The 230686-nt window shown below is 60.1% G+C and carries 190 protein-coding genes and 1 other RNA gene (1 of these 191 cut by a window edge); 91 read left to right on the plus strand and 100 right to left on the minus strand.

Annotated features, from left to right (window positions below):
• From HER32_RS13410 to HER32_RS13430, 5 genes are all read right to left on the minus strand, one after another.
• Positions 1 to 1119 carry the 5' portion of a M16 family metallopeptidase gene (locus HER32_RS13410; protein ID WP_168682229.1) on the minus strand. 165 nt of this gene lie to the left of the window's left edge, so the window shows 1119 of its 1284 coding nt (coding positions 1–1119); its start codon is at positions 1117 to 1119; its stop codon lies beyond the left edge, outside the window.
• A 5-nt stretch (positions 1120 to 1124) separates the two neighbouring features.
• On the minus strand, positions 1125 to 2330 hold the full coding sequence (gene porV, locus HER32_RS13415; RefSeq protein ID WP_149070828.1) for a type IX secretion system outer membrane channel protein PorV: 1206 nt from the start codon (positions 2328 to 2330) through the stop codon (positions 1125 to 1127).
• 48 nt (positions 2331 to 2378) lie between these two features.
• A complete protein-coding gene (porU, locus tag HER32_RS13420) occupies positions 2379 to 6320 on the minus strand; it encodes a type IX secretion system sortase PorU (RefSeq protein WP_168682230.1) in 3942 nt (1313 codons plus the stop codon).
• A 120-nt stretch (positions 6321 to 6440) separates the two neighbouring features.
• Positions 6441 to 7136, minus strand: coding sequence for a CDP-alcohol phosphatidyltransferase family protein (locus HER32_RS13425; RefSeq protein WP_168682231.1), 696 nt, complete (start codon positions 7134 to 7136; stop codon positions 6441 to 6443).
• Positions 7137 to 7202: 66 nt separating this feature from the next.
• Entirely contained in the window at positions 7203 to 7838 is a 636-nt protein-coding gene (locus HER32_RS13430; protein ID WP_168682232.1) for an MBL fold metallo-hydrolase, read from the minus strand.
• A gap of 84 nt (positions 7839 to 7922) precedes the next feature.
• On the opposite strand from HER32_RS13430, the gene HER32_RS13435 reads away from it, so the two are divergent.
• From HER32_RS13435 to ccsA, 7 genes are all read left to right on the plus strand, one after another.
• A complete protein-coding gene (locus HER32_RS13435; RefSeq protein WP_168682233.1) occupies positions 7923 to 9020 on the plus strand; it encodes an NAD(P)/FAD-dependent oxidoreductase in 1098 nt (365 codons plus the stop codon).
• A gap of 29 nt (positions 9021 to 9049) precedes the next feature.
• Positions 9050 to 12247 (plus strand): hypothetical protein, encoded by a 3198-nt coding sequence (locus HER32_RS13440; protein WP_232066255.1) that lies wholly within the window; start codon positions 9050 to 9052, stop codon positions 12245 to 12247.
• Between the two features lie 226 nt (positions 12248 to 12473).
• Complete coding sequence (locus tag HER32_RS13445) at positions 12474 to 13115, plus strand: heme exporter protein CcmB (protein ID WP_149070838.1); 642 nt, start codon at positions 12474 to 12476, stop codon at positions 13113 to 13115.
• A 129-nt stretch (positions 13116 to 13244) separates the two neighbouring features.
• Entirely contained in the window at positions 13245 to 13916 is a 672-nt protein-coding gene (locus HER32_RS13450) for a cytochrome c biogenesis protein (RefSeq protein ID WP_149070823.1), read from the plus strand.
• Positions 13897 to 14199 carry a CcmD family protein gene (locus HER32_RS13455; protein ID WP_222931804.1) on the plus strand — a complete coding sequence of 101 codons (303 nt, stop codon included), beginning with the start codon at positions 13897 to 13899 and terminating at the stop codon, positions 14197 to 14199. Before HER32_RS13450 ends, HER32_RS13455 begins: the two co-directional genes overlap by 20 nt.
• 102 nt (positions 14200 to 14301) lie before the next feature.
• Positions 14302 to 14730 (plus strand): cytochrome c maturation protein CcmE, encoded by a 429-nt coding sequence (locus HER32_RS13460; protein ID WP_149070822.1) that lies wholly within the window; start codon positions 14302 to 14304, stop codon positions 14728 to 14730.
• A gap of 100 nt (positions 14731 to 14830) precedes the next feature.
• Positions 14831 to 17425 (plus strand): cytochrome c biogenesis protein CcsA, encoded by a 2595-nt coding sequence (ccsA, locus tag HER32_RS13465; protein WP_168682234.1) that lies wholly within the window; start codon positions 14831 to 14833, stop codon positions 17423 to 17425.
• 84 nt (positions 17426 to 17509) lie between these two features.
• Here ccsA and HER32_RS13470 read toward each other — a convergent pair whose 3' ends face one another.
• Entirely contained in the window at positions 17510 to 20125 is a 2616-nt protein-coding gene (locus tag HER32_RS13470; protein ID WP_168682235.1) for a T9SS type A sorting domain-containing protein, read from the minus strand.
• A gap of 188 nt (positions 20126 to 20313) precedes the next feature.
• Between HER32_RS13470 and HER32_RS13475 the strand changes: the two genes are divergently transcribed.
• The 9 genes from HER32_RS13475 (at position 20314) to HER32_RS13515 (ending at position 27666) form a co-directional block, all read left to right on the plus strand.
• Positions 20314 to 21135, plus strand: a complete 822-nt coding sequence (locus tag HER32_RS13475; RefSeq protein WP_168682236.1) for a Rossmann-like and DUF2520 domain-containing protein — start codon at positions 20314 to 20316, stop codon at positions 21133 to 21135.
• Between the two features lie 36 nt (positions 21136 to 21171).
• Positions 21172 to 21525 carry a 2Fe-2S iron-sulfur cluster-binding protein gene (locus HER32_RS13480; protein WP_232066256.1) on the plus strand — a complete coding sequence of 118 codons (354 nt, stop codon included), beginning with the start codon at positions 21172 to 21174 and terminating at the stop codon, positions 21523 to 21525.
• A gap of 117 nt (positions 21526 to 21642) precedes the next feature.
• A complete protein-coding gene (iscX, locus tag HER32_RS13485) occupies positions 21643 to 21879 on the plus strand; it encodes a Fe-S cluster assembly protein IscX (RefSeq protein WP_168682237.1) in 237 nt (78 codons plus the stop codon).
• A gap of 111 nt (positions 21880 to 21990) precedes the next feature.
• A complete protein-coding gene (locus tag HER32_RS13490; protein ID WP_149070816.1) occupies positions 21991 to 22476 on the plus strand; it encodes a KdsC family phosphatase in 486 nt (161 codons plus the stop codon).
• Between the two features lie 114 nt (positions 22477 to 22590).
• Positions 22591 to 22785 (plus strand): cold-shock protein, encoded by a 195-nt coding sequence (locus HER32_RS13495; RefSeq protein WP_044511773.1) that lies wholly within the window; start codon positions 22591 to 22593, stop codon positions 22783 to 22785.
• A gap of 148 nt (positions 22786 to 22933) precedes the next feature.
• Complete coding sequence (locus HER32_RS13500) at positions 22934 to 23830, plus strand: geranylgeranylglycerol-phosphate geranylgeranyltransferase (RefSeq protein ID WP_232066257.1); 897 nt, start codon at positions 22934 to 22936, stop codon at positions 23828 to 23830.
• Between the two features lie 86 nt (positions 23831 to 23916).
• Positions 23917 to 25125, plus strand: a complete 1209-nt coding sequence (locus HER32_RS13505) for a BamA/TamA family outer membrane protein (RefSeq protein WP_168682238.1) — start codon at positions 23917 to 23919, stop codon at positions 25123 to 25125.
• Between the two features lie 80 nt (positions 25126 to 25205).
• Positions 25206 to 26354: a BamA/TamA family outer membrane protein gene (locus tag HER32_RS13510; protein ID WP_168682239.1), complete on the plus strand. Its 1149-nt coding sequence runs from the start codon at positions 25206 to 25208 to the stop codon at positions 26352 to 26354.
• Between the two features lie 106 nt (positions 26355 to 26460).
• On the plus strand, positions 26461 to 27666 hold the full coding sequence (locus HER32_RS13515) for a glycosyltransferase (protein ID WP_168682240.1): 1206 nt from the start codon (positions 26461 to 26463) through the stop codon (positions 27664 to 27666).
• Here HER32_RS13515 and HER32_RS13520 read toward each other — a convergent pair.
• The 3 genes from HER32_RS13520 to HER32_RS13530 are packed head-to-tail and all read right to left on the minus strand — an operon-like array spanning position 27626 to position 30132.
• Positions 27626 to 28228: a class I SAM-dependent DNA methyltransferase gene (locus HER32_RS13520; protein WP_168682241.1), complete on the minus strand. Its 603-nt coding sequence runs from the start codon at positions 28226 to 28228 to the stop codon at positions 27626 to 27628. The two genes, HER32_RS13515 and HER32_RS13520, sit on opposite strands and share 41 nt — an antisense overlap.
• 12 nt (positions 28229 to 28240) lie before the next feature.
• On the minus strand, positions 28241 to 28987 hold the full coding sequence (locus tag HER32_RS13525) for a PIG-L deacetylase family protein (protein ID WP_168682242.1): 747 nt from the start codon (positions 28985 to 28987) through the stop codon (positions 28241 to 28243).
• Positions 28984 to 30132, minus strand: a complete 1149-nt coding sequence (locus HER32_RS13530) for an acyl-CoA dehydrogenase family protein (RefSeq protein WP_168682243.1) — start codon at positions 30130 to 30132, stop codon at positions 28984 to 28986. Before HER32_RS13530 ends, HER32_RS13525 begins: the two co-directional genes overlap by 4 nt.
• 312 nt (positions 30133 to 30444) lie before the next feature.
• Between HER32_RS13530 and purH the strand changes: the two genes are divergently transcribed.
• The 6 genes from purH (at position 30445) to rodA (ending at position 38169) form a co-directional block, all read left to right on the plus strand.
• Positions 30445 to 31980, plus strand: coding sequence for a bifunctional phosphoribosylaminoimidazolecarboxamide formyltransferase/IMP cyclohydrolase (purH, locus tag HER32_RS13535; RefSeq protein WP_168682244.1), 1536 nt, complete (start codon positions 30445 to 30447; stop codon positions 31978 to 31980).
• A 237-nt stretch (positions 31981 to 32217) separates the two neighbouring features.
• Entirely contained in the window at positions 32218 to 33243 is a 1026-nt protein-coding gene (locus HER32_RS13540; protein ID WP_149070810.1) for a rod shape-determining protein, read from the plus strand.
• 108 nt (positions 33244 to 33351) lie between these two features.
• Positions 33352 to 34275 (plus strand): rod shape-determining protein MreC, encoded by a 924-nt coding sequence (gene mreC / locus HER32_RS13545; protein ID WP_168682245.1) that lies wholly within the window; start codon positions 33352 to 33354, stop codon positions 34273 to 34275.
• Entirely contained in the window at positions 34275 to 34814 is a 540-nt protein-coding gene (locus tag HER32_RS13550; protein ID WP_168682246.1) for a hypothetical protein, read from the plus strand. Before mreC ends, HER32_RS13550 begins: the two co-directional genes overlap by 1 nt.
• A gap of 134 nt (positions 34815 to 34948) precedes the next feature.
• Positions 34949 to 36790, plus strand: coding sequence for a penicillin-binding protein 2 (mrdA, locus tag HER32_RS13555; protein ID WP_149070807.1), 1842 nt, complete (start codon positions 34949 to 34951; stop codon positions 36788 to 36790).
• Between the two features lie 101 nt (positions 36791 to 36891).
• Positions 36892 to 38169: a rod shape-determining protein RodA gene (gene rodA / locus HER32_RS13560; RefSeq protein WP_168682247.1), complete on the plus strand. Its 1278-nt coding sequence runs from the start codon at positions 36892 to 36894 to the stop codon at positions 38167 to 38169.
• Between the two features lie 445 nt (positions 38170 to 38614).
• Here the strand turns inward: rodA and HER32_RS13565 are convergent, their stop codons facing one another.
• The 3 genes from HER32_RS13565 to HER32_RS13575 form a co-directional block, all read right to left on the minus strand.
• Positions 38615 to 43567, minus strand: a complete 4953-nt coding sequence (locus tag HER32_RS13565) for an Ig-like domain-containing protein (RefSeq protein ID WP_168682248.1) — start codon at positions 43565 to 43567, stop codon at positions 38615 to 38617.
• A 516-nt stretch (positions 43568 to 44083) separates the two neighbouring features.
• Positions 44084 to 45124 (minus strand): hypothetical protein, encoded by a 1041-nt coding sequence (locus HER32_RS13570; protein ID WP_168682249.1) that lies wholly within the window; start codon positions 45122 to 45124, stop codon positions 44084 to 44086.
• 13 nt (positions 45125 to 45137) lie between these two features.
• Positions 45138 to 46379 (minus strand): hypothetical protein, encoded by a 1242-nt coding sequence (locus HER32_RS13575; RefSeq protein WP_168682250.1) that lies wholly within the window; start codon positions 46377 to 46379, stop codon positions 45138 to 45140.
• A 36-nt stretch (positions 46380 to 46415) separates the two neighbouring features.
• On the opposite strand from HER32_RS13575, the gene HER32_RS13580 reads away from it, so the two are divergent.
• The 5 genes from HER32_RS13580 to HER32_RS13600 all read left to right on the plus strand — a co-directional run bounded on the left by HER32_RS13580 (position 46416) and on the right by HER32_RS13600 (position 51662).
• On the plus strand, positions 46416 to 46748 hold the full coding sequence (locus HER32_RS13580) for a 2Fe-2S iron-sulfur cluster-binding protein (RefSeq protein ID WP_168682251.1): 333 nt from the start codon (positions 46416 to 46418) through the stop codon (positions 46746 to 46748).
• A gap of 152 nt (positions 46749 to 46900) precedes the next feature.
• Positions 46901 to 47536: a thymidine kinase gene (locus HER32_RS13585; protein ID WP_168682252.1), complete on the plus strand. Its 636-nt coding sequence runs from the start codon at positions 46901 to 46903 to the stop codon at positions 47534 to 47536.
• Positions 47537 to 47590: 54 nt separating this feature from the next.
• The gene (locus HER32_RS13590; protein WP_168682253.1) at positions 47591 to 49930 is read left to right on the plus strand and encodes a T9SS type A sorting domain-containing protein; all 2340 of its coding nucleotides are present in this window, start codon (positions 47591 to 47593) and stop codon (positions 49928 to 49930) included.
• Positions 49931 to 50017: 87 nt separating this feature from the next.
• On the plus strand, positions 50018 to 50734 hold the full coding sequence (gene recO / locus HER32_RS13595) for a DNA repair protein RecO (protein ID WP_168682254.1): 717 nt from the start codon (positions 50018 to 50020) through the stop codon (positions 50732 to 50734).
• Between the two features lie 136 nt (positions 50735 to 50870).
• Positions 50871 to 51662 (plus strand): hypothetical protein, encoded by a 792-nt coding sequence (locus HER32_RS13600; protein WP_168682255.1) that lies wholly within the window; start codon positions 50871 to 50873, stop codon positions 51660 to 51662.
• 66 nt (positions 51663 to 51728) lie between these two features.
• On the opposite strand, the gene HER32_RS13605 is transcribed toward HER32_RS13600, so the two are convergent.
• From HER32_RS13605 to HER32_RS13620, 4 genes are all read right to left on the minus strand, one after another.
• Positions 51729 to 52157 carry an FKBP-type peptidyl-prolyl cis-trans isomerase gene (locus HER32_RS13605; protein WP_168682256.1) on the minus strand — a complete coding sequence of 143 codons (429 nt, stop codon included), beginning with the start codon at positions 52155 to 52157 and terminating at the stop codon, positions 51729 to 51731.
• Between the two features lie 11 nt (positions 52158 to 52168).
• Positions 52169 to 52729, minus strand: a complete 561-nt coding sequence (locus tag HER32_RS13610) for an FKBP-type peptidyl-prolyl cis-trans isomerase (RefSeq protein ID WP_168682257.1) — start codon at positions 52727 to 52729, stop codon at positions 52169 to 52171.
• Between the two features lie 76 nt (positions 52730 to 52805).
• Positions 52806 to 53759 carry an FKBP-type peptidyl-prolyl cis-trans isomerase gene (locus tag HER32_RS13615; protein ID WP_168682258.1) on the minus strand — a complete coding sequence of 318 codons (954 nt, stop codon included), beginning with the start codon at positions 53757 to 53759 and terminating at the stop codon, positions 52806 to 52808.
• A 39-nt stretch (positions 53760 to 53798) separates the two neighbouring features.
• Positions 53799 to 54842, minus strand: a complete 1044-nt coding sequence (locus HER32_RS13620; protein WP_168682259.1) for a DHH family phosphoesterase — start codon at positions 54840 to 54842, stop codon at positions 53799 to 53801.
• A 328-nt stretch (positions 54843 to 55170) separates the two neighbouring features.
• Between HER32_RS13620 and HER32_RS13625 the strand changes: the two genes are divergently transcribed.
• Positions 55171 to 55590 (plus strand): nucleoside-diphosphate kinase, encoded by a 420-nt coding sequence (locus tag HER32_RS13625; RefSeq protein ID WP_149070794.1) that lies wholly within the window; start codon positions 55171 to 55173, stop codon positions 55588 to 55590.
• A gap of 102 nt (positions 55591 to 55692) precedes the next feature.
• Here HER32_RS13625 and HER32_RS13630 read toward each other — a convergent pair whose 3' ends face one another.
• From HER32_RS13630 to HER32_RS13665, 8 genes are all read right to left on the minus strand, one after another.
• The gene (locus HER32_RS13630; protein ID WP_168682260.1) at positions 55693 to 56808 is read right to left on the minus strand and encodes an AAA family ATPase; all 1116 of its coding nucleotides are present in this window, start codon (positions 56806 to 56808) and stop codon (positions 55693 to 55695) included.
• A gap of 89 nt (positions 56809 to 56897) precedes the next feature.
• Positions 56898 to 58190, minus strand: a complete 1293-nt coding sequence (locus HER32_RS13635) for a nucleoside permease (RefSeq protein WP_168682261.1) — start codon at positions 58188 to 58190, stop codon at positions 56898 to 56900.
• Positions 58191 to 58367: 177 nt separating this feature from the next.
• Positions 58368 to 58976 (minus strand): superoxide dismutase, encoded by a 609-nt coding sequence (locus tag HER32_RS13640; RefSeq protein ID WP_149070791.1) that lies wholly within the window; start codon positions 58974 to 58976, stop codon positions 58368 to 58370.
• Between the two features lie 102 nt (positions 58977 to 59078).
• Positions 59079 to 59525: a nucleoside deaminase gene (locus tag HER32_RS13645; protein WP_168682262.1), complete on the minus strand. Its 447-nt coding sequence runs from the start codon at positions 59523 to 59525 to the stop codon at positions 59079 to 59081.
• 107 nt (positions 59526 to 59632) lie between these two features.
• The gene (locus HER32_RS13650; protein ID WP_149070789.1) at positions 59633 to 60199 is read right to left on the minus strand and encodes a hypothetical protein; all 567 of its coding nucleotides are present in this window, start codon (positions 60197 to 60199) and stop codon (positions 59633 to 59635) included.
• Positions 60200 to 60464: 265 nt separating this feature from the next.
• Positions 60465 to 60926, minus strand: a complete 462-nt coding sequence (locus HER32_RS13655) for a T9SS type A sorting domain-containing protein (RefSeq protein ID WP_149070788.1) — start codon at positions 60924 to 60926, stop codon at positions 60465 to 60467.
• Positions 60927 to 61116: 190 nt separating this feature from the next.
• Positions 61117 to 64740: an ABC transporter permease/M1 family aminopeptidase gene (locus tag HER32_RS13660; protein WP_168682263.1), complete on the minus strand. Its 3624-nt coding sequence runs from the start codon at positions 64738 to 64740 to the stop codon at positions 61117 to 61119.
• Between the two features lie 122 nt (positions 64741 to 64862).
• The gene (locus HER32_RS13665) at positions 64863 to 65768 is read right to left on the minus strand and encodes an ABC transporter ATP-binding protein (protein WP_149070786.1); all 906 of its coding nucleotides are present in this window, start codon (positions 65766 to 65768) and stop codon (positions 64863 to 64865) included.
• A gap of 273 nt (positions 65769 to 66041) precedes the next feature.
• Here HER32_RS13665 and aspS point away from each other — a divergent pair, with 273 nt between their 5' ends.
• From aspS to HER32_RS13705, 8 genes are all read left to right on the plus strand, one after another.
• On the plus strand, positions 66042 to 67805 hold the full coding sequence (gene aspS, locus HER32_RS13670) for an aspartate--tRNA ligase (protein WP_168682264.1): 1764 nt from the start codon (positions 66042 to 66044) through the stop codon (positions 67803 to 67805).
• Between the two features lie 75 nt (positions 67806 to 67880).
• Positions 67881 to 68267 (plus strand): hypothetical protein, encoded by a 387-nt coding sequence (locus HER32_RS13675; protein WP_168682265.1) that lies wholly within the window; start codon positions 67881 to 67883, stop codon positions 68265 to 68267.
• 242 nt (positions 68268 to 68509) lie between these two features.
• Positions 68510 to 68974, plus strand: coding sequence for a nucleotidyltransferase (locus HER32_RS13680; protein ID WP_168682266.1), 465 nt, complete (start codon positions 68510 to 68512; stop codon positions 68972 to 68974).
• Between the two features lie 78 nt (positions 68975 to 69052).
• Positions 69053 to 69307, plus strand: coding sequence for an autorepressor SdpR family transcription factor (locus HER32_RS13685; protein ID WP_149070783.1), 255 nt, complete (start codon positions 69053 to 69055; stop codon positions 69305 to 69307).
• Positions 69308 to 69328: 21 nt separating this feature from the next.
• Positions 69329 to 69982, plus strand: a complete 654-nt coding sequence (locus HER32_RS13690; protein WP_168682267.1) for an SdpI family protein — start codon at positions 69329 to 69331, stop codon at positions 69980 to 69982.
• A 93-nt stretch (positions 69983 to 70075) separates the two neighbouring features.
• Positions 70076 to 73162, plus strand: a complete 3087-nt coding sequence (locus tag HER32_RS13695; protein WP_168682268.1) for a sensor histidine kinase — start codon at positions 70076 to 70078, stop codon at positions 73160 to 73162.
• A 95-nt stretch (positions 73163 to 73257) separates the two neighbouring features.
• Positions 73258 to 73914, plus strand: a complete 657-nt coding sequence (locus tag HER32_RS13700; RefSeq protein ID WP_149070780.1) for a response regulator — start codon at positions 73258 to 73260, stop codon at positions 73912 to 73914.
• 359 nt (positions 73915 to 74273) lie between these two features.
• Positions 74274 to 75068: a 3'-5' exonuclease gene (locus HER32_RS13705; RefSeq protein WP_197748837.1), complete on the plus strand. Its 795-nt coding sequence runs from the start codon at positions 74274 to 74276 to the stop codon at positions 75066 to 75068.
• A 3-nt stretch (positions 75069 to 75071) separates the two neighbouring features.
• Here HER32_RS13705 and HER32_RS13710 read toward each other — a convergent pair whose 3' ends face one another.
• From HER32_RS13710 to nuoK, 5 genes are all read right to left on the minus strand, one after another.
• Positions 75072 to 76181, minus strand: coding sequence for a S41 family peptidase (locus HER32_RS13710; RefSeq protein WP_168682269.1), 1110 nt, complete (start codon positions 76179 to 76181; stop codon positions 75072 to 75074).
• 240 nt (positions 76182 to 76421) lie between these two features.
• Complete coding sequence (locus HER32_RS13715; RefSeq protein ID WP_149070778.1) at positions 76422 to 77834, minus strand: NADH-quinone oxidoreductase subunit N; 1413 nt, start codon at positions 77832 to 77834, stop codon at positions 76422 to 76424.
• 48 nt (positions 77835 to 77882) lie between these two features.
• Complete coding sequence (locus HER32_RS13720; protein ID WP_168682270.1) at positions 77883 to 79352, minus strand: NuoM family protein; 1470 nt, start codon at positions 79350 to 79352, stop codon at positions 77883 to 77885.
• Positions 79353 to 79411: 59 nt separating this feature from the next.
• Positions 79412 to 81358 carry an NADH-quinone oxidoreductase subunit L gene (gene nuoL, locus HER32_RS13725; protein ID WP_168682271.1) on the minus strand — a complete coding sequence of 649 codons (1947 nt, stop codon included), beginning with the start codon at positions 81356 to 81358 and terminating at the stop codon, positions 79412 to 79414.
• A gap of 114 nt (positions 81359 to 81472) precedes the next feature.
• Positions 81473 to 81805 (minus strand): NADH-quinone oxidoreductase subunit NuoK, encoded by a 333-nt coding sequence (gene nuoK, locus HER32_RS13730; protein ID WP_044004096.1) that lies wholly within the window; start codon positions 81803 to 81805, stop codon positions 81473 to 81475.
• A gap of 399 nt (positions 81806 to 82204) precedes the next feature.
• Between nuoK and HER32_RS13735 the strand changes: the two genes are divergently transcribed.
• The 4 genes from HER32_RS13735 to HER32_RS13750 all read left to right on the plus strand — a co-directional run bounded on the left by HER32_RS13735 (position 82205) and on the right by HER32_RS13750 (position 91902).
• Positions 82205 to 89980, plus strand: coding sequence for a T9SS type A sorting domain-containing protein (locus tag HER32_RS13735; protein WP_168682272.1), 7776 nt, complete (start codon positions 82205 to 82207; stop codon positions 89978 to 89980).
• 105 nt (positions 89981 to 90085) lie between these two features.
• Positions 90086 to 90547, plus strand: coding sequence for a MaoC family dehydratase (locus tag HER32_RS13740; RefSeq protein ID WP_168682273.1), 462 nt, complete (start codon positions 90086 to 90088; stop codon positions 90545 to 90547).
• A gap of 306 nt (positions 90548 to 90853) precedes the next feature.
• Positions 90854 to 91456 (plus strand): RNA polymerase sigma factor, encoded by a 603-nt coding sequence (locus HER32_RS13745; RefSeq protein WP_232066258.1) that lies wholly within the window; start codon positions 90854 to 90856, stop codon positions 91454 to 91456.
• Positions 91457 to 91518: 62 nt separating this feature from the next.
• Positions 91519 to 91902 (plus strand): hypothetical protein, encoded by a 384-nt coding sequence (locus tag HER32_RS13750; protein WP_187632065.1) that lies wholly within the window; start codon positions 91519 to 91521, stop codon positions 91900 to 91902.
• Positions 91903 to 92125: 223 nt separating this feature from the next.
• On the opposite strand, the gene HER32_RS13755 is transcribed toward HER32_RS13750, so the two are convergent.
• The 17 genes from HER32_RS13755 to HER32_RS13835 form a co-directional block, all read right to left on the minus strand.
• Positions 92126 to 92638: an NADH-quinone oxidoreductase subunit J gene (locus HER32_RS13755; RefSeq protein ID WP_149070772.1), complete on the minus strand. Its 513-nt coding sequence runs from the start codon at positions 92636 to 92638 to the stop codon at positions 92126 to 92128.
• 18 nt (positions 92639 to 92656) lie between these two features.
• Positions 92657 to 93226: a NuoI/complex I 23 kDa subunit family protein gene (locus tag HER32_RS13760; protein WP_149070771.1), complete on the minus strand. Its 570-nt coding sequence runs from the start codon at positions 93224 to 93226 to the stop codon at positions 92657 to 92659.
• Between the two features lie 64 nt (positions 93227 to 93290).
• Positions 93291 to 94367, minus strand: coding sequence for an NADH-quinone oxidoreductase subunit NuoH (gene nuoH / locus HER32_RS13765; RefSeq protein WP_232066485.1), 1077 nt, complete (start codon positions 94365 to 94367; stop codon positions 93291 to 93293).
• A 104-nt stretch (positions 94368 to 94471) separates the two neighbouring features.
• Positions 94472 to 95473 carry a 2Fe-2S iron-sulfur cluster-binding protein gene (locus tag HER32_RS13770; protein WP_187632064.1) on the minus strand — a complete coding sequence of 334 codons (1002 nt, stop codon included), beginning with the start codon at positions 95471 to 95473 and terminating at the stop codon, positions 94472 to 94474.
• 119 nt (positions 95474 to 95592) lie between these two features.
• Positions 95593 to 96933 (minus strand): NADH-quinone oxidoreductase subunit NuoF, encoded by a 1341-nt coding sequence (gene nuoF, locus HER32_RS13775; protein ID WP_168682276.1) that lies wholly within the window; start codon positions 96931 to 96933, stop codon positions 95593 to 95595.
• A 20-nt stretch (positions 96934 to 96953) separates the two neighbouring features.
• Positions 96954 to 97523, minus strand: a complete 570-nt coding sequence (nuoE, locus tag HER32_RS13780; RefSeq protein WP_168682277.1) for a complex I 24 kDa subunit family protein — start codon at positions 97521 to 97523, stop codon at positions 96954 to 96956.
• A gap of 22 nt (positions 97524 to 97545) precedes the next feature.
• Positions 97546 to 98814, minus strand: coding sequence for an NADH-quinone oxidoreductase subunit D (locus tag HER32_RS13785; RefSeq protein ID WP_149070766.1), 1269 nt, complete (start codon positions 98812 to 98814; stop codon positions 97546 to 97548).
• Between the two features lie 105 nt (positions 98815 to 98919).
• Positions 98920 to 99486, minus strand: a complete 567-nt coding sequence (locus tag HER32_RS13790; protein ID WP_232066259.1) for an NADH-quinone oxidoreductase subunit C — start codon at positions 99484 to 99486, stop codon at positions 98920 to 98922.
• 82 nt (positions 99487 to 99568) lie between these two features.
• On the minus strand, positions 99569 to 100123 hold the full coding sequence (locus tag HER32_RS13795; protein ID WP_149070765.1) for an NADH-quinone oxidoreductase subunit B: 555 nt from the start codon (positions 100121 to 100123) through the stop codon (positions 99569 to 99571).
• Positions 100124 to 100193: 70 nt separating this feature from the next.
• The gene (locus tag HER32_RS13800) at positions 100194 to 100586 is read right to left on the minus strand and encodes an NADH-quinone oxidoreductase subunit A (RefSeq protein WP_149070764.1); all 393 of its coding nucleotides are present in this window, start codon (positions 100584 to 100586) and stop codon (positions 100194 to 100196) included.
• Between the two features lie 165 nt (positions 100587 to 100751).
• A complete protein-coding gene (gene pruA / locus HER32_RS13805) occupies positions 100752 to 102422 on the minus strand; it encodes an L-glutamate gamma-semialdehyde dehydrogenase (protein ID WP_168682278.1) in 1671 nt (556 codons plus the stop codon).
• A gap of 75 nt (positions 102423 to 102497) precedes the next feature.
• A complete protein-coding gene (locus HER32_RS13810; RefSeq protein ID WP_168682279.1) occupies positions 102498 to 102866 on the minus strand; it encodes a hypothetical protein in 369 nt (122 codons plus the stop codon).
• 53 nt (positions 102867 to 102919) lie between these two features.
• Positions 102920 to 103468: a hypothetical protein gene (locus HER32_RS13815; RefSeq protein WP_168682280.1), complete on the minus strand. Its 549-nt coding sequence runs from the start codon at positions 103466 to 103468 to the stop codon at positions 102920 to 102922.
• Between the two features lie 99 nt (positions 103469 to 103567).
• Complete coding sequence (locus HER32_RS13820) at positions 103568 to 104563, minus strand: hypothetical protein (RefSeq protein ID WP_168682281.1); 996 nt, start codon at positions 104561 to 104563, stop codon at positions 103568 to 103570.
• A gap of 39 nt (positions 104564 to 104602) precedes the next feature.
• Entirely contained in the window at positions 104603 to 105295 is a 693-nt protein-coding gene (locus HER32_RS13825) for a YjjG family noncanonical pyrimidine nucleotidase (protein WP_168682282.1), read from the minus strand.
• A gap of 86 nt (positions 105296 to 105381) precedes the next feature.
• Positions 105382 to 105696: a (2Fe-2S) ferredoxin domain-containing protein gene (locus HER32_RS13830; protein ID WP_168682283.1), complete on the minus strand. Its 315-nt coding sequence runs from the start codon at positions 105694 to 105696 to the stop codon at positions 105382 to 105384.
• Positions 105697 to 105736: 40 nt separating this feature from the next.
• Positions 105737 to 106135, minus strand: a complete 399-nt coding sequence (locus HER32_RS13835) for an ArsR/SmtB family transcription factor (protein ID WP_149070758.1) — start codon at positions 106133 to 106135, stop codon at positions 105737 to 105739.
• Between the two features lie 110 nt (positions 106136 to 106245).
• On the opposite strand from HER32_RS13835, the gene HER32_RS13840 reads away from it, so the two are divergent.
• The 15 genes from HER32_RS13840 to cobA all read left to right on the plus strand — a co-directional run bounded on the left by HER32_RS13840 (position 106246) and on the right by cobA (position 126392).
• Entirely contained in the window at positions 106246 to 106929 is a 684-nt protein-coding gene (locus HER32_RS13840) for a carboxypeptidase-like regulatory domain-containing protein (protein ID WP_149070757.1), read from the plus strand.
• A gap of 166 nt (positions 106930 to 107095) precedes the next feature.
• Positions 107096 to 108469: an NAD(P)/FAD-dependent oxidoreductase gene (locus tag HER32_RS13845; RefSeq protein ID WP_149070756.1), complete on the plus strand. Its 1374-nt coding sequence runs from the start codon at positions 107096 to 107098 to the stop codon at positions 108467 to 108469.
• A gap of 251 nt (positions 108470 to 108720) precedes the next feature.
• Complete coding sequence (locus tag HER32_RS13850; RefSeq protein ID WP_168682284.1) at positions 108721 to 109407, plus strand: HupE/UreJ family protein; 687 nt, start codon at positions 108721 to 108723, stop codon at positions 109405 to 109407.
• Positions 109408 to 109433: 26 nt separating this feature from the next.
• Complete coding sequence (locus HER32_RS13855; RefSeq protein WP_168682285.1) at positions 109434 to 110123, plus strand: urease subunit beta; 690 nt, start codon at positions 109434 to 109436, stop codon at positions 110121 to 110123.
• A 177-nt stretch (positions 110124 to 110300) separates the two neighbouring features.
• Positions 110301 to 112016, plus strand: a complete 1716-nt coding sequence (ureC, locus tag HER32_RS13860; protein WP_149070753.1) for an urease subunit alpha — start codon at positions 110301 to 110303, stop codon at positions 112014 to 112016.
• A 134-nt stretch (positions 112017 to 112150) separates the two neighbouring features.
• On the plus strand, positions 112151 to 112834 hold the full coding sequence (locus HER32_RS13865) for an urease accessory protein UreF (RefSeq protein WP_168682286.1): 684 nt from the start codon (positions 112151 to 112153) through the stop codon (positions 112832 to 112834).
• Between the two features lie 94 nt (positions 112835 to 112928).
• Positions 112929 to 113681: an urease accessory protein UreG gene (ureG, locus tag HER32_RS13870; RefSeq protein WP_168682287.1), complete on the plus strand. Its 753-nt coding sequence runs from the start codon at positions 112929 to 112931 to the stop codon at positions 113679 to 113681.
• A 289-nt stretch (positions 113682 to 113970) separates the two neighbouring features.
• Entirely contained in the window at positions 113971 to 116475 is a 2505-nt protein-coding gene (gene nirB / locus HER32_RS13875; protein WP_149070750.1) for a nitrite reductase large subunit NirB, read from the plus strand.
• Positions 116476 to 116622: 147 nt separating this feature from the next.
• On the plus strand, positions 116623 to 116979 hold the full coding sequence (gene nirD / locus HER32_RS13880; protein ID WP_149070749.1) for a nitrite reductase small subunit NirD: 357 nt from the start codon (positions 116623 to 116625) through the stop codon (positions 116977 to 116979).
• Positions 116980 to 117079: 100 nt separating this feature from the next.
• A complete protein-coding gene (locus tag HER32_RS13885) occupies positions 117080 to 118321 on the plus strand; it encodes an alginate export family protein (protein ID WP_232066486.1) in 1242 nt (413 codons plus the stop codon).
• Between the two features lie 64 nt (positions 118322 to 118385).
• Positions 118386 to 119714 (plus strand): MFS transporter, encoded by a 1329-nt coding sequence (locus HER32_RS13890; RefSeq protein WP_168682289.1) that lies wholly within the window; start codon positions 118386 to 118388, stop codon positions 119712 to 119714.
• A gap of 37 nt (positions 119715 to 119751) precedes the next feature.
• Positions 119752 to 123267, plus strand: coding sequence for a nitrate reductase (locus HER32_RS13895; RefSeq protein ID WP_168682290.1), 3516 nt, complete (start codon positions 119752 to 119754; stop codon positions 123265 to 123267).
• A gap of 35 nt (positions 123268 to 123302) precedes the next feature.
• The gene (locus HER32_RS13900) at positions 123303 to 124808 is read left to right on the plus strand and encodes a rubredoxin (protein ID WP_168682291.1); all 1506 of its coding nucleotides are present in this window, start codon (positions 123303 to 123305) and stop codon (positions 124806 to 124808) included.
• 49 nt (positions 124809 to 124857) lie between these two features.
• Positions 124858 to 125580, plus strand: coding sequence for a bifunctional precorrin-2 dehydrogenase/sirohydrochlorin ferrochelatase (locus HER32_RS13905; protein ID WP_168682292.1), 723 nt, complete (start codon positions 124858 to 124860; stop codon positions 125578 to 125580).
• Between the two features lie 17 nt (positions 125581 to 125597).
• Positions 125598 to 126392, plus strand: coding sequence for a uroporphyrinogen-III C-methyltransferase (cobA, locus tag HER32_RS13910; protein WP_232066260.1), 795 nt, complete (start codon positions 125598 to 125600; stop codon positions 126390 to 126392).
• Here cobA and HER32_RS13915 read toward each other — a convergent pair.
• The 8 genes from HER32_RS13915 to HER32_RS13950 form a co-directional block, all read right to left on the minus strand.
• A complete protein-coding gene (locus HER32_RS13915; protein ID WP_168682293.1) occupies positions 126336 to 126929 on the minus strand; it encodes a DUF4202 domain-containing protein in 594 nt (197 codons plus the stop codon). The genes cobA and HER32_RS13915 overlap by 57 nt on opposite strands.
• 93 nt (positions 126930 to 127022) lie before the next feature.
• Entirely contained in the window at positions 127023 to 127880 is an 858-nt protein-coding gene (locus HER32_RS13920; RefSeq protein WP_168682294.1) for an urease accessory protein UreD, read from the minus strand.
• A 106-nt stretch (positions 127881 to 127986) separates the two neighbouring features.
• Entirely contained in the window at positions 127987 to 128388 is a 402-nt protein-coding gene (locus HER32_RS13925) for a hypothetical protein (RefSeq protein WP_168682295.1), read from the minus strand.
• Between the two features lie 86 nt (positions 128389 to 128474).
• Positions 128475 to 129128, minus strand: coding sequence for a bifunctional 4-hydroxy-2-oxoglutarate aldolase/2-dehydro-3-deoxy-phosphogluconate aldolase (locus tag HER32_RS13930; protein WP_168682296.1), 654 nt, complete (start codon positions 129126 to 129128; stop codon positions 128475 to 128477).
• 70 nt (positions 129129 to 129198) lie between these two features.
• Positions 129199 to 129573: a PH domain-containing protein gene (locus HER32_RS13935; RefSeq protein WP_168682297.1), complete on the minus strand. Its 375-nt coding sequence runs from the start codon at positions 129571 to 129573 to the stop codon at positions 129199 to 129201.
• A 44-nt stretch (positions 129574 to 129617) separates the two neighbouring features.
• On the minus strand, positions 129618 to 130202 hold the full coding sequence (locus HER32_RS13940) for a hypothetical protein (protein ID WP_168682298.1): 585 nt from the start codon (positions 130200 to 130202) through the stop codon (positions 129618 to 129620).
• Positions 130203 to 130317: 115 nt separating this feature from the next.
• On the minus strand, positions 130318 to 132675 hold the full coding sequence (locus HER32_RS13945) for a M1 family metallopeptidase (protein ID WP_168682299.1): 2358 nt from the start codon (positions 132673 to 132675) through the stop codon (positions 130318 to 130320).
• A gap of 350 nt (positions 132676 to 133025) precedes the next feature.
• Complete coding sequence (locus HER32_RS13950) at positions 133026 to 133631, minus strand: HupE/UreJ family protein (RefSeq protein ID WP_168682300.1); 606 nt, start codon at positions 133629 to 133631, stop codon at positions 133026 to 133028.
• 107 nt (positions 133632 to 133738) lie between these two features.
• Here HER32_RS13950 and HER32_RS13955 point away from each other — a divergent pair, with 107 nt between their 5' ends.
• The 4 genes from HER32_RS13955 (at position 133739) to HER32_RS13970 (ending at position 136857) form a co-directional block, all read left to right on the plus strand.
• Positions 133739 to 134632: a hypothetical protein gene (locus HER32_RS13955; protein ID WP_168682301.1), complete on the plus strand. Its 894-nt coding sequence runs from the start codon at positions 133739 to 133741 to the stop codon at positions 134630 to 134632.
• Between the two features lie 177 nt (positions 134633 to 134809).
• Positions 134810 to 135214, plus strand: a complete 405-nt coding sequence (locus tag HER32_RS13960; protein ID WP_168682302.1) for a hypothetical protein — start codon at positions 134810 to 134812, stop codon at positions 135212 to 135214.
• A 147-nt stretch (positions 135215 to 135361) separates the two neighbouring features.
• On the plus strand, positions 135362 to 135730 hold the full coding sequence (locus tag HER32_RS13965) for a hypothetical protein (RefSeq protein ID WP_168682303.1): 369 nt from the start codon (positions 135362 to 135364) through the stop codon (positions 135728 to 135730).
• 143 nt (positions 135731 to 135873) lie between these two features.
• A complete protein-coding gene (locus HER32_RS13970) occupies positions 135874 to 136857 on the plus strand; it encodes an L-threonylcarbamoyladenylate synthase (protein ID WP_168682304.1) in 984 nt (327 codons plus the stop codon).
• A gap of 200 nt (positions 136858 to 137057) precedes the next feature.
• Here the strand turns inward: HER32_RS13970 and HER32_RS13975 are convergent, their stop codons facing one another.
• The 10 genes from HER32_RS13975 to HER32_RS14020 all read right to left on the minus strand — a co-directional run bounded on the left by HER32_RS13975 (position 137058) and on the right by HER32_RS14020 (position 147740).
• Positions 137058 to 137846, minus strand: a complete 789-nt coding sequence (locus HER32_RS13975; RefSeq protein ID WP_168682305.1) for a hypothetical protein — start codon at positions 137844 to 137846, stop codon at positions 137058 to 137060.
• Between the two features lie 263 nt (positions 137847 to 138109).
• Complete coding sequence (locus HER32_RS13980; RefSeq protein ID WP_168682306.1) at positions 138110 to 138301, minus strand: hypothetical protein; 192 nt, start codon at positions 138299 to 138301, stop codon at positions 138110 to 138112.
• 230 nt (positions 138302 to 138531) lie between these two features.
• Positions 138532 to 141147, minus strand: coding sequence for an ATP-dependent chaperone ClpB (clpB, locus tag HER32_RS13985; protein WP_168682307.1), 2616 nt, complete (start codon positions 141145 to 141147; stop codon positions 138532 to 138534).
• A gap of 146 nt (positions 141148 to 141293) precedes the next feature.
• Positions 141294 to 141767, minus strand: coding sequence for a HEPN domain-containing protein (locus HER32_RS13990; RefSeq protein ID WP_168682308.1), 474 nt, complete (start codon positions 141765 to 141767; stop codon positions 141294 to 141296).
• 17 nt (positions 141768 to 141784) lie between these two features.
• Entirely contained in the window at positions 141785 to 142963 is a 1179-nt protein-coding gene (locus HER32_RS13995) for a DUF262 domain-containing protein (RefSeq protein WP_168682309.1), read from the minus strand.
• Positions 142964 to 143101: 138 nt separating this feature from the next.
• Positions 143102 to 143797: a hypothetical protein gene (locus tag HER32_RS14000; protein WP_168682310.1), complete on the minus strand. Its 696-nt coding sequence runs from the start codon at positions 143795 to 143797 to the stop codon at positions 143102 to 143104.
• A 672-nt stretch (positions 143798 to 144469) separates the two neighbouring features.
• The gene (locus HER32_RS14005) at positions 144470 to 145408 is read right to left on the minus strand and encodes a DUF808 domain-containing protein (protein ID WP_168682311.1); all 939 of its coding nucleotides are present in this window, start codon (positions 145406 to 145408) and stop codon (positions 144470 to 144472) included.
• Between the two features lie 158 nt (positions 145409 to 145566).
• The gene (gene bla / locus HER32_RS14010; RefSeq protein ID WP_168682312.1) at positions 145567 to 146316 is read right to left on the minus strand and encodes a subclass B1 metallo-beta-lactamase; all 750 of its coding nucleotides are present in this window, start codon (positions 146314 to 146316) and stop codon (positions 145567 to 145569) included.
• A 248-nt stretch (positions 146317 to 146564) separates the two neighbouring features.
• Entirely contained in the window at positions 146565 to 147113 is a 549-nt protein-coding gene (locus HER32_RS14015; RefSeq protein WP_197748838.1) for a hypothetical protein, read from the minus strand.
• A gap of 51 nt (positions 147114 to 147164) precedes the next feature.
• Entirely contained in the window at positions 147165 to 147740 is a 576-nt protein-coding gene (locus tag HER32_RS14020) for a hypothetical protein (RefSeq protein ID WP_168682313.1), read from the minus strand.
• A 336-nt stretch (positions 147741 to 148076) separates the two neighbouring features.
• Here HER32_RS14020 and HER32_RS14025 point away from each other — a divergent pair, with 336 nt between their 5' ends.
• From HER32_RS14025 to HER32_RS14035, 3 genes are read left to right on the plus strand one after another with little or no spacing between them, the layout of a single operon-like run.
• On the plus strand, positions 148077 to 148310 hold the full coding sequence (locus HER32_RS14025; RefSeq protein ID WP_168682314.1) for a hypothetical protein: 234 nt from the start codon (positions 148077 to 148079) through the stop codon (positions 148308 to 148310).
• Positions 148303 to 148806 carry a DUF2243 domain-containing protein gene (locus HER32_RS14030; protein ID WP_168682315.1) on the plus strand — a complete coding sequence of 168 codons (504 nt, stop codon included), beginning with the start codon at positions 148303 to 148305 and terminating at the stop codon, positions 148804 to 148806. The genes HER32_RS14025 and HER32_RS14030 overlap by 8 nt, the downstream gene beginning before the upstream one ends.
• An 18-nt stretch (positions 148807 to 148824) precedes the next feature.
• Positions 148825 to 149556 carry a DUF72 domain-containing protein gene (locus HER32_RS14035; protein WP_197748839.1) on the plus strand — a complete coding sequence of 244 codons (732 nt, stop codon included), beginning with the start codon at positions 148825 to 148827 and terminating at the stop codon, positions 149554 to 149556.
• A 106-nt stretch (positions 149557 to 149662) separates the two neighbouring features.
• Here the strand turns inward: HER32_RS14035 and HER32_RS14040 are convergent, their stop codons facing one another.
• Positions 149663 to 150586 carry a manganese catalase family protein gene (locus HER32_RS14040; protein ID WP_168682316.1) on the minus strand — a complete coding sequence of 308 codons (924 nt, stop codon included), beginning with the start codon at positions 150584 to 150586 and terminating at the stop codon, positions 149663 to 149665.
• Positions 150587 to 150853: 267 nt separating this feature from the next.
• Between HER32_RS14040 and HER32_RS14045 the strand changes: the two genes are divergently transcribed.
• Positions 150854 to 151588, plus strand: a complete 735-nt coding sequence (locus HER32_RS14045) for a DUF72 domain-containing protein (protein ID WP_149070716.1) — start codon at positions 150854 to 150856, stop codon at positions 151586 to 151588.
• A gap of 172 nt (positions 151589 to 151760) precedes the next feature.
• Here the strand turns inward: HER32_RS14045 and HER32_RS14050 are convergent, their stop codons facing one another.
• Positions 151761 to 152714, minus strand: coding sequence for a 1-phosphofructokinase family hexose kinase (locus HER32_RS14050; RefSeq protein ID WP_149070715.1), 954 nt, complete (start codon positions 152712 to 152714; stop codon positions 151761 to 151763).
• Between the two features lie 123 nt (positions 152715 to 152837).
• Here HER32_RS14050 and HER32_RS14055 point away from each other — a divergent pair, with 123 nt between their 5' ends.
• From HER32_RS14055 to HER32_RS14070, 4 genes are all read left to right on the plus strand, one after another.
• Positions 152838 to 153629: a HipA family kinase gene (locus HER32_RS14055; protein ID WP_168682317.1), complete on the plus strand. Its 792-nt coding sequence runs from the start codon at positions 152838 to 152840 to the stop codon at positions 153627 to 153629.
• Complete coding sequence (locus HER32_RS14060) at positions 153616 to 153993, plus strand: DUF3037 domain-containing protein (RefSeq protein WP_149070713.1); 378 nt, start codon at positions 153616 to 153618, stop codon at positions 153991 to 153993. Before HER32_RS14055 ends, HER32_RS14060 begins: the two co-directional genes overlap by 14 nt.
• A 103-nt stretch (positions 153994 to 154096) precedes the next feature.
• Complete coding sequence (locus HER32_RS14065) at positions 154097 to 155143, plus strand: methyltransferase domain-containing protein (protein ID WP_168682318.1); 1047 nt, start codon at positions 154097 to 154099, stop codon at positions 155141 to 155143.
• An 81-nt stretch (positions 155144 to 155224) separates the two neighbouring features.
• Positions 155225 to 155860: an HAD family hydrolase gene (locus HER32_RS14070; RefSeq protein ID WP_168682319.1), complete on the plus strand. Its 636-nt coding sequence runs from the start codon at positions 155225 to 155227 to the stop codon at positions 155858 to 155860.
• An 86-nt stretch (positions 155861 to 155946) separates the two neighbouring features.
• Here HER32_RS14070 and HER32_RS14075 read toward each other — a convergent pair whose 3' ends face one another.
• The 6 genes from HER32_RS14075 to HER32_RS14100 all read right to left on the minus strand — a co-directional run bounded on the left by HER32_RS14075 (position 155947) and on the right by HER32_RS14100 (position 163092).
• Positions 155947 to 158076 (minus strand): prolyl oligopeptidase family serine peptidase, encoded by a 2130-nt coding sequence (locus HER32_RS14075; protein ID WP_168682320.1) that lies wholly within the window; start codon positions 158074 to 158076, stop codon positions 155947 to 155949.
• A 295-nt stretch (positions 158077 to 158371) separates the two neighbouring features.
• Positions 158372 to 158920 carry a hypothetical protein gene (locus HER32_RS14080; protein WP_168682321.1) on the minus strand — a complete coding sequence of 183 codons (549 nt, stop codon included), beginning with the start codon at positions 158918 to 158920 and terminating at the stop codon, positions 158372 to 158374.
• A gap of 520 nt (positions 158921 to 159440) precedes the next feature.
• Positions 159441 to 160151 (minus strand): pirin family protein, encoded by a 711-nt coding sequence (locus HER32_RS14085; RefSeq protein ID WP_149070708.1) that lies wholly within the window; start codon positions 160149 to 160151, stop codon positions 159441 to 159443.
• A gap of 5 nt (positions 160152 to 160156) precedes the next feature.
• A complete protein-coding gene (locus HER32_RS14090) occupies positions 160157 to 160735 on the minus strand; it encodes a nitroreductase family protein (RefSeq protein ID WP_149070707.1) in 579 nt (192 codons plus the stop codon).
• Positions 160736 to 160850: 115 nt separating this feature from the next.
• Positions 160851 to 161564, minus strand: coding sequence for a pirin family protein (locus HER32_RS14095; RefSeq protein WP_168682322.1), 714 nt, complete (start codon positions 161562 to 161564; stop codon positions 160851 to 160853).
• Positions 161565 to 161772: 208 nt separating this feature from the next.
• Positions 161773 to 163092, minus strand: coding sequence for a serine hydrolase domain-containing protein (locus tag HER32_RS14100; RefSeq protein WP_168682323.1), 1320 nt, complete (start codon positions 163090 to 163092; stop codon positions 161773 to 161775).
• Positions 163093 to 163209: 117 nt separating this feature from the next.
• Between HER32_RS14100 and HER32_RS14105 the strand changes: the two genes are divergently transcribed.
• Positions 163210 to 164127 carry a glutamate--tRNA ligase family protein gene (locus HER32_RS14105; RefSeq protein WP_168682324.1) on the plus strand — a complete coding sequence of 306 codons (918 nt, stop codon included), beginning with the start codon at positions 163210 to 163212 and terminating at the stop codon, positions 164125 to 164127.
• Here the strand turns inward: HER32_RS14105 and HER32_RS14110 are convergent.
• Entirely contained in the window at positions 164104 to 164700 is a 597-nt protein-coding gene (locus HER32_RS14110) for a hypothetical protein (RefSeq protein ID WP_168682325.1), read from the minus strand. The two genes, HER32_RS14105 and HER32_RS14110, sit on opposite strands and share 24 nt — an antisense overlap.
• A 95-nt stretch (positions 164701 to 164795) precedes the next feature.
• Positions 164796 to 165482, minus strand: coding sequence for a deoxyribonuclease V (nfi, locus tag HER32_RS14115; RefSeq protein WP_168682326.1), 687 nt, complete (start codon positions 165480 to 165482; stop codon positions 164796 to 164798).
• Positions 165483 to 165701: 219 nt separating this feature from the next.
• Between nfi and HER32_RS14120 the strand changes: the two genes are divergently transcribed.
• Both HER32_RS14120 and HER32_RS14125 read left to right on the plus strand, forming a co-directional pair.
• Positions 165702 to 166280, plus strand: a complete 579-nt coding sequence (locus tag HER32_RS14120) for a DUF1990 family protein (RefSeq protein ID WP_168682327.1) — start codon at positions 165702 to 165704, stop codon at positions 166278 to 166280.
• The gene (locus HER32_RS14125) at positions 166264 to 166992 is read left to right on the plus strand and encodes a DUF1990 domain-containing protein (protein WP_168682328.1); all 729 of its coding nucleotides are present in this window, start codon (positions 166264 to 166266) and stop codon (positions 166990 to 166992) included. The genes HER32_RS14120 and HER32_RS14125 overlap by 17 nt, the downstream gene beginning before the upstream one ends.
• Positions 166993 to 166996: 4 nt before the next feature.
• Here the strand turns inward: HER32_RS14125 and HER32_RS14130 are convergent, their stop codons facing one another.
• Positions 166997 to 168544, minus strand: coding sequence for a glycosyltransferase family 39 protein (locus HER32_RS14130; RefSeq protein ID WP_168682329.1), 1548 nt, complete (start codon positions 168542 to 168544; stop codon positions 166997 to 166999).
• Positions 168545 to 168655: 111 nt separating this feature from the next.
• On the opposite strand from HER32_RS14130, the gene HER32_RS14135 reads away from it, so the two are divergent.
• Entirely contained in the window at positions 168656 to 169702 is a 1047-nt protein-coding gene (locus tag HER32_RS14135; protein ID WP_168683287.1) for an NAD(P)-dependent alcohol dehydrogenase, read from the plus strand.
• An 82-nt stretch (positions 169703 to 169784) separates the two neighbouring features.
• Here the strand turns inward: HER32_RS14135 and HER32_RS14140 are convergent, their stop codons facing one another.
• The 4 genes from HER32_RS14140 to HER32_RS14155 form a co-directional block, all read right to left on the minus strand.
• Entirely contained in the window at positions 169785 to 170249 is a 465-nt protein-coding gene (locus HER32_RS14140) for a hypothetical protein (RefSeq protein WP_168682330.1), read from the minus strand.
• A gap of 240 nt (positions 170250 to 170489) precedes the next feature.
• Complete coding sequence (locus HER32_RS14145; protein ID WP_168682331.1) at positions 170490 to 171146, minus strand: cytochrome b/b6 domain-containing protein; 657 nt, start codon at positions 171144 to 171146, stop codon at positions 170490 to 170492.
• 110 nt (positions 171147 to 171256) lie between these two features.
• On the minus strand, positions 171257 to 172456 hold the full coding sequence (locus tag HER32_RS14150) for a pyridoxal phosphate-dependent aminotransferase (RefSeq protein WP_168682332.1): 1200 nt from the start codon (positions 172454 to 172456) through the stop codon (positions 171257 to 171259).
• Between the two features lie 57 nt (positions 172457 to 172513).
• Entirely contained in the window at positions 172514 to 173002 is a 489-nt protein-coding gene (locus tag HER32_RS14155) for a hypothetical protein (RefSeq protein WP_168682333.1), read from the minus strand.
• A gap of 321 nt (positions 173003 to 173323) precedes the next feature.
• Here HER32_RS14155 and HER32_RS14160 point away from each other — a divergent pair, with 321 nt between their 5' ends.
• Positions 173324 to 174373: a CUB domain-containing protein gene (locus HER32_RS14160; RefSeq protein ID WP_168682334.1), complete on the plus strand. Its 1050-nt coding sequence runs from the start codon at positions 173324 to 173326 to the stop codon at positions 174371 to 174373.
• Between the two features lie 126 nt (positions 174374 to 174499).
• On the opposite strand, the gene HER32_RS14165 is transcribed toward HER32_RS14160, so the two are convergent.
• On the minus strand, positions 174500 to 176038 hold the full coding sequence (locus HER32_RS14165; RefSeq protein ID WP_168682335.1) for an aldehyde dehydrogenase family protein: 1539 nt from the start codon (positions 176036 to 176038) through the stop codon (positions 174500 to 174502).
• Between the two features lie 192 nt (positions 176039 to 176230).
• On the opposite strand from HER32_RS14165, the gene HER32_RS14170 reads away from it, so the two are divergent.
• Entirely contained in the window at positions 176231 to 177475 is a 1245-nt protein-coding gene (locus HER32_RS14170) for a tetratricopeptide repeat protein (RefSeq protein WP_149070691.1), read from the plus strand.
• 18 nt (positions 177476 to 177493) lie between these two features.
• On the plus strand, positions 177494 to 178000 hold the full coding sequence (locus HER32_RS14175; RefSeq protein WP_168682336.1) for a DinB family protein: 507 nt from the start codon (positions 177494 to 177496) through the stop codon (positions 177998 to 178000).
• 76 nt (positions 178001 to 178076) lie between these two features.
• On the opposite strand, the gene HER32_RS14180 is transcribed toward HER32_RS14175, so the two are convergent.
• Positions 178077 to 178475: a hypothetical protein gene (locus HER32_RS14180; protein ID WP_149070689.1), complete on the minus strand. Its 399-nt coding sequence runs from the start codon at positions 178473 to 178475 to the stop codon at positions 178077 to 178079.
• Between the two features lie 437 nt (positions 178476 to 178912).
• Between HER32_RS14180 and HER32_RS14185 the strand changes: the two genes are divergently transcribed.
• Complete coding sequence (locus HER32_RS14185; protein WP_232066261.1) at positions 178913 to 180397, plus strand: serine hydrolase; 1485 nt, start codon at positions 178913 to 178915, stop codon at positions 180395 to 180397.
• A 222-nt stretch (positions 180398 to 180619) separates the two neighbouring features.
• Positions 180620 to 181030: a hypothetical protein gene (locus HER32_RS14190; protein ID WP_168682337.1), complete on the plus strand. Its 411-nt coding sequence runs from the start codon at positions 180620 to 180622 to the stop codon at positions 181028 to 181030.
• Positions 181031 to 182357: 1327 nt separating this feature from the next.
• Here HER32_RS14190 and icd read toward each other — a convergent pair.
• The 4 genes from icd to HER32_RS14210 form a co-directional block, all read right to left on the minus strand.
• Entirely contained in the window at positions 182358 to 183623 is a 1266-nt protein-coding gene (gene icd / locus HER32_RS14195; RefSeq protein ID WP_149072191.1) for an NADP-dependent isocitrate dehydrogenase, read from the minus strand.
• A gap of 432 nt (positions 183624 to 184055) precedes the next feature.
• Positions 184056 to 187097, minus strand: coding sequence for a M16 family metallopeptidase (locus HER32_RS14200; protein WP_232066262.1), 3042 nt, complete (start codon positions 187095 to 187097; stop codon positions 184056 to 184058).
• A 537-nt stretch (positions 187098 to 187634) separates the two neighbouring features.
• Positions 187635 to 189779 (minus strand): DNA polymerase III subunit gamma/tau, encoded by a 2145-nt coding sequence (dnaX, locus tag HER32_RS14205; protein ID WP_168682338.1) that lies wholly within the window; start codon positions 189777 to 189779, stop codon positions 187635 to 187637.
• 56 nt (positions 189780 to 189835) lie between these two features.
• Complete coding sequence (locus HER32_RS14210) at positions 189836 to 190600, minus strand: helix-turn-helix transcriptional regulator (RefSeq protein ID WP_168682339.1); 765 nt, start codon at positions 190598 to 190600, stop codon at positions 189836 to 189838.
• Between the two features lie 265 nt (positions 190601 to 190865).
• Here HER32_RS14210 and HER32_RS14215 point away from each other — a divergent pair, with 265 nt between their 5' ends.
• The 12 genes from HER32_RS14215 (at position 190866) to HER32_RS14270 (ending at position 212449) form a co-directional block, all read left to right on the plus strand.
• Entirely contained in the window at positions 190866 to 194924 is a 4059-nt protein-coding gene (locus HER32_RS14215) for a hybrid sensor histidine kinase/response regulator transcription factor (protein ID WP_168682340.1), read from the plus strand.
• Between the two features lie 274 nt (positions 194925 to 195198).
• The gene (locus tag HER32_RS14220) at positions 195199 to 195816 is read left to right on the plus strand and encodes a GNAT family N-acetyltransferase (protein ID WP_168682341.1); all 618 of its coding nucleotides are present in this window, start codon (positions 195199 to 195201) and stop codon (positions 195814 to 195816) included.
• 165 nt (positions 195817 to 195981) lie between these two features.
• The gene (locus HER32_RS14225) at positions 195982 to 196542 is read left to right on the plus strand and encodes a DUF6252 family protein (RefSeq protein WP_168682342.1); all 561 of its coding nucleotides are present in this window, start codon (positions 195982 to 195984) and stop codon (positions 196540 to 196542) included.
• 28 nt (positions 196543 to 196570) lie between these two features.
• Positions 196571 to 197116 (plus strand): DUF6252 family protein, encoded by a 546-nt coding sequence (locus tag HER32_RS14230; protein ID WP_149072185.1) that lies wholly within the window; start codon positions 196571 to 196573, stop codon positions 197114 to 197116.
• Positions 197117 to 197152: 36 nt separating this feature from the next.
• Entirely contained in the window at positions 197153 to 198898 is a 1746-nt protein-coding gene (locus tag HER32_RS14235; protein WP_168682343.1) for a hypothetical protein, read from the plus strand.
• A 28-nt stretch (positions 198899 to 198926) separates the two neighbouring features.
• On the plus strand, positions 198927 to 204974 hold the full coding sequence (locus tag HER32_RS14240; RefSeq protein ID WP_168682344.1) for a carboxypeptidase regulatory-like domain-containing protein: 6048 nt from the start codon (positions 198927 to 198929) through the stop codon (positions 204972 to 204974).
• A 101-nt stretch (positions 204975 to 205075) separates the two neighbouring features.
• Entirely contained in the window at positions 205076 to 207130 is a 2055-nt protein-coding gene (locus HER32_RS14245; RefSeq protein ID WP_168682345.1) for a hypothetical protein, read from the plus strand.
• A gap of 43 nt (positions 207131 to 207173) precedes the next feature.
• Positions 207174 to 207704 carry a hypothetical protein gene (locus tag HER32_RS14250; protein WP_168682346.1) on the plus strand — a complete coding sequence of 177 codons (531 nt, stop codon included), beginning with the start codon at positions 207174 to 207176 and terminating at the stop codon, positions 207702 to 207704.
• Positions 207705 to 207739: 35 nt separating this feature from the next.
• Positions 207740 to 208813: an OmpA family protein gene (locus tag HER32_RS14255; RefSeq protein WP_168682347.1), complete on the plus strand. Its 1074-nt coding sequence runs from the start codon at positions 207740 to 207742 to the stop codon at positions 208811 to 208813.
• A 194-nt stretch (positions 208814 to 209007) separates the two neighbouring features.
• Positions 209008 to 211185: a prolyl oligopeptidase family serine peptidase gene (locus HER32_RS14260; protein WP_197748840.1), complete on the plus strand. Its 2178-nt coding sequence runs from the start codon at positions 209008 to 209010 to the stop codon at positions 211183 to 211185.
• A 317-nt stretch (positions 211186 to 211502) separates the two neighbouring features.
• Positions 211503 to 211874, plus strand: a transfer-messenger RNA (tmRNA) gene (gene ssrA, locus HER32_RS14265).
• Between the two features lie 215 nt (positions 211875 to 212089).
• Complete coding sequence (locus tag HER32_RS14270; protein WP_168682348.1) at positions 212090 to 212449, plus strand: hypothetical protein; 360 nt, start codon at positions 212090 to 212092, stop codon at positions 212447 to 212449.
• A gap of 1 nt (position 212450) precedes the next feature.
• Here the strand turns inward: HER32_RS14270 and HER32_RS14275 are convergent, their stop codons facing one another.
• The 10 genes from HER32_RS14275 to HER32_RS14320 form a co-directional block, all read right to left on the minus strand.
• Positions 212451 to 213032 carry an RNA polymerase sigma factor gene (locus HER32_RS14275; RefSeq protein WP_168682349.1) on the minus strand — a complete coding sequence of 194 codons (582 nt, stop codon included), beginning with the start codon at positions 213030 to 213032 and terminating at the stop codon, positions 212451 to 212453.
• A gap of 282 nt (positions 213033 to 213314) precedes the next feature.
• A complete protein-coding gene (locus HER32_RS14280) occupies positions 213315 to 215639 on the minus strand; it encodes a hypothetical protein (protein WP_168682350.1) in 2325 nt (774 codons plus the stop codon).
• Complete coding sequence (locus tag HER32_RS14285; RefSeq protein WP_168682351.1) at positions 215626 to 216378, minus strand: hypothetical protein; 753 nt, start codon at positions 216376 to 216378, stop codon at positions 215626 to 215628. Before HER32_RS14285 ends, HER32_RS14280 begins: the two co-directional genes overlap by 14 nt.
• A 106-nt stretch (positions 216379 to 216484) precedes the next feature.
• Positions 216485 to 217183, minus strand: a complete 699-nt coding sequence (locus HER32_RS14290; RefSeq protein WP_168682352.1) for a hypothetical protein — start codon at positions 217181 to 217183, stop codon at positions 216485 to 216487.
• An 804-nt stretch (positions 217184 to 217987) separates the two neighbouring features.
• On the minus strand, positions 217988 to 220432 hold the full coding sequence (locus tag HER32_RS14295; RefSeq protein ID WP_168682353.1) for a BT4734/BF3469 family protein: 2445 nt from the start codon (positions 220430 to 220432) through the stop codon (positions 217988 to 217990).
• A gap of 138 nt (positions 220433 to 220570) precedes the next feature.
• On the minus strand, positions 220571 to 220936 hold the full coding sequence (locus tag HER32_RS14300; protein WP_168682354.1) for a hypothetical protein: 366 nt from the start codon (positions 220934 to 220936) through the stop codon (positions 220571 to 220573).
• Positions 220929 to 221246, minus strand: coding sequence for a helix-turn-helix domain-containing protein (locus tag HER32_RS20440; protein ID WP_168682355.1), 318 nt, complete (start codon positions 221244 to 221246; stop codon positions 220929 to 220931). The genes HER32_RS14300 and HER32_RS20440 overlap by 8 nt, the downstream gene beginning before the upstream one ends.
• Positions 221247 to 221350: 104 nt before the next feature.
• Positions 221351 to 222310, minus strand: a complete 960-nt coding sequence (locus HER32_RS14310) for a hypothetical protein (protein WP_168682356.1) — start codon at positions 222308 to 222310, stop codon at positions 221351 to 221353.
• Positions 222311 to 222383: 73 nt separating this feature from the next.
• A complete protein-coding gene (locus tag HER32_RS14315) occupies positions 222384 to 222839 on the minus strand; it encodes a hypothetical protein (protein ID WP_168682357.1) in 456 nt (151 codons plus the stop codon).
• An 11-nt stretch (positions 222840 to 222850) separates the two neighbouring features.
• Positions 222851 to 223210, minus strand: coding sequence for a hypothetical protein (locus HER32_RS14320; RefSeq protein WP_168682358.1), 360 nt, complete (start codon positions 223208 to 223210; stop codon positions 222851 to 222853).
• A gap of 198 nt (positions 223211 to 223408) precedes the next feature.
• On the opposite strand from HER32_RS14320, the gene HER32_RS14325 reads away from it, so the two are divergent.
• From HER32_RS14325 to HER32_RS14335, 3 genes are all read left to right on the plus strand, one after another.
• A complete protein-coding gene (locus HER32_RS14325) occupies positions 223409 to 223573 on the plus strand; it encodes a plasmid mobilization protein (protein WP_168682359.1) in 165 nt (54 codons plus the stop codon).
• Between the two features lie 109 nt (positions 223574 to 223682).
• Positions 223683 to 223961: a hypothetical protein gene (locus HER32_RS14330; RefSeq protein ID WP_168682360.1), complete on the plus strand. Its 279-nt coding sequence runs from the start codon at positions 223683 to 223685 to the stop codon at positions 223959 to 223961.
• 239 nt (positions 223962 to 224200) lie between these two features.
• Positions 224201 to 224479 (plus strand): helix-turn-helix domain-containing protein, encoded by a 279-nt coding sequence (locus tag HER32_RS14335; protein WP_168682361.1) that lies wholly within the window; start codon positions 224201 to 224203, stop codon positions 224477 to 224479.
• 7 nt (positions 224480 to 224486) lie between these two features.
• On the opposite strand, the gene HER32_RS14340 is transcribed toward HER32_RS14335, so the two are convergent.
• The 5 genes from HER32_RS14340 to HER32_RS14360 all read right to left on the minus strand — a co-directional run bounded on the left by HER32_RS14340 (position 224487) and on the right by HER32_RS14360 (position 230547).
• Positions 224487 to 225722, minus strand: coding sequence for a tyrosine-type recombinase/integrase (locus HER32_RS14340; protein WP_168682362.1), 1236 nt, complete (start codon positions 225720 to 225722; stop codon positions 224487 to 224489).
• A gap of 447 nt (positions 225723 to 226169) precedes the next feature.
• Positions 226170 to 226475 carry a hypothetical protein gene (locus HER32_RS14345; RefSeq protein WP_168682363.1) on the minus strand — a complete coding sequence of 102 codons (306 nt, stop codon included), beginning with the start codon at positions 226473 to 226475 and terminating at the stop codon, positions 226170 to 226172.
• 160 nt (positions 226476 to 226635) lie between these two features.
• Positions 226636 to 227724, minus strand: coding sequence for a PAS domain-containing sensor histidine kinase (locus tag HER32_RS14350; RefSeq protein WP_168682364.1), 1089 nt, complete (start codon positions 227722 to 227724; stop codon positions 226636 to 226638).
• A gap of 170 nt (positions 227725 to 227894) precedes the next feature.
• Complete coding sequence (locus HER32_RS14355; RefSeq protein WP_149072177.1) at positions 227895 to 228953, minus strand: response regulator; 1059 nt, start codon at positions 228951 to 228953, stop codon at positions 227895 to 227897.
• On the minus strand, positions 228931 to 230547 hold the full coding sequence (locus tag HER32_RS14360) for a sensor histidine kinase (RefSeq protein ID WP_168682365.1): 1617 nt from the start codon (positions 230545 to 230547) through the stop codon (positions 228931 to 228933). The genes HER32_RS14355 and HER32_RS14360 overlap by 23 nt, the downstream gene beginning before the upstream one ends.
• Between the last annotated feature and the right edge of the window lie 139 nt (positions 230548 to 230686).

A 230686-nucleotide genomic window follows, 5' to 3' on the forward strand; every position in this document is an offset into this window, starting at 1 on the left:
GCACTGCTCGAAGACAGTGCTGAGCTCATTGGCGAACTTACCGGCCATGTAGTTTTTAACCGTAGTAAGTTCATCTTCCGGAATCAATTCTTCCTGCAGCTTCAGCAACTCGCGCTGCACTTCCGTTACCGCGGCTGTAGTGCTGGCCGCATTTACATCCGTTCCGATGACAAAGCTGGTAGCATGCTCACGGGGTGTTACACTTGCGTAGATGCCATAGGTAAATCCTTTGTCTTCGCGGATATTCTTCATCAGGCGCGACCCAAAATAGCCGCCTAGTACTTTCACTAAAAGCTGAAGCCGATGGGTATCGGGGTGATGCGGAGAAGGCCACAACCGGCCAATCCGTAGCGAGGATTGAATGCTGTCAGGGACCGTTACATAGTCGGTAAACGGCTGAGGGGCGGGAGTAACGCTGGCGGTATTGCTGGAAGTAGTGTTCTTACGTGTAATAGCGCCTAAACTGGCTTGCACAGCTTGCTCGTGCGCGGGCTGCACGTCACCACAGAGAAATATTTCTGCTCCAGATAGGGCGTAAGCCTGCTGGAAGAAAAGGTGCAGCGCCTCTGGGGTAACCGACTGAAACCGGCCTTCCTGGAATACAATACCGTAAGGACTTTGCGCACCAAATACATTGTGCGAAAACCGCTCAGCTGCCAAATAGCTGGTTTTTTGGCGCTCAATGCGTACGTTTTGAATCGTACGCATTTTAAGCGGCGTCAGCTCACTCTCGGGAAACGTGGGCTCGATAAGTACATCAGCTACCAAAGGCAGGAGTTTTTCCAAGTGGCGTGCCAAGCAATAGAGCGTTAGAGTGGCCCGATCAAAGCCTTGCTCACACTCGAGCGAGGCCCCAAAGAAGGCTACTTCATCGGCAATTTGCCGGGCACTGCGGGAGCGGGTGCCCTCCAGCAGCATGCGCGCCGTGAGGAGCGAGACACCGGGAGTCGTGTCGTACCATTTGCCGGCCTTAAACACAACTTGCAGGCGAATAACCGGCTGGGCGGCATTGCGCAGCACATGTAGGCGGCTTCCATTAGGGAGTAAAAGCACGTCAGCCGCGGGCAGCGGTACGCTGGCCAGCGGCTGAACGGGAGGAGCAACAAGGCGGTCAAGCATAGATATTAGTTGGTGGGCGCAGGGTCGCTGGCTGGGGAGGTGGCATTGGCGCCACCAGCAAAGTTAAAGTGCAGTGATACCCGTAGCGTCTGAGAAAGCGGATTGTTTTTGTTGTTAGGTACCAGGTAAGCGGCATCCACCCCAAACACCTGATATCGCAGGCCCGCGCCAAAGCTCAGGTACTGACGGGCACCTTTCTGCGCATTTTCGTAGAAATAGCCCACGCGAGCCGAGAGCAGGTCGTTGTACCAGTACTCCAAACCAGCGGAAATATTGACTTCCTGCAGTTCCTCCTTAAAGCCGCCGGGGGCATCGCCAAAGGAACTGAAGATGGAGCTTACCAGCCCTTTGCCGGCCCGGGCCCGGTTTTCGGCCTCTACTTCGGCCAGAACTTGCTTGCCGCGGCCGGTGGTATCGCCCGTTACATAGTAGGGGCTGGGCACCAGCAGCTTGTTGGCATCTACCGTAAGGGTAAGTTTGTTGTAAGCGTCCAGTTCCTTGGTGATGGCAGTGCCTAACTTGAGGTTAGCCGGCAGGAAGTTGCCCTGCTCAGGGTTGGTGTAGGTGATTTTGTTGCCAATATTCGAAATGGCTGCCCCCAAGGCCAGGTTGTAGTCCTGGGCCCCGATGGACAGATCTTTCGTGTAATACAAACCCAGATCCACGGCGGCGGCATTGCCGGGGCGTGTATCTCCTTCGCCGCCGGTGAGGTTAGAGCGGATGTAGCGCGCCGCTACGCCCACACCCAGGTTCTCGCTCAGGCGCTGACCGTAGGAAACCGACAGCGAGTATTCTTTCGGATTATAGTCGCCGGTGGAGTTGTTGTTGATGTCGCGGAACTGAATGGTGCCCAGGTCGAAGTACATCAAGGAGACGCCAAAGGCAGACCGCTGCCCCACCTTGTGGTAGCCCGACAAATAGCCCAGACCCATGTCGTCCGTCACTTGCCGCAACCACGGCGCGTACGATAGCGAAGCCCCCGTGGCATTGGGCATAAAGCCCAGTTTACCGGCGTTGTAATACATCGAGTTGGCATCCGGCGAAATAGCCACGCCAGCTTCCCCGAGGGCCGCCGAGCGCGAGTCGGGGCTGAGCGTCAGCACGGGCACGGCCGTCGTAATGGCACGGTCTTCCTGCTGGGCGTAGGCGCCCGTAGAAAGGGTGAAAAGCCCGGCCGCAACACTTAGCCGTACAGTCAACTTCGATAACATACTAGGAGGTGAAATGGTGGAAAGGGGAAGCATTTGCAAAGAAAGCAGTTAGCGTAGCAGGACAAGCTTTTCAAATTTACTGACCTGCGAGCCGTCGCGCGGAGAACGAAGATGTACCCGGTATAGGTATACGCCACGGGCTACCTGATCATTAAATTCGTCGCGCCCATCCCAGGTAAGGGCGGCCACGTGCGCGGGGCTGCTGGCCAAGCTGGTTGAGAGCGTACGGATAAGCTTACCGGTAACGGTGAAAACCTGGACCTGCACTTCCAGCTCTTCGCCATTTCGGTTGTGGTCGAAATGAAACGTAGTGGTGGTAGCAAACGGATTGGGGTAGTTCAACAAATGATCCAGGGCCAGCTTTTCGTTGCGCACGACGACAAACTCGATTTCCTGCTCGGCGGAGTTGTTGAACGTGTCCCAGGCTTTGAGGCGCAGTACGTGCGGACCGGGCGTCAGGTTCTTGAATAAGTACCGCACCCGGCCACTCCGGAAGTTGTCGACATCAGCCGTGTAATAATCGTTCAGGACTAACACATTAGTCGGCGCGTTGTCGAGAATGACCGTGATTTCGTGGCCAATGCCCGAGCCAGCCGTATTGATACCGCTGCTGTCCCGTAATTGGGCCATCAGCGTGGTAGTAGTGCCCGTGGTGCCGCCAAACACAAACGACTCACTATCCATGAAGAGGCGGATGGTAGGCGGAATAGTGTCGCGCTTTACCCCAGCGGCCACGCCCCCGATGAGTACCTGCCGGTTAGCCCCGTGGGCGTCGCGGCGTAGGGTGGGAGAGGAAGCATACAGGCTGATTTTACCGGCGTCGACCCGGTAGTTGATGTCCCGCGGTATGACGAAGGATGTAGTAAACTGACCGTTGCGGACGGTAGCCTGCCCGTCATAAAGGATACTTTCCTGCACATCCACCGTTTGGCGGCCATCGTCGCCTTCGTTGCCCAGCATGGTGAAGGGGCTGGGCTTGTCGAATACCGTGACCTGCACTGTCCCGTTGAAATCCGAAGCCAATTGACTGTTGCGGTCCGATACGTCGCCGGTCAGCTCCACCGTATCCATGGCTTTCAGGGTGTCGGCCGGGGCAGTGCCATTGGTTACGGCCTTCTGGTTGATTGCCCGAACAGTCGTTTCGTACTCCGGATATGCCAGCCGCATCGAAGGGTCGCCCAGCAGCGCGAAGTTGCGGTTGTAAGTGCCCACTACGCTACTGTTTTTGGTAGCTGAAACCACGTCGCCGAGGCGGGGAAGCGGGGCGCCGGGTGCCGGAAACGCACTTTCGTAGAAGTGGCGGCTCAGCAGCAGGTTATAATTCTGAAAAACCACCCGGGTAGTTGTCAGCAGCGCCACGGCTCCCCCGGCAATATCAGTAAGGGCTACTTCGCCCGCCGAAACCAGGCCGGGGTCGTCGTAAATGCTGAAGTCACAGGTAGCCGTGAGCAGGAAAGTCAGCCGGTTGGTGTTCTGCAGCCGTTCAATGGCACTTTTGGTGAAGATCTGCTCGTCGGCCCAGGCAAGGGGCCCGCCGTGCCCGGTGTAGTTCACAATCAACGAGCCTTGCTCAATGCTCTGGTCGATGGCCGTTTCGGTAGCGGGAGAACGTTGCCCACCCGCTACGGCCTGCTGCGGGTACATATCCAGGTACACCTTGTGCAGATTGTAGGCCGGCTGGCTGGCGGTAAGCAGGTCCGTCAGCACTTCCGCCGACTGGAGCGTGTGCAGGTTCGCGTCGCCGTCGTCGCTCACGAAGGTGAGGCGGTTGCGCCACTTGCCGTAGCCGGTGGGTTGGTCGTAGGAGATGAGCTTATCCACTACTAAGCGCGCCTGCGTGGTGGAGCGGGGCTGGTCGGCCGGGGTGCGCACCGGAAGGCGGCCTACGCCAATATCCATTAGCTCAAAATCTCCGGCAAAGCTTTCCTCCCAGCGGCCCTCATTCTCATCGAGCAGACCAAAGTAGTCGTCGGAGGAAAACGACACGCCAGCCGAGGTAAAGATGGGTACGAACGACTCGTAGGACTCATACACCGGAACGTAGTTCTGGTTGGCAGCGTCCTTCACCTGACGATTTTTCCAGTACTCCGGCTCAAATTTGGGGTCGTTGGCAGGGTCGGCCTTGTAGTCGTAGGAAGCGTCGCCGAACAGCAGGAGCATCAGCTTGGAAGTAGTGGCGGGCCGCTCACTGGTCTCGTACACCATCTTCATGAAGTCGCGGATAGCCGAAACGTCCTGCCCGCCCGAGCTGAACTCGTTATACACCTGGTTGGTGGTGGCTACCTGCACCTGCAGGCCGTCGTGGGTGCGCCGGTGCTGAGCCAGGCGCTCGGCCTCGGCCTGAAACAGCGGGTGCGTCACAATCACTAGGTCAAGGGCATTGCCCTGGCTGAGCGCGTGCAGGTTCTGATTGGCTACTTTCCCAAACAGGCGCGGGGCCGGAAAGGTGGTACCCTGAAAGGCTATGTATTCCCGCACCGAATCGGAGGGCGCGGTGAAGCGGCCGTTGCTGAGCTGGCGCTCGGCGGGCCGGCGTGGGTTGGTCACATCCCACACGGTAGCAGTAGCCGCCCCAGTTACCACAAACTCGCTGACTGCACCGGGAGCAACATTGGCAAGGGAGCGAAAGTCCCGCACGGCGCCGTCCAACTGTAGCCGGCGCTCGGCCAGCACTTCCAGGTAATCGAGGTAGCCTTTGGCCGTGATGTCGCCGCTGGCGTTATAGCTCAGCTGTACTTTCAGCCCGGTGGTGCCGGCCGCTACGCTCGTGCTAAAAGTCGTCAGAGCCACATTGGCGGCTTCTGGAAATGCTCCGCTGCTCCGACCCCGGATAAACTGGTTGCCAACCGACTGGTCGTTCAGGCTTACGCCAAAGCTGGTGCTGTTGAAGGAAGAGGCAGCCGTAAGGCTGGTGAGCCGCACAGGGGTGCTGGCTACTACTTCTGGGCCGTTGAAGGTAAACTCCAGCTTACCTCCCGTATCCACTGATTCGCCCAGCCATTGGCGGCCGGATTTCAAGAGGTTATACAGGTCTATTTCGTGAAACTGCCGATCGAGATACGTAGAAATGGTGGCAGATGGTGCCGCCGCAGGGGTGGCCGCTGGGGCTACCCGCCGGCCCGGTGCAGTGCCCACCGTGATAAAGTAGTACGTGGTATCGGTGTAGCTGTGGTAGAGGTGACGAAAGGGGCGGCTGGCCGAGCCCGCTTCCCAGATGTGCGGGCTCTGGCCGTAAAACAGCACGTACTCGTCGTCACCAAACGTAGCGTCGTTATTGCCCGAGACATAAATGGCATTTTCCACCAGGTCGTCGGGGCGCGCGGTGCGGTTGAGCTGGGGCAGCTGCCCGGTGGCGTTGCCGTAGAGCTGAAGGCGGCGCGGGTCGAGGGTTTGCACATCCAGGCCCAGGGTGCGGAGCGTGGCTTTGTCGAGCTTATAGATACCCGTTTCCGGCACGCCAATCTTAAACCACTGGCCCTGAGCCAGCACCGAGCCAGGCGCGTAGGTGCGGGCGGCGGCCCGCTGGCGCGCCGATGGCGCACTGTCCAGGGTGTAGGCATACGTGAAGGAAACCAGCTTTTCGAGTTGGCCCGTAGCCGAGCGGCGCAGCGGGGCGAGCGTGATGGTGGTGAGGGGGCGGCGGCTGGCTATGCCGGTGCGCACCTGCAGTGTGGGCGAAGCCTCTACCCGGGCACCCGCCAGCAGCCGGGCATCAGCTGCGGAAAATGGGGCGTACACCGCCTCCTGCAGCTCGCCCTGGGCCACGGCGCCCGCAACGGAAAACTGGTAAAAAGGCACCACCTGATTTGGCAGGAAGCCACCCTCGCGAGGGGCCGGCACCTGCTGCTTGCGGCCGTTGGGCAGCTCCACGGTTGCGTAGCCTTGCCAGTGCAAGACCTGCCGACTGAGCAGCGTACCGGTTTGTTGCGCCTGAGTGACAAAGCCACTGGACAAAAAAACCAGCAGCAGCCCTAAAAACCGAAAATGCATAAATCGTTTCTCAATAAACCAGACTCTGAGCGGACGTTGTGAAAGCAACAAGCTGGTCAGGCGCGAGGTTCACCCGGCCCCCAGATGAGTAACCGCCAGCTGGCCAAAATATTGTGCTGCCTACATATAATTTGGCTTCAGCACCGAGAGCAGCACGTACAGCAGAATAATGAGCGGTACCGCAGCCGCGCCCAGCGCAGCCAATAGCCCGGCGGCCAGCAGCACGAAAATAAAGCGCAACGAATTATCCTGCCACCCGAAGTTCTTGAACTTAAGCGCAAAGAGCGGAATTTCGGCAATCAGCAGGTAGGAAAGCAGCAGCGTGAGACCCAGCAAAACCCAGGGGTTGAGAATAACCGACCGCAGGCTATAGGAGTCGTGCAGGAGAATAAGCGGCAGGGAAACCACCAAGAGGGTATTAGCCGGAGTAGGCAGGCCGATAAAAGAAGTAGTCTGGCGGGTATCATTGTTAAACTTAGCCAGCCGCACGCCCGAAAACACCGTGACCACAAAGCCCAGGTAGGCCAGCCAGCCCGGCAAGCCGGTAGCCGGCAGCGCCTGGCCCAGCAGCCAGTACAGCACGGCGCCGGGCACTACCCCAAACGACGTCATATCGGCCAGAGAGTCGAGGTCTTTGCCAATGGGGGAACTCACGTGCAGGGCCCGGGCCAGCAGGCCGTCGAAAAAGTCGAACACGGCCGCCAGCACAATCAGGTAGGCCGCATAATCGAGGCGGCCAGCAAACACCTGCACCAGCGCCAGGCAGCCGGAAAACAGGTTAAGACAGGTAATAGCGTTGGGAAGGTGCCTTTTCAAGAGACGGAGGAGTTATAATCAGGATACGTAGCGTGCGGAGCGCATCAGGAGTAGCGCAGAACCCGGCTACTGCAGAAAAGGGTTGCTGCGCCGTTCAGCCCCAATGGTGGTGGCCGGCCCGTGGCCCGCGTACACCGTTACGTCGTCGGGGAGGGTGAGCAGCTCGGTTTTGATGCTTTGGATAAGGGTCGCATAGTCGCCGCCCGGCAGGTCGGTGCGCCCGATGCTGCCCTGAAACAGGACGTCGCCCCCAATCACCACCTTCGACGGTGCGTGGTAGAAAACGACGTGGCCCGGGGCATGGCCCGGCGCAAACCGGACTTCCAGCTCCGTTTCACCGAAGCGCAGCGGCTGGCCCGCCGCTAGGGTACCCGTCGGCTCGGCCGGCTGGTACTGGGCAAAACCGTAGGAAGGGGCGTAGCTGCCTACGGCCCGCAGCGTGGCAAAATCGGCCTCGTGCAGCAAAAATGGCACCTGGTAGGTGTTCAGGACAAAGGCATTGCCCAGCACGTGGTCGATGTGGGCATGGGTATTCACGAGCAGAACCACGCGCAGCTGGTGCTCCTCAATAAATGCCTGCAGGGCCTGCTGCTCGGCGCGGCTGTAGCAGCCTGGGTCAACTACCACGCATTCCTTGGTAGCATCGTGCAGTAGGTAGGTGTTTTCGGAAAAAGCGTTGAAGGTAAAGCCGGAAACAAGCATAAGAACAAATAAAAACGGCCCGCAACCGGGCCGAATGGCGAGGTAAGGTACGCATTCGAGTTGTACTTGTGTACCTTGGCCGCCATGAGAGAAGACGTCGATTACCTGTTGGTAGGACACGGTTTGGCGGGGGCCACGCTGGCCGCCGTGTTGCGGCAGCGGGGTAAGCGCGTGCTCGTCCTCGACCCGGCTCCCGCCGATACCGCCTCGACGGTAGCAGCGGGCCTGCTCAACCCTGTGGCCGGCAAGCGCCTGGCCCTGGGCTGGCGCATGGCGGAGTTTCTGCCGGCGGCCGTAGCCTACTACCAAGAGCAGGAGCAGGCGCTTGGGCAGGAGTTTCTGCGGCTGTTGCCCATCCGCAAGCTGTTTTCCTCCGTGCTCGACCAGAACGATGCCATGGCCCGCAGCGCCGACCGACCCTGGCAGGAATTCGTGACGGAGGTATCGGCCGAGTTGCCTCCGTTGCCAGGGGTGCGGCAGGATTTCGGCGGCATGCGCATTGCCGGGGGCGGCTACCTGCGGGTGCGCGAGCTGCTGGCGGCGCAGACCGTAGCCGGCCTTCGCCAAGGGTGGCTGCGCCAAGAAACTTTTGACCCTACCCAGCTTGTTATCGGCGCGGCCGGCGTGCTTTACCGCAATACCATTGCGGCCGGGCAGGTGGTGTTCTGCGAAGGGGCCGCCGCCCGGCATAACCCTTGGTTTAGCTGGCTGCCGCTGACGCCAAACCAGGGCGAGGTGCTGGATGTTCATTGCCCGGGCTTAGCCGAAACCGAGGTGTTAAACAAAGGAGCGTACGTGGTGCCTTTGGGCAATGGGTATTTTCGCGTGGGGGCCACGTACCGATGGCCGCCTTTTGCGGCGGGTACCACGGCCGAGGCCCGTGCGGAACTTAGCCAGCGTCTGGCCGAAATAACGGATTTGCCGTTTACGGTGGTGCAGCAATGGGCCGCGGTGCGGCCGGCCTCGCGCGACCGTAAACCGTTGCTGGGCACGCATCCGGCGCTGCCTTTCCTGAGTATATGCAATGGCTTCGGCTCCAAGGGCGTCTTAATGGCCCCGCGGCTGGCCCAGCACTTTGCCGATGTGCTGGAAGGCACCGCGGAATTGTGGTCCGAAGTCAATATCCGGCGTTATTCTTCGTTGTATACTGCGGCTGCCTCAGCGGCGGTATCTTCTCTTTGACTTCTACTTTTTCTGGCTCAATGACGCATATGTTTACTTCTCTGCCGGGAAACTTTGCCCGCTGGGCAACCGGCTGGTGCCTGATGCTGCTGCTGGCGTTGCCACTGGTCAGCGTGGCGCAAACGTCGCAGGAGCCCTTCGGCCGCGTCCGGATTCAATATAAGGAGTTTGACTGGAGCTATTTCAGCACGTCCAACTTTACTATCTATTTCTACGGGGGCGGCGAAGCTACGGCACGTCGCACGGCCGAGTACGCCGAAAAGGAGCTGCAGCGCATCACGGCGCTGCTGGGGTACTACCCGTACTCCAAAACCACCATTATGCTCTACAACTCGGTAGCCGATCTGCGCCAGAGCAACGTGGGCCTGAACTCCGACAAGTACCAGATGGGCGGCGAAACCGATTTGCTGCGCATGGATAAGGTGCAGATAGCCTTCCAGGGCCAGCAAACCGTGCTCAAGCGTGACCTGAGCTACCAGATTACCCGGGTGTTGCTGCACGACATGATGTACGGGGGCTCCCTGAAGGAGGTAATCCAAAGCAACTACCTGCTGCAGCTGCCTGATTGGTTTGTGAGCGGGGCCGCAGCGTATACGGCCGAGGGCTGGAGCGTGGAAATGGATGAGTACATGCGCAACCTCACCCAGCAGATAGACGGCAACCGCGCCCCCGCTTTCTTTGCCCGCAACCAGGAGCTGGCCGGCCACTCGGTGTGGAACTACATTGCGGAGCGCTACGGCTATACCAGCATTCAGAATATCCTGAACCTGACGCGCATCACCCGCGACGTAGAAACGGGCATCAGCAGCTCGCTGAATGTGCCCTACAAAACCTTTCTAAAGGACTGGCTCACGTACTACCGGCAGCTAAATGCGCAGCCAGCCACGCCTTTTGCGGCCATTGACGACAAAAACCAGCTGGTGAAGCGCAACCGGCGCGGGACCAAATTGTCGCAGATGGCCATCAGCCCCAGCGGCCAAGAAGTCGCGTACGTCTCCAACGACCGGGGCCGCTACCGCGTGGTCGTGAGCAAGACGGATGGCAGCAGCCGCTACACCATTTACCGGGGCGGCTACAAAACGCCCGACCAGCAGGTAGATTTCCGCCTGCCCGTGCTTACCTGGCGCACCAACGAGCAGCTGGCTGTAGTAGAAACCCACAAAGGCAAGCTAAACCTGCGTCTGCGACCCACCAACCGGGGCGCGGGGGGCATCTTTTCCCGGCTGGTTGAGGCCCTGCCTTTCAGCCACCAGGGCAACACGGCTCTATTCAGCGGGTTTACCCAAGTCCTGGGGCTGCACTACTCCCCGGATGGAAAGTCGTTGGTATTCAGTGGGGCTGCCAACGGGCAGAATGACCTGTATTTGCTGCGCAGCGGCAGCCGCACACCGGAGCGCCTCACCAACGACTTGTTTGATGATGTGCAGCCGGCCTTTTTACCCAACGGTCAGGGTATCGTTTTCAGCTCCAACCGCTGGCTGGATACCACCGGCACCGTGAAAAACAACTTCGCCAACGTTGTCAACAACTACGACCTGTTCCTGTACCATCTGGACGGGCGGGCCCAGCCGGTAGAGCAGTTGGTTAGCACAATTTCAAACGAGTCGGCGCCCCGGCCTATTTCCGATACGGAAGTCGTATTTCTGAGTGAGGAAAGTGGGGTCCGGAGTCTGTACCGCTACAACCTGACCACGCGCCGGTATACCCCGGTCACGAGCTTTTTGCCCAATATCCGCAGCTACGATTATAGCCCGGCTACCGGTGCGCTGGATTTCGTTGCGGCCGATGAGGCGCGCGACTTCGTGTATGGCTACGCCACGTACCCGCTGCCCGAGGGCCTGCAGCTCAGCAAAACGGCCCGGCAGGAAACCCTGGAGGACCGCTCGAAGCCCGCTCCCGCACCCAAGCGTGCCCCAGTAGTGCGCGATACCACGGCGCGGCAAACGGCAACATCAGGGGAGAAGAAGGTGGGCGACTACCAGTACGAGGAAGATGCCCCGCCCACGCGCCCGGAGCGGCGTAGCACGGCCCGGGCCACGGCTAAGCCCGCGGAGAGTACACCGCTGGCCGGGCCCTTCCGCTACGGCAAGCAGTTCAGTATCGACAATGTGGTGTCGTCACTTTACGTGGATCCGCTGCTGGGCTTTGGCATCATCGGGCAAGCCAATCTTTCCGACCTGATGGAAGACCACCGGTTCCGGGCTGGGGTGTTTGCCCTCACCGATTTCCGTACCAGCAACATCTTCGTGGAGTACAGCAACCTGCGCCGCCGCTACGACTGGGGCATCAGCTACCAGAAGCAGTCTTACACTAAAGATCTGGACCCCGTGACGGGCTACCTGACGCGCCTGAACCGGCATGAGGTGGCACCCCGCATAGCCTATCCCCTCACCCATAACCTGAACGTGCGCGTAACCGGCCGCTACGTAAATGCGCGCCGCTCCCGCCTAGCCGACTTTAGCCAGCGGGATTCGGTGGAAAACTTTTTGGGCGGCAGCGCCGAGCTGGTATTCGACAATGCCATCAGTACGGGCGTGAACATGCTGGAAGGCACGCGCATGAAGGCCGGCGTACAAATGCTGCATGGACTGCGAACCGACGAGCAGAGCTTCAACAAGTTCTTTGTGGACATTCGGCACTACCAGAAAATTCACCGCCAGATTATCTGGGCCAACCGCGCCAGCTACGGCAACTTCTTCGGCAACGCGCCCAAAACATTCCGCCTGGGGGGCATGGACAACTGGCTCAACAACCGCTTCGACGGCGACGACCGGGACCTGTTCCGCGGGCAGCCCGCCGATGTGTTCTACCAGGAATTTGTAACCAACCTGCGCGGCTTCAACTACAACGCCCGCACCGGGCCCAAGTACGTGCTGTTCAACTCCGAGCTGCGGGTGCCCATCATTCAGTACTTCTCCCGTAAGCCCATCGAATCGGGGTTCTTCCGCAACCTGCAGCTTACGGCCTTTGCCGATGCCGGCTCGGCCTACGCCGGCTCCAACCCCTTCAACGAAAAGAACTCCTATAACACCCGTCAGGTACTGGGCAACGGCAACGCTTTCTCGGCCACGGTCATCGACTTCCGCAATCCGCTGCTGTTGGGCTATGGCCTGGGTGCCCGCACCACCCTGCTCGGCTTCTACGGCAAGCTCGATGTGGCCTGGGGGCAGGAAGACCGGGAACAGACCGGTCCCAAGTTTTATTTCACGCTGGGATACGACTTTTAAAAGATCAGCAGCCTAACGGCCGTCGGTGCCGAAAGGCCCAGGGCATTTTGAAAGCCTCATCTGTTTAAGCGGATGAGGCTTTTTATTTGCCAGGAAGGGCAGGGCCGCTGGCATAAATACGAACAAATAGAACGCAATAACCGCCCCTAACCATTCGTGTAGTATCTTTGCGGTCCCGTTCACCACCCCTGTTGCCGTGCCGCTCCTCAGCCAGATTTGGTATTTGATGCAGAAGGACTTCCGTCTGGAATGGCGGCAGCGTGCCGCCCTCAGTGGCATGCTGCTGTACGTGGGCAGCACTGTATTTGTGTGCTACCTGAGCTTTGCCCTCCGGGGCGGCAACCTGCCGGTGCCGGCCTGGAACGCGCTGTTTTGGATTATTCTCCTGTTTACGGCCGTAAACGCCGTGGCGAAGGGCTTTCTGCAGGAAAGTCGCGGCCGACAGCTGTATTACTACGCCCTGGTGAAGCCGCAGGCGGTTATTCTGGCGAAAATCGGATACAATGCCCTGCTGCTGCTGGGATTGGCTCTGGTCGCTTTTGGTGCCTACGCGCTGGTTTTGGGCAACCCGGTGCAGGACATGCCCCTGTTTTTGAGCACGGTAGTGCTGGGTGCGCTGGGCTTTGCCTCCACGCTCACGCTGGTATCGGGCATAGCCGCCAAAGCCGCCAACAGCCATACCTTGATGGCCGTGCTGGGCTTCCCCATCATGATTCCGATGCTGCTCATGCTCATCAAAATCTCCAAAAACGCTTTGGATGGGCTGGATTGGTCGGCTAGTCGGAGCTCGGTGCTGACCCTGGTGGCTCTGAACCTGATTGTGGGGGCAGTGTCCTACGTGCTGTTTCCTTTTTTGTGGCGGTCCTGATGGTTATGATACAGTCAGTAAACCTGTGCGCTTATTTCACCCAAACGGGTGGTTGTGAGGACGCCGGGCGGGTTGTATCTTCCTTGGTCGAAGCTGGCCGCTCTCCTCATTCTTTTGTTTTTCTGATTCATGGCTAAAAACTGGTGGAAGGCGCTAACGGTGCTGCTGCTGCTTTACACGGCCGTAGCGGGCTTGCTGCTGCCGGTGCCGCGGCTGGCAATTCTCAACGAAACCATCCGAAATTTATACTTCCACGTGCCCATGTGGTTTGGGATGACCATCATCCTGCTGACCTCCGTGGTATTTTCGATTCGCTACCTGCGCAACCCGTCCCCGCGGCTCGACACCCTCTCGCACGGCTTTGCCCAAACCGGGATTCTGATGGGGCTGGTGGGCCTGGCTACCGGTAGCCTGTGGGCGCGCTTTACCTGGGGCACCTGGTGGACCAACGACCCCAAGCTCAACGGCGCCGCCATTGCCATGCTAATCTACGGCGCTTACTTGGTGCTGCGCTCTTCATTTGCCGACGACCAGCAGCGGGCCCGGGTATCGGCCATCTACAACATTTTTGCCTTTGCCGCGGCTATGCCGCTGTTCTTTATTCTGCCCCGGCTGACGGACTCGCTGCACCCCGGCGCCGGCGGTAACCCGGCTTTCGCCAAGTACGACCTCGACAGCAACATGCGGCTGGTCTTCTACCCGGCCGTGATTGGCTGGACGCTGCTGGGGGTGTGGATTACGCAACTCAGCGTGCGGTTGTCGCTCTTAAAACAACATGTTCATGAAAAACAGCTTGCCTAACCAGGATCTTGGATTTTCGGGGGCTGCTCGCCTTGGGTGGAAGTTCGCCTGCAAGAAGTTTCGCCCCGTTTTGGTGCTGCTGCTGAGCCTGCTGCTACCAGCAAGCCAGGCCCTGGCGCAAGCAGCCGCAACTGGCCCTGAAATGGCCGATACGCTGCGCCAGGACGGGAAAATCTACGTGGTAGTGGCCGTTATTGCGGTGGTGCTGGCCGGGTTGCTGGTTTACCTGATTTCCCTGGACCGCAAGCTCACCCGCCTCGAAAAAGAAGTTCACGCCCAATAATAATTTTCTCCTTAGTGGGCCCGGGGGATTTTTCGGGCCCAGTTGGTTGTTCTGAAGCGCTGGCCGGGGGCTGGCGTCGAGTTTCTTTCGCTTCGTAGCGCCATGAAAAAATCACACCTGCTCATTCTGGCCGTCATTGCGGTGGCCATCAGTATCCTGGTTACCACGGCTGGCGACGTTAGCCAGTATGTGTCGTTTAAGGAGGCCCGGGAACTGGCCGCCGAGGGCAACCTTACCAAGGTGCACGTAGTGGGCCGACTCCCGCGCGACCTGCAGAAAAACATTGTGGGGCTGGAGTACAACCCGACGCTCGACCCCAACTATTTCGCCTTCACGCTGGTTGATACCAACCGGCTGGCCCAGCGGGTCGTCTACTTCAACCCCAAACCGCAGGACTTCGACAAATCGGAGCAGGTGGTCATTACCGGGGCTATGCGCAACGACGTGTTCGTGGCCGACAAGATCCTGCTGAAGTGCCCGTCGAAGTACGTGGAGAAAGACATCAAAGGCGCAACCGCCTCGGTTAATTAATAATTGAGAATTAAGAATTAAGAATGTGCGGTAGCTAGCCTGGTGTTCTTGATTCGGAGCAATTCTTAATTGTTGATTCTTAATTCTTAATTGAGAATTCATGCTGAATACTTTCATTGGCGACGTTGGGCACCTAAGTGTCATTGTGGCGTTTGTGGCTTCCTTGGTGGCGGCTTATGCCTATTATCAGGCTGCCCGCGGCCGTGCTTTGGGTGAAGCGGAGCCCACGTGGCTGCGTCTGGCCCGGGGCGCGTTTTTCGTGCATGGCGTCGCGGTTATTGCCATTATTGCCAGCCTTTTCGGCATCATCTACGGGCACCGCTACGAGTACTACTACGCCTGGAGCCACAGCAGCAACCACCTGCCGGTGTACTACATGATTTCCTGCTTCTGGGAAGGGCAGGAGGGCTCTTTCCTGCTTTGGATTTTCTGGCACGTGCTGCTGGGTGGGCTCATCATCCGCTTCAACCGGCAGTGGGAAGCCCCCGTGATGGCCGTGTTTGCGGGCGTGCAGCTGTTTCTCACGTCCATGATTCTGGGGGTGGTGGTGCTGAATGTGAAAATCGGCTCCTCGCCCTTTATTCTGCTGCGCGACTTCCTCACCGATGCCCCGGTGTTCCGCCTGAACCCCAACTTCGTTCCCACGGATGGCACCGGGCTGAACCCCCTGCTCCAGAACTACTGGATGGTGATTCACCCGCCCACGCTGTTCCTGGGCTTTGCTCTCACGCTGGTGCCGTTTGCCTTTGCCATTGCCGGCCTCTGGAAAAACGAGCTAACTAAATGGGTAAAGCCCGCCATTACCTGGAGCCTGGTGGGCGGCGCCGTGTTGGGCGTGGGCATCATGATGGGTGCCTACTGGGCCTACGAAACACTGAACTTCGGCGGCTACTGGAACTGGGACCCAGTAGAAAATGCCGTATACATTCCGTGGCTGGTGCTGGTGGCTTCGTTGCACGCCCTGGTGCTATGGCAGCGCCGCCGCATTGGCCTGCGCACGGCTTTCGTGCTGGTCATTAGCACCTTCCTGCTGATTCTCTACGCCACGTTCCTGACGCGCTCCGGTGTGCTGGGCAATGCCTCTGTGCACTCCTTCACCGACCTGGGCCTTTCCGGGCAGCTCATCATTTACCTGGGAGCTTTCGTGGTGCTGGCTACGGCGCTGCTGGTGGTGAAGTGGAAAAGCATTCCAATTTCGGAGAAAGAGCTGACGGCTTACAACCCCGAGTTGTGGGTATTCGTGGGCGCCACGGTGCTCTGCCTCGGGGCTTTCCAGGTACTGGTGACGACCAGCATTCCGGTATACAATGCTTTTCTAGGCTTCATTGGCATCAAATCTAACCTGGCGCTGCCCGCCGACCAGATTGCCCACTACACTAAGTTCCAGCTGTGGATGGGGGTAGCCGTGGCCCTGGTGTCGGGTATTGCGCAGCTGATGTGGTGGCAGCGCAACGACAAGGAAACGGTGACCAATACCTTCACCGTGCCCGGAATCCTGACGCTGCTGGGCGCAGCGCTGGTTATCCTGCTGGTACGCTACTTTGGCCTGAAGATGACGCCCGCTTACATCGTGCTGCTGACGGCCGGTTTGTTTGGCGTGCTGGCCAACCTGAGTATGCTGCTGGTGCTGATCCGGCGGCGCGTAAGCCTGTCGGGTGGAGCCGTCTCGCACATTGGCATTGCCCTGATGCTGCTGGGCGTACTGGCTTCGGCGGGTTACTCCAACATCGTTTCGCAAAACGTTTCGGGCCTGGTGTACTCCAAGGACTTCCCCGAGGACATCAACCGCGACAACGTGCTGCTCTGGCGCAACGAGTCGGCGCCAATGAAGGACTACGACGTGACCTACACCGGGCAATACCTTGATGTACCCGGCGTGCCGGGCTACGTCAACAAAGACCTGCTGTTTTTAGGTATCAATGATGAGTTTCGGGCCCTGGCCCGCGGCGACATCAAGCGCGGGGACCGGGTGTACTACAAAGCCGGTGACACGCTCGAAATCCGCCCCGAAGACACCTACTACCGGGTGGAATATAAAAACCGAAAGTCGGGCGAGGCATTTACGCTCTATCCCCGGGCCCAGGTAAATGAGGAAATGGGCGGCCTGCTGGCCTCGCCCGACATCAAGCCCTTCTGGAACCACGACATCTACTCCCACATCAGCACTGTGCCCGACCCCTCCAAGGAAAAGGAGTGGAGCGAAGTAAAAGAGCACACGCTGAGCGTAGGTGACACCATTTACCTGAACGACTACTTTGCCGTGCTGCGGGCCATTGAGCCGGCTCAGAAATCGGCTACGGCCGGTTTGGGCCTAGCCGCCGGCGACGTAGCCATTCAGGGCGACATTATCGTGCACGGGGAAAAGCGCCAGTACCATGTACACCCCATTTTTGTGGTGCGCAGCAACCTGGTAGGCCGCGTCCCCGACGAAGTGACGGACCTGGGCCTGCGCGTGACGTTCAACAACGTAGACCCCGCTACCAAGAAGTTTACGTTCGGTGTGAGCACCACGCAGAAAGACTACATCATTCTGAAAGCCGTGGAGAAGCCCTTCATCAACCTGTTGTGGAGCGGTACTCTGCTCATGGCGCTGGGCTTTGGCATTGCCGTGGTACAGCGTCGCCGCGAAGACCGGCGCCCTTCCGCTCCCAACAAGCCAGCTGCCGTGCGCAAACGGCCCGTTCAGGTGGCGTAAGTACTGTCAGGTAACGTCCAAGAAAAAGCCCGCCCTCCGCTTATCGTGGAGGACGGGCTTTTTCTTATGAGCTGTACCGAGGGCTTAGCGCTGTACCTGGAAGGGGCGGACGCCCACCTGGTTGCCAGCTTGCACCCGGAGTACGTAGTGGCCCGCCGCTAGGCGGGAAACGTCCAGGGCTGTAGGACTAGTCGCTTCCGCCTGGCCCGCATACACGCGCTTGCCCAGCATATTCAGGATTTCTACCTGCAGCGGCCCCCGGGCATTGGTACCCCGCAAATCCAGCCACAGCTGGTTGGCCACGGGGTTGGGGTAGAGGTGGAGGTGGCTGCTTAAGCTTTTCTGAACGGACGTAACAATACTTTCCAGCCGGATATCATCGACGAAAAGGTAGGAACGCTCCTTTTCACTGATGCCGTGAAAGCCCAAGTAATATTCGCCGGTAGTGGCTGGCTTCCACAGCAGCGTTTCGTCGGGATTAGCGTAGTCGGTATTGGTGATGTCAGTCTTTTTCCAGAGCAGGGTGGTTTGGGCTTCCGGAGTAGCCGCCGCGCCTACTGTGACTTCCAGTCCTTCGGCCAACGCTTCGCTCTCGGCCCGGTACCGGAAGGTCAGGTTATGGTCCAGGCCTCCATCGGCCTGAATGGGCCCCACGAAAAACCAGTCGTCGGCCGCCTTACCCGTGTCGTAGTCGGCAAACAGGCGGATGGCGTTGGAAAAATCAGCCTTGTAGTCCACTACCGTTTGCCAGGTTTGGGGGTCGTCGTTGCTGTTGAGCACCGTTACGTTGCAGGGTAAGTCCCCGGCTTTCACGTTGTCGAAGTCGAGGCGGATACGGCCGGCCTGGGCGGGGGTGGGGGTGGCGCAGGCCGTTTGAATGGTAACAGGCCCTACGTAGCCGCTGCTGCCGCTGGCGCAGGTGCTGCGCAGGTAAACATCGTAGCGCTGCCCGCTGCTAAGGCCGGTAAGCTGGTAAGGGGACCCACCCGGTACGTTCTGGATGGCCGTAGCCCCCGCACTGCCCGGTAGGAAGCCGTAGGGGCCATACTCTATCACGTAGCTGCTCGCGCCTTCCACGGGCTTAAACGTAAGCGTGGTGCTGGTAGCCGTGGTGTTGGTAGCCGTCAGCTGGCCCGGGGCCAGGCAGGCAGGAACATCCGTGAGCTGGGCCGTAATGGCAAACCGTCCGCCGCGGTAGGAATGGGGCATACCGCCTTCAAGCGGAGCCATGAAATAGGCGCTATCGGGCCGAACGGGCTTCTCGGCCTGCAGACCCACCACATTGTACGCCGTGGTGCCTACCTGGGTATTGGTGAGCAGCGTCTGGGCCAGGCCTACGTAAAAATCAACCTCCGCCTCTGCTTTGATGGGCGACAACAGCGTTAAGCTGAGTTCCCGCCCCAAGTCGGCCGGCCGCACCACGTAGTTGAGGGAGCGGCCCACCAATGCGCCCCCGGCATCGAGGACCACCGCGTACACCGTCTGCCCCTCGTTGGTGGCGGTAGTGGGCACCAGCACATTCACGGCCTGTACCGCCTGCGCCCGAGTTAGGCGGTAGCGGGCCAGAAGCAGCCGCTCATCGGCAAACGTGGGTCCCGAAATCAGGGGCGCATCATCGGCGTAGCCGAGCAGGTTGGTGGTTACCTGCTGCGTGAGACCCAAGGCATTATTGGCGTTGTTGTCATCGTCGGCCACGCGTACTTGCACCTGGTTGGTGCCGGCTACGGTAGGCGTGTAGGCATCGAAGGTTACCAGTACGGTATCCTGGGCCGCCAAGTCAATGGTTTTGGTGCTGGTAAACTCCGTGGCCCCGCTCACCTGCAGGGTTACCTGCACGCCCGTAAGGCTGTTGAGCCCGACGTTGGCCACTTTTGCCGTCAGTACGTGGGGAGTGGCCGAGCCTATAGGCAACTGGCCGAGGGTGTACATGGTGCTGACGGTAGCATCCCGCTCCGGAATAGGGGCGAACTGGTAGGTAAGGCCGCTGGCTGGCACCGTGGGCCGGCGCACGAAAAAGGAAGTGCCGCTATACGCTTTATCCTGCGCTTTGGCCACGCTCCAGGCATTGGAGGGCGTTTTGGTGAGGACGGTGAGCTGACCGGGCTCCGTGCCCGAGCCTTTCAGCCCCACACCGGCCGCCTTCAGCGCGGGCGCTGCCGTGGCGGTAAAGGAGCCGTACACAAACGCAATGATGCCGCTTTGCTCGTGCAGCTGCAGCTGAAAGTTCAGCGGATCAAACTGGGTGACGGCCGTGCCGGCAGCTTTGTCGGCTACGTTTTTCCACTGAATCGTACACACCCGGTTGGGGGCAGTACCCGTGGTAGCTACCCGATACTCCGCGGGCTGGGCGGTGCTGGCTACCAGATCATGCGCAAATGGCATCAGCAGGTTCACGTCCGCCGCATTGGTGCTTAGGGCCGGGGAACCCGCTAGGCTGGCCGGCGCCTCCGCGACCATGGCCGCCGGGGCGCTGGTGCCCAGTCGCACGAAGCCATTGGTGTTCAAAACAAACTGAGTGAACTCCTGCCCGTTGTAGCGAAATGTGAAGCCGATTTCCTGGGGCGCAGAGTTGGCGTCGTCGGTGTTGGCCGTGGCAATAGCCACCCCGGTGGAGCCCAGATCGGTGTAGGTACCCGTAGACGCGCTAAACCCTCGGGCTGAGTAATTCAGCGTTTGGGCCCCGACCCCGGTCGAGAGCATAACTAAGCCGGCGGCCAGCAACTGGCGGCAACCTTGAAGGATGTATGGATAGGCCATAGGCAGCAAAAAAGGAAGTGACAGAAAAGCAGCGGAACTGCGCGGCTAAATTGAGGAAAAAAGAGGACAGGCAGCGCTGCGCTGGCCCCTGGCCTTGGTATAGGCCATTTATTCCTTTCACCTTTGAGCTTATGCAAAGCAATTCATTTACAGGCCCGGCTCAGCGGGTAGTTGTACTGGGCACCGGGCGCGTGGCCAGCCAGCTGGTGCCCGCCTTGGTTGGTGCAGGGCATCAGGTGGTGGCCGTGTGGGGCCGACGGCCAGAAGCGGCGGCGGCGCTGGCAGCACTGGCTACCGGGGCCGTAGCGGTAGCCGGCAACACGCCGCTGCCTCCGGCCGCTGTGTACCTGCTGGCCGTAGCCGATGCGGCGGTGCCGCTGGTGCTGCAGGAAATAACCTTTCCAACCGACAGCGTAGTGGCCCACACTTCGGGCTCGGTTCCCTTGGCCGTATTTGAGATTGTGCCCGGGGTGCGGGGGGGCGTGTGGTACCCGCTTCAGACGTTTAGCCCGGGGCGGGTAGTAGACTGGACTCAGGTGCCCATCTGCGTGGAAGCCCACGATGCGGCCGCCGAAACGCTGCTGCTCACCCTGGCCCGCAGCCTGAGCCCGGCCCGCGCGCAGCTAGTGGCCACGCCCCAGCGCCAGGCTCTGCACGTGGCGGCAGTGTTTGCCTGCAATTTCCCCTACCACCTGCTAGGTATCAGCCAGGAGCTGCTGCGCGAAGCCAGTCTGCCCTGGACTTTGCTGGAGCCGCTTATTCGCGAGACGGTGGAAAAAGCCTTGGGCAGTTTGCCGTTCCAGGGGCAAACCGGACCCGCCGCCCGCGGGGATACGCCAACATTGCAGGTCCACCAGCGGTTGTTGGCCGGGCACCCCGCCTGGCAGGACCTATATAGCCGGCTAACGGCATCTATCCAGGCACAGCCGGAGCCAAAGCCGCCGCAGCTTTGATGGGGGAGCCGGGGTGCGTACCTTTGCGCCCTCAATTTGCCAATACACCTTCACGCCGTGAACACCGTCAATATCACCTTTCAATTCGAAGACGGGCAGCCCGAGCAGACGCACGTGGCCGCCGAAGGCGAATCCGTGCTCGACGTGGCCCTCAACAACGACATTCAGCTGCAGCACAACTGCGGGGGGGTGTGTGGGTGCAGCACCTGCCACGTGTACGTGGTGAAGGGCGAGGAACACCTCCCGGAAATCAGCGACAAGGAAGAAGACTTCATTGACCGCGCCGTCAACCCGCGCATCAACTCCCGCCTGGGCTGCCAGTGCGTGGTGCAGGCCGCCACCCAGGAGCTCGTGATTCGCATCCCACCCCAGAACTTCCTGGGCCACTAGTTTTCTAATGTGCTAGTGTAGGGGAATATGCTGATGTGCTAACAAAAGAACGACAAATAGCACATCAGCCCATTCCCCCACATTAGCACATTCCCCACATTAGTCACATTACTTAAAATGACGTACTTCGAGCCCCCGATTCACTGGCAGGACCACGAGGACATTGCCATGGCTTTGTATGAGAAGTTTGGCGACGATTTCACGGAAGCTAAAATCTACCGCATTCGGTTCACTGATCTGCTGGATTGGGTGCTGAGCCTGCCCAACTTTGCAGGCACCCGGGAGCAGGCCACCGAAGGCCACCTGGAGCAGATTCAGGCCAAGTGGGTGTACGAGTGGCGCGACAACCAATAAATAGAATACAGGCTCCGCTGCCGGCCGTCGGCGCCTTTTGCCGTATAGCCATCAGAAACTGCGCTTTCTTGCTAAGCGCCGGTTACTCCATCATTCGTTGTCAGCAGAAATATGGTTGATTTATCGGCTATTAAAGCGTTTATCCTGGATGTAGATGGGGTGCTGACCGACGGCACTTTGCTGGCCCTCAACTCGGGGGAGCAGGCCCGCACGTTTCACATCCGCGATGGGTACGCCATCCGCCATGCCCTGCGCAAGGGCTACCGCATCGTTATCATCTCGGGCCGGCAGGAAGAGGGGGTGCGCCGCCGCCTGGAGTCCCTGGACGTGCAGGATATCTACCTGGGCGTCGATGACAAGATGGTTATCTTCAACAAGTACATCAACCTGCACCGCCTCGACCCCGCCACTATTGCCTACATGGGCGACGACATGCCGGATGTAGAAGTGATGCGCCGCTGCGGTCTGGCCGCCTGCCCCGCCGATGCCGCTGACGACGTGCGCGCCATCAGCGCATTCGTGGCTTCTTTGCCCGGGGGCAAAGGCGCCGTGCGCGAGTTGCTGGAAGCCACCATGAAGCAGCAAGGAACTTGGTAGAAGCCCGTTGTGGGGCCGGATTGCCGTTGGAAAGACGCGGAAAAGGCGAGTTGTGATTTTGGTAAATCCCTATATCTTTACCACATCATCCATTCACATTTTTTCGCATTTTTCATGAAAACAGGAACCGTAAAATTCTATAATGAGTCGAAGGGCTACGGCTTCATTACAGAAGACGGCACGAAGGAAGACTTCTTCGTCCATGTTACCGGCCTTAACGGGGGCCAGATCCAACAGAATGACCGCGTGGAATTTGATACCCAGGAAGGCCGGAAAGGCGTGAATGCGGTGAACGTAAAGAAACTGTAGGCGTAGCGCCAACAAGGTTTTTTGCTTGCAGAAAGCCTCTCCGTTTGGAGGGGCTTTCTTTTTGACTGGCGCCGTAGCGGCCATTGCCGCCCGGGTGGCATCTTTGCAACCTCTGGTGATACATAAGATGGCGCAGCCCACTTCCCGAATGGATAAGAACTTCCCCGGCCGGCCCGGCTCCGGCGGCCTGCGGGAGCTCACGCAGTTGGTGCGCCTGCCCAATCTGCTGCTGCTGGTGCTGTGCATGGGGCTGGTGCGCGTGGGCCTGTTGCACCAACGCACACCGGACACGCCCTGGCTTGATGTGCGCTTTGCCTTGCTGCTGCTGGCCACGCTGTGCATTGCCGCCGCTGGCTACATCATCAACGACTACTACGATGTGAAAATAGACGCCATCAACCGCCCCGACCGGCTGGTGGTAGGGCGCGTGATAAACCGCCGCCATGCCATGCTCGCGCATTTGCTGCTCACGGGCGTAGGTATCCTGGTCAGCGGAGCCTTGTCGACGTTGCTGGGGCTGGTGCATGCCGCCTCGGCCCTGCTGCTATGGGGCTATTCGGTGCGGCTGAAGCGCATGGCCCTGGTAGGCAATCTGAGCATAGCGGCACTGACGGCGGCGTCGGTGCTCACTCCGGAACTGCAGCTGCGCACGGGGGTAGGCACCGTCTGGATTTACGCCCTGGCCGCGTTTCTGCTGTCGGTAGTCCGCGAAATCATCAAGGATGTAGAGGACATGCGCGGTGATGCCCAGCACGACTGCCGCACCCTCCCCATCGTGGCCGGGGTGGCGCGCACGAAGTGGGTAGTGGCCTTTTTTTGGCTGTGCCTGGTGCTGCTGGTAGTGGGGGCCGTGGGGCAGGCGTATGCGCTGGGCTGGTATTGGCTGGCGGGGTGGCTGCTCCTGCTGGTGCTGGGGCCGCTGCTGGCCCTGGGCCGGCAGCTGGCTCGCGCCGACCGCAAAGCGCATTTTGCGCAGCTGAGCTTGTGGTGTAAGCTCATCATGCTGGCCGGGGTGCTGTCTATGCTGCTGGTGGGGGTAAGCTGAACTATATAACCCGGGCTCCTGCCCGCACGTTAGGAAAGCAGGCGGGCCCGTCGGGCTGGCCGTTCACCTTTCGCTTTTCTGACCTCATGCGTACTCTTACCCTGCTGCTGGCCGCGTTGTGGCTGGCACCGGCTGCCTTTGCCCAAACCACGCCCACCGCTTCTGATTCTGCCGCCGCTGCGCCGGTGTCGGTTACGCCCACTGCGCCCACCCCAACGGCTGCTCCGGCTCTCACCACGGCTCAGCCCCCCAAAAACCCGGAGGATAAACCTAGCTTTATTCCGGCGCCAGTCGTGTTTTACGAGCCCGAAACTGGTTTTGCGGCGGGGGCTACGTTCCTGCCTACCTGGCGCCACGGCCGCGACACCACCGTGCGCAAGTCCAACGGTCGGCTGGGGGGCTGGTTTTCCCAGAAGAAGCAGCTGAACCTGCAGCTCTCCCACACCATCTTCACCCGGCAGGAGCGTTACCTGCTCATCGGGGATATTCAGTATTTCGACTACCCCATCTTCTTCTATGGCATTGGCAACGATACCCGGAAGGAGGCAGAAAGTGAAATTGCCTATAAGCTGCTCACTATCACCCAGCGGGCCCTGAAAAGTATCCACCGCTACACCTTTGTGGGCCTGCAGTACCGCTTCACCGACCTGCGGAGCCTGCGCCCCAAGCTGGAGCTAAACAACGAGGAAACCGGCCCCAACCTGTACTACTCCGAGCTGACGCCCCGCGAGAAGGAGCCGTTCCGCATTTCCGGGGCCGGCCCCACCTTCATCTACGACAGCCGGGACGTGATTCTGAGTACGTACAAAGGGGCTTACCTGGACCTGCAGACGCTGTTCAACCTCAAAGGACTGGGCAGCGACTATACCTTCACGCGCTACGTGGTGGACGGGCGCTACTTTCAGCCTCTGGGCTCTAACCGTACTATCTGGGCCAGTCAGGTTATCGGCACCTTCCACAATGGCACCGTGCCATTCCGGGAACTGGCCAACCTGGGCGGCGTGAGTCTGCTGCGCGGCATTTACGAAGGCCGCTTCCGCGACCGGCAGTTGCTGGCCGCCCAGACCGAGATTCGCCACCACCTGTTCTGGCGCCTGAACGGCGCCGTGTTTGCGGGGGTGGGCCAAGTGGCCCCGCACCTGCAGGACATGTCGTTCAGCGGCATTAAGCTGGCCGGTGGGGCCGGGGTGCGCTTTCAGTTCAACCGCCGCGACCGGCTCAACATTCGCTTCGACTACGGGGTGGGCTCGGGCGGCAGCAGCGGGCTGTACTTCGGCGTGAACGAGGCGTTTTAGCGCCCGGCGCAAGGCCAAGACAATAGCGGGGAGAGTAGGGCCTAATTCTGTACATTTAGGCACCACTCTCCCCGCTGTTTATGTTCGTACTTCGTGCCGGAGCCACCTTGTTGCTGACGTTGCTGGCCCTGGCCACCCACGCCCAATCGGCTGCCGACTCGGTAGCAGCCCGCAAGCCCACCAAAAAGCCGCGCCGCGTGAAAGTGGCCGCCCTGCCTATCGTGTTTTCGCAGCCCGAAACCGGCCTGGCGTACGGGGCGGCTGTGCTGCCAGTGTGGCGCTTCGGGCAGGACACTACCACGCGCAGCTCCAACGCCCGCGTGCTGGCCTACCGTACCCAGCGCAAGCAGTCCAGCGCCAGCCTCACGCACGCCATCTTCACGCCCGGCGAGCGGTACTTTATCAGCGGGGAAGCCCAGTACTTCAACCTGCCTATCTACTACTACGGCGTGGGCAACGACACCCGCAAAAGCGAGAAAAGCGACATTTCGTACCGGGTGTTCATTCTTAACCAGCGCGTACTGAAGCGCTTGCGGCCAGGCTTGTTCGTGGGCGGCGTCTACCGGCTCACCAACCTCTACCGCATCCGGGTAGACGACCCGCTCACCGACGATGCTACCCGGCCTAACTGGCTGCTGGAGCGCCCCGAGCGCGAACGGCAACCTACGCTCACCTCGGGCCTGGGGCCGGCCCTGCTCTACGATACGCGCGATAATATTCTAAGCGCCCACCACGGCAACTTTCTGGATGCCACAGCGCTGCTGATGGCCAAAGGCTTGGGCAGCGACTTCTCGTTTACGCGGCTGCAGTTTGACGCTCGGCATTACCGGGTGCTAGGGTCAAAGGAAGCGGAGCATACTGTGCTGGCTGGGCAGTTCCTGGGCACTTTCCACGGGGGCACCGTGCCGTTTCGGGAACTGGCCCAGCTGGGCGGGGAGCGGATGATGCGCGGCATCTACGAAGGCCGTTTCCGCGACCGGCAACTGCTGGCCGCCCAGGTAGAGCTGCGCCAGCAGCTGTTCTGGCGGCTGCGGGGCGTGCTGTTTGGCAGCGCCGGGCAGGTGCAGCCCCAGGTCACTGATTTTCGGCCTGGGCAGTTTAACCTGGCGGGGGGCGCAGGGCTGCGCATCGACGTGAACCGCCAGGACCGGCTCAGCATCCGCATCGACTACGGGGTGGGGTCGGGGCAGTCCAGCGGGTTGTACTTCGCCTTCAACGAGGCGTTTTAATTCCGGCCTCAGCCTACTGGTAACGCCACTGCCAGCTGGTACCGGTGCGCACATTTCTGCTGCCGAGCTTCATCCAAAGCTCGGCAATTCCGTAGGATTGGGACCTATGGATTTGGTTTCTCCCCAACTGTTTCACCACGCCGCGGCCCCGACTGAGCTACCCGTAGCGCCGCTGCGCATGGCCCTGCCGCCTCACCCGGCGCTACGGGCCTCCATCATCATTCCCGCCAAAAACGAGGCCGCCGAACTTCCGGCCACGCTGGCGGCGCTGGTGGCTCAAACCACCCTGGCCAGGCAGCCGCTGGACCCTACTACGTTTGAAATACTGGTACTGGCCAACAACTGCACCGATGCCACGGTCCAGGTAGTGCGCCGCTTTGCCGCCAAGCATCCGGCCTGGGCCATTCAGGTAGCCGAGCAGCAGCTGCCGCCCGCCGAAGCGCACGTAGGCCGGGCGCGGCGCCTGCTGATGGATGAGGCCTGCTGTCGGCTTGAGGCAGTGGGCCGCCCTCAAGGGTTGATTCTGTCTACTGATGCCGACACGCAGGTAACCCCCACTTGGCTGGCCGCCACAGAGCAGGCCATCAGCGCGGGCGCCGATGCCGTGGGAGGGCGCATTCTGCCCCGGCATAGTGGCCCCATGCGTTGCGCCGTGCGCCGCCAGCACCTACTCGATGCCGCTTACCGCCTGGCCCGTACCCAACTGGAAGCGTCCCTTGACGCCAGCTCCCACGACCCCTGGCCCCGCCATCACCAGCACTTCGGGGCGAGCTTGGCGCTAACCGCAGCGGCCTACCGCGCCGTGGGTGGCCTGCCGGTGGTGCCTTTTCTGGAAGATGAGGCCTTGTACCACTCTCTGCTCCGCCACGACCTGCGGGTACGCCATTGCCCGGCCGTGCGCGTGGCTACCTCCGACCGGCGGGCGGGGCGGGTAGCAGTGGGCCTTTCCTGGCAGCTAAGCGAATGGGCCCGGCAGTGTGCTGCGGGCCAGGAACCCCTGGTGGAAGGCGGCCACCAGGTAACTGCCGAAGCCATGCTGCGCCGCCGCCTGCGCCGGCTGTGGCTGTCGGCGAAACGGCCCCTGGCCGGGCTGCTGCCGCTGGCCAAGCAACTGAATGTGGGCGCCGAGGAGCTCATTTGCCGGCTAACGGCCGCTACTTGTTTTGGGGTGTTGTGGGAGTGGGCGCTGGGGCGCTTCCGGCAGGTGCGGCCCCTGGCGCTGGTGCCGCTGCGGCAGGCGCTGGCCGAAATCAGGGCGCAGCTGGGGCAGGCTACGCTGATTTCTTTTCCAGCAGATCTAAACGGTAAGTAGGTTGGCGCTGGTGCAGGAGGTGGCGCGCCGGGCCGCCGGGCTGGGTGTACTCCAGAAACAGCGCGTGTACTTCTTCGCCGGTTAGGGGGTAGTCATGTACGGGCGGCGTCCAGTGCACCAGCAGCAGCTGCCCGCCCGGCGTGAGGGCCTCAAAAATGGCATTGGCGGCTTGGCGTAAGGTAGGCTCATCCCAGTAGTACCCTACTTCCGACACCAGAATTAAGTCGAACTGTCCCGTCGGAAACTCGGCGGGTACCTGCATCCGACGAAACTGCACATGGGGAAAAGCCTGGCACCGCTGCCGGGCTTTAGCCAAAGCGGCTTCGGCTACATCAATGGCCAGCAACTCCTGGCAGCGGGGCGCCAGCTGAGCCGTGAGCACGCCCAGGGAGCAGCCAATTTCGAACGCGCGCTGGTAACCAGGACGGGGCAGAGCCGCCAAGGTAGCCCGGTATTTTTCGTGCTCGTAGGGGCTGGTTTCAAAGTTCCAGGGGTCGGAGTTGGCCCGGTAAACCTCGTCGAAGTAAGCAGGCGGCAGATTGTGCGGCTGGTTGGGGTTCATAGGCAGACAATACTAAGCTTCGGCCGGGGACAGGGGCTCCAGGTACGTTTCAAAGGGTTGGGCAAAATGGGCCAGCATCGATGGCGCCAGATAAAACCCGGTGGGGTCATCATCGATGGGGCCACCGGGCAGCTGGGAAGCGTGGGCCGCTAGGGCGTGCTGTTTTTGGTTGAGCACGGAGTGGATGTCGAGCCGCCAGCCCTGCATTTCATCCAGCTGGGGGAGGTCGGCGGGGGCGGCCCGCTCCCAGGCCCATACCACGTACTCCAGCACGCGGGGCGTAGTAGGCAGCTGGGCCAGGGCATGCTGGACGAGGGCGGTGGTGGCGCGGTGGTCGGGGTGGGGGTCGCGGCGCCAGGGGGTGAGGACGGTGACGGGCCGCGTGGCTAGCAGGAGCTGACGCAGGCGTTCTATGGCCGCGGTATCCTGGGAGCTCACGCGTCCATCGGGCAGCCTCAGGCAGGTGAGGGCCGTATCGGCCACACCGAGCCGGGCCAGGGCAGTGCGCAGCTCGGCTTCCCGCAACGCCTGCCGGGCCGCCGCCGGAAAGCGTTGGGAACCCGGGTGCGACATCGTACCGTCACTGACCAGCACTACCCATACGGGAACGGCCGCCTGGCGCAGCAGGGCTATTAGCCCCCCGCAGCCCAGGGTTTCATCATCGGGGTGAGGAGCAACTACCAGCGTAGGCCCAAAAGCCAGGGCCGCCTTAGCGGGCCGCAGCGGCAAATCGGTAAAAAAGCTAACTGCGCTACTCATTTCCAGAGCTGGTAAGTAGGCGTGTCAGAATCCATGGCGAAGCGGCCCACATCGGCCCGGGCGGCGTCGGGAGCGGGCTGGCGCAGGTAGTGGGTCAGGTCGCGGTGCAGGCGCTCCAGGGGCTCGGGGCGCAGCAGGCCGCGGGCCCCCACGGAGCGTTCGGCCAGGGGCAGCACCCGCAGGCAGATTTCCTCCACGGCCGTGCGCACCATGTTGGCGTACGCTACGGTGGCCTCAGCCTGCTCGGCGGCAGTGGGGCGGGCAGCGTGTTCGGCGGCGGCGCGCAGCCACTGGTGGCCACCTTCCACCAGCGTCGCCATTTCGCCGAGGCGCTGCCGCTGGTAGGGGTCATCGGTGCGGCCCAGCTGACGCAAAAAGCGGCGGGTTTCATCGAGCACGGCTTCGGCCCCGCCCAGCTGCACGGCTGCAAACCGGATGGCCCCCCCGCTAAACCAAGGCTGCCGGTAGTAGTTGCCGGGCTGGCCCAGGAGCTGCGCCGATGTCACCGTTAGCCCCGTAAAATCAGCGCGGAAGCTGGCCGAGGCGCGCATACCCAGCGGCTGCCAGAACGAGGGGTCGAGTATGGGCGGCTGCGCATCCGCCTCCAGGATAAGCATCTGCCAGCCCCCATCCGGGAGGCGGCCCGTGAGCAGGGGCCGCGTGACGTGGCCCGCCCCCGAGGCAAAGGTTTTGGCTCCGCGCAAGGCCATCCGTCCATCGGGTTGGGGCAGGAGCTCCACGCCGTCGGCGGCCTCGGTGTTCCAGACGCCAAACAAGTGCCCGGCCCGCGCCTCGGCGGCCCAATGTGCCTGCTGATCGGGCGTGCCAAAGCGCAGCATGAGTTGGAGGGCATTTACGTGGCCCTCGAACACGCGTCCCACGGCCAGGTTGCCGCGCCCAATGTGACAAAGCACCCGCAGCAGCGCCTCATCGGCCAGGCCCTCTCCCCCCAGCGCGGGCGGCAGCACGGCCGTTAGCAAGCCCGCCGCTCGCAGCCAAGAAAACTCCTCTACCGGGAAGGCCCCGTCGAAATCAGATAAGGGTGCGTGGGCAAACAGGCGAGGAACGAGCTGCGCAGCGGCCGTTTCGGGGGCAGGCAATACCGCAGGCGGCAGCAGTTCGGCTGGAGTAACGAGAAGAGGCATGAAAAAAGTAGATAAGCACAACAGTACCTCTGATACCGACAGTTGAGCTTGTGGGTTGTGTGCTACCTCAAGACAAGTGGGTATTGCCAGCACTTCTTGGCATCCCGCAGTGAAGTGCGTCACCTGTTTGGGCAAAGGCCTTGTGCCCCTAGCCAAAGTTTTTCCCATAGGTTCCCAGGTTTGTAACAGGAGTGGCTAGACCTGTCCCGTGGCCTCCCCGCGGAACCTGCCAGCAAATTGCTGTGGGGGCTTGGGTGGCTAACCGGGCGCTGCCTACCTTCGCGGCGTCGTTCAGCCCAACCTTTTCTTGTTATGATGCAGCCCATTCGCTCTGCCCTGGTTTCCGTGTATTACAAAGACCGGCTGGAGCCGCTCATTCGCGTGCTGGCCCAGCACGGCGTGCAGCTGTATTCCACGGGCGGCACCCAGAAGTTCATCGAGGAGCTGGGGGTACCCGTTACGGCCGTGGAAAGCCTGACGGGCTTCCCGGAGGTGTTTGGGGGCCGCGTGAAAACCCTGCACCCCACGGTGTTCGGGGGGATTTTGCACCGCCGCCACGAAGCCACCGACGTAGCGCAGGCCGCCGAGCACCAGATTCCGCCCATCGACCTGGTCATTGTGGACCTGTATCCTTTCGAGGAAACCGTAGCCTCGGGTGCGGCGGAAGCCGACGTGATTGAGAAAATCGACATTGGGGGCATTTCCCTGCTGCGGGCCGCCGCCAAAAACTACCGCGACGTGCTAGTAGTAAGCAGCCGCGACCAATACGAAGCCGTGACCACGCTGCTAACCGAAAAGCAAGGCGCCACCGATCTGGCTGACCGCCGCGACTACGCCGCCGCCGCCTTCGAGGCTACCTCGCACTACGATACCCACATCTTCCAGTACCTGAGCCAGGGTACCACCCAGCACGGGGCCGCGCTGAAAGTAAGCCAGAAGCCCGCCACGCCCCTGCGCTACGGCGAAAACCCCCACCAGCAAGGCACTTTCTACGGCGACCTGTCGGCCCTTTTCGACCAGCTCCACGGCAAGCAGCTCAGCTATAACAACCTCGTAGATGTGGACGCGGCCGTGCTGCTAATGCAGGAATTTCAGGCCGATGGTCCGGCGGCCTGCGCCATTCTCAAGCACACCAATGCCTGCGGCGTGGCCCAGGCCGGCTCCCTGCACGAAGCCTACCTGAACGCCCTGGCCTGTGACCCGGTGTCGGCATTTGGGGGTGTCATTATCGTTAACCAAGTGGTAGATGCCGCAACGGCCGGGGAGCTGAACAAGCTGTTCTTTGAAGTGCTGATTGCGCCCGACTTCGCGCCCGACGCGCTGCCGGTGCTGCAAAGCAAGAAAAACCGCATTTTGCTGCGCCAGAAGCCCGTGGCATTTCCACAGAAGCAAATCAAGACCTTGCTCAATGGCATCATCGAGCAGGACTTCGATAAAGTAGTGGAAGGCGCCCACGAATTCCGCACGGTGACGGAGTCGGCGCCCACGGCCGAGGAAGTGGCGGCCCTGGAATTCGCCCTCAAAATCTGCAAGCACACCAAGAGCAACACCATTGTGCTGGCCCGCGCCGGGCAGCTGCTAGCCTCCGGGGTAGGCCAGACCTCCCGCGTGGATGCCCTGCGGCAGGCCATTGAGAAGGCCAAGGCCTTCGGGTTCGACCTGCAGGGTGCCGTTATGGCTTCCGATGCTTTCTTCCCCTTCCCCGACTGCGTGGAAATTGCGGGCGAAGCCGGGATTCGGGCCGTGGTGCAGCCCGGCGGCTCCATCAAGGATCAGGACAGCATTGCGGCCGCCAACCAGTTGGGCATGGCTATGGTGCTCACGGGCGTGCGGCACTTCAAACACTAACTGCGGATAAAACGGATAAGGGGACGGATGGAACGGATTCGTTCTATCCGTCCCCTTGCCGTTGGCAGCCGTTTCTTTTCAGGCATCAACCGGCTACTTCCAACCCTGATACACCATCTAGTACGCATTATCCGTTCTTATCCGTCCACTATCTGTTACATCCCCGGTTAGTGCTTACCTTTGCCCCCACTTTTGACGGGCGCAACCCGCCCGTTCTCATTCATTTGCCGCTACTCAATGGGTTTCTTCAATTTTCTGACCAGCGACATTGCCATTGACCTGGGCACGGCCAACACGCTCATCATTCACAACGACAAAATCGTGGTGGATGAGCCGAGCATTATTGCGAAAGACCGCACGACCAATAAAGTAATTGCCGTGGGCCGGCAAGCGCAGCAGATGCACGAAAAGACCCACGACAACATCAAAACGATTCGTCCCCTGAAAGACGGCGTAATTGCCGACTTCCACGCTGCGGAGGAAATGATCAAGGGAATGATCAAGATGATTGACACCCGGACGCGGCTATTTCAGCCCTCGCACCGGATGGTGATCTGCATTCCCTCGGGCATCACGGAAGTGGAAAAGCGCGCCGTACGCGACTCCGCCGAGCACGCCGGCGCCAAGGAAGTATGGATGATTCAGGAGCCTATGGCTGCGGCCATCGGCATCGGCATCGACGTGGAGCAGCCCGTGGGCTCGATGATTATCGACATCGGGGGCGGCACTACTGAAATTGCGGTTATTGCCCTGTCGGGTATCGTGTGCGACCAGTCGATTAAAACCGCCGGGGACGTGTTCAACCAGGATATTCTGGACTACATGCGCCGCCAGCACAACCTGCTCATTGGGGAGCGAAGCGCCGAGCGAATCAAGATTGAAGTAGGCGCCGCCCTTACCGAGCTGGACCAGACGCCCCCCGACTTTGAGGTGCGCGGCCGTGACCTGATGACGGGTATTCCGAAGGTTATCAAGGTAACCTCGTCGGAAATTGCCATTGCCCTCGATAAGTCGGTGGCCAAGATTGAGGAAGCCGTGCTGAAGGCCCTGGAAATCAGCCCGCCCGAGCTGTCGGCCGACATCTACGAAAACGGCATTCACCTGACCGGCGGCGGGGCCCTGCTGCGCGGCCTCGACAAGCGCCTGGCGGCCAAAACCAAGCTGCCCATTCACATTGCCGAAGACCCGCTCCGGGCCGTGGTACGCGGCACCGGCGCCGCCATCAAAAATATCCAGGCTTTCCGCAGCGTGCTGCTGACCTAGAATTGAGATAAGCAGAAGTGAGAAGTGAGACTTTGGTTCTGGCACCCCATTCCGGTTGTTTGAACGAAGTCTCACTTCTCACTTCTTACGTTCTCATAGCTCTCTTCCATGAATAACCTCTTCGCCTTCCTGTTCCGTTACCGGGGTATGCTGGTATTCGGCCTGCTGGAGGTGTTGAGCGTGTTTTTGCTGTTGCGGAACAGCTCCTACCAGCGGGCGGCCTTCTTCAACTCGGCCAATGCCTACACCGGGCAGTTTCTGGCCTTCCGGACGCGCGTGTACGATTACTTTCGGCTGGTAGACGTGAACCGGGCCTTAATAGAGGAAAATGCGAAGCTGCGCGAGCAGCTGTACCCGCCCGATACGGCCCGCCGCGTGGCCGCCGTGCCGCCCGTGCGGCAGGACAGCCTCAGCCAGGCCCGCATCCAGCGCCTGGGCCGCCCCGATTCGTTGCTGCTGGGGCTGCGCAGCCTCCCGGCTCAGGACCCGGCTTATCCGCTGGTACCCGCGCGCGTGATCAGCAACACCCTGCGGCGGGTAGATAACTACCTGACCTTGAACGTAGGCAGCCAGCAGGGCATCCGGCCGGGTATGGGCGTGGTGGCGGCCGCGGGCGTGGTGGGCCGGGTGAAGGTGGTGAGTGAGAACTACGCCACGGTTTCCTCAGTGCTTCACTCCAAAACGGCTATTTCGGCCAAAATCCTGCGCGACGGCACGTTTGGCAGCATCAAGTGGCTGGGCGACGACCCCACCCACGTGCAGCTCGACTATATTCCGCGGCAGAACCGCCTCGTGCGCGGCGACACCGTGGTGACGTCCGGTTACAACGCGGTATTTCCGGAAGGAGTGCTGATTGGGCGGGTAGAAAGCTTCGTGAAAGAGCCCGATAAGAACTTCTGGACCGTGCAGGTGCGCCTAGCTACCAATTTCGCTAATCTCACCTATGTGTACGTGGTGAGCAACCGCTCCCAGGCCCAGCGCGATACGCTGGAAGTGCGCACGGGCATTAAACCGGAAGGAGGGAAGCCCTGATGCGTGGAGTAGTTGGTACCCTGATCATTGAACTGCTGCGGTTTGTGCTGTACGCCTTTGTGCAGGTCTTTATCATCAGCCATATCACGCCCACCGGGCTGTTTAACCTGGGCTGGTGCTTTCTATATCTGGGCTTCCTGCTGTTTCTGCCCATTGCCACGCCCATTGTAGTGCAGCTGCTGCTGGGCTTTGCCATGGGCATCACCATGGATGTGTTTTTCGACTCGGGCGGGGTGCACGCGGTGGCGACGGTGCTGGTGGCCTACCTGCGCCCCTGGGTGCTGCGCCTGCTTACCCCGCGGGACGGCTACGACTCCTCCGACTCCGTGAATATTCACCGCATGGGCTGGCAGTGGTTTGGCGTGTACTTGGTGCTATTGCTGGCCATCCACCACACGGCATTTTTCTTCGTGGAGCTGGGCGGCTTCCGCACCATTGGCCTCACGCTGGGTAAAATCTTCGTGAGCGTGCTGTTTACGGGCCTGGTACTGCTCATTATTCAGCTGGTATTCTTCCCGGCCGGCCGCCGCAGCCGCTAGCCGCCCACCCCACCCGCGCGACGTAGGCACTGCCGGCGTGGCCCGGTTATTTGCAACTTACTCAACGGCTATCTGGTTATCTTTGCGCTTCCGGTGAGTGCATCGGAACATCGTATTTCTCAGGTTTTTCTGCTTTGCAATACTTAGAAGGCCGCAAGTTTGTGGTGATGGCCATTTTTCTGGCTGTGGCAGTGGTGTTTGCGACGCGGTTGTTCTATATCCAGGTGCTCGATGGCAGCTACAAGCTGGCGGCCGACCGCAACACGCTCCAGCGCATTGTGCAGACGCCCTACCGGGGCCTCATCTACGACCGCGCCGGCAAGCTCCTGGTGCAGAACACGCCCGTGTATGACCTGATGGTGGTGCCGCGCGAGGTGAAAACCCTTGATACGGCCCGGTTTTGCCAGCTGCTGCAGCTGCCGGTGGAGGACTTGCGGGCGGGGTTGCTGGCGGCCAAAACGTATTCCAGGGTGAAGGCCTCGCCCTTGGTCCCCAACCTGAGCACGCCCGAACTGGCCGCCATTCAGGACAACCTGATGGACTTCCCGGGCTTCAGCATCAAAGCCCGCATGGCCCGGTCTTACCAGGATACCATTATGGCCCACGCCCTGGGCTACGTCGGGCCCGTAACACCGGCTCATCTGGAAAAGCCGAAGTATGCCAAGTACATAGCCGGCGACAACCTCGGTATTTCGGGCTTGGAGTCGTTCTATGAGCAGCAGCTGATGGGCCAGCGCGGGGTGCAGTACCGCATGGTGAACGTGCGCGGCATTGAGAAAGGCGCTTTTCGCGGCGGGGAATTCGACACGCTCTCCCGGGCCGGACAAGATTTGCACCTGAGCATTGACCGGGAGCTGCAGCGCCTGGCGGAGCAGCTGATGGCCGGCAAGCGCGGCTCCGTGGTAGCCCTCGACCCCAAGACTGGCGAAATCCTGGCGTTTGTGTCGGCGCCAAGCTACAACCCCAATAAACTGACGGGCAAAGGGCTGGGCAACCGCTATATGGAACTGCTGCGCAACCCCGAACGGCCCTTATTCGACCGGCCTTTGATGGCGACCTACCCGCCCGGCTCGGTGTTTAAGCTGGTGAACGAGGCCATTGCCCTGCAGGCCGGAGTGGTGACGCCTACCACGGGTTTCCAATGCAACTGGAAGCTGGTGCGCTGCACCCACCGCCACGAGCCGCCCAACAACGTCAACATTGCCATCAAGCAAAGCTGCAACCCCTACTTCTACCAGGTGATGCGGGCCATGGTGATGCGCGGCCGCTCGACCCGCAAAACCGAGGACGCGGCCCTGGGCCTGGCCGACTGGCGCCAGCAGGTAGTCAACTTCGGGCTGGCTCAGCACCTGGGTGTGGACTTGCCGGGGGAGCGAATGGGGCTGATTCCTTCGCCTAACTTCTACAACAAGCAGTACGGCAAAAACCACTGGAACTTCCGCACGGTGTACTCGCTCAGCATCGGGCAGGGAGAAATTGGCATTACGGGCCTGCAAATGGCCAATATTCTGGCCATCATTGCCAACCGGGGCTGGTACTACACCCCGCATTTTGTGCGCAGCATCGGTAAGCAGGGGCCACTGCCGCAGTTTCAGGTGCAGCACCGCCTGCCCATCGAGCCGCGTCACTTCGAGGCCTTGGTGCCGGGCATGCAGGAGGTAGTAGATGGGCGCGGCGGGACGGCTAACCTGGCTTCGCTGGCCGACGTGGGTATTTCGGTAGCCGGCAAAACCGGAACCGTGCAAAACTACCACGGCGAGGACCACGCAACCTTTGCGGGCTTTGCCCCGGCCGAAGATCCGAAGATTGTGGTAGCCGTGTTTATTGAAAATGCGGGCTTCGGGGGACTTTCGGCGGCTCCGCTGGCTTCCCTGCTCATGGAAAAATACCTGCGGGGCAAGGTAGCCCCCTGGCGGAAGCGCTGGGAAAACTGGCTGCCCGGCCCCGCCGACCGTTTCCTTTCCCGCCGACACTAATAAAGAGTTTCGGGTTGCTAGTTTCGGGTTTCGAGTTGCTAACCCTACCCCGAAACTGGTAACCCGAAACCAGCAACTCGAAACCCGAAACTCCTTTCAAAATGGCTTCTCCCGCCCGCTATAGCCGCAGTATCGACTGGGTAACCGTGGGCCTGTATGCGCTGATGGTGCTGCTGGGCTGGCTGAACGTGTACGCGGCCAGCTACTCGCCCGAGGCCCCGGCTGCCTCCCTGTTCAACTTCGAGTTCAACTACGGCAAACAGCTGGTGTGGATTGGCACCTCCGTGGTGCTGATTGTGGTGCTGCTGGTGATTGACTACAAGGCCTACGACACGTTTGCCTTTGTGCTGTATGGGGTGATGATAGCCCTGCTGATTGTGACGCCCCTGATTGCGCGGCCCATTGCGGGCTCCCGCTCCTGGCTGGAGCTGGGGCCGGTGCGCCTGCAGCCCGCCGAGTTTGCCAAGTTTATTACGGCCCTGGCCGTGTCGCGCTACATGGCGGGCATCAACCTGCGCAACCAGAACTGGCGCGACCAGCTGGTGCTGGCTGGCCTCACGCTGCTGCCGCCGGTGTTGATTGTGGCGGCCAACGAAACCGGGCAGGCGCTGGTGTTCGGGGCATTTCTGCTGGCCTACTTCCGGGAAGGTATGTCGCCGCTGATTCTGCTGGTGCTGGCGGCGGCGGCCCTGATTCTCATTCTGGCTTTGTTGGTGCCCAAGCTCTGGCTGGTAGCGGCTTTCACGCTCATTCTGCTCCTGATTTTTGGCTTTAATACCCGGGTGCTGCGCCATCACCTGCCGCTCACGCTCAGCGTGTGGGCGGTGGTGATTGGGATGGTGTTCGGGGTGGATTACTTCTTCAACAGCGTGCTGCACGACTACCAGCGCAAGCGCATCGAGGTGCTCATTAACCCTTCTGCCGACCCGCTGGGGGTGGGCTGGAACGTGACGCAGTCCAAAATTGCCATTGGCTCGGGCGGCTTTGCGGGTAAGGGCTTTCTGCAGGGCACGCAAACCAAGTTCGACTTTGTGCCCGAGCAAAGCACCGACTTCATTTTCTGCACTGTGGGGGAGGAGTGGGGCTGGCTGGGTACCATGACGGTGATTGGGCTATTTGTGGCCTTACTGGGGCGCATTGTGTACGTGGCCGAGCGGCAGAAATCGGTGTTTGGGCGCACTTACGGGTATTGCGTAGCCAGTATCATCTTCTTCCACTTCTGCATCAACATCGGCATGACCATTGGGCTGGCCCCGGTGGTGGGCATCCCGCTGCCGTTTTTTAGCTACGGGGGCTCCTCGCTCTGGTCGTTTACCACGTTGCTGTTCATCTTGCTGGCCATTGATGCCTACCGCAAGCAGGATTTGGAGCGGTATTAGAGCCGGCTAGTTTTCTTGCTACAACGCCCCACCGGCCCAAGAGGTAACGAAGCAGCCAGGAAAAACCCGCGTCCGTACCCGGAATCGTTGAAACATGACCCGGAATGACCGTGTCTGAGGCCGGAACGATTGGAACATGACTTGGAACGCTTCGAACATAGGCCGAAACGCCTGACGCTACACCCGGTACGCCTGAACATGACCCGGAACGATTGAAACATAGGCCGGAACGCCTGGAACATGGCCCGGAACAATCGATGCTGTAGCCGGAGCGCTTCGAACATCAGCCGAAACGCTTGAAACCACAGACTGGACTTTTGGAATTCAAGCGCCGAATTTTGTGTAAAAAATATTCCGAACAGAGTTAATAGCCCTTTTTCGATGGGCACAAAAAAGGGCCGCAGACGTAGTCTGCGGCCCTTTTGCCTGTGGGTACTGGCCCCGTTTACTGCTTGATGAACTTCTGTACCTCGGTGCCTTGGCTGCTCCGAATGGTGAGGAAGTACACGCCACGGTTCAGGGAACTGATGTTCAGGTCAGAAACTAGCTGGCGCCCGCCTACCTGTTGCTTCAGCACCACGCGGCCCAGACCATCGGTAACCGTCAGCGTTTCGGCGGCTACGAGGGTTTCTACCCGCAGCTGGCTGCTGGCCGGGTTGGGGTAGAGCTTGGCCGAAGACACGCTGCTGGCATTGTGGTTGGCCAGGGCAGTGCCAGTGCGGGCCTGCATGGAGCAGGCCGTGCCCACGGTGTAGGAGAAGGGCGTGGCGGCGTTGTTACGCTCGGGCCCGCCGGCACCCACTTGGTAGGTGAAGTAGAGGTTGACGAGCGTGCCATTGGCCACGGGCAGCGTGTAGGTGAAGTCTCCGGCCGCGTTCTTAGTCATGGTGTAGCCGGGGTAGGCCCCACTCGTGCCCTGGCGCAGGTAGAGGATGGCCAGGTTGCCGCCAGCCGTAGCCCCCAGCGGGTGGAAGGTGATGGTCACGTTGCCCCCGCTGCTCACAGCCCCGTAGCTGAAGTCCGAGGTCACGGCGCAGTAGCTGCCCGTAGAGGCGTTGCTCACCGTCACACTCACGGCCGAGGAGGTCGTTACTGCTCCGCCATTATCAGTGGCACGGGCTGTGAGGGAGTAGGTACCGGCGGCCACGCCAGTCCAAGTGTAGGAATACGGTGCACTCGTGTCGGTCCCGAGCAGCGTGGTGCCGTTGTAGAACGCCACGGAGCTAACCGTGCCGTTGGCATCAGCCGCGTTGGCGTTGATGGTGATGCTAGCTGGAGCGGTGAAGGTCGCGCCAGCAGCAGGCGAGGTCAGGCTGACCGTGGGCGGCGTGTTCGTGGTCACGGCCGCGAAGCTCAGCCAGTTTACGTTCACACCCCCGGCGGCCGCGTAAACCCGCAACGTCTGCGCTCCGGCCGGCAAACTCACCGTCGCCGTCTGCGTCTGCCAGCTCTGCCAGCCGCCCGTGGCGCCCACGTTCACCGAGCCCAGCACCGAGCCGGCGCTGTTGCGCAGCTGCAGGGTAGCGCCACCAGGCTGGCTAGCCACGCGGAAGCCCACGGTGTAGGAACCGGCCGAGGTCACGTTCACGGCGTAGTCCATCCAGTCCCCGGTTTCGATGTAGCCCACGTTCAGGCCCCCACCCGTGTCGGTGGTGGCTTCGGTCTGGATACCGAGCATAGCCGCGTAGCTTTCGGCCTCAATCGTGCCGGGAATGGTCTGCCCGCTCTGAGCGTTGCTGACCGTGACGCTCACGGCCGAGGCGGTGGTTACGGCTCCTGCGTTGTCCGTTGCGCGGGCGGTAATTGAGTAGGTGCCAGCGGCCACGCCGGTCCAGGTGTAGGAGTAGGGCGCAGAGGTATCCGTGCCGAGCAGGGTCGTGCCTTGGTAGAAGGCTACCGAACTCACGGTGCCGTTGGCATCGGCGGCGTTGGCGTTGATGGTGATGCTGGCCGGGGCCGTGAACGTGGCGCCAGCGGCGGGCGAAGTCAAACTCACGGTGGGTGGGGTGTTCGTCGTCACGGCGGTAAAGCTGAGCCAGTTCACATTCGTGCCCGTGGAGGCGGAGGCGTAGAGGCGCAGGGTCTGCACCCCGGCTGGTAAGGTTACGTTGGTGCTGATGGTCTGCCAGCTCTGCCAGCCGCCCGTGTTGCCCACGTTGATGGAGCCCAGCACCGTACCACCACTATTGCGCAGCTGCAGGGTGGCCCCGCCGTTGGCCGAAGCCACGCGGAAGCCCACTGTGTACTGGCCGGCTGAGGCCACGTTCACGGAGTAGTCGAGCCAGTCGCCGGTTTCGTACCAGTCCACGTTCTGGCCGCCGCCCGTGTCGGTCGTGGCTTCCTTGTCCGTGCCCTGCTGGGCCGTGTAGCTCTCGGCTTCAATCGTACCGGGAATGGCCTGCGCCGTGGGCGCTGCTGGCACTGTCACGCTGACGGCCGAGGAAGTTGTTACCGCCCCCGCGTTATCCGTGGCTTTAGCTGTGAGAGAATATGTACCTGCGCCTACCCCCGTCCAGGTATAGGAATAAGGGCTAGCCGTATCCGTGTTCAATAACGTGGTGCCGTTATAGAACTCCACTTTGCTAATGGTGCCATCTGAGTCGGCGGCATTGGCGCTGATGGTGATGGAGGCAGGAGCCGTGAAGCTGGCGCCGTTAGCGGGCGAAGTCAGACTTACCGTGGGCGCTGCGTTGGTGGGCGTGGTGCCGGCTGATAGGCTACGCAGGTTGTCGATGTAGTACACCGAGCCGTTGGTAGAGTTGGGTGAGAACAGAATCACTACGTTGTCAATGTCCGCGTCGGCGGTGCCGGCATCGGGCGAGTTGGCGTAGGAGAAGGTGAGCGTGTGCCAGGCGTTGGTTTGCTTGATAACGGCCTGGTAGATGCTGTGCCGGCCCGAAGGATAGTTGCTGGGCGTGGAGGCCGCGCTGCTTTCCAGCTGCCACGATACCACGGTGCCCACCGGGGCCGACGTGTACACATCCATGGCAAACACTTTCTGGCCCGAAACGTAGGCGCTGCCGTCCTTAATCTGGGTGCTGGTCAGGGTGAGGGCGTCGTACTGCGAAGCAGTGTTGCGGGTGTACTGACCCACTTTCGCCGAGGTGTTGATGCCCGACGCCGAGGGATTCGTAGCAGCCGCTACGTACGTGCCGTTGGCGCTGCGCAAGGGCAGGTTCCGGATGGCGTCGTAGTTCTCGAAGGTAGTAGCGGCCGAATAGGTAGGCGTGGCTTTCTTGGCAATGCGAATGTTGTCGATGTAGAACGTTTCGCCCGTGAAGAAGCCGCTGTTGAACAGCACGGCCAGCTGGTCGACGGCCACGTTGGCCGTGCCCGCGTCGGGCGCGTTGTTAAACGCGAAGGTGAGCGTCTCCCACTGGTTCTGCTTGGTGGTATTGGCCAGGTAGGTGCTGTTGCGGCCGGCCGGGAACGAGTTCAGCGGAGCCGCCAACGCCTTGTTTTGCAGGGTGATGTTGATGGGCGTACCCACTGGAGCCGAGGTATACACATCTACCTGCAGCTGGTAGGTCTGGTTCTTAAACAGACCGGCGTCTTCAATGACCGTGCCGGGGGAGCCGGCATCCAGGAACAGCACGTCGTACTGCTGGGTGGAGTTGCGCACGTACTTGGCTACGTTGGCGGAGGTATTCACGCCGGCTGCGCCGGGGTTGGCCGTGGGGGCGGTGTACACGCCGTTGGTGCCCGCTGCGTTGAAGGTCAGCTTGCTGGTGCCATCGTAATTCAGCAACACCTCCGTCGAAACCACGGGGGCTTCGGGCTGCTTCTTAATCAGCAGGTTATCGAGGTAGAATGTGGAGCCGGAGTTGGTAGCTGGCTGGAACAGGAAAGCCACATTGTTGATGGAGAAGATGCTGGTATTGGCATCGAGGCTCTTTTCAAACTCGAATTCCAGCGTTTCCCAGGCGTTCTGGCGCGTGGTGAAGGCTCGGTAGGCGCTGTGTCGGCCCGAGGGGAAGTTAGTGGCCGTGGTTACCTGGCTGTTTTCAAACTGCATGGTGACCTTGCTGCCCGCCGGAGCCGTGGAGTATACATCAATGAACACCTTGCGGCGTCCCGAAATAAAGTCGTTGGCGTTGCTGATGCCTAGGTTGCGCACGTACATCACGTCGTACTGCTCACTGGAATTGCGCACGTACTTGCCTACCGTCGGGGAGGTATTGATGACTGCCGAAGGGTTGGCTACGGCCTGCGTGAGCGTACCGGTTACAGTTCCATAGGTAATGACGCGGTTGGCTTCATAGTCCTCATACACGCGGTCCAGCTGCAGCGCGGACGTCACGGTAATGGCTTTGGTATAAGTAGCCGTAGTGCAGCCGCTCACGGCCACGGAGGCTGTTACGTTGCCGCTCACAGCCCCGCTGGCGAAGTTCACCTGAATGGCGTTGGTGCCCTGCCCACTGGTGATGGTAGCCCCGCTGGGCACCGACCACGTGTAGGTGCCACCGGTAATGGCGTCCATGCGGTAGGTTTTGTTCTGGTCGCCCTGGTGCACCTGGTCTGCCCCGAACACCGCGTAGTTGTAGGTGCCTTTGTATACCCGTACATAGTCGACTTGCGTGTTTACGGGAAAGTCGGCAGGGATGGGTTCCTGGAAGCCGGTGTAGGCCGTGCCGGGGCCACCCACGGCTGTGTTCAGAATGATGTAGAAGTTGCCATCGTTGAAGGGCCAGCCGCCCCCGAACGTGGTTTTGGGCGTGGCCGTGTGAAACAGGTTGCCATCTACAAACCACTTAATCTGATCGGGGCCCCATTCCACGGCGTACACGTGGAAATCCAGCGACAAGTCAATGGACGAAATGTAGTCGCGCCCAGTGAAGTGCCAGCCGCCCGCGTCGTAGTGAATGGTGCCGCCCACCGACTTGGGGTTCTTGTGCTTGGCCTCCATGATGTCGATTTCGCCAGTGAAGGGCCAGTTGCCGGGGTCAGCCAGCATCCAGAATGCGGGCCAGGCCCCTTGGGCGGAGGGCAGCTTCATGCGCGCCTCAATGCGGCCATATTTAAACGTCTGCAGCCCGCCCGTAGCGGGCACTTTCGACTGTAGCTTGGCAGAGGTGTAGTTGTAGGTGCGCCCGCCTTCCACGGAGTTTTCGTAGCGCGTGGCAATGTTAAGCACGCCACCCGAAACAGTGGCGTTGGCCGGGCGGTACACCTGCAGCTCGGCATTACCGAAGTTACAGTTGCCCACGTTGCAGCCGTCGCCGTTGTACACCTGCCACTTATCAAAGTTGCCGGGGGTGTCGAACTCGTCCTGCCAGACAATCTGATTGCACTGCGCCTGGGCAGCGGTAGGCTGAAGCAGCCAGCTAAATCCGGCGGCCAAAGCCAGGCCGGCCCAGCGCCCGAGCCTGCGGCCCGAGGGGGTAGAGGTTGTGTTCATTATGGTGGGATTATGGTAGAGGGGCAGCGCGGCACCCTCAAGACCTCGGGCAAACAGGAAGCGTGGCCGCAACCTGGCGGCTCAGACCTGAGTTAGCTGGTTAAACCAGCCAAAAGTAGGTGCCCGATACTTGGAGGGGTACCAAATATACCGGCATTATTTCTTGGAAAGCAACTACTAAAACGCGCTTAAGTACCGTAAAAAGCCCGTTTTTTAGTTAAGTCGCACGTGACTTATACGCTTACTGCGCAAGCCGGAGGTGGACCCGTTTGGGCATTAGTAATGCAGTAGCAGCTAACAGGGGTGAGGCAGCGCAGGTAAAAAACAATGTAAAAAGTGGGCAGTAGCCCAAATTTTATTCAGCTTGGAATCAGATAGGGCAAAAAAATATCAGGCAGGTCCGGCTCAGCGCCAAACTGCCTGATAATTAGGGACGAGGCTCCCCGTAACGGCAGGGAGCTAGAAGGCTGGTAATCGTGTTTCCTGGCTCTGTCGGCGCACAACTCGGCAAGTGGTTCACGACGGCAGCCGGCTGGGCAGGCTACGTTGTACTTTCGTGATGACCAGCGCCAGGGCTACCGTAAAGGCGGGGGCTGCCAAATAAGCCATGCGGGCCAACTCTCCGGAAAGCAGCATGTGCGCCCCTACTACGGCGCCCAGGGCCACACCTGCCCACCCCAGCGGCCGGGCCCAGCTGCGGACGGGAACCAGCAGCAAAGCCAACGTCGCAAACCCGAACACACTGAACAACTCACCCGCGCCTTTCACCGAAAACAGCCGTTGAAGCGAATAAACAACGTTTTCGAAGTGGTTGAGCGCGTTGTTAACGCTTGCACTGGCGGGCGTACCCGCTTGCGCGTCAATCCAGTGCCGGATGCCGAACGTGAGGGCCCCGGCTACCGCCAGCCAGGCTACCTGTACCGGCCAGCGCCCCGCGCCCCGCGCGAAGATCAGCAGCCACGGCACCAGAAACACAAACGACTCTTTGGCCAGCGGCCCCAGCAGAATGCACGCTGCCAAAGCCATCCGAGAACGGCTTACCGCCGCGTAATAGCCCAGCGCAAAGACCAATAAATACAGGCTGTCAACCATGGGCAGGCCGGCAATGTATACGGCCCAACGACTGCTGAGCACCAGCGCCATAGCCAGCGCAGCCGCTTCCCGGGTAGCGCCGTAGCAGCGGCTGCTTCGGTACCACAAAAGCCCGGCTGCTCCCAGTACAAGCGTATTTACTACATAAAACGCCAGCCGCAATGGCCACTCCGAGGCTGCGCGCTGGGGCCAGATACGCGCGTACACTTTCTCCAGGGGCCAAGCCATAGCAGCGGCTGCCGCGGGCACCAGCACCCGGTAGCGGCGTGTGATGCTCACGCCCCGAAACTCACCCCGCGCCACGCTTAGGTAGCTGCGCGTGTCGGGGGAGTGGGAGAAGTCGTAGTGGACGTACATGGTATAGGCCGGTCCGGCCAGCACACCCAGGGCCAGCCCATACACCAGCAGCAGGCGCTGCCAGTGCCGCCGCAAGAGGCGGGGCCAGGTTGGGGCCGCAGTTTCCATCGGGCCCGGGTGCTTACTCAAACTTGCGGTCAATCAGCCGCAGCAGTTTGTTGATGTGTTCGTCCTTGCGCACCCAACCGTACTGTTTCGTCAGGTCTTCCTGCACGTAGCGCCGGGCCGAGGCAGCATCGGGCAGAGCGTCGAGCTTCTGAATGGCGGCGTGGTACTCCATGTTTTCGCCGTTGAACAGCTCATTAATAAAGCTGAAGCGCTGATTAATGGAAATAGCCTCCCGCAGGGACTCCACCTTGGGCGCTTTATCGGCCAGGGAGGCCGTAGCCGGGCGCTCTGCCCGCAATGTTTCGGCCAGGCCGGGGGAGCTGTGCTCTGTCCGGAGCTTTTCGTAAAGGGGAACTTCGGCCGCAGCTGGCGTAGCAGCAACTGGTGGCACTGCTGGGGCCGGGGCAGCTACCGGAGCAGGAATGGGCGCGGGCGGCACCGGTACTGGGGTGGTAGCGGCAGGAGTTATTGGCGGCGCGGGAGCGGCCGGCTTAGGTGGTACTGGAACGGGAGGAGCCGGTTTGGCTGTAACCGGTGCGGGCTCGGAGGGCTGCTGGGGCACAGCGCGGGGCGCGGGGGCCGGCGCTGCCACCGGAGACGGAGCCAAGGGGGGGGTAGCGGCTTCGTCGGCTCGCAAGTCTATTTCTGACAAAGGCAGCAGGGCACTCAACTCGTTCACCACCGTTTCCATGGGGTGCATCGACTGGAAGTTGGTTTGCTGATACAACCGGAAGCGGCTGCTAAGCAGCTCCCGGTCCAGGGCCGTGCCCGCCGGCAACGACTCCACGAAGCCTTGAAACAGCGGTTTTTCCACGTCGAAATAGCGCAGGCCTTCCTGCAGCTGCTCCCGCGTGACGGTTTGCTGCGCGGGCAGCAGCTTTTCGTCGAAGCCCACGGCGGGTTCAGCGGCCACGCGCAGGGTATCCGTCACGGCCCGGGCCAGCAACGGCTCAAAGGTTTCCCGCGTCAGGCGAATGCGCCGGGAAAGCAGGTTCATGAGCTGGGTAAGGGCCTGGCGCACCTCGGCATCCTCAAAATCAAAGTAGGGGCTGCGAAGCTGGGCCATTTCGGCCGTCCACTTAGCCAGCAGCTGCTGCACCACAAACAGGTTTACCTGGCGCACCGGCGTAAAGCGCAGCACGGCGGGGCCATCAAGCGTAGCGTTGGGTTGGGGGCCAAAATGCCGTTCACACAGTTGAGCAGCCAGCTTCTGGCCGTACGCTTCGAGTTTGGGTTGACTATATTTGTCCTTCATTGCAAGCCTGATTCGGGGCGGGAAAGTTAGAGAAAGATGCCCACACTAACAGTGCAGAACCTGCCTGGTGCCATGGTGGAAGTGCCCACTGGCGCCACGCTGCTGGCCGCCATTCAGGCCGCTGGCTTCGATTGGATGCACGCCTGCGGGGCCAAAGGCCGCTGCACCACGTGCCGGATAGCAGTGACGGCGGGGGCGGAGTTCCTAACGCCGCCCACCGCCCCCGAGTTGCGCTACCAGGCTGCCGGCCGCCTGTTGGCTCAGGAACGTCTCACCTGCCAGACGCGCCTGGAAACGGGCACGGTCAGGGGGCGCGTGCCGGAGGCCACCCAGCTGCCCCACCAGCAGTACAGCCGTGAGGAGCGGTAGAGACGAGTAAGACAATCCTAGCCGCTGATTCCCTGAGAAGTAGCTACTCGAACACCAAATAGCGTTTGAGCCTGCCACCCGAATGCCGTACCTTAGAGGTTCTGATAGGTGCCAGGAAGCTGGCAGCTGGCAACGCTCAACGAAAAAACGCTGTGTTTATAGAACCCCGTGTGGGCAATGCCCGCGACGTGCCCCGCCGGGGCTGGATAGAAGTGGTCTGCGGGTCCATGTTTTCGGGCAAGACGGAGGAGCTGATCCGCCGCCTGAACCGCGCCAAGATTGCCCGGCAGCACGTCGAAATCTTCAAGCCCGGCCTCGATACCCGCTACCACGCCCAGGATGTGGTGTCGCACAATGCCAACAGCATCCGCTCAACGCCCATTCAGCTGCCCGAGGAAATGCTTTTGCTGGCCAGCAGCTGCGACGTGGTGGGCGTAGACGAAGCCCAGTTTTTTGATGCCTCCCTGGTAGAAGTCTGCACCCAGCTGGCCAACCACGGCAAGCGCGTCATCGTGGCAGGCTTGGATATGGATTACCTGGGTCAGCCCTTCGGGCCCATGCCAGTGCTCATGGCCGTGGCCGAATACGTAACCAAGGTGCACGCCGTGTGCGTGTGCTGCGGCGAAATTGCTTCCTACTCCTTCCGCATTGCGGCCTCCGAAAGCAAGATTCTGCTGGGAGAAACCGATTCGTACGAAGCTCGTTGCCGCGGGTGTTTTCTGGAAGGCCAGAAAGGCAAGCAGGGCGAAGAAGAGCCCTTGACGGCCACGGCTCAGGCCCAGCACTAATCTGCCCGCGCCAGCGTTAGACTGCCACTATCCTTCGGTTTTTAGCTTTTCTTCATGCGGCCTTTTCTACGTGCGTTTCAAGTTGGCTTTCTGATTGGCGTACTGGTTTGCGGGGTATGGATGGCCGGGCAGGCGCAGGGGCGCGTTGGCTACGGCGACTGGCAGCTGCATCTGCCCACCAACCGGGCCCTGGCCCTGGCCGACACCGGACCGCTGGTGTACGTGGCCACGGAAGATGCTTTCTTCGTCTTCGACAAAGAGCTGCACACCACCCGCCTGTTGTCCCGGCGTGATGGGCTGCACGATGTGGGGGTGCGCACAGTAGCCTACGACTCTCTTACCCAGCAAGTAGTGGTGGCCTACCGCAACGCCAACCTCGACGTGCTGCGGCCCGATGGATCTATCCGCAACCTCAACGACATCCTGCGCAAGCAGCTGGCCGGCGACAACACCATCCACAGCTTGTACTTCCATGCCAAACGGGGCTATCTGGCGGGTAGCTTTGGGCTGGTGGTGCTGGATATGGGCCGGCTGGAGGTGCGCGAAACCTATACCAACATTGGCCCGGGCGGCGCGGCCGTGCGCACCTTCGCCTCCACCGTCCTCGGCGACTCCCTCTATGTGGCTACCTCCGCGGGCCTGCGGCGGGGGCACTTGAAGGATAACCTGCTCGACTACCGCAACTGGACGACTGACTCTGGAGGCGAGCCGCGCGACGGTGACCCGTACCGCGCCCTGGCCACCTACAATGGCCACGTATACGCCGGCCTGAACTACGCGGCTATCCTCCGCTTTACGGGCCGGGAGTGGGTACCGCTGAGTGCGTTGGCTGGTCGGGCCTACCGGCAGCTGATGCCTTCGCGCGCCGGCTTGGTGGTGGCAGATCAGGAGAATGTTTCCCTGCTGCAACCCGATGGAACCTTGGAGACTTACCCGCACGAGCTGGTGAAAGACCCGCGTGCGGCGCTGCGGGGCCGCGACGGGCGCCTTTACGTGGCCGATTACCAGCGCGGGTTGGTGGTGTCGTCGGTGGATAAGCGGCAGTTTGAGAATTTTGTGACCAATGCCCCGGCTACGGCCAGTGCCTTCAACATCCTGCCCGATGCCACCGGGCGTACCACCGTCTTTGCGGGAGGCTTTACCGACCGATTCGTGCAATCGGGTAAGCACGAAGGGTTTTTCGAGTACCTGGATGGAAAGTGGACCAACATCACGCCCCAGACCTTTCCCGACCGTGCCCAGTACCCCGACCCGCAGGACCTGGCCCGGGGCACCCGTACCGCCGATGGCACCTTGTACGTGGGCAGCTACGCCAACGGGCTGCTGGAATGGAAAGGCCCGGGCAAGTTCCGCTTGTTCAACCCCACCGATAATCAGCCCAACCCGCTCATCAGCTCCATCCCGGCTGACCCGGGCTACACCCGCGTAACGGACGTGGCCGCCGCCCGCAACGGCGACGTGTGGGTAATCAACCGCCACCTGGAGGTAGCCAACGTGTCGGGGGTGCACATCTTTACCCCAGCAGCCGGCACCTGGCGCACGGTGCCCTACTTTCCGGCGGCCGAAAACCTAGACCGCATTGCTTTAGATGATGAAGGCGTGGCCTGGATTTCCCGCTCCCGCAAGGAAGGCACGGGCATGGTCGCCGTGAATGCCAGTGGAGACTACCGAATCTTTACGGAAAGCGCCGGCGGCCTACCCGAAAAAGGCGGCAACATCTACGACCTGGTGAAGGACCGGCGCGGCGCTATTTGGGTGGCTACGGCCAAAGGCGTGGCCGTCTACGATGATCCGAGCCTGGTGTTTACGGCCGACAACCCGGGCTTCCGCCTGCCCATCGTCAAACGTGGAACGGGCAGCAATTTCCCGGCGTTGTTTACGGAGCTGGTGAAAACAGTGGCCGTAGATGGCGGCAACCGCAAGTGGTTCGGCACCGACTCCGGCCTGTGGCTCTTCAACGAAGATGCCGACGAGGCCCTGCTGCACTTCACCACGGATAATAGTCCGCTGCCCTCCAACAAAATTGTGGATGTGGCCGTGAATGACAAAACCGGTGAGGTGTTCGTGGCGACGGAAGCCGGCTTGGTGACGTATCGTGGGGCTGCTACCGTAACGGAAGGCAAGCCCGATTGCGCGAAAGTATACCCAAACCCCGTGCGGCGCAGCTTTACCGGGCAGGTAGGCATTTCGGGGCTGGCCAATAATGCCATTGTCAAAATCACGGACGTAAGCGGGCTGCTCGTTTACCAAACCCGCGCCAATGGCGGCACCGTAGTCTGGAATCTGCAGGACTACAACGGCCGCCGCGTGCAGTCGGGCGTGTACCTGGTGCTGACGTCCGATGCCGATGGCCAGAACGGCTGCATCAGCAAGATTGCCGTAGTAGAACAATAAGTGAATGCGTGAATAAGTAAATGAGCGGTTTGTTCTGGTAGCCTACGATTCACTCATTCGCCCATACCCCCATTTACTGATTGCCTTATGCTCATCAAAACCCGCGGTATAGTTCTCAACTACATTCGGTACCGCGAAACGTCCATCATTGCCCGCGTCTATACCGAGCAGCTGGGCTTGCAATCTTATGTAGTGAACGGGGTGCGCAAGGCCAAGCCCCCGGGCCGCATTGCCTTGTTTCAACCTTTTACCCTGCTGGAACTGGTGGCTTATACCTCCCGGCAGGGCGGCATTACCCGGCTGTCGGAGTTCCGGTGCGCCGAGCCGTTTTCGGCTATTCCTTACGACGTGCGCAAAAGCAGCGTGGTGCTGTTCCTGTCGGAGGTAGTGGGCCGCACGGTGCTGGAAGAAGAGCAGAACGAGCCGCTGTTCAACTTTCTACACGACTCCATTCTGCAGTTTGATCGGCAGGCAGAAGGCTTCGAAAACTTTGCGCTACATTTTCTGATCGAGCTGTCCAACTACCTGGGTTTTGGGGCCGAGTCGGGCCAGGAAATTACGTCCCAGGTAGCTTTTGCCGGCTCCGCGCCAACGGCGCACGATGCCGGGCCCGTAGCCCTCCGCTTCCAGGAATTCGACCAGTATTTTGACGACCTGCTGCGTAATCCGGCGCAGGTCGCTATTCCCAACGGCCGCGTCCGGCGTGAACTGCTGCAAGTGCTCATCCGCTACTACCAGCTGCACGTGGATAAGCTCGGAGAAATCCGGTCCTTGGCAGTGCTGTCGGAGGTATTAGCCGAGTAGGAAAATAGGATAATATAAATTAGATTTTATCTTTATGGGTGCTTGTGATATAATTTTTTTTATATCAAATTTTGTTATATAGTTATATCAACCTTGTTGGTTAGCTTTGTGATGTAAACTTAAATAAGTAAGAAAAATGAAAAACTATCTGTCAGTACTTGGTTTGAGTACGATATTGGCATTCTCATCATGCTCAAAAGATGAAATAGTCAAAGCGAAAGAATCAGATACTATCACGTATCTGCATAATAGTAAAGAAATTCGGGTTGAGTATAAGTCGCGGAACGGTGATGTAGAAATGCTAAATAATAATCAAAAAAATGAGCTTGAGAATATTTTTGCTAATAAAAATTTAGTTATTTATCAGGATCCATATGATGAGTCGAAAATTCATTTATTTGATAATCAAAAAGATTTTGAGGGTTATTTATTTTCTAAATCAGACAACGTAACGAGTTACTGGAAAAAACAGTGGTTAACGAATTATAGCATTGCTGCTGATCTTTGCCCCACAATTAATCCCAGTCCACTCCAGGTATATGGAGCTGTTGAATTTTGGGTAGATGCAAATATGACAGGTGCAGTATTAAATGCTGATTGGTGTACCGGCGACCCCTCTAAGAGCTGTAATTTTGATAAAGACTTATCTACACTTTCAAATATTAATGGGGTAAACTGGGAAGATAAGATTAGCTCTTTAAGAATAAGAAATGGCAATTTACCAGAAGGGCCGTGTATGAAAGATATAGTTGTAACCTTATATGAGCACGGAGACTATAATGGGCAATCCTTAGCATTTGTAGCTCGTAGATATCAAACTGTTAATGTTCCAAAATTAGATGAGTACAAATATGGAAGTCTATTTAATCGTAAACATTGGAACGATCGGCTCAGTTCTTTGAAGATTAGACACACCATTTTGAATTAGTATTTATTTACACAAAAAGGCTCTGCAGTAACTGCTGCAGAGCCTTTTTGTGTAAATAAATACTAATTATTTAAGTCTTAATATATGTAGCTCAAAGCGTAAATCAGTGTTAGGCGGAATGGTGAAGCGCTTGTTGTCATCGGGGTCCCGCACGCCTTTTTTGCCGTAAGCCAGCGCCGCCGGAATATATACCCAGGCGCGGGTGCCGGCCGGCAGCAGCGGCAGTATCTGCTCCCAGCCCGGAATAACATCATGCTCGCCCAGGTGGGCCTTCACCGGCCGCCCCTCTACCGCCGACGACTCGAACATTTTGCCATCGGGCAGAAACCCGGTGTAGTGTACTAGCACCGTGTTGCCATTTTGGCCTGTCGCACCGGTGCCCAAAGAGTGTACTACGTAGCGAATGCCGGAGGGCAAGCTCAGCGTATCCTGCGCGGCCTGGCCGAAAGCTGCTATCGGCAGTGCCCCAAGAATCAGGCTGCAAAGGATACGCATCGGTTTCATTGTTAGCGCTGGGAAAGAACTTCTACGTCAAATACTAGAGGGGTATCAGGAGGGACACCGCACGTCGTGCAGGTGCCATAGCCAAGATAGGAGGGGATAAGCAGAATTTTTCTGTCGCCTACCTTCATTTTAGGAATAGACTGGTTCCAGCCTTCCACCGCCGGCCGGCCGCCTATCAACACTTGGTTGGTACCTATTACCACAGTAATACAGCCACACGGAGAGCCATTGTCTACGGATGACTCGAATTTAGTTTTATTCAGATAGCCGCCAATGTATTTTACTTGAGCGGTCTTGCCTACAGCGAGTTGCTCACTGGCACCTTCTGTAACCGGCACGATGTACAAGCCAGTTTCTGTGCGCGTAAAATTCGTGATGTTATTCGCCGTCAGATACGTCCGGATAGCTTCATCATCCTTGGCTTTCTGCTCGGCGGTGTGCTTGTCGGTGTTTTTTTCTATTTCGGTTTCACAGCCGGATAGCAGCACTACGGGCGCGGCGCCCAATGCGAGCAAGAAGGCGGGAAGCAACAGGCGGCGACGAAAAGAAGAAGTGCGGTTCATAAGAAAGGAAGAAAAAAGTTCGCGCCGCCACAGGGGCGGCGCGAAGAAGAGTATGCCACAACCAGAAATGGTTGCTTTATTTCACGTCTACCAACTCCACGTCAAAGCGCAGGGGCGCATCGGCGGGAATGTCGGCGCCGGCGCCGCGCTGACCGTATGCCAGCGAGGAGGGGATGAGCAGGGTAGCCTTGGTGCCTTTGTTGAGCAGGGCAATGCCCTTGTCCCAACCCGGAATCACCTGACCTACGCCCAGGGGGAATTCAATGGGCTTGCCGCCGTTGCTCTTCGCCGAAGAGTCAAACTCCTTCCCGTCGAGGAGGGTTCCTTTGTACTGTACCGCAACCGTCTGGCCGGACTTAGGCTTAGCGCCCGTACCCTGCTGCGCCACGATATAGTAAATGCCCGAAGCATCTTTCTGGGCCTTCAGGTTATTTTTCTTGATGTAGTCCTGCAGCACCACGTCGTCCTTTTTCAGCTGCTGCTCAGCGTAGGCCATCATCTTTTGCTGCTGCACGGTCATCATCTTCTGCTGCTCCACCATGGCTTCGTCGCGGGTCATCAGCTTGGTTGCCTTGGCATACACGGTCATCACGTTGCCAGCCTTTTTCATGAACGGCGGCACAGGCACGCGGAACGACTTGGCGAAAATCGTATCGAGGTTAAAGCGGAACACGCCGCTGTCGCCGGGCTGAAGCAGGGAAATAGCGTCTTCTAAGCCGCCTTTGGTGGTGAGTTCCTGCAGGGGAACCATCACGGGCGTGCCCTGCTGCTTGCGGGAGCTGAACAGCACCGAGTCTTTGGCCGTGCGGTATTCCACGTTCAGGGCCAGTACTTTGCCAATGCGGCTCTTGTAGGCGGTATCGGAAGCAGCTACTTCTTTGCGGGAGTATTTGCCGCCTTCGTTGGCGAAAAGCTGGTATTCAATACCCGATTTGGTCTTGTCGAATCCCTTGTTGCCCTTCTCACAAGAAGCCAGGCTGAGGGTACCGGCGGCCAGAGCCAGGTACAGAAAAGTGCTGTTAAGACGCATGTAAAAAGGAAGAGGGTGTAAACGGAAATTTCAGGCAAGTTACGCCGCTGGCGGCGCAACTGCCAAGGGGCTGGTCACGAGTTGGGTCTGGTAATGAGGCAGCAGGCCCAAAAACCGCTGCACGGTGGTATCCAGGGGCTCGTAGCTGATGCCGCCGGCCGCGTTGTGGTGGCCGCCGCCCTGGAAGTGTTGCCGCGAAAAGTCACTGACGGAGAAGTCACCTACCGAGCGGAAGGAAATCTTTACGGCGTTGCCCCGGTCGATGAGAATGGCGGCAAACACCACGCCCTCAATGCTGAGCGCGAAATTCACGAGGCCTTCCGTGTCGCCGGTTTTCGACTGGTACTGGCGCAGCTCGTCCTGGGTAATGGCAATGTAGGCGGTATTGAACTCGCGCAGGACGGTGAGCTTGTCTTTCAGCACAAAGCCTAAGAAGCGCAGGCGCATTTCGGAGTGCGAATCGTAAATACGGCGGTGCACGGCCGACAAGTCGATGTCGGCATTGAGCAGCTCGGCAATGATGAGGTGCACGTTGCGCGAGGTGCTGGGGTGGCGGAAGGAGCCCGTGTCGGTCATGATGCCGGCGTACAGGCATTCCCCGATGCCTTTATCAATAAGGGCTTGGTCGCCCATGTCCCGGATTACCTCAAAAACCAGCTCGGCCGTGGCCGCCGCTTTGGCATTCGAGAAGTCGAGGTCAGCAAACTGCTCGGGCTCTTGGTGGTGGTCGATGAGGACCTTCGTACCGCTGGCCGCCCGGATGTACTCGCCCAGCTCGCTGATGCGGCCCAGGCAGCTGAAATCAAGACAGAAAAGAACCTCCGCCCGGCTGATCAGGTCTCGAACCTGCGCATCGTTCTGGTCGGGCTCATACACAATTACCTCCTCGTTGCCGGGCATCCAGGCCAGAAAATCGGGGTAGTCGGAGGGCGTGACCACCGTGACGTGGTGGCCTTTCTTGCGAAGGTAGCCGGCCATTCCCAGCGAGGAGCCCAAGGCATCAGCGTCGGGCTTGTGGTGCGTGGTGATGAAAATCTGCCGGGGTTGCGCAAGCAACTCCTGCAGGGCGCTAGTATCGTGCATTGCCTGCTGCTAGGTAACTGAAATCCGGGAATTTAGGCCGGATACAAGGGCGCAAAAATCGGAAATATTCCGGGTTTCAACAAACCGCGCGGTAGAATGGTGCATTTGCCGGGTGGAGCACGGGCAAAGCGGCGGTGAATGCCTTCCCCGGGCTGCCGCCAGGGCCTTTCAGGCCCCGCTTAAACAGAATACCTGCACTGGCAGCAACCCAGCCGCTGGACCCCAGCTTAGGGTAGATGCTGCCCAAACGGAAAAAAAGCCACTATTTTTGCCCCGCAATTTACGGAGACACTTCGTCTACTTCACCATAACCCCCACACCCTGCTGTATGGCCACGAACCGCACGTTCACGATGATTAAGCCCGATGCTACCCAGGAAAACCACATCGGTGGCATCCTGAGCATGATTGAAGAAGGTGGCTTCCGCATCGTTAGCCTGAAAAAAGTACTGCTGACGCCCGAGCGCGCCGGCGAATTCTACGCCGTTCACAAAGAGCGTCCTTTCTACGGCGACCTGGTGAAGTACATGTCATCGGGGCCCATCGTAGCGGCTATTCTGGAGAAAGACAATGCTGTTGCTGATTTCCGCACCCTGATTGGCGCTACCAACCCGGCCCAGGCCGCCGAAGGCACCATCCGGAAGAAGTACGCCAAGAGCATCGAAGCCAACGCCGTCCACGGTTCCGACTCCGACGAAAATGCCCAAATCGAAGGTGACTTCTTTTTCTCGGCCGACGAGCAGTTCTAAGAGAAACGCTGCTTATAATAGCGAAAAAAGCCGCTCTGGGTCATCCAGAGCGGCTTTTTGTTTGTGCTGTTTTTGTGCTAAGCTTATACCAAGTTTATACTGTCACTTTTGCTCGCGGGCGCCAAACCCTATCCGCTTGGTTGCTTTGCCGACTTCAAACTCCTGCTCTTCGCGGTTGTAAATGTCGGCCAGGGCGGTAGCTGCGCCCAAGGCGGTAGCCTGGCCCAAACTGGTTGCCAGGGCTTCAGCCTTAGGCTCGGCCAGGGGCTGAAAGTGGTAAGCTGCAATTAGCCGTCCTTTGCGCAGGAGCGCGCTGTCGATATGGGAGAGGTCGGTGTTGAAGGTGCACACAATCTGAATGTGAAAGCAGTCGGCCAGCAGCCCATCGGAAAGATTGAGCAGGTTGCTTACCGCGCTGGGGCCACCGCCCGCCGCGTCGCGCTTGGTGAGCAGCGTTTCCGCATCTTCGATGATCAGGATGGAATTGGTGTTATCGTGAAGCAGGTTGATAAACTCCGGATCAGCAATTCGGGCCGCAAGGTTAGGCGGGATAAACAGTTTAGGCTTGTCGGTAAGGCCGCAGAGGTGGCGGATGTAGCTGGTCTTGCCCGTGCCGGGCGGGCCGTGCAGAATGACGATGCCTTTATCCTGGGGCTGTTGCAAACGCCGCACAATCGTGTTGTGGGCCGGTAGCAAATCGTCGTTATAATGAGTGGCCAGGTCCAGGGCCGGAATTTTGATTTCGAGGGGCGTAAACTCCAAGTCGTTATAAGCCAGTCGCAGCACATGGATGCGCTGCCGCTCCTGCTGCCCGGTCTCAAGGTGCGCCACCAGCAGCTCCCGCACGAAAGTTAGTTCCTCCGCTGCGGTGCTGGCGGAGTAGAATACCTGTACGCCCCGCTCGTTGTACACGCCCTGGTCGCCGACGAGCAAGAGCAAGTGGGGCGCAACGTTTAGTGCCCACACGTTCAACTCAGGCTCTTTTGTGGCCTTTTCGATGTAGACGGAGTGAGCTACGGTAGCGGCTTCCAGGTTGTAGCGGGTAGCCAGGGCCGTTAGCACGGCGGAGCGCGCATCGGCGTTGGCGAGCTGAAAGATGAGCTTGCGTGGAACTACCCCAAAGGCTTGGTGGAACCACGCTAGCGGTAGGAAATAATGCGCCTTATCAAATGTGCCGGTCCAGTCGAGCGGGGCGGGGCTGGGTAAATTAGTGTGCATAGCAAGCAATAGAAGGGAGATAAAAGTACCGCCTGCACCTGCGCAACGAGGCAGGTAGCAGGCGGTTAAAAGGGACAAGCAAGAGTGTGTTAAGCCTGTTCTATGCTCAGCCGAGGCTCAGCGGGCAGCTCGGGCTCAGCAGGTTGAGTAGTATGCTTGTGCTTAAAGAGAATGACGAACAGCACCGCAATAACCAGGGCGTACAGGGCAAACGTCAGCCAGATGCCGTGCCAGTCCTTGGTAACGCCATCGGCGGCGGTGAAGTACTGCTCAATGACGATACCGCTGACGGAGCTGCCCAGCACGGCCCCGAAGCCGTTGGTCATCATCATAAACAGCCCCTGGGCGCTGGCCCGAATGCTCGAAGCCGTCTGCGTTTCCACGAACAGGGAGCCGGAGATGTTGAAGAAGTCGAAGGCCATGCCGTACACGATGCAGGAAAGGATAATCAGCGAGATGCCGGGGAAATCGGGGGTGCCGAAAGCCAGCAGGCCAAAGCGCAGCACCCAGGCAATCATGCTGAACAGCATCACCTGCTTGATACCGAAGCGGCGCAGAAAGAACGGTATAGCCAAGATAAACAGGGTTTCCGACACCTGCGAAATGGACATGATGATGGCCGGATACTTCACGGCAAACGTGTCCTGGTACGCCGGTACCTTGTCGAAATCGTGCAGGAAGGTGTCGCCGTAGGCATTCGTCAGCTGTAGCGCCGCGCCCAGCAGCATGGCGAACAGGAAGAAGGTGAGCATCTTGGTGTCGCGCAGCAGGGCAAACGACTTCAGTCCCAGCACATCAATGAGCGAGCGGCTGGGCGTGTCTTTGGAAGGTGGGGGGCAGGCTGGCAGGGTAAAGGAGTAGAAACCCAGCAGGATGGCGGCGCCGGCGGCTATGTAAAACTGGTTGGCCGACTTCTCGAAGCCCAGCAAGCTCACCGTCCACATGGCCACGATGAAGCCCACCGTGCCCCACACCCGGATGGGCGGGTAGTCCTTTACCACGTCGTCGCCCCGGCTTTTCAGCACCGAGTACGACACGGCTATGGACAAAGCCAGCGTGGGCATGTAGAAAATCATGTTCAGCAGCATCACCCAGAACATGGTGCCGGGCGAGCTAACCATGGGCACCGTAAAGAGCACAATACCGCCCAGGATGTGCAGAATGCCGTAGAGCTTCTCCGCATTCACGTATTTATCGGCCACGATGCCCATGAGGGAGGGCATGAAGATGGACGCAATGCCCATCGTGGAGAAGATGGCGCCAAACTCGGCCCCCGACCACTGCTTGGTCTGAAACCAGTAAGCACCAATGGTTATCAGCCATGAGCCCCAGATAAAAAACTGTAAAAAGCTCAGAAGAATGAGCCGCAACTTGGTACTCATGCAGAACGCGGTTGGAGGGAACTTAAGGAAAATGACTGCTAAATATACAAGAAATCTAACCGGATAGGCCGCCCGCCGACACTGCCCCGGCCGGCGTTTGGGGGGAGCCGTAAACGCACAAAAGCCTTTCCGCGGGCTGCAGAAAGGCTTTTATGAAAGTACCGGGAGCCGGGTTAGTTAGCCCGCGGCCGAGAAGCGGCGGTTTACTTCGTCCCAGTTGATGAGGTTATAGAAAGCCGCAATGTAGTCGGGGCGGCGGTTCTGGTAGTTGAGGTAGTAGGCGTGCTCCCACACGTCGAGGCCCAGGATGGGGGTGCCTTTGCAGCCGGTGTCGGGCATCAGTGGGTTGTCCTGGTTGGGCGTGGAGCAGATCTGCAGGGAACCATCGGGCTGCTTGCACAGCCAGGCCCAGCCGGAGCCGAAGCGCGTAGTAGCGGCTTTGGTGAATTCTTCCTTGAACTTCTCGTAGCTACCAAACGCGCTGTTGATGGCTTCGGCCACGGCGCCGGTAGGCTCACCGCCGCCGTTGGGGCCCAGCACGGTCCAGAACAGGGAGTGGTTCCAGTGGCCGCCGCCGTTGTTGCGCACTGCCGCGGGAGCCGCTGCAATGTTGTGCATCAGCTCTTCCAGGCTCTTGCCTTCCAGCTCGGTGCCGGCAATGGCGTTGTTGAGGTTGGTTACGTAGGCCTGGTGGTGCTTGGTATGGTGGATTTCCATGGTCTTGGCATCAATGTGCGGTTCCAGGGCATCGTAGGCGTAGGGGAGCTGGGGCAGTTCAAAAGCCATAGCAATGTAGGGTTAGGGTGAAAGAAGAAACGAGTTCAGAGTATAACCGCCGAAGGGCGGCCGGGGTTGCGGTGCCCGGTCGGCAGCACGGCCAAAAGTAGCCTATTTGCGCTTGCGGGCGAAAAACTCCTGCATGAGGGCGGCGCACTCCAAGGCCATGATGCCGGTAGCCAGCTCGGTGCGCGGGTGCAGCAGGTTGCCGTAGCGGCGGTAGCCGCGCTTGTCTTCAGCGGCCCCATATACCACGCGCTTCACCTGGGCCCAAAAGGAGGCCCCGGCGCACATCACGCAGGGTTCCACCGTCACGTAAAGGGTGCAATCCTGCAGGTACTTGTTGCCGAGGTGGTTGGCCGCCGCCGTGAGGGCCAGCATTTCGGCGTGGGCCGTTACGTCGCGCAGCTTTTCGGTCTGGTTATAGGCGCGGGCAATAATCTGGCGGTCCAGGACCACCACCGCCCCAATCGGAATTTCCTCTTCCTCCAGGGCGTAGCGGGCCTGCTTCAGCGCCTCCCGCATGTAGTGCTCATCAGAATACAGGGAAAGAGTCATGACTTGGGGTCTTAGGGACTTAGGGTCTTGGGGTCTTAGATTTTTGTTGATATCGAATGCTTCATTGAACATCAACCAAGTCCCTAAGACCCAAAGATCCTAAGACTCTATTTCATCGAAATACTCTGCATTACGGCCTGGGCGGTGGGCTGCCAGCGGGCTTGCTCTTCGGCGGGGGCATTGAAGGTGAAGACGGTGAGGGTCTTGCCTTCAATGGCATACTGCACCAGTTGGTACTTGCGGATGGGCGCCAGGTTGCTGTTGCGGCGGGTGTCGGCTACCTCAGAAGTGAATTCCAGCACAATAAAGTCCCGCTTGTTGATGGTGCGGATGTCTTCGGTGAGGAAAGTCACCTTGGTGTACATGTTCTGGATGCTGGCCTTGTAGATTTTCAGTAGCAGGCCATAGTCGCCGCTGCCGAAGGGCGTTTCCTTCTGAGCCACGCTGAGGTCTACGCGGCCGGCCCGGTCGGAGAAAACGGCCAGGGGCTTGCGCGGCGCGGGGAACTTAGCAGCAATGCCTTCGTCGGGCAGGGGCGTGAAGCCCTCGGGTACGCCCAGGGTAATGCCCCCGGCCAGAGGCGTTTTCTTGAGCTTGGGCTTAGGAGCAGCCAGGGCCGTGAAGGTCGTAAGCAGCACCAGCAGGAAAAGGAAACGGTTGAAACGCGTTTTCATAGAAAGGGAAAAAACGAAAGAGAAAGAGCGGCGCTTGGGGCCGCAATCTGCGGGAAAAACGGGAAACGCCGACGGGCCATTGTCAGCCACTAAAAAAATGCCCCCGCTACCGAACGGCAGCGGAGGCAACAGAATTTCTTGCAAACGTTATGCTGAGCGAAGGCAAAGCCGTAGTCGAAGCATCTTGGTAGTGTGGTAACCCCCAACGAAGCGGTAGAGATGCTTCGGCTGGGCGGACGCCAGATGAAGCAGGGCAAAACCACGCTTAGCGGCGGCTGCGCTTGTTTCTGGTGCTGCTGCTCGACACGGTGGGGTACTTGATGCGCACCTTCTTCCAGTACACGTAGTTGCCGGTTTTGGCTTCTACCAGGTAAGTGCCGGCCGGAATGCGGCCCAGGTCTACGGGTTGGCCGGTGTTGTTCTGCGGGTCCAGGGCAGTGGTATAGATAGGCTCGTTTTTGTAGTTGGTCATCACCAGCGTGCCGGGCACCGTGAACTGCTGGGTAAAGCTCAGCAGGATGGTGTTGGTGCTGCTGTTGGGATATACATCGATGCCGGAAAGGGTTTCCACGCGCTTAATAGGCCCGTCCAGCACCACCGGCTCCGCGGTGCTTTTCGACTTCACCGAGGCATCTTCGTCCTTGGCTTTAGTCTTGATTTTGGTTTGGGCCTGGGCAGCGGAGAAGCTGAGGGCAGAGGCGAGGGCGAGAAGGACGAAACGTTTCATATCGGAAGTAGGAAGGCTGAGGAAGCGGGCAACCGCCCGTGTAAAGGCGCTTTGCAGAAGTCGGGCCAAACTTGCGCGAAGCCCGGCTTCGGGTGAGGCTACGGATTTGCACGCGCCGCAGTTGGGCAGCTGCCCAACAAGAAGCCCGGTCGCAGAACGACCGGGCTTCGGCAGAGGTTCAGATCAGGCGTTACGCTTTCTTTTCCTCGGGGGCTTTCACGTTGTCGTCGGGGTTGCGGTCCACCAGCTTGTTGAAGGGGTCGATGCCCACGCGCTCCGGCTTCTGGGGTACGGTAAACTCCAAGCGGTTGCGGCCGGGGCGCAGGTGCTGCTTTTGCACGAGCACGGGCACATCCTGCCACTGGCCGTTTACCTTTTTGCGGGCCAGCACGCCTACTTCAACCAAGTCGCGGGCGTTGGTCACGTCGGTTTCGTTGCCCAGGGAATCGGCGTAGATTTTCTTGGTATCTACCGTGAACTGCACCCGGTACTGGCCGTTGGGCAGCTTGCGGTAGGAAGCCGAGTCCACCTTGTTCTCGTAGAGGGTAATCTTCTCGAACAGGTCGGTCACCAGGTACTGCAGCGAATCGGGGGTGTGCTTGCGCAGGTAGCCGATAAACTCCACCGAGTTGGTGTAAGGGCCGCGCTGGTAGGCTACTTTGTCGCGGTACTCTTTGATGGCGCTGTTCACCGCTTCCTCACCCAGGTAATCCTGCAGGGCATACATCACCAAAGAACCCTTGCGGTAGTGGATGTAGGGCTGATTCTCAACTAAGTACAAGGGTACTTCCTTTTTCCGCTCGAAGCCCCGGCCCGTCAGGTAAGAGTTCAGCTCAAAGCGCAGAAACTTCTTCATTTTGTCGGGGCCGTAGAGGTGCTTCATCACCATCAGGGCGCCGTACTGGCTTAGCGTCTCCGACATCAGCGTGCCGCCCTGCACGTTGCCCCCGATAATCTGGTGGGCAAACCACTGGTGCGCCACCTCGTGGGCCGTCACGTAGAGCGGATAGTCGATGTCCTTGGGGTCGGTGGAATCCACCTCTGCCACGAAGCCGATGCTTTCGGAAAACGGAATGGTGTTGGGGAAGCTCTGGGCAAAGCCGGAGTAGCCCGGAAACTCGATGATGCGCACCTGCCGGTGCTGGTAGGGCCCAAAGTGCGCGGTGTAGTACTCCAGGCCCTTTTTCACGCCCTGGGCCATGCGCCGGAGGTTGTACTCGTGGCCGGGGTGGTAGTAGATTTCGATAGGCACTTCCTTCCAACGGTCCTTATACACTAGGTAGCGGGCCGATTGGAAGGAGTAGAAGTTGAGGATGGGCGCGTCCATTTTGTAGTGGAAATAGCGCCGGCCTTTCTCCGTCCACTCCCGCTGCAAATAGCCGGGGGCAATGGCTACCTGGTCGGGTGAGGTGCTCACCGTCGCCTCAAACCGAATCCAGTCAGCGTCGTTGGTGATGTAGGTATTCATGCGGGCCGCCGAGTCACCCACCGGGGCCATGCGGGGCCGGGGCGCCAGGCCCTGCTCTTTGCGAGTGTCGTCGCCGGACAGCTCGGCCTCGGGCTGATAGCCGATGTGGGGCAGCAGCTGGGAGTTGACGAACGTGCCATTTTCCACGATGCTGGTGTTGGAGCCACTGTTCTTGAAGCCCGGGTTGGTGTAAGCCAGATCGAAGTTCAGCTGCAGGGAGTCGCCGGGTTGCAGGGGCTGAGCCAGGCGCAGGATGCGGTAATCAACGTCGCCCACCTGGTCGTGCAGCACCTCTTTCGCGGGGCGGCTCAGAGCCATCTGCTTTACCTCAGCCTCAGTCGCGCCCACCAGGTGCACCGAGTCGATGGGCTGCCGGGTGCGGTTGAGCAGCCAGTAGGAGCCCCGGAAACGCACGTCGCGCTCCTGAGGGAAGATGTCCACGTTCACCTGCACGGCCGTGATGCGGGGCTGGGGCGTTTTTTCGAAGCGCTTGTACTTGCGCTCAAACGCCGCGCCCAGGGCATCGTTTTCGTCGGAGGTGCGGTAGTCGTTCAGGATGTTGGTGTTGTAGAAAATATAGGCGCCCAGCCCCGCAAAGGCCAGCAGAGCCACGCCCGCTACCACACCCAGGGCTGGCGACAAGCCAAAGCGGGCCTGCTGCCAGCGCCAGGAAAACCGCGTTTCGGTGCCCCGGGGCCAGAGCAAGGCGCTGCCCAAGGCCAGCAGCACGGCAAATGCCGCCCAGTAGAGCTTGAAGGCCAGAAACGGCCCCACAAAATGGCCGTAGCCGTTCATAGCTGAGTAAGGCGTTTCAGGGGCTCCGTTAAAGGAATACAGGTTGTGCTCCAGCCCCAGTGTGCCCTGAAACAGGTTGAAGGCATAGTACAGGATCATGATGAAGTGCCCCAAGTACTTGTTGTTGACCAGCACCTGCACCAGCATGGCCAGCACGCACAGCAGCAGCATGCCCACCAGGCGGAAGCCGAACAGCTCCTGCACATACAGCCCCAGCTCGTAGTTGAAATAGCCCTTGAAGGTCTGCAGCAGCAGTCCGCACAGCATCACCACGGCCAGCAGCACCACCTGAATCAGCATCAGCGCGCCCAGCTTGGCCAGAAATGGTACCCACGCCGGCATGGGCATGGCATCATAGATCTGGTTGATCTTGGCATCCCGCTCCCGCCACACCAGCTCCCCGGCGTAGAAGGTGATGATGATGAGCTGGAACAAGGCAAACGTACTGGCCAGCAGTTGCACCACCACCGGCGTGGTAGGGAAGGTGTTGGTGCCGTACATTTTGCCCACCTGCATGCCCGTAACCAGCAGGAAGAGCAAGCCCGCCCCGGCAATGCCGATGAAGTACACGCTGCGCACCGTGCCGAAAAACTCCAGCCGCAGCAGTCGGCCCAGCTGGGCCCAGGCCAGGCCCGCCGTAAAGCGCGGTGTAGCCCGGGGCAGGGTCAGATTTGGGGCGGCCTCGGCCACCCCCAGCGCTCCGGCCTTAGGGCGCGGCCCCGAATCCGCTTTGTTGGCGAAGGAAAACCGGAAGAAAGCAAAACAGGCCGCCAGCGTAGTGAAGGCCACGCCCAGCCACAATAGGCGGTTTTGCACCAGCCAGGTGCTCCAGGGCAGCAGGCGGGTGTTCTTCTCGGCCACCGTCCAGTAGCGCTGGGTCAGGTCGATGGCGCTGCCGCCCAGCGGGTCGAGCAGGGTGCTGAGCGTATCGTTGTCGAGGTCCTGCTGCAGGGTGCCGCTGATGGTGTACAGCACCAGGAACAGCACCCCGCCCAGGTAAATGGCGAGGGCCGAGCGCGTGAGCGTGGCCGCCGTGAAGAAAATGGCCCCCGACAGCAGCAGGTTGGGTATCACCAGCTGCAGGTAGGGCAGCAGGTAGGCCGCGGCCACGTTCGGGCCCAGGCGCTCGGGCTCAATGGTAGGCCAGTAGGTAGCCAGCCAGGCGCCCAGGGCAGCGCCGAGGAATACCAGCACCGTCACCACAAACGAGCCCAGGAAGCGCCCGCCCAGGTAGCCCGCCTTACTGATGGGGGCGGTGTAGTAGAGCGAGTGAGTGCGGTGGTCGAAGTCGCGGAACACTGGCGTGCCCATCATGGCGGAGGTTATGAAGACGCCAAACAAGCTTACCACCGTGAGAATGGTGTTGATTTGGTAAGCTGAGTTGGCCAGCATCTTGCCGCTGCCGCCCCCAATGGTCACGTTCACGCCAAATACGCCGGCCACGGCCAGCATAAACAGCCCGGCCATGAGGGCCAGCAGCACAAAGTAGATGTAAGTAGCCGGCCGCTTAAAGCGGTAGCGCAGCTCAAACAGAAAGATTTCGAGAAACATGGTCAGAATATCAGGAAGGTCATGCTGAGCTTGCCGAAGCATCTCTACCGCTTTGTTGCAAGACTATTCAGCCGAAGCAGTAGAGATGCTTCGGCAAGCTCAGCATGACAGACATGTTTGAGTTACTTAGCTACTGGTGCAGCTGCACTGGCCACCTGCTCGGCGGCATGAATGCGGGCGAAGTACACGTCTTCCAGGGTCGGCTCCACGCCTTCGAACCCGTTACCGGGCTGGCTCAGGCTATGCACGTGAATAATGGTCTGGCCCGCAAACAGGCGCGAGGAAATCACTGCAAACTGCTGCTGGTAGGTCGCCAGCTCGTCCTTGCGGATGCTGCGCCGCCAGATCTGCCCGCGCACTTCCTCCATGGCCCGTAGCGGGTCGCCGGTATACAGCACCTGCCCTTTGTTGATGATGGCAAACTGCCGGCACAGGTCCGATACGTCCGACACGATGTGGGTGCTCAGAATCACGATGCGGTCTTCCCCGATTTCGGCCAGCAGGTTGTGGAAGCGGTTCCGCTCGGTGGGGTCGAGGCCGGCGGTGGGTTCATCCACGATGATGAGCTTGGGGTTGCCCAGCAGCGCCTGCGCAATGCCGAAGCGCTGTTTCATGCCTCCGGAGTAGCCCCCCAGGTTTTTGTTGCGCACCTGGTAAAGGTTCGTTTGCTGCAGCAGGGCATCTACCACCTGCCGCCGCTCACTTTTGTTGCTGAGGCCCTTGAGCACGGCAAAGTGCTCCAGCAGCTCCGCCGCCGTGATTTTGGGATACACGCCAAACTCCTGAGGCAGGTAGCCCAGCACCTGACGCACGCGCTCCGGCTCCCGCAGCACGTCGATGTCGCCCAGCTGAATGGTGCCGGCATCGGCCTGCTGCAGGGTGGAGATGGTGCGCATTAGGCTGGACTTGCCGGCACCGTTGGGCCCCAGCAGGCCAAACATGCCGGGCGCAATGCGCAGGCTCACGTCGTTGAGGGCCTTGGTGCCGTTGGGGTAGGTCTTGGACAGGTGGTCGATAACCAGTTCCATAGCTGAAAAAGTGTTTTTGTAAGAGAGCGTGAGAGCAAGCGGAGGCGCTATTGCCCGGGCCTGAAAACACCCGCGGCAGGCTGCCAGGCAAACATAGCCAAAGACCTATCAACTGCCGCTGGTTTTCAACCAACACCACCGTGCGCCCGCCCAACGGCACGCGGGCCGGCCGTAAATTCAAGCAGGAGCAGGGACGGCGTGTGGCGGGCCCGGCCCGGTCTTCTATCTTTGCGCCCGGCCCGCCGGCTTCTTTCATCAGAACACCTTTTGTTTATGCTCCGTACGCACACCTGCGGCGAACTTCGCCCCGAACACGTTGGTTTAACCGTCACGCTTTGCGGCTGGGTGCAGCGCACCCGCGACAAAGGCGGCATCAGCTGGGTGGACTTGCGCGACCGGTACGGCCTCACCCAGCTCACCCTGGAAGAAGGCGTGGAAGCCGAGGAGATGCGCGCCGCTGCCCGCGAGCTGGGCCGCGAGTTTGTGGTGCAGGTAACCGGCAAAGTAGCCGAGCGCTACTCCAAAAACGACAAAATGCCCACCGGCGGCATCGAAATCCGGGTGGAAAAGCTGGAGGTGCTCAACCCCGCCAAGCTGCCGCCCTTCCTCATCGAAGACGAAACCGACGGGGGCGACGACCTGCGGATGAAGTACCGCTACCTCGACCTGCGCCGCTCGCCCGTGCGTCAGAACCTGATGCTGCGCCACCGCGTGGCCCAGGCCACCCGCCGCTTTCTCGACGGCCAGCAGTTCATCGAGGTGGAAACGCCCGTGCTCATCAAAAGCACGCCCGAAGGGGCCCGCGACTTTGTCGTGCCCTCCCGCATGAACCCCGGCGAGTTCTATGCCCTCCCCCAGAGCCCCCAGACGTTCAAGCAGCTGCTGATGGTGTCGGGCTTTGACCGGTACTTCCAGATTGTGAAGTGCTTCCGCGACGAGGACCTGCGTGCCGACCGCCAGCCGGAGTTCACGCAGATTGACTGCGAAATGGCCTTCGTGGAGCAGGAAGATATCCTGAACACCTTCGAGGCGCTGGTGCAGTACCTGTTTAAAGAGGTGAAGGACCTCGAAATTGGCCAGCTGCCCCGTATGACCTACGCCGATGCCATGCGCTATTACGGCAACGACAAGCCCGACACCCGCTTCGAAATGAAGTTTGTGGAGCTCAACGACGTGGTGAAAGGCCAGGGCTTCCCCGTGTTCGACAACGCCGGCCTGGTGGTGGGCATCAACGCGCACAACTCGGCCATGTATACCCGTAAGCAGCTCGATGAGCTGACGGAATTCGTGAAGCGCCCGCAGATTGGCGCCACCGGTTTGGTGTATGCCCGCGTGGAGCAGGATGGCTCGGTGAAGTCATCAGTAGACAAGTTTTACTCCCAGGAGGCACTGCAGCAGTGGAAAGCCGCCTTCAATGCCCAACCCGGCGACTTGCTGCTGATTTTGGCCGGGGAGCCGAACAAGACCCGCAAAGCCCTGAGCGAACTACGCCTGGAAATGGGCCAGCGCATGGGCTTGCGCGACAAAAATACCTTCTCGGCGCTGTGGGTGGTTGACTTCCCGCTGCTGGAGTTCATTGAGGAGGAAGGCCGCTACTTCGCCATGCACCACCCGTTCACCTCGCCCAAGCCTGAGGACATTGCCCTGCTCGACTCGCCCGACACGATAGGGGAGGTGCGCGCCAATGCCTACGACATGGTGATTAACGGCGTGGAAGTGGGCGGCGGCTCCATCCGCATTCACGACCGCGCGGTGCAGGCCCGCATGTTTGAGCTGCTCGGCTTCTCGGCTGAGGAAGCGCAGGCCCAGTTTGGCTTCCTGCTCGATGCTTTCGAATACGGCGCCCCGCCCCACGGCGGCATTGCCTTCGGCTTCGACCGTCTCTGCTCGCTCTTCGGCGGCGCCGACTCTATCCGGGACTTCATTGCCTTCCCCAAAAACAACTCCGGCCGCGACGTCATGATTGACTCGCCCTCGCCTATCTCCGAGGCCCAACTCAAGGAGCTGAGCATTGCCACGGCTGTGGTAGGGAAGTAAACAATCAAAGAATTATTGCAGCACGAAACGGCATCCTTAGTGGTGCCGTTTCGTGTTTCTATTATCTTCTCTTGTATGAATAAGGAATTAGAAGTTGCCTTTATCAACAAGTACGTTGTGAAAGAAAAACGCCAACGCTATATAGGCTTTATTGAGAAGCCGACGCGTCGGCGTGATTTTCTGGAGATGCTGTACCACGGTCAAGATATTGATAAGAGTAAATACAGGAGATTAGATGCATTTTATGAGCGAACTATTCTACAACAGGTAGGCAAGCTGCCAGAAGACTCTAATTGCTACATCATATCTGTTAACAAGAAGCTGGATGGGCAAGAAATGTCGATATCCGCGGCATTGAAGAAATTGGAACCGTATACTGAAGGCATTGTGCTGATATTCGGTAACTGTGAGGTAGTTTATTATCAAGGTGAGCCGCCACACAATGAGTGGTTGAGCATTTAAATAAGTATAATTCAGTTGCTGCAAATATCCTGTTGCCATGCCTTTCCGCCTCGACCGTACCGCTTTCCACGCTGGCTCCCACGAGCAGAACGCGCAGTACCACGCCACTCAGCAGCCCACCACAATGGCAGAGCGTTTGCGGGCGGCGGCGTATCTGAACAGCGTAGCATTTGGCTATGATCTGAACAACCCGCCTCGGTTAGACCGAACGGCCTTTTCAATGAGGTGCCACGCTTCGAAAAATGGGTAACATATTCAACGTTGATTTTCAGGATTTTCTACGGGCTCTGTGGTCAGCTAAGGTGAAATATGTGCTGGTAGGTGGCTACTCCGTTATCCTGCACGGATACAGCCGTACGACCGGGGACCTGGATATTTGGGTAGAACGGGCCGCTGAAAATTATGAGCGTTTGGTTCATGCCTTTCAACTCTTTGGAATGCCTACGTTTGACATGACAGCCAAGAATTTTCTGCATAATCCAGCGCTAGATGTATTCACATTTGGCCGCCCGCCGGTAGCCATTGACATCATCACGCAGCTTAAAGGACTGGACTTTGTAGAGGTATATGAGCAGGCTTCAACCACCGAAGTCGATGGTGTTCTGGTGCGGCTGATTCAGTATCAACATCTACTTCAGGCTAAGAGAGCTGCTGGGCGTCCGCGCGACCAGAATGATCTGGAGAATTTGCGTTTGCAAGAAGAGTAGGTATTCAGGGTAAATAAAACGACAACACCTTGCGCTTACAAAATATATTTAGACATTTGGCTAAATAACTAACCGCTCTTGAACGCCCTCTTCAAAGCCCTTAATGACCCGACCCGCCGCGCTATCCTGGAGATGCTACGCGAGCGGCCCTGCACGGCCGGGGAAATTGCCGATGCCTTCCAGTTCTCCAAGCCCACCATTAGCCACCACCTCGATTTGCTGCGCCAGGCCGACCTGGTCGCCAGCGAAAAGCAGGGCCAGTTTGTGCTTTACACCCTCAACATGACGGTGATGGACGAACTGCTCGGCTGGCTGCTGCAATTCAAATCTTAACGTTTAGCTAGCTCCAATCCTATGAAAACGACTTTCTCCCTCTGGCATATTCTTTCCCTGATTGCCCTGGTGCTGCCCACTGCCTACCTAGCGTATTGCTGGAATGTGCTGCCAGCCCAGATTCCTACTCACTTTACTGCGAATGGAGAGGCCAACGGCTTCACGGCCAAAGAAAGCATGTGGTGGCTGTGCCTGGCTTTGCCGCTGGGCTTGTACGCGCTGCTCCAGTTCCTGCCCCGTCTCGACCCCAAAAAGCACCTTACGACGACGAGTGTGAACTATCAGAAGCTGCAGTTTATTATGCTGGCTATGATCAGCGGCGTGAGTCTGTACAGTCTCTACGTGGCCCAGCACCCCGGCACGCCTCCCGGTAGTGGTCTGGCCCTGATACTCGGCTTGTTCTTCGCGCTGCTGGGCAACTACCTGATTACTGTGCCCCAAAACTACTTTGTGGGCATCCGCACGCCGTGGGCCCTGGAGTCGACTATTATCTGGGCCCGGACGCACCGGGTGGGGGGCTACCTATTTTTTGGGGTAGGGCTGTTGAGCGCGGCCCTGGCCTTCTGGTCGGCGCCGGTAGCTACCACCGTGCTGGTGGCGGGCGTGCTGGTGACAGTGGTTGTTACCTATGCCTACTCCTACTACTTGTACCGGCAAATGCTGAACGCCGCGTAGCAGTTTATCCGGTAGCTCGGCTGCACGCACCTATTTTAGTAGATTTGGCAGGGCCTGCCCCGCGTTTGCTATCAACCGGCTGGCTCTGCCTACATGAAGCGTAGTTTTTTTCTCGGTTTTTTTCTGTCATTCCTGTTAGCCGTGGCCATGTCGGCTGCGGCTCAGCCGGCCTTGCCGCTCACGTTCCGTACCCTTACCACCGAGCAGGGCTTGTCGGAAAACAGCGTGTACTGCATGGCCCAGGACCCACGCGGCTTTCTGTGGCTGGGCACTCAGGATGGCCTCAACCGCTACGACGGAGCCAGCTTTAAAGTGCTGCGCAACGACCCGCAAGTGGAGGGCAGCCTGAGCAGCAACTTCGTGCTGTCGATGGCCGTGGACAAACAGGGTTTTTTATGGGTGGGCACGGGTGGGGGTGGCCTCAACCGCTACAACCCCATTACCGGGCGCTTTCAGGTTTTCAAGCACGAGGATGGGCGGCCCGGCACGCTGGCCGACAACTTCGTCCGGGCTGTTTTCTGTGACCGAAGCGGTCAGGTATGGGCAGGTACCGAGGGCGGTCTGCACCGGTTCGACTCCAAAACCGGCCGCTTCCAACTGTTTCAGCATCCTGTTGCAACCACCGCGAATGTGCGCCGGAACTCCGTGCGCGCTATCACGCAGGATGCGGCGGGCCAGATATGGGTAGGCACCGGGGCCGGGCAGCTGAGCCGGCTGGACGTGGCGGCGGGCCAGCTACAGGCCCGCCCCAACTGGCAGGCACCTTCCGGCATTACGACCTTGTGCGTTGATCAGGCCAATGGCTTGTGGGTGGGTACGGAAGTACACGGTCTTCGCTTTTTGTCATTGAGCAAAGGCCACGAAGAGCTGGTTTATCGGCACGAGCCCGGGCATGCCGGCAGCCTGAGCAGCGACGCGGTGCGCAGCGTGCTAGAAGATACCCAGGGCCGGCTATGGGTAGGTACCGACGAGGGCCTGCACCAACTCGACCGGGTCAGCAACACGTTTGCTCCGTACCGCGCCCAACTAGGGCGCCCGCACATGCTTCCCGAAAATACCGTGCAGGCCCTGTTCCAGGACCGTAACGGCCAGATTTGGGTAGGTACGGAAGGGGGCGTCGCCTCCTTCATGCCCCGGCCGGCTACGTTCACCACGGTGCCCATTACCCCGCGCCCTGACCCCGTTTGGGCCGTGTGTGAAGATAAATCCGGGCGTTTGTGGGCTGGTACGCAGGAAAGCGGCCTGGTTTGTTACAACCCGGCCACCGGCCAGCGCCAGGAGTACCGGCACCGGCCCGGGGCAGCCAACAGCCTCAGTGAAAACTTTATCCGGGCGCTGTGCTTCGACCTCCGCGGCCAGCTCTGGGTGGGCACCCAGCGCAGCGGCCTGGACTGCCTGGACCCGGCCACCGGCAAGGTGCGGCATTTCGCCCACAACCCCGCCGACCCCACCAGCCTTAGCGACAACGCCATCCGCGCTATTGCCCTCGACCCCACGGGCCAGCTCTGGATAAGCACCGAGAACGGCCTAAACCTGTTCGACCCCAACACGGGCCGTAGCACGGTGTACCGCGACAAGCCCCTGACGCCCAAAGCCAGCTTTGGCACCAACTACATTCGCATGAGCTTCCGCGACCGGCAGGGCCGCTTATGGGTGGGCACGGGTGGGGGAGGGTTGTGCCTGCTCGACCCCCGCACGGGCCTTTGCAAACCCTACCGCAACGTGCCCGGCCAGCCCCGCTCCCTCAGCAGCAACTTTGTCCGCGGCATTGTGCAGGACCGGGCCGGTACCCTTTGGATTGGCACGGAAGGCGGGGGACTCAATCGGCTGGATGATGCCGAAAAAGGACTGTTCACTACGTTCCGGGAGCCGCAGGGCCTGCCCAACGATGTGGTATACGCCCTGCTGCCTGACCGCCAGGGCAACCTCTGGCTTTCTACCAACAAGGGCATTGCCCACTTTTCGCCCACCACGCTGCAGGTCCGCACCTACGACATGCGCGACGGGCTGGCCCAGGATGAGTTTAACGCCGGCTCGCAGTGGGCGGGTAGTGACGGACGGCTGTACTTCGGCGGCATCACCGGGCTGATTACGTTTCGGCCTGGGGGCGTGCCCGTCAACCAGACCGCCCCGCCGGTGGTATTCACCGGGTTCCGCAAGTTCAACCAGCAGGTGCGCCTCGATACGTCCATTACCGAGCGGCGCACCCTGCGCCTGGGGCCGCGCGAAAACTTCTTCTCCATCGAGTTTGCCGCCCTCAACTTTCAGCTGCCTTCCAAAAACAGCTTTATGTACCGCCTGCGCGGGTTTGACGAAGACTGGATTGAAGCCGGGGCCCGCCACGAGGCCACCTACACCAACCTCGACCCCGGCACTTACCTGTTTCAGGTGCGGGCTGCCAACAACGACGGGGTCTGGAATCAGAAAGGGGCCACGCTCAAAATAGTGGTGACGCCGCCCTGGTACCAGACGTGGTGGTTTCGGGTGCTGGCCAGCTGGCTGCTGATTGGCTTGCTCTTTCTGGCTTACCGCGTGCGGGTGCGCCAGCTGCTGGCCCTGGAGCGGGTGCGCCACAACATTGCCCGCGACCTGCACGACGATATGGGCTCCACGCTCAGTAGCATCGGCATTCTGAGCACCCTGGCGCGTAACCACCAGCACCAGAACCGCCCGGAGCAGGCCACGCAGCTGCTCGACCAGATCAGTGAAAGCTCCCGCCGCATGCTCGACTCCATGGATGACATTGTGTGGGCCATCAACCCCGCCCACGACTCCATGGAGGCCGTTCTCTCGCGCATGCGCATTTTCGCCTCCGATGTGCTGGAAGCCCGGGGTATTGATTTCTCGTTCACTGTAGCGCCCGACGTGCAGGGCCTGCGCCTGGAGATGCGGGCTCGCCGGGAGTTTTTTCTACTCTACAAAGAGTCCGTCAACAACCTGGCAAAGTATGCCCAGTGCGAGGAGGCGCGCATTCACCTCGACTACCAGTACAACCGCCTTACGCTGACGGTGGAAGACAATGGCGTGGGCTTCGACCCGAAAGACCCGGCCAAAGGCGGAGGCAACGGCCTGACGAATATGCGGGCCCGGGCCGCCGCCCTGCGCGGGCAGCTCGACATTGTAACGGCCCCGGGCCAGGGCACCAAGCTGGAGCTGAGCGTGCCCTTGAAGGCGGCGTAAGCTCAGCAGGCATTGGTCACATCATTGTGTGAGTGGGATGAGCGGCGGGTTCAGGTATCTTTACTTGTTTTATATTCCCTCCTCGTGCCACCGTTATGGAAAAAAATACCCGGGTCCTCATCTACGAGGACAATACTGATCTACGGGCCAGTCTAAGCCAGCTGCTGGCCGGCACCCCCGGCCTGGAACTGGCCGGAGCCCTCGGCAACTGTACCCAGACCGAGGCCGACATCAGCCGCCTCCGGCCCGATGTAGTACTCATGGATATTGATATGCCGGGTATGACCGGTATCGAAGGGCTGCGCCGCATCAAGGGCGTGTCGCCCACCGTGAGCGTGGTGATGCTGACAGTGTTTGAGGACAATGACCGGGTATTCGAGGCCATCTGCGCGGGTGCCGACGGCTACCTGCTCAAGAAAACTCCCCCCGTCAAGCTGCTCGATGCTATCAGCGAGGTGCGGGCCGGTGGCGCCCCCATGACGCCGGCCATTGCCCGCCAGGTGCTCAAGCTTTTTCCGCGCACCCCGCCCAAAGCCGCCGCCCCGCCCGAAGACTCGCCGGCTAACCTGAGCGCCCGCGAGCAGGAAGTGCTCAACCTGCTGGTGGAAGGCTACAGCTACAAGATGATTGCCGCCGACCGGGGTATTTCCCTGGATACCGTACGCTCCCACATCAAGAAGATTTACGAGAAGCTGCACGTGCGCTCCATGACGGAAGCCGTGAGCAAAGCCCTGCGCCAGGGCTTGACCTAGAACCCGGGGTGGCTGTAGTCCCAACAGTTACCTCACATCAACATGTGATTGATAGGGCGGCAGGTAGTTTGCATCTTTGTAGAGTCAGTAACGCAAGTGGATCCGGGTCGTAGCGGTGAAGCCCCAAGTCACTGATGCAGTCTACATGACATACCCGCTTCGGAGTGCGCAGTAAGGCGCACTCCGAAGCAGTGGCATACCTGCCCTGCCTTTAGCTGGCACGTAGTTTTGTACTGCGGCCCTCCCATGAAAACAAACGCCCGCCGGCTGGCCAATCAGGGTCAGTCGGCGGTTTTTTTTGCCCTTCTCTGTCAGGAAAACCTATCTTCGGTATCCCCATTCAGGTAGCGCCGCCGGTTATGCAGATTTTACACAAGGTTTCTCTCGAACAGGTTTTCGTTCTCGATATTGAAACCGTGCCCTGCGTAGGCTGCCACGACGAGCTAAATGACATGCTGCAGCTGCTCTGGGAGCATAAGTGCCACGCCCTGCGCCGCGAGAAAGGCTGGCACTCCAGCGCCGCCGACGTGGAACCCCTGCCCGACCACCTGCACGCCACCAGCTTGTTTGAGCAGGCCGGCATCTACGCTGAGTTCGGCAAGGTTGTGTGCATTTCGGTGGGCTGTTTTTTCTTTGACAAGCAGGAGGAACGGTGGCGCTTCCGGGTGAAAAGCTTCGCTGACCACGACGAAAAGGCCATGCTGCGCGAGTTTGCCGCCTTGCTGGCCCGCAAGCCCAACTACCTGCTCTGCGCCCACAACGGCAAGGAATTCGACTTTCCCTACCTGGGCCGCCGCCTGCTTATCAACGGCCTGCAGCTGCCGCCTCAGCTCGACGTGGCCGGCAAAAAGCCCTGGGAAATCAACCACCTCGATACCATGGAGCTCTGGAAGTTTGGCGACCGGAAATCCTATACTTCATTGGCGCTGCTGGCGGCCATGTTTGGCATTCCCACGCCCAAAGACGACATCACCGGCGCCGATGTAGCCCGCGTGTACTACACCGACAACGACCTGCCGCGCATCGTGCATTACTGCCAGAAGGACATCATCACCACCGCCCGGCTACTCCAGAGATTCCGGGGCGAAGAACCGTTCGGCGACGAGGCCGTGATGTACGCCGATGAGCTGAGCGCCGTGATGCGCCGGGTATAAGGGTCAGGGTTGGCGCAGCTGCTGCCGGGCCAGCTCCAGCGCTTTGGTCAGCACGGCGTCGCGCTGCTGCTCAAGCTCCGGCAGGGTGTTGGCTACTGCTACGTCGGGCTGCACGCCCACATCCTCCAGCACCTGGCCGGTAGGGGTGGTGTAGCGCTGGTTGGAAAGCGTCACGTCTAGGCCGTTGGGCAGGTGTACACTGTGCATATCCGAGAGCATACCCTTGGTGGCCATGCCCACCTGCGTTACCTGGGGCAGACTGGTAAGAGCCAGCGTCAGGTCCTCGGCGGCGCTGGCAGTCTGGTCGGAGGTGAGCAGCAGCACCGAGCCAGCAAAGCGCCGGCCGGCAGCGGGCGTCACGTATACGGGCTGCGGCTCCGTGAATTGCTCGTAGCCACCTGGCCGGCGCAAGGCTTTGTGGCTTGTTAGGATTCGTTCCGGCGCGAAGTGACCGGCCAGCTGCACGCCGCTGTGGCCCCCGCCGTTGTCGCGCACGTCTAGCACCAGTACCTGGCAGGAGGCCAGCTGGCTGAGGGCCTGCGTAAAAAGCTTTTCCAGCCGCTGCTGATCTTTTTTCTCTTGCTTGTCGGTGCCAATGGCCCCGGTGATATCGGCAAAGTTGCGGGTGAGGTGCAGGTAGCCAATGGTCCCGCTGCGGCTGAAATAGACAGGCTTCTTGCCTTTGAAATCAGGTCCCAGGGCCTTGAGCGGCCCGAAACCGGCGGCTTGCAGCTGCTGCCCGGCCACGCGCCAGAACTCCGGCTGCACCGCCTTGAACGTCTGCTTAAACGCGTTGCGCCGGCTTTCTCCCTTGAACAGGATGGTTTCGCCCCGGCTGATGGTGATGTGCCCGTCGTGCAGCGGTTCGACCATGCGGCTGAGTACCTGCACCAAGGAGTCCTCGGGCGTCTGGGCCGTGATGCGCGGGCGGTAGGTGCGGTACGTGGCGTCCCAGTCTACCTGCTTGAGGGGGAAGAAGGCGTAATGGTCGCGGAAGGCCTGCCAGAACACTTCGAAGCTTTGCTCAGGGAGGCTGAGGGGCGGGGCAGGAGCCTGCGCGGCGCCCAGCAGTGGGATGCCAAGCAAAAGCGCCAGAGCAAGGAAGCGTTTCATAGCAAGCAGGAACAGTAGCGGAAAATCAGCCACAAGTATAGGCCGATTCTCCTAAAATCTGCCTTCAACCAGCCCTGCTACACCCTGCGGACCTCTGCGAAAAGGCTACAACAGTAGGGTGAAGCGGCAGCGCGAGGTAGTACCCATTTGCCGGTGCCTCAGGAGTGGTTCATGAAAAATGCCCCTACCGGGCGGCAGGGGCATCCTTTAGCAAAAGCGAGTGGTACGCGCAAAAATGGCTTACAGCACGCCGGCTACCAGGCCGGGTAGTACGCCCAGCAGCACGGTGAGAGCCGCCAGCAGCAGCAGGGCGCCGGATTGGAAGGTGGTAACGGGCACCGGAGTGGCCGTCGTTTCGTCTTCCGCGTCGCGCATGTACATGGCAATGATGGGGCGCAGGTAGTAATAAATGCTCACCATCGACATCACCACGGCAAACACCACGAGGCCGATGTAGCCATTCTCCACGGCGGCCGAGAAGATGAAGAACTTGCCAAAGAAGCCGCCCGTGAGCGGAATACCTGCCAGGCTCAGCATGGACACCGTGAGGGAAAACGCCAGCAGCGGGTTCGTTTTGGCCAGGCCATTGAGTCCGTTGTAATCCTCGCGCATGCGGGCATCGGCCACCAGCTTCACTACCCCGAAGGCGGCTACGGTGGCTACTGAGTAAGCCAGAGAATAGAACAGAATGCCGTTGGCGGAAGCACCTTCCAGCTGGCCGTTGTAGGCTACCAACGCAATCAGCAGGTAGCCGGCGTGGGAGATGCTGGAGTAAGCCAGCATCCGCTTGATGCTGGTTTGGGCTACTGCGCCCACGTTGCCGATGAGCAGCGTGAGCACGCACATGGCCGTGAGCGTGGGCAGCCAGATGCCCTGGGCCGAAGCCGCCGGAAAGGCCTGTACCAGCAGCTTCAGGAAAGCCGCAAAACCAGCGGTTTTCACCACGGTGCTCATGAAGGCCGCAAAGAACGTGGGCGTACCCTCGTACACGTCGGGCGTCCAGAAGTGGAAGGGCGCGGCCGACACTTTAAAGCCGATGCCAATCAGCATCAGCAGCATGCCGATGTAGAGCATGGGCGTGAGCGAGGCATTCACCGGGTTCTGCACGGCGGCGCTGATCTGGCTGAGCTCGAAGGTGCCGGTAGCGCCGTACAGCAGTGCCATGCCGAAGAGCAGAATGCCGGTGAAGAAAGCACCCATCAGGAAGTACTTGAGGGCGGCTTCGTTGGAGCGCAGGTTGCGCTTGTCGGAGCCGGCCAGCACATACATGGCCACGCTCAGGATTTCAATTCCCAGGAACAGCATCAGCAGGTGGTTGTAGCTCACCAGCATGATGGCCCCCACCAGCGAAAACAGCAACAGGGAGTAATACTCAGCCAGGTTGGCTTCCCCGTCGAGCACGTACTTCTGGGAGAACGGCACCAGCACCAGGGCCGTGAGCAGCACAATGCCCGTGAAGGCCACCGAGAAGTTGTCGATGGTGAGCATGCCGTTGAAGAACGACTGCGCGCCCTGGTTCCAGTCGATGAAGTTCACCGTTAGCACCACGCCCAGGATGAGCATCATCACGGGCAGGAGCAGCCGGTTGGAGCGGCGGAACCCGAGGAACAGGTTGCCGAGGCCCAGAACGGAAAGTAGAATGATGGAATTCATTAGCAGAGAATGTAGCTGCCACGGCCGAAGCCGCAGACCACTCACAGTTTAGCGTTTTACTACCTCGTTCAGAATGTTCAGCACGCTGCCTTCCGACAGGTGTAGGAAGGTATTGGGGAACAGGCCAATCCAGAACAATAGCACAATGAGCGGCACCAGCAGGGCCAGCTCGGCGCCGGTGAGGTCGGTGAAAGTTTCGGTGAACGAGGAGTCGGGGCCGAGCATCACGCGCTGGAACATGCGCAGTAGGTACACAGCGCCCAGAATGATGGTAACGCCGGCTACTGCGCCCATCCAAGCGTTAAACTGGTACACGCCCGCCAGCAGCAGGAACTCGCCCACGAAGCCGTTGGTGAGGGGCAGGGCCACCGTGCCCAGCAGCAGCACCAGGAAGCACACCGTAAGCACGGGGGCTTTGCGGGTGAGGCCGCCCAGGTCGGCAATGTTGCGGGTGCCGGTGCGGCGCTCAATGGCGTCGGCAATGAAGAACATGCCCACCACGTTCACGCCGTGGGCCAGCATCTGAATACTGGCGCCCTGCATGCCCATCTGGGTAAGGGAGAATACGCCGGCAATCATCAGCCCCACGTGGGAGAGGGAGGAGTAGGCAATGAGGCGCTTCACGTCCTGCTGGCGGATGGCAATGATGGCCCCGTAGATGATGCCGATGATGGCCAGGATGAGCACCAGGTTTTGCCAGGCGTCAGTCCCCAGCGGCACGACCGGAATTAGCCAGCGCATACAGCCGTAGATGCCCATTTTCAGCATGATGCCCGAGAGCAGCATGGTGGCCGGGGCCGGGGCCTCGGTGTAGGTATCGGGCTGCCAGGTGTGGAAGGGGAAGATGGGCATCTTCACGGCGAAGGCCGCGAAAATCAGCCAGAATACCCACAGCTGGGTGTCGACCGGCAGGTTCAGACTGTAGAACGAGGTGAGGGCCGAGTTGTGCGCCGAGAGGCCATCAGCTGAGGGACCAGTCTGGAAATAGAGGTACACGAAGCCGGCCAGCATGAACAGCGAGCCGATAATGGTGTACAGAAAGAACTTGAACGTAATGCGGGCCCGGTTTACGCCGCCCCACACGCCGGCTAGGAAGTAAATCGGAATCAGGGCTACTTCCCACATGAAGTAGAACAGGAAGGCGTCCTGGGCCGTGAATACGCCAATCAGGCCGGTTTGCATGAACAAGACCAGCGCGTAGAAAACCGACTCGTTCTCGAAGTTGCGTCGGAAGGCGCTCAGCAGAATAATGGGCACCAACAGGGCCGTCAGTAGCACCAGTAAGAGGCTCAGCCCGTCCATGCCCACCGCAAACTGAATACCGGCCGAGGGAATCCAGTTCAGGTTGTAGCTGAATTGGCCGGTGTTGTTGGCGTTGAAGGTGAAGGCCGCGTAGGCGGCCAGCGCAAATTCAACCAGGGCTGCGCCCAGCGCCGGAACCCGGGCCGCACGGCCTTTGAAGAAGTGCAGCAGCAGGGCGGCCGCCACGGGCCAGAGTAGAAGAAGGACAGTCAGCATGCGTTATCTGGATGCGGATGAAGCCGGTGAGAACGTCCGGTCCGGCCGTCAGAGGAGAATTAGAATTTCACGAAGTTCAGTGCCATCACCAGCACGATACCCACCACCATCAGGATGAGGTAGGTTTCAACGGAGCCGGTTTGCACGTAGCGCAGGAGCTGGCCCCCACCCATGGTCAGGCGGCCGAAGCCGTTCACGATGGGGTCGATGACGCCGTTTTCCACGTAGCGGAACAGGCCGCGCGAAAGCCACATGATGGGACGCACAATCAGGGCGTTGTACAGCTCGTCGATGTAGTATTTGTGGTAGATCAGGTTTTCGAGGAAGTTGCGCGACTGGCCGTCTTCCACCGGGCGCACCCCGCGGCTCACGTACTGTACGTAGGCTAGGATGATGCCTAGCACACCTGCGCCCACCGAGAGGCCGATGAGCATGAGTTCAGTGGCGTGGTCGGCGTGTACGCCGAAGGCGGCCGGGTTCAGCTGCTTGGAGTAGGTGAACAGCGGCGCGAGGAAGTTGGAGAGGTAGGCGTTTTCCTCACCCAGGAAGAAGGGCGCGTTCATGAAACCACCCACGGCCGCCAGAATGGCTAGCACGATGAGCGGCAGCGTCATTGAGGCTGGCGACTCGTGCAGGTGGTGCTTCTGCTCCTCGGTGCCGCGGAACTCGCCGAAGAAGGTGAGGAACAGCAGGCGGAACATGTAGAAGGCCGTTAGGAAGGCCGTGAACAAGCCCACCGCGTACAGCACTTTGCTGTGCTCGAAGGCGTGCAGCAGAATTTCGTCTTTCGAGAAGAAGCCCGAGAAGGGCGGGATGCCGGCAATGGCCAGGCAGCCTATGAAGAAGGTGATGAATGTAATGGGCAGGGCCTTGCGCAGGCCACCCATGCGGCGCATGTCCTGCTCGTTGCTCATGGCGTGAATCACGGAGCCCGCGCCCAGGAACATCAGCGCCTTGAAGAAGGCGTGGGTGAGTACGTGGAACAGGGAAGTGCTGTAGCCCATCACGCCCAAAGCCAGGAACATGTAGCCCAGCTGCGAAACGGTGGAGTACGCCAGCACCTTCTTGATGTCGTTCTGGGCCAGGCCGATGGTGGCGGCAAACAAAGCCGTAGCCGCGCCGATGATGGCAATAACTTCCAGCGTTTCAGGAGCCAGCGTGAACAGCACGTTGGCGCGCAGAATCATGTAGATACCGGCCGTTACCATGGTAGCGGCGTGAATCAGGGCCGAAACCGGGGTGGGGCCGGCCATGGCGTCGGGCAGCCAGGTGTAGAGCGGCAACTGGGCCGATTTGCCGGTAGCGCCCACGAACAGCAGCAACGTAATGGCCGTTACCACACCCGTACCAATCTGCAGCGTGCTGGCTTTCTGGAACACCTCAGCGTACTGCACCGAGTCGAAGGTCAGGTAGATCAGGAAGATGCCGAGCAGGAAGCCCAGGTCACCCACGCGGTTGATGATGAAGGCTTTCTTGGCGGCGTTGTTGTAGGCGGTGTTCTTGTTCCAGAAACCGATGAGCAGGTAGGAGCACAGCCCCACGCCTTCCCAGCCGATGAACAGAATCACGAAGTTGGCGCCCAGCACCAGCACCAGCATGCTGAACACGAACAGGTTCAGGAAGGAGAAAAACTTACCCACGTTCTCGTCGTGGTGCATGTAGCCGATGCTGTACACGTGAATCAGGAAGCCCACGCCCGTCACGAGCAGCAGCATAATCAGGCTGAGCTGGTCGATCTGGTAGGAGAAGGGAATCTGCATCGAGCCGACCGAAATCCAGTCGAACAGCGTGACGGTGTACTGGTACTGGAAGTTCAGGAACAGGAACACCGAAATGGCGAACGAGCCCAGCACCGCCAGGCTGCTGATGGCGCCGGCCACCGTGCCCGAGAGCTTGCGGTTGAGCAGCCCGTTGATCAGAAAGCCCAAAAACGGCAGCAGCGGAATAAGCACGTACAGAAACGTGGAGTACGGCGCGCCGGCAGCGGGGATTACAGTTTCTTGCATATAGTCAGGGACTTGGGGACTCAGGGGCCTAGGGGCTTAGGTTTCGTTGGTTTAACTTGTTCAACTGAACAAAAAAACCAAGCCCCTAAGACCCCAAGCCCCCAAGACCCAAAACTAGAACTTCAGGCGGTTGAGCAGATTAACGTCGGTATTCTGCAGGTTGCGGTAGATCATCACGATGATGGCCAGCCCGACCGCCACTTCGGCAGCGGCCACGGCCATGATGAAGAACACGAATACCTGCCCGTTGGGGTCGGCGCGGTAGGCCGAGAAGGCCGTCAGCAGCACGTTCACGGCGTTCAGCATCAGCTCCACGCACATGAAGATGATGATGGCATTGCGCCGGGTAAGCACGCCCAGCACCCCAATGGAGAACAGGGCGGCGGCGAAGAAAACGTAGTACTGAAGAGGAACCGTTTGGATAACCTGCGGTATGTTCTGGTCCATGCGGTAGCGTTGGCGGCGGAACGAAGCCCCATCGGCCGGGGCACGACGGGGCAATTAGCTGGCAAATGTATCCTGAAAATCGGGAAATCCATACCCGGCTGTTGTGTTGGTCGCAGAGTTGCGGGTCGGCTTTGACCTCTTGGGGTATTTTGTACTAATCCGTTGTATTTCTTGATAAATAATTGAAGATGCCGGAGCAGCAGGAGCCGGTTTACGGGAGGGGACTCCCCTGAAAATGCTGGCCTATAGGCTGGAAAGTCAGTATAGGCCCGCTCAGAATTTGTTTAGAAATAAGCGTTGAAGATATAGGGTAATATGCTAAATTGAAGGAAATTGCAGTACTTGCCTTGCTGATTTGTCCACTTAACACCAACCTGCTTCAATATATACTAGCTGCTCATGAAACAACTTGTTACGCTTTTTCTTCTCTTACTGGGAAGCACACTAGCCAGGGCCGCCACGTACTACACCTTTACGGGTGGGGGTACCACGGGCAACTGGAACAGCGCCGCCACCTGGACTACCGACCCCAGCGGCTCCACTTCGGTAAATCCGAGTAACCTAGTACCCGGCACCAACGATGCGGTACTGATCCTGAACGGCTATACCGTGACCATGACGGCCAACGTCGGCAGCTCCAACTTGGCCGTGACGATTGAAAAGGGTGGGGTACTGGATATGGGCACCAGCCAGTTTACCCAAACGCTACCTTCGCTCTCGGGCCAAGGCACTTTACGGCTTGCCTCCGTCAATTTTCCGGTAGTGACCACCAACAACTTCGACGATGCCAATACCGGCATTGTGGAGTACTACAACCTGGTCGACAACGCCGTGCTGCCGACGCCAGCCAGCGGGCAGTACAATGAGTTGCGTCTGCTGAACACGTTGGCCACCAACCGGAACATGGTGCTCAACAGCACCCTCACCCTGAACGGTGCGCTGACCCTCTCGCGGACGGGTACCGGGACCCTGAGCTTCACCATGGGCAACGGCGCCGCCCTGACGACCAACGGCGACGTGACCGTGGGCACCGGCACCTCCTGGCGCTCCAACCAGGCGGCTAAAGCTGTCAGCACCGTGACGGCCAGCGGCAACATTACCGTGGCCAGCGGCGGCTCTATTGTATTCTACTACAACAATGGACTGAACGGAGGTAACAATATCACCAGCACCACCAACATTACCTTCACGGGCACCAACGACCGGACGCTGACGGCCAACGGCACTACTACCCTGAACGCCATTACCGTTAGCAAGGGCACCAGCTCCCAGTTTGTGCAGCGCATCGTAGCGGCTTCAGCCGGGCTGTTTTCGCTGAATGCCACCAGTGGCGACATTATCGTGCTGGATAAAGGCACCCTGCGCCTCTCCAGCAACATCACCGTGAACTTTGTGAATGCCACCAACGGCAACGAAGGCTACACCATCCCGGCAAGTGCCGGCCTCTGGGTAGACGGCGCCACCGTGACGGTGGCCAGCGCCGTGAAAGGCGGTCTGATCAGCCTGGGTTTGTTCCGGCTTTCCTCGGGCAGCTTTACCTCCCAGGGCAACGACGGGGCCGTAATCGGTGACATCGGTAGCTACCTGATTGAGGGGGGAACCATGACGGTGGAGAAGTTCAGCCCGGTGAAAGTAGGCAACCCGTTGGGGAGCTTCGCCATGTCGGGCGGTACGCTCAACGTGCGGGGCACCGGCGCCAACCTCAACAACCAGAAAGGCTTTGCCCGCTTCTCGGTTCCTTACGCTACGCAGTCGTACAGCCTCTCGGGCGGCACCATCAACGTCTACAACCCGGAAGGCACGGGTAACGTGGCCAACGGGGGTATCGATATTGGCGTGAGTGCCAGCAACTACTCCGTCACCGGCGGCGACTTTAACATTGTATTGCCGGGCACGGGCACGGCCGACGACATACGCTTCGACGTAGCCAGTACCGCCCCTTTCTGGAACCTCACCATTACGCGCCCCGTCAATGGCAATACCGCTACGCTGGTCTCGTTGGCCGGAGTTGCAGACACGCCGGCTCAGCCCCTGGTGGTGCTGAATGACCTGACCCTGAGCGGTTCGAACACCCCTACGCTGCTCGCCAATAACCTGGACGTGACGGTACAAGGCGACTTCACCATTGCCTCGGGCACGATTTATACGCCCGGTACCAACACCACGCGCTTCACAGGCAGCCAGGACCAGGCGTTTTCCAACAATGGCACCATCACCAGCGGGCTGTACAACCTGCTTATGGACAAAGCCAACGGCACCGTGCAGCTGGCCGGCACCTCTTCCTTCCTGGTGCGCAACTTGCTCACGCTCACCAACGGCGTGCTCGACGACGCCGGCAAAACCCTGACGGTGCAGGGCAACATCCTCAACTCGGCTACGCACACCAGCAGCGGCACTACCACGGGCAGCATCACGCTGGCCGGTACTACCCTGCAGACGCTGGGCGGGGACGGCTCGGGCGTGTTCGGCAACCTGATCATCAACAATAGCACGCTGGCCGCTGGCTCCGTAGCGGCTTCGCTGAGCGCCGCGCAAACTGTGAGTGGCAAGCTCACGCTCAGCAGCAACCACATCCTGGACATCAACACCCAGCGCCTGTCCATTACCTCGGTGAGCCTTGATGCCATTGCGGCGGGCAGCGGGGGCTTCTCGCAAACCCGCATGATTCGGACCAGCGGCAACCAGAGCGACGGGGGCATCCGCAAAACCTACGGCACCTTTGGCGCCTCGGAAGCCTTCGTATTTCCCGTGGGCACCCAGGTTACGGTCAGCAACGTCACATCCAACTACTACACCCCGGCCGTCATCAACCTGACGGCAGCGCCTTCCCGCTACGGTAAGATTACCGTGGCCCCGGTGAAAACGGCCAACCCCTTCGCTACGAGCAGCAACCTGCTGCGCTACTACTGGAAGGTCGCCAACTCTGACTTCGTACTGCCCGTCGGTCAGACGCTCATGACGGACCAAAGCTTCACGGCCGCCAATGCTCTGGCCACGGGTACCATCACCAGCTACATTCCGGCCTACTACGACCCGGCTACGGCCACGTGGACGAGAACGGAAGACGTGACCAAGGTAGCAGAAGGCGCTAGCCAGTTTGTCATCAGCTTCGCCTCGGTACCAGCCAGCGGCGAGTTTACGGCGGGTGAAACGGCGGCCTTCGGGGCCATCACCAAGTACTACAGCATCAGCAACGGCCCCTGGAACCAGGCCTCAACCTGGTCGACGGTTAGCTACAATTCTACCGTCAACACCGGCACCTTCCCCGGAGCTGGCAACCCGGCCTTCGTGGGCAACAGCCGCACCGTAACGGTTACCGCCAACGCTGCCCGCGCGGGTAGCCTGCAGATCGATAACACGGGCGTGGTAGACCTAGGCACCACGACCGGGCACAACTTCGGCTCCTTGCCCGAGGCCAAGGTAAACGGCTCGGGTACGCTGCGCATCTCCTCGGCCACCACGCCGGCCCAGTTTCCCGGCGGCGACTTTGGCAGCTTCCTTGGCGAGCAGGGCGGTACGGTGGAGTATTACACTACCGGTACGAGCTTTAGCGTGCCGCTCACATCTTTCACCGGCCAGAGCCTCACTTCCTACTACAACCTGGTGCTGAACTCCGGCAGCGGCCTCACGCTCACACTGCCGGCCCAAGATCTGCGCATCTACAACGACCTGCGAGGTGGTACGCGCAGCGGCTTCACCGGCACGGCTACGCTGAACGCGGGGGTAGCCGGCAACCTCACCATCGACGGTAAAATTGATCAGCAGCTGGGCAGCCTGTTCTACGGCACGGGGGCCCGCAGCGTGGTAGTTGGCAAAGACGTGCTCGTGGGCACGGGTGCTGCCTTCGGCATCGGCAACGGCGCCACGACCAACACCCTGCAGATTGGCGGCGGCGTGACCAACAACGGCACCTTTACGCTGGCTCCTACGGGCAGCACAGGCCGGGTGAACGTGACGTTTATAAACGAAGCCGATGCCAAGGTGACCGGCACCGGCACCACGACGACCTTCAACACCCTCACCGTAAACAAAGGCTCCTCTCGTACGCCCACGCTCACCGTGGACGTGGCCGGAACGCTCACCGTGCCCACCACCGACAACTGGCTGGTGCTGACCAATGGTACCTTCAGCTTTGCCAAAGCCAATGGAACTGTAAAAGTCAATACGGGTAACTATACCGTGGGCAGCACGGCGGGCTTGCAGGTGAACGGCACGGGCGCCACGCTCAACGTAGCCACCGGCGGCAACCTGCTGCTGGCGGGCCGCTTGGCTTCGCTGGTGGGTACGCTCAACGTAGGCGACCAGGCCGCTACCACCGATAACACCATTGAGTACTCCAGCGCAACGGAACCGGAAATCGAAATCGGTACCGGCACGCTGAACGTGAACGGCCAGATTCGTCGCCCGCTCACGACCACCCAAGGCGCCCTGGCCTACACGCAAAGTGGCGGCGCAGTACTGGTAAAAGGCTACGGCTCTACCAGCAGCACCCGGGCGCAGTTTGAAGTGCTCAATACCAACAGCTCCTTCACTATGTCGGGCGGCACGCTCACGCTGTACCGTACCAACAACAACGGTGGCGTCATTGCCGACCTGTATCTGCACCCGGCTACCAGCAGCGTAACCGGGGGGGAAATCATCCTGGGCAGCACGGCAGGCATCGGCACCGTAAACCTGAACGTAGATACCGCCATTCCGCTGTACAGCCTGACGGTGGCCAGCGCCCCGGCTGGCAACGCCACCACGGGCACGCTGGTGCAGAACCCGCTCATTCTGGGTGGCAACCTCAGCATTGGCAGCAGCAATTCCGTTTTCAATGCCAATGGTTTTGATGTATCGGTAGCGGGCAACTTCAGCAATAGCAACGGCTCGGCCAGCACCACCATTACTGGGGGCGGATACCGCGTAGGCTCCAGCACGCAAACCACTACCCTGAACGGCAGCGCCGCCAGCCAGCTGGTAACCGGTACCACCGCCAACCTGACGGTGTTCAGCAACCTGACGGTAAATAATACCTTCACAAACGGCCAGATAACGCTGCAGCCTAGCTCCGCTTTGCTGGTAAACGGCACCTTCACCCTGACGAAAGGAACGCTGAACGATGGCGGCAACACCATTAAGGTGCTGGGCAACGTGCTGAACTCCGCCAAGCACAGCGGCACGGGCAAAATCCTGCTGGAGGGTACGGCCAATCAGAACATTGGGGGCAGCGGCGCCGGTATCTTCGGCAACCTGGAGCTCAACAACAGCTTGGGTGCTACTACTTTGGCAGCTCAGCAAATTGATGGGGTGCTCACGTTCACCAACGGTATCCTGAGCATTGGCTCCAACCTGCTGAAGCTGACCAATACCAGCAGCACTGCCATTGTGGGGGCCGCGACTACCGCAGCCACTACCACACGCTTTATCCGTACCAACGGTATTGTGGCCGATGCCGGCGTGGAAAAAGCCTTTGCCAGTGGCACCGGCTCCTTTGTATTCCCGGTAGGCACGGTTACTAAGTTCACGCCCGCCAGCTTCAACCTGACCAGCAACGGCGCGGCCGGCACCATCACGGTAAACCCCGTGAACGTGAAGCATCCCTCCACCACCGATGCCTCCAACTTGGAGCTGAACTACTACTGGCGCGTGAGCAGCACCGGCCTGAGCAACCCTACCGTAACGCAGCAGTACACCTACCAGCAGACGGATGTGCCCGCTCCTGCCACTACGACTGAGCCTAACTTCTTCGCGGGGCGCTACCTGACGAATGCGTGGGTGCCACAGAACGGCATTGCTGGCGCGATAAGCACCGGCAATAATACGCTGACCCTGACAGGGGTGAACTACATTGACGGGGACTACACGGCCGGAGCTCCAACCGAGTTTGGTGCGGTGAAAACGTACTATAGCCGCAACGCCACGCAAACAGGCTCCGGTGCCAACTGGGACGCGGCTGCTTCCTGGACGTTCAACGCCGATGGCTCGGACTCTGCTCCGCTGCCTACTACATTCCCTTCGGCCGCCAACCCCGTGGTTATTCTGCCTACGCACCTGATCAATACCAACGGGCCAGGACGGGGAGCTTCCTCCCTGGTGCTGAATGGTACGCTGAACGTGGCCGGTTTTACGGCCAACAACTTTGGCGTGGTGACGGGTACCGGTACGCTGGTTATCAATTCCTCTACGTTCCCGGCCGGTAACTTCACGGCCTTTACCAGCAGCACGGGCGGTACCGTCGATTACAATGGTACTATCGTGACGCTGCCGCCCCGCTCGGTGTACAACAACCTGAGCTTCTCGGGTACGGGTACCTCTAAGTCGCTGGGCAACCAGAGCCTGCAAATCAACGGCTCTTTCGACGTGGCCGCCTCAACCACCGTTACCAATAACAGCAACATCGACGTTACCCTGCTCAGCACCACAAAGTCGCTCACCAATAGCGGGAACATCAACCTGGGCAATGGCAACCTGACTATTGCGTATACCCTGAACAACCAGTCGGGGGGGACGCTCACCCTGGGTACGGGTAAAACCACGGTTACCGGAGCCATTGTGAATGCCGGCACCATTACCGCTGGCGTGGGCAACATCAGCACGGGCGCTTCCCTCACCAACTCCGGCACTTTCACTTCGAATGCCGGGGCGCTGCAGGTAGCAACCAGCCTCGTAAACTCGGGCACCTTCAACGGGACAGGCCAAACGGGGACCGTAACCGTGGGACAGAACCTGACGACATCGGGCAACTTCAGCGCCAGCAATGGCGCCATGTCGGTGACGGGCACGCTTACTAATGCGGGCGTATATACGGCCAATGCAAATCAGCTCACTCTGGACGGCGACTTTGCCAATACCGTGGGCAGCTTTGCCGGAGGCAGCGGAGAAATTCTACTGCAGGGAAACTGGCTCAACTCGGCCACCTACACCGGTGGTACGAGCACGGTGCGCTTCCTGAGCAACAGTAACCGCTCCGTAGCCGGTACGGTGCCCACCCAGTTCTATCAGGTTTACAAGTCGGGTAGTGGGATTCTGACCCTGGCGCAGAGCGCATCGGTTTCTTACCTGCTTAATCTCGACAACGGCAACATCGTAACGGGTACCAACACGCTGTCCCTCACGAATACGGCTATTCAGCCCGTGGTGGGGGAAAGTCAGTCTGCCTTCGTTTTCGGCAAGCTGGCCATCAGCTTCCCCAATACGGCCGACGCCTCGCGCAGCTTCCCGGTGGGTAACGCCGAGTATTACCGCCCGGTTACCATCCGGCAGGCTAGCGGCTCGAACGCCGTGGTGCTGGTAGAAATGTTTAATACAGCGCCTACTGGCTCCTTCGTCACGGGCTCGGGCCTGGCTAACCTCTCGCGTACCCGCTACTACCGCATCAACCTGCTGTCGGGCACCATCACCAGCCCCACCGTGCGGCTGAGCTTTAACACCAACGTACGTACCGACGAAGGCGTGAACGTACCCGGTAACCTGCGCATTGCCCGGGCTACCACCGCTACGGGCCCCTGGTCCAACGCGGGTGGTTCGGGGGTGTTCTCGCCCGCTGCTCCGGCTGGATATGCCGTGTCGGGCGCTACCACCATTGTAGGCGAAACCTACTTCTCCCTGGCTTCTACCAACACCGTGGACAACCCACTGCCTGTAGAGCTGGTGAGCTTCACGGCCAAGGCTACCGGCGCCACGGTACAGCTGAACTGGGTTACCTCGTCGGAGCGCAACAGCGCCTACTTCGTGGTAGAACGCTCCCTGAATGGTACCACGTTTGAAGCCGTAACCCAGGTAGACGCGCAGGGTACTACCTCCGCCCGCCATGCCTACACGGCCGTGGATGCCCGTCCCTACCAGGGCTTGGCCTACTACCGGTTGCGCCAGGTAGACCTGGATGGCCGTACGGCTTATAGCGAAGCCGTAACGGTACAGGTAACTACTTTGGCTAAAGCCTCCTTCCAGGCCTTCCCCAATCCCACCAGCGGCACGCAGTTCACGGTGCGCGCGGTGGGCATGCAAGGCGCTACCGGCACCCTGCGCATCACCGACGGCTTTGGCCGGGTAGTGCAGGAAATGCCCGTTGGCCTGACCCAGCAGCAGCAGGACATCACCGTGCAGCCCACCGTCAAGCTGGCGGCGGGCGTGTACCTCGTTTCCCTGCAAACCGCTGGCGGGCGCCTCGTGCAGAAGCTGATAGTAGAATAACCACGTAGTTTCCTCCTGAAGAAGGCGGCTCCTTTGGGGTCGCCTTTTTTTGCGTTCGGTGAAGACGGGATGCGTACCTTCACCGCCGCTAAAATTCCCTGTTACATGACGCTTACTATTCGTAGCCTGGCCGAACTCCAACAGTACGAAGGCCAGGAGCTGGGCACTTCCGCCGCCCACACCATCACCCAAGAGCAAATCAACCAGTTTGCGGCCGCTACCCTCGACTTTCAGTGGATTCATCTCGACCAGGAGCGTGCCCGGGCCGAGTCACCCTTTGGGGGCACTATTGCGCACGGCTACCTCACGGTGGCGCTGCTGCCCTACCTCTGGGCGCAGCTGGTGGTTATCGAGAACCTGAAGATGCAGGTCAACTACGAAATTGAAAGCCTGCGCTTCAACCAAGCCGTGCTGGTGGATAGCGCCGTGCGGCTGCGGGCCAAGCTGCTGTCAGTGAAAGACCTGCGGGGCATAGCCAAGGCCCGTATCGAGGTAGTGCTGGAAATCGAGGGCAGCAAAAAGCCTGCGTACTCCGGTGTCATCACCTTCCTCTACCACTTCCAGTAAAGGCCCGGCGCCGCTTCGACAGGCCTCTTCGCCCTTTCGACACGCGTCTACGGCGCTTCGAAGGGTCGTTACGCCACTTCTACGGGTGCTTACGTCGCTTCTAAGAGGGGTTACGCTCCTTCTACGGGTGCCTACGCCGCTTCGAAGGGGCGTTACGCCATTTCTAGGGGTGTTTACGCCACTTCTAAGGGGCTTTACGCCCCTTCTACGGGAGTTTACGCCTCCGTAAACGGGAGAAGAGCGGTGGCCAGAATATTTTCAGCACCGCTAAAGTATATTGTTGGCTGGTGCGTCTGCGCCAGTAGAATGAAAACCATTGCTTTACCCCTCGATGCCTCACTGATGACGGCCGGCCACCAGGACGAGCAGATACAGGAGGCCGTGCGTGCGCAGCGCGGCCGGCTGCTGCAATTCATCCGCCGCCGTATTCCCGACCCCAACGAGGCAGAAGACGTTCTGCAGGATGTCTTTGCCGAACTGGTGGAAAGCTACCGTATGCTCAAGCCCGTAGAGCAGGCCGCCGCGTGGCTGTTCCGGGTGGCCCGCAATAAAATCACGGACCTGTACCGGCGCAAGAAAACGGCTTCTCTGGAAGCCGAAATGGCCGCGTACTCCGGCGACGAGGAAAATGACTTGTTGCTGGCGGATATCCTGCCCGCCGTGGACGACGCGCCGGAAAACCGACTTCTGCGCCAGACCCTGATGGAGGCCCTCAGCGAGGCGCTGGCCGAACTACCCGCTGCCCAGCGTCAGGTGTTTATCTGGCACGAGCTGGAAGACAAAACCTTCCGGGAAATGGAAGAGGAAACCGGGGTGCCGCTCAAGACCCTGATTTCGCGCAAGCACTACGCCGTACAGCACCTGCGCAAACGCCTGCAAAAGCTCTACACCGAGCTATTTACCGACTAAGTGGCCGAAGTAGGCCCCATCCCTGGGCTGTCGACAACGGACAACAAATAAATCAAACTCTCATGAACCGCTCCTTTTGGCTGCTGCGCGGCCTCAAAATTACCTTCTTTATTCTGCTGTTTGTGGCCCTAGCTGGCTACGTCACCATGCACTTGTGGAACTGGCTGCTGCCCGCGCTGTTCAACCTGCCGCTCATCGGCTTCTGGCAGGCGCTGGGGCTGCTGGTGCTTTCCCGCATCCTGTTTGGGGGCTGGGGCCGGGGCGGTAAAGGCCACAAAGGCTGGGCCCGCCACCGCCGCCAGTGGAAGCACAAGATGGAGTCGCGCATGGCCGGCCTGACCCCTGAGGAACAGGAAAAATTTCGCCAGAAGATGGAAGGCGTCTGCACCGGCCCGGCCTGGATGCGCCGCCGGTCCACCGAGCCGGATCAACCGGCCTCGGTATAGGTAAAAGCCGTAGCGGCACCTGAGGAATCAGGTGCCGCTACGGCTTTGATGTTGTTTGGCCCTGTAGTATCAAGTAAAAAGCTTAGCTCCTCAGGGGTAAACTTCACAGGGAAATTAGTAGAGCGGTACTTTCTGTTCTCTTAGAAAGGAAATATTTCCTCAAGCAACAAAAAGCAGCTTCTGATACTTCAGAAGCTGCTTTTTGTTGCTTGAGGGCTGTTGATTAGAAATTCCGCTCGCCTGCTTCGCGCTTGCCCAGCATCACGGCGCCTACCATAGCTACCAGGAACAGCACCGAAGCCAGCTCGAAGGGCAGCAAAAAGTCGGTGTAGAGTTTCATGCCCAGTTGGGCTACCATGCCAATTTGGGAGTTGAAAGCGGTGCCAGCGGCTACGCCGGTAGGTTGTACGTCTTTCAGGGCGGCCACCAGAATGAGCAGGAGGGACCCACCAGCTACAGCGGCGGCAACCTTGGCCAGCGCGGGCTTGTGCGGCTCGGTATCCACGTTCAGGTTCAGGAACATAATCACGAACAGGAACAGCACCATGATGGCGCCAGCGTAGACGATGATGTTCACCGCGGCCAGAAACTGCGCGTTCAGCAGCAGATAGTGCCCCGACAAGGAGAAGAACGTCAGAATCAGGAACAGCACGCTGTGCACCGGATTCTTGGCGAATACCACACCCAGCGCGCTCAGCAGCGCCACAAACGATAGAAAAAGGAAGAGTGGAGACATGGAGGAGAAGAGGATAGGTTACGCCGACTGCAATTTGCTGCGCAGCGTGTCAGCTTGCTCGGGCGTGAGCTGAATGCCGCGAATGGACCGCTCGTCCGGCGACACGGGCTCCACCAGGCGGTCTTTCCCGTAAATGAACTCGTCGCGCTCAAAGCGCGGTGGGGCCATCTTGTCGGGCTGCAGGTACACGGCGGCTTTGGGGCAGGCTTCCTCGCAGAGGCCGCAGAAAATGCACCGCAGCATGTTGATTTCGTAGCTGATGGCGTATTTCTCCTCGCGGTAGAGGCCTTCCTCACCTTTCTTCCGCTCGCCGGCGACCATGGTAATGGCTTCGGCAGGGCAAGCCACGGCACACAGGCCGCAGGCCGTGCACCGCTCCCGGCCCTGCTCGTCGCGCTTGAGCACGTGCAGGCCCCGGAACACGTTGGAGAAGGGCCGTACTTCCTCGGGGTAGCGCACGGTAGCCTTCTTCATGAAAAAGTGGCGCATCGTGATGCTTAGCCCCTGAAAGATGGCCGGCAGATAAGCCCGCTCGGCCAGCGTCATCGGCTTCTTTTCTAGCTTCTTGGCTCGGTTGGTGAGTTGCATACTATGGTTCCTTTCGCCCTTCGGCCCGTAGTGAGCCGGAAGGCAAAGTAAGTGAAGAGGTTACTTAAATCACCCCGAACAGGATGAGGCCGCCGGTGAGCAGGATGTTGAACACGGCCAACGGGATGAGAATCGTCCAGCCCAGGCGCATCAGCTGGTCGTAGCGGAAGCGCGGCAAAGTCCAGCGGATCCACATGAAGAAGAAGATGAAGGCGAAGATCTTCAGGAAAAGCCCTACGGTACCCAGCAGCGTAATCAGGTTCTGGGCCGAGGCCAGCTCCCAGCCCTGGCTGCTCACAAACCAGTCGCGCAGCTCGTACTGGAAGGGAAAGTTGAAGCCGCCGAAGTACAGCACGCTCATCACGGCCGACACTACGAAGATGTTCACGTACTCTGAGAACAGGTACAAGCCCAGCTTCATCGACGAATACTCGGTGTGGTAGCCACCTACCAGCTCGGTTTCGCACTCGGGCAGGTCGAAGGGCGTGCGGTTGGTTTCGGCGAAGGCGCACACCAGGAAGATGATAAAGCCCAGCGGCTGTTTCACGATGTTCCAGAAATGCCATTCCCCGGCCACCGACTGCTGCAGCGTAATGTCGCGCAGGCTCAGGGTACCCGAAATCATCAGCACGGCAATCAGGGCCATACCCATGGCCAGCTCGTAGCTGATGTTTTGCGAAGCGGCCCGGATGGCGCCCAGCAGGGAGAACTTGTTGTTGGAAGCCCAGCCGCCAATCATCACGCCATACACGCCCAGCGATACTACGCCGAACACCCACAGCATACCGATGTTCACCTCAATGCCTTGCAGGAAGAAAGCATTGTTGCCGAAGCTCATGTTGTTGCCAAACGGAATTACGGCCGACGACATCAGGGCCGTAATCATGGCCAGGCAGGGACCAAACACGAACAGGGCTTTGTTGGCGCCGCCGGGAAAGAATTCCTCTTTCGTGAACATCTTCACGGCATCGGCCAGGGGCTGCAACAGGCCGTAGGGTCCGGCCCGGTCGGGGCCCACCCGGTCCTGCAGAAACGCCGCAATCACGCGCTCAGCATAGGTGCAATAGGTTGCAATGAGCAGCGAAAGCGCGAAAACAACGAAGATGACAATGGATTGCCAGCCTAGTGCGGGTAGTTCAATCATGTTTTTGAGCTGTTGGCTAATAGCTGTTAGCCATTAGCTTTATGTTCGGGGAAGTAGCAAAGAAAGCTAACAGCCATCAGCCATCAGCTAACAGCCGAAAATCAGTTGCCTAATTTCAGCGGAGGATTTTTTTCCAGGTCGCGCTGGGTGCTTTCGGGCAAGTCGGCTATTACCGATTGATTGAGCACGGGCAACTCGTAGTGGTTGGCCGAAATAACGGAAGAGCGGTCAATATGCGCCGGGCCTTCAATAGTCCAGTCCGAGGTTTCCTTTTTCTCGAAGCGACACTCGTTGCAGATCCACTCTTTCACCTCGCCGTACTGGTCCTTGCGGGCCGTGGTGCGCAGCACGTCTTTACCTTTGTACCACAGCACCACGTTGCCGGAGCACTTGGGGCAGTCGCGGTGGGCATTTACGGGCTTGGTGAACCATACCCGCTGTTTGAAGCGGAAGGTCTTGTCCGTTAGCGCACCTACCGGGCACACGTCAATGACGTTGCCGGAGAAGTCGTTGTCGATGATGTTCTCGATGTAGGTGCCGATTTCGGCAGCATCCCCGCGACCCAGCACACCATGCACCCGGTTGTCGGTAATCTGGTTGGCCGTGTACACGCAGCGGTAGCACAGGATGCAGCGCGTCATGTGCAGCTGAATCAGCGGGCCGATGTCAATTTTCTCGAAGGTGCGGCGCTCTTCCTGGTAACGGGTGGTGCTCACGCCGTGCTCGAAGGCAAAGTTCTGCAGATCACACTCCCCGGCCTGGTCGCACACGGGGCAGTCCAGCGGGTGGTTGATGAGCAGCATCTCCACAATGCCCTTGCGCACGTTCAGTACCTGCTCCGAGGTGGTGTTTTCCACTACCATCCCGTCCTGCACCGGCGTCACGCACGAGGCCACCAGCTTGGGCATGGGACGTGGGTCTTTGGCCGAGCCGGCCGCCACGCGTACCAGGCAGGCGCGACACTTGCCACCCGAGCCTTTCAGCGGGGTGTAGTAGCACATGGCCGGGGGCACGATGCTGCCGCCAATCTGGCGGGCTGCATTCAGGATAGTAGTTCCATCTGGTACCTCTACCTCAACGCCATCAAAGGTTATTTTAGCCATTATCGAAAATCGTCTGTCATGCAGAGCGGAGCGAAGCATCTCGCGTGCTGACGTTGTGGTACTATTGATTACTACACGAGCGAGATGCTTCGGCTGCGCCTCTGCATGACGTTCTGTTATTACACCAGTACACCGCTTGGCCGGTACACCGCGCCGGGCTGGGCGGCTTCCTTGGCGTGGGTCGCGTGCCACTCAAACTCGTGGCGGAAGTGGCGCACGGCGGCGGCTACCGGCCAGGCGGCAGCCTCACCGAGGGGGCAGATGGTGTTGCCCTCGATTTGCTTGGCCACGCTCACCAGCAGGTCGATGTCTTCCATGTGGCCGTGGCCGTGCTCGAGGCGGTGCAGCACTTTCTCCATCCAGCCCGTACCCTCGCGGCAGGGCGAGCATTGCCCGCACGACTCGTGGTGGTAGAAGCGGCTGAAGTTCCAGGTGTTGCGCACGATGCAGGTCGTCTCGTCCATGGCAATGAAGCCACCGGAGCCCAGCATGGTACCCGTCACGAAGCCCCCGTCGCTGAGCGACTCATAGGTCATCAGGCGGTTTTCGCCGGCGGCAGTTTTCAGGATCAGCTCCTTGGGAAGGATTGGAACGGACGAGCCACCGGCTACTACGGCCTTCAGGTCGCGGCCTTTCCAGATGCCGCCGCAGTACTCATCGGAGTAGATGAATTCCTCGACGGGCAGACCCAGCTCGATTTCGTAGATGCCGGGCTTGTTGAGGTGGCCGCAGGCCGAAATTAGCTTGGTGCCGGTGCTTCGGCCCACCCCAATTTTGGCATACTCGTCGCCGCCCTCGTTCACAATTACCGGCACGGCGGCAATGGATTCCACGTTGTTTACCACCGTGGGGCGGGCGTAGAGGCCCTGCACGGCCGGGAATGGGGGCTTGTTGCGCGGGTTGCCACGTTTGCCTTCCAGACTTTCCAACAGGGCAGTTTCCTCGCCGCAGATGTAAGCGCCGCCACCGGGGTGCACGTGCAGGTCTAGGTCGTAGCCCGAGCCCAGGATGTTCTTACCCAGGAAACCGGCCGCGTAGGCCTCCGCAATGGCTTTTTCGAGGATGCGCAGCACGTACAACAACTCGCCGCGGATGTAGATGTACGAGGTGTTGGCACCCAGCGCGTACGAGCTCGTAATCATGCCCTCGATGAGCAGGTGGGGCAGCTTCGACATCAGCTGGCGGTCCTTGAAGGTGCCCGGCTCCGATTCATCGGCGTTGCAGACGAGGTAGCGTGGCACGCCTTCGGGCTTGGCCAGGAAGCTCCACTTCATGCCTGTGGGGAAGCCCGCGCCGCCGCGGCCCCGCAGGCCCGACTTCTTTACTTCTTCCACCACCTCATCGGGGGTCATGGTTTTGAGGGCCTTCTCCACCGAGCGGTAGCCACCGTGCTTACGGTACACTTCCAGGGTGTCGATGCCTTCAACGTTGATATGTTCGGTCAGCAGTTTGCGTCCCATAGGTTCAGAGCTGAAAGACGTTAGTTGTTGGCCACTGCGTTGGGGAGGCCGGTTTCTTCCCAGGGCAGGGCGGGGCGGTGCACCTGGTTGCGCAGCTCCGTGAGCATGGCGTCCACGGCTTCCGGGGTATCGAGTTGCTCGTAGTACTTCTCGCGTACCTGTACAATGGGGGCGAAGCCGCAGGCGGCCAGGCACTCCACTTCCTTCAGGGTGAACAGACCATCTTCGGAGGCCGGGCCGCCCACTTTGGCACCCGTGATGCGCTCCAGGTGAGCCGTCAGCTCGTCGGAGCCGCGCAGCATGCAGGGGCCCGTGCGGCAGATTTCCAGCACGTGCTTGCCTACCGGCTTGAGGTTGAACATGGTGTAGAAGGACGATACCTCGTACACCTCAATGGGTTTCACACCCAGCACTTCGGCCACCAGATCCTGCACCTCGGGGCTAACCCAACCACCAAACTCGGCCTGGGCAATGTGCAGCACCGGCAGCATGGCCGATTTGCGGCGCTCCTCCGGGTATTGCTTGCAGATGCGCGCAATTTCGGCCTTGGCGGCTTCGGAGAATTGCGGCTTGGTAGCAGTTGATTCCATATCAGTTGTGTTCAGCAAAAAACTACGCGTCGAGCTCCCCGGCAATTACGTTCATCGACGACAGGGTCACGATGGCGTCGGAGAGGGTCTGGCCCACTACCATTTCGGTGTAGGCCTGGTAGTAGATAAAGCAGGGGCGGCGGAAGTGCAGGCGGTAAGGCGTGCGGCCTCCATCGGAAACCAGGTAGAAGCCTAACTCGCCGTTGCCGCCTTCTACCGAGTGGTAGACTTCACCAACCGGAGCCTCAATCTCGCCCATCACAATCTTGAAGTGATAGATGAGGGCCTCCATGTTCTTGTACACGGCCTGCTTGGGGGGCAGGTAGTAGTGCGGGGCATCGGCGTGGTAGGGGCCCTGGGGCAGGTTTTCCAGCGCCTGGTTGATGATGCGCAGGCTCTGCCAGATTTCCTCGTTGCGCACCATGAACCGGTCGTAGGTGTCGCCCTTGGTGCCTACCGGAATTTCAAACTCAAAATCCTGGTAGCTGGAGTAGGGGTTCATCACCCGCACGTCGTAGTCGACGCCGGCGGCGCGCAGGTTGGGGCCGGTGAAACCGTAGTTGAGGGCGCGTTCGGCCGAAATGCCGCCTACGTCCACCACGCGGTCCATGAAGATGCGGTTGCGGTTGAACATCTTCTCAAACTCGGCCATCACGGCCGGGAAGGTCTTCAGCCAGGCGCGCAGCTTGGCAATGGCCACGTCGGAGAAGTCGCGCTCCATGCCGCCCACGCGGCCCATGTTGGTGGTGAGGCGGGCGCCGCTTACTTCCTCGTAGATTTCGTACACCTTCTCCCGCTCATCCATGAGGTAAAGGAAGCCGGTGAAGGCGCCGGTATCCACGCCCAGAATGCCATTGCAGATCAGGTGGTCGGTGATGCGGGCCAGCTCCATCAGGATAACCCGGATATACTGAGCGCGCTTAGGAACTTCCACGCCCAGCAGCTTCTCTACCGTCATGTGCCAGCCCATGTTGTTGATGGGTGACGAACAGTAGTTCATGCGGTCCGTCAGGGGCGTAATCTGGTAGAAGGGTCGGCGTTCGGCAATCTTTTCGAAAGCGCGGTGGATGTAGCCAATGGTCGGCACGCCCGACACAATCCGCTCCCCGTCCATCTGCAGAATGTTCTGGAAGATGCCGTGGGTAGCGGGGTGCGTGGGACCCAGGTTCAGCGTCGTCAACTCCTGGTTGAAGTCGTTCACGGTCGGCGCCAGCGGGTTAATCCGGGGCTGCTGCTCGCGCGCTTCTTCGATAATCTTGTGCGTGCCTTCCAGCGTGTCGTTTACTGCCATTTTTTCAGAGCTTAGAGCCTAGAACTTAGAGCTTAGAAGTTGGAGAAAGAGGTCTGAAAACAAGAACAGTCTACGTTCTAAGCTCTCATTTCTAAGTTCTAAGAATTATCGTCCAAAGAACAGGTCGGTTTTGTCTTCACGGGTACCATCTTCCAAAGCATATTCCTTGCGCATGGGATGGTAGTCCATGTCCTCCACATTGAGGATGCGCATCAGGTTGGGATGGCCGGGGAAGATGATGCCAAAGAAGTCGAAGGCCTCGCGCTCCATCCAGTTAGCCGTTGCGTAAAGGTCCGTCAGCGTAGGTGCTACCGGATCAGTAATCGGGAAGAAGATTTTCAGGCGCAGGCGTACGTTGTGTACCAGGCTGTGCAGGTGGTACACCATGCCCAATTCCTGCCCTTCCTTTTCCGGAAAGTGCATGCCGCACATAGTCGTCAGGAAGTTGAGCTGAAGCTCCTGATCCTGTTGCAGGCCCGCAATGATGTCGTGGATCCGCTCCCGGGTAGTGGTAGCCGTTAGCAGGCCATAGGGCTCCTCCACGTCGGTGAAGGCGTCGGCTCCAAACAGGCGATGCAGCAAGGCCAGTAGCTGGGCGTTTTTCTGCGCAGCGGGGTCCTGGGCTGCCGCGGCTTCCTGAGCCACCGGGGATTCTTCTTTCTGGTCAGCCATTTCTGAGTATGGAGTATCTGGTATTGAGTATTGAGCTGCCGACAGTAAAAAGTCTAGCTACTCAATACCCAATACTCGTTACCTATTTAATGTTATACGACGCCAGCAAGGCCTGATACTCGGGCGAGTTGCGGCGGCGGAACGACTCGTTTTTAGCCAGGTCCTGCACCCGCATCAGGCCGTCGAGCACCTGCTCGGGGCGGGGTGGGCAGCCCGGTACGTATACATCCACCGGGATAATCCGGTCAATGCCCTGCAGCACCGAATAGGTGTCGAAGATGCCGCCCGAGCAGGCACAGGCACCCATAGCCAGCACCCAGCGGGGCTCAGCCATTTGCTCGTACACCTGCTTCACCACCGGAGCCATTTTCTTGGCAATGGTGCCCATCACCATCAGCAGGTCGGCCTGCCGAGGCGAGAAGGAAGGGCGCTCCGAGCCGAAGCGGGAAATATCGTAGCGGGAGCCCATGGTAGCCATAAACTCGATGCCGCAGCAGGAAGTAGCGAAAGGAAGTGGCCAGAGCGAGTTGGCACGGGCTATGCCCACTACTTTTTCCAGCGAGGTGGCGAAGAAGCCAGCGCCTTCGATGCCCTCGGGGGCTTCCACTGTTTTGATTTCAGGAACTCTATTTTCCATGAGAGAAAGTCAGGTTAGCAAGCGGATTACTCCACGTTAGCCAACATTAGCCAGGGGGCAAAAGTTTGACTTAACGGCTTTCATTCCAGCGTAGAACGCCCTTTTTAATAACGTAGGCGAAGCCGGCCATCAGCAGGGCCAGAAAGACAATCATTTGTACAAACCCCGTGGTGCCTAGCTGGCGGAAGTTCACGGCCCAGGGATACATGAAGATGACTTCCACGTCGAAGAGCACAAACAGAATGGCCGTGAGGAAGTACTTCACCGAAATCGGGGTGCGGGCGTTGCCCACCGATTCGATACCGCATTCGAAGGCTTCGTCCTTCACCACGCTCTTGCGGCGCGGGCCCAGCAAGTGGGACGTAACCATGGCAAAGGCCACGAAGGCCACGGCCAGCACGAACTGCACCACGATGGGCAGAAAATCCTGGGGCTGGTATTGGGTCGGAACGGCGAGGAGCATAGACGGCAACAAATAAACGCCGCGTAGAAACGGCATGGGAGGCAAAGGTAGGATCTAGCCGGTTGGGAACAAAGGTGAAATAGGGGGCAGGGGAAAGGCCCAGATAATACCACAGCCGCCCCAGAATTCTGAAGCGGCTGTACTATAAACGGCAGAAAGTATTTGCTAAAACCCGCCCTGCCCGGTGGCGTTCAGGTTTTCGCCGGTTTCTACGCCCAGGAAAGGGTAGCGGTAGTCTACTGGCGGCACGAAGGTTTCCTTAATAGCACGCGGCGACACCCAGCGCAGCAGGTTCAGCAGGGAGCCAGCCTTGTCGTTGGTGCCGGAGGCCCGGGCGCCGCCGAAGGGCTGCTGGCCCACTACCGCGCCGGTAGGCTTGTCGTTGATGTAGAAGTTACCGGCCGCGTGTAGCAGTTTCTTCGAAGCTAGGTCGATGGCGTAGCGGTCCTGGGAGAAAATGGCGCCGGTGAGGGCATAAGGGGAAGTCGTGTCCACCAGCGTTAGTACCTCGTCGAACTTGTCGGCATCGTAGATGTGTACGGTGAGCACGGGGCCGAACAGCTCCTCGCACATGGTTACGTACTTCGGGTCCTTGGTCACGATGACGGTGGGCTCGATGAAGTAGCCCTTCGACTTATCGTAGCCGCCGCCAGCCACGATTTCGGCGGCAGCATCGGCCTTGGCTCCGTCGATGTATTTGGCCAGCTTATCGAAGGATTTCTCGTCGATAACAGCGTTGATGAAGTTCGAGAAGTCCTCTACATCGCCCATCTTGAACGAGGCCAGATCTTCCTTCACGTAGCCCAGGATTTCGTCGGCCAGGTTGGAGGGCAAGTACACCCGCGAGGCCGCCGAGCACTTCTGGCCCTGGTATTCAAACGCGCCCCGGCTGATGCCCACGGCCACCGCCTTGGCGTGAGCCGAAGGGTGAGCCAGGATAAAGTCCTTGCCACCGGTTTCGCCCACAATGCGCGGGTAGCTCTTGTACTTATGAATGTTCTGGCCGATGGTTTTCCAGATGTTCTGGAACACGCCCGTGGAGCCCGTGAAGTGAATGCCCGCGAAGTCGGGGTGGTTGAAGATGACCTCGCCGGCGGTGGGGCCATCCACGTACACCAAGTTGATAACGCCATCGGGCACGCCAGCTTCCTTGAAGAGCTCCATCAGCACTTGGGCCGAGTAAACCTGGGTGTTGGCGGGCTTCCACACCACCACGTTGCCCATCATGGCCACCGAGGCGGGCAGGTTGGCGGCAATGGACGTGAAGTTGAAGGGCGTGAGGGCAAATACGAAGCCTTCCAGGGGGCGGTGCTCCAAGCGGTTCCACATACCGGGCAGGCTCTCGGGCTGCTGCTGGTAGATCTGCTGCATGAAATGCACGTTGAACCGGAAAAAGTCGATCAGCTCACAGGCTGCGTCGATTTCAGCCTGAAAGGCATTTTTGCTTTGCCCCAGCATGGTGGCCGCATTGAGGCGGGCCCGGTAAGGGCCGGCCAGCAGGTCGGCGGCTTTCAGAAAGATGGCGGCCCGGTGCTCCCAGGGCATATCGGCCCACTGGGTGCGCGCGGCCAGCGCAGCCTCAATGGCCTGCTGCACGTGGGACGCGTCGCCCTCGTGAAACTGCCCGAGAACGTGCTGATGGTCGTGGGGCGGGGTAATGTTCAACAGTTTGCCCGTGCGCACTTCCTGGCCACCGATGTGCATGGGAATGTCGCGCTGCTGCTGCTTAAGCTCCTTTAGCATCTTGAGGAGCTCGAGGCGCTCGGGCGAGTTCGGCGCGTAGCCTTTTACAGGCTCGTTAATCGGGGTGGGAACGTTGAAAAAGCCGTTAGCCATAGCGGGTGCTGGTTTAAGGTTGCTAAATGGTGGTTGGGTGGAAAAGCAAAGGTAGAGAGGAAAGCGGGGAACCGGCTAGCGGCCATAATACTGCGTTGAATCCAGCTGCAAAGCTGCCCAGTTGTTAAACTCGGCGACTATCCATTTTCCGTTTGCCCGCTGCAATTCGTCTATTTTCCGTTGGGGCCGGTTGATCAGATACGCGGCTGGCAAGTGCTCTATGGGCGCAGCATATTGTAGCTCCACTGTATCACCCATCAAGTGGAAACGGCCATTTGTCTCAGACCCCGGTAAGGAAAGTTGGAACTTCCCATCCTTGTATAAGGTCAGCGCCCAGCTACCGGCAAAGCTGTCAGTGTACGCGGATAATATTGCGGGCCGAGGGCTAGGCCAGAGTAGATAAACCATAACGCCAGTCAGCAGCACTGCTCCAATCTTTTTCATCGTATCTGGCTTCCTTAATGACCGAATAAATACTGTTTCTGCTTTCTAAGTTTCTACGGCCGCGCCAGCAGCTCGCGGATCTGCTGCTCCAGGTCCGTCATGGAGCCGGTGTTGTGGATGGTGTAATCGAAGTGCGGATAGGAGTCGAGGGCGGTTTCGCTGGGGTGGTCGTCGTCGCGGGTGCCGTCGCCGCGCTGGCCGAGCGGGTCGCCCTCCACGCGCAGCATCAGGCCGCCCCGGCGCCGGATCAGGTCGGCCTCGTTGGGAAAGCGCACGTCGGGAATGAGGGTGCACTGGTCGGCGGACAGCTGCGAGAAAAAAGCCTGTACCCAAATGTCCGGCTCCCACTGACGCAGCGCCAGGCCCACCTGTTGGAGCATTTCGCCGCGGGTGCGCCCAAAGGCCGCCAGCGTTTCGGCTTTGCCCTTCTGAGAAAAGTACGGGGCTGTACCCTCACCGGCTAGGGCCGCGCACACGGCCTTTATCGGTTCGCCCACGGAGCGGATGTGCCACTTACGCTCGGGCTGCAGCCGCTGGAGCAGGCGGGCCAACGTATCCTTGCCGCTGCCGCGCTTGCCCGAAAAACCAATCAACTGTGTCATGGGCGGCAAAGGTACAAAAGGCGCTGTGGCAGCGTAAGAGCTACGAATGGTCGGCGGCGTAATAAGTCAGCAATCAATAGATAGAGGCAGATAGGGGCCTCACCAGCTATTTTTTGACATCTCATTGTGCCGAACATACTTGATCAGGTTGCTGGCTACGAGCAGTACGCCAATGCCGCATAGTATCATACCCAGCGTGTTGTAGCTGATGCCGAGAGGAGTTTCTCTAGCGGCTTCTGCCAAAGGCGGCAACACCGCATCCGCGACTACTAGCTGATTGGGCGTGTCCGGGTCGTAGGCGACAAGCAATGGCAGCTTTTTGGCGTTTGGCCGCGACAGGCGGGCATGTAGCAGCGCATACTGCTGCGGAGAAAGCGACACCCGCACCGCCGCGGCCGTAGCGGGAGTATAGGGGAGACGCACGAGGGCCGAAGGATAGTTTGAAGCCGCCGAGTACTGTGCGCTGAGCAAGGTGGCCTGCTCGTATTGGTAGGCTACGGTTTCACCCGGGGCTGTTCCAAAATCGGCGGAATGGCGGCAGCTGACAATGCCGGAGCTGAAAACAAGCGCCCCAACTATTGCCCACGCCAGCGTTTTGGCGGTAGAATAGCGGGTGGGTTGCGTGAGTGCGGCCCTGAGCCTGAAAACGGATGTTATAGCGGCGCGGCGGCCGCTTGACCGCCGGTATTTCTGGTACAGCCCCCGACCACTGAAAACCAGAATCAGTACCAGAACGCCGTACCCAACGACTGCCCACGTGGCGTAAAATTGCTCGCCCACGAAAGCTGTGTCTTCCGGCGAGCTTCTGGCGTATTTAATCGGGAATGTGTCGCCGGGCTCGAATTCTGCATAATAGCTTTCCTGCACTTCCAGCCGGCTGGTAGCCGCTTTCTGGCCACTGGGCGCAAACTGAATATTGAGGTAATAATCGTACGCGTTTTTGTGCCAGTCTTTCTCTTTGCTGATGAGGGTGGCTAGGGCAGTGGGGCCATGTATCGTTTGATAGTGAGTCCAGATACTCCAGTTAGCAAAGCAAAAAATAAGAAGATACAGAAAGAAGATACTCTCAAGACTTTCTTCCGGGTTGCGGCCCATAGGATAACAAGATGTGCCAGTCTGCCTCGGCTGGTTTAGCTACAGTATCTCCTTTAGCTCACTTAAACAGCTGATTTCGTAAGTAATCTGGTTGAAGTGACGGCGCTTTTCGGGGTTGAAGTACACTTGGTCGAGGCCGGCATTGTGGGCGCCCAGCACGTCGCACTCCAGGTTGTCGCCAATCATGAGGCTTTCCGAGGCTGTGGCGCCGGTGCGTTCCAAAGCATGCTGGAATATGCGCGCATCGGGCTTGAGGTGCCCACAGCATTCTGACGTCACAATCTCCTGGAAGTAGTTGGTGAGGCGGGAGGAGTTGAGCTTGATGTGCTGAATATCCCTGAACCCGTTGGTAATCAGATGCAGCTGGTATCCTTTCGCCTGTAGGTAGTCTAGCACTTCGTAGGTGTAGGGAAATACGGCCGACTTCAGGGGCAGAATGTCCGTGAACTGCTCGGAGATGCCCGCCGGCGAATCTTCCTCGCGCAAACCCAGCTGCACAAATGTGCGCGGAAAGCGGGTGACGCGTAGCTGCTGCTGCGTGATTTTGTTGCTCTGGTACAACCGCCACAGGCCGTGGTTGATATCGGAGTACACCTGGATAAACTTTTCCACTGCAATGCCGTGGCGCTGTAAATCGTGCTGCGTAAACAAGTGGCGCAGCGTTTCGTCGGCGTTGGTTTCAAAGTCCCACAGCGTGTGGTCCAAGTCAAAGAAAAGATGACGGTATTTCACGAAGGCGTAATGAAGTGACGGGTAATAGAGTAACGAGGGAATAAGCGGCTGGTTTGGGGAGGTTGGTTTCGCCGCTGGCCTGGCAGTTAATCCAGCAGCAGGCGCTTTACCGGCTTACCTTCGCTGAGGTGCTGCAAAATGTCGGCGGCGTCGCGGGGCTTTACGTCCCCATACACGGGGCCTTCCGGGTACACAACCAGGGCAGCGCCGGGACCTTTCTTACAGTGCTTGCACAGGTCGAGGCAGTTGCAGGTTTGCACGCGTATTTTGTGCTTGTCGCCCCCGCTGAAGAGGCTTTTCAGGCCCTGTTTCTTGACTTCGATTTTCAGCGCCCGCGCTACGTCTTTACCGATTTCATCTTTCTGGGCAGTGCAAACAAATAATCGGACAACAGACTTCATAGGCAAAAGGCAATGGCGCCCTGGGCGGCCGGTAGCAGCGTTACTCTAGCTCGGCGGTGCCCGTCCAGCGGCGGTTTTGGAGCTTATACGCGGCTAGTTCCCGGTTCGACCAGAGCGTCTGGTAAATCTTCTGGTCTTTGGCCAGCTGCGTGTCGCGCTCCATGTAGCTGAGCAGTTGCTGAACGAAATCCAGGGCTTCATCCTTGATGAAGTAGAATACCCAGTTATCGAGGCGCCGGAAGCTCACGAGGCCGGCGCTTTTCAAAGTGGCCAGCTGGCGGGAGGTTTTGGTTTGGGTGAAGTCGAGCACCTGTTCCAGGTCGGAAATGCACATTTCCTGGTTGCGCCACAGCAAATGCAGGATGCGCACCCGGCTTTCGTCGCCGAGGGCCTTAAATATTGGCAGGCCAAATGCAACGGAGAAATGTTTCAGGCGCATCTTGTGTAGCAACGGGGAGAGGAGGGTCGGCACAGGGCCGGCACAAATTTACGCCAAAGCGGGGAGTGACCCCCGAAAGCGCCGTATACTTGTAGTCAGGTTCGTTTCGTATGTCTGAAGTGGTTCGATTTCGTTTTATTTTCGTCGGGTTGCTGCTCCTGGCTGCCTGGTTGGGCGGCCCCACCGAGGCACGGGCCCAGGGCCAGCGCCAGGTGGTGCAGTTCACCGGCATCGTAGCTACTGGCGACTCGCTGCTGGGCGTTCCGGGCGCCTCCGTGCTGGTGCCCCAGGCCGGGCGCGGCACCGCTACCAACGCCTACGGCTACTTTTCTCTGCCCGTGCTGGCCGGGGATAGTATCGTGATTCGCTCCCTGGGCTACCGTAACCAGTACGTGGTTATTCCGGCCGATTACGCGCGTCAGAGCTACTCGGTGATTGTGTCGCTCAAGGAAGACGCCACCGTACTGCCCGAAATCCGCATTTTTCCCTACGCCACCGAGCGGGAGTTCAAACGGGCCTTCCTGGCCCTCAAGCTGCCCAAAGAACGGGGCTCAGCCACTGCCGAAAACCTAAACGAGGACATCATGCGGCGCATTTTCAACAACGCCCCCGTGACCAGCGTAGGCAACTACCGCCAGACCCTGCAGCAACAGCAGCTGGAGCAGCAGCGCCGCATGGGCATGGGTCCCTCCTTGCAGTCCAACAACCCTTTGCTGAACCCCTTCAGCTGGTTGCAGCTGATTCAGCAAGTGAAAAAAGGTGAGTTCAAGAAAAAGGAAGGCGTAGATTACTAACGCGTAGTCAGATTCCTATCAGCAGAAGGCCAGCGCGGATATAATCGGCGCTGGCCTTTTGTATTGTTCGGCCCCTATATTCGCCGCCAAGGCAAGCTGCGCGGTAACCAGAACTCCGGTTTCACGGTACAGCTACTGTTTGACCTTGCAGCAAGCTTCTCTCCCTATGGATACTAATCTTCCGGTTACCTCCCAGCCCCGCGTCGTCATCGTCGGGTGTGGCTTCGGCGGTTTGCGCCTCGCGCAGCAACTGCGCCACGACCCAGTGCAGGTGGTGGTTATTGACCGCAACAACTACCACAATTTCCAGCCCTTGCTTTACCAGGTGGCTACTGGCGCCCTGGAGGCCGACAGCATCGCCTATCCCATCCGCAAGATTTTTGCCGGGCAGAAGAACTTCTTCTTCCGCATGGCCGATGTGTCGCGCGTGGATACTACCGCCAACACCGTCCACACCAACATCGGCGACATCCGCTACGATTACCTGGTGCTGGCTACCGGCTCCCTCACCAACTTTTTCGGGATTGAGAGCATTGAGCGCAATGGCATGCAGATCAAAAGCATTCCGAACGCGCTGAACCTGCGCAGCTTTATCTTCCAGAACCTGGAAAAAGCCCTGCTCACCGAAGACCCCGCCGCCCGCCAGGCCCTGCTGAACATTGTCGTAGTAGGCGGCGGCCCCACCGGCGTGGAAATCAGCGGCTCCCTGGCCGAAATGCGCCGGAGCGTGCTGCCCAAGGACTACCCCGAGCTGGACTTCCAGCACATGCAGATTACCATTGTGGAAGCCGGGGCGGAGCTCCTGGGGCCTATGTCGCCCCAGTCGCAGCGGGAGGCGTATGAGTACCTCAAGGAGCTGGGCGTGCACATCCTGCTTAACACCAGCATCAAGCGGTTTGAGGACTGCAAAGCTTACTACTCCGATACCGAGTTCATCCCGACGGAAAACCTGATCTGGGCGGCCGGGGTGAATGGCGCCGCCGTGCCGGGCATTCCGGAGAACGTTGTGGCCCGCAACAAACGCATCAATGTGAACCGCTGGAACCAGGTGGAAGGCTTCACGAACGTATTTGCCATTGGCGACGTAGCCAACATGGTGACGGAAGACATGCCCAAGGGGCTGCCCATGTTGGCGCCCGTGGCCATGCAGCAGGCCGACCACCTGGCCGACAACTTCCGCCGCCTCGCCAAAGGCCAGACGCCCGTCGATTTCAAATACAATAACAAGGGTGTCATGGCTATTGTGGCCCGCAACAAGGCTGTGGTAGATTTGCCCAAGGGCCACTTCAGCGGGTTCCTGGGCTGGCTCACGTGGCTATTCGTGCACCTAATGACGCTGGTAGGCTTCCGCAACAAAGTGGTGGCCTTCATCGACTGGGCCTTTAGCTACCTCACCGCCGACAAGGCTCTGCGTCTCATCATCCGGCCCTTCAACCGCCGCGACATGAAGGACGACAAAGGCAAACGCCCCGCCGAGCAGCAGAACGCCACGCCCCAGTACAATGCCCCGCCACCCGCCATTCAGACGCCCCAGGCGTAGGCATTCTCAAGACAAGGGCGTCATGCTGAGCGAAGGCGAAGCATCTCTACCGCTTCGTCAGATTACTAGTGCAACGAAGTGGTAGAGATGCTTCGCCTTCGCTCAGCATGACAGGTAGTAACATAGTTTAGGATAGCTCTACTTTAGAAGTAGGGCTATTTTTTTTGGGTGTATACCATATAAAATACATGTATTTTAAGGATAAGGCCCTAGATTGAACACCGATAATACTTGAATCAGATTTTCTTGCCATGCACGACGCGCTGCCTTTACTGTTTGCCTTCCTGGTAGGAATGGGGCATGCATTCGAGGCAGACCATCTGATTGCCGTGACCAACCTGGTGGCCCGCCACGACAGCCGCCTGCTGGCCGTGCGGGAGGGGCTTTTCTGGGGGTTAGGCCACACGACCACGCTCGTCTTGTTTGGCGGGGCGCTGCTCGTGAGCAAGTCGGCCGTGGAGCACTCCAACTACTTTGAGGCCGGGGTAGGAGCCATGCTGCTACTTATGGGCCTCAGCCGCCTCACCGACAAAAGCCAATATCAAACCAAGCCGCCCCGTTACCAGCGCGGTGCGGCCTACGCGGTGGGGCTGGTACACGGGCTGGCGGGCAGCGGGGCGCTGGTCGTGCTCCTGATGGGCAGTATGCGCACCACCTGGCTGGGCGTGGCGTACTTGCTGCTATTCGGCTTGGGTTCTGTGGCCGGCATGCTGGGCGCGTCGGCGCTGGTGAGCATTCCGTTCACCCAGCGCATGCGGCTCAGCTACGGCCTGCGCACGGGCATGGTGGTGGTATCGGCCCTGCTCAGCATCGGCTACGGCAGCTGGATGATTTACGGGAATCTGTTTAGCGCGGAGAAACAAGAGCTTAGAGCCCAGATGCGTTCCACGCCTGCTCCTACTAGCTCCCGTATTTCCCCGTCCGCTTCTAACCTCTAAGCTCTACTATCTAAGTTCTAAGCCAAATGCACCTTTCCCCCAAAGACCTCGATAAGCTGGTGCTGCACCAAGCCGGCGTAGTAGCTCAGAAACGCTACGCCCGCGGCCTAGCCCTCAACTACCCCGAGGCCGTGGCGCTGCTGGCTACCCAACTGCTGGAGTTTATCCGCGACGGCGAATCGGTGGCCGACCTGATGAACAAGGGCAAGCAGATACTGGGCTTGCGCGACGTGCTGCCCGGCGTGGCTGGCCTGGTGGCCGAGGTGCAGGTGGAAGGGACCTTCCCGGACGGTACCAAGCTCGTGACGGTACACCAGCCCATCTGCCGCGAAGCCGGCTCACCCGAACTGGCCCTGTACGGCTCGGGCCTAACCCGCACTGCGCCGCCCGCTGCCGCCGAAGCCGCCCCGGAGCCCGGCGAATACTACTTGCAGACTGAACCGCTAACCCTGAACGAAGACCGCGAAACCCTCACGCTGGACGTGCTCAACCGCGGCGACCGGCCCATCCAGGTTGGCTCGCACTACCCGTTCTTCGAAACCAACGCCGCCCTCGACTTCGACCGCGCCGCTGCCCGGGGTTTCCGCCTCAACATTCCCGCCGGTACCGCCGTGCGCTTCGAGCCCGGCGAGCGGAAGCGCGTGACGCTCGTGGCCCTCGCCGGGGAGCGGATTGTCTATGGCGGGAATGGGTTGATTAATGGGAAGGTGGATTGATATCTAGTGCCTGCAAATGTCATACTGAGCGCAGCCGAAGCATCTCTACTGCTTCGTTTAACGGCTCGGACGAAGTAGTAGAGATGCTTCGACAGGCTCAGCATGACGTTCTAAGAATCTTTTTGCTCTCCTATAACTGAATAGAATTACTAAACCCGCGCTTAAGATCTGAATCTTATGTCCCTCTCCCTTGACCGGCGCGCGTACGCCGATATGTACGGCCCCACTACCGGCGACCAGGTGCGCCTGGGCGACACCGACCTCATCATCGAAGTTGAGCAGGACTACTGCGTCTACGGGGAGGAGTGCAAGTTCGGGGGCGGCAAAACCCTGCGCGACGGGATGGGCCAGGCCGCTGGTATTCCGCAGGCCGAGGCCCTGGATTTGCTTATCACCAACGCCCTGGTACTCGATTACACCGGCATCTACAAGGCCGATATCGGGGTGAAGCACGGGCGCATCAGCGGCATAGGCAAGGCTGGCAATCCGCACATCATGGCCGGCGTCACGCCCGGGATGGTGGTGGGCGTGACCACCGAGGTCATTGCCGGCGAAGGACTGATTCTGACGGCCGGCGGCATCGACTGCCACATCCACTTCATCTGCCCTCAGCAGATTGAGGAAGCCCTGGCCTCGGGCCTGACCACCATGCTGGGCGGGGGCACCGGGCCGGCCGCCGGTACCACGGCCACCACCTGCACGCCGGGCGCGTTCTACATCGAAATGATGCTGAAAGCCACCGACGCGTTTCCGCTCAACTTCGGGTTCCTGGGCAAGGGCAACTCCTCCCGCCCCGAGGGCCTGCACGAGCAGATTGCGGCCGGCGCGCTGGGCTTCAAGCTGCACGAAGACTGGGGCACCACGCCCGCGGCCATCGACCAGTGCCTGCAGGTAGCCGAGCAGTACGACGTGCAGGTGTGCATTCACACCGACACGCTCAACGAAAGCGGCTTCGTGGAAAACTCGGTGGGCGCGTTTAAGGGGCGCACCATCCACGCCTACCACACCGAGGGCGCAGGTGGCGGGCACGCCCCCGACATCATCAAAATCTGCGGGGAGCCGAACGTCATTCCCTCGTCCACGAACCCCACGCGGCCCTTTACCAAGAATACCATCGACGAGCACCTGGACATGCTGATGGTGTGCCACCACCTCGACCACAACATTCCCGAGGACGTGGCCTTCGCCGAAAGCCGCATCCGGGGCGAAACCATTGCCGCCGAGGATATCCTGCACGATATGGGCGCGCTCAGCATCATTTCCTCCGACTCCCAGGCCATGGGCCGGGTGGGGGAGGTGGTGACGCGCACCTGGCAGACGGCCCACAAGATGAAGCAGCAGCGCGGCCCCCTGCCCGAAGACGCCGCCAGCACCGCCGACAACTTCCGCGCCCGGCGCTACATCGCCAAATACACCATCAACCCCGCCCGCGCCCACGGCTTTGCCCAGGAAATAGGCTCCATTGAGCTAGGCAAGCTGGCCGATCTGGTGCTCTGGAAACCCGCTTTCTTCAGCTCCCGCCCCGAAATGGTGGTGAAGGGCGGCGTGATTGTGCGCAGCCAGATGGGCGACGCCAACGCCTCCATTCCCACGCCCCAGCCCTCGTTTTCGCGGCCCATGTTCGGGGCGTTTGGCGGGGCGGTGGGCGGCACCTCCCTGGCTTTCGTGTCGGGCGCCTCGGTGGAGCACGTGCGCGCCGCTTACGGCCTGCGCAAGCAGGTAGTGGGCGTGCAGGGCTGCCGTAGCGTGACCAAGAAAGACATGGCCCTCAACGACTACCTGCCCAACATCGAAGTAGACCCCGAAACCTACCGCGTGACGGTGGACGGCGTGCACCTCACTTGTGAGCCCGCCGAAAAGCTGCCCCTGGCCCAGCTGTATAATCTGTTTTAATGAAGAGCTGAGAACTCAGAAGTGAGAAGCGAGACTGGTACACCGCCTAACAAGCCACCAGTACCAGTCTTGCTTCTCACTTCTGAGTTCTCAGCTCTAAGTTCTCACCTCTCACCTCTAAGTTCTAAGGTCTCTTGCCTACCCGCCTCGCCCGCCTGCTCCACCTTGCCGATTCGGCCCTGCCGACGGGCGGCTTCGCGTATTCCTACGGGTTGGAAAGCAGCCGCACGTTTGGGCTGGTGCGCGACCCGGCGGGGCTGCGGCACTATCTGTACTCGTATCTGCAGCAGGCCGTGGGGCTGGAAATTCCGTTTCTGAACTCCTGTTATGCGCTGGTTTGGCCATTGGGCCCCGCGGCGCTGACCGACATATTGCTTGAATACGATGCCCAGCTGCTGGTGCCCGCCATGCACAAAGCCAGCCTGACCCAGGGCAAAACCTGGCTGCAGCTGCTGCAGTCATTTTACCCGGCGGCTGGGTTGCAGGAGTTGGGCGAGCTGCTGAAGCAGTACCAGCTGCCGGGGCATTTCGTGCCCTTGCTGGCCCTAAGTCTGCAACGGCTGAATTACTCACTGGCCGAAGCTCACACATTCTATTTGCACCTGGCCCTGCGTGACCAAGTCAGCGCCGCTATCCGGCTAGGCTGCCTCGGCCCCATGGAAGGGCATCGGCTTCAGCACGAGTTCTACGCCATTTTCGACGACTTGCTGGCCGACGTTGCTCACCTCGACTACCGCGCCGCTACCCGCTCCGCCAGCCTGCTCGACACGGCCCAGATGCTGCACGAACACGTCTACTCTCGCCTGTTTCAGAATTAGAACTAATGCCCGCTGCTATTAAAGGGGCATGCTGAGCGCAGCCGAATCATAACGGTCTGACAACTCATAAATCACCACTGGCAACTGACAAAAAATGCCCTTCATCGATAAGCTTGCCCTGCTGCTCCACGGCCACGCGCACGAGCAATACGACTCGCCCGGCGACTACACCCAGCGCGAAACCCGGCGCCTGCCCCCGCACCGCAACTTCCGTAAGCGGGCCTTTACCGTGGGTATTGGCGGACCGGTGGGCACCGGCAAAACGGCCCTGCTGAAAGCCCTGTGTGAGCGGCTGCGCCACGAGTTCGAGCTAGGCGTAGTCACCAACGACATCTTTACCAGCGAAGACGCCGAGTTCCTGATCCGCCACAGCGCCCTGAGCGAAGACCGAATTGTGGGCGTGGAAACCGGCGGCTGCCCGCACGCAGCCATTCGGGAGGATATTTCCCTGAACATGGATGCCCTGGAAGGCCTCATGGCCCGTTTCAACCACAAGCTCGACTACCTGTTCGTGGAGAGTGGGGGCGACAACCTGGCCGCGCACTTCAGCCGGGAACTGGTCGATTACTCTATTTATGTCATTGATGTGGCGGGCGGCGACAAGGTGCCGCGTAAGGGCGGGCCCGGCATTACCCAGTCCGATCTGCTGGTCATCAACAAAACCGACCTGGCCGAACTGGTACGCGCCGACCTCGGCGTGATGGACCGCGACGCCCGCCGCATGCGCGGGGGAGGCCCGTTCCTGTTTGCCCGCGCCCTGCACGGCCTGGGCCTCGACGAGATAATCCAGCACATTCACGGTGCCAAAGCTCAGGCCTTGGAATCGGTGCGGGAAGACCGCCGTTAGACCGCCTCTGTATAGACTATGTTGTGGCAAGCCCCTAAGAAGCATCTTAGGGGCTTTTGCTTTGCCTATAGATATTAAGGGGGTATAGGGTTAAAAGAATATGATATTTTAAAATACCCCTTTTGATATTAGGGGGTGTTTGTCTATAATTGCTATAAGTAAATCGGAAATGACCCTAGATTTTAAGGGGTGATTATCGGTTTACGTATATTTCGCTTTCCGCACTCTCCTGTATATCCCACCCACTTAAGCTGCTGCCTATTCGTTGACTTTCTAATACCCTGGTCCTATGGTACCGAAGCACGTTCCTACCGTCGTTGTCGTTGGCAATGGCATGGTTGGCTATAAGTTTTGCGAGAAGCTGCTTGCTAAAACTTCAGCCTTCAATCTGGTGGTCTTTGGTGAGGAGCCCCGCGTGGCCTACGACCGGGTCCATCTGAGTGAGTACTTCGGGGGCAAAACCGCCGACGACCTGCTAATGGCCCCGCTGCAGTGGTATTACGACAACAACATCACCCTGCACCTGGGCGACGCGGTCCAGGAAATTGACCGCACCAGCCAGACAGTACACGCCCGCAGCGGCCTGGTACAGCCCTACGACTATTTGGTGCTGGCCACCGGCTCCTCGGCCTTCGTGCCCGACATTCCCGGCGTGGAAAAAGCCGGCGTCATGGTCTACCGCACCATTGAAGACCTCGACGATATCAAAGCCTGCGCCGCCACCGCCCGCTCGGGGGCCGTGCTGGGCGGCGGCTTGCTAGGGCTGGAAGCGGCCAAAGCCCTGCTCGATCTGGGTGTGCCCGAAACCCACGTCATCGAGTTTGCGCCGCGCCTGATGCCCCGGCAGATCGACGCGGCCGGCAGTCAGATGCTGCAAGCCAAGCTCGAAGCGCTGGGGCTGAAAATCCATCTGAATAAGGCGACCAGCAGCATTGCCGGCGAAAATAAAATCGACGGTCTGCACTTCGGCGACGGCTCCGTGCTGGAGGTCGATATGCTGGTGATTTCGGCCGGCATCCGGCCCCGCGACGAGCTGGCCAAGCTGGCTGGCCTGGAAGTGGGCCTGCGCGGCGGCATCGTCGTCAACGACGAGATGCAGACCTCGGATCCGCGCATCTTTGCCATTGGGGAGTGTGCCCTGCACGGGGGCATGATCTACGGCCTGGTGGCGCCCGGCTACGACATGGCCGAAGTAGTGGTGAGCCAGCTGACCCAGGGCGCCCGCGCCTTCACCGGCTACGACATGAGCAGCAAGCTCAAGCTCATCGGCGTGGACGTAGCCAGCTTCGGCGACCCGTTTATTGCCGAGCCCCACAGCCGCTCCATCGTGTTCGAGGATGCCCATAGCGGGGTGTATAAGCGCATCAACATCAGCCCCGACGGCAAATACCTGCTCGGCGGCGTGCTCATCGGCGACGCGGATGCTTACAACCTGCTGCTGCAAACCGTCAACAACAAAATCGTGTTGCCACCCCATCCCGAAGATCTGATTCTGGGCAGTCGGGGCGGGGAAGCCGCTGAAGGCGCGGGCGTAATGAGTCTGCCCGACGAGGCCCTGATCTGCTCCTGCGAGGCCGTCACCAAGGGCGCCATCTGTGGGGCCGTTACTGAGCTGGGCATCACGACGGTGGACGGCATGAAGAAGTGCAACAAGGCTGGCACCGGCTGCGGGGGCTGCGTGCCCATGGTGAAAGACCTTATCAACAGCACGCTGCTGGCCCAGGGCGCTTACATTAAAAACGTGCTGTGCGAGCATTTTGAGTACTCCCGGCAGGAGCTGTTCGACCTGCTCAAAATCAACGACATCCGCACTTACGACGCCGCGCTGGACCACTTCGGCCGGGGCGACGGCTGCGAAACCTGCAAGCCGGCCATCGGCAGCATCTTGTCGGGTTTGTGGAACGATCTGATTGTCAAGCAAAACACCATCCAGGACACCAACGACCGGTACCTGGCCAACATCCAGAAGGGGGGCAGCTACTCGGTAGTGCCCCGCATTGCGGGCGGCGAGGTTACGCCCGAGCAGCTAATGGTCATTGGCCGGGTGGCCCAGAAGTACGGGCTCTACACCAAGATTACCGGCGGGCAGCGCATTGATATGTTCGGGGCCCACGTGAGTGATTTGCCCGATATCTGGGAGGAACTCATCAACGCCGGCTTCGAGAGCGGGCACGCTTACGGCAAGTCGCTGCGGACGGTGAAAAGCTGCGTGGGCAGCACCTGGTGCCGGTTTGGGCTGCACGACAGCGTGTCGCTGGCCATCGAAATCGAGAACCGCTACAAGGGCATCCGCTCCCCCCACAAGCTCAAGAGCGGCGTGAGCGGCTGCGTGCGGGAGTGCGCCGAGGCCCAGGCCAAGGACTTCGGCATCATCGCCACCGAGAAGGGCTGGAACCTGTACGTATGCGGCAACGGCGGGGCCAAGCCCCAGCACGCCCAGCTCCTGGCTACCGACATCGACAAGGAAACTTTGGTGCGCTACCTCGACCGGTTCCTGATGTTCTACATCAAAACCGCCGACCCGCTGATGCGCACCGCCACTTGGCTCAACAAGCTGGACGGCGGCCTGGCCTACCTCAAAAACGTGGTCATCAACGACAGCCTGGGCATCTGCGCCGAGCTGGAAGCGGAAATGGCCCTGCTCATCCAGAACTACCACTGCGAGTGGCGCGAGGTGGTCGAAAACCCCGAGCTGCGTCGGCAGTTCACCCACTTCGTGAATGCGCCCACGCTCAAAGACCCCTCGATTGAGTTCGAGCCGGTGCGGGGGCAGAAGATTGTGAAAGCCTGGTAACGGGGCCTCCAACGCACTTTTTAAGACGAAAACCTAGCCGCCCCATCCCGGAGCGGCCCGGAATTCCAACGAGCAAACCGGGTGCGGTGGGTGGTGTTGCAGAGCCGCTCATTCGCCGCCCAAACCTTTCAAAATAAGCTACAACCGATGGAAGCTGTCATTGACCTGACGTGGGTGGCCGTGTGCCGCACCACCGACATTCCGGCCGACGGGGGCGCCTGTGCCCTGGTGGAAGGCGAACAGGTGGCCATTTTCAACTTTGCCCGCCGCGGCGAGTGGTACGCCACCCAGAATCTGTGCCCCCACAAGCAGCAGATGGCCCTGGCCCGCGGCATGATTGGCAGCACCGGCGAGGCCTGTGAGCCCAAAGTAGCCTGCCCGTTCCACAAGCGCACTTTCTCGTTGCTCACAGGGGAATGCCTGAACGGAGACGAGTGCAGCATCCGGACCTACCCGGTGAAGGTCGAAGACGGCCTGGTGTTCATCGGGCTGGAAGCCGGGTAAGGCTTTACCATCCGCCGCTAATAATCTGTCTACTTACCGCTAACCGCTTTTTATGCCCGAGCACTGTACTGCGAATAGACTTTCTTGGGCATTGTTGGCGGTGGCGCTGCTGCCCGGCCCGGCGGCGCTGGGGCAAGTAGTGGTATCGGCGGAAATTCGGCCGCGCACGGAGCTGCGCGACGGGTTTCGGACGGTGAACACGCCCCGCGAAAAGCCGGCTTTCTTCGTTGAGCAACGGTCCCGCCTCAACCTAGACTATGGGCGCAACAAGGTAAGCGTGCGGCTTTCGGTGCAGGACGTGCGCATTTGGGGCAGCACCAGCCAGATCTATAAAACGGACCCCAACCTGTTCAACGTGTTCGAGGCCTACGGGCAGTACCAGCTGACTTCCCGGCTGGCCGTGCGGGTGGGCCGGCAGGTGCTCGACTACGACAACGCCCGGTTTTTGGGCGGGCTCGACTGGGCCCAGCAGGGCCGCAGCCACGACGCGCTGAAGCTCCTGTATGCCGACAGCGCGGGCTTCGTGGTGCACGGCGGGGCGGGGTTCAACCAGGCGTTTTCCCCCGAGCCCGCCAAGCTGACCGATACCTACTACGGCGGCGTGGACAACTACAAATCCATGCAGTACCTCTGGCTGCACAAGGATTGGACCCGCGGCAAGGTTTCGGCCCTGTTTTTCAATGACGGCCGGCAGCGGACTGATTCGACCACCTACTACCGGCAAACCTACGGCCTGACCGGCGAGGCTACCGCCGGCCGGGCAACCCTGACCGGCGAAGCCTATTACCAGACCGGCTATGATGCCGCCGGCCGCGCCGTGCGGGCCTACCTGGCGGCGGGCAGCGTCACGCTAACTACCAAGCTCACCCCGCTCACGCTGGGCGTCGACTACCTCTCGGGCTCCGACGCTACCGACTCCCACAACCACGCCTTCGTGCCGCTCTACGGCACTAACCACGCCTTTTACGGCCACATGGATTACTTCTACGTGGGCAACAACCACGGGCAGAACGGCCGCACCGCCGGCCTCGTGGACGTCTACCTGAAAACTAACTTCAAGCTCACGCCCAAAGCCAGCCTGCTGGCGCATGTGCACCACTTCGAGGCACCAGCGGTGGTGTATTCGCCGGGCACGACCGAGCAGGCCCTGAGCTCCCGGTTGGGGGAGGAGCTGGATCTGGTGCTCAATGCCAACGTGAGTCCGGAGTTCAACTTCAAGCTGGGCTACTCGCACTTTCTGGCTACGGCTTCGCTCGATGCGCTGAAGGGCCGGGCCGGGCAGGCGCACAACCAGTGGGCCTGGGCCATGCTCACCTTCAAGCCGGTTTTGTTCAAAAACTAAGCGCGGGCGTGGAGCCCTGCTCTACCACCACGCACTGCCAAATTCACCTCTAACCTCTGTCGACATGGACGATTCACTGAGTGCCCGGCCGCTGGATAAGCTCGCCCTGTTTTCCGGCAAAGGCGTACAGATGCGCACCTTCCACCTGACCTGGCTCACGTTCTTCTTCTGCTTTTTCGGCTGGTTCGGCATTGCGCCTCTCATGCCCCTGGTGCGCGAGCAGCTCCACCTCGACAAAGGCCAGATCGGCAACATCGTCATTGCCTCCGTGTCGGCCACCATCCTGGCCCGCCTGGTTATCGGCAAGCTCTGCGACACGCTGGGCCCGCGCCTGACCTACACGCTGCTGCTCGTGGTGGGGGCCGTGCCGGTGATGCTCATTGGCCTGAGCAACAGCTACTACAGCTTTTTGCTGTTCCGCCTGGCTATCGGGGTTATCGGCGCGTCCTTCGTCATTACCCAGTTTCACACCTCCATGATGTTTGCGCCCAACGTGGTAGGTACGGCCAACGCCGTGGCCGGCGGCTGGGGCAACCTCGGCGGCGGCATTGCCAACATGGTGATGCCCCTGGTGGCCGCCGCTTTCGTCGCCCTGGGCTACGTAGACCAGGCTAACTCCTGGCGCCTGGCTATGGTGGTGCCGGGCGTTGTTCTGCTCATCATGGCCTGGCTCTACTACAAGTACACCCAGGATACACCCCGGGGCAACTACGCCGACATTCAGCGCGACGCGGCCCAAAAGCCCAAGGGCACATTTCTGCTGGCTTTGCGCGACTACCGCACCTGGGTGCTGGCCCTGGCCTACGGGGCCTGCTTCGGCATCGAAATCACCATCGACAACGTGGCCGCCGTCTACTTCGTCGACCATTTCGGGGCTACGCTGGTTATGGCGGGCATGCTGGCCGGCATCTTCGGGTTCATGAACATCTTCGCACGCGGCCTGGGCGGCTGGGTGAGCGATAAGGCCGGGCGGGCTTACGGCATGCAGGGCAAGTGGCTGCTGCTGAGTGGGCTGCTGGTGCTGGAAGGCGTGGGTATTGCCCTGTTTGCCCTGGCCCCGAGCCTGCCCCTGGCCATTGTGGCCATGCTGGGGTTTGCCCTGTTTTTGAAAATGGCCAACGGCTGCACCTACTCCATCGTGCCCTTCGTGAACAAGCAGGCCCTGGGCAGCGTGAGCGGCGTGGTAGGCGCGGGCGGTAACCTGGGCGCTATGCTGGTGGGCTTCCTATTTAAGTCGGCCTCCATCAGCTACAGCACGGCTTTTCTCTACATCGGCATTGGGGTGGTGGCCGTGGGCGGCTTGGTGCTGCTCGTGCGCCTGGTGCGCAAGGAAATCGGCAAGACTACGGCCGAAGCTTCCCAGGAAGCCCCTCTCACGCTGGCCGGCGCTTAGGCCGGACGTTATTTTCTGACTTACTCACGCTGTAATTATGGCCCTGTCCTCTCATGCCGTTCCGTCCACTTGTTGCTACTGCGGCGTCGGCTGCGGGGTGCTGGTCAAGCCGGAAAAGAACGGCGACGTGACCGTGACGGGCAACCCCGACTATCCCGTGAACCGCGGGGCGCTGTGCAGCAAGGGCCTGAATCTGCAGTACACCGTCAATGACCGGACGGACCGGCTGCTGTTTCCGCAGATGCGCTACAGCCGCAGCCGCCCGTTGCAGCGGGTGAGCTGGGACGAGGCCCTGGAGCGCACGGCCGCCGTGTTCAAAACCTTCATTGCGCAGTACGGCCCCGACTCAGTGGCGTTCTACGCCTCGGGCCAGTGCCTGACCGAGGAGTACTACGTGCTCAACAAGCTGATGAAGGGCTTTATCGGCTCGAACAACCTCGACACCAACTCCCGCCTGTGCATGAGCAGCGCGGTGGTGGGCTACAAAATGGCCCTCGGCGAAGACAGCGTGCCGGTCTGCTACGACGACATTGAGCTTTCCGACTGTCTGCTGGTGACCGGGGCCAACCCGGCTTGGTGCCACCCGATTCTGTGGCGCCGGGTAGAAGCCCACAAAGCCGCCAACCCGGCTACCCGAATCATCGTCGTGGACCCGCGCGTGACGGACACCTGCGCCCTGGCCGACGTGCACCTGCAGCTCATCCCCGGCACCGACGTGGTGCTGAACCAGGCCCTGGCCCGGGTGCTGTTGGAAAATGGCGACCTAGACCTGGCTTTTATTGGGCAGCACGCCGAAGGCTTCGAGCAGTACCAGCAGCTGATTCTGGAGCGGACCGTAGCCGAAGCCGCCGAGCTGTGCGGGGTAGCGGAGGCCGATATCCGCCTGGCGGCCGGCTACATTGGCTCGGCCCGGGCCTTTCTGTCGATGTGGACCATGGGTTTGAACCAGAGCGTGGTGGGCGTCGACAAAAACCTGAGCTTGCTGAACCTGCACCTGATAACCGGCCAGATCGGCAAGCCCGGAGCGGGGCCTTTGTCCCTGACCGGGCAGCCCAACGCCATGGGCGGGCGGGAAGTGGGCGGCCTCTCCAACCTGCTGCCGGCCCACCGCAACCTGGCCAACCCCGCCCACCGGGCCGAGGTGCAGCAGTTCTGGGGCAGCGGCCCGCTAGCCTCAACGCCCGGCTACACGGCCACCGAAATGTTCGAAGCTCTGGAAGATGGCCGCCTTAAGGCCATCTGGATACTTTGCACCAACCCACTGACCAGCCTGCCCAACGTGCGCCAGGCGGAGGCGGCGCTGGCCAAGGCCAAATTCGTGGTGGTGCAGGACATCAGCTCCAAGCCCGAAATCTTGGCTTACGCCGACGTGATTCTGCCCGCTGCGGCCTGGGCCGAGAAGGAAGGCACCATGACCAACTCCGAGCGGCGCATCAGCCACCTGCCCCGGGTAGTGGCCGCGCCCGGCGAAGCCCTGCCCGACGCGGAAATCATCTGCCGCTTTGCTCAGAAGATGGGTTTTCCGGGTTTCGACTTCCCGACGACCGAAGCCATTTACCAGGAACACACCCGCCTGACAGCCGGTACTACGCTCGACATTACGGGCCTGACCTACGCGGTACTGCGCCAGCACGGCTCGGTGCAGTGGCCCTACCGCCCTGGCCAGGCCAATCCTGACACCGCCCGCCTCTTCACCGACCACCAGTTCTACACGCCCTCCGGTCGGGCCCGAATTCACCCCGTGGCCGCCGTATTCCGCAGCGAAGTTCCCGACCAGGACTTTCCCTTCATCCTGACCACCGGCCGCATCCGGGACCAGTGGCACACGATGACCAAGACCGGCAAAGTCAGCAAGCTGCGCCAGCACATTCCCCAGCCCTTTGTGGAACTGCACCCCCGGGACGCGGCGGCACTTGGCGTGGCCGAAGGGGAGCTGGTGACGGTCAGCTCCCGGCGGGGCGAGGTGCGGGTGGCGGCGCGGCTGAGCGCAGGCATTCGGCCGGGCGTGGTGTTTCTACCCATGCACTGGGGCAAACAGCTCGGCTCGGATTTGCACCGGGCCAACAACCTGACTTCGGGGGCGGTAGACCCCATTTCCAAGGAGCCCGACTTTAAGTTCTGCGCCGTGCAGCTTGAAAAGTACTGCAAGCCCCGGCAGCGCATCGTGGTCGTGGGAGCGGGGGCCGGGGCTTTTGGCTTCGTGCAGGCTTACCGGGAGCTGAACCAGGCCGACAGCATCACTATTTTCAGCAAGGAAGACTTCCCGTTCTACAACCGGGTGATGCTGCCCGACTACATCAGCGGGCACCAGCACTGGGAGCAGCTGGTGAAAATGCGCGACGATGAGGAGCCCGGCTATAATATCGAGCTGCGCCGCGGCGTGAGCGTGGAGGAAATCAATCGGGCGGAGAAATACGTGGTGGACTCCCGCGGGCAGCGCACCGACTACGACGTGCTGCTGCTGGCCACCGGCAGCCGGGCGGCCGTGCCCCGCAACGTGCCCGCCCTGCCCGGCATCTTCACCATGCGCAGCCGCCTCGATGCCGACGCGTTCAAAAGCCATTTGCCGGCCCAGAATGCCCACGTCGTCATCGTAGGCGGGGGGCTGCTGGGTTTGGAAATGGCAGCCTCTCTGCGCGAAACCGGGGTGCGGGTATCCATCATTCAGCGGATTTCCCGCTTTCTGGATCGGCAGCTCGATGCCCTAGGCAGCCTGCTGCTGCAGGAAGAAATGGTGGACCAGGGCTGCGAGCTGTACTTCAACGACGAGGTGGAGCTGTTCTACGGCCGTACCCGCCTGAGTGGCGTGGGCCTGAAAAGCGGCCGCCGCCTTGACTGCGACGCGCTGATTCTGGCCATCGGTACGGTGCCCAACCTGGAGCTGGCCCGGGAAAGTGGGCTGGCGTGTCGCCGCGGCGTGGTGGTGAATGAGCGGCTGCAAACCTCTGACTTCAGCGTGTTTGCCGTGGGCGAAATTGCCGAGTTTGAAGGCACGCTCTACGGCATCACGGCCGCCGCCGAGCAGCAGGCCGCCGTGGTGGCCCGCTACCTGAGTGGCGACGTGGGCAGCCGCTACCGGGGCAGCACCTTCATGAACATCATCAAAATTCACGGCTTCGACCTCTGCAGCATTGGTCTGCCCGAGTGCCCCGCGCAGGATGGCAGCTACGAGGAAATTACCTTCATCGACAAGGCCCGGCGCTACTACAAGAAGTGCATCGTGCACCAGGACCGGCTCGTCGGCGCCATCCTCATCGGCGACAAAACCGAGTTCCAGGAATTTCGGGCGCTGATTGAGGGCAAAACCGAGCTCAGCGACAAACGCCTGCAGCTGCTGCGCAGTGGCCGGCCCGCCCCACCGGTCCTGGGCAAGCTCGTGTGCAGCTGCAATAACGTGGGCGCCGGCAACCTGCGCCAGGCCATAGCGGCCGGCTGCGATACGCTCAAGGGCCTGGGCACGGCCACCGGCGCGGGCACCGGCTGCGGCTCCTGCCGGCCCGAGGTGCAGCAGCTTCTGGCCGCAGAGCTGGCCGCTCTGGTTCCCACCACTTAAACCGCCCGCTGGCAGCCACTACTGCCTGATTCTGCATGACTTCCCCTGAACCTTCCCTTTCGCTCGTCGCCGTAAACCTGCCTGGAGGCATTGTGCCGGCCGGCGACCTGCTGGCCGTGCTCAGCGCCGCCGAGGCGGCCGGCATCGAGCAGGTGCAGCTCGGGCACCGGCAGCAACTGCTGCTCACCGTGGAGCCCGCCCGGCGGCGCGCCCTGCTACAGGCCCTGGCCGCGGCCGATGTGCTGGCCGAGCCCGACCCGGAAGCCCGCCCTAATATCGTTAGCTCCTACGTGGGCGAGGACGTATTTTACAGCGCAGCTTGGCTGCGCGAGGGCGTGTACAAAGACATTCTGGACCTGTTCGACTACCGGCCCCGGCTGAAAATTAACCTGGTCGACAGCCGGCAGACGTTTGTGCCGTTTTTTACCGGCCACCTTAATTTCATTGCCGCCGAAACCAGCAACTACTGGCACCTGCACCTGCGCTTTCCCCGCACCGGCCACCTCTACACCTGGCCCCACTTGGTGTATTCCGAAGACGTGCCGGGGCTGAGCGCGGCCATAGAGCGGGTGCTGCTGCCGACGGTGGGCCAGTTTGACAACGACCTGACGACGGCCGGCATCCGGCTGTACGCCCAGGTTAGCGCCGCCCAGCCCCTGGGCCCGCGGGTGGTGGCCGGGCCGCTGGCGCTGCCGCCGTTTATGCTGCCCTACTACGAGGGCTTCAACCGCAGCGGGCAGCAACTCTGGCTGGGTATCTACCGACGCAACGAGCAGTTTTCGCTGGCTTTTCTGCGGGATATGGCCCAGGTGTGTTTGCAAACGCGGGTGGGGCAGCTCTGCACCACTCCCTGGAAGTCGTTGATTATAAAAGGAATTTCCCCGGCTGACCGACCGCAGTGGGATGCCGTGCTCTGCCGCCACCGCCTCAACGTGCGGCACGCGGCCAACGAGCTGAACTGGCAGGTCGAGGATAACTGCCCCACCGGCCTGGCCCTCAAGCACGAGCTGGTGCGCTACCTTAACGAGGAAGATGTGCGCACCTACCAGCTCTGCTTTGCCATCAAAACCCGGCCCCAGACCGGCTTGTTCGGCTCCATCATCATCCGCACCCAGCCGGGCCGCGCCGGCGGGGCCGAGCAGTACGAAGTCCTGCATACCCGCGACTTCAACCCCAACTCCCGCGACTTCGTGTCTTTCCGCCAGCAAGTGCGCCCCGATATGCTGGGCTGGTACTTGGCCGAGCTATGCCACCTTTTCTACGCCCAGATCGGGGCGCAAACGCCACTGGAGCCGGAAACAACCGCGCAGCTCCCGGCCGAAAACCCTCGGTCCGCTACGACCCCGCTGTCGCGCTGCCGCCGCTGCCTGACGGTGTACGACCCAGCCTACGGGGACCCGCAGCAGGGCGTCGCGCCGGGCACAACCTGGGCCGCGCTGCCCAATTATCATTGCCCCACCTGCGAGGCTCCGGCGGCTGAGTTCGAGCCTTGGGACGAGCCGGTAGCTGCGGGGCTGAGCTCCATCGGGGCGGCTCCGTAGCCAGCCTGGCTATGGCGTTGCGCTTTCATCTTCACCCAATCCTTGCTCCATGCTTTCCCCACCCAGTGCCAATCCGCTTTTCCCGGTTTTTCTCAAATTGGAGCAGCTGCGCGTGCTGCTCGTGGGTGGCGGCAACGTGGGCCTGGAAAAGCTCACCGCCATTCTGCGCAGCAGCCCGGCCACGGCCGTCACAGTGGTCAGTATCACCTTTCTGCCCACGCTGCGGGAGCTGGCTGCCCGGTATCCGCAGGTGCAGCTGCGCGAAGAACCCTACACCGATGAATTGCTGGAACAAGCCGACATCGTGTTTGCCGCCACCGACGACCCGGCCCTGCACGCGCGCATCAAACAAGCCGCCCGCAGCCGCCACCTGCTGGTGAACGTGGCCGACACGCCCCCGCTGTGCGACTTCTACCTCTCGTCGGTGGTGCAGAAAGGGGCGCTGAAAATTGCGGTTTCCACCAACGGCCAGTCGCCTACGGTGGCCAAGCGGGTGCGGGCCGTGCTGGAGGAAGCCCTGCCCGAGGAGCTCGACGCGGTGCTGCAGAAGATGCCCGCCATCCGCCAGCAGCTCACCGGGGACTTTGCCGCCAAGGTCCGCACCCTGAACGCAGTAACGGCCGGGCTGGCTGGCGGCCCGGGCTACGAGGCTCCCGCTACGCGGCGGTGGCGGCGCCTGGCCTGGGGCGCGTTGCTGGCTGCCGGGGCCCTGGCCACCGTGCAGGCCCGGGCTTGGCTTTCCTCTTCCGACTCCAAAGACCAGACCCCTTGAGTAGCCCGCAGGAAAATATGATGAATGTGGTACCGGAGCTGTACGTGGTAGGCGCCGGCCCCGGCGACCCGGAGCTGCTTACGCTCAAAGCTCACCGGGTGCTGCAAACCGCCGCCGTTATTCTCTACGACAACCTGGCCAACCAGGAGCTGCTAGCCCTGGCCCCGGCTGGCTGTGAGTGCCTGTACGTGGGCAAAAAGCCCTACGGCGACTACACGCCCCAGGAAACCATTCACGCCCTGATCCTGGAAAAAGCCCGGAGCCGGGGCCGCGTCGTCCGCCTCAAGGGCGGGGACCCATTCATCTTCGGGCGGGGTTTCGAGGAAATTCTGTTTGCCCGCGCCCACGGCATTGCCACTCACTATATCCCGGGCATTTCCAGCATGCAGGCCCTGGGCTTCGAAGACATTCCCCTGACTCACCGCATCGTGAGTGAGGGCGTCTGGATGGTAACGGGCACCAAAAAGGACGGTAGCCTGTCGGTCGACCTGCGCCTGGCTATGCAGAGCAACTCCACCGTGGTGATTTACATGGGCCTGAAAAAAGCCGCCGAAATTGCCGCCGCCTACTGCGAAATGGGCAAGGGCGACACGCCTGCCGCCGTGGTGCAGCACCTCACTTTGCCCCAGCGCAAACTGGCCGTGGGGCCCGTACGCACCCTGCCCGCGCTGGTAGCCAGCCAGCAGATTACCTACCCCGCGCTTATCGTAATAGGGGCGGTGGTGGGCCTGGGGCACGATGTTACGGAGCGTTTTCTAGGCCAGCGCCTTAGCCACCAGGCTCTGGGCCTCGGCGGGCAGTGGGAGCTGTAGGGCCAACGCCTGACCCTGGGCGCTCATCTTACGCCAGGTTTTCTGCACGATGTCGATGATTTTCTCCTCGGGGTGCTGGCGGGCAAAATCCAGAAAGTAGTATTCCAGAAACACCAGGCAAATCACGTCTTCTAATAGTTGCACATCGGCGTCGCGGGTGAGTTGTTGCTTTTGCAGCAAGGCCTGCACCCGGGCAATGGTGGCCTCATCGTAGCCTACTTCGGCTAAGATCTGGCCGGCTACCTCGGCATGGTATTTCTTAAGCGAGTTGCGCCACTGGTGGTAGCCGGCACGGTCCATGGGGAAGTCCTGGCGCGGAATAGCCCAGCGGCGGATGTGCTGGCCGCGGGCTGCCAGTTGCACGGCCTCCGGGGCTGCGGGGGCTACCCGGGCCAGGCAGGCACTCATCCGGTGCCCGTAGAGCAGCTCCTTGGGCCAGGCACGACCTTCCGCGTCCGTATCCTGGTTAGGATCTTCGCCATTCAGAGCATCAAACTTTTCGAGGGCCGCCGCAAAGCGGGCAGAGGGCAGAGGCATAGCACGGACACGTAGGAACAAAGAAACGGGAGAGGGCAGGGGTAGCCAAAGATAAGACCTTGCACCTGGGCTAAGTCAAGGGGAAAGCCGCGGCTAGTACTTGCGCAAGCCAGCGGCGAAGGCCAGTAATTCGGTCGAGGCCAGCGCCTGGTGCAGTTGGTCGTAGATGGGCTGCAGGGCGGCGCGGCTGGTGCCCAGGGCCCGCAGCAGCAATACGCCGGGGCGGGCCTGCGTGAGGGCCACCACGCAGTCGTGGGCCGATACATCAACGGGCAGGCCGGCGCGGGTCTGGGTTTGCTGGGCCTGAAGCACGGCTGCCAGCTGTTGGTAGCGGGCGTCGTGGGGGGAGCCGGCCAGGTACACGGCCAGGGACGTTTGGTGCTGGCGGAAGTGGGCCGGGGAGGTGGCAATGTGCTCGGCGGGCCGAAACGCAAACCGGTCGAGTACCGTCAGCCGTTCTTCCTGGCTAATCCGCAGCTCCGACTGGTACCCAGTGAAGGCAAACTGCTCCCCGCTGTCGATGCGGCCGGAGTGAAACCAGTCGGCCAGCAGGAGTAGGGCACCAGCGGCCAGGTGCCAGTGCTGGTGCTGGCGGTAGCGGCTTTGCGCCTGCAATACTATGGGGTCGGGGAGGACTACGGCCAGGGCCCCCGCCGCTACGTGGGCCTCCGTGAGTTGCTCGGCTACGGCGCCATCATCGGAGCGGTACACGCGGGTGTTGGCCTGGGTGCTGAGCAGCAGGCGCGCCCCGGGCTGCACGGCCACGCGCAGGCGGATAACGTCGCCGGCCAGCAGGCCGCCCCCGTAGCTGCTGAGCACCACGTGGCAGCTGCCGGCCGCGGTGCGCGGGCTCAGCAGTTTCAGGGGTTGCACGTTGCGGCGCACCGTCAGCACCGACTGGCCGCGCACGGCCGTCACTTCCACTTCACTCCACAACGACGAATCGGACATAGCTAGGGGCTGAACGGCAAATATGCAGCCCTCGGCACGGCAAACGGCCACTTTCGCCCAGAAAAATCAGGGGAAGTGGCCGCTCGGGTATAATGGAAAAGAAATGCTAGTTAACTGTGCCGCACCAGTTGGTGCCCTTGCATTTGGGTGCCGACAGAATTACTTGGTCGACGTCATACTGCACTAGGGTGGCGATGCAGGCCCGGGCGGGTACCTCGCCGTTGGTGGCCAAGCGTAGTCCCGCCCAGAATACTTTGGTTTCGGGAATAAGAGCGGGCGTTTCGGAGTAAGTGGCAACCACGTTGGCGTAGCTCACGCCCTCAATGGTAACGGTTTTGCCTAGCGGAACATCCGTGGGGAGTTGAAGCAGGGTGCCGTTGCAGCTCTGCCCTAGCAGGGTTACCTGCACGCAGTCGGTTTGTGGAGTGGTTTCGTCGTCTTCGCCACAACCACTCAGCACCCCAAACGAGGTGACTCCCAAAAACAGGAAGGGAAGAATTTTTTTCATAGCTCTGAAAGGTCAAACGTACCCTCAAATGAGCCTTCACGCCCGCCGACGGTTGCAAGCGGGTTGCGCGTTTTTACGGGCCACGGCTAGCTGTCTGCCGACGGCCACGTGGCCAGCAAGTCCCGCACCTGCGCGGTGAGGCGGGCGGGCTCGGCGGTGTCGAGCAGGCGGGCATCAAGGCCTACGCAGGTGGCGCCGGCCTTTTTCCATTCGGCCAGGCTTTCGGGAGTGGGCTGAATGCCGCCGGTGGCCATCAGGGGAAGGTGAGGGAGCGGGCCGCGCAGAATCTGCAGGTAGGCAGGCGTGAGGTAGGCCGAGGGAAACAGCTTAACGATGGTAGCGCCCAGGCGGTGGGCCTCGTACACCTCGTTCAGGGTTTGGGCCCCGGGCAGCCAGGCCAGGTCATAGCTGCGGCACACGGCGGCCACATCGGGGCTGCACACGGGCTGAATGATGAAGTCGGCGCCGGACTCGATAAAGCGGCCGGCTTCTTCGGCCGTGAAAATGGTGCCCGCCCCCAGCAGTAACTCGGGGTAGTCGGCCTCCACAAAGCGCTGCAGGCGCGTGAAAATGGCGTGGGCCTCGGGGCCACGGTTGGTGAACTCAAATAGCCGCACACCGGCCTCGTAGCAGGCGGCCAGCACCCGCCGGGCATAGTCTTCCTGTGCGTGGTAAAAAACTGGAATAAGGGGGTGTTGCCGGGCCTGAGCCAGGGTGTGAGCGGAAGGGAAACGAGGCATCGGTTCAGTTTCTGGTTTCGGGTTGCCTACTTCTACGGATAATTAGCCACCCGAAACTAGAAACCTGCCACTAGAGTGCATACTCGCCCAGGGCGCGGTACACGTCGTAGATGCTTTGGTCGTCGCGGAAGGTGCGGCCGATGGGAGCGGCCATGCCGCGTACCCAGATGTAGAGCTCCGATTCCAAGTCGAAATGACCGGTAGTTTCCATGGAGAACCGCTCGATGCTGCGGTATGGAACACTCATGATTTCGCGCTTCTTGCCCGTTACGCCCTGCTTATCCACCAACAGCAGGCGCTGATTGGTGAAGATGATCTGGTCGCGCAGGATGGCGTAGGCTTTTTCCACCCGCTCATCGGCGGCCAGAATGCGGTTCAGCTCCTGCTGAATCTGTTGCGCGTCATTTTCGGAGGCATTGCCGAGGAGGCCGTCGAGAAGTCCCATAAGTAGTGGTGAGGTGGTGAAATGATAAGTTTGAACGGTGTTAATCAATCTTGCGCCTTTTGGAAAACGCTGTCAATAGGCGTTCCTTCTTCAGCATATGCAGTGATGACTTTTCCCTTCTCGGTTAATTCAATTGTCTTGTTTCGAAGTACCTTATACCGAAAACAGCCGCTGCGCACTTTCGTCACTTTAGTTTTTACTACCTGATTATTTTGGTAAGCGTACTGGCGTGTGAGGTAGGTGAAGTTGGTACTGTGCGTGGGATTTCTACGGTATACTCTTACTAATTGTCCGACTTGGTTCCATGTCTTGATACGCAGAAAGCCAAACATGTCTTGGCAGGCCCGGGAGCAGATGGGGCCGGTTGGGTAAAAAGTGTAGCGCCGATAATTTTTCAGTCGTCGTTGCCCGGACAGATACCGATAACAAGTAGCGGATGCTACAGCACCTGTTTCGTAATAACTGATCCGCTGCAGATTATTGGTGGCCTGCGGTTCGAGATGCGCAAGATGCTGTATCTGCTTAGTAGTGAAAATGCTGTCTTCTCTCAGTTCCTGCCCATTGGCGCGCTTTGAGAGTAGAAGCAGCGCAGCAATGAAAAGGCCAAGCTTCATAATAGTATTACGCATAAGAATTAGTGTCCGACCGGAAGATAAAAGTATAGCTACAGCATTGTTAACAAGTCTCAACAAAAACAGCCGGACCAAGCGGCCCGGCTGTTGAAAGCTAGCAGAAAAGGCAGAATTAGTTGGTGCCGCCGGAGCTGGTGCCAGCCGGCTTCTGCTCCAGCTTCTGCATGGAGGTTTGCTGCTGCATAGGGTTGGGCTGAGCGCGCTGCTGCTGCTCAAACAACTCGAAGCGCGAGGGCGCAGCCCGGTTCGGGTAAGCGTTGTTGCTCAGGTCTGTGTCGGCGGTTTCCAGGAAGGGGTCCAGTACGAAGCTCACTACGGGCTTTTCGGTGATGAATACCTTGGTTACCTCAGCGTTGTTCTTGCGCCAGATTTCAGCCGGAATGTTCACAATTTCCTGCTTGCCATCCTCATAAGTCATCTGCACCACCACAGGCATGGTCAGGCCACCCAGATTCTTCAGGCTCACCTCGTAGAAGTGCAGGCCGCTGTTGAGGCGCTGCTGCTGCTCGGGCGTGAGCTTGGCCACGTAGTCCTGGTAGCGCTTTTTGTCGGCTTCGGTAGCGGCCAGCGGATCGTAGGCGTTGTAGAAGTCGTTGAGCTGGGGCTTATCGTCCACCAACGTGCGCTTAATGTCCTGCAGGTTGCGCTGCTCCGAAAGGGTTTTGGGCGCGGCGTTCAGCAGCTCCCGCTTGCGGGCATTTTCGATTTCAGGGTTTTTCGAGTCGATGGTGTACCACTTCACACCCGCAATGGCCAGGTCGGTGTGGTCGGTGGTGTAGAACCAGCCGCGCCAGAACCAGTCGAGGTCAGTGCCAGAGGCATCTTCCATGGTGCGGAAGAAGTCGGCGGGCTCGGGGTGCTTGTAGGCCCAGCGGCGCGCGTACTCTTTAAAGGCGTAGTCGAAGAGCTGACGGCCGAGGATAGTTTCGCGCAAAATGTTGAGGCCGGTAGCGGGCTTGGCGTAGGCATTAGGCCCAAACTGCAGCACCGATTCCGAGTTGGTCATGATGGGCGTCTGCACATTTTTACCGGTGCGCATGTAGTCCACAATCAGCTTCGGCTCGCCGCGGCGGGAAGGGTAGTTACGCTCCCATTCCTGCTCGGTGAGGTACTGCACGAAGGTGTTCAGGCCTTCATCCATCCACGTCCACTGCCGCTCATCGGAGTTGATGATCATGGGGAAGAAGTTGTGGCCTACCTCGTGAATAATCACGGAAATCATGCCGTACTTGGTGTTGGCCGAGTAGGTGCCGTCTTTCTCGGGGCGGCCACCGTTGAAGCACAACATGGGATACTCCATGCCACCCACCGGGCCGTGCACCGAAATAGCCACCGGGTACTCGTAGTCGATGGTGAACTTGGAGTAGGTTTTGATGGTGTGCGCCACCACCTCGGTAGAGTACTTGCCCCAGAGCGGGTTGCCTTCCTTAGGGTAGTAGCTCATGCACATCACCGGCTTGCCGGCCTGCTTGATCTGCATGGCATCCCAGATAAACTTGCGCGAGGAGGCCCAGGCAAAGTCGCGCACGTTCTTGGCGGCGTAGGTCCAGGTTTTGGTGCCTTTGGCGCGCTTCTGCTCGGCAGCTTCGGCTTCCTGCTCGGTCACGATGAGCACCGGAGTTTTGGTGTTCTTGGCTTTTTCGAGGCGCTGGCGCTGGGTGGCGCTCAGCACGTCGCCGGGGTTCTGCAGCACGCCCGTGGCGCCCACCACGTGGTCGGCGGGGGCGGTGATGCTTACGCGGTAGTCACCGAAGGGCAAGGCAAACTCCCCGTTGCCCAGGAACTGCTTGTGCTGCCAGCCCTGGAAGTCGGAGTACACGGCCATGCGCGGGTAGAACTGGGCAATTTCGTAGAGGTAGTTCTTGTCCTCGGGGAAATACTCGTAGCCGCTGCGCTGGTTGATTTTCAGCTGGTCGTTGATGTTGTAGCTCCACTTGATGCTGAACGTCACGGCTTGCTTGGGCCGCAGGGGCGTGGGCAGGTCGATGCGCATCATGGTGTGGTTGATGACGTGGGGCAGGGCCTTGCCGCCTTTCAACTTCACCTCCGAAATCTTGAAGCCCCCGTCGAAGTCCGAGTTCATTAGGTACTCCAGCCCCCGGAACGACATCTTGTCCGACAGCTCACCCACCTCCGTGGCCTGCGTGATGGACGTTTTGTCCAGGATGTTCTGGTCGAGCTGCACCCACAGGTAGGTGAGCACGTCAGGCGAGAGGTTGGTGTAGGTAATGTCCTCCGAGCCGGTTATGGCCTGCTTCTCGTCGTCGAGCTTTACCTGGATGTTGTAGTCGGCGCGCTGCTGCCAGTACTGGCTACCGGGCGCGCCGGAGGCGGTGCGGTAGGTATTGGGGGTGGGCAGCTCCGGGCCCAGCTGGGCAAACTTATCGGTACCGGAATTGGTGGTTTGCGCTGCCAGCGGACCGGCAGCCAGCACGGCCACGGCGGCCGAGCGTAACAAGTGTTTAAGCATTGAAGAGCGTAAATGCGTGGAGCGAGGCGAAAAAGTACAGCAAAACGGGCAGACAACAGGTAAAGTCACCGGTAAAGTGCCAGAAGTTGCACGGGCGGGGTGATGGGTGAATAAGAGAATGTGCTAATGTGGAGAATGTGCTGAAATGCTAATGATGCTCCTGCCATTGCGAGGCATGTGGGGCATCAAGCCAGCGTCCGGAGCAAACGTGCCTAACTCCCGGATGTGACGAGCCCCTACACACGCGCAACGAGCTAAGAGCTTACTGGTAGAGAAGCGGGTCAGGCACATTGCCCGAGACGAGGGCTTCGGTATGGGCCTGATGTACCCCCTGCTCGCCATCCTCCCATTCACCTATTGACCAGCAGCACCAGCGCAATGCCCAGCGCCGCGCCACTGACCACCAAAAGCCAGTCGCGGCGGGCCACGCCGAGGCCGCGCAGCAGCAGGGCTCCGAGCAGCAGGATCAGGCCCACAATCAGCAGCTGGCCTAACTCCACGCCCACGTTGAAGGCCAGCAGCTCCAGCACCGGGCGACTCTGGCGGCCCAGCAGCTCGCGCAGGTAGCTGGAAAACCCAAGGCCGTGAATCAGCCCGAAGGTGGCCGCCAGGCCATTGGCGGAAGTAAAAATCAGGTTGGGCGACTGGCGAATAGGTGTAGGGCGGCTCGTGGCGCGCCCGGCCCGCGCCAAGTTCACTACGCACGTAAGCAGAATGGTTACCGGAATCAGGACCTCAATTACCTGGGGCGAGTACTGCACCACATTGAGCGTGGCCAGGGCCAGGGTAAGGGAGTGGCCCAGGGTGAAGCTGGTGACCAGGGCCACCACGCGGCGCCAGTCCTGCAGCACGTAGGGCGCGCACAAGGCCAGCAAAAACACGAGGTGGTCGTAGGCCTGCAGGTTGAAGATGTGGAAAAAGCCGAGCTGGAGGTAGGTGGTGAACGTGGAGGCCATGTGGCAAAAGTACACCGCGCGGGCAAATGCTGTTTTTCGGCCTTTTTCGAATAATTTGCGCCAAATAAAGCAGTTCGTATTCCGGTTGATATATGTGTAGATATTTTATGCTGAGCCTGCTCCTGCTCGGCTTGGTCCTGGAAGGCCACCCCCAGGCCCTCACGCCCACGCTGCCATCGGCTTACCCAACCGAACCCCGCCCAACCCGGGCCGATACGGCCCAGGCAGTACACGAATTGTTTAAAAGCCGGCGTACGGGAGGCCTTGTCTGGCCGCTAGTAGGCACGGTGGGCATGCTGGCGGCAATTCTGCCGGCGCAACAATCAACCAGCGCCGGCGTCTGGACGCCGGGGGTTATCGGCGGGGCGGCGTTGGTGGGCGTTGGCATAGGGAAGAGTGTGCGGTTCAAACGGAAAAACGAAACAGCCGTCCTGCGCGAACTGGCGCAAACCGGCCATCTGCCAGCTTACGTTAGCCGCCGTCTGCGGGGCCGCTACCGGCCTATACCCGGAATGGCTAAGGAAGAAAACCCGTTGCCGGCCCCTGGTACCGGCCCGGATAGCCTGCGGCGAAGCGCCGATCCGCTCACGCCCGGGCCGGTTGCGGCCAGCGCCCGGCAGGACACGCTGGATGCCATTACGGCGCTGTTCATGATGAAGCGGGTGAATGGGGAATGGCCGCTGGCCTTGGCCTTGCCGGGCTTGCGGCTGATGTCCGGCGGCACCCGCGAATACAATCCAGTCACGGGTAGTTGGGAAGAAACGCCGGCTTCGGGCGGCGCGGTGGCGGCCGGGCTGGGGCTGGCTGGGGTAGGACTTACGTATATGCTGGTCCGGCACACTACCTATAGCTACGAAAAGCTCAACGCCCTGCACGCTGCCTGCGCTGCGGGGGCGCCAATTCCGGCGCAGTACCGGGCGCAGCTGCAGCCGCGCCACTTTGCCAAAGCCGGCAAGTGGAAAGCCCGGCTGGCCCGCAGAGAAGCCCGCCGCCGTGGATAAGGGGCGGAGTAGGGTTAGGCTTCAATCGTGAGGCTAACCTGCTCAAAGTTGTTGACCGGGCGTTCCTACGCTTCAGGTTTCCTGGCAGCGGCCCTCTACCTTGCGCCGCCAATTTGTCGGCTATTGCTGCTTCAGCGTAGGGCTCTTGCTTTCTACGCCGCTATCATGCTACTAACTATGCGTTGTTATCTGATCTTACTAGCCTGTCTGCTGGGGCTGCTGGTGACCGGCCGTGCGCAGCAAGTGGCCATTCCCGATTATGCCGTGGTGAGTGCACCGGTGGCAGCCGATTCGGCTCATGCTGTGGGCAAATTGTTTAGCCAGCGCCGGGCCGGAGCCAGGCTGCTACGGATTCCTGGGCTTATCGCGCTGGGTGTGGGAGCGGCTATCTTATTCAACACCCCGCAAGGTGGGACCACGCCCGTTTTGCTCGGCGGCGCGATGCTCACCAGCTTTAGTGTGGCCAAGAGTAGGAAGTGGAGTTCCGCGCAGGAACACGCTGTGCAGAACGACTACCTGCAGGGTAAGCCGCTGCCGAAGAGAATCCGTCGCCGGCTGCGGCACCGGCACTTCCAGCCATAGGCTCTATCTGAGTCACTCACCAGCCTTCCCGTTTTCACCATCCTACTTTCGATGCACAAGAGTCTTTTGACGCTCGTTGGGGGCGCTATCTGTTTAACTACCTACGGGCAGAGCGCAGGTAGTTCTTCGCCGCCGCAACCTTCGCCCTTGCCGCCGCATGCCGCGCCGGCCCCGCGCCCCGCAGCCACTCATGCCGACACCGTGCAAGCCCTTCATCACCTGTTTGCGAAGCACCGCACCGGGGGCTGGATCTGGACGACTATCGGGGGGCTTTTTGCCGTGCGCATTGCCACGGTAGCGGCTGCCAGCAGCAGCTCCGGCAGCCTATCCAGCAATACTGGCGGTACCATTGTCGGTATTGGGCTGTTTGGCGGCGTTCCGGCGGGCATCGGTATCGGTAAGCTGGCTCGGTTTAGCAAGGCCAACGAGGAGCAGACGGTGGCCCTCTACGATAAAGCGGGTATTCTGCCGCCCTACGTGCGTACAAGGCTCCGGAAGAAATACTTTCTCAAGTAGTCTTCTCCGAAATGCCGGCGGGGCAGCGGGGTGCCCCGGCAAGGTCTTGCCTGCGAGCTTGTGCCACCGCCTGCCAGAGGCTTGCCCGCGCTGCCGTACCTTTGGTCCGCGCCCCAGCTACACGGGGCCGTTTTAGCTGTGTTATGGAAACTTTGCTGGGCACCGACCTAAACTACGCCGCCGCCTTGTTGCGGGCGGGCGAGCTGGTGGCCATTCCCACCGAAACGGTGTACGGACTGGCCGGCAACGGCCTGCGGGAGGAGAGCCTGCGCCGCATTTTCGAGGCCAAGGGCCGCCCGCTCAGCAACCCGCTGATCCTGCACTTTGCCAGCGCCGCCCACTTGGCTGGCTATGTGCGGCCCGAGGCCGTGCCCGCTGCCGCTCACACCTTGCTGGCCGCCTTCAGCCCCGGCCCGCTCACGCTGCTGCTGCCCCGCGAACTGGCGGTGGTGCCCGACATGGTGACGGCCGGCCTGCCCGACGTGGCGGTGCGCATTCCGGCGCATCCGCTGCTGCGGGAGCTGCTGGTCCGGCTCGACTTTCCGGTAGCGGCTCCCTCCGCCAACCCCTTCGGCTACATCAGCCCAACCTTGCCCGAGCACGTGCTGCGCCAGCTGGGTGGCCGCATTCCCTACATCCTCGATGGGGGCCCCTGCCAGGCGGGTATTGAAAGCACGGTGGTGGGCTTCGGGCCCGCAGGCGAGCCGGTGGTATACCGACCCGGGGCTATTTCCCTGGAAATGCTCCAGGCGGTGGTGCCGGAAACACGCCTGCGCACGGCCGCCGAGAAGGCGCAGCGGGCGGCCAGCCCGGGCTTGCTGCCCTTCCACTACTCGCCCCACACGCCCTTGCAGCTTTTCGGCCCCGGCCTGGTGGAGGTGCCGGCCTTCGACCCCACTGTTACTGGAGCCCTCACCCTGCGCGACCCGGTACCGGGCCTGCCCTTAAACCAGCAAGTGGTGCTGAGCCCCGGCCGCGGCGACCTGGCCGAAGCCGCCCATGGGCTCTACGCCGCCCTGCACCGCCTCGATGGCCTGGGTTTGCGCCAACTGCTGGCCGAGCGGCTACCGCAGACCGGCTTGGGCGTAGCCCTCAACGAGCGGCTGGAGAAAGCCGCCGCGCGGTAGCCGGTTACCATAGAACAAAACCAAAGCCCCGCTGGCAGTGTGCCGGCGGGGCTTTGGTTTTAAGGCAGCGGAGTCTATTACACTGTTGACCGAGTCCTTACTTCCATGTTCTCCTTGTTGTCAACTTATACCGCTTAGGGCTTGGTATCTATAAACTGTGGCCGCTGCTGGCGCATAGGAACTGAGTCCCCTGAGGTAAGCTAGTGCGCTTTGGGCAGGCCCAGCAGGTAGAGCTTTTTTGCTTTGCCCGCGATGCGGCCGGTTTCCCAGGTGTAGTCGGCTGCTTGCAGTCCTTCGAGCAGCATAGCCATATCCGCTAGTGTATAGGTGCGGGCGTTGGAAACGGCGCCGTCCCAGGTAAAGCAAAGCGGGATAACCGGAACTATATAAGTGAAAAACAGCTGCCGGAGGGTGAGGGGCCGCGCAAAGGGCGTGATGAACAGGGCCATCAGGAAGTTGGGCAGCAAGGCCAACCACCACAGGCTAATCGGGAAGCTGTTGTCGCTGATTTCATACACGCAGATGGGCTGGTGCTGGTCCCGGGCGTCCTGTAGAATGCCGCGCGCTACCTCCGGCCGCATGTGGTGCAGGCTGCAGATCATGGTGCGCACACCGCGCAGCTCCGCATCTACGCGGGTGGCATCGATGGAGCGAGTTTCGTAGCGGAGGCCTGCTTGGGGCTGGCGGTTGATGGCTGCGGCCAGTTCCAGGTTTGGGTACAAGTCGGTGAGGGTGAGCTGCAGGTGCTGCCGGCCGGGCTCTTGCTTTAGCGCCTGGAACGCTTCCAGCATGGGGCCGCCGCTGCCCGAGCACAGGTCCACGATGGCCGCGCTTTCCGAGTGCGCCAGGGCCCGGTTGAGCAGCTGCTGCAAGTCCGCCGACGAGCCCAGCAGCTTGTGCATAACCACAATCAGCCGCGTTAGGCTGATGCGCAGGGTGTTAGGAAACCAAGCGAAGTCTTCAAACTCAAACAGGTGGATGCGTTTCATGTTGCTAGCGGCAAGCGGAAGACAGCGCCGCGCCGCAAACCAGCCAGCGCGGCAAAATCAGCTCCTATGCGGACGGCCATCTGGGCTACCAGTTACGAGCTGCTTTTGCCGCGGCAACTTACGAGGCCGCATCGGCAAGGCCTAGGAAATTTTGAACAGCGCAGTGGTACGCAAATCTTTGGCAGCAGCTGGGAGCTGGGCGTGGGGCTTCCGTAGCAGTGGAGATGCTTCGACTTCGCGGACGCTAGATGAAGCAGGACGTTCTATTCCTGCCCGAGCTCCTGGCTATCCTCGTTTTCCTTCTTGTCTACCTGCTCCGTCTGGGGTTGGGTATTGATAAACCGTTCGCGCTTCTGGTGAATGGGAGCGGCACCCGTGAGGCCTACGCCCGCGGCAGCCAGTAGGAGCATGGCAATTAAGCCAAGGAGGCGGAGGTAGCGTTTGAGGGTTTCCATAGCTTGGTAGGCTGTGAGGAGTAAGTGCGAAAAGCTCTTTCCACCTTTAGAACGTCATGCTGAGCGGAGTCGAAGCATCTCTACCGCTTCGTTGACTCGGTGCAGGCGAAGCGGTAGAGATGCTTCGGCAAGCTCAGCATGACGACCGTTTTTGATTGGTGGCCTTAGTGAGTAAAAAAAGCCCTGCCAGTATGGGTACTAGCAGGGCTTTTTATCAGCCATTTATGAGCTTACACGCCGGGGATTTCCACGTCCACGTTGTTGAAATGCACTTGTCCGTCTTCGAGCACGGCTTCCACCACGGCGTCTTTCGAGACTTTGCCGCTTAGGATTTCCTTGGACAGCTCATTCAGGATTACCCGCTGCAGCACGCGCTTGAGGGGGCGGGCGCCAAACTGCGGGTCGAAGCCCTGCTCGCCTAGGAAATCCAGCACCTCATCGGTGGCTTCCAGGCGGATGCCGGCTTCTTCCAGGCGCTGCTGAATCTGCTTGAACTGGATGTCGACGATGCGGCGGATTTCCTTGCGCTTGAGCGGCTGGAACATCACGATTTCGTCGATGCGGTTCAGGAACTCGGGGCGCATGTGCTGCTTGAGCCGCTCTACCACTTCCTCGCGGGTGCGGTCCACCACTTCCTCGTGGTTGTACTCATTCAGCTCCTTGAAATTGCGCTGAATGATGTCGGCGCCGGTGTTCGAGGTCATGATGATGATGGTGTTCTTGAAGTTCGCCACCCGACCCTTGTTGTCGGTGAGGCGGCCGTCGTCGAGCACCTGCAGCAGGATGTTGAACACGTCGGGGTGGGCCTTCTCGATTTCGTCGAGCAGGATGACCGAGTAGGGCTTGCGGCGCACGGCCTCGGTAAGCTGCCCGCCTTCGTCATAACCCACGTAGCCGGGAGGCGCCCCGATCAGGCGCGACACGGCATGGCGCTCCTGGTACTCGCTCATGTCGATGCGGACCATGCTGTTCTCGTCGTTGAACAGGTACTCGGCCAGGGCTTTGGCCAGCTCCGTCTTACCGACGCCCGTCGTGCCGAGGAAGATAAACGAGCCGATGGGGCGCTTGGGGTCCTGCAAGCCGGCGCGGGAGCGGCGCACGGCGTCGCTGATGGCCGCAATGGCTTCCTGCTGACCGGCTACGCGCTTGCCCAGCTCGGCTTCGAGGTTGAGCAGCTTCTCGCGGTCCGACTGCAGCATCTTGCTCACCGGAATGCCGGTCCACTTGGCTACCACCTCGGCAATGTCCTCGTGGGTTACCACTTCCTGCAGCATGGAACCGCCGTCCTTGTTGGCGTTGGCCTGCTCCTGCAGGGTCTTCAGCTGGGCTTCGGCTTCCTGGATTTTGCCGTAGCGCAGCTCGGCCACGCGGCCGTAGTCGCCCTGGCGTTCGGCCTGCTCGGCTTCCACCTTGAAGCGGTCAATGCTTTCCTTGACGGTCTGGATGTTGGTCAGCACGTCTTTTTCGCCTTGCCAGCGGGCTTTCAGCGAGTCGCGCTTTTCCGACAGCTCGGCCAGCTCCTTGTTCAGGACGGCCTCGCGGTCCTTGTTTTCCTCGCGGCGGATGGCTTCGCGCTCAATCTCCAGCTGCATGATGCGGCGCTGCACCTCGTCGAGCTCCACGGGCATGGAGTTCAGCTCGATGCGCAGCTTGGCTGCGGCTTCGTCCATCAGGTCGATGGCCTTGTCGGGCAGGAAACGGTCGGTGATGTAGCGGCTCGACAGCTCCACGGCGGCAATGACGGCATCGTCGGTGATGCGCACCCCGTGGTGCAGCTCGTACTTCTCCTTGATGCCCCGCATGATGCTGATGGCGTCCTCAATGGTGGGCTCGTCTACCATCACGGCCTGAAAGCGGCGCTCCAAGGCCTTGTCTTTCTCGATGTACTTCTGGTACTCCTTGAGGGTGGTGGCCCCGATGGCGTGCAATTCCCCGCGGGCCAGGGCGGGCTTGAGCAGGTTGGCCGCGTCCATGGCGCCGTCGCCGCCCGCGCCGGCCCCGATCAAGGTGTGCATCTCATCAATGAACAGGATGATCTGGCCTTCGGAGTCGGTGACTTCCTTGATGACGGACTTGAGGCGCTCCTCGAACTCGCCCTTGTACTTGGCGCCGGCGATGAGCAGACCCATATCGAGCGACATGATGACTTTCTCGCGGAGGTTTTCGGGCACGTCGCCGGCTACGATGCGCTGGGCCAAGCCCTCCACAATGGCGGTTTTGCCCACGCCGGGCTCCCCAAGCAGGACGGGGTTGTTTTTGGTGCGGCGCGAGAGAATCTGGAGCACGCGGCGGATTTCCTCGTCGCGGCCGATGACGGGGTCCATCTTGCCGGTGCGCACCTGCTCGTTGAGGTTGCGGGCGTAGCGGTTCAGGCTCTGATACTGGTCCTCGGCCGACTGCGAGGTGACTTTGCGGCCGCCCCGCAGCTCTTTGATGGCGGCTTTGAGGTCTTTGAGGTTGAAGCCCGTGTCCTTGAGCAGGGTGGCGGTGGCGTCGCGGCCATCGACCAGGGCCAGCAGCAGGTGCTCCACGGCTACGTACTCGTCGCCGAACTCCTTGAGGAAGTTGTTGGCGCGCTGCACGGCGTTGGCGGCCTCGTTGGCGAGATAGGGGGAACCGCCGCTCACTTTGGGGTAGGCTTCTACCAGGGCATCGAGGCGGGGGGTGAGGATATTGAGGTTGGCGCCGAGCTTCTTGGCGAGGAAGCCGGTCACGTTTTCATCCACCTGAAAGAGGGCTTTCAGGAGGTGGCCCGTTTCGATGGCCTGCTGCTGATAGCCGCCGGCAATTTCGGTGGCCTTCTGCACGGCCTCCTGGGCCTTGATGGTGAAGTTATTGAAGTTCATAGCTGCTAGGTCTTAGTAGGTGGCTTCGAGTTGGAAGCTCTACGAAGCGACTAGCAAACGGGGTGCGAGAAGGGTTTTGCTGACTTTTTGGCAGAAAAATAAAGTATCATAATTGGAATAACGGAAGTAATGTCACTTTGCAGCTATTATATTGGGAACAATATGGACTTTATATAATCAAATACTTCAATTAGCTTTTTATAGTATCCCTGTAGACTAGCGAAGCTTAGTGAAGAATCTTTACCATGAGCAATCAAATGCCTTTGTGCTACAATACTATTGATTGCTTCCTTTCTACCTTCCTCATTCATGTAATCTTGAACATCAGTAGCCCATTTTGAATCAAAATATCCAACAATGACTACTATTTTCTCTGCTTTTACATTTTGAATAGCGTCGAGTTGGGTTGTTAAAAATTTATAAACTCGGATATTGTGACTGTGCCCCTTGCAATACTCTACAAATAATTTTGGTATAGCAACTTCAATAAACCCAGCACACCGAACACATAAGTACCTTGCCCAATGCGCCATCATTTCATCATCTTGATTGCATGCTATACCTGCCTGGCTGAATAAATAATCTAATCTGTTTTTATATGATGTTATTTCTCGTGTCATTGATTTAATAATTATAGCTAGGCAGAAAATGCTTTTAGTGCTTTATCAAATCTAAATGCTACATTCTGTTCATTAGCAGTAGCTTTTGAGACGCTTTTTGTAAATTCCTCATCTGTTAATAAAGATTCGTACTTTGAACGGGTGGAAAAAACATCAAGCGAAGGTAGGTTTAAAGCTACTGCTACTGCTATAGAATCAAAGACTGCGGCATTAACAACTTTAGATAGGCGAAAAGCTCGTTTGCCCATTGCATTATGAACTAAATCCATTGTCATTTTAAATGCAATAACACCTTCATGCATTTCTTGCGCCATTTTAGTTCTATATCTAATACTGAATCTATTAATAAAATCACTCATTGGTTGGCTATATTTATCTTTCATGTAATAAAAAGCAAGGAAACGAAGTATAAGTTCTTGGTCCTTGAGGCGTGTATTGGCCTTCCCAAATATGCTTCTCCAACTTGGATGCTGATTCATGTCTCTCACGGTATTCATCAATTCGCCGTGATATACAGCAGCGCGTATTTCCTGTGCCGATAATTTTCTGCCCCCATTATTCAAACGCTCAAAGATGTGGTAAATACTAGTATCCTCATCATCAGGTGTTTCTTGTTTTACAATTGTAGCGTGAATAATAGAATCGTTCAGCCTTCTTTTATCCTCTTCATCGAGCGTTTCATATGTTTTTCCAAGAAAGCGCTTTTGCACAGCAGTGAGTTGAAACACTTTTCCTGTTAATTCGGAATTTGGCTTGAATACGCCATCGAAGAACAACTTAAGAGACTTAAGTCTCTGTTGGCCATCTATTACCAGTAATTTATTAGTGCTTCGCTCTTTTGCTAAGAAAACGCCGGGAACTGGCAGGCCTAATAGAAGAGACTCTACCAATCTAGAGGCTTCATCTTGATTCCATACGTAAGCGCGCTGAAAATCGGGAATAATGACGTCTTTTCTATTCAATCTTTTGACCAATCCTTCAACATCATAATCAGCACCATAGCTGCTTATCTCATAAGTTTGCGGAGCTACTTCTTCATCAATTGATGAATCATCCTCTACTGAGAAATCCTGATCAAAAATTCCTTCGAGCTCTAGTTGCACTCCTGCTGCCAATTTTTTACTAGCGGCGGGAAGCAGCTCAGACAGGTTGCTAACCGCCTCGGAGACATTAACTTTTTCTTTTTTTGGCTGCATAAAAGGTCTATCTATTTTAAAATTGTTACTCTGCTAGTTAAGCAATTTATAACAATGATAGGTGAGTTTAACAGGTCGCAGTGAGCTACAAAGAGGAAATCGTCTCTCCAACTGCGGGGCGCTGTTATAAGCTACCTGTTACCCCGGCTGCTCCGGCGTCTCTACGTTGCCTTTGTGGCTGCCAGGGCGGTCTACTACGATGCGGGCGGCCTGGATGCGCTGGTAGAAGGCGGGGGCGGAGCGGGCGTATTTGCGCAGGCTGCGTTCGAGGCGGTCTTCGAGCAGGGTGGCAAGCTGGGCGAACTGGTCTTTGATGGCGAGGCGGGCGGCTTTGCCTTCGCTGATTTGCTGGCGCGGGTCGTTTTTGCCGCCGTTGAAGCTGGTGAGGGCCGTTTGCAGCTCGGTGAGGCGGGCGGGGGTGAGGCCGTAGTCGGCGAGGGCGGTTTTGTGGGTGGTGGCCTCGTCGTAGATGTGCTGGGCAATATCAACCAGGGCCGTGGCGCGCAGCTCGTAGAGGGTGGAGTAGTTGTAGTCGGCGCTGGTTTGCAGGGTGCGGTTCTGCTGGTCGGTGGCGTAGCTGTACACGTCGCCGGCTACTTCGGCAGCGGCGGTTGCAAGCAGTTCGCGGCGCTGGGTTTTGGTTTTGGAGGCGCCTTGGCTGGCGGTGCGCAGGCCCTGCTGGCGCAGGGGTTTGAGGGCGGCGAGCAGGGCGTCGAGGTCGGTGCGGATTTTCTGCAGGGCCTTGTCGGCGGTGTAGGTAGGGGCGGCCTCAGCCAGGGCAGCAGACACGTTTTCGGCGGCCGTGAGGCGGTTGTCTTGTCGGGCGGTAAGCATAAGTAAAAGGAGGAATAAAGGATGAGAAATGAAGAATGCGACAGACGGCAATAGGCGAATAAGGTAGCGGCGCGATAATGGAATAAGAATAGCGGATTGCGGCGCTATTTCAAAGCACCGACCGGGAAAACCCGGTGCTGGAGCCGGAACGCCTGAAACCGGGGCCGGGACGGCCGTGTCCGCACCCGGAACCTGTGAAACATACCCCGGAACGACCGGCGCCGGGGCCGGAACGAGTAAAACATGCGCCGGAACACTTGGAACAAAGGCCGGAACCAATGAAACATAGGCCGGAGCGCCTGAAACCGAAGCCGGAACCGTGAAACATACCCCGGAACGACTGGCGCGGCAGCCGGGACTTTGGGAATCCGGTGACGGGCGTTTTGCTATGCGTGCGGCGGGCTTTTGGCGAGCAAGGGGCGGCCGTAGGCGGTAAGCGGGAAAGCGCGGCGGCTTGCACGGCAGGCGCGTTCAACGTCAGGACGCGGGCAGCCTCTGCCCAACTGGCATGGGGCTTCCGCTGGCTCGGCTGCGCTCAGCAGGACAGCCCTCGTTTTTTACTGCCTACGGTGTTTGTTGTTGGTTGCGGCGCATAGCCTGGCTGCCTGGGTGCGGACTTAGCCCAGGTTTCGCCAGCAGCCAGTGCAGCGCGAAGAAGCTACCAGAAATTGCTTAGGCCGCCTGTTCCTGTTTGCCTTTGCCGAATAGCTTCTTGGCCACCAGCACCAGCTTCTCCACCACGAAGCCAATGAGCAAGCCGCCCAGGGCGCAGCTCAGGGCTTTGGCCAGCCAGGCCACGATGGGCAGGTGGGCCAGCGACACTTCCAGCTCGTGGAGCAGGTGGGCGGTGAAGGGGATGCCGTGGGCAATGATTTCGGCACCCACCCACAGCATGGCGGCGGTACCCACGTAGCTGAGGATGTTCAGGAAATGGGGCATGAACTTGACGAGGCCGCGCCCGAATTTCTGGGTGCCGGGGTGAAATTTGTCCTGGGCCAGGTGGACGCCGAAGTCGTCGGCCTTCACGATGAGGCCCACAAAGCCGTACACGGCCACGGTAATGAACACGGCCACGGCCAGCATCACGGCAATCTGGTTGGTGAGGGGTTGGTCGGTGACCTGGCTGTAGGCAATGGCCATGATTTCGGCCGACAGGATGATGTCGGTGCGCACGGCCCCGGCCACCCGCTCCTGCTCCAGCTCCTCGGGGGTAATGGTTTTTAGCTGCTCGGTTTCGGCCGTTACCTCGGGGTGCTTGCTGAACATGCCATGCACCTTCTCATAGCCTTCGAAGCATAGGTAGGCGCCGCCCAGCATGAGAATGGGCGTAATGGCCCAGGGCGCAAAATACCCGAGCACCAGGGCGGCGGGACTTAGAATAAACAGCTTGTTGATCAGGGACTTTTTGGCTATCCGGTAAATAATGGACAGCTCCCGGGAGGGGTCGAGGCCCACCACGTACTTGGGCGTCACGGCGGTATCGTCGATAACAATGCCGGAAACTTTGCCGGTGGTCTTGGCAATCTGGGCGGGCACGTCGTCGAGACTAGCGGCGCTTACTTTTACCAAAGCGGAAATGTCGTCCAATAGCGCGAAAAACCCTGATGCCATGTAGTCTGTGGTTGTGACGTAAATCTTGTTTTCAGCTGAGTACGCGTTTTGGCGTCGAATAGCTGCGCAGCAAGTTAGGGCTGATTTCGGCAACCGAGCCGCGCACGGCGGAGCGGCGGGATGTAGATCAGGCGGGCCGGCCAGGAGCGGCCGCAGCATCAGGGCTGCTGAAAAAGCCGGATGGTGTAGTCGAGCAGGTCGGGGCCACCCACGGCGCCGTGCCCGGGTACTACCACCTGCACGGTGGGGTAAGCCTGCTTTACCCGGGCCACCGTGGCGGGCCACGCCGGCACGTTGGCATCGGCCAGGTTGCCCTTGCCCGCCTGCAGCTCCTTGATCAGGCAGCCGCCAAACAGTACTTCGTCGGCGGGGAAATAGCCGACCACATTGTCGCGGGTGTGGCCTTCCCCAAAAAAGGTGACGTACACCCGGGCCGTGCCTACCTTGAGGGTGAGGCGGCCGTTGAAGCCGCGCTGGGGCACGTGGAACTGGTGCTGCCGGGCGTAGGCAATAGTCTTTTTGTGGGCGTAGGAGGGAATGTGCTGACGCTTAAACTCGGGGAGGCCGCCCACGCAGTCTTCGTGAAAGTGGGTGGGCACCACGGCCTTCACCCGGCAGTGCAGCTCCCCGTTTATCCAGGCAAGTAGCTCCCGGGCCTCCGGGTCGCCGGTGGGCGTATCGAATACTACGGACTCTTCGCCGCTTTTCACCACCAGGCCGTTGCAGGGCACTTTGCCAAAGGTCTGGGTTTGCAGAAAAGAGGTATGCACGTAGCTGTTGGGCGCTACCTGCGTGATGGTCAGGGTGGCGGACTGGTAGACTATTTTTTCGGAGCCGGAAGCCCGGGGCAGGTGAGTGCCGGAGCTGACAACGGCGGCCAGAAGGGAAAGAACGAGCAGGAAGTTCATGAGCGGGGATAAGCGGAAAGCCTGGTTGGCGGCCTCCAAGATACTCCGAAGGCGTGGTGCCAGCTCCAGGGGTCTTGGTTGCCCAACGCATCCAAACGGCCAGTCACCCGGTTTGGACCTACCGTTTTGCTGCGCTACTGCACAGCAGGCCGGCGGCACCGCCATGCATGAAGGCGGCTGCGCGGCTCCTGCCCCGGCTGTGGGGAGTAGCTGCGCAGCCGCCTTTAGGTGCTGGTAGCAGCGGGTACTTAGGCGGCCTGCTGTTCCGTCGCGCCAGCACGGCGGAACAGCAGGGCCGAGGCCACCCACAAGCCCGCAAACAGGGTATTCAGCACCACTACCCACAATACTCCCATTGTTAATTCAGGCCGCCAGATGAGCATAGCCACGAACGGCACGGCAACGTGCGCCAGCGCCGTGGCAAACAGGGCCCGCGCCATCCCCTGTGGCCGAAGCTGGGCCACTACGGCGCCGATAAACCCCACCACTAGTACCCCGCCGTACAGCAGGTTGGCGGGGTTGTCTTCATTGCCGATAAAGCCCACCGCCAGGTTGCCCCACACGAGCAGCAGGGCCGCCGCTACTGCTACCCCTACCGCCAGCTTGTAGGCGCGGGGGCGGGGGCGGCTGGCCACGAGCAGAAACACGAGCCCCGTGCCCAGCAGCAGTACACCAGCCACGACAAAATCAGCTACTCTCCAGTTGACGCCGGTATTGAACTGCATGGCTACGAGGGGAATAAGTAAGAGGAACGCGGTGGCCATGACCAGGCGCAGCAGGTTTTTATTGAGAGTCATAACAGGGGGCTGAAAGGTTGGAGGATGCAGGTAGTTGGGGGCGTGGTTGGGCTAGGCCAGGCGCGGGGTAGAGGACGCGTCGGTGTTGCTGGCCCGGCGGAACAGCAGCCCGGCTACCGCCCACAGCGCCGCGAACACGCCATTAGCAACCAATACGTTCACGAAGTAGGCCGAGGGCTCCTCGGTGCCGGGGGCCGGCGGCCACACAAACATGGCAATGGCAGTAACGACCAGATACGTAAGCGCCGCCGCAAACATGGCGTTCGACAGGCCCCGGGGCTGGAAGCGGGTCACCACCCCCCCAATGACGGCCACGCCCAGTACTGCGCCATACAAGAGGTTGGCGGGGTTGTCGTTGCTCCCCACAAGCCCCACGGCGGCATTGGCCCACACGAGCAGCAACCCGGCCAAGACGGCTACGCCGGCAGCCAACCGGTAGGTGCCATTGTTGCCCATGCGGGCAATGAGCACAAACGTGAAACCCGCGCCGAATAGCACCACGCCGCCAAACACGAAGTCAGACGGAGTCCAGTTTACTTCGGTGGTGTACTGCATAGCCACCAGCGGGATGAGGAGCAGCAAGGCCGTAGCCAGCGCAACCCGAACAAGGCTTTTGGTGAGAGACATGATGGTAGAAATAAGAGAGGTGGTTGAAAACAAGTGCCTGGGCAACTACATGGTAGCCAACTGCTTTAAGCAGTGGACCCGGAATGATGCAAAGGATGTAAAAGAACTTTGTATTTCAAAGTTAGATGCAAATAAAATATTGCTCTTCGCTACAGCTGCTTCCGGATAAGAGAAATGCGTGCCGCCACAACAACCCGCTCAGGCTACGTTTGCCGACCCCGATGACGAGGCAGAATTGGGTGCGACGCCTGGGGTGGATTAACCTCGACGTTAACTCCCCGCTGCCCGGCTGCGTTTCACTGGCTGCACCGCTGTTACTGGCTGGGCTATCTGCCAATGAAGCTGTTCCTGAATTTTTGCGGGCTTTTCCTAGTCCTGCTGCCAGCCAGTACCTGGGCCTGCCCGGTGTGCCGGCCGCGGGTGCAGGCGGCCATTCACGGCCCTGGCTTCGCCCAGCAACTTGGCATGCTGCTGCTGCCGGTGGGCGTGTTGCTGCTGGTAGGAGTAGGCGTGTTTTTCGCTCCCGCCATTCGCCGTCGTTTCACGTTTACCCCCGCCCCGCATGACTGACTCTAGCACGCTGCACCGCGCGCCCCTGGTAGCGGCCGGGTTGTTACTTGGGGCGGGCCTGGGCGGTTTCGTGGATGGTATTGTGCTGCACCAGATCCTGCAGTGGCACAACATGCTCTCGAACCAGCTCCCACCCGACAACCTGATTAATGCCAAGGTGAATATGTACTGGGACGGGGTATTTCACGCGGCTGTGTGGGTGCTGACGGCGGTAGGACTGCGCCTGCTGTGGGCGGCCGGGAGCCGGGCCGACGTGCCGTGGTCGGGTCGTACGCTGGGGGGTGGGTTGCTGCTGGGCTGGGGCTTGTTCAACGTGGTAGAGGGGCTCATCGACCACGCCCTGCTGGGCTTGCACCACGTGAATGAGTACGCCGCTGACAAGCTGCCCTGGGATATGGCCTTCCTGGGGTTTGGGGCGCTGCTGCTGCTGGCTGGCTACGGGCTGGTGCGGGCCGGCCGCCACGACACGGCGGTGCGCGGCACGCGTAGGACTTAACCCTCTATTGCATCTATTATGCTGCCTGACTGGTTTATTGGCTGCTCTGGCTACCACTACCGCCACTGGAAGGGCGCATTCTACCCCGAAAAGCTGCCCCAGCGGCGGTGGTTTGAGTTCTACAGCCAGCACTTCAGCACCCTGGAGCTGAACGTGACGTTTTACCGGTTTCCGCAGCTCTCGTTTGCGGAAGGCTGGTATGCGGCTAGCCCACCGGGTTTCCGGTTTGCCGTGAAGGCCCCGCGCCTGATTACGCACTACAAGCAGTTCCATGATACGGCCGGGCTGCTGGCTGATTTCTACGGCACCCTGCAGGAAGGGCTGCGCGAGAAGCTGGGGCCCGTGCTGTTTCAGCTCCCGCCCAAGGCTGCCTATACCGAGGAGCGGCTGGCCCGTATCCTCGACAGCCTGGACCCGGCCTTTCGCAACGTGCTGGAGTTCCGCCACCCCAGCTGGTGGACGGGGAAAGTGTACCAGGCCCTGGCTGCCCGCGGCGTCAGCTTCTGCGGTCAAAGCCACCCCCTGCTGCCCGACGAACTGGTGCGCACCGCGCCCGTGGGCTACTACCGCCTGCACGGGGCCCCCGACCTGTACCGCTCGCCCTACTCCGAGGGGTTTCTGCGCCGGTTGGTGCAGGACGTACAAGAGCCCGGAGCACCGCTGCAGGAAATGTACTGCTACTTCAACAACGACATCGACGCCTCCGCCATCGGCAATGCCAAGCAACTGCGGGCCCTGGTGGGGCAATAAGTCTCTGCGGCTCGGAAAGATAGTGCGGTTCGCTCCATCAACACGAAAGCGGGCGTGCTCCAAGGAGCCGGCCCGCTTTCGTGTTGATGGATATAAATTCAAGAGCCTAGCCGTGGCGCTGCTTCCACTCATCGGCGAGGCCGAGCTTCTTGGCAATGTCCTTGAACATCTCGGGGTCGAAGTCGTCTTCGCCGGGCGAGGAAAGCTGGGGCTCTTCCTCCAGCACGGGGTAGGGCACTCCCTGAATAGCATCCTGCACCACTTCCAGTGGGGAGCCATCTTCGGGATGCACGCCGTTCCAGATCAGGCCTGCCTCGGCGTAGGCGTTGGGCGAGAAGGTGTAAAGCTGGCGGTGCAGGCCGTGCTCCATAAACTTGCGGGCCTCAGGAAACTTGGCATTAGACAGCGGCGGCACCGGCATGATTTTCTTCACATCGACGCCGGTAATAACCTCCAGGGCCTTAGCATAGGCGTACACGTGCAGACCACCGCGCACCAGCAGGTAGCCTACCATGGTGCGGGCGCAGGGGTCGGTTACCATTTCGTAGGCCTTGATTTTGTTGGCCCGGGCTCCGCACTCCAGGAAGAAGTTGTGCAGCAGGTCTAGGCGCAGGTTGCCGGAGCTGTTCACGTACTGCCCCGTCCAGGGGTTGCCCATCGAGTCGAAGGGTAGGGCGGCCTGGCCGCTGGCCAGAAAGTGGTAGGTGTTGCGGGCATCCACGGCATCGGAGAGGGGGCCCGACTTAGGGTCTTTGCCGCGCTCCGTCACGCCGGTGAGCAGCAGGTTGATGGCGTAGCTGACGGCCTCGATGTGCGAATACTCCTCGGCCGCAATGGCCGACGTGAGGGCGTAAAAGGGCCGAAGCCGGTCGCGCCCCCGGAAGTTGAACGACTGGAACGTGTAGTTCATCAGCGTGCTCATTTCGCCGAATTTGCCGCCCAGCAACTCCTGAATAGCGGCAGCGTCGTTGGCCGAGGGATTTTTGGGTTTTGGCAAATCAAGCGCCAACTCATCGAGACGAAGAATCATCGGAAAGAAAGTAAGAAGGTGAAAGAAGGTCGGGTGAGGGGCCAAGCCCAGATAAGCCACGTGGGGGCGCCAACTGCACTATTCAGGTCTGATACAGAAAAGCATACGCAGGCCAACAGGCCCGGTCGCGTGCAGAATTTGGCGGCTCGACGGTAACAGACGCATCTATGACCGGCTTTTCTGGGTCGCCAATGGCCAACAAATTGGGCATCGGCCGTGCCTGCCGGGCGCCGCCTGCGTAGAAGCCTCACACCTACGCTACCTGCTATGCCCACCTACTATATTGGCTGCTCTGGCTTCTCGTACCGCGACTGGAAGGGCGTACTCTACCCCGAGGGGCTGCCACCGCGCAAGTGGTTTGCCTACTACTGCACCCAGTTCAACACCCTGGAAGTGAACGTGACCTTCTACCGGATGCCGGAACTGAAGGTGTTTGAGGGCTGGTACGAGCAAAGCCCCACCGACTTCCGGTTTGCCGTGAAGGCCCCGCGCCCCGTGACGCACTATAAGAAGTTCAACGCGGAATGTGGCCCCATTCTGGCCGATTTCTACGGCACGGTGCGCGAAGGACTGCGTGAAAAACTGGGGCCTGTACTGTTTCAGCTCCCGCCCAAGGCCACCTACACCGAGGAGTTGCTGGGCCGCATCCTGGAACACCTCGACCCCGATTTTCACAACGTGCTGGAGTTCCGGCATCCGAGCTGGTGGACGGGAGAAATCTTCCGCACCCTGGCCCGGCACGGCATCAGCTTCGTGGGCCAGAGCTACCCCGCCGCCCTGCCCAATGAGGTGGTAGTAAACACGCCGCAGGTGTACTACCGCCTGCACGGGGTGCCGGTGCTCTATACGTCGGCATACTCTGAGGAATTCCTGGCTGGCGTAGCTCAGCAGATTCAGGCAGAATCCAGCGTACGGGAGGCCTACGTGTACTTCAACAACGGCATCGGGGGCGCAGGCGTGGTGAATGCCCGGCAACTGCAGGCACTGGTAGGGGAGAAGTAAAAAGTTGCCCTCACGGGGTTTGAGGAAGGCCCTAAAAGAACGTCATGCTGAGCGGAGCCGCAGCAGACAGCTACTTTGGCAACGTTAGTGCGCAAGAGGCCTCGGCTACTGGCTTGATGTGCCACCTGCTCGGCATGTGGGCTGTTTCCTGACTTTCCTTATAACCTAGCCGCTACGCTGCTACCCCGGGCTGGGCCTGCTGCAAGAGCCACTGATAAAGCTTGTCCACGTCGGCTTTGCGGAACAGCTCGGTTCCAGGGTTCATCGTGGCTGCCGTGCCGCAGGCCACGCCCAGGCGGGCCGTTTCGCGTACCGACAGGCCCGTGGACAGGCCGTAAACCAGACCGGCTACCATCGAGTCGCCGGCGCCCACGGTGCTGCGCTTTTTCACGGCGGGGGCGGGCACGTGGTGGGTGGAGTCCCGGGTGACCACGCAGGCGCCCTGGGGGCCGAGCGACACCACCAGGATTTCGGCTTTGCCCTCGCGCACCAGGCGCTGGGCGGTTTCAGCTACGGCTTCGTTATCCAGCTCCTCCACGCCGGCCATTTTGCTTAGCTCGCCCACGTTGGGCTTGGCCAGGTACACGCCTTCTTCCAGCACGCGGTGCAGGGCCGGCCCCGAGGTATCAACCACTACTTTGATGCCCATTTGCTTAGCGGCCCGCACAATGCGCACCAAGAACTCCGGCTCCACGCCGGGCGGCAGGCTGCCGCTGATAACCAGGAAATCGGGCACGGTGGGCAGGTTGCGCAGGGTGGTCAGCACCTGCTGCTGCTCTTGCTCCGAAAGCTCAGTGCCGGGCATGCCGAAGCGGTATTGCTGGCCGGTGCGAGCATCTACCACGATGAAATTCTCGCGGGTGCGGCTTACTGTTTCCACCGGCTGCTGCTGGATCTGCTCCTGGGTGAGGAGCTCCCGCAGCAGCTGGCCGCTGGGGCCGCCCACCGGAAACACCGCCACCGAGTCGGCCCCGAGGCGCTTAAGGGCCCGCGACACGTTGATGCCACCCCCGCCGGGCTCGAACTTGGGCGCCGCGCACCGCAGCTTCTGGTCGGGAATGATCTGGTCGGCCGTGGTGCTTTTGTCCACAGTGGGGTTCAGCGTGAGCGTTACGATGGAAGCCATGCGCGCAAGAAAATCAGGGTTGTTTCGGTGAATGTACTGCGGTTTGGCGGTGGGGTTGCGGGGCGGCTTCCGAACAACTGGCGGAATTGTGCGTTTTTTGCGGCTACACTTGTTCTCCGCTCTATGCCGGTTGATATTCCTGAGCTGCGCACCGTAAACGTGACGCGCTACGTGACGCCCCTGCGCGAAGGCGGCTCGTTGCCCGCCCTGGTGGAGGCCGACGACAATTTTCTGTACGTGGTGAAGTTCCGGGGGGCTGGCCAGGGCCTGAAGGCGCTGGTAGCCGAGCTGATTGTGGGCGAACTGGCCCGGGCCCTGGGACTCCGGGTGCCCGAGCTGGTGTTCATCGAGCTCAACGAAGCCTTTGGCCGCACCGAGCCCGACGAGGAAATCCAGGACCTGCTGCGTGCCAGCACCGGCCGGAACCTGGCCCTGCACTACCTCAGCGGCGCTATTACGTTCGACCCGCTTGTCACGACCATCGAGCCGCAACTAGCCTCGCTCATTGTATGGCTCGACTGCCTGACCCTGAACGTGGACCGCACCGCCCGCAACACCAACCTGCTGATGTGGCACCGGGAGCTGTGGCTTATCGACCACGGTGCGGCCCTGTACGTGCACCACATCGGGCCGGGCTGGGCCGAGGTCAAAAACCGGCCGTTTGCCCAGGTGAAAGACCACGTGCTGCTGCCCCAGGCTGCCGAGCTGGCGTGGGCCGATGCCGAAGGGCACGCCCGCCTCACCCCAGAACGCCTGCGCGCCATCGTGGCCCTGGTGCCCGACGAGTGGCTGCAGGAGCCCGACCTCACGCCCGAGCAGCAGCGCGCCAACTACGTGCAGTTCCTGGAAAACCGCCTGGCTGCGTCCGAAATCTTTGTTCAGGAAGCTACAACCGCCCGCCATGCACTTGTTTGAGTACGCCGTGCTGCGCATTGTGCCGCGGGTAGAGCGCGAAGAATTTCTCAATGTGGGTGTCATCGTGTACTGCGCTTCCCAGGGCTTTCTGGAGTGCCGCTACTGCGTGCCCGAGGCCCGGCTGCGCGCCTTCACTCATTGTGAGCTGGACGTGGATGATTTGACGGAGCGGCTGCGCTCTTTCGAGCGAATCTGCCAGGGACGGCGGCACGGCGGACCCATCGGGCAGCTGCCGGTGGCTTCGCGGTTCCGCTGGCTCACGGCCACGCGCAGCACGCTGGTGCAAACTTCGCCCGTGCACCCTGGTTTGTGTGAAGACCCCGCTGCCACCCTGGCCCGACTCTACGCCCAACTAGTAGAGTAAGCCGATACGCTGAAGAGTAGCAACAGCTTACGTCTCTACCCCGCGCGTGTCGCCTTTACGTACGTTGCCCGGCAACACTTCTTTCGCTTATTCGCCATTCATCATGGAAAACGACATTCAGCAGCAAGTGCAGGACTACTACGGTACCGAGCTGCGCACCAGCCAGGACCTGAAAACCAACGCCTGCTGCACCGACGACATCCCGGCCGCGCACAAAAAGATTCTGGCGACGCTGGAAAGCGAAGTGCTGGAAAAGTATTACGGCTGCGGGGTGTGCATTCCGGCTGCCATTGACGGCTGCACCGTGCTCGACCTGGGCTCCGGCTCGGGCCGTGACGCCTTCCTGCTCTCCAAGCTGGTAGGGGAGCAGGGACACGTGATTGGGGTGGATATGACCGAGGAGCAGTTGGCCGTGGCCCGCCGCCACGTAGACGCCCACACCCGCACGTTCGGCTACCAGCGGCCCAACGTGGAGTTCCGCAAAGGCTACATCGAAGATCTGCGCACCGCCGACCTCGACGACAACAGCGTGGACTTAGTGGTGAGCAACTGTGTGCTGAACCTGAGCACCGACAAAACGGCTACCTACCGCGAAATATTCCGGGTGCTGAAGCCCGGCGGGGAGCTATACATTGCCGACGTGTTTGCTGACCGCCGCGTGCCCGAAAGCCTGCGCCAGGACCCGGTACTGTACGGGGAGTGCCTGAGCGGGGCTATGTACATCGAGGACTTCCGCCGCCTGCTGCGCCAGCTGGGCGTGCACGACTACCGCCTCACAGCCAAGCGCCAGCTCTCCATTGATAACGAGGAGATTGAGCAGAAGGTGGGCAACATCAAGTTCTACTCGCTTACGGTACGCGCCTTCAAGCTCGACCTCGAAGACCAGTGCGAAGACTTCGGGCAGGTGGCCACCTACCTGGGTACCGTGTCCGGGGAGCCGCACCGCTTCGTGCTCGACGACCACCACACCTTCGAAACCGGCCGGCCGGTGCTGGTGTGCGGTAACACGGCCGATATGCTTTCCCAAACCCGCTACGGCGCCCACTTCCGCGTGCTCGGCAGCAAGGAGCAGCATTTTGGCCTGTTTCCCTGCGGCCCGGCCCCGGCCGCCGCAGTTGCTGGTGAGGCTGCTGCTTCCTGTGGTTGCTGAGAAGCGTACGCGTCGCTCCAGCATTCATTCTATCAGCTTTCCCGCACTGGCGAAACCGGGTATTTTACTGTTTTCTAGCATATGTCTCACCCTATAGACAGTATCATTTTCGACCTCGACGGTACCCTGTGGAATGCCACCGAAGCCGTTACGCAAGCCTTTCAGCAAGCGGCCGGCAGTGTCGACTATATTTCGGATACCGTGACGGTAGTCGACGTGGAAGCCGTAACCGGGCAGCCGTTCAGCGCCGTGTACGACAAGCTGTTTCCCTCTTTACCCGCCGAGAAGCGCGACGAGTTCAAGGCCATCTGCGCTGAACAAGAGCTACACCACGCCCGGCAGTACGGCGGTACCCTGTATCCCGACCTGGCCAATACGGTGCGCAACCTGGCGGCGCGCTACCGCCTGTTTATCGTGAGTAACTGCCAGACGGGCTACATCGAAGCCTTTTTTCAACACACCCAGCTGGAGCCGTATTTCGAGGGGCACCAGTGCTTTGGCACCAAAGGCCTGCCGAAAGCTGAGAATATCAAAGAGGTAGTAGCCAACTTCCACCTGCAGGCGCCCGTGTACGTGGGCGACACGCGCAGTGACTTTGAAGCCAGCCAGCTGGCTGGGGTGCCGTTTATCTTCGCCGAGTACGGCTTTGGCCAGGTCCCCGCCGCGGAGGCTCCCCAGCGCATCAGCCAATCAGCCGATTTGTTGAAGCTGCTATAAGCGGTTTGGAACCTCCTGTAATCCGTAAACAAAACGAGCCGGCCTCCACAGAAGCCGGCTCGTTTGCTGAAAATGAGTAGGATGGGTTAGTTGGCTGGAGTCTGGTAAGGCGTCAGGCCCATGTTCTGGAACAGGAAGGCCCACTTGTCGGTCTGCTCGCTGATAACCTGAGCGGTGGAGCGGCCCGCGCCGTGGCCGGCTTTGGTTTCGATGCGAATAAGGGCCGGCGCGCTGCCCTTCTGCATTTCCTGCAGGCGGGACGCAAACTTAAACGAGTGCGCGGGTACTACCCGGTCGTCGTGGTCGGCGGTGGTGACTAGGGTGGCGGGGTAGCTGGCAGGCTTGAGGGCGTGGTAAGGCGAATACTTGTAGAGGTACTCAAACATGGGCTTGGAGTCCTGGGCCGTGCCGTAGTCGTAGGCCCAGCCAGCGCCGGCCGTGAACTGGTTGTAGCGGAGCATGTCCATCACGCCCACGGCCGGGAAAGCTACTTTAAAGAGTTCAGGCCGCTGCGCCATCACGGCGCCCACCAACAGGCCACCGTTGGAACCGCCCGAAATAGCGAGGTAGTCCTTGGAGGTGTACTTGCTTTTGATCAGATATTCGCTGGCGGCAATAAAGTCGTCGAATACGTTCTGCTTTTGCAGCTTGGTGCCGGCCAGGTGCCATTTCTCGCCGTACTCGCCGCCCCCGCGCAGGTTGGCCACAGCATACACTCCGCCGTTTTCGAGCAGCACAATGGTGGAAGTGCCGAAGCTGGGCGTGAGGCTGGCGTTGAAACCGCCGTAGGCATAAAGCAGCGTGGGGTTTTTGCCGTTCAGCGCCAGCCCTTTCTTGTGGGTGATGATCATAGGCACCTTGGTGCCGTCCTTAGACGTGTAAAACACCTGCTTCGACTCGTACTGGCTGGGGTCGAACTGCACGTTGGTTTTCTTGTACACCTCCGATTTGCCGGTGGCAATATCGTACCGGAAGATGGTGGGCGGGTAGATGTAAGACGTAAAGGTGTAGTACGTTTCCTTTTCTTCCTTCTTGGTGCCGAAGCCCCAGGCCGTGCCCACCGAAGGCAGCTGAATGGCGCGCTCTTTCTTGCCGTTCATATCATACTGCTCAATGAGCGTGGTGGCATCTTTGAGGTAGTTGGCGAAGATCTTGCCGCCGCCGGTGCTCACCGTCAGCACGTTTTTGGTTTCCGGAATCAGGTCTTTCCAGTTCGCGGGCTGGGGCTTCGCTGCGTCTACCGTTACCAGGCGGTTGTTGGGTGCGTTCAGGTTGGTGGCGATATAGAGCTTGCTGCCCACGTTGTCCACCACATCCACGCTGCTTTTCTCGTTGTCCACGACCTGCACAATGGCACTGCCGGACTTGCTCAGGTCCTGGAGATACAGCTCGTTGCCGGTCGTGGTGTTGGCGGCCGTGATAATCAGGAAACGCTCGTCTTCCGTGAGCGAGGCCCCCACGTAGCGGCGCGGGGTCTTTTCGCCTCCAAAAATTAACTTATCGGTGCTCTGGGGCGTGCCGAGCTTGTGGTAGTAGAGCTTGTGGTACTGCGTTTTGCCGGCCAGCTGACTGCCGGCCTGGGGCTTGTCGTAGGAGCTGTAGTAGAACCCGTCGTTGCCCTGCCAGGCCAGGCCCGAGAACTTCACGTCGCGTAAGGTGTCGCCTACCTGCTTTTTGTCGGCGGTTTGCAGCACAATCACCTTGCGCCAGTCGGAGCCGCCCTCCGATATCTGGTAGGCGGCCAGGGAGCCGTCCTTGGTGAAGTTGATGCCGGCCAGCGAGGTAGTGCCGTCCTTGGCAAACTGGTTGGGGTCAAGAAACACTTCCGGTGCACCGGTGCCCGCCTGCCGGTACAGCACCGATTGGCTTTGCAGCCCCGTGTTTTTGTAGAAGTAGGTGTACTTGCCTTCCTTGAAGGGGGCGCTGTATTTCTCGTAGTTCCACAGCGTTTCCAGGCGCTTGCGGATGGCGTCGCGGTACGGAATCTGGCTGAGGTACTGCTGCGTTACCTTATTCTGTTCCTGTACCCAGCTTTTCGTGTCGGCCGACTGATCGTCTTCCAGCCAGCGGTAGGGGTCGGCCACCTTCGTGCCGAAGTAGGTGTTGACGGTGTCGACCTTGCGCGTCTGAGGGTAAGAGAGGGGCTTAATGGCGTTTTGAGCCAGGGCTGAGGTGCCGGTCAGTAGCGCCGCCAGCGCCGTACTAACGTGTTTCATGGAGTAGGTGGACGGGTGAAAGGGATGGATGCTCAAATTATGGCGCATTCCGCAGATTCTCCTCCTTAAAGCCGAAAACATCTACCTGTTGCCTGACCATAATCAGGTTGTCCCAAGACCGGTACACTTTGTAAAAGCAGCCAGCGGGTATATTCTTCCGTAGGTTGCGTGCCGGCTGCCCAACTAGCATTATCGTACAAAAAAGCGCCACTAGTCACTGTACAAACCCCCTATACTTTGAAATATAGGATTTTTCTACACTGACTAGTGGCGCCTTGGTTAGGCTGCTACTGATCTAGTTACCCTGGCCCTGGCTCGAAGCTGACGCTTGGTTTGCAGGGTCATGTACCAGGGTGAGCATAATCTTGCCATTAGCAAATTTTTTGCACTCTGACGTGTAGTGCTTGCCGCATTCTGACCACGCTTCCGAGAGGAAAGTAGTTTGTGCGGTCGGAATATCAGCTTTTTCTGTCAAAGTGCCTTCCCATACAGAAGTTTCCTTTCCGGAGGGAGTAATGGTGTACTTAGTTTGTTGCATGAATACCTCATAGTTGAGGTTCAACAGCTTACGTGTCATGTATTCGGTGCGCACTACGTCCTGGATCCAGGTGCCGTTCCCGTTGCCATTGTAAACCATGTGGTAGTTATACGTGTCGCAGGGGAGAGGACGGGCTTCGCCAATGGCTCCGTTACCATTTGTGCTACCATTGCCGTTTCCACCACGAATAGAACTTTCCTGGGTAGCGGCAAGGGGCTGTATGTTGTCGGACTCTTTGGAGCAGCTGGCGAAAAACAGGGATGCGCCGAGCGCAAGAGTGGTCGGGAAAAAGGGTAAAGCTTTCATGATGGTAAGATGTATAGTGAAATGCCCTGATTGGCATGATATGGATTATAACGTGATCCTAAAAATGGGGTTGTAATTTTGAAAAATATTTTTTAAAATAACGCGCTAGTGAATATATATAGAAATATTAACATGGAATTAGCGAATGTTTATATTATATCACGCTAATATTCAGTTTGTTGCCAGTGTATGCTTATAAGAGGTATTAGATTGCTTCAGGTATTAAACCCATCTGGTACTATAGCAGGATGAACTGCTTGTCCAAGAAGCAAATCGGGTTTACTATTCAAATGCTTCTGGTACCTAAGGTTTTATGTAAGACCCTCCATCTTCAGTCAATCAATGAGACGAAATGGACTTTGGTAGAAGGCGGAAGCGGAGGCAAGCGGATAAACACGTCCTCAAACGGTGCGGAACGGGGCAAGTTGTTACTAACGGGACAAAAAAACTGCCTTGGCGATGAGACCAAGGCAGCGTACTACTTATCTATACTATGGCCGGCCTCTGCCGCGTCCTCAACTTAGTGATTAATGGGCGCTTCAATCACAATAAAGCGCGCTTCCGTTAGGCATTTCACAGCCACAGTATCGGTATTCCATAGGCCGATACTGTCACGCTTGTCCACCGACTGCCCGTTTACTTGCACGCTGCCGTCGATTACGAAAATGAACACCGCTTTATTCAGCGGCTTGAGGTCATAGCGTAGTTCATGGCCGGCCTCGAAGTAGCCGAGAGATAGGCGCGCATTCTGGTTGATCCAGCAATGCGCCGTGCCCTCCTCGTTGCTGACGATGGTGACCAGCTGGTTGCGGCGCTTCTCTTCCGGAAACTGCCGCCGCTGGTAGCGCGGGGTGATGTTGCCTAGCTTGGGCTCAATCCAGATCTGCAAGAAGTTTACTTCGTCGTCGCCCACGTTGTATTCCTCATGGCGCAGGCCGCTGCCGGCACTCATAATCTGCACGCCACCCGGCTCAATTACCTCCGAGTAGCCTAAAGAATCCTTGTGATTCATGCGCCCGGCCAGCAGCACCGAAATGATTTCCATGTTCTGGTGCGCATGCAGGCCGAAGCCCCCACCTTTCTGCACGAAATCATCATTGAACACCCGCAACAAGCCGAACCCGCTCCGTTCGGGGTTAGCGTAGCTGCTGAAGGAAAACGTGAAGTTGCTTTGCAGCCAGCCAATGTCTTTCAGCCCCCGTTCGGCGGCCCGGATGATGCGGTGGTTCATGGTAATCAGGCTGCTAGTTCTTTGTGGAAGGCTACTTCGGCTACGGATTTGCGCAGCCGCGGAGCCTGTTCGCGGCTGCGGAAAGGCTCTTCCAGCTGCTCCGCCGCGCCAAGGTAGCCAAGGGCCAGGAAGGCCACGGGCTGTAGGGCGTCGGGCAGCTCGAAGGTAGCCTTGGTTTTCGCCGGGTCAAAGCCTCCCATGAAGTGGCCATGCAGGCCCAGGGCCGTAGCTTCCAGCATCAGGTTGGCATTGGCCATGCCTAAGTCGTGCAGGGCAGCCGGGTTGGGGTTGCCATTGTCGAACTGGGTCTGCGCCAGCGCCAGAATCAGCACCGGCGCGTGCTTGGCCCAGGGCTGGTTGCCGGGCAGCAGGCAGTCAACCATCTTCTGAAAGGTTTCCTGGTCGGCGTGGTGGGCATAGATGTAGCGCCAGGGCTGGGCGTTCATGGCGCTGGCGGCCCAGGAGGCAGCCTCAAATACTTGTTGCAGGGTTTCGGGCGCTACCGGGTAGCTGGCAAAAGCGCGTGGGCTCCACCGCTTCCGAATGGTTTCCTGGACAGGGTAGGTGGTGAGGGCGTGTTTCATGGCAAGACTAAGGCAAAGGCCAGCGGCGCACAGGCAGCCGGGGCTGGCGAGTAAGAAATAGAAAAGACCCGCTTGACCACGCATACGCAAGCAGCGTGGCCGAGGGGAAAATGAATTAGAAATTCATGGGAACTTCCATGAGCAGGAGGCGGGCGGCCGAGTCAGCCTGGAAAGCCAGGGTATCGGTGTCCCAAACGCCTAGTCCGTCGCGGGAGTGCAGGGCCTGGCCGTTTACCGTCACATCGCCTTCCAGCACGAACACGTACACCCCGTTGCCGGTTTTTTTCAGGGCATACTCGGCCGAGTGGCCAGCCGAGAAGTCGGCGAGGTGAAACCACGCATCTTGGTGAATCCAGACGCCGGCATCATCGGGCGAGGGCGACAGGATTTGCTGAAACTGATTGGCGCGGTCGGCCGCCTGAAAAGTCTGCTGGTCGTAGCGGGGCGTTATGTTGCGCTTGTTGGGGAACACCCAGATCTGGAGAAACTTCACCTGCTCGGTGTGGCTGTGGTTTTTCTCGCTGTGCGCAATGCCCGTCCCGGCACTCATCACCTGCACGTCGCCCTGGCGGATGATGCCGTGGTTGCCGGCGCTGTCTTTGTGCTCCAGGGTGCCCTCCAACGGAATGCTGATGATTTCCATGTTGTCGTGCGGGTGGGTGCCGAAGCCCATGCCCGCTGCCACGGTGTCGTCGTTGAGCACGCGCAAAGCCCCGAAGTGCACCCGCTCGGGATTCTGGTAGCCCGCAAAGCTGAACGAGTGGTAAGAATTAAGCCAACCGTGGCTGGCGTGGCCGCGGCTGGAAGCCGCGTGAAGAACCGTTTTCATGGGAGTAGTACAAATTCCAACATCAGTTCGGGGTGAACTGAATGCGAATATATGTACATACATAGGTTTCGAAAAAATGTTTCCTTTTCACCTGAAATAATATTTAGAAAAGAGAATGACTAACTGCTATAATCGACTGGACAAGCCAAACCAACAAGCAAGTGGGCGCATAAGATTTATTAGGAAAAGGCAATACCCTTCGAAGCAGCTATTGCACCAGTAGGCGCTGCCTACCCAGACTACGGCCATCGGGCCCAAAGCAGCCGACGATGTAGAGGCCGGGCGCAACGTCTTGCAGGGATAGAGTAGCGGAGCTAGCAGGCACGCGGCGCAACTCCTGGCCCAGTAAGGTGCAAAGCCGCAGGTAGCTGCCAGCAGATGGGGGCGTAGTCCAGCGGACAAGCGTAGTGCCGGTAGCTGGGTTGGGCGCCAGGTGCCAGCCAGGTGCCGCAGCCGGCGGGGTGCTGGCCGTGGCCGTACAGTTCAGGGCCGATATATAGCGCCACAGTTCGGTATCGAAGGAAGAAAGCGCCAAACGGGGGGTGCCGGCCGAATTTCCCTGGCGCACAACCACCAGCCCCAGACTGGGCACCACGTAGATTTTCTGGTCGTTTTTGCCGAGGGCGGCTACCAGGTCGGCGGGAGCAGACGGAATAAGCGCCCCTGGCAAAACGGTTTGCTGGGGGCCGGGGAGTTTATAAGAGGTTTGGCCGTTTAGCCACCAGAGGTAACCGTACGCCTGGTTAAACGCCTGGGAAGGCGTCAGCATCTGCTGGCGGTAAGCAGCATCGGTAAGCACCGGCAGGCTATTCCACTGGCCATTTGCCAAGGTGAGCAGCCCAAAGCGGGCCATGTCGCGGGCGCGGCTGTAGTACACCCCATTCACCCACAGGCCCCGCATCCCAATCCGCTCCGTCAGCTTTTGGCTGGTGTACTGGTTGATGGGTAGGCTGCTGGCTTTGGCTAACACGTCCAGCAGCCGGCGGTATGCCCCGGTATGATAGGCCCAGCGGCTGCCGGCCGGCGCCAGATAAAGCAGGCAGGCCGGGTCAGTAGTCTCGTTGTCGCAGGGTAGTGGCGGGGTATCGTCTAAGCCGGAAGTCATGGTTAGCAGGTGGCGCACCGTAATCCGGCGCTCTTGAGCGGAAGTAGTCGACGTCCAGGCGCGGCCGAGGTAGCGGGATACGCTGTCGTCCAAACTCACCAAGCCTTGCTGGTGCGCTATGCCCACCAGCGTAGCCGTCAGGGCCTTGCTGGCCGAAGCCCAGTACCAGACCGAATCCTGCGTGTAGGTGCCGTAGTACTGCTCTACAACCACGCGGCCGTCTTTGAGGATGATAAACGACTTGGTGCCCTTGCGCCCCAGAAAATTCAGGAGCGAGTCGAGGCGGGGCTGGCACCAGCCCAGGCTTTGCGGGGAAGTCGTAGCCCAGGTCGCCCCCGCAAGCGGTGGGAAATAAAGGGGCTGCTGGGCATGAGCAAAAGAAGCCCCTATCAATAGCAACAGGTAGAGTAGCGCGTATCTCATAAGCAGACCGGGAAGTTACAGGCGGGGGCTTGGACGGCAAGGCGGAAGAATAGTTTAACGCCAATATTTCAGCGGATTTCCGCCGCCTGGTCCGTAGTATATTTGCGGGCTTGAGTTATGCTTTCACCGTTGCCTGCTTCCGTTGTTTCGCGCCTGGCCCCTACGCCCAGCGGATTTCTGCACCTAGGCAACGCCGTGAACTTCACCCTTACCTGGCTGCTGGTGCGGCAGGCCGGCGGCACCCTGCACCTGCGCATCGACGACCTGGACCGGGCCCGGGTGCGGCCGCAGTACCTGGAAAATATCTTCCGCACCATCGACTGGCTGGGCCTCGACTACGACTTTGGCCCCACCGGCCCCGACGATTTCGAGCAGAACTATTCCCAGCGCCATTATTTGAGCGACTATGCCGCCGGATTGCAGGTAGTATCAGCTGCAAACCCCGCAATGGTGTATGCGTGCCGCTGCTCCCGCACCGAGTTGGCCCGCACGTCATTGGATGGTATCTATCCAGGTACGTGCCGGGACAATCAGGTGGAAAATGACGCCGCGGAGGTAGCCTGGCGCGTCCGGGTTCCGGAGGAGGCGCTGGTTTGTTTCGAGGACTTGTGGCAGGGCCCCGTGCAGGTAGCCCTGGACCGGGAACTGGGGGACTTTGTCATCCGCAAGAAAGACGGCTGGCCCGCGTACCAGCTAGCGTCGATAATAGACGATGTGCGCCTGGGCGTAACGCTGATTGTGCGCGGGCTGGACTTGCTGCCGAGTACAGCCGCCCAGCTGTGGCTAGCGCAGTACCTGCCCGGGATGGAGGCCTTTCGTCGGGTGCAGTTTGGGCATCATACTCTTGTTTCCGGCGCCGATGGGGCCAAGCTCTCCAAGTCAACGCAAGCCTCAAGCCAGCGGGGTGTCATGGCCGAGGCCGGCGGGCCAGTGGTGGTATACCGGGTGGTGGCCCAGCTGCTGGGGTTGCCAGTAGCGGCGGCTTCGTCGCTGGCTAGCCTGCAGGCGGCGCTAGGCACTGCACGGAACGCGTAAATCCAGGTAAAGCAGCCGCCAGCGGCCATCAGCCCCGCGGCCAAAGTGAAACCGAAAGCCCGTGTTGGTTTGCAAAACGGTGCGCAGCACCCGTTGCTGGGCGGCTTTGCCTTGTGCGGCCGTTCCGCCTCGCAACGTCGCGTAGGGCCACATGTCCAGCGTTTGAAAGGCCGCTCCGGGGCCAGCAAAACAGCCTTCCTGCGCAAAGCCACTGCGGCCTTCGCCCTGGGCACCGCAGTCGAACTGAGGAAACTGCGTTACGGAAGCAGGAGCGGGACAGTCCACGAGTTGCCGGGCTATTGAGAGAAGTGGCAACTGCTGGTACTCGCGCCGAAAGGCCGTGACGCGGGAAACGCGGGAAAGGAGGGGAAGGGCCCCGGGCTGCTGAAGAATCCAAAGCCCCGCGGCTGGATCAACCAGGGCCTGAAGCGCGACGGTATCCTGCTGCCTGAGGGCTTGGTGAAACTGCTGCCAGCTGGCCAGAAACGAGGTGTCGGCGGCCGCTGCGGGCGGCGTGCTGGCCTTTGGGGGCAAAGCGGAGGTAGTGGCCTTGGGGGTATCCGGAAGCGCCATCGGAGCCTCAACGGCTTGTTGGGTGGGTGCCTCGGATTGGCAACCCACGCTACTGAGAAAAACCAAGCCACCCAGGATGAAAGCCAGGGTCTTCATCAGCGCAGCTCCTTTTTGAATTCCTCGGCCCAATGGTCGGCCAGGCGCGTGGGCTCGGGCAGCTTATAGCCGCGCAGGCAGGCCAGCGTGAGGCGCGTGGCCGTAGCCTGGTCGCAGAGGTGGCCCGGCGACACAAACAGCGGGTTTACCTTGTCCTTGCTGCGAATAACCTCGCCCAGCAGCTCCCCACTTTTATCGGTCAGGGGCGTGATGCTGCCTTTCTGGAGGGCGGGCTCCTGGTACACGCCGGTCAGCTTCTGCTTGGCAACGCCAAACGTTGGGCGGTTGAGCATCACGCCCAGGTGCGCGGCAATGCCCATACGGCGCGGGTGCGCAATGCCGTGCCCATCCACCATAATCACGTCGGGCCGGTGCTGCAGCTTTTCGTAGGCCAGCAGCAAGTTAGGCGCTTCGCGGAAAGCCAGCAGCCCCGGTATGTAAGGCAGCGTCACGGAGCTGGTGTGGTACACTTTCTCCACAACCTCCAAAGAAGGAAACCGCAAAACCACAAAAACGGACAGCACCGTTTCGGGGGTGGGAAATGAAGAGTCGCAGCCAGCTATAAGCATAGGCTCGGCGGCCAGCGGCTGCAGCTGTACATGGGTGCGCAGCTCGTCCTGCTGGCGCGTGAGGTCACGAACGAGGACCGGGTCGGCGGGCGGGTGGTAAGGACGGTAATAGGCCATGGATGAAAGAGGGTAGGGGGAGATGAGCGAATGAGTAAATGAGCGTTATACGGCGGGGCTGACACCTTTATCCATCTGGCAGGTCATTCCCTGATCTACTGATCCGGCCCTTCGCCTAGTCCCCAGCTACCGACTCACCCATTGCCTAACCCGGCTGGGTTTCTCTGCGTTAAGACACATCCTGCCGGGTTGCTCCTATGCTGCCTCCGGCGGGCTGCTATGCCCAAACCCGAACAACCTGCCCATACCGGTGCCGGCCCGCACATAGAGCGGCGCTATTTCATTGATATTGAGCACTCCAAGAAATCAGCTAAGGAGCTGTTTCACGACATTAAATGCGACCTGGAGAAGTTTTCGCCCGATCTGCTGGCTGATTTCCACAAGGAAAAAGGGGAGGCGCACAGTCTGGCCGTCGGCGACGAATTTCACATCAAGATTCTGGGTCCCTGGAATGGCGAAGTACGCGTGACGGAAGTAGCTGATCAACACTTTGAGCTGATTACTTTGGAAGGGCACCCCGAGGCCGGCCGCATCCGGTTCTCGGCCCGCAACCTGCCCACCAAACCGGATACGCTGCGTTTTGAAATTCACTCCTGGGCCCGCTCCCGCGACGGGCTGGTGGCTTTTGCCTACAATACCATCGGGGTAGGCAAGCAAGTGCAGGAGCAAACCTGGGTGACGTTCTGCCAGCGCGCGGCGGAGGCCAGCGGCGGCACCCCCACCGGGCCTGTGCAGGTAGAAACCGTGGAACAGGACGGAAACGAGCAGCACACCGACCACCATGAGCGCACCATCTAACGCTCCGGCGCTGTGGGAGCAGCAGCAAGCCCGGCTTCAGGCTTATGAAAACTCGGCGGTGAACTTCGACCTCACCCGCGTGAGTGAGTACACCGCCGAAAATGGCTGGCGTATCGACGACTACGAGGTGGAACTTCCTCAAGAGGCCCCCGGCCCGCCCGCGCCACACGGCAGCTGGGCCGCCGCCCAGGAGGTACTGCGGCGCTACTCTTTCCCGCCCCCCAACCTGATTACGGGCATCTTCGTGCCGGATCAGCCCCTGGAAAAGCGGCTGATGGTGCTGCGGGCGCAGTTTCTGGGCTTCTCGTTCTGGTTTGGCGTGCGCGTGGGCGGGGTTACGGATGAGCGGCGCGCTTCACCCGATGGGGAGGAGCAGGTGTGGGGCTACAACTACCGCACCCTGGAAGGGCACTTCGAGCGGGGGCAGATTGACTTCACCATCCATAAGTTGCTGGCCACCGGGCGCGTCCTGTTCCGGATTCACGCCTTTTCCCAGGTGGGCCAGATCCGCAACCCGTTCTACTGGATTGGCTTTAAGTTCTTCGGCCGGATGCTGCAAAAGCGCTTCGCCCGCGAGTCCATGCGCCGCCTGCAGGAGCAGGTAGCCGAAATCATGCGCACCGGCCAAACCACGCCGACGGCGCCCACCACGCCCGTGCAGGCAGCCTCCGAAAGCAAAGCCGCCCAGGAGCAGCTAGACAAAGCCCAGTAAAGCCCTACCGCAGTTGCTGCCGGTCCTGCAGGCGCAGCTTTAGCTTTTGGATAATGGCTTGGTCCGGTCCCGTCAGGAGGTTGATTTGGGTGCCATGCTCCCGGGCCAGGGGCTCCTCCACGGTCGTCAGGCGCTGGACCCGCTGGAAATGCTGCTCATCTTCTTTATCGGGCCCCCCGTCCTCGGTCACCAGCACAAAGGCCCGGATGGTGCTCAGATCCGGAAACCAGTACACGTAATCGGCATTAAACGAAACGGCCAGGGGCAGCCTGCCGCGGCTGTAGTAGTTGAGGGCGCCCGTCTGGCCGTAGTTGTCGCAGAGCACCAGGGTATGCGCCCGGAGGGAATCGGGGAGGAGCTGGTAGGCGGCTACGGCCTTGTCCGTCATTTCGCGCCAGCCCAGCATATCGGCAAAGTCCTGGGGCAGGGGGTGGTTCTGCCCGTCTTCCCAGCGCAGCAAACCCAGCGCCTCAAAGTCGGCGGCCCGGGCCTGCAAAGCCGCGGGCGGCTGCAGCGGAAACCCTACCCGCAGCATGGGTACAATGAGCAGCAACTGCACCAGCGGCAGCACCGGCCGCAGGTATCGCCAGCGCCCGGCCCGCAGCAGGTGTTCCATGTACACGGCGCCCACCGCCAGCAGCGGCGGATACAGCCCAATGGCGTAGTAGTCTTTGGCGTGCAGCCCCAGAAAAATAGCCAGCGTCAGGAGCACGCTCCAGCCCAGAAACCGGTAAGGCCGCAGCGCGGGCCAGCGTGCCAGGCCCACCCCGGCGGCTACCAGCAGCCAGAAGCTATTCAGGAAAAACAGCAGCTGGCTTTTCAGGAAATCCGAAGCCTCTACATTCACCAGCTGGGTGCGCTTCAGCTCTTGCATGTGCCACACCACCGGGAAATGGTGCTGCACCTGCCAGAGCAGGTTCGGCAAGAAAATCAGCAACGCCAGCCCCGCCGCCAGGTAGGTAGCCCGCCGCCCAAACACCCGCTGGCGGTGCTCCGACAGCAGCAAGGCCGGCAGCATCCCGGCCGCCCAAAACACGACGTTGTACTTGTTGAGCATGCCCAGGCCTAGCACGGCTCCTAGAGCCAGCATCCAGGCCAGGCGTGTAGTGTGCAGGTAGCGCACCAGGCAATAGGTGGCCGCCGTCCAGGCCAGGACATCAAACGAGTTGGGCTGAAACAGCAGGTTGATGCGCAGCAAGGCTGAGAGCAGGACGGCTCCGGCGGCCAGCAGCTTGGCGTAGAAGCCCCCACCCAGCTCGTGCACCAGTGCCCATACCAGCACCAGCGTCAGCACCCCGAAGAAAGCCGGAAAAAAATGCACCCAGTACTCGCCCCCGCCCAGGGCCTGCACCAGCCACGCCACCCACGAGGTAAGCGGGGGCAGGGAGATGTAGCCCCAGGCCAAATGGTTGGCCTGGTCCAGGTGCAGATACTCGTCGCGGTGTAACTGGTAGGCCGGGTGAATGAGCAAAGACTGAGCGGCGAGGCGAAGCGCGGCCAGTCCGAGCAGCCAGCCCCCGTAAAACGGGGACTTAGGGGGAGAAGAGGGCATTGAGAGAGAGTAACGGCCTGGGAAGTAAGGGGCAGCAAGATAAGCGACCCGGCCGCACAACCTTCCCCCCGCATCGGAGTTATTACAGTTCGTTTTTTGAGCCTTTCTATGATGAGTACAACCAAAGCATACGCCGCCCCCGCGGCCAGCAGCCCCCTGGCGCCGTTTCAGTTCGAGCGGCGTGAAGTGGGCGCCCACGACGTGCAGATTGAAATCCTGTTTTGTGGAGTCTGCCACTCTGACCTGCACCAGGTGCGCGACGAGTGGGGCGGCTCCATTTTTCCCATGGTGCCCGGCCACGAAATTGTAGGCCGCGTAACGCAGGTGGGCGCCCACGTGAAAAACTTCCGGGTGGGCGACCTGGCCGGCGTGGGCTGCATGGTAGATTCCTGCCGTACCTGCCCCAGCTGCCAGGAGGGCCTGGAGCAGTACTGCGAGGTGGGCATGGTAGGCACCTACGGCGGCCGCGAGCGGGGCACGGGCGCGCCCACCTACGGCGGCTACTCCACTCAGATTGTGGTGGACGAGGCCTATACCCTGCGCGTGCCCGATACGCTGCCCCTGGCTGGGGTGGCTCCGCTGCTGTGTGCGGGTATCACCACCTACTCGCCGCTGCGGCAGTGGAAGGTCGGACCGGGGCACCGGGTGGGCGTGATGGGCCTGGGCGGCCTGGGCCACATGGCCGTGAAGCTGGCCGCCGCCATGGGCGCCGAGGTAACCGTGCTCAGCACGTCCCCCGACAAGGAAGCCGATGCCCGGGCGCTGGGGGCGCACAAGTTTGTAGTGACGAAAGACAAAGCCGCCCTTAAGAGCGTCAGCAACTACTTCGACTTCATCCTGAACACCGTGTCGGCTCCGCTGGACCTGAGTCAGTACGTGAGCCTGCTGCGCCGCGACGGCACCATGATCCTGCTCGGCGTGCCCCCGGAAGCCCCGCAGCTGCACGCCTTCCAGCTCATTGGCAAGCGCCGCCGCATTGCCGGCTCCCTCATCGGCGGCATCCAGGAAACCCAGGAAATGCTCGACTTCTGCGCCCAGCACAACATTGTTTCGGACGTGGAAGTCATTCCGATGAGCTACATCAACGAGGCCTACGAGCGGATGCTGAAAAGTGATGTGAAGTACCGCTTCGTCATCGACTTGGCCACGCTGAAGTAACCAGTTGCTATTAGGCAACAAGAAAGCGGCCCATTCCCTGAGGGAGTGGGCCGCTTTGAGTTTATCGAATGGATGCTGCGGGCTACCGCACCTCGTATGGAAAAGCAAAGCTGCCCTCTAGCACCAGGCGCCGCGCCGCCGCGCGGGCTACGTTGGTTTGGCAAAGCACCGCCCGGTAGGTGCCCGTTAACAAATGATGAGCCGTATCCACGGCCGTTACGCGCACTTCGCCATCGTTGAGGGCGCAGGCCTTGGATTCGGCGGCCACATTGCCAACCCGGTAGGAGGCCTCGCGGATATGGCCACTGAGGATTTCCTTGAACCGATACACGGCCGGCACCGGCTTAAACTCATCGACCATGATGGTCAGGCCAGGGTCGTCGGGGGCCTCGGCGGGTACAATGGTAAGGGTAAGCACCCGGCCTTCATTCGGCGAAACCTCGAAGCGGGAACTGATAGAGTCCGTAGGCAGGGCCGCGCCGTTGCGGCGCAGGGTGAGAAACTGGGGGGGACGGGTAGCCGGGGTGCTGCTCGCCAGTAAGCTCATTCCGCAAAAGCTCAGAAAGCCCGTTAACAGCCAGGAGGTACGCATACAGCAAACACACAAACGAGACGTAAACAAAACGACCCCACCGCTTGGGCAAGAACAGTGCCGCTACGGTTATGGGTAAGCATAGCCCAGGGCCTGCTAGATAAGAAGACAGCGAAAGAAAAACCCGTTGAAACAGCCGGAGCGCCTCAACGGGTTTAAGATACGCAGGAACTACCAGCGTTAGGTACGGCCAAGCTACTCCTTGTCGGCTAGGGTGCCGCCGTGGAGCATGTCGGAGGTGATGCCGCGGTCTTTGTGCAGCTCGGCCAAGACGACGCCTACAATGTGCACCACAATGAAGGCCAGAATCAGGTACATGTTCACGTTGTGGATTTCCTTGATATCATGCTCCAGCTTGTGCAGGGCTTCCACGTCGTCGGCGTACACGAGCAGCAGGCCGGTAACCACCATCACGGTAAGCAGTAGGTAGAAAATCAGGTACGAGTACTTCACCGCTGTCGACTTGCGAAGCCGGAAACCAGTGCCCTCGGCCGGCGCCTGGGCAGCGCGTTGGAGTCGCGCCCTGAACCGCTGCATGGCCGGTGCCACCAGCTCCGCTATGATGCGCCACCCCAGCAGTACGGCCAGGGCCACGCCCAGGTAGATGTGCCAGTCCCAGATGCGGTGGCTCACCAGACGGCCTACCCCACGCAGTTGCTGCTCGGTGGCCGAAATACCCTGCTCCTGTAGCACCTGCTGCATTTTCGGGAACAGCCCCCGCATGTTGATGATAACGCGCAGAAACAGGATGGTGCTGAGTAGCCCCGAAATCACGAGGTAGTTGGACCAGTGCCAGATGCGCAGCCCGGCGGAGTACTTTTTTACGGGCGTGGTTTCAGTTGTCTGAGGCATAAAGGAAGCAAGATGAGCGTAGGGCGTAAGGCAGGAAATAAACCCGGAAGAAACCGTGGGCAAAAGCTACGACTTCCCCCGCGAGAATCGGCAAAGAACCGCTTGAGGGCTTAATTGCGTCGACCAGGATACACGCGCAGGCCGTGCTCCAGGCAATCCATGGCCGCATCCAGGGCCTGGAGGTTGAGCACGTAGGCCAGCCGAACTTCATCGATGCCTGCGCCCGGGGTAGCGTAGAAGCCCACGGCCGGCGACATCATCAGTGTCTGGCCCTCGTGGTTGAAATCTTCCAGCAGCCACTGGGAAAAGCGGGCGGCATCGTCTACGGGCAGGCGGCACAGCACGTAGAACGCACCTCCCGGACGCGGACACACCACGCCGGGCATAGCGCGTAGGCGCTCCACCAGCCGGTCGCGGCGGGCCTGGTACTCAGCTTTGGTGTGGTCGAAGTACGACTCGGGCAGGTCGGCGGCGGCTTCGCCCATCAGCTGAGCTAGGCCGGGCGGGCTGATGCGCATCTGCGCGAACCGGAAAGCGGCGTCCCGAATCGTCTGGTTTTTGGTGACCAAGGCGCCCAGGCGGGCTCCGCAGGCGCTGTAGCGCTTGGAAATGGTATCCAGCAGGACCACGTGCTCGTGGGCGGCCGGGCCCAGGTGCAGGGCACTCACGTAGGGCGCGTCGTAGCAGAACTCCCGGTAGGCCTCATCCGACAGCAGAAACAGCTGGTGGCGCTGGCACAGGTCGAGGAGCTGTTCCAGCTCCGTGCGGCTGTACACGTAGCCGGTGGGGTTGTTGGGGTTGCAGATAAGCACGGCCCGGGTGCGCTCGGTGAGGTGAGCTTCCAGCTCTGCGAGGGAAGGTAGCGCAAACCCCGTTTCAATGTAGGAAAGCACGGGCACCAGCGTGACGCCCGCGGCGATGGAAAAGGCAGTGTAGGCGCCGTAGTACGGCTCGGGTACCAGCACTTCGTCGCCGGGGTTCAGGCAGCTGAGCAGGGCAAACAGAATGGCCTCTGAGCCCCCGGTGGTCACGATGATTTCGTCGGGCGTGACGGCAATATCGGCCCGCTGGTAGTAGGTCGCCAGCTTCTGGCGGTAGCTGAGCGTACCCGCGCCGTGGCTGTACTCCAGCACCCGGATATCCGCTTGCTGAACCGCCGCCATCATGGCCGGAGGCGTTTCAATATCGGGCTGGCCGATGTTGAGGTGGTAGACATGCAGGCCGCGGGCCTTGGCGGCATCAGCATAGGGCGAAAGGCGGCGGTAGGGCGAAAGTGGCATAGCCCGGCCGCGCTGAGAAGCTTGCAACATGGGGCTAAATGTACACCCCGTTTGGTTGCGCGCCCAAACCAATAAAGGGCGTTTCTACTATTTCTCCAGGATAACCACCTTGCTCAACCCCGGCTCCGTAGGCTTCCCGTTCAGCTCAAAACGCTGCAGCGTGGCCTGGGTGCAGCCGCATTCGCTTTCCGACACATCTACTTCCAGGGCGTTGATGTCGTAGGTCTTGCTGGCGGCGGGCACGGCTACGCGGTAGCTCTGCGGGAAAGCCCAATTGGCAGAAGCGGCGGCCTCGGTGGTAGACACGGGCAGCAGGGAAAGCATGCCCTGGGGCCAGTAGAGCGACAGGGTAGTGGGTTGGCGGAGCGTGTCGAGCGGATTGGCCAGCGCCTGATCGGAGTACCGCACCACGTACACGGAGCGCAGCTCGGCGCGCCGAAAGCCTTTGCCGCTCAGCGAATCCGTGGAGAAAGCCAGGGACAGGTACTCGTTGCCGTCGTTGCCGATGCAGTCCCAGCAGCAGCCCGACAACAGACCGGCCATCAGCAACGTGCTGGCTGCTAACGAATAACGCATAAGAATAAAAGGTGGAAAAAGAGCAGGGGATGGCCGGGCCTCCCGGCCCGTTCTCAGTGGAGAGTCATTCCTTCCGCCGAAGGTTGCAACTCGGGCTGGCTGAGAAAGGAGCCCCCCCTTGGCTGGGGCTATGCGCTCAGGCACGCTACGCTGCTATGCGCTACGTAAATGGCAGGCAACGCAGGCGGGCCGCGCTCTTCGAGTTGAACGAAGGGTAACGGAGACCAGAGCGCCCCTGCGCTGACGGCCGCGTCGGGCGCCGTCGCGGATTTACCAGCGTAGGTCTTATTTTAGCTCCATCAACCGCTCCAACTACCCGCTATGAAACACTTATACCTCATCCTGACCCTGCTTGTGCTCGGCTGGCCCGCCGTGCTTCGGGCCCAAACCATCCTGATGTTGGCTGGAACTGCCACCAGCACTTCTACCGGCTGCGCCGGCACTGTATACGACGCTGGTGGGACAATCAATGGCTACGGCGCTAGTCAGAACAGCACGCTCACGCTGCGGCCAACGGCCGCAACCGGCCGCGTCAGCCTGAATTTCACCCTATTTCAGACCGAAAAAGACTACGACTTCCTCGAAATCTACGATGGCATCAGCACCAGCACTCCCTTGCTGGCCCGGCTAAGCGGCCTTGAGGGCCTGAACCAGACCTACACGGCCACCAACGTGCTCGGGGCTCTCACGCTACGCTTTACCAGCGACGCCAGCGTGGAGCGCGCGGGCTTTGCCGCTACGCTGAGCTGCGTGCCGGTGCCGGCCAGTACCTACACCGGCAACGTGGGAGTAGGCACCACGCAGCCCTTGGAAAAGCTGCAGGTGGCCGGCACCATCTACAGCAGCCAGGGCGGGGTGCGCTTCCCCGATGGTAGCTTGCAAAACACCGCCGCCCTCACCCAGCAGCTCAGCCTGCAGGGCTCCACCCTGAGCCTGACCGATGGGGGCTCCGTCGTGCTGCCGGGCGACAACCTGGGCAACCACACTGCCACTCAAAACCTGCGTTTGAATGGCCGCTGGCTCTCCAACGATGGGGGCAACGAGGGCCTGCGCGTCAGCAACAACGGCAACGTGGGCATTGGCACCGCCTCGCCCCAAACCCGCCTGCACGTCAACGGCTCGGTGCGCCAGGATACCTACAGCTCCAACTTGGTGAGCATTCCGGCCGGCGCCATCGGCACCTTCGACTGGACCCACAACCTGGGCTACCAGCCTACGCTGATGATTGTGGTGGACCAGACTGGCGGCGGCGGCGGTGAGTACGTCTCGCACAGCTACGAACACCTCAGTAACAACATCACCCGCTTCTACGTGCGCAACGCCCGCAGCAGCGCGTCCTCGTTTCGGCTGCACTGGATACGCGTGAACTAGCGCGCTCAGGCTGCAATGCCAGCAATGGCTGGTTATGACCGGTACCCTTCTAAAAAGCCGTTCCGGGTTTCGCGCCCCGTGGAGGTAACGCAAAACCCGGAACGGGAATTAGGAAGTCAGAGTTGCTTACGGCTTCTCGGGCAGCAGCGTGGCCTCTTCGTAGTTGCCGAGCACGGGAGCGGGGCCCTCCGTTACAGCTTCTACCAGCAGCTTGCCGCCCACAAAGGCTCCTTTCCACGACTCGCCCAGCCCACCGAATACCTCTTCCCGGTCGCCGCGGGAGCGGAGCTTGTTGATGCCCACTTTGAAGGCGCGCACCTCGCGGGCCGTGCGCTCGGCCCACTTCTGGTCGTCGGAAGCTACGGCAGCTACCAGGGCCCCGTTGCTGATGTTCATTTCGCCCACCAGCTCTTCCACGCGGTCTACGAGCACGATGCTGTCGATGGGGCCGAAGGGCTCCTTGAAGTACAGCTCACTCTGGCGCGGCAGGTTGACCAGGGCCCGGGGGGCGCGGTAGGCCGAGCGGTCCTGGTCGGGCAGGAACAGCGTGTCATCGAGCTTGCCCTGGAAGATGGGCGTTGCGCCGGTTTTGAGGGCATCAGCGTAGAGGCGGTCCAGGTCTTCGGCCTGCTGGCGGTTGATGACGGGGCCAAACGCCAGGTCGGGCAGCTTGTCGTCGGGGTGGTCTACCAGCGTGGGGTTGCCCACTTTCAGGCTGCGGATGGCTTCCCAATAGGTTTCCAGAAACTGCGGAAACAAGCTGCGCTGCACTACAAAGCGCACGTAGGCCGTGCAGCGCTGCTTGCCGTAATCGTAGCCTTTCTTGAGCTGGTCGCCCAGGGCATTCCAGTCGGAGTAGTCCCAGATGCCGTAGGTGTTTACGCCTTCCATTTCCAGCATGTAGCGCTTCTGGTGCTGGGCCAGGGCGTCGGCAATGTTGCGGCCGTTGTAGCGCCCGCCCACAAAGCTCAGGCAGTCGATGGCATCGTTTTTCACCAGCACGTCGCTCAGCTCCCCACCGGGGCCGCTCACCAAGGTCACGGGCAGGCCGCAGCGGCGGGCAATGGCAAAGGCCAGACTCAGGGAAATAAAGCCGCCGTCGGTGGGCGTTTTGGCAATAACAGCGTTGCCGCACAGGGCCTGCACCAGCACCGCGTGCAGCAGCACCGACATAGGGTAGTTCCAGGAGGCAATGTTGCTGACCAGGCCCAGGGGCTTGCGCTGGCCCAGCATGCCTTCGATATTATCGACGTACCACTGCACGCCCTCAATAGCACGGTCAATGTCAGTGAAGCCCAGCTTGTAGGTTTTGCCGATTTCCCACATCAGCAGCTTGCCAATCAGGTCTACCTGGGGGCGCAGCTGGTCGAGGCAGTCCTGCACGCGGCGCTTGCGCTCATCCAGGTCGGTAGCGGCCCAGGCGCTGGCCTCCTGTTTGGCGGCGTGCACGGCCCGCAGGGCGGCGTCGCGGTTGAGCATGGGCATCCAGCCCAGCTGGGAACCATCGATGGGGGAGGTGAACTCGCGCGGGGTACCAAACTCCTGCCAGCGGCCTTCGAGCAGGTTCAGGAATTTGCCGTCCGGTGAGAATACTTCGGGCGTTGCGGCTTTCATTTGCTGCAGCAGAAAACCGAATTCTACCTGCGGAGAAACAATTTTGGACATAGGAGTTTAACTGTTGGAACGGAAGAGAAGGCGTTTTAGTGGGCGTCAAAGTAGGACTTTGCAACGGATAAACCCGCCCTTTTTTGAGACGCCCTACAATGTCTATCGGCCCGTATACATAGGCTGCCTATGCTGACGGCCAGCATAAAACGCTATTTTCGCGGTATCTTTCGCGGCTTCCTCCGCCTCTCTATGCACCGTTATTTCCTGGTTTTACTATTTCTATGCCTGGGTTTGCCCGGACTAGTGCGGGCCCAGCAGCCCGACTCACTGCCGCCCATTCGCAATATTGAGCTCGGAGACGTAGAAATTGCGCCCAGCGCCGTGGACACGAAAGGGTGGCTTTTGCTGGACAAAGACATCCAGATTGAGCTGGGCGGGGCGGTGGAAAACCTCTACAACTTCAAGTTCGACAAGGCCGAGCGGCAGTTTCGCTCCCTGCGCCGCCGCTACCCCAACCACCCCATGCCCTACTTTCTGCTGGGCCTGAGCACGTGCTGGAAAATTATGCCCAGCAACTTTCAGAACAAGCAGTACGACAAGCTGATGCTGGCCTACCTCGACACGGCCATTGTGCACGGGGAGCGGCTCTACGACCAGGACAACAAAAACTACGAAGCCAGCTTTTTCCTGGCTGCCGCCTATGGCTTTGAGGCCCGCCTGCACGCCGAGCGCAAAAACTGGCGCAAGGCTACCCTCAACAGCAAGTACGCCCTCGACTACCTCGACAAAAGCAAGGAAGCCAATGGCCTCAGCGCCGACTTCCTGTTCGGGCAGGGGCTTATCAACTACTACGCCGTCTGGATTTCCGAGAACTACCCCTTGCTGCGGCCGGTGCTGCTGTTTTTTCCCAAGGGAAACCGCCAGCTGGGTATGCAGCAGCTGCGTACCGTGGCCCGCAACGGGTTCTATACCAGTACCGAGGCCAAGTTCTTTCTGATGCGGCTGCTGTACACGGAAGAGAAAAACCCCAAAGCCAGCCTGCAAGTGGCCCGGGAGCTAGCCAATAGCTACCCCGACAATGCGTACTTCCAGCGCTACTACGCCTTGGTGTGCTACAACCAGGGGGACTTTGTGGAGTGCCAGCGCGTGAGCCGGCAGATCCTGGAAAAGCTGAACAAGGGCATGCCGGGCTACGAGTCCATCAGTGGGCGCTACGCCAGCTTCTTCCTCGGCTACATTGCCCAGTTCATGGAGCACAACCCCACGGCGGCCCAGGACTACTACCAGCGCAGCATCGTGTTTGCTGAAACCACCGGTGAAACGGAAAGCGGCTTCTACCTGCTGGCCAACGCCTACCTGGCCCGGATGGCGGCCAAGGAAGGCGACAAGAAAACGGCCCGCAGCTACTATCAGGTGCTGCACGAGTCGGCGGAGCGCCGCTCCGAGCTGTTTCGGGAAGCCCAGGCCTACCTGAAAGCCAGCCGGGGCAAGTAATAAGCTTAATTACTCATTATGCCTGCTTTGCCCGAAGTATGGCTGCGGGGGCCGCTACCCGATGTGCCGGCTCTTTTGCAGCCTATAGCCCACGCCCTCCTGCAAGCCCAAGAAGAACTCGATGCCGCCCTGGCCGCTTTCCCCGACCACCTGCTCGCGGTCCAGCCAGCCGGCGTTGCCTCGGTAGGCTTTCACCTGCGGCACCTAGCAGGCGTGCTCGATAGGCTGGCTACCTATGCCCGGCAGGAAGCCTTGAGCCAGGCCCAGCTGGCGTACCTGGCTGCCGAAAACGACGTGCCAACCGTCGTGGATAGTACCAATGCGCTCCTGCAGCACTTTCACCATCAGGTAGCGGCCTTTTTAGAACAGCTGCGGAGCACGCCCGAGCAGAGCCTTACGGACTACCGACCCGTAGGCCGCGCCCAGCTTCCGAGCACCGTGGTCGGCTTGCTCACGCATGCGGCCGAGCACACCACCCGCCACGTGGGCCAGCTATTGGTAACGGCCCGCATAGTACAGGGCTAAACAGCCGCCGGCCCCACCAATGCCCGCCCGATTGTAGAGCAGTACTGGTGGGGCCGGCGGCTGTTGGCGGGCGAGGCTAGGCGGCCTGGGGCTTGGCAGGCGTTTCTACGCCGCCGCGGCACGCGTAGAACTCAAGCGTATGGCGCTGCAGCTGCCGGAAGTCGTTGGAGGGCAGCTCGACCAGGATCTGGTCTTCGTCGTTGATGCTGGCGCTGGTAGCCAGTAGGTACCCCGATTCGTGCAGCCAGGCATAGACGTAAAGGCTGGTGCCATCGGCAGCGCGGTGCGGGTGCCGGTAGCGCACATCGGTGGTAGCCACGTAGCTGAGCGGCTGCGCCGAGGCCAGCTGGTGCACGGGCAGGTCGGTGCGCAGCGGTTCGAAGCCCAGGGCTTTCAGATAGCTGTCTTTTAGGACCAGGGAGAGGGCGGCAGGTTGTGGAAAGCGAGGGGCGGCGGTGAAGGATACGGTGCGCATGGGGAGCAGGGGTAAGGGGGAAGCCAACGCCCGGCGGTATCGGCAGGAGCAAGTCTACCTTATACAGAAGCGAAAGGAAAGGCAGAACCGCCTGAATTTGTGACATCTACTTAGGGCTATGTCCGGATTGCGCCCTGCCCGGGACAAAGCGGTTTTCCGGCCCTGCCGGATGGAAATCCAGTGCCAGCGAAGAGATGGGGCGGAAAAACGAATCCTGATCAGGAAAGAATGTGACGTGCAGAAGGGCAATCGGCCTGGTCCTTGACTACCATTCAGCGCCCTGCAACAGGTAGAAAGACGAGCTGATTATCAATAGGCTAGGTGCATAATTCCTGGAAAACATGGAAGAAAGCTTATCTGTAGCCAACTATATAGGAACTTGGCGCATCTACCGCTCAACTTCGCTTGGTAGCGCTGCCTCTTCCTCTCTTTCTGCTATGAAAAACAAGAACCGTATTCTCTTTTCCCGCCTGCTGGGAATGCTCCTATGCCTGGCTAGCTGTTTCCCGGCCAACGCCGCCACGGCGCCCGACAGCGTGGACCTTTTTCTGGCGGCCAAAATGCGGCAGCTGCGCATTCCCGGCCTGCAACTGGCGGTGGTGCGGCAGGGCAAAATCATCAAGTCGGCCCAATATGGGCTGGCCAATATCCAGGACTCGATTCCGGTAACCAGCCGCACGCGTTTTCCCATCAACTCCATCACCAAAGCCTTTGTGGGCGTGGCCGTGATGCAGCTGGTAGAAGCCGGCAAGGTAGACCTGGCCGCACCCATTGCGCGCTACCTCCCGGGCCTGCCCACGGCCTGGCAACCCGCCACGGTGCGCCAGCTCCTGACGCATACCTCAGGCCTGCCCGACATCATGGCCAACGATGCTATGGTGACGGAAGATGATGAGCAGGCGGCCTGGACGAAAGTGCAGGCCCAGCCCATGGACTTCCAGCCCGGAGAGAAGTTTGCCTACAACCAAACCAACTACCTGCTTCTGGGCCAGCTACTGACCAAGCTAAGCGGGCAGCCCTTCGCCCAATTCATTCAGGAGCGTCAGCTGAACGTGGTAGGCATGCCCCAGACTACTACCGGCGACGCCCACGACGTGCTGCCGCACGCGGCCCGGGGCTATACGTTTTTCCACAGTGTGAATGGGGTAATGGGGCGCTCCAAAGAACTGCGGAACGTTTTTGAGGTGTTTGCGCCTTCCTTGCGCACGGCCGCCGGCATGAGCTCTACGGCCGAGGAAATGGCCCGCTGGACCGTAGCGCTGCAACAAGGCAAGCTCCTGCAGCCCGCCAGCCTCACCACGCTCTGGACGCCCGGCCTGCTCAACAACGGCCAACCGCGCGGCTTTAGCCGCTTCCTGAATGGCTACGCCCTCGGCAGCCCCGTGGTATTACGCCCCGAACATCCGGCCATAGCCCCGGTGGGCGGCGGCCGCTCCGCCGTGTTTATGTACCCCGAAGACGACCTGACCATTGTGGTGCTAACCAACCTGCAGGGTGCCAACCCGGATGGTTTCGTGGATGAGCTGGCAGGCTACTACCTGCCCGATATGAAAGCTGTAGCGGGCTTTGGCTTGCCGCCCACTATACGCGCCCTGCATACCGAGCTGCGCCAGCGCGGATTTGCCCAGGCGGCAGCCCTGGTAAAGCAAAAGCAGAAACAGAATCCCACCTATCAACTGCCCGAGGATGATGTGAATGGCTGGGGCTACTTTCTCCTCCGCCAGCAGCTGGCTAAGGAGGCCCTGGAGGTGTTCAAGCTGAACGTAAGCCTGTACCCGCAGAGTGCCAATACCTACGACAGCCTGGCCGAAACCTACGCCGAGCTGGGCCAGAAGGACCTAGCTGCTAAAAACTACAAGCGCGCCCTGGCCCTGAATCCCAAGAATACCGCCGCCGCCGCGTACCTGAAGAAAACCCTGTAGCCAACTCTTTCCAGGGGCGACTCCGGATAACTGTGGCACCAGTGGAATAAGTGCGCCCCCGGAAAATGTCCTGCTGAGCTTGTCGAAGCATCTTTACCTCTGGCTAATCAATAACGTGGCAACGAAGCGGTAGAGATGCTTCGACTCCGCTCAGCATGACGGAAACGAGGTTTTAATGTCTTTACAGATGTGCCCAGTTGCCCACAGCTACTCGTTCTACCGATGCCCATATCTGAGCTTCCCATTACCGTTGCCGAATGCAAAAGCTTGCTGCTGGAGCGTTTCAGATCCGGCGGCTACGGCCTGTCGTCTTCCGATAAAGAAGGCTACCGGGTGTTGTGCTACTACCACGGCGCCTTTCTGTTCGTAGCCGTGGGCGATGATGGCACCAGCGTATTGCACCTGCCGACCGACGAGATAGTGCTCAACTACATCTGGGCCCGCGAGGGCGTGCAGATGGACTTGGAATGGGAAGATGGGCAGCCCCGCTGGCGCTACGCTCTCACGCCCGAGGAGCAGCTCGAAAGCTGGCAAAAGGTACTTACTCGCCTGACCCCGGTTACGGATAGTACCCGCCGGTTCGTCGCCAGTACGTTGGCCGGGCTAGCGGCTATTGCCAACCGGCCGGGGTGAGGCGGGTACTTCAGGTACTGGCGCGAGTTTAGCGCAGCGTAACTCGTGCCGACGCATGACGCGAGTTTTCAACTTGCCCGCCAGAATAAGGCCTTCCGGACGGTGCGGTTACTGGTTTTGCCGCGTTGCGGCAGTCGAGGTACAGCCTCCACGTCATGCGTCGGCACGAGTTACGCTGCGCTAAACTCGCGCCAGATAGGGCAAAATGCAGCTGGTTTGTTGGGTCTGTTTGTATTGAATATGTTGGTTAATAAATCTTATACATAAAAATGATAGCCATATATCCTAGCAGCATAAGTATTGATAGCGCTAAATAAAAATTTTTGTTATTATCAGCAATTATTGCATCCAGAATATAGCCTATAAATATTGGCGATAGATAAATATAGTCATGAGAAATAAAATTGGTGTTAGCTAATAAATTGACGACCCCTATTAGCCCGATGAATTTTAAGATTTTTGCTGCTCTATGCAAGTTAGCTCTTGTGGTGCTATGCATATGAAAGTCTGCTATTTAGGGTGTAAGGTACTGGCGCGAGTTTAGCGGAGTGTAACTCGTGCCGACGCATGATGTGAGTTTTCAACTCGCCCGCCAGAACAACGCCTTCCGCATGGTGCAGTTACCAGCTTGCCGCGTTGCGGCAGTGGAGGCACAGCCCCCACATCATAGGCTGATCACGCGTTACGCTGCGCTAAACTCGCGCCAGATGCGGCTAGACATGAATTACACTATAACCACACAAGTTGGCTATTAAAATTACATAAAAATATAGCCAGAATCAGGTAAGTCTCTTACAGCTTTTTTTCTAGTAGCCATATTGCTAATCAAAGCTATAAGATGTCTTAATCTTTTCCCTCTTTTGTCTTTTAAATCAAATAGGGAACAATTGTCTTGATATGTTATCTTCTTAGAAGTTCCGTTTACATATATTGTTAATACCTGGAAATAACCAGGTACAACCGGTCCCGTTACACAAAGCCTTGACTTCTTCGGGGTAGGTATAGTAATTCATATCAACTAAGGCAGAGTAGATACTATCTATCTGAGGTCTACTAAGCTGAATATTGACCACAGTATCTTGCTTGAACAATATTTTTCGCGAATAAGTCTGACTGGAATCGTTTATAGATATTGTGTCAATAAAATCCGTAAGTGATACAGAAAAATCATGGGGTACTTGCGGCTTCCGACTGCAGGCTGAGCTATTTATCAGCAAGCCAAATAACATATATAATTTAAGGCAGTGATTCATATTTAAATAGTAAACCCCGCGCCGGCCTTGCAGCCAACGCGGGGTTTTAGAGAATTTTGGCCTAAGCCAAGCTACTACATATTCTTCACAATCTCTTCGCCGAACTCGCTGCACTTCAGCAGGGTAGCACCTTCCATCAGGCGTTCGAAGTCGTAGGTGACGCGCTTGGAAGCAATGGTGGCTTCGATGCCTTTGTAGATCAGGTCGGCGGCTTCCTGCCAGCCCAGGTGCTCCAGCATCAGGGCGCCGCTCAGGATAACCGAGCCGGGGTTCACCTTGTCCTGGTTGGCGTACTTAGGCGCCGTGCCGTGGGTAGCCTCGAAGATGGCGTGGCCCGTTACGTAGTTGATGTTGGCACCCGGGGCAATGCCGATACCACCTACGATGGCAGCCAGGGCGTCGGAGATATAGTCGCCGTTCAGGTTCAGGGTAGCAACTACGGAGTAGTCGGCGGGGCGGAGCAGGATCTGCTGCAGGAAGGCGTCGGCAATGCTATCCTTGATAAGGATTTTGCCGCTGTCGAGGGCCAGCTTCTGCTGGGCGTCGGCTACTTCCTGGCCTTGCTTGGCCGCTACTTTATCGTACTGCGCCCAGGTATACACTTTGTCGCCAAACTCGCGCTCGGCCAGTTCGTAACCCCAGGTTTTGAAGGCCCCCTCGGTGAACTTCATGATGTTGCCCTTGTGCACGATGGTCACCGACGGCTTCTTGTTGTCGATGGCGTACTGGATGGCGGCGCGCACCAGGCGCTCCGTGCCTTCCTTGCTCACGGGCTTGATGCCAAACGAAGACGTTTCGGGGAAGCGAATTTTCTTCACGCCCATCTCGTCCTGCAGGAATTCCAGCATTTTCTGGGCCTGCGGGGTGCCGTTCATGTACTCGATGCCGGCGTAGATGTCTTCCGTGTTTTCGCGGAAAATCACCATGTCCGTCAGGTTGGGCTGCTTTACCGGGGAAGGCACGCCCTCAAACCAGCGCACGGGCCGCACGCAGGCGTAGAGGTCGAGCTCCTGGCGCAGGGCCACGTTGAGGGAGCGGATGCCGCCGCCTACGGGCGTAGTCAGCGGGCCTTTGATGCCGACCAGGTAATCACGGAAAGCGTCGAGGGTTTCGTTGGGCAACCAGTTATTCAGCTGTTTGAAGGCCTTCTCACCGGCCAGCACTTCTTTCCATACCAGCTTGCGCGCACCACCATACGCTTTTGCCACCGCCGCGTCGAACACTTTTACGGAAGCCGCCCAAATGTCCGGACCCGTGCCGTCGCCTTCGATGAAGGGAATCGTGGGCTGGTCGGGCACGTTCAGCTTGCCGTTTTTGATGGTGATTTTTTGGTCTGCCATATACTACGTTGTCAGGGAAATGACGCGGGGGTTAGAGGGTTGTAGGAAGAGCGAAAGGGCGCTGACGGCCAAAACAGGCAAAAAGGACGTGTCGTTGCCGTAACAGGATGCAAAGCACCGACTAAAATCGGGGGGAAACAAGCGTTTCAAAAAAATGTCGTATATGCGCCTCACCCCCCAGCCCCCTCTCCCATAGAGAGGGGGAGCCGGACGATTTCGTTCTGGCGCGGCGGAGCTGCTTCGCTCGCGCTACGCAGCCCCGCCGCGGGCAGTACTTTGGTTTCGTCTTCTGTATGGAATACAAAAAAGCGGGAGCATTGAGCCTAAGCTCAATGCTCCCGCAGTCCTTGCTGATGGCTGGCTCCCCCTCTCTATGGGAGAGGGGGCCGGGGGGTGAGGCCCACGTGGCCGGGGGGTGAGGCACCGGGGAAGCTAGTACCCGAAGATTTCCTTTAACGTCAGCTGCTGCACCTGGCCATACTTGGCCAGCTCCTTAAAGTTGAGGCGGTCCTTGGAACCGATGACGAGGATGCTCTGGTTCTGGCCTTTCACCTTGGCTTGCTGGAACTTACGCAGGTCGTCGAAGCTCATGTTCGGGGTTTGCTCGTACACGTCGCGGCGCAGGTCGTAGTCGAGGCCGAGGCGCTTGGCCCGCTCGTAGCTGAAGAGGATGTCGCTCTTGGTGATGCGTTCGGTGGCAATGCTGTTGCGGATGGCGTCCTTGGCAATCTGCAGGTTGGCTTCGGCCACGGGCATATCGTTGAGCAAGGCCTGCATGCCGGCCATGGCCTCGGGCAGCTTGTCGCTCTGCGTACCGATGTAGGAGCTGATGTAGTTGGAGCGGCCCACCTTGCCGGCATTGGAGTAGCCCGAGTAGGCCGAGTACGCCAGGGCCTTGCTTTCGCGCAGCTCCTGGAACACGATGCTGCCCATGCTGCCCCCAAAGTACTCGTTGTAGAGGCTCACGGTGGGTACCAGGGTTTTGTCGTACACGTCGCCCTTGGTCAGGAACACGATTTCGGCCTGCACCATGTTGTAGTCCACCCAGTACACCTTGCGGCTGTTCATGGGCAGCTCGGCAAAGTCCTTGGCCGCCGGCACCGGCGTGAGCTTAGCGGGCGTTTTATGAAGAGCCTGTAATTTCTCTACGAGGTAGCCTTTGGTCCAATTGGGTATCAATCCATGACCATGCGCGCTAGTAATTGAGTCCATCCGAATCATGTATTTCTCAGATATATAGCGTGGCCCGTAGTATAGCACGCGGTGCTCATAGGTCGGAATCTTCTGGATGAGGGCCGTCAGCTCCTGGGGTTTCAGGGCTTTGAGCTGCTTTTCGCTGAGCTGGGTGGTGAAGGGGTTTTTGGGGCCGTACTTGGCGTAGTTCACCAGGGCCTGGTTCAGAATCACCCCTTTGTTGAGCTTGGCATCCTGGCGGGCTTTCAGCACCCCGGCCACCATGTTTTGCAGGGCTTCGGCGTCGGGCTTGGGCTTGGCCAGCAGGCTTTCAAACAGCTGCACCGCCGGCTCGAAGTTGCTGTCGAGGCCGGAGAGGCTCACGTAGATGCGGTCGGCCCCACTCTGCACCCCGAAGGAGCAGCCCAGCTTGTAGAACTCCTGCTGGAGCTGAGCGGCGGTGTACTTGTCGGTGCCGAGGTATTGGAGGTAGTCAGCGGCCAGGCCAAGGCGCGGGTCGTTGTTGGTGCCCATATCGAGCACGTAGTACAGGTCGAAGAGGTTGTTTTCGGTGTTGCGGGTGTAGAACACCGGCACGCCCGAGGCCAGCTTGGTTTCCTGGATGTCCTTCTTATAGTCCACGAACACGGGCTGGAGGGCCGGGGCCGGGAGGCTGGTTACCTGCTTGTAGAAGCCGGAAGCGGCGTCGCGGTTCACGGGCACGGGCGTGATGGTGGGCTTCACCACTTTCACCTTGTTGGGGTCCTGGCCGGTGCGCTTGTACACGGCCACGTAGTTCTGGCCGTAGTACTGGTTGGCCACGCGCATCACGTCCGCCTTGGTAATCTTAGCGAAGTCGTCGATCTGCTTGACGTAGTCCTTCCAGTCCTGGCGGGCAATAAAGGCCGAAACGAAGGCGCCGGCGCGGGCCTCGTTGCTTTCGTAGCTCTTGGTGCGCTGTAGCTTTTCGCTGTTGATGATGGCCGGAATCAGCCAGTCGGGGAAGTCACCCTTCTTTACCTTGGTCAGCTCCGCCAGCAGCAGGTCGCGCACCTGCTCCAGCTTCTGGCCCTGGCGCGGGGTGGCGTAGAGCACGTGGGTGGAGTAGTCGTTGTTGAGGTCGGTGAAGGTGGCCGCCTGCAGCACTTTCTGCTGCTGGTTGAGGTCGAGGTCCACGAGGCCGGCCTGGCCGTTGGTCAGAATCTTATCAATCATGCGCAGCACCACCGCGTCGGGGGTAGTGGTGCCGGGAAAGCGGAAGCCCAGCATCACGTTTTCCGCGTCGGGGCCTTTAATTTCCTTTACAATGGGTGCCGTGATGGGCGCTTCCTGCGCGGGCGTAAACGCCGGTACCGGCTTGCTTTGCAGCCCGCCAAAGTACTTGTCGATGATGCGGATGGTCTGGTCGTAGTCCAGGTCGCCGCTCAGCGTCAGGGCCACGTTGTTGGGCACGTAGTACTGCGTAAAGTACTTCTTGATTTCCGTGATGGACGGGTTCTGCAGGTGCTCAATAGTGCCGATGGTGGTCTGGGTGCCGTACTCGTGCTTCTGGTAGAGGGCGGCATTCAGGGCCTGGTACTCCTTGCTGAAGTCACTGTCGAGGGTGCGGTTTTTCTCCTCGTACACGGCTTCCAGCTCGGTGTGAAACAGGCGGGGTACCATTTCCCCAAACCGCTCGGCCTGAATGGCGGCCCACTTCTCCACCTGGTTGCTCGGAATGTCTTCCTGGTACACCGTCTGCTCCACCGAGGTGTAGGCGTTGGAGCCCTTGGCCCCGATGGCACCCATCACCTTATCGTACTCGTTGGCCACGGCGTACTTAGCCGCCACGCCCGACACGGAGTCAATCTGGTGGTAGAGGCGCTTGCGCTCGGCCACGTCGGTTTTGCTGCGGTACTGCTCGTAGAGGGCTTCAATCTTGGCCAGTTCCACCTGCTCGGCGGCCCAGTTCTGGGTGCCCAGCTTAGAAGTACCCTTGAACACCATGTGCTCCAGGTAGTGGGCCAGGCCAGTGGCGGTGTGCGGGTCGTTTTTGGAGCCGGCGCGCACGGCCACGTAGGTCTGGATGCGCGGGGCGTCCTTGTAGTCGGAGAGGTACACCGTCAGGCCATTGTCGAGGGTATAGATGCGGGCCTTCAGCGGGTCGCCCTCCACGGTCTGGTACTTATATTCCTTCTGGGCTGGCGCAGCAGCAGGGTCCGGAGTCGTTGCGGCGGCCGTAGCAGCCGGCTTGCTCGACTGGCACTGGGTCAGACTCAGCGCCGCCATAGCCGGCAGCACGAGCATCAGGGTTTTTTTCACAGAAAACAGATGAAGTAGGGCAGAACAATGAAAGTCAAAGATAAAGGCGCTGCGTTAATGTGGGGTTAATGTGCTTCGCTTCGCTAATGTGGAAAATGTGCTGATGTGCTGATGGATGGATGCGCCCTGGCATAAACCGGGTCGGGTACGCAGCGTCCACACGTCGGGGCTCTTCACAACGCAAGGCTCCAGGCGTTGCTCAGGGCGAGTAGCTTCGACTCAGGTTTGATGGGTTACCTGCTCATAAGAACCAGCGGAGAACAGCCGAACCTGGCGCAGCGAAATAGTATTTCTCCGTAGTGGCCCGCGTGGTGTTCCTTACGGGTGAGTTAAGAGTGCCTTCATAGTGAGTATATCTATTTCGTCCTCGCTGGCACGGTAACCTGCCCCGGATAGTAAGCGCCGAAATAGAATAGAAGCTAGAGCGGACTACTTTGTGCCAGCTGGTTTCACGCCGCTTGCTCAGGCAGGCTTGAGGCGCAGCCAGGCATCAGCACATCAGCGAAGCGCAGCACATTCCTCACATTAGCACATTCATCAAAAGTCGGTATCCAGGCCCAGGCGCTGTTTCATGGCAACCAGGGCGGGAAACTTCTCGGCCAAGTACTCAAACTTATCGGCGGAGGTGTAGAGCTTGCGGCCAGTGCTTTGCTGCTCCACTACTTCCACCTGCACCGTGAGGCGCGGGTAGCCCGTGCGGCGGCGTAGCTCCCCCAGGAAGTCGGCCCGGAAGTCGTTGAACACGTCTTCCTGCACGGGGTTGTCCACGCGCAGCACAATCACGTGCCGCTCATCGGCCTGCACCGGGCGGTTCAGCACCGTGTACTCACTCATGCTGCCGGCCTTGCGCAGTTCCTTCAGCTCATTCCACACCTGCTGCAGGCGGGCATCGTCGATGGCGGGCAACGTGCCGGGCGCAGCACTCGGGGCATCCTCCTCGATGACAGCGGCTTTGGGCGCGGCGCTCTGGCGGGCGGCCTGCTCTTTCATGGCCGTGAGGCTGGGCAGCTTGGAAGCCACGCCCAGGCCCTTGGTGAGCGAAGGCAATGGGCGGATAGGAGCTGCTACCACCGGAGCGTCGCCGGGCTCATGGCCGGCCACGCTGGGCCGGCCCGTGTCTACGTGCGGCACCGTGTCGCGCACCAGGCGGGTGGGAGGCACCTGCGTAGCTGCCTCATCTTCCACACTCGGGGTGTCGTGCAGCTCCTCTACGCCGCTTTCCACCGGCACAATGGGCTCGGGGTCGGCGGGGGCGTGGATGGGTTGCGGGTTTCGGGTTTCGGGTTTCGGGTTGGTTGGGGCCGGCACGTAGGGGGCCGGGGCTTCGGCGGTGCCGTTCGTACTCGGCAGGCCGTTAAGGGCGGCTACTACCGGCGCAGGCGCGGCTCCCGGATTTACACTACTTTTTTTTTTCGCCTCGTCGTTGTCCGACGATGCTTGCGGGGCGTTGGCCGGAGCTGCCTGCAGGTCGCGGGCAAACTGCACGGCCCCGTTCAGGTACGCCAGCTTCATGAGCGTAAGCTCCACGTGCAGGCGCTGATTTTTGGCTTGCTTGAACTCCCGGTCGCACAAGCTCACCAAATTCAGGGCCGAGAGCAGGAACGCCAGCGGGGCGGCCTGGGCCTGCTGCACGTAGCGCGCCCGGATGTTGTCCGATACTTCCAGCAACTGCACCGTCACGGGGTCTTTGCACACCAGCAGCCCGCGCAGGTGCTCGGCGGCGCCCACCACAAAGTTGTGCAGGTCGAAGCCCTGCTGCATCACCTCATCCAGCAAGAGCAGCGTGGCCGACAGGTTCTCCGTCAGCAGCGCGTCTACCAGCCGGAAATAGTACTCGTAGTCCAGGATGTGCAGGTTCTGCACCACATCCTGGTAGCGTAGGTTCTGGCCCGAGAACGTCACCATCTGGTCGAACATGCTCAGGGCGTCGCGCAGGCCGCCGTCGGCTTTCTGGGCCAGCAGGTGCAGGGCGTCGTCTTCGGCCTGAATGTGCTCCTGGGTGGCCACGTAGCGCAAGTGTTTGCGCATGTCGTCCACCTTAATGCGGTTGAAGTCGAAGATCTGGCACCGCGACAAAATGGTGGGGATGATCTTGTGCCGCTCGGTGGTAGCCAGGATAAAGATGGCATAGCTTGGCGGCTCCTCCAGCGTCTTCAGAAAGGCGTTGAAGGCCGCATTCGAGAGCATGTGCACTTCGTCGATGATGTACACCTTAAAGCGGCCCTGCTGCGGGGCGTAGCGCACCTGCTCCACCAGGGAGCGAATGTCTTCCACCGAGTTGTTGGAAGCCGCGTCCAGCTCGTGCACGTTAAAGGAGGCGCTTTCCTGGAAAGCCCGGCACGAGGCGCACTTGCCGCAGGCCTCCAGCTCGAAGGGTGTGTTGTCGGGGTCGGCGGCCTGTTGCAGCGCCGCGGGCACGATTTCAGGCTGGGTCTGGAGCAGCTCCGACACCGGGCGGCCCTGGCGCACGTGCTGCTCTACAAACTCGCAGTTGATGGTTTTGGCCAGGATACGGGCACAGGTGGTTTTGCCCACGCCGCGGGGCCCGCAGAACAGAAACGCCTGGGCTAGGTGCTGGGAGGCAATGGCGTTCTGCAGGGTGGTAGTAACGTGCTGCTGCCCCACCACGCTGCGAAACGTGGCTGGGCGGTACTTACGGGCCGAAACAACGAAATTTTCCATACGAGCTAGTCACAAAGATACGCAACCGCCCGCCCGATTCCGCCCCATCCGGGCCGCTAGTACGCCCCGCGTCCCAATACTTGCCCCAGGGCCGCCGTGCGGTTGGTCACGCCCAGCTTGCTGTAGATATTCTGCAAATGGTTCTGCACCGTGCGCGTACTGATGCCGCTTTGCTGGCCTATTTCCTTGTCGGTCAGGCCCCGACTGAGCAGGGTTAGCACGTGGGTTTCGCGGGCCGTAAGCTCCGTGAGCAGGGCCATTTCCGGGGCAGCGGGCGGCGGGCTCTGGAGGCGGGCTACGGTACGGGCGTGGCGCACGGCCACCTGCATGTGGGGCTTGAGCAAGTGCAGCACCTGGCGGTCGGCCTCGGTGAAGTTGCGCCGCTGCCGGGCAAGCGCGCAGGTTACCCAGCCATAATCCTTCAGCTCTAGGCCCAGAATCATGTGGTGGGTGAGGGCTAGGGGCCGGTAGAAGGAGTTGAACAGGGTAGTCCGAAAGTACTGCGGCATGCGGCAGAAGTCACTGGTGCGCAGGGGCTCGGAGCGGCGCTGCTCCATAATGGCCGGAAACAGCGGGTGCTCGGCAATGTGGTTGCCAAGCAAGGGGAAATCGTCGGCCACGAACAAGCCTTCGGGGTAAGCACCCAGGTGGCCAATGCGGCCACTCAGGTCGTAGCCGTCGAAGCACACCGTTTCGGCCGAAATAGCCAGCATCACCGCCCTCGATAGCTGCCCAAACAACCTCCGCGGCCCGGCCTCGGCGTGGACCAGCTCAATAGCCTGGTTGAGGCGGAGAAAATCGGCGTGGCGCAGACGAATCATTCGGGAAGATAATGACAACGCCGGAATAGCCTACTTACGCCAGTAGGTAATCTTACTCATTTTCACTAGGACTATAGCCGGTAGCTTTGACCCAGCTTGCAATGGTGGTACAGTTCAGCTGAGGCTTTCACATCATCATGTGATTGAGAACGATAAGCGGATATGTCACCTTGTAACCTGTTTTTATAGTGCCATTTTATCTGATTTTTCTACCAGTAAAAACCCTTCGGGTACTTCGGTAGCAAACCAACCTCCACCGTCGCCGATGCTGCACTACTCCGCCCGTTTCGGCTTACGCTCTTTTTGCTGGCTACTAGCCGTTGCGCTGGTAGTCGGTATGGGTACCAGCCGCGCCCAAACCCTGGCTACCCGCGTGTATGGCCTGGCCGACGGGCTGCCGCAAAGCACCGTGTACTGCCTGGCCCAGGATGCGGGCGGGCGGCTATGGGCCGGCACGCAGGGAGGGGTGTGCTGGTTTGATGGCCGCAGCTTCCAGACCCTCGATGCCCGCCAGGGCCTCCCCGATAACCACGTGAGCAGTCTGCTCCCGGCTCCGGGCGGCATGTGGCTGGGCCACGCAGCCGGCATCATCACGGCCATCAGCCAGAATGGGCAGGTGGGCAAGCTGGGCCCGGCCCAGTGGCGCGCCAATGCCAGCATCCGCCAGCTTTTGCCAGCCCCAAACCAGCAGCTGTGGGTAGCTACCCTCGGCAACGGCTTATATCACCTGCCGCAAGCCGGCTCCGGCCCGGTTAGGCACTTAGCAGCCCCGCAAGGCCTGCCTTCCGACACAATCTTTCAAATAGCCGCCGGCGCTGCCCAGGAGCTGTGGGTAGCTACTGCCCAGGGCGTAGTCATTGTACACGCCAGCACCGGGCAGCCGCTGCAGGAAGCCACAGCGGCCCTGCCCGCCGCCATCCGCCAGGAACGCGTGTACTCGGTGCACCGCGCCTCCGATAATGCGTACTGGCTGGGGTTGAAAAATGGCTTAGGTCAGCTCACGCGTTCCTCGTCCTCTCAGCCCTGGCAGCTGCGGCTGATAGGGCAGGAGCAGGGCCTGTGCGCTTCCGCGCCCCAGCGGGTGCTGCCCGACCGCCTTGGGCGGGTGTGGGCCGTGTCGGCGGCGGGCGTTAGCTGCTACCAGCCAGCCACGGGCCGCGTCACCTGCTTTCCCCAGCACAGCCTACTCAGCGACCAAACCGCCTGTGGCTTGCTCGAAGACCGCGAAGGCAGCATGTGGGTGGTGCTCGACGACGGCATCCTCCAGCATATTCCCGACGAGCAGTTTGCCTTGTTTGGGTCGGCCGAAGGGCTGGGGGGCCGCAACGAACCCGGCGGGGCCGACGTGCAGAATATTGTGAACGTAGCGCCGGGCGAGTACTGGGTAGGCACTCGGCTGGGCCTGTGGGAATTTCGACCCAACAACCCCGCTGGCCGGCAGTTTCGGCTGGCTTACCGGCGCCCGGGCGGCGACGCGGCCAACTTTGTGCGGGCCCTGTTCAAGGACGCGCAGGGCCGTATCTGGCTGGGCAGCCGGGGTAGCGGCGTGGCCGTGTACACGCCGGCTACCGGCCGCTGGCAGGAGCTGAGCAACGTTCCGGGCCTGGTGGGCCAGAATGTGCGCCAGTTTGCCCAGGATAAGCTAGGCCGCGTGTGGGCCGTGACGGCCGCCGCCGGGGCTACCGTGTTGCTCAACCCCGCCACCGGCGCCAGTCGAACTTACGGGGCCAGCTCGGGCCTGGGCACCAACGCGCTGTGGGCCGCTTTCCGGGACCACGAAGGCACGCTTTGGCTGGGCACCGACGACCGAGGCCTGGTGCGCGTAGATGTGCAGGCCGACGGCCCCGACCAGTTGCGCCGCGCCGACGGCCGCACTGACCACCTGAGCATCGGCTCTATTACCGAAGACCTGCGCGGCCACCTCTGGCTGGGCTCCATTAATGAAGGGCTGCTGGAATTTGATGGGCGCCGCCTGAAAGCCTACGGACCGGAAGCCGGGCTGAAATCCAATAATCCTTACTTCGTGCGCTGCGATGCTCGGGGGCGGGTGTGGGTGGGCACCAACCTGGGCCTGGATTTATTTGACCCAGCCACGCGCCGCACCGTGAGCTACGGCACTGCCGAGGGCTTTCTGGGTCAGGAAACCAACCAGAACGCCGTGCTGCTGGAGCCTAACGGCCTGCTGTGGGCCGGCACCGTGAATGGCCTCATGCGCTACGACCCGCGCCAGGCCCGCCCCAACCCCGTGCCGCCCAGCACGCACGTCACCCACCTGCGCGTGTTCGGCCGCGACACCGCCTTGGCTTTGGGGTTCACCTTGCCCCACCATCTCAACCAGTTGGCCTTTGAGTTTGTGGGCGTCAGCCTTACTAGTCCTACCAAAGTCCGCTATCAGTACCGCCTCGCGGGTTTCGACGAGCGGTGGAGCAAGCCCGCCGAGGCTACTTCGGCCACGTACACCAACTTGCCGCCGGGCAGCTACACCTTCGAGGTAAAGGCCGCCAACAACGTGGGCCGCTGGAATGCGCAGCCTACCCGGCTGTCCTTCACCATCAGCCCGCCCTGGTGGCGCACTTGGTGGGCCTACCTGCTGTACGCGGTGGGCGTGGCCGGGGCCTTCTACGTGGTACGCCGCAACACCCAGCGCCGGGAGCGGGAGCGGGCCCAGCAGCAGTTGGAGTACCAGGCCCTGGTGCACCTGCAGGAAATGGACCGGGTGAAAACCGACTTTTTCACGCACATCAGCCACGAGCTGCGCACCCCGCTCACGCTGATTCTGGGCCCGGCCGAAGAGCTGGCCTACGACGAAGCCATGCCCGCCACGGCCCGCCGCCACGGCCTGCGCATCGGCGACAACGCCCGCAAGCTGCTGCGCCTCATCAACCAGCTGCTGGACTTGAGCAAGCTGGAAGCTGGGGGCCTTATTCTGCACCCCCAGGCCGGCGACGTAGCGGCGTCGGCCCGTGCCTGGCTGGCTGGTTTTCAGCACTTGGCGGCGGCCCGGCAAATTGGCTTGCACCTCGCCGCGCCCGCTCAACCGGTTTCATTGGTTTTTGATGCTACCCGCTTGGAAGAAGTAGTCTGCAACCTGCTGGCCAATGCTCTGCGCTTCACGCCCGCAGGTGGACACGTCACGCTAGCCGTGCACGACGAGGCGCCCACGCCGCTGGCACCCCAGGGCACCGTGGTCCTGAGCGTGCAGGATACTGGCGTAGGCATTGCGCCAAGTCACCTCCCGCACCTGTTCGACCGGTTTTATCAGGTACTGAGCAGCGGTGCCGATTCGGGTGGTAGTGGGGTAGGGCTGGCGTTGGTGAAGGAACTGACCGAGCGACACGGAGGCACGGTGCAGGTGATGAGCACCCCAGGCGCTGGCACCACCTTCGTAGTGAGGCTACCGCGGGGCCTGCTCTCAGCCGTGCCCGCGCAGCCAGTCACGAACCCTACGAGTACTGCGCCGCCTCTACCAATGGAAACCACCCTGCCCGAGCCCGCTGAGGATGCCGAAGTGGTGCTGGTAGTAGACGACAGCGCCGAGGTGCGCGCTTTCGTGCAGGAAACCCTGGCCAGCGCGGGCTACCGCCTGCTGGAGGCCGCCGATGGACCAGAAGGAGTGCGGATGGCACGCGAAATGGTCCCCAGTCTGATTGTGTCGGACGTGATGATGCCGGGCTTTGATGGCATGGAGCTATGCCGCCAGCTGAAAGCTGACCTGGCCACCAGCCACGTGCCCATTGTGCTGCTCACGGCCCGCGCCGAAGCCGCCGACCGCCTCGCCGGCCTCGAAACCGGGGCCGATGCCTACCTGCCCAAACCCTTCGACCCGCGGGAGTTGCGTGCCCAGGTGCGCAACCTGCTGGCGCTACGCAGGGGCACCCAAACGCAACTAGGGCTGCTGGCGGCTGTGCCCGATGCCTCGCCGGAAAACCCGGCCGCCGCCGCGCTGCCCGATTCCTATGCGGCTTACGCGGCTGCCGTGTCGGCCCTGCCTTCCCTCGACCAGTGTTTCCTGAAACGAGTGGAGCAAGCCATTGAGCGCCACCTCGACAACGGGGAGTTCAGCGTGGAAATGCTCGGCGACGAGGTTGCCCTGAGCCGGGCGCAGCTCCACCGCAAGCTCAAGGCCCTCACCGGCCAAGCCCCCAGCGACTTTATCCGGGGGCTGCGGCTGCGGCGGGCCCACGTGCTGCTGGCCGCCCGCACCGGCACGGTGTCGGAAGTTGCCTATCAGGTCGGCTTCAACTCCCCGGCCCACTTCAGCACCAGTTTCTCCCGCCATTTCGGCTACGCCCCCAGCGAGGTGCCCAACCTAGTTTCGAGTTGATAGTTGCTAGTTGATGCCGCTAACGATTGGTTTCAGTCAATAGCCCGTCATGCTGAGCGGAGTCGAAGCATCTCTACCGCTGGCTGACTTAATTGTGGAGACGAAGCGGTGGAGATGCTTCGGCAAGCTCAGCATGACGGACAACTAGCAACCAGCAACTATCTACTAGAAACTTCCCTTCGCGACGTGTGCGCAAGCCTTTGCGACCTGCGTGAATGCCGTGGCCGCGCCTCCCGGCGTCCTTTGCTGGTACTTGCTCTAATCTGCTGGCGCTATGCACACCCTGGTTCTTCCGGCCCGTCGCCTTACTACTTCCGATGAACGCTGGGCGGCCGGGCTGCTAGCCGAAGCCTACGCGGCCGACCCGCTGTTTGGGCCGGAACCAAACTGCCCCGCCCAGCCCAACTACTACCTCCGCCTGGTGGTGCGCTACGCCCTGCGCACGGGCTGCGTGTATGCCAGCCCCAGTGGGCAGGCCGTGGCCGTGTGGCTACCGGCCGAAGCGGCCGATTTTTCCTGGCAGCAGGTGTTGAAAGCCGGGCAGCTGGCCTGGCCGTTGGGCGTGGGCTGGTCGCGGTTCTGGCGCTTGGTGGGCTGGCAGCATCAGCAGGATGAAATACGCCAGCAGGTGCTGCCGCTGCCGCACCATTACCTGCTGGCACTTGGCGTGCGCCCGGGCGTGCAGCGGCGGGGTGAGGGCCGGGCACTGCTGCGCGCCTCACTGGCGGCGCTGGGGGCCCGCTACGCACCTTGCTACGCCGATGTACACACGCTGGCGGCGGTTCATTTTGGGCAGCGGCTGGGCTTCGAAGTAGCCAGCTACGGCGAACTGCCCGGGCCGGGGCTGCCGGTACCCTGCTGGGGAATGGTGCGCCCGGCCGCGCCAGTATAGCGCACGTCGCATTTGCTTGCGTGCGACTTGTGCGCATGCCTTTGCGACGAGGATGAATGCCTTTCGGAGCCTGGGGCCGCACTTTTGGGCCATTGCTAGCGCCTCTCGGAAAACGCGCATTTCATCTGAGAATCTTTCTGCTAAACCTCTTCTCTTTTCAAGCTCATGAAAACGAACCACTCTTTGGCTTTCCGCTTGCTCTCGTTGCTGGTGTGTCTGCCTCTACTCACGGCCTGCTCTTCCGGCGACAAGGAAGACGACCCTGACCCCACCACCCAGAGCGGCGGCGATGAAGTACGCTGGAAGGTGAGCGGCACCGAGTACGCCGGCTTCGGCAGCAACGTGCAGACCCAGGGCCACTACCGCCCCAGCAGTGCCGACGATAAGAACAAGGAGCTACTCATCCTGGCCGACGACTCCCAGAACTATCAGGTGAGCGTGCTCATCGACAACTTCACCGGCAAGGGCACTTACACTTTGGTGCCTAATGGCAACTCCCGCGGTGGCCTCACCGAAATGACCGGTTCCAAGAACACCTACATCAGCATATGGGCCGCCAGCAGCCCGGCGGGTACGGTAGAAATAACGGAGTGGGACCCCAGTACGACCCACGTGAAAGGCACATTCTCTTTTAAAGCCCGCGTGCGCAACACGGGCGGCACGTTCGGGCCTTCGGTGGAGGTTACCAGCGGCTCCTTCAACTTCAAGTCAGTCTACAAATACTAACCAGTTTTCACTCTACCACCCCACAGCTATGAAAACGACTTCCTTTCTGTTCCGGCCGCTGCTGCTGGCTTGTTCCTTCTTGTTACTTTCCGGCTGCGGCAAAGATGATGAGGAAGATGCCGCACCCGACTCCGACGGCACGGTAACCTGGACGCGCAACGGCAAAACCATTACCAGCACCATCTATTCCGGGGCCTTCTACGACGACAATATGTACGTGAAGGATGTGATGAAAATTTCGGCCTCCCAGAATATCAACGAAGAAACCCTGAGCTTGGCAATTGATGGGCTGGATGCCAAAGGTGTGGGTACCTACGAGCTGAAGAAAAGCTCCGCGCAGGATGATGGTTCGGTAGGGGCCATTGTGGTAGGCAACGGCCAGACTGGCGCTCTATACAACACGCTTAGTGCCAGCGGCAGCGTGAATGGTACCATCAAAGTGACGGCCTACGATAAGGCCACGCAGAAGCTGGAAGGTACGTTCAGCTTCACGGCCGGGGCTGTGCCCTTCGGTAACGGCACCGGTACCCAAACCATTACCAACGGCACCTTCAGCTTCCACCGCTTCCGGTAGGCCGCGCCGCTTTTCACCCGCCATTCCACTACTGCTATGAAAACTTGGAAGCCCGCCGGTTGGTGCGGGGTAGGGGGAGCTTTACTCGGCCTGAGCGCGCTGCTGGCCGCACCGGCCGCCGCGCAGGATATAGCCACGCTCGATCAGCAGAAGCCCGTTACGCTCTCGGGCACGCTGGATGTGCGCGGCATTTTCTACCAGGCCCAGGACATTGAAGCCCGGCGCAAGCCATTTTCCTACGTGCTGGCCGGGTCGCCCACGCTGAGCATCTATGGCATTGCCGTGCCCGTGAGCTTTGTGCTGAGCGAACAGGACCGCCGGTTTCGCCAGCCCTTCAACCAGTTTGGCCTAAGCCCCACCTACAAGTGGGTGACAGTACACGCTGGGTACCGCAACCTCACGTTTTCGCCCTTTACCCTGGCCGGGCACACCGTGCTGGGTGGGGGCGTGGAGCTGAACCCCGGCAAGCTGCGTTTTGCCAGCATGGTGGGCCGCTTCAGCCGGGCCACCAGCGTCGACCCCGTGAGTGGCTCCCTGATGCCGTTTTCGTTTTCGCGCAAGGGCTACGCCGGCAAGCTGGGCTTCGGCACCGAGAAGTCCTTCATCGACCTGAGCTTGGTACGGGCCCGCGACGACAGCAGCAGCGTGAGCCGCGAAACCCGGCAGCTGGCCGAAACCACCGGGGCTGCCAACAACCGGGTGTTGCCCGCCGCCAACCTGGTGCTGGGCCTAAGTGGCCGCCTCACCATCAAAAAAGACTGGCTATTGGAAGCCGACGGTGGCCTCAGCTTTTTCACCCGCGACGTGGGCAGCTCCCTAGGCGTAGAAGAAGCCCTGCCGAAAGCCTTGCGCCAGCCGCTCAGCAAGCTCATTGCCGTGAATGGCTCCACCGAAGCCTACACCGCCTGGCAGGCCGCGGCCGGCTACCAGCACAACGGCAACGGCCTGAAAGTGCGCTACCGCCGGGTGTCGCCGGGGTTCCAGAGCATGGGCGCCTACTATTTCCAGGACGACGTGCAGAACCTGACGCTGGTGCCCACGCTCACGCTCTGGCAGCAGAAGCTGCGCCTCACGGGCAGCGTGGGCATTCAGCAAGACAACCTACGCGAGCAAAAGCAGCTCACCAGCCGCCGCCTGATTGGTTCCCTGAACGCCTCCGCCGAGTTTACCGAGCGGCTGGGCCTGGACGTGAGTTACACCAACTACACCACCGACCAGCAGCCCGGGGCCGTGCAGGTGGCCGACACGTTTCGGCTAACCCAAACCCAGCAAAGCCTGAGCGTAGCCCCGCGCTACACCTATACCGGCGAAACCTGGGGCCACACCGTGCTGCTGAGCGCCGACCGCGCCATTCTGCGCGACCAGAGCCCTGATGAGCTGGGCAAGCTGGGCGAGTTTACGTCCTACAATGCCTTTCTCAGCTACCAGCTCACGTGGGTGCCGCGCCGCTTTTCGGTGGGCGCCACCTACAACTACACCCAGCTCAAGCTAGCCACCGGCGACGACGGCAACCATGGCCTCCAGCTCAACGCCGACCAGGCTTTTGGGCAAGACGCGCGGGTGCGCCTGGGCGTGCGGGGCTCCCTGCTGCGCAGCCTCCGCGCCGACCAACCCAGCCGCTTGGTAGGCGGGGGGCTACGGGCCTCCTGGCGCGTGAGCCGTCACCACACCTTCCGCACCGATGTAGCCTTCACGGGCCATTATCCCACCGGCGACGAAACCACCCAAAACCGCCGCTACAGCGAAACGCGCGGGGAAATTGGCTATGCCTTCACGCTTTGAATCCTCTCTTACCTTCTCTCTTGCTGCTATGAAAACAACTCGTACTACGGGCCGCTGGTGGTGGCTACTACCGCTGCTGGCGCTGCTGAGTGGACCGCGGGCCTGGGCCCAGTCGGGCACGGAGGTGCGCGTGACGGTGCTGGCCCTGCCACCCTACTCCACGCATTTGTCGGACTACGTGGACCAGCCCAACCGCCTCGTCGTCACGCTCACGAACACCACGCGCCAGCCCCTGCAGCTGCAGCTGGCGGGCACGCTCACCGGCGACAATGGCGTGCAGGCCCGCACCCGCGACCAGGTGCGCTCGGCCCGGCCCCTGGAGCTGGCCGCCCTGCAAACCCGCCGCCTCGATCAGGACGAGCTGGGCCGCCTCTTCGACGAAAACCAGCTGACGTATTCGGGCATCACCCTGCCGCAGATGGTGCGCGGCAACGGCCTGCCCGAAGGCACCTACACCATCTGCGTACGCGCCCTCGACTACAGCACCCTGCGCCCCTTGTCGGCTGAAAACCCGCTGGGCTGCAGCAAGTCATTTCTGCTGCGCAGCCTGGAACCGCCCCAACTCGTGCGCCCCACCCCCGACGAGGTCGTAAAAACCCGCAGCCCCCAGAACATCCTTTTCACCTGGACGCGACCGGCCGGCGCGGCGGCTACCACTGAGTACGAGGTACGCATTGTGGAGCTGTCGGACAACCGCCGCAACCCCAACGATGCCTTCCTGGCTGGCACCACGCCCCCGCTGTTTGAGCGCACTGTGCTGGGCGTAACCACGCTGCTCTACGGCCCCGGCGAGCCGGCCCTGATTCCAGGCCGCCGCTACGCCTACGCCGTTACGGCCCGCGACCCGCAGGGCCGCGCCGCCTTCCGCAACAACGGCCGCTCCGAGGTAGGTACCTTCGTGTACGGCGAAACCAGTACGCCCCCCAAGAGCAACAGCCCCGTAGTCACCGCCAAGCCGCCCAAGAACACCAGTAAGCCCATTTCGGAGATCAAAACCGACCTGAAAATGCCCGCGGTGCAGATTCGGGGACGGGTGCTGTGGGCTTTCCGCAAAAGCGAGGAAGGCGGCGTGTCGTTTTCCTCGGTGCCCGCGCCGGGCGTAGAAATGCAGGGCGCGGCCTATGCGGCCATGCTCGACCCCACCAGTGGCAGCGCCGGCAGTGCGGCTATTCTCGGGGCGATGCAGGCCGGCAAAACTGGGGGCAGCAGCCAGGGCAGTGCCGCCGCGCCTTCGGCCAGCCAGAACCCCACCGGCACCTATAACACCAACACAACCACCACAGGACCACTGGTGAGCGTGATGCAAGGCAGTACCAGCGGCAAGGCGGGCACCGACCTCGGCAGCACCACCGTAGTAAATGGCGGCGGCGTATTCAACGGCGTGCTGGTTGGCAATGGCACCTACAACAACGGCGCGGGCAAATCCAGCAAGCCCGGCGACATTGGCCCTATTCAGGAGTACGGCGCCGCCCCGGAGTTTAAGCTCACGCCGTTGCTGGGCTCCGGCCGGTTTCCGCTGAGCTTTACCAAAGTGCGGCTCGTGTACCGCTACCACCGCATCAGCAAGGGCCAGGTAGGCTGGAACGACCCCATGCTGAACCCCGAGCGGGAGGAAGTGCTGGGCCACGGTACCACCGACGACCAGGGCAACTTCAGCATCGGGGTGGTGTCGCCTACCCCCTTCGACGACCCGGCAGCTCAGCCTCCCGGCACCAAAGCCTACATCAAATGGCTGGTGGATGGAAAGCCCGAGGAAATTGGCTACCTGCACGTGGAAGTGGTTAACCCCCGGTTTTTCTCCGAGCCGGCTGCGTATTCCCTGAAAACGGCCGCCGATGGTGGCTATGACCTGGGCGAAGGCGTGTGTATGGCCAACACCTACCGCCTCAAGATAAAGGTGATGCAGTCGGCCACCAAGGAAGCTACCGGGCCCGTGCAGGTGCAGGTGCTGCGCCTGAGCAACTGGTACGACCCCAAAGCCCGCACCTACGCCCGCCAGGAAGGCCAGTTGCCCGCCGACAACCGGCCCACCGTCGTGTTCGATAACCCCAACAGCGCCACCCAGGGTCAGTGCACCGTCGTAACGCAAGCGGCTACGGCCGACAAGGACCTTATTCGCCTGTTTCCGAACCTGGAAGGCGCGGCCGATAAATACCTCATCACCCTCAAAGTCGACGGCTACAGTGACTACACCACTTCGGTAGCTGTGCAGCCGGGTACCCAAGACTACGAGGAAGGCGTTGTCACCGTCACCAAAACCTACACGCTCAACAGCAACCCGCCCCAGGTGCGCGGCCGCGTGGTGCGCCAGCACGACAGCTCACCCATTGCCGGGGCCAACATCCGCCTGGCCCGTTCCACGCCCGGCAGCGGCAAAGTCTACACCACCCAAACTGATGCGCAGGGTCGCTTCTCTATCACGACTGTCGGCATAAGCTCCATACCCATGACGCTGGAAGTGCTGCCCGGCGCGGAAGTGGGGAAAGGCTGGAAAGAAGAAAACCTCAAGCTCAGCAAAACCGGTCCGGCCGGCATCATCACCCGCGACCCTATCCCCGTGGATGTGACCCTGCACCCGGTGATGGGCGCGGTAAACAGCAGTGAAGGCGGCCCCGTGGCCCAGGCCAGTATGCGCTGGAGCACGGGTGGTCAGCCCTGGCAAACCGACGAATACGGCCGCTTCCTGACGACCCACCAAGCTGGTTCCGATACACTCATTATCAGCCGACTAGGCTTCCAGGAACTGCGCAAGCTGGTGATGGTAAACAGCTCCAGCTCCTTTTTCAACATCGAAACGCCCAAGGAAATGCAGGGTGCGGCCAAGCAGCTAAGCAACGCCCTGGACGGCGCCTCCAGCCTGCAGGTAGCCGGTGCCCCGCCGTTTCAATTGCCGGGAGCTGGCAACCCCTCTTCCGCAGGCAACAACGCTGGAACCGGAAGCAAGCCGGGCTACCAGGTGAGCTTAGGCAGCGCCAATACGTATGCCGGGGGCCTGTTTTCCGACAAAGACGCGCTGACGGGCTACCTAGGCGGACTCGGGGTGAGTGCCAATACCCCTCTGGGCGCTGGCCAGGACCTGGGCCAGTTTACGTTAACCAAGCTGGTGGGCCGCCTGCGCGTAACGGTGCTCGACTCGGCCAGCGGCCAGCCTTTGGCAGGGGCGCTGGTCACCTTTGCGGGCGCAGAGCCTGCCCTGGAGCAAACCACGGGCTCGGATGGGCAGACGTATTTCGCCAAAGCCCCTGGCGGGCCGGTGAGCTTGCGCGTGAGCGGCCCGGCCAAAGGCCCGGTGGCTTACGTGCCTGCCCTGCAGGACCTGACGGTGGCCGTGGATGGTACTACTACGCTGCTTATCGTGAAACTAGCGCCCGGCACTCGTGTGCAAGGAACTGTGCGCGCCGGCACCCTAGCCGTGGCTGGGGCCACCGTGCGGGTACAGGGCCGCCCCGAGCTGACGGTGCAGACTTCGGCCACCGGCCAGTACGAGCTGGTGGGCGTGCCCAAAGGCAGCTGGACGCTCGACGCCACCAAGTCGGGGCTGGTGGGCCAGAGCCAGACCAAAAAGTTTGCGCCCGGCGCTACTAGCACGGTTGACTTCACGCTCACCAGCGCGGGCTTTGCCATCGACAAGCTGCTGGGCTTTCCCATTGAAGTCAAAACCCTCACGCTGGGTAACGATACGCTCCTGACCGGGGCTTTCGTGAATTTGCCCGGCAACACCGCTTTTGGGGTGGCCGCTGGTACGCGCCTGGAGTTTGCCAACGTGCCTATTCACGTAGGGAAAACCGGCCTGCCGCGCCCCAAAGGCAAGGACTTTGTGCTGACGGACGCCACCGAGCTGGCGCTGAAAGCCTTCAAATACCTGCCCGTGCTGGTGGTCGAGCCCACGGGCCTGAAGGTGCAGATGCAAGCCGGCAACCCCGCCAAGGGGCAGCTGGCGGGCATGGTGGTACCTAACTTCGGCTCCCTGGGCTCGGCGCTGGGCTGGACCTGGCAGGACGGCGTGAAGCTGTTTCTGAGTGAAGCCAATGGGTCCGGCCAGGTGCCGCCGCTGATGGTCTTGACCTCGGACGGCACCGTGCCCTACACAAACGGCCTCAAAATCCGGAGCACCGCGAAATCAGTGGGCATGGAGTTGTACGGCTTCGGGGCTACTGTGGACCTGACGAAAAGCAGCATAGCCACCGACGGCCTGCACCTGACGGGCAGCGTAGATTTGAAAAGCGTGCCAGGCCTGGGCTCAGCCGCCATTCAGGTGTCGCAGCTGTGGATAGGCACCGATGGCAGCATCAAAACGGCCAAGCTGGGTTTCTCGCCGCCGGTGGCCGTGTCCATCGGTGGGTTTGGCTTCACGCTCACGGGCGGCGGCCTCACCGAGCAGGGCTTCAGCCTGAATGGCAACGTGAAAGTGACGGTACCCGGCTCGGAAGCCACGAATATCAGCTTCGCCGATCTGGCCATCGGACCCAAGCAGTTCTACGGGGGCAAGTTTGCCCTGCCCGAGGTAGGACTGGATGTGTTTGGGCTGGCCCGGTTCAAGCCCGTGAAGAGCAGCCCGCTGGCCTTTGGCAAGCTGGCTGAGGGGCCTTCTTTCTTCAGCGGGGGCGCGCAAACCACGCTGGGGCTGATCAACAAGACGGTTACCATCGAATCGTTCACAGTACGCTCCGATGGCAAGTTCTCGGCCCAGGTGCCCGCCGACTACAAGTTGACCTTCCTGGACATGGCTGAGCTCAACATCACGGGCGTTAAGTTCAATACCATTGGCACCTTGGGCATTGATGTGCTGGGCGACCTGCGCCTGCAGCTGCCTATGGTGCAGGCCGAGGTAAGCAACATAAAGTACCGCCAGGGGGAAGCGCCCAAGTTCGATGCGAGCCTGCACGTTCCCATTGGGGTAGGAACGCTGGGCGGCGGCATCAGCTTCAAGGACAATGGTTTTAAGGGCGACCTGGGCCTGAAGGTCATCAGCGTGCTGGACGTGCAGACGGACTTCGCCTACGCCAAAGTAAACGGGGCCGTGGAGTTCGATGCCAAAATTAAGACCAGCACGCCGCCTATTCCCGTGGGCCCGGGCCTGGCTCTGATGGGTATTTCGGGCGGCATCGGCTTCAGTGGCGGGGCCTTGAAAAAAGTGTCGGTAGGAGGGACGGTGAGCTTCGTGGGGGTAGAGGCTGGCCTGGCTTTGAAGCCGATTGAGGTAACGGTAGAGCCCGGCCCGGTGGTAACCGGCACGGCCAGCCTGACGGTGCTCGACAAGGCTATATCCGATGCTAAGCTGGTGCTCGATTTCCCCAACTCCTTAGCCTCAGTAGAGATTCTCATCAACTACGACCCTATACCCGTGGTCAGCTCGGCCACGGCCGGCGGCAAAATCGTGGTCAGCGGCAAGGCCAACGACACCTACTGGGCCCTGGGCATGTACGCCCACTCCAGCCTGCTGGGGCTGCTGGATGCCAACACCAACATTCTGGCGGCCCAGAATATGAACGTGGCCGCTCACCCCGAGATGAACGAGTACGCCTACTTCATCGACAAAAACTACCTCTCGGGTGGCACTACGGTGAACGGGGCCCACCTACTTGGGACTTCGCACTTCGGGCGCAGCAAGGAGAATCCCTGGTCGGTTTCTTTCCTGGAAGTAACGGGCAAGGCCTGGCTCTACAATGATGGAGAAATGGCCCTCAACGCCAACTTCAAGGACAACGCCTACAGCCTGCGCATTGCGGCGGCCTGGGGCGGGGGCGCCGACCTGAGCGTGGCTGGCTACACGCTGGGCAGCGTGGACATTGGGGCCAAATACGCCGTGAGCGGGGGCTACAACCCAACCCAGGGCTGGAACTTCGATGGCGAAGCCGAGGCCCACCTCATTGCCTCCTTTGGGGATTGTACCAATGACTGTGCCACCAAAATCTGCTGGGAAGCCGGCTGCGTCGACCCCTGCTACTACGCCACCCTGGGCTGGAAGTCCTGTGAAGTATGCACCATCCCCACCGGGGCCAAAGTATGCGTGCATCCCAACATACACGTCACCTACACCTCCAACGACGGGGTAGATGCCTATCTCAAGTTTTGAGTTGCCAATTCACGAAGCAACTGAGAGCATAAGACCGTCATGCTGAGCGGAGTCGAAGCATCTCTGACAAAACGCAACCGGATACTGACCACTGACTTTTTATGAAACGCTTAACCCTACTGCTCTTGTTGACGCTGCTTGCTGCGGTGGTCAGCGCCCAAGCTCCGGCCCCCAAAAATGCCGAGCTACCTGCGCACCCCTCGCCAGAAGGCGTGTGGGTGGTGCTGGCCAAAAACCGCCCCGAGCCCGGCCCCGGAACGCTACTCGGCGCCCGCCTGCTGCGCGCCGCGGCTGGCTCCAACGACTTTCGGGAAGTAGCCGTGCTGCGGGCGGCCACATCCCTGGCTGAGCTCCGGGAGCTGGCCGGGCAGGCTACCATTGACGCGCTGCGCGCCGGCTTGCGCTTGCCCTCCGACGAGGCGGTATGGACCTTCGTGGAAAGTCATCCTAACCTCGACAGCTACGGCGTGCATGGCCTGAGTATGAACCTGCGTCGGGCCCTGGGAACGGTGATGCTCGATGCCTCGGCGACCCAGGCTGCGCCCGGCACGCGCTATATATACCGCTTAGCTCCGGCCGCGGGCTTTAAACCAGAAAAGGCCGCCGTGGCGGCCATCAAGCCCCTGGAGAAAACCGTGGAAATAGGCCGCCGCAGCAACCTGCCGCGCCCCCGCGCCCGCCGTAGCCTCGGCCGCGACTCCTCGGTGGTGGTGCGCTGGGCTGCCCGCGTGCAGCCCGGGGCTAGCACCGTATTTGGGCGCGTGTACCGCCAGGGGCCGGGGGAACGGAACTTTGCCCTGCTGCTCGGCCGCCTGTTGGTGCGCCAGGTGCGCGACTCTGCTTTTTTCGTGCTGGAACAGCGGGTAGAGCCCGAGGCCATGTACCGCTACTACCTCGAGCCCCTGGACTTTGTGGGCAACCCCGGCCCAGCCTCCGACACGGCCTATGTACTGTCGGTGACGTCTGGGCGCATGCCGCTGGTGCAGCGCGCCACGGCCCACGATACCACAACGGGCATTGTACTGCGCTGGCCCGCTCTGCCGCGCAAGGCGTATCTGGCGGGCATCGAAATTCAACGCTCCCGCGACGCCCGCGGCAACTACGTGCGCCTCGACACCATTCCGGCCATGGCCACTAGCTACCTCGATACCCGCCTGCTGCCCAACATTGGCTACCACTACCGCCTGCGGGCTTTGCTGCCGAAAGGTATTCCCACGCCCGGCACGGCCTCGGCCACGGCCTTTGCCAGTCACCAGCCCGGAACAATGGCCGCGCTATTGGCACCCGTGGCTCTCACGGCCGAGCCGGAAGGGGAGGGGGTGCGCCTGCGCTGGCAGCCCGCCGCCCCCGACCTCACCCACGATGCCTACTATGTGTACCGCGGCACCTCGGCCCAGGACTCCCTGGTGGTGGTGTCGCCGCCGCTGCGGGGCAACGTGCTGACGTTTCTGGATACCACTGCCCGCAACGGCCGCCGCGAGTACGTGTACGCCGTGCGCGACGCCAACCAGAACATGCAGCTGAGTCCCTTCTCAGCTTTGGCGGCGGCCCGCCCCAACCGCGCCATGCCAGTGACGGCCCCGCTGGGGGTAAGTGCCTACGCCGCGGGCTCGGCCGTGCAGCTCACCTGGGATGATGCCCGCCGCGACCCCGCCGTGGTAGCGTACCGCCTGTACCGCCGCGCAGCTTCGGCTACTGCGGCCACCAGCCCGGCGCGGGCTTCGGATTTCACGCGGCTGGCCACGGATTTGGTTTCCCCAGCTTATATCGATGCGTCGGTGAAGCCCGGCCAAACCTACCAGTACGCTGTGGCCGCCGTGGATGCCCAGGGTACGGAAAGCACCTTGTCGCCGGTAATGGTGGTGCGCGTGACGGGTGCTCCGCTGGTGCCGCCCGGTCAGCTGGTGGCTCGCCCGGTGGCTACAGGTCTTGAGGTAAGCTGGAGCCGGCCGACCGTGGCCCCGGCCAAAGGCTACGCCCTATACCGCCGTCAGCGCGACCAGCCCACGGCCCAGCGCGTGGCTACCCTCACGGCCGCTCAAACACGCTACCTCGACCAGACTGCCAAGCCCGGCACGCTCTACATCTACTCCCTCAGCGCCCTCACGCCCACGGCCGAGTCGGCCCGGACGCCCGAAATCAGCGCCCGGCGCTAAGCCTTTCACCTCAACTTTTCACTCGCTTATTTTCTCTTCTCTTATGAAAACCTTCCGCCATTACCTCGTGCTGATTGGCTTGCTGCTGACGGTGGCTGCCTGCAAAAAGGACAAAGACAACGAGCCTTCCCGCACGGACATGCTGACCAGCAAAGGCTGGCAGTTGAATGACATGAACATGCGTGTTAACGGCGTGACGGGCACCTACACGGTGCCTGCCGATGAACAGTATACCTACCGCTTCACGTCGGACGGCAAGGGCACTATGGAGGAAGCCGACGGTACCAAAGAAAACCTGACGTGGTCGTGGAAGAACAACGAGGAAGTGCTGCGCGTGACCAGCAGCGGCGACACCTACGATTTCCAAGTGTTCACGCTCTCTAAGTCCAGCCTATCGGTAGGTTTCCAGCTCAACCAGCAGCAGATCAAGAATGATGCAAGTGCGGGTGGGGGTACTTTGCTCTATTTCGCGCTCCTCTACCAGGCCTTCATCTTCCCGCCCAATGCCCCCAAGCTTAATGATATCAACACGCTGACGGATCTGCAGCTACAGCTCAACTACCAGGCGAAGTAGTACAGATTCACCGGCCAGTTATCCTACGTAGTACCATGAAGTATTCTTTCCTCACTCAAATGGGCGTGCTGGCAGCGGGCTTGCTGGGAGCCTGCTCCGGCCCCGACAAGCCCGCCGACCAACCCACCACCAAGCCCGCCGCCATCGTCACTACCACCCAGGCCAAACCCGAGGCTGCACCAGCCCCGCCGCCCGCCGCCCCGGCCGATACGGCGGCTGCCGGCTTCGACATCAGCCAGGTGCCGGTGGCGAATCCCAAGCTCGGTGGCTTTCCCTACTTCAGCCTGCTCGATGGCTACCAGAAAGGTGACCCAAAAGGCAACATGATATCCACGTCGGCTAAGGACTACCTCAAGGATGTGGCTTTCGACCGCTACGAATTCTTCGATGGCACCAAGCTGATTCCGGTGGACGGCCGCCTCATGACCACCAAAGCCGTTGGGGACGGTGCCTCATTTTATCAGGTGCAGAAAACATACGAGAAGCTGGTGCATGACCTGGGCGGCGTAACTGTGTGGGAGGGCAACATGGAGGAGTTCCAAAACCGCAAGCTGCAGATGCAGGAAAAGCGCCACCGGGGCAACTACAGCATCTGGAGCGCCGAAAAAGCCGGGGTGTACGTGGTGCGCACCCCCGACCGCGAAATCTGGGTGGAAGTGTATGAGCCCTACGAAAACAAAAACGGCTACTGGCTGACGGTGGTGGAACGCAAGGCCCTGCCGATGACGGCCAAGCTGATGCCCGCCGAGGAAATGAAGAAGGCCCTGGACGCCAACGGCCACGTGGCCGTGTACCTCAACTTCGACACCAACCAGGCCACCCTGCGCCCCGACGCGGCCCAGGGCATCGGGGAAATCGTGAAGCTGCTGCAGCAGGACCCCACCCTGCGCCTCACCGTGGAAGGCCACACCGATAACACCGGCGCTTTTACCCGCAACCAGCAGCTCTCGGAGCAGCGGGCGGGCACGGTAGTAGCGGCCCTCACCGCCCAGGGCATTGCGGCCGAGCGGCTACAGCCCAAGGGCCTGGGCCAAACCAAGCCCCTAGCCGACAATAGCACCGAGGAAGGCAAAGCCAAAAACCGCCGGGTGGAGCTGGTGAAGCGCTAGCCCCCGGTAAAATCTCGTGGAATAAGACCTGAGCGCAACAGTTTGCGACCTGCGTGAAAGCGAGGGGTAAAGGAATAGCGTTTCTTTAGGTGGTTGATAAATAGTAAATTAACCTATTCGGCGGCGGGGGTAGGCATAGTAGCCAATGCGCCGGCCAAGTGGTAGCAGCGTTTCACTTTCTTTCCTTTCTGCGCATGAAAACAACGTTCCCGTTTCTCGCTCTTCTGCTGGCAGCCCCGGCGGCCATGGCCCAGTCGGGGCTGCCGGCGGCTCCGGCTAAGTCCGCTTCCGATACCTACTTCGGAGTGAAGGTGGAAGACCCCTACCGCAACCTCGAAAACCTGCAGGACTCGGCCGTGGCTTCTTGGATGAAAGCCCAGAGCGAGTACGCCCGCCGCACCCTCAACGCCATTCCAGGTCGCCAGCAGCTGCTCGACCAGATGGTGGCCATGGACCAGCGCAAGGCTGCCCGCGTGACGGACATCCGCGTGACCGACAACGGCCGCTACTTCTACTTTAAGTCGCGCCCCCAGGACCAGCAGCCCAAGCTCTACTGCCGCGACGGGTATCAGGGGCAGGAGGTGTTGCTCTTCGATCCGGAGAGCTACGAGAAAGGCAAGGTGTTCAACATCAACGGTTTTTCGCCCAGCGACGACGGCTCGAAGGTGTCGTTCGGCCTCAGCGAGAAAGGCGCTGAGCTGGGCCGTACGCTCATCATGGAGGTGAAAACCAAGAAGCTCTACCCCGAGCAGCTCCAGCTCAACCGAGGCAGCGGCCAGTGGCTGCCCGACAACCAGAGCCTGACGTACACGCCCTACAACAACGGTGACCTGAAGGACATGGCTGCCCGTCAGAAAACCCAGTGTGTGCTGCACCGCGTGGGCACCCCCCAAAGCCAGGACAAGCCCATCTTCTCCACCCAGCTCTACCCCAAGCTCGACATCAAGCCCAGCGACTATCCGTACGCCGGCATTGACCGGGACGCGAAGCTGGCGTATGGCTTCCTGTATTCCGTGGACCGCTACCTTAAGGCCTACTACGCGCCGGCAGCGGCCCTTGCCAAACCCAATGTGCCCTGGCAGCCCCTGTTCCGGCCTGCCGACGAAGCCACCAATTTTGTGACGGATGAGCAGTATATCTACTTCGTGACTTCCAAGAACACGCCCCGCCAGAAGATTATGCGCATGCCCGCGGCCAAGCCCAATGTAGCCGCGGCTGAGGTACTGGTGCCCGAAGCCGCCGACGAAGCCATCCTGGATGAGCAGCTGAAAACCACCAAGGACGGACTGTATTTCGTGCGCAGCCGCAACGGGGTGGAGGCCAAGCTCTACTTTGTGCCCAAGGGCAGCAAAACCGTTCAGGAGCTAAAGCTGCCCCAGTCGGCGGGCCGCTTGGAGCTGGCCGGCAAAAACCTGCAGTCCCCGGAGCTGTGGGTGACCATGGGCGGCTGGACGGCCGACCGTAAGCGGTACCGCTACGACGTGGCCAGCCGCCGCTTTGTGCCGGAGGCGCTGTCGTCGGAAGCCCAGTACCCGGAGTTTACCGATCTGGTGGTAGAGGAAATCATGGTGCCTTCCCACGACGGGGTGCAGGTGCCGCTGTCCATTATCTATAAGAAGGGCCTGAAGCGCGACGGTGCGGCGCCCACGCTCATGGTTGGCTACGGGGCCTATTCCATGTCGATGGAGCCCACGTTTATGCCGCCGTTCCTGCTCTGGGCCCAGCAAGGCGGCATTCTGGCCGTGCCCCACGTGCGCGGGGGCGGAGAGTTGGGCGAGGCCTGGCACAAAGCCGGGCAGAAAACCACCAAGCCCAACACTTGGAAGGATTTGATTGCCAGCGCCGAGTACCTCACCAAAAACAACTACACCGCGCCCGGCAAAATTGCCATCAACGGCGGTAGCGCCGGCGGTATACTCATTGGCCGGGCCATGACGGAGCGCCCCGACTTGTTTGCCGCGGCTATTCCAGAAGTAGGCTGCCTGAACGCCGTGCGCATGGAAAACTCCCCGAATGGCCCCGTGAACACGCCTGAGTTTGGCACCATGGCCAAGGAAGATGAAGCCAAGGCCCTGCTGGAAATGGACGCTTACCACCACCTCAAGCCTGGCACCCAGTACCCGGCCACGCTCGTCACGGCGGGCTTCAACGACCCGCGCGTCATTGCCTGGCAGCCAGCCAAGTTTGCGGCCCGCCTGCAGGCCAGCCAAGTCGGGGGCAAGCCCGTCCTGTTCTTCACCGACTACGAAGCCGGCCACGGCATGGGCGACTCTCGCCTTAAACAGTTTGAAAGCATTGCCGACCTGATGAGCTTCGGCCTGTGGCAAACCGGCTCGCCCGGCTTCCAGCCCACGGCTACGGCTGTGAAGTAAAAGGCGATGCCTGCTAAACCCAGTGGATAATAACGAATGAAACGTCATTTGACTATATTAGGCCGTCATGCTGAGCGGAGTCGAAGCATCTCTACTGCGTCGCCTGTAACGATTCAGACGAAGCGGTAGAGATGCTTCGACAAGCTCAGCATGACGTTCTGGATAGCTTAGATCAATACTTGGTCGGATAAAAAACGGCTGGGCAACGCTCGGTTAGAGACGCTGCGCCGGAACAATTTTGCCCGCCAGCAACGTTTATTCCCCGATGTGCGTACCTTCGCACCCCGCCTTTCGGGTGGGTTCGTTCTTTCTAATCTGGGGCTGACTGGAATTGACAGCTCGTGCAAGTCGCGAGTAAGCGTGTCGGGAGTTGGATGAATCTCCCGCCAAAAAATCTTCCAACCAACAAACGGCGACTACTCGTACGCCATGGCTGCCTAGTCTAGGTACTAAGCACTAGCCATCATCCCGCGTCCGTCTTCCTTTTCACGGACGAGTTCGGGGTGTCGAAAGCATAAGGATAGTTTGGGCGGCGCTGCGACGCCCAGGCGAAACTCAAGCAGATAAGGGTAGCCTATAGGCCTGATGTGCGCCTCGGCTGCTTCGAACAAATTAAGCATAGCTACACACGTAGAAAGCTCGACGCCTTCCTTGTCTGGACCAGGGTTCGAATCCCTGCAGCTCCACAATTTACCCCGTTTCCGGCTTGGAAATGGGGTTTTTTGTTTTCGGGGGTACATGCAGGGGTACTAATCTTTTTTATCCGGCCGATTTTGTATCTTCGTCAGGCCAACCCGGAATAGTTGCCAGCTTGCCCAGGAAAGCCAAAGGCCCGCCCTCATCGACTGATGAAGCGGGCCTTTTTTTCGCTATGTTCGGCCTATACTACTTAGCCCTTTTATCCATGAAGAAAATACTACTCGCTGCCCTTTTCTCAGTAGCCACTTTGGCCGCCGCCCAGGCCCAGACGCCGGCGCCCGCCGCCCCATCTGTAGCCCGCACGGAAGAATACTGTATGATGATGGCCACCCAAAAGCTGATGAGCACCAAAGTGATTATCACGATGGACTACGGCCAGGAGCGGAAGTTCTTCAGTGATGCCCGGTACAAAGACGCCGAGGGGAAAGTTCAGGCCTTCAACTCAGTTATTGATGCCCTAAACTACATGAATGGCCAGGGCTGGGAGTTCGTTAACGCCTACGTGATTACGGTCGGCGGCCAGAACGTTTACCACTACGTGTTGCGCCGGCGGATTACCGCTTAGGCTACACGGTGTCCAGCAGCGGCTGCAGGAACTGCTGCAGGTGCTGCCGAATATTTGCAACACACCGCACCACGGCCCCGCGGCCCCTGTTCACCATCTCACCAACTTCTCTGGTAGAATAGCCTTCGCTGGCAAGCCGAAAAACTACCCTTTCAGGCATGGTGAAACGCTTAGCCATTTCCTGGGCGGCCAGCTGCCCCAGGGCGTGGTTTGTATTTTGGCTCTCCTGCTCTCTGACCTCCATCTGCCCAAAGTAGGCAACGCCGGGGTGTTCCTGCTCTTCCTCTCCTTGGCGGGGGCCGCTGATTAGAATAGAGGCCTGCCGGCCAGCAGCCCGCGTTTGGTCAACGTGCACGTTGCGGATAATGGCCAGCAGCCGCAGCTTTACGGGACCCTTAGGGGCTCCGCGCCGCTGCACGCCTTCGTGTAGCCGTAGGATAGCCTCCTGCATTAGTTCGTTGGCCTCTTCACTGTCGCCGCCGGTTAGTTTGTGGGCATAGCGCAGCAGCTGCGGACGCAGAGTTACGGCTTCCTGCAAACAGGCTGACGCCTGCTCTTCGTACTGTTCGGGGGTGGATATCATAGTAAGAGAAAGCTACCTAATCAGCACCCCGAAAAATGGATTATGTGCAAATTAGATAGCTCTTACTTTTCTCACATCAAGGCCGCCGTTTCGGGCTTCTCTTTGTTCGGGGCTCGTTTTCGGATGTCTCCGATACGGCACAGGTAGCGAATGGCATCTTGTGTAAGCCCTAACTCCCGGGCCGCCTCCGCCCGGGTATAAACTTGGTAGTTCGCTTTCAGCCAAAGCACGTGCTTGCGTAGGTGCCGCACGTATCGGCGCGGGGTAGGAGTAAACATGGCTTTATAGATATTTGAATCGCCCACTAAAGGACTTTGAGGCGTCTGACACACCCAACGAGTTGTCTATTTCCATCTGCATTGCTCTCTTGCGGAGCGCGTCAATATCTACTGCCTCCCGTTCGCCGATTTGGAGGCGGGCTGGGCCGTGGGCGGCTATCTGGGCAGTGTTGCCTGCGGTGGCCCCGGTGTTTGTGGCAGTGGCCCGGGCATAGGCCAGAAGCTCTTCCAGCTCTACTACTCGTACCGCTACCGTACCAGGTGGCAGGCTGGAAGGCGTGCCCACAATTCCGCCGTTGGCATACATGCCGCTTGGCGGGGAAAGCACACGCATCTGGCCGGCCTTATTCATGCGCTCCAGCTCGGGCAGAAAGGCCCGGGTAGCCCACTTGTTGACAACATATTCCCCGCCTTCCATTTCTCCCAGGTGCGCCCCGGACTTGTGCCACATCTGAATTCCGCCCGCCTCGTGACTAGGGCCGCTAATAAGCCCTACCTGCCCACCGTTGCGGAAAGTCTTAGCCAGGCCCCGGGCGCTGGCCACCACCCCCACCACCGCGGCCAGCGCGGTTATCATGGCCGGAATGTTGGCCGGAAAGGGAAGGGCAGATGCTGAGCTAACAGCTTTCACCCCCGCTTCCACGGCCGCCGCACCGGCCAACGCCAGGGAAACCTGCTGGCTGACCTTCATTAGCTTTTGCCGCTCACGTTCTGCCTTGGCTTGCTCGGCGGCGGCCTGGGCTTTTTCGGCGGCCAGCTTCTGTTCGGCCTTGCGCTCCGACTCAATCCGCTTTAACAGAAAGTCGCGCCGGGCCCCGGAAGCGGTGGCCAGCTTGGCTTCGTCGGCTTCGCGCCGGGCGCGGGCCTCACTGAGCCGTTGGTCTGCCTGATCAAAGCGGGCCTGGGCTACTTCTAGGGCTGCATCAGCATCAGCGGTGGCAGACTCCAGTAGCACATTGGAAATGCTGCCTACCGTTTCGGCCAACGCTGTGAAGGTGTCACTGATAAGCGTTTTTACCTTTTCCAGATCCTCCGGCTTCACCCCGAAGAGGCCAACCATGATCTTGTCGGTAATGCTGGGCAGCTTCTCATCAACAACGTCCTCGGCTTCAATCAGCACGCCCTCCACCGCTTCCGGCAGCGCGGCCCCCGCCCGCCGAATGTTGAAGGCATTAGCATAGCCATTTGCCACGGCGTCAGCTAGCTCTTTCTGCCGAGTGCGCACGACCTCAATCGTCTCCAGCTGCTGGCCGCCGAGGTCGGTAAGCTCCTGCTGGTGGGCGGCAAAGTTCTCCTGCTGTTTCTTTTCGTTGGCGGCCTTCCGCTCGTCTGCTACTTTCTTGTAGTGCTGGGCATCCAGCACCCGGATTTCGGAGAGCTTATCAGCATGCGCTTTTTTCTCTTCGTCGGAATTCTGCTCTATCAGCTTCAGCTCCTGCTGCAGCGTTTTACGCTTCAGAGCGTAGGTATCCCGGCCGGCGGCCTCCTGCTCAGCTATCAGCCGTTTGTTGCTATCAATCGTGAGCCGTAGCAGCTTATCGGCGGCTTCCTTGGCGGTTGCCTCAACTGACTCCTGATAGCCCACTGCGTAGGCCTTTCCGATTACGGCGCCCACCGTGCGGGCTTTCTTAACCGCTCCGGAAAAGTCACCACTTACAGCCAGGTCAATCACCTGAGAAATGGTTTTGACGCCGCCGATAATGGCATCCAATGTGCCACTGGCCACGGCCTTTACCTTATCAAACAACTGCGGCAGGCCACTGACTGAGGCTTTCACCTTGTCAAAGTTGGCAATGAGTAGCCCCACGCCCACAATTAGCAGCCCAATGCCCGTAGCAGCCAGGGCTACCCGCGCAGCCCGGCCCGCTGAAGTAGCCGCTTGCCCGCCGAATAGGTAGGCTTTAGCCAGCTGCAGCTGATTTTTGACGCCGGCTATGGTTTCGCCGTTCAGGCCCCGCTGGATAGCTTCGAAGCTGCTGGTAATGGCCAGGACCTCCTGTAGCTTCTGCTCATAGTTTGAAATGTCAGCTAGGCCCAGGTTTTTGCTGGCTATGGCTATTACCCCAAAGCTACCGACTACCCCGTCTGCGAAGTCGGCAAACACGGCCCCCCGATTTTTGAGCTGCAGCCCGTCAATCGAGTCCTCGATTTCGACAATGGCAGCCTTGGCGCGCCCCAACGAAAACAGGGCGGCCTCGGCTTCTCTGGTGCCCGAAACGGTTTTATCCAGCTCGGCTTCCAACCGCTTCACTTCATCCCGTATCTGGCCCACTGAGGCAACCGCCTGCTGGCCGTTTACCTCTATCGTGTACTTCTTAACGAGGGCCATGATTGCGCTTCTTTTTGGGTGGGGTGGTGTTGGTGCCGCCGATAACCTTGCGGGCTTTCTGCAGCGCGCGGCGGGTCAGCGCATGGGTAGCTTTCTGGGCCAAGCCTTTCGGCGGCGCACTGAGTAGCTGCTGCTCCACGGTGTCGACCAAGGCCAGAGCCCGGGCATGCACTTCGTGGTAAGCCTGGGCTGCCACCGCCCCGGGGCCAATGACGTTCACCAGGTGCACCAGCGCCGGCCAGCCGATGGACATCGGCACCGCGGCCATGGTGGCCGGCGCCTGGGCCAAGTGGTCGAACTGCTCAGGGCCCGGGGCGGGGGTGTAGAGCATAGCCAGCAGGTGCGGCACCACGGCGGCCATACGCTCCAGCGTTGGCAGGTCAGTGGGCAGGGCGTCGATAGCAATCTGATACTGGTAGACGCTGAGCTTGCTCAGGTCGCCCACGTGGTGGTAGGTAGTGCCGCCGTACTCAAAAGAAGGGGCGGGCTCTCCGCTGGGCAGCGGGCCCTTGTGCAGGAAGGGGGCGTTCAGCAGCAGGTTGGCCAGTAGGTCCGGGTCCTCTTCGAAGGCCGCCGGCGGCAGGCCGGTTAGGGTGGCCATAGCGGCGCGCCGGGCCTCGGCGGTGGGGGCTGTGGCCAGGGCGGTAAAATCGGCCAGCGCTACATCGTCCCAGCAGCCGGGCAAGTAGCCAGTAAGCTGCCCGCCTTCGTCGTCTGTGATGGTAAGGGTGTGTTTCATTGGGTAGGGTCGTTAGGGCGCACCAGCGGGCTCAGATGTACGGTTTTGACAGGTTCTAACCTTCGCCGGCGCGCACGTGTGGACGTATGAACTACTATGAAGTGGGCTACTTCAGGTTGCCAGGGAAGCCGGCCAACAGGTTCAGCTGCTGCAGCTGCGGAATCAGTTCCTGTATCAGCCGGTGCTCATGCGGCTCCAGGGCGCCCATGTTGCTTTCGTCGGTGAAGTACCCCGCTATCTGTGGGCCTACCAGGTGTTGCAAGCTGGCATCAGACGCTCGGGTTTTCCGGTAAATAGTGCGCAGTTGGGTAAGCGGCTTGGCCAGTTCGCGGAAGAACTCCAGCACGTGCTGCTTTCCGGTCCAGTCAATGGCGTTGGCTTCAATCCACGCGTTGAAGTCGAGGCCATACTGGGAAAGAAGCTGGCCAAGGCTATACCCTTCGCGGGCAAGCATAGCGGGCCGGTTGCCAGTGGTAAGCATCAGCCCGCTATAGGTTCTTTGCAGGCCTTCAATACGGCGTGGCAACTCGTCGACTATAGCGTAGCCGGTCAGGTCAATGGTATCAGCTATTAGCTTTTGCTGGGCCTCTTCCGTGCGCAGCATTTCGAAGCGCATCTTCAGGCCCTTGTCAAATGCCAGCAGCTTGGCAAACTGCTGGGCCCGCAGTACGCCGGTTAGCGTGTTGATGTCCATTGACAGCGGAAGCTCGTGCTCCTGCAGCAGCGCCCGGTACTCTTCGCACTGTTTGATAAAGCCGTGGGCGGTTTGCTTGGCGGCGGCAACTTCTCTTTTGGTGAATAACATGGTTTTTTGATTTTGGCAGGCTGCTACACGCGCCCGCGTTGAGGTGTGGAAAAGTGTTGAATTGGGCTTAGGCAGCCCGGCCCCCGCGCACGTGTAGGGGTGTCGAAAAGTGTCGCCTTGGCTGGGCTCAGATTCTGACATTTCTCAACATATGTCAGCATGCTGGGCTGTTCAGATGTTAAGTTTTGTTAAGTGCTAAGAGCCGGCGGGGGCCGGGCTGGGCCGTTAGTGCTCATTGTGGTTTGCTGGCCGCTAGGGCCGTTTTATGTCAGGTTTTGTCAGGTTCGCCCGCGCCCACGCGTTGGGGTGTCCGATTTTGTCCGGCGGGGGCTCACGCGCACGTGTGGGGGTGTTCACTTTTGTCATCCAGGCGCGCTTCACGCGTGCACGTAGGGGTGTCTACTTTTGTCTGATAGGCAGCCTACACGTGCGCGTTGGGGTTGTCAAGTTTTGTCAAGCTGCCCGCCTCGCCCGCCCGCGTAGTGGTTGTCACCTTTTGTCACCCTAGCCGTGGGGTGTGAAACAGGCCTTAGATTTTGGTGTCAGGTTTTGGCGTCAGGTAAAAAGGCCGTTTGGAGAATCTGGAGCAGGTTTTTAGGGGGTGACACCGATTTTTGAAATGGTGTCAATACCTCTTATACTATTCTTGTTTTGTACTTTTCTTTCTTACACGTTTAATAAGTAGGATAAAATAAAGAATGATATATTGCCTATAGAATAGTTTTGACACCATTTCGCGTTTTGGTGTCAGGCATCAAAAAGGGCCCTGCCAAGCTGCAAACGGCCTTTTCAGCTGACACCATTTCAGGCCGGCCCCTCAGGCGTTTTGGTGTCAGCCTGCGGAAGCGTGAAGTAGGGCTTCCCCCGATAGTTCTCGCCAAGGTCCCGGCTGGAGTACTTGTACTTCTCAAATCCTTCGAGCTGCATTTTCTTGCCCAACTGCACTTTGGTCAGGCGCTTATCACCCGTGTGATTCTGGTAGCGGTCAAAGGCGTCATCAACCCAAATCCGGGCGTAGCCTTTCTCTACTATTTCGGCCAGCAAATCTTCCCTCAGCTCCTGGGCAAACTCATGGAAGCCCACCCCCACCGACTGCACCAGCCCGCGGGCCGCTATGCTCTTATTCTTCAGCAGCAGGTGCCGCTTACCGCACGCCATAAAGTGCTGCACCCAGCCCAGCGCCAGGTTGTCAAAGCGGGTCCATTCGTCGGCGTCCCAGCCCTGATTGAAGAAGCCGCGGCCATTAGCATCATCCCGGGGGGTATAGGCTGCCGAGTAGCGTTTCGCTAAGGCTATTTCCACCTTCCGGCGCTCTGAGCTGTCGTCGTCGCCCGTAATGATGTCGTTCGAGGCCAGGACGAATTTGGGTGCCTCATCAAACGGAATAGTGCGCTGCGCCTGGTACTTCCGGTTGATAGCAAAGCCGTTGGTGATGTCGGCAAACAGCAGGTCAAAGCTGTTTCGCTGCGGCTTCCATTCATCCAAAAACAGCACCCGGGCCCCGTCATCCATCAGTGCATAGCGGAACGGGTCCCTAAAATCAAAGCTGGCCGCCCCGATGATGCTCACCTGAGTCATGGCGCCCACGCCTTTCATTAGCAGCCCCTTGCCTGTGCCGCCGCCGCTTCGGCCCACTTCGCCCGTTTCGTCCATCAGCACCACAGCCCGGGCGTTGGTTTCGTCTTTGTAGCCGTGCACCAGGTAGCCCAGGGCGCGCTGCAGCTGGTCGAGCCGCTGCGGATCCTGAGCGGTCAGGTGCTCCATGAAAGAGTGAAAGTCACAGGCCCGGGCAGTTTCGTCAGACGTCACCTCGAACGGCCGCGGCTTGCGCTGGCTGTCCCAAATTAGCCCGGGCAGTTCTTCATAGGGGCGGGCCACCCGGCCGGCGGCGGTTACTTCTACCCAGCAGTTCTGGTAGAAGGAATAGTGCACCTCGGGAGTGTCGCGAATGAACTCGCCGGCCAGGTCAGGCAGAAACAGCAGCCCCTGGGCATCGAAGAGCTGCCGCTGCAGCGTTTCAACCACCTCTTCGAGCTGGGACCGGTAAACCCCGTCGAACTCAAAGGGAAGGTCCTCCAAGTAGCTTTTGGCGAAGCTCATCATTTCACCAATCCGCGCCCGATATACTACCTGAGCTTCCACCCGCACAAAGGCAAAGCCGCTGGCTGAGCTGGCATCGGGGAAGCGCCGGAAGCCGCCGGCCGTGGCCAGCCAGCCGCGGAAGCGGTGTTTGCTCAGCTGCAGCTTCAGGGGCTTATCCTTGCCCGGGTCATCTACGCTCCAGAAGGTAAGCAGCGCCACCTGCCGCGCCTGTTCTTCTTTCACGGCCTCCACTGCCGCCGCCACCTTCTCGGCAGGTAAGCCCTGGGCCGCCGCTGCCCCGGCCGCAACATCGGCCGCCGGCGCGCCCTTGCGTAGCTGCTGCCGCACTTGGTACTGCAGCGCATCGGGCAGAATCGGCTTGAGCTGCCCGGCTTTCAGCCCGTCCTCAATCGTGGCATAGGCGGCCTTTAGATTGGCCACCGCCCGGCCGCTGATAGTGCCCCGCAGCTCTTCCCGGGCTTCCTGCTCACTGAGGAAGCCGCCGCCGATGTAGCCCCCACACACATAGGCCATTTTATTCAGCACGTGGTGCTTCTGACCATCTGGTGCCGTGGCCACTTTCTCGCAGGCCCGCCGCAGCGCCAACTGCCCGTAGCCTTCACCGCGGCCGCGGGGCTGCCAGTCCGTAGCGGGGCGCGGGGCTACTGGTTCCGGCCGCGGGGCCGGCGCTGCCGACAGCACCTCATCAAAAACCTCTGACTGCTCATTGATAAATAAGCTCGGGTCATAGCTCACATAGCGGGTCCTGCTTACGTCTTTGCAGGCCGTGTCGATAGTGAGTGCCAGCGCGTCTTTGTAGTAGCGCTCCAACGCCCGAAAACTATCCTCGTGGTGTGTAGGCGGAATCTTCACCAGCACACAGAGGCCGGCGCCGCTGGCACTGACAAAACAGGCGTAAGTGTAGCAATCAGCCTCAATACGCTTCCGGTCAATTGCTGGCACCAACCCCGGGTTGGGTGTTGCATCGATGTCCAGCGCAATCAGCCCGCTGTGCTCTAGCAGCCCCTCCTTACCCCGCCGGCTGAAGGTACCGGAAACAGTAGCCGAGGGCAAGCGCTCTTTTGCCGCCGCCCGCTCTGCTTTGGTGGTGGTGCCCCTAACGTCACCGACTTGCGCCAACCAGCGCCCCGAACGGATGCCGTTCAAGAACTCGCTAATGGCTATGGCTTGGCTGTCGGAAGATGACCGCAGCTTTGAGAAATATGAAACGTTCACGTCAGTAGTTGCCAGCTGTGAACCCGCCCGGCGCGTAGCAGCCGGGGGCAGGCCTAGAAAGGAATCCGCTTATAGTGTGGGCAAAGGCGCCACCGACAGCGGAAAGAAAATGCGGGAAATGCTCCGTTTAAGAAGGCCGATTTCCCCCCGATCAAGGGTCGCATCATGTTTGTGCGTGATAACCAGCGGGCCGTCGTTGGCCAAATCATTGCGCTCGATGCACACGGCACACGTTTCGCCAGGATAGTTTTGGAGCAACATGGCCTTCTCACGCTCGCTGTAGTAAGAGCCCCCCCGTCTGGACTGAGCCAGAAAAACAAAAGCCCCCGGCGGCAGGCGGGAATAGTCAGCACTGTCCACCTCGGCAACGGTGTAGATCTGACTATTATGAATTACGAGTTGCGTCTTTGACGCCAGCAGGATAGGCTTAGCCACGGGCGCGCCCCCCCCTCTGACTCCGCTGCTGAGTCTGCATGCTGGCCAGCACCTCACCTCGGCGGAAGTAAGTACGGCTACCCATTTTCTTGAATGGTAGCTTGCCTTGACGCTTCCAATCGTGGATTGTGTGCACGCCCACGTCGAATAGTGCCGCAGCCTGTTCGACCGTTAGCAGTTCGTCGGCTTCGGCCGGTGCTGCCGGTGCTGGGCCGATACCTGCCTGCTGGAGCTCGAAACGGACAATAGCCCGAAACTGCTCTATCAGTTCATCTGCTGAAATTCCAGCGGTTATAATTGAGGGTTGCATTATTCCTTTGGCCCCTCTTTAGTGAGGAGCTAAGGCGAAGTAGTGCAACTAATATGGGTCAAAATGAGCCGACCCAAGTAAACCCAAACAAACCCGAAAAAACCCTATAGCCGTGAGAGTACGCGGTGGTAATAGGGGTTTACGCTCCTGCTGGGGGTTTCATTCAGACGACCACTATTGATGCGACTTGTACTGATTTTAGTACCAGGGAATGTTGATTTTATAAGTTTCGCAGCAGTACTGCCAGCCACATCAGAAACGATGTAACCCTCGTTAACAAGAGCCCAATACAACGTTATCCAGTTAGATGGCTTTTGCGTGGCCGTCCTAGTTCTGGCGTCAAAATCAAACAGGTTTAGCCCCTCTTTTCCTAATAAGTTGTCCAGCCGTTGGCGGGTGAAGCCAGAACTCAGCAGGTCGTAAAAAGTCTTAGGGGTTGCGCGCCCAGCAGGCGGAGTCTTAGCAGATGCCCGAAGCTCGGAAGGCGCTTGCTTAGGCAAATGAGATTCAGGGCCACTTATAGTGCTGCCAAATTCGTTGACATCAGGAACAGGCAAAATATCATGCTTGCCAACTACAAGGCCAGCAACACGCCTACGCACCACATCTGCAGCTGTAGTCATTTTAGCTCGGAGCCAATCTTCAGCATGCTTTAAACTACCAGGAATTGCTGAACTACTGGGGTTAAGTTGAGCGTCTTGCAGCAGGCCGATCAAATACATATAGTCGGCCGTGTATTCTATAAGCGAGTGCCTTGTGACATGTTCCAAGTAAGCCAGGCGAAATGCCCGAGTGTTGAGACCAACTCTAAGAACGAATTCATCCTCAAAATCAGCATGGAAAGGGGTTGTCTTGCCCCCATGAACGATATCTTCTAAGTCATCATCCCACACGCCCTCAGCTGCCATTTCAAGGGCATGCCGTGCGCGCCAGTTATAATGATATACCGGATCATTAAAATCAGGCTCATCATCCCTTTCATCGGAGTAAGGACCATCATAATCCGATGGCAAAAAATCCGTTCCGTAATCGGTGGAATCCTCAAAATCCTTATCAATGCTCATCAGCTTGCCAGCTTGCTAGGTTCAGGGTACAAGATAACCCAGCGGGCCCACTCCCGCCGGGTTATTACAGGGATTATTGGCCCCTTCTGGGCTTCTTAGTTGGGCGCGGTGGTTCGGCTTCGTTCGGCGCTTTAGCCTCATCATCATCTTGAACACTGTGCATTCGCTGCCTAGTAATGGCCTGCTCCCTAGCTAGGTCATTCTTGCTCTTATTGGGGTTCTGACTTAACTCAGTATATATCTCCTTTTGTTGGGCCTCAAAAGCCAGTTCCCGGGCCCAGTACACTTCCATCTTTTCCAAGTTTTTCACCCGCTCGCCTGCCTTCTCAAGCAATACATCTAGCAGCCTATCACTATGCTTCCGCGGGCAAATGGCAACCGCAGTAGCGTTGCCAGACCGGAAAGTGACTTCCACTGGCCTCCCCATTTCAAATGCGCGGTAGATATTCAGAATGGCTTGCTCAGCTTCACGGGCTTCATTCAGGTATTGAATTGCTTCACGCAGTTCTTTTTCAGCGTAGGATTCCATGAGAAGAGAGTTTAAGCGTTAACAGGAAAGAAAGTGGTGCTACCATCAGCGAAGGCCAGTTGCAGGCAATCTTCACGGTGCTTCGCAATCCGATACACGTTGCGAAACCAGCGCTGCAGCCGGGCCACGCAGCCACAGCCGGCCACGCTGGCCGCCGTGCGGGCGCGCTCGGCATCAGAGAATAAGTGCGGGTCTTCCACCAAGCCCAGCACGTTGTTGCGCATGCTGCTGATGGTGGCCAGCTTCTGGGCCTCGGCGGCGGCTTCTTTGGCTTCCTGCTGCTTCTTCAGGAAGCGGCCCAGCGGCCCCTTGTAGCGGGGGAGGGTGGCGGCAACCTTCGGAGAGGTTGCGGCAGTGGTTGCGGTTTGCATACCTTTGATGTGAAGTGTTTGAAATGGCCCTTGCCGGGGCTGTTTTAGATTTCGGAGGTCAGCCCTTGCCGGGGCTGGCCTCTTTTTTTTGTTCCTGAGAACATGACAAAGGTACTACTACTTATGTAAAACACAAGTGTTTTATATGTGTTAGACAAATAAATTTTGTGTTTATTACTTGTGTTGTATATTTGTGCCATGGCACAGCAGCAACCCAAACCCAGAAAACCCCAGATAGGGGTAGAGGTAACGCCGGAAGAAAAGGCTCTTATCGAGAAGGTGGCCAGCGCCCGGGGGCTAAAGGCCGCTACGCTTTTGCGCACCTTGGCCCTTGACGAGGCCCGCCGGTTGGATATTAAATAAGCAAACCGCGCTCTGGGCTTTGCCGTGCGGCGGTTTAGCCCGTGGGCGCTGCGGCTGCTGATGCCGAGGTTGGCGTGGTGGGGTTAGGCAGATTTTATACCTTGTCAGCATGACAGATATAAACAATGAGCTATTCCATGGCAAGGCCGTGGCAGCTAAGGTCGAAGCGTTTGATAAAGGCATTAAACAGCTTGAGGAGAAGCACAAGGACTTCTTCAAGAATACAGTTTCTAAGTATTCACCTGAGGGAGAAGATAAACCAGCTGAAATAGGCGAGTTCTATACACTTCAGTTTAATAGCTACAGCGCTTCGATAGGCGTTGAAAACGATCTGCCTCCGGACATTGGCGAAGAAATTCGGGAGCTATTTAAACGTAGTTTCGAGTAACAATAAAGCCCCGACTGCTACTGCGGCCGGGGCTTTTTCTATCTTAGGACCATGGCCCGCTACTCCTACAACCCCGACCCTACCCCGCTTTGGCAGAAAGCCCTGATGGTGGCCTTCTGCCTACTGGTGGCTGCTGTGTGCGTGAAGTGCTTCCGGTAGCGAGGGGAAAGTATGGATAACTTTCCGGTAGGGCTGGGTAAACTGTTTGCCCAGCCCTACGGATACTAACCACCAATAGGATGATAGTAGATTTTCAGAACGGCCAGGCCATATTGCGCCTTTCAGAGCCCCAGGAGCAACGGATGATACAGGCCGCTGCAGTTGCCTACGCCAAAGAGAAAGCTGAGCAAGAAGCCCTCCAACAGGTCTATACTATTACCACTTTAGCGAAGCGTTTAGGCTGTGGAAAAACCAAGACTTACGAGCTGATAAATGCAGGGGTAATCAGGCACCAGTTGGTAGGAAATAAAGCCTTCATCACTGAAAGGGCTGTTCGGGAGTGGTTTGGTGATAAATAGGCTAGTGCTATTTCTTCGGGGCGGGCATTTCGTAGGCCTTGGCAAATTCCCGAGCAACGGTCTGCTCTGTAATGTTCACGTAGCGCTGAAAGGCCCGCCAGGTGCGGTGACCTGTTAGCTTCATTACCAGTTCAGGCCGCAGGCCGCGCTCCAGACTAAGGGTAACGAAGGTCCGCCGGGCGGTGTGGCATCCAAGCCGTTCCCACTTCGCCACGGTTTCGCTGGAGCGGTTGCCGCCCCGGTACTTGATGACCTCAATAGGGGAGTCGATGCCGGCCAGCTGGCCCAGCTCTTTCAGGTAGTCGTTCAGCTTCTGGTTGGATATTGGCCGCACCTCGCCGGCCAGATAGCGTGTGATAATTTCCAGGGCCCGGGCCTGAATTGGTATGCTGATAGTTTCACGGGTTTTCTGGGTGGTAAGCCGTAGCGTGTTGCCCCGCACGTGCTCTGTGCGGATGCTTACCAGGTCGGAGAAGCGCAGGCCGGTGTAGCAGCTGAGCAGGAACAGCGCCCGGGCGTTGTCGAGGTAGCCGCCGGCCAGCAATGCCAAGTTCTCCAAGGCTTCAACCTCTTCCGCCGTTAGCGTCATAATATCGGGCTCCTGCCGCTTCCACTTCATTTTCTCCCAGCCCCGGGCCGCAGTGTAGCCGCGGTCAACAGCGTAGCGCATAAAGCGCCGCAGGCGGTCTATATGCTTGGCTATGGTGTTGTCAGTAAGATTCGCCGGGCCCAGCAGGTACGCCGTGTAGGCATCGGCAAAAACCGGCGTGATGGTATCGAAGTCGACAGCGTAACCCTCTGCCTGCTCAAACTCCAGCAGGTGCCGCAGCGTTGTGTTGCCGGCCCGGGCGGTGCCAACCTTGCCCCGGGAAAGTGTCAGCTTTACCCATTCCGTGTAGTAGTCGGCAAATGATTTTTTAACCGATACCGGTGCGGGCGCCGTGGGCTCTTCAAGTGTAGCCAGGCTCTTCAGCGCCTCGGCAGTGGGCAATAGGCCCAGGGCCGCCTGCTCGTCACAGTAGTGCTGCAGTCGCTTCTGTAGCAGGTCGAGCTGGTCATTTAGCAGGCCGTTCTGCTGGTAGCCGCGTTCCAATGCGCGCTGTTCGGCTTTCACCCACTGCTTAGGCAGGATGCTGCGGCCGGAATAGACTTTCACGCGGTGGCCTGGGAAAGTAACCAGCGCAATAATGGCCGTAGGGATAACGGCATCAGGCCGCTTCAGGTGGAATGATACAGTAGCCATGCAATACGGGAAAGGTTGCCGTATCAAAGCTACTGAAATAATTGCCTGGGGTACATGCGGGGGTACAGATTAGCTATTTTGTACCCCCGCCAAAATATCTTATACTCACAACCTCGCTTAAAAAGCTTCCTCAGATGCCACTAAAGCAGTGTGTTTGAATGATCCTAGTAGTAGTGTAAGGTATAGGGTTAAAGTCCCTGCAGCTCCACTGAAAAGCCCTTCCCGGTATCGGGAAGGGCTTTTTTTATTGTATTACCAGTAGGTTTGCTGCTACTTTGAGGCGTTTATCATATTGAAGCAGAAGGGGATAAATGCTCCCTTATAGTGCTGCACGACCTCTTCGGCATATCAAAAAGCCGTTACAAGATTTTTAGGAGACACTACAGTCCAGTTATAGGCTTAGGCCACCAATTCCGTGAACCGGCTGGCTTACTTCCAGCTAGGAGATTAAGCTACTCGGCTGCCGAAGTACTGGCCGATGTGAACAGCCAACGTGCCTCCAAGCACAGTCCCGGCACCAAGTGTTGCCAGAAAACCAATAACTGCTGCGGTTGAATTCAAGTGTTGGTTTTCATCGGCAACTATCCAAGTGTAAAGCAGCGACGAGCCGATAACTCCCGCAAAGGCCCCGACGACAAACCAGGCGATATTGGCTAAGCTTAGCTTCCAGCGAGGGTGAAGTACAATAACGGCGGTTCCCAAGAGCGAGCTGATCACCACGCCGAAGACAAGTCCAAAGAGGGGAAGAAGCATAAGTTGTAAATATATACTTGTTTGGCTTTTGAACTTTCTGCTGCCAGTCAGGCGCCAATCAATACGTAAATGCCATACATGGTGCAGATTGGCTTGAAGTGCGCTGCCACATCAGTAACGTAACGACCCATTACAGGCCGTATAGTAAAAAGGGCGCAATTCAGGCCGGTAACGCTGGTATTTCCAGCGTGAAGGTGGCACCGTTGCCTTCGGTGCTGTCTAGCCAAATGTTGCCCCCGTGTAGCTCCACTATGGTTTTAATAACCGACATACCCAAGCCTGTCGATTTTTCCCCGCGCAGGCCGGGGCGGCGGGCTTTGGTGAACTTCTCAAACAACACCGGCTGCAGCTCACTGGGAATGCCCACGCCAGTGTCGGCTACCACTACGCGTGCCACACCGGGATGCGCTTCTACCTGTACTGCAATCTGGCCACCATCGGGGGTGAATTTGAGGGCATTGCTAAGCAGATTGTTGATAACCTGCTGAAACTTGTTGATATCCATGCGCACGTACAGCGGCTGCGGTGGTACGGCCAGTGTGATGCGCAGGTGCAAATGAGGCTGGGCGCGCTGATATTCCTCCACCGTCGTGCGCATCCACACACCCAGGTCGGCCCGGTCCCACTTAAGCTCCACGTTGGCCGATTCCAAAAATTCATTGTCGACGAAGTCGCGAATGAGGTTCAGGCCCTGCCGGCTGGTGCGCTCCATCAGCTCTAGCAGTCGCTGCGTCGACGCCGGTAGCGGCCCCTGCACTTCCTGGGTGAGCTGGTCAGTGAGTTGCTGGAGCAGCACCAGGGGCGTGGCCAGATCATGTGACAGAATTTCGAGCGTGGCGTTCTTCTTGGTGTTGAACTTCTGCGAATTGATTTCCATCTCCTTGGCCCGGGTAATATCCTCGAGGCGGCCGCTGAGGTAGCTTTGGCCATCGGGCTGCGCTACCCGGCAGGCCGTAAGCGAAAGGAATTGGGTGCTTCCGTTGGGCTGGGTTAGCCGCAGGGTCACGTCCTGCACCACTTCGCCCGTGGCGGCATGGGTAAAGCGGTAGTGCAGGTATTCGTGGTCATCGGGGTGCAGGCGCTTTAGCCAGTAAGGCAAATCGTCGTTCACGTGCGCGGCCGGGTCGCCCGTCAGTTGTTCGTAGCCGGCACTGACGTAGATAATCTGCTTGGCCTCCAGGTGGTACACAAAGTACACCGCGTTGCTTCCCTCAAGGAGCGGCTGCAGTAACGGAAAGAAGCTGGACATACTTACAGATAAAGTAGAGCAGGTGGAGGCCAGAAAGTGCGCCAGGTGCCGCCAAGGCGGACGTACCCTGGCGGCCAGATACGGACGCACACAGATGAGCTTTATACGGAGCTACGCAGCATTTGGCAATACCGTTTGAGGAGGCCAAGGCCAGGCCGTCGGAATAGTTCCTACCAGTTGGCGCGGCGCAGCTTTTCGGGCAGCAGCACCCGAATAAACTTGTTGTTCAGCTCGATAATACCATCCTGCCGGAACTCGCTGAGGGTGCGGCTGAGGGATTCCGGGGCCGTACCGATAAGGGCGGCCATGTCGTCGCGGGAAAGCTGGATCAGGGGCTGCTCGGGGGCGCTGGTGCTGGCTTGCTCGTGCAGGCGCAGCAGGGCGTCGGCCACGCGCTTGCGCAGAGAGTTGTAGGCCATATCCACCAGCTGCTCTTCCCGCTCGCGCACGTTGCCGGCCAGCAGGTGAATAAACTGCTGGCTTACCTCGGGGTTGCGCAACAGCAACTGCATAAAATCCTCGCCCGGAATGTGCAGCAGGGTAGCGTCTTCCACCGCAATGGCCGAGTCGTGGTGGGGGCTGTGTTCTAGCAGGGCCTTGTAGCCGAAGAACTCGCCCGCCTGGTATATGCCCGTAATCAGCTCTTTGCCGGCGGCCGTGGTTTTGGTGGTTTTCACCCGCCCGGCCTGCACAAAATACAGGCGCGTAGGCTCGTCGCCCTCCCGGTATACGGCCTGCTTGCGGCGCACCAAGTGGGGCTTGCGGTCCAGGGTGAGGCTGCTCAGGCTGGCGGTTTGCTGGGCATCCTGCAGAAACTCCTGCAGCCCGTTGGCCTGCAGGTCGTAGGTGGGCTTGAGGTGGCTGAAGCGCGCCAGCCGGCTGCTGATGGCGCTCAGCAGCTCACTTTCCTCGAAGGGCTTGGTCAGGTAGTCGTCGGCGCCCAGCTCCATGCCGCGGCGCAGGTCGCTCCGCTCGGTTTTGGCCGTCAGAAAAATAAAGGGCACGCCTTGCAGCTGGGGGTTCTGGTTGAAGATGTGCAGCACTCCGTAGCCATCCAGTACGGGCATCATGATGTCGCACACCACCAGGTCGGGCCGGGTACGCAGGGCCTGTTCCACGCCTACCTTGCCGTTTTCGGCGGCTACCACGGTATAGCCCGCCATTTCCAGAATCTCGGCGGTGTTTTCGCGGATAAAGTCGTTGTCCTCAATCAGGAGAATGGTTTTCATAGGGAATCGTAATCGTGACGGTGGTGCCTACCTCCAGGGTGCTTTGCAGGGAGATGGTGCCGTGCATGAGCTCCAGATACTTGGCAATAATGTACAGGCCCAGGCCGGTGCCGGGCACGTTGGTGACGTTGCGGGCCCGGAAAAAGCGTTCAAACAAATGCTCCTGGTCTTCCGGCGAGATGCCCACGCCCTGGTCCTGCACGCTGAGCGTGAGCTGGCCCGCCTGGCACTGCGCCCGTAGGCTCACCACCGAATCGGGCCCCGAGTACTTAATGGCGTTGGAAAGCAGGTTGACGAGAATCTTGCGCAAGAGGGAGGCATCGAGCCACACGTCGGCGGGGCAGTTTACGGCGGGCACTACCGTTTGGCCGGGCTTGAGCATGCCCTGCACATCGGCCACCACATCCTGTACCAGAGCCGGCAGGCGCAGGCGGGCCGGGCGGGCCAGCACCTTGCCTTCCTCAATGCGGCCCACCGACAGAAACTCCTCCAGAATGTCGTTGAGGTGATTCACCGACTGCCGGATCCGGTCCAGGTGTCGCACGCGCTTGTCCTGCTGCTCGGTGGCGGGGTATTTCTCAATCAGCGAAGCCGAGGTGAGCACGGCCGTGAGTGGGGTACGGAACTCGTGCGAGGCCATGCTCACAAACCGCGACTTCAGCTCGCCCAGCTCCTGCTCGGCCGCCAGGGCTTTGGCCAGCTCATCCTGGCGCTGCTCCAGCTGCTCCAGGGTGTTGAGCAGGGCGTGGGTACGGTCGGCTACCTTTTGCTCCAGGTCGGCGTTGAGCCGCTCCACGCGCTGCTGCTCGGCCAGCAGGGCCCGGTCGGCGTTGCGCTTGGCGGTAATGTCGAGCACGTAGGACACCACGTAGAGCTCCTCGTCCAGGTAGAAATAGCTCAGGCTGACTTCCACGGGAAACACGGAGCCATCCTTGCGCAAGGCTTCCAGCTCGCCGCGGTGGCCGCCCATGGCCCGCACGGAGGGGCGGGCGTTGAAAGAAGCGCGCAGCTGCTCGTGGTTGCGGCCGGGCATAGTGGGCACCAGCGCATCAATGCAAAGCCCCACCAGCTCCCCAGCCTGGTAGCGAAACTGCTGGTCGGCCATCTGGTTGGCCGACACGATGGTGCCGGCGCGGTTACACACCATGATGCCAATGGTGGCGTTGGCGAAAATAGCCTCGAAGCGGCTCACGCTCTGGGCTAGCTCCCGCTCTGCCTCCTGCAGCCGGTCTTGTTGCTGGCTGAGGCGCACCAGGTAATAAGGCGCCCCGTCGGCCGCAAAATACGTCAGCTCCAAACGCGCCCTTAGGGTTTCGCCGTCCAGCCGGGTAAGGTCGGTTTCCAGTACCTGCGGGCCTTGCCGGCGCGTCTGGTCAAGCAGGGCGGCCCAATTGGCGGATGAAAGCAGCGGGGTGCGCAGGGCGCGGGTGGGGTCGGCCAGCAGGGCGGGGGCGGAGGGGTACCCCAGCAGCTGGGCGCCGGCCGGGTTTACCTGGGTAAACCAGCCCCGCGTGCCATCATATACGCCCACGAACTCAGTAGCCTGGGCGAGCAGCGTGTGGGCCAGGGCCTGCGCAAGGGAATCGGTGGTCATAGGAGAAACAGAGCTGAGACGGTTATTGTCTTCCTTAGACGGCCGCCCCGCCCAAAGTAGCGCAAAAAAAAGCAGCCATCCGGGGTGATGACAATTGTCAACCGCTGGGGTGAGGAGGCTCATGGACTGCCAGGCAGGC

Origin of the sequence: Hymenobacter sp. BT18, from assembly GCF_012273015.1 — a bacterium.
GTDB lineage: Bacteria > Bacteroidota > Bacteroidia > Cytophagales > Hymenobacteraceae > Hymenobacter > Hymenobacter lutimineralis.

Excerpts from the sequence above, each read along its gene's own strand:
- porV (WP_149070828.1), bottom strand. The coding sequence starts at position 2,330 with ATGTTATCGAAGTTGACTGTACGGCTAAGTGTTGCGGCCGGGCTTTTC.
- porU (WP_168682230.1), bottom strand. The coding sequence starts at position 6,320 with ATGCATTTTCGGTTTTTAGGGCTGCTGCTGGTTTTTTTGTCCAGTGGC.
- HER32_RS13430 (WP_168682232.1), bottom strand. The coding sequence starts at position 7,838 with ATGCTTGTTTCCGGCTTTACCTTCAACGCTTTTTCCGAAAACACCTAC.
- HER32_RS13435 (WP_168682233.1), top strand. The coding sequence starts at position 7,923 with ATGAGAGAAGACGTCGATTACCTGTTGGTAGGACACGGTTTGGCGGGG.
- HER32_RS13440 (WP_232066255.1), top strand. The coding sequence starts at position 9,050 with ATGTTTACTTCTCTGCCGGGAAACTTTGCCCGCTGGGCAACCGGCTGG.
- HER32_RS13445 (WP_149070838.1), top strand. The coding sequence starts at position 12,474 with ATGCAGAAGGACTTCCGTCTGGAATGGCGGCAGCGTGCCGCCCTCAGT.
- HER32_RS13450 (WP_149070823.1), top strand. The coding sequence starts at position 13,245 with ATGGCTAAAAACTGGTGGAAGGCGCTAACGGTGCTGCTGCTGCTTTAC.
- HER32_RS13455 (WP_222931804.1), top strand. The coding sequence starts at position 13,897 with ATGAAAAACAGCTTGCCTAACCAGGATCTTGGATTTTCGGGGGCTGCT.
- HER32_RS13460 (WP_149070822.1), top strand. The coding sequence starts at position 14,302 with ATGAAAAAATCACACCTGCTCATTCTGGCCGTCATTGCGGTGGCCATC.
- ccsA (WP_168682234.1), top strand. The coding sequence starts at position 14,831 with ATGCTGAATACTTTCATTGGCGACGTTGGGCACCTAAGTGTCATTGTG.
- HER32_RS13470 (WP_168682235.1), bottom strand. The coding sequence starts at position 20,125 with ATGCTCTCGACCGGGGTCGGGGCCCAAACGCTGAATTACTCAGCCCGA.
- HER32_RS13475 (WP_168682236.1), top strand. The coding sequence starts at position 20,314 with ATGCAAAGCAATTCATTTACAGGCCCGGCTCAGCGGGTAGTTGTACTG.
- iscX (WP_168682237.1), top strand. The coding sequence starts at position 21,643 with ATGACGTACTTCGAGCCCCCGATTCACTGGCAGGACCACGAGGACATT.
- HER32_RS13490 (WP_149070816.1), top strand. The coding sequence starts at position 21,991 with ATGGTTGATTTATCGGCTATTAAAGCGTTTATCCTGGATGTAGATGGG.
- HER32_RS13495 (WP_044511773.1), top strand. The coding sequence starts at position 22,591 with ATGAAAACAGGAACCGTAAAATTCTATAATGAGTCGAAGGGCTACGGC.
- HER32_RS13500 (WP_232066257.1), top strand. The coding sequence starts at position 22,934 with ATGGATAAGAACTTCCCCGGCCGGCCCGGCTCCGGCGGCCTGCGGGAG.
- HER32_RS13505 (WP_168682238.1), top strand. The coding sequence starts at position 23,917 with ATGCGTACTCTTACCCTGCTGCTGGCCGCGTTGTGGCTGGCACCGGCT.
- HER32_RS13510 (WP_168682239.1), top strand. The coding sequence starts at position 25,206 with ATGTTCGTACTTCGTGCCGGAGCCACCTTGTTGCTGACGTTGCTGGCC.
- HER32_RS13515 (WP_168682240.1), top strand. The coding sequence starts at position 26,461 with ATGGATTTGGTTTCTCCCCAACTGTTTCACCACGCCGCGGCCCCGACT.
- HER32_RS13520 (WP_168682241.1), bottom strand. The coding sequence starts at position 28,228 with ATGAACCCCAACCAGCCGCACAATCTGCCGCCTGCTTACTTCGACGAG.
- HER32_RS13525 (WP_168682242.1), bottom strand. The coding sequence starts at position 28,987 with ATGAGTAGCGCAGTTAGCTTTTTTACCGATTTGCCGCTGCGGCCCGCT.
- HER32_RS13530 (WP_168682243.1), bottom strand. The coding sequence starts at position 30,132 with ATGCCTCTTCTCGTTACTCCAGCCGAACTGCTGCCGCCTGCGGTATTG.
- purH (WP_168682244.1), top strand. The coding sequence starts at position 30,445 with ATGATGCAGCCCATTCGCTCTGCCCTGGTTTCCGTGTATTACAAAGAC.
- HER32_RS13540 (WP_149070810.1), top strand. The coding sequence starts at position 32,218 with ATGGGTTTCTTCAATTTTCTGACCAGCGACATTGCCATTGACCTGGGC.
- mreC (WP_168682245.1), top strand. The coding sequence starts at position 33,352 with ATGAATAACCTCTTCGCCTTCCTGTTCCGTTACCGGGGTATGCTGGTA.
- HER32_RS13550 (WP_168682246.1), top strand. The coding sequence starts at position 34,275 with ATGCGTGGAGTAGTTGGTACCCTGATCATTGAACTGCTGCGGTTTGTG.
- rodA (WP_168682247.1), top strand. The coding sequence starts at position 36,892 with ATGGCTTCTCCCGCCCGCTATAGCCGCAGTATCGACTGGGTAACCGTG.
- HER32_RS13565 (WP_168682248.1), bottom strand. The coding sequence starts at position 43,567 with ATGAACACAACCTCTACCCCCTCGGGCCGCAGGCTCGGGCGCTGGGCC.
- HER32_RS13570 (WP_168682249.1), bottom strand. The coding sequence starts at position 45,124 with ATGGAAACTGCGGCCCCAACCTGGCCCCGCCTCTTGCGGCGGCACTGG.
- HER32_RS13575 (WP_168682250.1), bottom strand. The coding sequence starts at position 46,379 with ATGAAGGACAAATATAGTCAACCCAAACTCGAAGCGTACGGCCAGAAG.
- HER32_RS13580 (WP_168682251.1), top strand. The coding sequence starts at position 46,416 with ATGCCCACACTAACAGTGCAGAACCTGCCTGGTGCCATGGTGGAAGTG.
- HER32_RS13590 (WP_168682253.1), top strand. The coding sequence starts at position 47,591 with ATGCGGCCTTTTCTACGTGCGTTTCAAGTTGGCTTTCTGATTGGCGTA.
- recO (WP_168682254.1), top strand. The coding sequence starts at position 50,018 with ATGCTCATCAAAACCCGCGGTATAGTTCTCAACTACATTCGGTACCGC.
- HER32_RS13600 (WP_168682255.1), top strand. The coding sequence starts at position 50,871 with ATGAAAAACTATCTGTCAGTACTTGGTTTGAGTACGATATTGGCATTC.
- HER32_RS13605 (WP_168682256.1), bottom strand. The coding sequence starts at position 52,157 with ATGCGTATCCTTTGCAGCCTGATTCTTGGGGCACTGCCGATAGCAGCT.
- HER32_RS13610 (WP_168682257.1), bottom strand. The coding sequence starts at position 52,729 with ATGAACCGCACTTCTTCTTTTCGTCGCCGCCTGTTGCTTCCCGCCTTC.
- HER32_RS13615 (WP_168682258.1), bottom strand. The coding sequence starts at position 53,759 with ATGCGTCTTAACAGCACTTTTCTGTACCTGGCTCTGGCCGCCGGTACC.
- HER32_RS13620 (WP_168682259.1), bottom strand. The coding sequence starts at position 54,842 with ATGCACGATACTAGCGCCCTGCAGGAGTTGCTTGCGCAACCCCGGCAG.
- HER32_RS13625 (WP_149070794.1), top strand. The coding sequence starts at position 55,171 with ATGGCCACGAACCGCACGTTCACGATGATTAAGCCCGATGCTACCCAG.
- HER32_RS13630 (WP_168682260.1), bottom strand. The coding sequence starts at position 56,808 with ATGCACACTAATTTACCCAGCCCCGCCCCGCTCGACTGGACCGGCACA.
- HER32_RS13635 (WP_168682261.1), bottom strand. The coding sequence starts at position 58,190 with ATGAGTACCAAGTTGCGGCTCATTCTTCTGAGCTTTTTACAGTTTTTT.
- HER32_RS13640 (WP_149070791.1), bottom strand. The coding sequence starts at position 58,976 with ATGGCTTTTGAACTGCCCCAGCTCCCCTACGCCTACGATGCCCTGGAA.
- HER32_RS13645 (WP_168682262.1), bottom strand. The coding sequence starts at position 59,525 with ATGACTCTTTCCCTGTATTCTGATGAGCACTACATGCGGGAGGCGCTG.
- HER32_RS13650 (WP_149070789.1), bottom strand. The coding sequence starts at position 60,199 with ATGAAAACGCGTTTCAACCGTTTCCTTTTCCTGCTGGTGCTGCTTACG.
- HER32_RS13655 (WP_149070788.1), bottom strand. The coding sequence starts at position 60,926 with ATGAAACGTTTCGTCCTTCTCGCCCTCGCCTCTGCCCTCAGCTTCTCC.
- HER32_RS13660 (WP_168682263.1), bottom strand. The coding sequence starts at position 64,740 with ATGTTTCTCGAAATCTTTCTGTTTGAGCTGCGCTACCGCTTTAAGCGG.
- HER32_RS13665 (WP_149070786.1), bottom strand. The coding sequence starts at position 65,768 with ATGGAACTGGTTATCGACCACCTGTCCAAGACCTACCCCAACGGCACC.
- aspS (WP_168682264.1), top strand. The coding sequence starts at position 66,042 with ATGCTCCGTACGCACACCTGCGGCGAACTTCGCCCCGAACACGTTGGT.
- HER32_RS13675 (WP_168682265.1), top strand. The coding sequence starts at position 67,881 with ATGAATAAGGAATTAGAAGTTGCCTTTATCAACAAGTACGTTGTGAAA.
- HER32_RS13680 (WP_168682266.1), top strand. The coding sequence starts at position 68,510 with ATGGGTAACATATTCAACGTTGATTTTCAGGATTTTCTACGGGCTCTG.
- HER32_RS13690 (WP_168682267.1), top strand. The coding sequence starts at position 69,329 with ATGAAAACGACTTTCTCCCTCTGGCATATTCTTTCCCTGATTGCCCTG.
- HER32_RS13695 (WP_168682268.1), top strand. The coding sequence starts at position 70,076 with ATGAAGCGTAGTTTTTTTCTCGGTTTTTTTCTGTCATTCCTGTTAGCC.
- HER32_RS13700 (WP_149070780.1), top strand. The coding sequence starts at position 73,258 with ATGGAAAAAAATACCCGGGTCCTCATCTACGAGGACAATACTGATCTA.
- HER32_RS13705 (WP_197748837.1), top strand. The coding sequence starts at position 74,274 with ATGCAGATTTTACACAAGGTTTCTCTCGAACAGGTTTTCGTTCTCGAT.
- HER32_RS13710 (WP_168682269.1), bottom strand. The coding sequence starts at position 76,181 with ATGAAACGCTTCCTTGCTCTGGCGCTTTTGCTTGGCATCCCACTGCTG.
- HER32_RS13715 (WP_149070778.1), bottom strand. The coding sequence starts at position 77,834 with ATGAATTCCATCATTCTACTTTCCGTTCTGGGCCTCGGCAACCTGTTC.
- HER32_RS13720 (WP_168682270.1), bottom strand. The coding sequence starts at position 79,352 with ATGCTGACTGTCCTTCTTCTACTCTGGCCCGTGGCGGCCGCCCTGCTG.
- nuoL (WP_168682271.1), bottom strand. The coding sequence starts at position 81,358 with ATGCAAGAAACTGTAATCCCCGCTGCCGGCGCGCCGTACTCCACGTTT.
- nuoK (WP_044004096.1), bottom strand. The coding sequence starts at position 81,805 with ATGGACCAGAACATACCGCAGGTTATCCAAACGGTTCCTCTTCAGTAC.
- HER32_RS13735 (WP_168682272.1), top strand. The coding sequence starts at position 82,205 with ATGAAACAACTTGTTACGCTTTTTCTTCTCTTACTGGGAAGCACACTA.
- HER32_RS13740 (WP_168682273.1), top strand. The coding sequence starts at position 90,086 with ATGACGCTTACTATTCGTAGCCTGGCCGAACTCCAACAGTACGAAGGC.
- HER32_RS13745 (WP_232066258.1), top strand. The coding sequence starts at position 90,854 with ATGAAAACCATTGCTTTACCCCTCGATGCCTCACTGATGACGGCCGGC.
- HER32_RS13750 (WP_187632065.1), top strand. The coding sequence starts at position 91,519 with ATGAACCGCTCCTTTTGGCTGCTGCGCGGCCTCAAAATTACCTTCTTT.
- HER32_RS13755 (WP_149070772.1), bottom strand. The coding sequence starts at position 92,638 with ATGTCTCCACTCTTCCTTTTTCTATCGTTTGTGGCGCTGCTGAGCGCG.
- HER32_RS13760 (WP_149070771.1), bottom strand. The coding sequence starts at position 93,226 with ATGCAACTCACCAACCGAGCCAAGAAGCTAGAAAAGAAGCCGATGACG.
- HER32_RS13770 (WP_187632064.1), bottom strand. The coding sequence starts at position 95,473 with ATGGCTAAAATAACCTTTGATGGCGTTGAGGTAGAGGTACCAGATGGA.
- nuoF (WP_168682276.1), bottom strand. The coding sequence starts at position 96,933 with ATGGGACGCAAACTGCTGACCGAACATATCAACGTTGAAGGCATCGAC.
- nuoE (WP_168682277.1), bottom strand. The coding sequence starts at position 97,523 with ATGGAATCAACTGCTACCAAGCCGCAATTCTCCGAAGCCGCCAAGGCC.
- HER32_RS13785 (WP_149070766.1), bottom strand. The coding sequence starts at position 98,814 with ATGGCAGTAAACGACACGCTGGAAGGCACGCACAAGATTATCGAAGAA.
- HER32_RS13790 (WP_232066259.1), bottom strand. The coding sequence starts at position 99,486 with ATGGCTGACCAGAAAGAAGAATCCCCGGTGGCTCAGGAAGCCGCGGCA.
- HER32_RS13795 (WP_149070765.1), bottom strand. The coding sequence starts at position 100,123 with ATGGAAAATAGAGTTCCTGAAATCAAAACAGTGGAAGCCCCCGAGGGC.
- HER32_RS13800 (WP_149070764.1), bottom strand. The coding sequence starts at position 100,586 with ATGCTCCTCGCCGTTCCGACCCAATACCAGCCCCAGGATTTTCTGCCC.
- pruA (WP_168682278.1), bottom strand. The coding sequence starts at position 102,422 with ATGGCTAACGGCTTTTTCAACGTTCCCACCCCGATTAACGAGCCTGTA.
- HER32_RS13810 (WP_168682279.1), bottom strand. The coding sequence starts at position 102,866 with ATGAAAAAGATTGGAGCAGTGCTGCTGACTGGCGTTATGGTTTATCTA.
- HER32_RS13815 (WP_168682280.1), bottom strand. The coding sequence starts at position 103,468 with ATGACACAGTTGATTGGTTTTTCGGGCAAGCGCGGCAGCGGCAAGGAT.
- HER32_RS13820 (WP_168682281.1), bottom strand. The coding sequence starts at position 104,563 with ATGGGCCGCAACCCGGAAGAAAGTCTTGAGAGTATCTTCTTTCTGTAT.
- HER32_RS13830 (WP_168682283.1), bottom strand. The coding sequence starts at position 105,696 with ATGAAGTCTGTTGTCCGATTATTTGTTTGCACTGCCCAGAAAGATGAA.
- HER32_RS13835 (WP_149070758.1), bottom strand. The coding sequence starts at position 106,135 with ATGCGCCTGAAACATTTCTCCGTTGCATTTGGCCTGCCAATATTTAAG.
- HER32_RS13840 (WP_149070757.1), top strand. The coding sequence starts at position 106,246 with ATGTCTGAAGTGGTTCGATTTCGTTTTATTTTCGTCGGGTTGCTGCTC.
- HER32_RS13845 (WP_149070756.1), top strand. The coding sequence starts at position 107,096 with ATGGATACTAATCTTCCGGTTACCTCCCAGCCCCGCGTCGTCATCGTC.
- HER32_RS13850 (WP_168682284.1), top strand. The coding sequence starts at position 108,721 with ATGCACGACGCGCTGCCTTTACTGTTTGCCTTCCTGGTAGGAATGGGG.
- HER32_RS13855 (WP_168682285.1), top strand. The coding sequence starts at position 109,434 with ATGCACCTTTCCCCCAAAGACCTCGATAAGCTGGTGCTGCACCAAGCC.
- ureC (WP_149070753.1), top strand. The coding sequence starts at position 110,301 with ATGTCCCTCTCCCTTGACCGGCGCGCGTACGCCGATATGTACGGCCCC.
- ureG (WP_168682287.1), top strand. The coding sequence starts at position 112,929 with ATGCCCTTCATCGATAAGCTTGCCCTGCTGCTCCACGGCCACGCGCAC.
- nirB (WP_149070750.1), top strand. The coding sequence starts at position 113,971 with ATGGTACCGAAGCACGTTCCTACCGTCGTTGTCGTTGGCAATGGCATG.
- nirD (WP_149070749.1), top strand. The coding sequence starts at position 116,623 with ATGGAAGCTGTCATTGACCTGACGTGGGTGGCCGTGTGCCGCACCACC.
- HER32_RS13890 (WP_168682289.1), top strand. The coding sequence starts at position 118,386 with ATGGACGATTCACTGAGTGCCCGGCCGCTGGATAAGCTCGCCCTGTTT.
- HER32_RS13895 (WP_168682290.1), top strand. The coding sequence starts at position 119,752 with ATGGCCCTGTCCTCTCATGCCGTTCCGTCCACTTGTTGCTACTGCGGC.
- HER32_RS13900 (WP_168682291.1), top strand. The coding sequence starts at position 123,303 with ATGACTTCCCCTGAACCTTCCCTTTCGCTCGTCGCCGTAAACCTGCCT.
- HER32_RS13905 (WP_168682292.1), top strand. The coding sequence starts at position 124,858 with ATGCTTTCCCCACCCAGTGCCAATCCGCTTTTCCCGGTTTTTCTCAAA.
- cobA (WP_232066260.1), top strand. The coding sequence starts at position 125,598 with ATGATGAATGTGGTACCGGAGCTGTACGTGGTAGGCGCCGGCCCCGGC.
- HER32_RS13915 (WP_168682293.1), bottom strand. The coding sequence starts at position 126,929 with ATGCCTCTGCCCTCTGCCCGCTTTGCGGCGGCCCTCGAAAAGTTTGAT.
- HER32_RS13920 (WP_168682294.1), bottom strand. The coding sequence starts at position 127,880 with ATGTCCGATTCGTCGTTGTGGAGTGAAGTGGAAGTGACGGCCGTGCGC.
- HER32_RS13925 (WP_168682295.1), bottom strand. The coding sequence starts at position 128,388 with ATGAAAAAAATTCTTCCCTTCCTGTTTTTGGGAGTCACCTCGTTTGGG.
- HER32_RS13930 (WP_168682296.1), bottom strand. The coding sequence starts at position 129,128 with ATGCCTCGTTTCCCTTCCGCTCACACCCTGGCTCAGGCCCGGCAACAC.
- HER32_RS13935 (WP_168682297.1), bottom strand. The coding sequence starts at position 129,573 with ATGGGACTTCTCGACGGCCTCCTCGGCAATGCCTCCGAAAATGACGCG.
- HER32_RS13940 (WP_168682298.1), bottom strand. The coding sequence starts at position 130,202 with ATGCGTAATACTATTATGAAGCTTGGCCTTTTCATTGCTGCGCTGCTT.
- HER32_RS13945 (WP_168682299.1), bottom strand. The coding sequence starts at position 132,675 with ATGCTTAAACACTTGTTACGCTCGGCCGCCGTGGCCGTGCTGGCTGCC.
- HER32_RS13950 (WP_168682300.1), bottom strand. The coding sequence starts at position 133,631 with ATGGCCTCCACGTTCACCACCTACCTCCAGCTCGGCTTTTTCCACATC.
- HER32_RS13955 (WP_168682301.1), top strand. The coding sequence starts at position 133,739 with ATGCTGAGCCTGCTCCTGCTCGGCTTGGTCCTGGAAGGCCACCCCCAG.
- HER32_RS13960 (WP_168682302.1), top strand. The coding sequence starts at position 134,810 with ATGCGTTGTTATCTGATCTTACTAGCCTGTCTGCTGGGGCTGCTGGTG.
- HER32_RS13970 (WP_168682304.1), top strand. The coding sequence starts at position 135,874 with ATGGAAACTTTGCTGGGCACCGACCTAAACTACGCCGCCGCCTTGTTG.
- HER32_RS13975 (WP_168682305.1), bottom strand. The coding sequence starts at position 137,846 with ATGAAACGCATCCACCTGTTTGAGTTTGAAGACTTCGCTTGGTTTCCT.
- HER32_RS13980 (WP_168682306.1), bottom strand. The coding sequence starts at position 138,301 with ATGGAAACCCTCAAACGCTACCTCCGCCTCCTTGGCTTAATTGCCATG.
- clpB (WP_168682307.1), bottom strand. The coding sequence starts at position 141,147 with ATGAACTTCAATAACTTCACCATCAAGGCCCAGGAGGCCGTGCAGAAG.
- HER32_RS13990 (WP_168682308.1), bottom strand. The coding sequence starts at position 141,767 with ATGACACGAGAAATAACATCATATAAAAACAGATTAGATTATTTATTC.
- HER32_RS13995 (WP_168682309.1), bottom strand. The coding sequence starts at position 142,963 with ATGCAGCCAAAAAAAGAAAAAGTTAATGTCTCCGAGGCGGTTAGCAAC.
- HER32_RS14000 (WP_168682310.1), bottom strand. The coding sequence starts at position 143,797 with ATGCTTACCGCCCGACAAGACAACCGCCTCACGGCCGCCGAAAACGTG.
- HER32_RS14005 (WP_168682311.1), bottom strand. The coding sequence starts at position 145,408 with ATGGCATCAGGGTTTTTCGCGCTATTGGACGACATTTCCGCTTTGGTA.
- bla (WP_168682312.1), bottom strand. The coding sequence starts at position 146,316 with ATGAACTTCCTGCTCGTTCTTTCCCTTCTGGCCGCCGTTGTCAGCTCC.
- HER32_RS14015 (WP_197748838.1), bottom strand. The coding sequence starts at position 147,113 with ATGACTCTCAATAAAAACCTGCTGCGCCTGGTCATGGCCACCGCGTTC.
- HER32_RS14020 (WP_168682313.1), bottom strand. The coding sequence starts at position 147,740 with ATGTCTCTCACCAAAAGCCTTGTTCGGGTTGCGCTGGCTACGGCCTTG.
- HER32_RS14025 (WP_168682314.1), top strand. The coding sequence starts at position 148,077 with ATGAAGCTGTTCCTGAATTTTTGCGGGCTTTTCCTAGTCCTGCTGCCA.
- HER32_RS14030 (WP_168682315.1), top strand. The coding sequence starts at position 148,303 with ATGACTGACTCTAGCACGCTGCACCGCGCGCCCCTGGTAGCGGCCGGG.
- HER32_RS14035 (WP_197748839.1), top strand. The coding sequence starts at position 148,825 with ATGCTGCCTGACTGGTTTATTGGCTGCTCTGGCTACCACTACCGCCAC.
- HER32_RS14040 (WP_168682316.1), bottom strand. The coding sequence starts at position 150,586 with ATGATTCTTCGTCTCGATGAGTTGGCGCTTGATTTGCCAAAACCCAAA.
- HER32_RS14045 (WP_149070716.1), top strand. The coding sequence starts at position 150,854 with ATGCCCACCTACTATATTGGCTGCTCTGGCTTCTCGTACCGCGACTGG.
- HER32_RS14050 (WP_149070715.1), bottom strand. The coding sequence starts at position 152,714 with ATGGCTTCCATCGTAACGCTCACGCTGAACCCCACTGTGGACAAAAGC.
- HER32_RS14055 (WP_168682317.1), top strand. The coding sequence starts at position 152,838 with ATGCCGGTTGATATTCCTGAGCTGCGCACCGTAAACGTGACGCGCTAC.
- HER32_RS14060 (WP_149070713.1), top strand. The coding sequence starts at position 153,616 with ATGCACTTGTTTGAGTACGCCGTGCTGCGCATTGTGCCGCGGGTAGAG.
- HER32_RS14065 (WP_168682318.1), top strand. The coding sequence starts at position 154,097 with ATGGAAAACGACATTCAGCAGCAAGTGCAGGACTACTACGGTACCGAG.
- HER32_RS14070 (WP_168682319.1), top strand. The coding sequence starts at position 155,225 with ATGTCTCACCCTATAGACAGTATCATTTTCGACCTCGACGGTACCCTG.
- HER32_RS14075 (WP_168682320.1), bottom strand. The coding sequence starts at position 158,076 with ATGAAACACGTTAGTACGGCGCTGGCGGCGCTACTGACCGGCACCTCA.
- HER32_RS14080 (WP_168682321.1), bottom strand. The coding sequence starts at position 158,920 with ATGAAAGCTTTACCCTTTTTCCCGACCACTCTTGCGCTCGGCGCATCC.
- HER32_RS14085 (WP_149070708.1), bottom strand. The coding sequence starts at position 160,151 with ATGAACCACCGCATCATCCGGGCCGCCGAACGGGGGCTGAAAGACATT.
- HER32_RS14090 (WP_149070707.1), bottom strand. The coding sequence starts at position 160,735 with ATGAAACACGCCCTCACCACCTACCCTGTCCAGGAAACCATTCGGAAG.
- HER32_RS14095 (WP_168682322.1), bottom strand. The coding sequence starts at position 161,564 with ATGAAAACGGTTCTTCACGCGGCTTCCAGCCGCGGCCACGCCAGCCAC.
- HER32_RS14100 (WP_168682323.1), bottom strand. The coding sequence starts at position 163,092 with ATGAGATACGCGCTACTCTACCTGTTGCTATTGATAGGGGCTTCTTTT.
- HER32_RS14105 (WP_168682324.1), top strand. The coding sequence starts at position 163,210 with ATGCTTTCACCGTTGCCTGCTTCCGTTGTTTCGCGCCTGGCCCCTACG.
- HER32_RS14110 (WP_168682325.1), bottom strand. The coding sequence starts at position 164,700 with ATGGCGCTTCCGGATACCCCCAAGGCCACTACCTCCGCTTTGCCCCCA.
- nfi (WP_168682326.1), bottom strand. The coding sequence starts at position 165,482 with ATGGCCTATTACCGTCCTTACCACCCGCCCGCCGACCCGGTCCTCGTT.
- HER32_RS14120 (WP_168682327.1), top strand. The coding sequence starts at position 165,702 with ATGCCCAAACCCGAACAACCTGCCCATACCGGTGCCGGCCCGCACATA.
- HER32_RS14125 (WP_168682328.1), top strand. The coding sequence starts at position 166,264 with ATGAGCGCACCATCTAACGCTCCGGCGCTGTGGGAGCAGCAGCAAGCC.
- HER32_RS14130 (WP_168682329.1), bottom strand. The coding sequence starts at position 168,544 with ATGCCCTCTTCTCCCCCTAAGTCCCCGTTTTACGGGGGCTGGCTGCTC.
- HER32_RS14135 (WP_168683287.1), top strand. The coding sequence starts at position 168,656 with ATGAGTACAACCAAAGCATACGCCGCCCCCGCGGCCAGCAGCCCCCTG.
- HER32_RS14140 (WP_168682330.1), bottom strand. The coding sequence starts at position 170,249 with ATGAGCTTACTGGCGAGCAGCACCCCGGCTACCCGTCCCCCCCAGTTT.
- HER32_RS14145 (WP_168682331.1), bottom strand. The coding sequence starts at position 171,146 with ATGCCTCAGACAACTGAAACCACGCCCGTAAAAAAGTACTCCGCCGGG.
- HER32_RS14150 (WP_168682332.1), bottom strand. The coding sequence starts at position 172,456 with ATGTTGCAAGCTTCTCAGCGCGGCCGGGCTATGCCACTTTCGCCCTAC.
- HER32_RS14155 (WP_168682333.1), bottom strand. The coding sequence starts at position 173,002 with ATGCGTTATTCGTTAGCAGCCAGCACGTTGCTGATGGCCGGTCTGTTG.
- HER32_RS14160 (WP_168682334.1), top strand. The coding sequence starts at position 173,324 with ATGAAACACTTATACCTCATCCTGACCCTGCTTGTGCTCGGCTGGCCC.
- HER32_RS14165 (WP_168682335.1), bottom strand. The coding sequence starts at position 176,038 with ATGTCCAAAATTGTTTCTCCGCAGGTAGAATTCGGTTTTCTGCTGCAG.
- HER32_RS14170 (WP_149070691.1), top strand. The coding sequence starts at position 176,231 with ATGCACCGTTATTTCCTGGTTTTACTATTTCTATGCCTGGGTTTGCCC.
- HER32_RS14175 (WP_168682336.1), top strand. The coding sequence starts at position 177,494 with ATGCCTGCTTTGCCCGAAGTATGGCTGCGGGGGCCGCTACCCGATGTG.
- HER32_RS14180 (WP_149070689.1), bottom strand. The coding sequence starts at position 178,475 with ATGCGCACCGTATCCTTCACCGCCGCCCCTCGCTTTCCACAACCTGCC.
- HER32_RS14185 (WP_232066261.1), top strand. The coding sequence starts at position 178,913 with ATGAAAAACAAGAACCGTATTCTCTTTTCCCGCCTGCTGGGAATGCTC.
- HER32_RS14190 (WP_168682337.1), top strand. The coding sequence starts at position 180,620 with ATGCCCATATCTGAGCTTCCCATTACCGTTGCCGAATGCAAAAGCTTG.
- icd (WP_149072191.1), bottom strand. The coding sequence starts at position 183,623 with ATGGCAGACCAAAAAATCACCATCAAAAACGGCAAGCTGAACGTGCCC.
- dnaX (WP_168682338.1), bottom strand. The coding sequence starts at position 189,779 with ATGGAAAATTTCGTTGTTTCGGCCCGTAAGTACCGCCCAGCCACGTTT.
- HER32_RS14210 (WP_168682339.1), bottom strand. The coding sequence starts at position 190,600 with ATGATTCGTCTGCGCCACGCCGATTTTCTCCGCCTCAACCAGGCTATT.
- HER32_RS14215 (WP_168682340.1), top strand. The coding sequence starts at position 190,866 with ATGCTGCACTACTCCGCCCGTTTCGGCTTACGCTCTTTTTGCTGGCTA.
- HER32_RS14220 (WP_168682341.1), top strand. The coding sequence starts at position 195,199 with ATGCACACCCTGGTTCTTCCGGCCCGTCGCCTTACTACTTCCGATGAA.
- HER32_RS14225 (WP_168682342.1), top strand. The coding sequence starts at position 195,982 with ATGAAAACGAACCACTCTTTGGCTTTCCGCTTGCTCTCGTTGCTGGTG.
- HER32_RS14230 (WP_149072185.1), top strand. The coding sequence starts at position 196,571 with ATGAAAACGACTTCCTTTCTGTTCCGGCCGCTGCTGCTGGCTTGTTCC.
- HER32_RS14235 (WP_168682343.1), top strand. The coding sequence starts at position 197,153 with ATGAAAACTTGGAAGCCCGCCGGTTGGTGCGGGGTAGGGGGAGCTTTA.
- HER32_RS14240 (WP_168682344.1), top strand. The coding sequence starts at position 198,927 with ATGAAAACAACTCGTACTACGGGCCGCTGGTGGTGGCTACTACCGCTG.
- HER32_RS14245 (WP_168682345.1), top strand. The coding sequence starts at position 205,076 with ATGAAACGCTTAACCCTACTGCTCTTGTTGACGCTGCTTGCTGCGGTG.
- HER32_RS14250 (WP_168682346.1), top strand. The coding sequence starts at position 207,174 with ATGAAAACCTTCCGCCATTACCTCGTGCTGATTGGCTTGCTGCTGACG.
- HER32_RS14255 (WP_168682347.1), top strand. The coding sequence starts at position 207,740 with ATGAAGTATTCTTTCCTCACTCAAATGGGCGTGCTGGCAGCGGGCTTG.
- HER32_RS14260 (WP_197748840.1), top strand. The coding sequence starts at position 209,008 with ATGAAAACAACGTTCCCGTTTCTCGCTCTTCTGCTGGCAGCCCCGGCG.
- HER32_RS14270 (WP_168682348.1), top strand. The coding sequence starts at position 212,090 with ATGAAGAAAATACTACTCGCTGCCCTTTTCTCAGTAGCCACTTTGGCC.
- HER32_RS14275 (WP_168682349.1), bottom strand. The coding sequence starts at position 213,032 with ATGATATCCACCCCCGAACAGTACGAAGAGCAGGCGTCAGCCTGTTTG.
- HER32_RS14280 (WP_168682350.1), bottom strand. The coding sequence starts at position 215,639 with ATGGCCCTCGTTAAGAAGTACACGATAGAGGTAAACGGCCAGCAGGCG.
- HER32_RS14285 (WP_168682351.1), bottom strand. The coding sequence starts at position 216,378 with ATGAAACACACCCTTACCATCACAGACGACGAAGGCGGGCAGCTTACT.
- HER32_RS14290 (WP_168682352.1), bottom strand. The coding sequence starts at position 217,183 with ATGTTATTCACCAAAAGAGAAGTTGCCGCCGCCAAGCAAACCGCCCAC.
- HER32_RS20440 (WP_168682355.1), bottom strand. The coding sequence starts at position 221,246 with ATGCAACCCTCAATTATAACCGCTGGAATTTCAGCAGATGAACTGATA.
- HER32_RS14310 (WP_168682356.1), bottom strand. The coding sequence starts at position 222,310 with ATGAGCATTGATAAGGATTTTGAGGATTCCACCGATTACGGAACGGAT.
- HER32_RS14315 (WP_168682357.1), bottom strand. The coding sequence starts at position 222,839 with ATGGAATCCTACGCTGAAAAAGAACTGCGTGAAGCAATTCAATACCTG.
- HER32_RS14320 (WP_168682358.1), bottom strand. The coding sequence starts at position 223,210 with ATGCAAACCGCAACCACTGCCGCAACCTCTCCGAAGGTTGCCGCCACC.
- HER32_RS14325 (WP_168682359.1), top strand. The coding sequence starts at position 223,409 with ATGGCACAGCAGCAACCCAAACCCAGAAAACCCCAGATAGGGGTAGAG.
- HER32_RS14330 (WP_168682360.1), top strand. The coding sequence starts at position 223,683 with ATGACAGATATAAACAATGAGCTATTCCATGGCAAGGCCGTGGCAGCT.
- HER32_RS14335 (WP_168682361.1), top strand. The coding sequence starts at position 224,201 with ATGATAGTAGATTTTCAGAACGGCCAGGCCATATTGCGCCTTTCAGAG.
- HER32_RS14340 (WP_168682362.1), bottom strand. The coding sequence starts at position 225,722 with ATGGCTACTGTATCATTCCACCTGAAGCGGCCTGATGCCGTTATCCCT.
- HER32_RS14345 (WP_168682363.1), bottom strand. The coding sequence starts at position 226,475 with ATGCTTCTTCCCCTCTTTGGACTTGTCTTCGGCGTGGTGATCAGCTCG.
- HER32_RS14350 (WP_168682364.1), bottom strand. The coding sequence starts at position 227,724 with ATGTCCAGCTTCTTTCCGTTACTGCAGCCGCTCCTTGAGGGAAGCAAC.
- HER32_RS14355 (WP_149072177.1), bottom strand. The coding sequence starts at position 228,953 with ATGAAAACCATTCTCCTGATTGAGGACAACGACTTTATCCGCGAAAAC.
- HER32_RS14360 (WP_168682365.1), bottom strand. The coding sequence starts at position 230,547 with ATGACCACCGATTCCCTTGCGCAGGCCCTGGCCCACACGCTGCTCGCC.